Source organism: Streptomyces sp. BJ20 (assembly GCF_022869105.1).
Lineage (GTDB): Bacteria > Actinomycetota > Actinomycetes > Streptomycetales > Streptomycetaceae > Streptomyces > Streptomyces griseoincarnatus.
In genome coordinates this window covers 394,250-621,908 of record NZ_CP094918.1, presented here as the reverse complement: position 1 = coordinate 621,908, position 227,659 = coordinate 394,250, and the positions used below count along the sequence as shown (strand labels likewise).

Annotated in this window: 213 protein-coding genes, 1 tRNA gene, 2 rRNA genes, 2 pseudogenes and 1 riboswitch (2 of these 219 cut by a window edge); of the genes and pseudogenes, 94 read left to right on the top strand and 124 right to left on the bottom strand. The window is 71.4% G+C overall.

The window, feature by feature from the left end; all coding sequences use genetic code 11:
• A protein-coding gene (locus tag MTR79_RS02965; RefSeq protein ID WP_102641364.1) for an SDR family oxidoreductase crosses the window boundary here: on the top strand, window positions 1-23 show its end. Its footprint begins 634 nt before the window's first position; 23 of the gene's 657 nt are visible here — the last part of the coding sequence; its start codon lies beyond the left edge, outside the window; its stop codon occupies window positions 21-23.
• An 18-nt stretch (window positions 24-41) separates the two neighbouring features.
• On the opposite strand, the gene MTR79_RS02960 is transcribed toward MTR79_RS02965, so the two are convergent.
• Window positions 42-254, bottom strand: a complete 213-nt coding sequence (locus MTR79_RS02960) for a hypothetical protein (RefSeq protein ID WP_086703910.1) — start codon at window positions 252-254, stop codon at window positions 42-44.
• Between the two features lie 378 nt (window positions 255-632).
• Window positions 633-714 (bottom strand) — tRNA-Tyr (locus tag MTR79_RS02955).
• A gap of 236 nt (window positions 715-950) precedes the next feature.
• On the opposite strand from MTR79_RS02955, the gene MTR79_RS02950 reads away from it, so the two are divergent.
• On the top strand, window positions 951-1,439 hold the full coding sequence (locus MTR79_RS02950; protein WP_048460776.1) for a YajQ family cyclic di-GMP-binding protein: 489 nt from the start codon (window positions 951-953) through the stop codon (window positions 1,437-1,439).
• Window positions 1,440-1,575: 136 nt separating this feature from the next.
• Here MTR79_RS02950 and MTR79_RS02945 read toward each other — a convergent pair whose 3' ends face one another.
• Window positions 1,576-1,842: a GlsB/YeaQ/YmgE family stress response membrane protein gene (locus tag MTR79_RS02945; RefSeq protein ID WP_026243884.1), complete on the bottom strand. Its 267-nt coding sequence runs from the start codon at window positions 1,840-1,842 to the stop codon at window positions 1,576-1,578.
• Window positions 1,843-1,935: 93 nt separating this feature from the next.
• Here MTR79_RS02945 and MTR79_RS02940 point away from each other — a divergent pair, with 93 nt between their 5' ends.
• A complete protein-coding gene (locus MTR79_RS02940; protein ID WP_244789073.1) occupies window positions 1,936-3,225 on the top strand; it encodes an APC family permease in 1,290 nt (429 codons plus the stop codon).
• Between the two features lie 149 nt (window positions 3,226-3,374).
• Here the strand turns inward: MTR79_RS02940 and MTR79_RS02935 are convergent, their stop codons facing one another.
• From MTR79_RS02935 to MTR79_RS02880, 12 genes are all read right to left on the bottom strand, one after another.
• Window positions 3,375-3,770: a YccF domain-containing protein gene (locus MTR79_RS02935; protein ID WP_086701115.1), complete on the bottom strand. Its 396-nt coding sequence runs from the start codon at window positions 3,768-3,770 to the stop codon at window positions 3,375-3,377.
• Complete coding sequence (gene htpX / locus MTR79_RS02930) at window positions 3,767-4,627, bottom strand: zinc metalloprotease HtpX (protein ID WP_189366655.1); 861 nt, start codon at window positions 4,625-4,627, stop codon at window positions 3,767-3,769. Before htpX ends, MTR79_RS02935 begins: the two co-directional genes overlap by 4 nt.
• 229 nt (window positions 4,628-4,856) lie before the next feature.
• Window positions 4,857-6,368, bottom strand: a complete 1,512-nt coding sequence (locus tag MTR79_RS02925; RefSeq protein WP_244789071.1) for an NADH-quinone oxidoreductase subunit N — start codon at window positions 6,366-6,368, stop codon at window positions 4,857-4,859.
• Window positions 6,365-7,939, bottom strand: a complete 1,575-nt coding sequence (locus MTR79_RS02920) for an NADH-quinone oxidoreductase subunit M (protein WP_244789069.1) — start codon at window positions 7,937-7,939, stop codon at window positions 6,365-6,367. Before MTR79_RS02920 ends, MTR79_RS02925 begins: the two co-directional genes overlap by 4 nt.
• A gap of 6 nt (window positions 7,940-7,945) precedes the next feature.
• The gene (locus MTR79_RS02915; RefSeq protein ID WP_244789066.1) at window positions 7,946-9,940 is read right to left on the bottom strand and encodes an NADH-quinone oxidoreductase subunit L; all 1,995 of its coding nucleotides are present in this window, start codon (window positions 9,938-9,940) and stop codon (window positions 7,946-7,948) included.
• Complete coding sequence (nuoK, locus tag MTR79_RS02910) at window positions 9,937-10,341, bottom strand: NADH-quinone oxidoreductase subunit NuoK (protein ID WP_048460769.1); 405 nt, start codon at window positions 10,339-10,341, stop codon at window positions 9,937-9,939. The genes MTR79_RS02915 and nuoK (MTR79_RS02910) overlap by 4 nt, the downstream gene beginning before the upstream one ends.
• Window positions 10,341-11,009 carry an NADH-quinone oxidoreductase subunit J gene (locus MTR79_RS02905; protein WP_244789064.1) on the bottom strand — a complete coding sequence of 223 codons (669 nt, stop codon included), beginning with the start codon at window positions 11,007-11,009 and terminating at the stop codon, window positions 10,341-10,343. The genes nuoK (MTR79_RS02910) and MTR79_RS02905 overlap by 1 nt, the downstream gene beginning before the upstream one ends.
• Complete coding sequence (locus MTR79_RS02900; RefSeq protein ID WP_086701126.1) at window positions 11,006-11,563, bottom strand: NADH-quinone oxidoreductase subunit I; 558 nt, start codon at window positions 11,561-11,563, stop codon at window positions 11,006-11,008. Before MTR79_RS02900 ends, MTR79_RS02905 begins: the two co-directional genes overlap by 4 nt.
• Window positions 11,563-12,531 (bottom strand): complex I subunit 1 family protein, encoded by a 969-nt coding sequence (locus MTR79_RS02895; RefSeq protein WP_048460766.1) that lies wholly within the window; start codon window positions 12,529-12,531, stop codon window positions 11,563-11,565. The genes MTR79_RS02900 and MTR79_RS02895 overlap by 1 nt, the downstream gene beginning before the upstream one ends.
• Window positions 12,528-13,808 (bottom strand): NADH-quinone oxidoreductase subunit C, encoded by a 1,281-nt coding sequence (locus MTR79_RS02890; RefSeq protein WP_244789062.1) that lies wholly within the window; start codon window positions 13,806-13,808, stop codon window positions 12,528-12,530. Before MTR79_RS02890 ends, MTR79_RS02895 begins: the two co-directional genes overlap by 4 nt.
• The gene (locus MTR79_RS02885) at window positions 13,805-14,443 is read right to left on the bottom strand and encodes an NADH-quinone oxidoreductase subunit B (RefSeq protein ID WP_048460764.1); all 639 of its coding nucleotides are present in this window, start codon (window positions 14,441-14,443) and stop codon (window positions 13,805-13,807) included. The genes MTR79_RS02890 and MTR79_RS02885 overlap by 4 nt, the downstream gene beginning before the upstream one ends.
• Window positions 14,434-14,826, bottom strand: a complete 393-nt coding sequence (locus MTR79_RS02880) for an NADH-quinone oxidoreductase subunit A (protein ID WP_048460763.1) — start codon at window positions 14,824-14,826, stop codon at window positions 14,434-14,436. Before MTR79_RS02880 ends, MTR79_RS02885 begins: the two co-directional genes overlap by 10 nt.
• A gap of 239 nt (window positions 14,827-15,065) precedes the next feature.
• Here MTR79_RS02880 and MTR79_RS02875 point away from each other — a divergent pair, with 239 nt between their 5' ends.
• The 5 genes from MTR79_RS02875 to MTR79_RS02855 all read left to right on the top strand — a co-directional run bounded on the left by MTR79_RS02875 (window position 15,066) and on the right by MTR79_RS02855 (window position 21,820).
• Window positions 15,066-16,292 carry a sensor histidine kinase gene (locus MTR79_RS02875; protein ID WP_189366659.1) on the top strand — a complete coding sequence of 409 codons (1,227 nt, stop codon included), beginning with the start codon at window positions 15,066-15,068 and terminating at the stop codon, window positions 16,290-16,292.
• Between the two features lie 110 nt (window positions 16,293-16,402).
• Window positions 16,403-17,767: a sensor histidine kinase gene (locus tag MTR79_RS02870; RefSeq protein ID WP_244789060.1), complete on the top strand. Its 1,365-nt coding sequence runs from the start codon at window positions 16,403-16,405 to the stop codon at window positions 17,765-17,767.
• Between the two features lie 257 nt (window positions 17,768-18,024).
• On the top strand, window positions 18,025-18,684 hold the full coding sequence (locus MTR79_RS02865; protein WP_275938898.1) for a response regulator transcription factor: 660 nt from the start codon (window positions 18,025-18,027) through the stop codon (window positions 18,682-18,684).
• A 153-nt stretch (window positions 18,685-18,837) separates the two neighbouring features.
• Window positions 18,838-20,769 carry a 2-oxoacid:acceptor oxidoreductase subunit alpha gene (locus tag MTR79_RS02860; protein WP_244789058.1) on the top strand — a complete coding sequence of 644 codons (1,932 nt, stop codon included), beginning with the start codon at window positions 18,838-18,840 and terminating at the stop codon, window positions 20,767-20,769.
• On the top strand, window positions 20,762-21,820 hold the full coding sequence (locus tag MTR79_RS02855) for a 2-oxoacid:ferredoxin oxidoreductase subunit beta (protein WP_086700249.1): 1,059 nt from the start codon (window positions 20,762-20,764) through the stop codon (window positions 21,818-21,820). The genes MTR79_RS02860 and MTR79_RS02855 overlap by 8 nt, the downstream gene beginning before the upstream one ends.
• 66 nt (window positions 21,821-21,886) lie before the next feature.
• On the opposite strand, the gene MTR79_RS02850 is transcribed toward MTR79_RS02855, so the two are convergent.
• Window positions 21,887-23,110: an FG-GAP-like repeat-containing protein gene (locus MTR79_RS02850; protein ID WP_244789056.1), complete on the bottom strand. Its 1,224-nt coding sequence runs from the start codon at window positions 23,108-23,110 to the stop codon at window positions 21,887-21,889.
• A 210-nt stretch (window positions 23,111-23,320) separates the two neighbouring features.
• On the opposite strand from MTR79_RS02850, the gene MTR79_RS02845 reads away from it, so the two are divergent.
• The 3 genes from MTR79_RS02845 to MTR79_RS02835 all read left to right on the top strand — a co-directional run bounded on the left by MTR79_RS02845 (window position 23,321) and on the right by MTR79_RS02835 (window position 25,886).
• Window positions 23,321-24,175: an SDR family oxidoreductase gene (locus MTR79_RS02845; protein WP_244789054.1), complete on the top strand. Its 855-nt coding sequence runs from the start codon at window positions 23,321-23,323 to the stop codon at window positions 24,173-24,175.
• Window positions 24,176-24,337: 162 nt separating this feature from the next.
• Window positions 24,338-25,366, top strand: a complete 1,029-nt coding sequence (gene rarD, locus MTR79_RS02840) for an EamA family transporter RarD (protein WP_244789052.1) — start codon at window positions 24,338-24,340, stop codon at window positions 25,364-25,366.
• 46 nt (window positions 25,367-25,412) lie between these two features.
• The gene (locus tag MTR79_RS02835) at window positions 25,413-25,886 is read left to right on the top strand and encodes a VOC family protein (RefSeq protein WP_048459671.1); all 474 of its coding nucleotides are present in this window, start codon (window positions 25,413-25,415) and stop codon (window positions 25,884-25,886) included.
• A gap of 41 nt (window positions 25,887-25,927) precedes the next feature.
• On the opposite strand, the gene MTR79_RS02830 is transcribed toward MTR79_RS02835, so the two are convergent.
• Window positions 25,928-27,550 (bottom strand): tetratricopeptide repeat protein, encoded by a 1,623-nt coding sequence (locus tag MTR79_RS02830; RefSeq protein WP_244789050.1) that lies wholly within the window; start codon window positions 27,548-27,550, stop codon window positions 25,928-25,930.
• Between the two features lie 159 nt (window positions 27,551-27,709).
• Here MTR79_RS02830 and MTR79_RS02825 point away from each other — a divergent pair, with 159 nt between their 5' ends.
• From MTR79_RS02825 to MTR79_RS02815, 3 genes are all read left to right on the top strand, one after another.
• Window positions 27,710-28,216, top strand: a complete 507-nt coding sequence (locus MTR79_RS02825; protein ID WP_244789048.1) for a DUF6668 family protein — start codon at window positions 27,710-27,712, stop codon at window positions 28,214-28,216.
• Window positions 28,213-29,391 carry an amidase family protein gene (locus tag MTR79_RS02820; RefSeq protein WP_244789046.1) on the top strand — a complete coding sequence of 393 codons (1,179 nt, stop codon included), beginning with the start codon at window positions 28,213-28,215 and terminating at the stop codon, window positions 29,389-29,391. Before MTR79_RS02825 ends, MTR79_RS02820 begins: the two co-directional genes overlap by 4 nt.
• A gap of 105 nt (window positions 29,392-29,496) precedes the next feature.
• Window positions 29,497-30,081, top strand: a complete 585-nt coding sequence (locus tag MTR79_RS02815; RefSeq protein WP_086699867.1) for an NAD(P)H-dependent oxidoreductase — start codon at window positions 29,497-29,499, stop codon at window positions 30,079-30,081.
• A gap of 7 nt (window positions 30,082-30,088) precedes the next feature.
• Here MTR79_RS02815 and MTR79_RS02810 read toward each other — a convergent pair whose 3' ends face one another.
• The 4 genes from MTR79_RS02810 to MTR79_RS02795 all read right to left on the bottom strand — a co-directional run bounded on the left by MTR79_RS02810 (window position 30,089) and on the right by MTR79_RS02795 (window position 34,465).
• A complete protein-coding gene (locus MTR79_RS02810) occupies window positions 30,089-30,961 on the bottom strand; it encodes an ABC transporter permease subunit (protein ID WP_189365489.1) in 873 nt (290 codons plus the stop codon).
• The gene (locus tag MTR79_RS02805) at window positions 30,948-31,928 is read right to left on the bottom strand and encodes an ABC transporter ATP-binding protein (RefSeq protein WP_244789044.1); all 981 of its coding nucleotides are present in this window, start codon (window positions 31,926-31,928) and stop codon (window positions 30,948-30,950) included. Before MTR79_RS02805 ends, MTR79_RS02810 begins: the two co-directional genes overlap by 14 nt.
• Before the next feature lie 36 nt (window positions 31,929-31,964).
• Complete coding sequence (locus MTR79_RS02800; protein ID WP_244789042.1) at window positions 31,965-33,200, bottom strand: DUF2092 domain-containing protein; 1,236 nt, start codon at window positions 33,198-33,200, stop codon at window positions 31,965-31,967.
• A 254-nt stretch (window positions 33,201-33,454) separates the two neighbouring features.
• Window positions 33,455-34,465 (bottom strand): polyprenyl synthetase family protein, encoded by a 1,011-nt coding sequence (locus MTR79_RS02795; RefSeq protein WP_086699861.1) that lies wholly within the window; start codon window positions 34,463-34,465, stop codon window positions 33,455-33,457.
• Between the two features lie 526 nt (window positions 34,466-34,991).
• Window positions 34,992-35,160, top strand: a riboswitch (cyclic di-AMP (ydaO/yuaA leader).
• 5 nt (window positions 35,161-35,165) lie between these two features.
• Here MTR79_RS02795 and MTR79_RS02790 point away from each other — a divergent pair.
• Window positions 35,166-35,642 (top strand): transglycosylase SLT domain-containing protein, encoded by a 477-nt coding sequence (locus tag MTR79_RS02790; RefSeq protein WP_048459662.1) that lies wholly within the window; start codon window positions 35,166-35,168, stop codon window positions 35,640-35,642.
• On the opposite strand, the gene MTR79_RS02785 is transcribed toward MTR79_RS02790, so the two are convergent.
• Window positions 35,606-36,478, bottom strand: a complete 873-nt coding sequence (locus MTR79_RS02785) for an HAD family hydrolase (RefSeq protein ID WP_086699860.1) — start codon at window positions 36,476-36,478, stop codon at window positions 35,606-35,608. The two genes, MTR79_RS02790 and MTR79_RS02785, sit on opposite strands and share 37 nt — an antisense overlap.
• Window positions 36,479-36,742: 264 nt before the next feature.
• Here MTR79_RS02785 and fahA point away from each other — a divergent pair, with 264 nt between their 5' ends.
• Both fahA and MTR79_RS02775 read left to right on the top strand, forming a co-directional pair.
• The gene (gene fahA / locus MTR79_RS02780; RefSeq protein WP_086699858.1) at window positions 36,743-37,957 is read left to right on the top strand and encodes a fumarylacetoacetase; all 1,215 of its coding nucleotides are present in this window, start codon (window positions 36,743-36,745) and stop codon (window positions 37,955-37,957) included.
• A gap of 157 nt (window positions 37,958-38,114) precedes the next feature.
• Window positions 38,115-39,053 carry a M56 family metallopeptidase gene (locus MTR79_RS02775; RefSeq protein WP_244789041.1) on the top strand — a complete coding sequence of 313 codons (939 nt, stop codon included), beginning with the start codon at window positions 38,115-38,117 and terminating at the stop codon, window positions 39,051-39,053.
• A 283-nt stretch (window positions 39,054-39,336) separates the two neighbouring features.
• On the opposite strand, the gene recQ is transcribed toward MTR79_RS02775, so the two are convergent.
• The 15 genes from recQ to MTR79_RS02700 all read right to left on the bottom strand — a co-directional run bounded on the left by recQ (window position 39,337) and on the right by MTR79_RS02700 (window position 57,536).
• The gene (gene recQ, locus MTR79_RS02770; protein WP_244789039.1) at window positions 39,337-41,283 is read right to left on the bottom strand and encodes a DNA helicase RecQ; all 1,947 of its coding nucleotides are present in this window, start codon (window positions 41,281-41,283) and stop codon (window positions 39,337-39,339) included.
• A gap of 215 nt (window positions 41,284-41,498) precedes the next feature.
• Window positions 41,499-43,151, bottom strand: coding sequence for an NADH-quinone oxidoreductase subunit NuoN (gene nuoN / locus MTR79_RS02765; protein WP_244789037.1), 1,653 nt, complete (start codon window positions 43,149-43,151; stop codon window positions 41,499-41,501).
• Window positions 43,148-44,719: an NADH-quinone oxidoreductase subunit M gene (locus tag MTR79_RS02760; RefSeq protein ID WP_086699853.1), complete on the bottom strand. Its 1,572-nt coding sequence runs from the start codon at window positions 44,717-44,719 to the stop codon at window positions 43,148-43,150. The genes nuoN and MTR79_RS02760 overlap by 4 nt, the downstream gene beginning before the upstream one ends.
• Window positions 44,720-44,724: 5 nt before the next feature.
• Entirely contained in the window at window positions 44,725-46,689 is a 1,965-nt protein-coding gene (nuoL, locus tag MTR79_RS02755) for an NADH-quinone oxidoreductase subunit L (RefSeq protein WP_048459655.1), read from the bottom strand.
• Window positions 46,690-46,703: 14 nt separating this feature from the next.
• Window positions 46,704-47,003 carry an NADH-quinone oxidoreductase subunit NuoK gene (gene nuoK, locus MTR79_RS02750; RefSeq protein ID WP_004927567.1) on the bottom strand — a complete coding sequence of 100 codons (300 nt, stop codon included), beginning with the start codon at window positions 47,001-47,003 and terminating at the stop codon, window positions 46,704-46,706.
• A complete protein-coding gene (locus MTR79_RS02745; protein WP_048459654.1) occupies window positions 47,000-47,842 on the bottom strand; it encodes an NADH-quinone oxidoreductase subunit J in 843 nt (280 codons plus the stop codon). The genes nuoK (MTR79_RS02750) and MTR79_RS02745 overlap by 4 nt, the downstream gene beginning before the upstream one ends.
• Window positions 47,839-48,480 (bottom strand): NADH-quinone oxidoreductase subunit NuoI, encoded by a 642-nt coding sequence (nuoI, locus tag MTR79_RS02740; protein ID WP_048459653.1) that lies wholly within the window; start codon window positions 48,478-48,480, stop codon window positions 47,839-47,841. The genes MTR79_RS02745 and nuoI overlap by 4 nt, the downstream gene beginning before the upstream one ends.
• Complete coding sequence (nuoH, locus tag MTR79_RS02735) at window positions 48,473-49,846, bottom strand: NADH-quinone oxidoreductase subunit NuoH (protein WP_086699852.1); 1,374 nt, start codon at window positions 49,844-49,846, stop codon at window positions 48,473-48,475. Before nuoH ends, nuoI begins: the two co-directional genes overlap by 8 nt.
• Window positions 49,843-52,347, bottom strand: coding sequence for an NADH-quinone oxidoreductase subunit G (locus tag MTR79_RS02730; RefSeq protein ID WP_086699850.1), 2,505 nt, complete (start codon window positions 52,345-52,347; stop codon window positions 49,843-49,845). The genes nuoH and MTR79_RS02730 overlap by 4 nt, the downstream gene beginning before the upstream one ends.
• Entirely contained in the window at window positions 52,344-53,693 is a 1,350-nt protein-coding gene (nuoF, locus tag MTR79_RS02725) for an NADH-quinone oxidoreductase subunit NuoF (RefSeq protein ID WP_189365495.1), read from the bottom strand. Before nuoF ends, MTR79_RS02730 begins: the two co-directional genes overlap by 4 nt.
• Complete coding sequence (nuoE, locus tag MTR79_RS02720) at window positions 53,690-54,550, bottom strand: NADH-quinone oxidoreductase subunit NuoE (protein ID WP_048459649.1); 861 nt, start codon at window positions 54,548-54,550, stop codon at window positions 53,690-53,692. The genes nuoF and nuoE overlap by 4 nt, the downstream gene beginning before the upstream one ends.
• Window positions 54,547-55,866 carry an NADH-quinone oxidoreductase subunit D gene (locus MTR79_RS02715; protein ID WP_086699848.1) on the bottom strand — a complete coding sequence of 440 codons (1,320 nt, stop codon included), beginning with the start codon at window positions 55,864-55,866 and terminating at the stop codon, window positions 54,547-54,549. Before MTR79_RS02715 ends, nuoE begins: the two co-directional genes overlap by 4 nt.
• Window positions 55,863-56,612 (bottom strand): NADH-quinone oxidoreductase subunit C, encoded by a 750-nt coding sequence (locus MTR79_RS02710; RefSeq protein ID WP_086699846.1) that lies wholly within the window; start codon window positions 56,610-56,612, stop codon window positions 55,863-55,865. Before MTR79_RS02710 ends, MTR79_RS02715 begins: the two co-directional genes overlap by 4 nt.
• Window positions 56,609-57,163: an NADH-quinone oxidoreductase subunit B gene (locus MTR79_RS02705; protein WP_030565381.1), complete on the bottom strand. Its 555-nt coding sequence runs from the start codon at window positions 57,161-57,163 to the stop codon at window positions 56,609-56,611. Before MTR79_RS02705 ends, MTR79_RS02710 begins: the two co-directional genes overlap by 4 nt.
• 13 nt (window positions 57,164-57,176) lie before the next feature.
• Window positions 57,177-57,536 (bottom strand): NADH-quinone oxidoreductase subunit A, encoded by a 360-nt coding sequence (locus tag MTR79_RS02700; RefSeq protein WP_007490928.1) that lies wholly within the window; start codon window positions 57,534-57,536, stop codon window positions 57,177-57,179.
• A gap of 714 nt (window positions 57,537-58,250) precedes the next feature.
• Between MTR79_RS02700 and MTR79_RS02695 the strand changes: the two genes are divergently transcribed.
• Window positions 58,251-59,081, top strand: a complete 831-nt coding sequence (locus MTR79_RS02695) for a C40 family peptidase (protein WP_048459646.1) — start codon at window positions 58,251-58,253, stop codon at window positions 59,079-59,081.
• 260 nt (window positions 59,082-59,341) lie between these two features.
• Here MTR79_RS02695 and MTR79_RS02690 read toward each other — a convergent pair whose 3' ends face one another.
• The gene (locus tag MTR79_RS02690) at window positions 59,342-61,027 is read right to left on the bottom strand and encodes a hypothetical protein (protein WP_244789035.1); all 1,686 of its coding nucleotides are present in this window, start codon (window positions 61,025-61,027) and stop codon (window positions 59,342-59,344) included.
• Between the two features lie 167 nt (window positions 61,028-61,194).
• A complete protein-coding gene (locus MTR79_RS02685) occupies window positions 61,195-62,478 on the bottom strand; it encodes a geranylgeranyl reductase family protein (RefSeq protein ID WP_244789033.1) in 1,284 nt (427 codons plus the stop codon).
• A 98-nt stretch (window positions 62,479-62,576) separates the two neighbouring features.
• Here MTR79_RS02685 and MTR79_RS02680 point away from each other — a divergent pair, with 98 nt between their 5' ends.
• Window positions 62,577-63,083 carry a GNAT family N-acetyltransferase gene (locus MTR79_RS02680; RefSeq protein ID WP_102639724.1) on the top strand — a complete coding sequence of 169 codons (507 nt, stop codon included), beginning with the start codon at window positions 62,577-62,579 and terminating at the stop codon, window positions 63,081-63,083.
• Between the two features lie 111 nt (window positions 63,084-63,194).
• Window positions 63,195-63,548 carry a PASTA domain-containing protein gene (locus MTR79_RS02675; protein ID WP_244789031.1) on the top strand — a complete coding sequence of 118 codons (354 nt, stop codon included), beginning with the start codon at window positions 63,195-63,197 and terminating at the stop codon, window positions 63,546-63,548.
• On the opposite strand, the gene MTR79_RS02670 is transcribed toward MTR79_RS02675, so the two are convergent.
• The 5 genes from MTR79_RS02670 to MTR79_RS02650 form a co-directional block, all read right to left on the bottom strand.
• Window positions 63,535-64,230 carry a demethylmenaquinone methyltransferase gene (locus MTR79_RS02670; RefSeq protein WP_086699843.1) on the bottom strand — a complete coding sequence of 232 codons (696 nt, stop codon included), beginning with the start codon at window positions 64,228-64,230 and terminating at the stop codon, window positions 63,535-63,537. The two genes, MTR79_RS02675 and MTR79_RS02670, sit on opposite strands and share 14 nt — an antisense overlap.
• Window positions 64,231-64,421: 191 nt before the next feature.
• Window positions 64,422-65,021 (bottom strand): hypothetical protein, encoded by a 600-nt coding sequence (locus tag MTR79_RS02665; protein WP_244789028.1) that lies wholly within the window; start codon window positions 65,019-65,021, stop codon window positions 64,422-64,424.
• Window positions 65,022-65,028: 7 nt separating this feature from the next.
• Window positions 65,029-66,228, bottom strand: a complete 1,200-nt coding sequence (mqnC, locus tag MTR79_RS02660) for a cyclic dehypoxanthinyl futalosine synthase (RefSeq protein WP_086699840.1) — start codon at window positions 66,226-66,228, stop codon at window positions 65,029-65,031.
• Window positions 66,229-66,296: 68 nt separating this feature from the next.
• Window positions 66,297-67,034 carry an A24 family peptidase gene (locus MTR79_RS02655; RefSeq protein WP_244789027.1) on the bottom strand — a complete coding sequence of 246 codons (738 nt, stop codon included), beginning with the start codon at window positions 67,032-67,034 and terminating at the stop codon, window positions 66,297-66,299.
• Window positions 67,035-67,047: 13 nt separating this feature from the next.
• Window positions 67,048-70,014 carry a BTAD domain-containing putative transcriptional regulator gene (locus MTR79_RS02650; RefSeq protein WP_244789025.1) on the bottom strand — a complete coding sequence of 989 codons (2,967 nt, stop codon included), beginning with the start codon at window positions 70,012-70,014 and terminating at the stop codon, window positions 67,048-67,050.
• 294 nt (window positions 70,015-70,308) lie between these two features.
• Here MTR79_RS02650 and MTR79_RS02645 point away from each other — a divergent pair, with 294 nt between their 5' ends.
• A complete protein-coding gene (locus tag MTR79_RS02645) occupies window positions 70,309-70,635 on the top strand; it encodes a hypothetical protein (protein ID WP_086699836.1) in 327 nt (108 codons plus the stop codon).
• A 43-nt stretch (window positions 70,636-70,678) separates the two neighbouring features.
• Here the strand turns inward: MTR79_RS02645 and MTR79_RS02640 are convergent, their stop codons facing one another.
• From MTR79_RS02640 to MTR79_RS02570, 15 genes are all read right to left on the bottom strand, one after another.
• Complete coding sequence (locus MTR79_RS02640) at window positions 70,679-70,906, bottom strand: hypothetical protein (RefSeq protein ID WP_244789023.1); 228 nt, start codon at window positions 70,904-70,906, stop codon at window positions 70,679-70,681.
• A 360-nt stretch (window positions 70,907-71,266) separates the two neighbouring features.
• On the bottom strand, window positions 71,267-71,857 hold the full coding sequence (locus MTR79_RS02635) for a hypothetical protein (RefSeq protein ID WP_048459634.1): 591 nt from the start codon (window positions 71,855-71,857) through the stop codon (window positions 71,267-71,269).
• Window positions 71,858-71,865: 8 nt separating this feature from the next.
• Complete coding sequence (locus tag MTR79_RS02630; RefSeq protein WP_244789021.1) at window positions 71,866-72,480, bottom strand: hypothetical protein; 615 nt, start codon at window positions 72,478-72,480, stop codon at window positions 71,866-71,868.
• Window positions 72,477-73,799, bottom strand: a complete 1,323-nt coding sequence (locus MTR79_RS02625) for a hypothetical protein (protein ID WP_086699832.1) — start codon at window positions 73,797-73,799, stop codon at window positions 72,477-72,479. The genes MTR79_RS02630 and MTR79_RS02625 overlap by 4 nt, the downstream gene beginning before the upstream one ends.
• Window positions 73,796-75,223, bottom strand: coding sequence for a hypothetical protein (locus MTR79_RS02620; protein ID WP_048459631.1), 1,428 nt, complete (start codon window positions 75,221-75,223; stop codon window positions 73,796-73,798). Before MTR79_RS02620 ends, MTR79_RS02625 begins: the two co-directional genes overlap by 4 nt.
• Window positions 75,220-75,537: a hypothetical protein gene (locus tag MTR79_RS02615; RefSeq protein ID WP_048459630.1), complete on the bottom strand. Its 318-nt coding sequence runs from the start codon at window positions 75,535-75,537 to the stop codon at window positions 75,220-75,222. Before MTR79_RS02615 ends, MTR79_RS02620 begins: the two co-directional genes overlap by 4 nt.
• Window positions 75,538-75,575: 38 nt before the next feature.
• Complete coding sequence (locus MTR79_RS02610) at window positions 75,576-75,992, bottom strand: pilus assembly protein TadG-related protein (protein WP_244793039.1); 417 nt, start codon at window positions 75,990-75,992, stop codon at window positions 75,576-75,578.
• A 107-nt stretch (window positions 75,993-76,099) separates the two neighbouring features.
• Window positions 76,100-76,528: a TadE/TadG family type IV pilus assembly protein gene (locus MTR79_RS02605; RefSeq protein WP_048459628.1), complete on the bottom strand. Its 429-nt coding sequence runs from the start codon at window positions 76,526-76,528 to the stop codon at window positions 76,100-76,102.
• Window positions 76,528-76,977, bottom strand: a complete 450-nt coding sequence (locus MTR79_RS02600) for a TadE family protein (RefSeq protein ID WP_086699827.1) — start codon at window positions 76,975-76,977, stop codon at window positions 76,528-76,530. Before MTR79_RS02600 ends, MTR79_RS02605 begins: the two co-directional genes overlap by 1 nt.
• A gap of 28 nt (window positions 76,978-77,005) precedes the next feature.
• Window positions 77,006-77,257, bottom strand: coding sequence for a hypothetical protein (locus tag MTR79_RS02595; RefSeq protein WP_006133157.1), 252 nt, complete (start codon window positions 77,255-77,257; stop codon window positions 77,006-77,008).
• Between the two features lie 85 nt (window positions 77,258-77,342).
• Window positions 77,343-78,254: a type II secretion system F family protein gene (locus tag MTR79_RS02590; protein WP_086699871.1), complete on the bottom strand. Its 912-nt coding sequence runs from the start codon at window positions 78,252-78,254 to the stop codon at window positions 77,343-77,345.
• Window positions 78,255-78,268: 14 nt separating this feature from the next.
• Complete coding sequence (locus MTR79_RS02585; protein WP_189365566.1) at window positions 78,269-79,225, bottom strand: type II secretion system F family protein; 957 nt, start codon at window positions 79,223-79,225, stop codon at window positions 78,269-78,271.
• A 100-nt stretch (window positions 79,226-79,325) separates the two neighbouring features.
• Window positions 79,326-80,633: an ATPase, T2SS/T4P/T4SS family gene (locus MTR79_RS02580; RefSeq protein ID WP_048459626.1), complete on the bottom strand. Its 1,308-nt coding sequence runs from the start codon at window positions 80,631-80,633 to the stop codon at window positions 79,326-79,328.
• Window positions 80,630-81,499: a hypothetical protein gene (locus MTR79_RS02575; RefSeq protein WP_175448091.1), complete on the bottom strand. Its 870-nt coding sequence runs from the start codon at window positions 81,497-81,499 to the stop codon at window positions 80,630-80,632. Before MTR79_RS02575 ends, MTR79_RS02580 begins: the two co-directional genes overlap by 4 nt.
• Before the next feature lie 17 nt (window positions 81,500-81,516).
• A complete protein-coding gene (locus MTR79_RS02570; protein WP_086699825.1) occupies window positions 81,517-82,248 on the bottom strand; it encodes a hypothetical protein in 732 nt (243 codons plus the stop codon).
• 624 nt (window positions 82,249-82,872) lie between these two features.
• Between MTR79_RS02570 and MTR79_RS02565 the strand changes: the two genes are divergently transcribed.
• The 14 genes from MTR79_RS02565 (at window position 82,873) to MTR79_RS02500 (ending at window position 94,175) form a co-directional block, all read left to right on the top strand.
• Window positions 82,873-83,646, top strand: a complete 774-nt coding sequence (locus MTR79_RS02565) for a hypothetical protein (RefSeq protein ID WP_244789019.1) — start codon at window positions 82,873-82,875, stop codon at window positions 83,644-83,646.
• A 280-nt stretch (window positions 83,647-83,926) separates the two neighbouring features.
• Complete coding sequence (locus MTR79_RS02560; RefSeq protein WP_244789017.1) at window positions 83,927-84,580, top strand: hypothetical protein; 654 nt, start codon at window positions 83,927-83,929, stop codon at window positions 84,578-84,580.
• Window positions 84,581-84,618: 38 nt separating this feature from the next.
• Window positions 84,619-85,620, top strand: coding sequence for a hypothetical protein (locus tag MTR79_RS02555; protein WP_244789015.1), 1,002 nt, complete (start codon window positions 84,619-84,621; stop codon window positions 85,618-85,620).
• 26 nt (window positions 85,621-85,646) lie between these two features.
• Window positions 85,647-85,946, top strand: a complete 300-nt coding sequence (locus MTR79_RS02550) for a hypothetical protein (protein ID WP_086699821.1) — start codon at window positions 85,647-85,649, stop codon at window positions 85,944-85,946.
• 1 nt (window position 85,947) lies between these two features.
• Window positions 85,948-87,165 (top strand): enoyl-CoA hydratase/isomerase family protein, encoded by a 1,218-nt coding sequence (locus tag MTR79_RS02545; protein WP_086699819.1) that lies wholly within the window; start codon window positions 85,948-85,950, stop codon window positions 87,163-87,165.
• 35 nt (window positions 87,166-87,200) lie between these two features.
• Window positions 87,201-88,118 carry a hypothetical protein gene (locus MTR79_RS02540; RefSeq protein WP_244789013.1) on the top strand — a complete coding sequence of 306 codons (918 nt, stop codon included), beginning with the start codon at window positions 87,201-87,203 and terminating at the stop codon, window positions 88,116-88,118.
• Between the two features lie 35 nt (window positions 88,119-88,153).
• Entirely contained in the window at window positions 88,154-88,894 is a 741-nt protein-coding gene (locus MTR79_RS02535) for a hypothetical protein (protein ID WP_244789011.1), read from the top strand.
• A gap of 107 nt (window positions 88,895-89,001) precedes the next feature.
• Window positions 89,002-89,670 carry a hypothetical protein gene (locus MTR79_RS02530; protein WP_244789008.1) on the top strand — a complete coding sequence of 223 codons (669 nt, stop codon included), beginning with the start codon at window positions 89,002-89,004 and terminating at the stop codon, window positions 89,668-89,670.
• 41 nt (window positions 89,671-89,711) lie between these two features.
• Window positions 89,712-90,746 (top strand): hypothetical protein, encoded by a 1,035-nt coding sequence (locus tag MTR79_RS02525; protein ID WP_244793037.1) that lies wholly within the window; start codon window positions 89,712-89,714, stop codon window positions 90,744-90,746.
• Between the two features lie 39 nt (window positions 90,747-90,785).
• Entirely contained in the window at window positions 90,786-91,085 is a 300-nt protein-coding gene (locus tag MTR79_RS02520) for a hypothetical protein (protein WP_048459619.1), read from the top strand.
• Window positions 91,082-92,440 carry a hypothetical protein gene (locus MTR79_RS02515; RefSeq protein WP_244789006.1) on the top strand — a complete coding sequence of 453 codons (1,359 nt, stop codon included), beginning with the start codon at window positions 91,082-91,084 and terminating at the stop codon, window positions 92,438-92,440. Before MTR79_RS02520 ends, MTR79_RS02515 begins: the two co-directional genes overlap by 4 nt.
• Before the next feature lie 9 nt (window positions 92,441-92,449).
• The gene (locus MTR79_RS02510; RefSeq protein ID WP_244789004.1) at window positions 92,450-92,863 is read left to right on the top strand and encodes a hypothetical protein; all 414 of its coding nucleotides are present in this window, start codon (window positions 92,450-92,452) and stop codon (window positions 92,861-92,863) included.
• Entirely contained in the window at window positions 92,850-93,482 is a 633-nt protein-coding gene (locus MTR79_RS02505; RefSeq protein ID WP_244789002.1) for a hypothetical protein, read from the top strand. The genes MTR79_RS02510 and MTR79_RS02505 overlap by 14 nt, the downstream gene beginning before the upstream one ends.
• 54 nt (window positions 93,483-93,536) lie before the next feature.
• Window positions 93,537-94,175, top strand: a complete 639-nt coding sequence (locus tag MTR79_RS02500; protein ID WP_244789000.1) for a hypothetical protein — start codon at window positions 93,537-93,539, stop codon at window positions 94,173-94,175.
• A 125-nt stretch (window positions 94,176-94,300) separates the two neighbouring features.
• Here MTR79_RS02500 and MTR79_RS02495 read toward each other — a convergent pair whose 3' ends face one another.
• Window positions 94,301-95,125: a hypothetical protein gene (locus MTR79_RS02495; protein WP_244788998.1), complete on the bottom strand. Its 825-nt coding sequence runs from the start codon at window positions 95,123-95,125 to the stop codon at window positions 94,301-94,303.
• A 452-nt stretch (window positions 95,126-95,577) separates the two neighbouring features.
• Entirely contained in the window at window positions 95,578-95,877 is a 300-nt protein-coding gene (locus MTR79_RS02490; RefSeq protein ID WP_006133193.1) for a WXG100 family type VII secretion target, read from the bottom strand.
• A gap of 328 nt (window positions 95,878-96,205) precedes the next feature.
• Here MTR79_RS02490 and MTR79_RS02485 point away from each other — a divergent pair, with 328 nt between their 5' ends.
• Window positions 96,206-100,909 carry an FtsK/SpoIIIE domain-containing protein gene (locus tag MTR79_RS02485; RefSeq protein WP_244788996.1) on the top strand — a complete coding sequence of 1,568 codons (4,704 nt, stop codon included), beginning with the start codon at window positions 96,206-96,208 and terminating at the stop codon, window positions 100,907-100,909.
• Window positions 100,910-100,939: 30 nt separating this feature from the next.
• On the opposite strand, the gene MTR79_RS02480 is transcribed toward MTR79_RS02485, so the two are convergent.
• Both MTR79_RS02480 and MTR79_RS02475 read right to left on the bottom strand, forming a co-directional pair.
• A complete protein-coding gene (locus tag MTR79_RS02480) occupies window positions 100,940-102,865 on the bottom strand; it encodes a serine/threonine-protein kinase (RefSeq protein ID WP_244788994.1) in 1,926 nt (641 codons plus the stop codon).
• 110 nt (window positions 102,866-102,975) lie between these two features.
• A complete protein-coding gene (locus tag MTR79_RS02475) occupies window positions 102,976-103,824 on the bottom strand; it encodes a menaquinone biosynthesis protein (protein ID WP_086702163.1) in 849 nt (282 codons plus the stop codon).
• A 298-nt stretch (window positions 103,825-104,122) separates the two neighbouring features.
• On the opposite strand from MTR79_RS02475, the gene MTR79_RS02470 reads away from it, so the two are divergent.
• On the top strand, window positions 104,123-104,326 hold the full coding sequence (locus tag MTR79_RS02470) for a cold-shock protein (RefSeq protein ID WP_006133199.1): 204 nt from the start codon (window positions 104,123-104,125) through the stop codon (window positions 104,324-104,326).
• Between the two features lie 259 nt (window positions 104,327-104,585).
• Here the strand turns inward: MTR79_RS02470 and MTR79_RS02465 are convergent, their stop codons facing one another.
• Window positions 104,586-105,152, bottom strand: a complete 567-nt coding sequence (locus MTR79_RS02465) for an XRE family transcriptional regulator (RefSeq protein ID WP_189365514.1) — start codon at window positions 105,150-105,152, stop codon at window positions 104,586-104,588.
• A 68-nt stretch (window positions 105,153-105,220) separates the two neighbouring features.
• Between MTR79_RS02465 and MTR79_RS02460 the strand changes: the two genes are divergently transcribed.
• Genes MTR79_RS02460 through MTR79_RS02450 form a run of 3 tightly spaced genes read left to right on the top strand, consistent with a single transcriptional unit; the run spans window position 105,221 to window position 106,995 of the window.
• Window positions 105,221-105,949, top strand: coding sequence for an AzlC family ABC transporter permease (locus MTR79_RS02460; protein ID WP_244788992.1), 729 nt, complete (start codon window positions 105,221-105,223; stop codon window positions 105,947-105,949).
• Window positions 105,946-106,260 carry an AzlD domain-containing protein gene (locus MTR79_RS02455; RefSeq protein ID WP_244788990.1) on the top strand — a complete coding sequence of 105 codons (315 nt, stop codon included), beginning with the start codon at window positions 105,946-105,948 and terminating at the stop codon, window positions 106,258-106,260. The genes MTR79_RS02460 and MTR79_RS02455 overlap by 4 nt, the downstream gene beginning before the upstream one ends.
• A 51-nt stretch (window positions 106,261-106,311) precedes the next feature.
• Window positions 106,312-106,995: a class I SAM-dependent methyltransferase gene (locus MTR79_RS02450; protein ID WP_244788988.1), complete on the top strand. Its 684-nt coding sequence runs from the start codon at window positions 106,312-106,314 to the stop codon at window positions 106,993-106,995.
• Between the two features lie 7 nt (window positions 106,996-107,002).
• On the opposite strand, the gene MTR79_RS02445 is transcribed toward MTR79_RS02450, so the two are convergent.
• Window positions 107,003-108,925 carry an AMP-dependent synthetase/ligase gene (locus MTR79_RS02445; RefSeq protein ID WP_086701616.1) on the bottom strand — a complete coding sequence of 641 codons (1,923 nt, stop codon included), beginning with the start codon at window positions 108,923-108,925 and terminating at the stop codon, window positions 107,003-107,005.
• 241 nt (window positions 108,926-109,166) lie between these two features.
• Window positions 109,167-110,453: an acetyl-CoA C-acetyltransferase gene (locus tag MTR79_RS02440; protein WP_048459605.1), complete on the bottom strand. Its 1,287-nt coding sequence runs from the start codon at window positions 110,451-110,453 to the stop codon at window positions 109,167-109,169.
• 100 nt (window positions 110,454-110,553) lie between these two features.
• On the opposite strand from MTR79_RS02440, the gene MTR79_RS02435 reads away from it, so the two are divergent.
• Window positions 110,554-111,861, top strand: coding sequence for a 3-oxoacyl-ACP reductase (locus MTR79_RS02435; protein ID WP_244788986.1), 1,308 nt, complete (start codon window positions 110,554-110,556; stop codon window positions 111,859-111,861).
• Between the two features lies 1 nt (window position 111,862).
• Entirely contained in the window at window positions 111,863-112,723 is an 861-nt protein-coding gene (locus MTR79_RS02430; RefSeq protein WP_244788984.1) for a MaoC/PaaZ C-terminal domain-containing protein, read from the top strand.
• A gap of 60 nt (window positions 112,724-112,783) precedes the next feature.
• On the opposite strand, the gene MTR79_RS02425 is transcribed toward MTR79_RS02430, so the two are convergent.
• The 9 genes from MTR79_RS02425 to MTR79_RS02385 form a co-directional block, all read right to left on the bottom strand.
• The gene (locus MTR79_RS02425) at window positions 112,784-113,482 is read right to left on the bottom strand and encodes a TetR/AcrR family transcriptional regulator (protein WP_086701609.1); all 699 of its coding nucleotides are present in this window, start codon (window positions 113,480-113,482) and stop codon (window positions 112,784-112,786) included.
• 23 nt (window positions 113,483-113,505) lie between these two features.
• The gene (locus MTR79_RS02420; protein ID WP_086701608.1) at window positions 113,506-114,831 is read right to left on the bottom strand and encodes an SPFH domain-containing protein; all 1,326 of its coding nucleotides are present in this window, start codon (window positions 114,829-114,831) and stop codon (window positions 113,506-113,508) included.
• Window positions 114,828-116,534 carry an SPFH domain-containing protein gene (locus MTR79_RS02415; protein ID WP_244788982.1) on the bottom strand — a complete coding sequence of 569 codons (1,707 nt, stop codon included), beginning with the start codon at window positions 116,532-116,534 and terminating at the stop codon, window positions 114,828-114,830. The genes MTR79_RS02420 and MTR79_RS02415 overlap by 4 nt, the downstream gene beginning before the upstream one ends.
• Window positions 116,535-116,700: 166 nt before the next feature.
• Entirely contained in the window at window positions 116,701-118,020 is a 1,320-nt protein-coding gene (locus MTR79_RS02410) for a dicarboxylate/amino acid:cation symporter (RefSeq protein ID WP_189365518.1), read from the bottom strand.
• A 308-nt stretch (window positions 118,021-118,328) separates the two neighbouring features.
• Entirely contained in the window at window positions 118,329-118,646 is a 318-nt protein-coding gene (locus MTR79_RS02405) for a DUF4229 domain-containing protein (protein ID WP_189365571.1), read from the bottom strand.
• Window positions 118,647-118,754: 108 nt separating this feature from the next.
• Complete coding sequence (locus MTR79_RS02400) at window positions 118,755-119,279, bottom strand: GNAT family N-acetyltransferase (RefSeq protein WP_102638849.1); 525 nt, start codon at window positions 119,277-119,279, stop codon at window positions 118,755-118,757.
• A 464-nt stretch (window positions 119,280-119,743) separates the two neighbouring features.
• Window positions 119,744-120,907, bottom strand: a complete 1,164-nt coding sequence (gene mqnE, locus MTR79_RS02395) for an aminofutalosine synthase MqnE (protein WP_114874450.1) — start codon at window positions 120,905-120,907, stop codon at window positions 119,744-119,746.
• Window positions 120,908-120,956: 49 nt separating this feature from the next.
• The gene (locus MTR79_RS02390) at window positions 120,957-121,415 is read right to left on the bottom strand and encodes an Lrp/AsnC family transcriptional regulator (protein ID WP_086701598.1); all 459 of its coding nucleotides are present in this window, start codon (window positions 121,413-121,415) and stop codon (window positions 120,957-120,959) included.
• Window positions 121,416-121,514: 99 nt separating this feature from the next.
• Complete coding sequence (locus MTR79_RS02385; protein WP_244788980.1) at window positions 121,515-122,201, bottom strand: UbiX family flavin prenyltransferase; 687 nt, start codon at window positions 122,199-122,201, stop codon at window positions 121,515-121,517.
• 92 nt (window positions 122,202-122,293) lie between these two features.
• Between MTR79_RS02385 and MTR79_RS02380 the strand changes: the two genes are divergently transcribed.
• Window positions 122,294-122,902, top strand: a complete 609-nt coding sequence (locus tag MTR79_RS02380; protein WP_086701595.1) for a rhomboid family intramembrane serine protease — start codon at window positions 122,294-122,296, stop codon at window positions 122,900-122,902.
• Window positions 122,903-122,914: 12 nt separating this feature from the next.
• On the opposite strand, the gene mqnP is transcribed toward MTR79_RS02380, so the two are convergent.
• Entirely contained in the window at window positions 122,915-123,820 is a 906-nt protein-coding gene (mqnP, locus tag MTR79_RS02375) for a menaquinone biosynthesis prenyltransferase MqnP (RefSeq protein ID WP_244788978.1), read from the bottom strand.
• Complete coding sequence (locus MTR79_RS02370) at window positions 123,817-125,274, bottom strand: menaquinone biosynthesis decarboxylase (protein WP_037640972.1); 1,458 nt, start codon at window positions 125,272-125,274, stop codon at window positions 123,817-123,819. The genes mqnP and MTR79_RS02370 overlap by 4 nt, the downstream gene beginning before the upstream one ends.
• Before the next feature lie 67 nt (window positions 125,275-125,341).
• Here MTR79_RS02370 and MTR79_RS02365 point away from each other — a divergent pair, with 67 nt between their 5' ends.
• From MTR79_RS02365 to MTR79_RS02355, 3 genes are all read left to right on the top strand, one after another.
• Complete coding sequence (locus tag MTR79_RS02365; RefSeq protein ID WP_048459591.1) at window positions 125,342-125,674, top strand: PLD nuclease N-terminal domain-containing protein; 333 nt, start codon at window positions 125,342-125,344, stop codon at window positions 125,672-125,674.
• 91 nt (window positions 125,675-125,765) lie between these two features.
• Window positions 125,766-127,019 carry a hypothetical protein gene (locus tag MTR79_RS02360; protein WP_244788976.1) on the top strand — a complete coding sequence of 418 codons (1,254 nt, stop codon included), beginning with the start codon at window positions 125,766-125,768 and terminating at the stop codon, window positions 127,017-127,019.
• A gap of 95 nt (window positions 127,020-127,114) precedes the next feature.
• Complete coding sequence (locus MTR79_RS02355; RefSeq protein ID WP_244788974.1) at window positions 127,115-127,564, top strand: nucleoside deaminase; 450 nt, start codon at window positions 127,115-127,117, stop codon at window positions 127,562-127,564.
• 67 nt (window positions 127,565-127,631) lie between these two features.
• Here MTR79_RS02355 and ccsB read toward each other — a convergent pair whose 3' ends face one another.
• The 7 genes from ccsB to hemL form a co-directional block, all read right to left on the bottom strand.
• Window positions 127,632-128,744, bottom strand: a complete 1,113-nt coding sequence (gene ccsB / locus MTR79_RS02350; RefSeq protein ID WP_048459589.1) for a c-type cytochrome biogenesis protein CcsB — start codon at window positions 128,742-128,744, stop codon at window positions 127,632-127,634.
• A complete protein-coding gene (locus MTR79_RS02345; RefSeq protein ID WP_244788972.1) occupies window positions 128,741-130,537 on the bottom strand; it encodes a cytochrome c biogenesis protein ResB in 1,797 nt (598 codons plus the stop codon). The genes ccsB and MTR79_RS02345 overlap by 4 nt, the downstream gene beginning before the upstream one ends.
• Window positions 130,538-130,541: 4 nt before the next feature.
• Window positions 130,542-131,315 (bottom strand): cytochrome c biogenesis protein CcdA, encoded by a 774-nt coding sequence (locus MTR79_RS02340; RefSeq protein ID WP_086705309.1) that lies wholly within the window; start codon window positions 131,313-131,315, stop codon window positions 130,542-130,544.
• 1 nt (window position 131,316) lies between these two features.
• On the bottom strand, window positions 131,317-131,976 hold the full coding sequence (locus tag MTR79_RS02335; RefSeq protein ID WP_086705308.1) for a TlpA disulfide reductase family protein: 660 nt from the start codon (window positions 131,974-131,976) through the stop codon (window positions 131,317-131,319).
• 77 nt (window positions 131,977-132,053) lie between these two features.
• Complete coding sequence (locus tag MTR79_RS02330) at window positions 132,054-133,325, bottom strand: hypothetical protein (RefSeq protein ID WP_244793035.1); 1,272 nt, start codon at window positions 133,323-133,325, stop codon at window positions 132,054-132,056.
• A 155-nt stretch (window positions 133,326-133,480) separates the two neighbouring features.
• A complete protein-coding gene (locus tag MTR79_RS02325; RefSeq protein WP_048459676.1) occupies window positions 133,481-134,128 on the bottom strand; it encodes a histidine phosphatase family protein in 648 nt (215 codons plus the stop codon).
• A gap of 41 nt (window positions 134,129-134,169) precedes the next feature.
• The gene (gene hemL / locus MTR79_RS02320) at window positions 134,170-135,486 is read right to left on the bottom strand and encodes a glutamate-1-semialdehyde 2,1-aminomutase (RefSeq protein ID WP_086705306.1); all 1,317 of its coding nucleotides are present in this window, start codon (window positions 135,484-135,486) and stop codon (window positions 134,170-134,172) included.
• 498 nt (window positions 135,487-135,984) lie between these two features.
• Here hemL and MTR79_RS02315 point away from each other — a divergent pair, with 498 nt between their 5' ends.
• Both MTR79_RS02315 and MTR79_RS02310 read left to right on the top strand, forming a co-directional pair.
• Complete coding sequence (locus MTR79_RS02315; RefSeq protein ID WP_033272597.1) at window positions 135,985-136,422, top strand: hypothetical protein; 438 nt, start codon at window positions 135,985-135,987, stop codon at window positions 136,420-136,422.
• A gap of 651 nt (window positions 136,423-137,073) precedes the next feature.
• Window positions 137,074-138,456, top strand: coding sequence for a hypothetical protein (locus tag MTR79_RS02310; protein ID WP_244788970.1), 1,383 nt, complete (start codon window positions 137,074-137,076; stop codon window positions 138,454-138,456).
• 334 nt (window positions 138,457-138,790) lie between these two features.
• Here MTR79_RS02310 and MTR79_RS02305 read toward each other — a convergent pair whose 3' ends face one another.
• From MTR79_RS02305 to MTR79_RS02295, 3 genes are all read right to left on the bottom strand, one after another.
• On the bottom strand, window positions 138,791-139,744 hold the full coding sequence (locus MTR79_RS02305) for a hypothetical protein (RefSeq protein ID WP_244788968.1): 954 nt from the start codon (window positions 139,742-139,744) through the stop codon (window positions 138,791-138,793).
• A 1-nt stretch (window position 139,745) separates the two neighbouring features.
• Window positions 139,746-144,248: an AAA domain-containing protein gene (locus MTR79_RS02300; protein WP_244788965.1), complete on the bottom strand. Its 4,503-nt coding sequence runs from the start codon at window positions 144,246-144,248 to the stop codon at window positions 139,746-139,748.
• A 207-nt stretch (window positions 144,249-144,455) separates the two neighbouring features.
• Window positions 144,456-145,220, bottom strand: a complete 765-nt coding sequence (locus MTR79_RS02295) for a nuclease-related domain-containing protein (RefSeq protein WP_244788963.1) — start codon at window positions 145,218-145,220, stop codon at window positions 144,456-144,458.
• 657 nt (window positions 145,221-145,877) lie between these two features.
• Between MTR79_RS02295 and MTR79_RS02290 the strand changes: the two genes are divergently transcribed.
• Together MTR79_RS02290 and MTR79_RS02285 are read left to right on the top strand one after the other, a co-directional pair.
• A complete protein-coding gene (locus tag MTR79_RS02290) occupies window positions 145,878-147,179 on the top strand; it encodes a potassium transporter TrkG (protein ID WP_244793033.1) in 1,302 nt (433 codons plus the stop codon).
• Entirely contained in the window at window positions 147,172-147,861 is a 690-nt protein-coding gene (locus MTR79_RS02285) for a TrkA family potassium uptake protein (protein WP_244788961.1), read from the top strand. Before MTR79_RS02290 ends, MTR79_RS02285 begins: the two co-directional genes overlap by 8 nt.
• A 206-nt stretch (window positions 147,862-148,067) precedes the next feature.
• Here MTR79_RS02285 and MTR79_RS02280 read toward each other — a convergent pair whose 3' ends face one another.
• On the bottom strand, window positions 148,068-149,039 hold the full coding sequence (locus MTR79_RS02280) for a phosphotransferase (protein WP_244788959.1): 972 nt from the start codon (window positions 149,037-149,039) through the stop codon (window positions 148,068-148,070).
• Between the two features lie 420 nt (window positions 149,040-149,459).
• A complete protein-coding gene (locus MTR79_RS02275; RefSeq protein ID WP_244788957.1) occupies window positions 149,460-151,400 on the bottom strand; it encodes an AfsR/SARP family transcriptional regulator in 1,941 nt (646 codons plus the stop codon).
• A 91-nt stretch (window positions 151,401-151,491) separates the two neighbouring features.
• On the opposite strand from MTR79_RS02275, the gene MTR79_RS02270 reads away from it, so the two are divergent.
• The 8 genes from MTR79_RS02270 to MTR79_RS02235 all read left to right on the top strand — a co-directional run bounded on the left by MTR79_RS02270 (window position 151,492) and on the right by MTR79_RS02235 (window position 156,548).
• The gene (locus tag MTR79_RS02270; RefSeq protein ID WP_244788955.1) at window positions 151,492-152,061 is read left to right on the top strand and encodes a phage portal protein; all 570 of its coding nucleotides are present in this window, start codon (window positions 151,492-151,494) and stop codon (window positions 152,059-152,061) included.
• Entirely contained in the window at window positions 151,958-152,539 is a 582-nt protein-coding gene (locus MTR79_RS02265; protein WP_189365526.1) for a hypothetical protein, read from the top strand. Before MTR79_RS02270 ends, MTR79_RS02265 begins: the two co-directional genes overlap by 104 nt.
• Before the next feature lie 149 nt (window positions 152,540-152,688).
• The gene (locus MTR79_RS02260; RefSeq protein ID WP_189365527.1) at window positions 152,689-153,153 is read left to right on the top strand and encodes a hypothetical protein; all 465 of its coding nucleotides are present in this window, start codon (window positions 152,689-152,691) and stop codon (window positions 153,151-153,153) included.
• 21 nt (window positions 153,154-153,174) lie between these two features.
• On the top strand, window positions 153,175-153,948 hold the full coding sequence (locus MTR79_RS02255) for a hypothetical protein (RefSeq protein ID WP_244788953.1): 774 nt from the start codon (window positions 153,175-153,177) through the stop codon (window positions 153,946-153,948).
• 70 nt (window positions 153,949-154,018) lie between these two features.
• The gene (locus MTR79_RS02250; RefSeq protein WP_189365529.1) at window positions 154,019-154,945 is read left to right on the top strand and encodes a hypothetical protein; all 927 of its coding nucleotides are present in this window, start codon (window positions 154,019-154,021) and stop codon (window positions 154,943-154,945) included.
• A gap of 94 nt (window positions 154,946-155,039) precedes the next feature.
• A complete protein-coding gene (locus tag MTR79_RS02245; protein ID WP_189365530.1) occupies window positions 155,040-155,381 on the top strand; it encodes a hypothetical protein in 342 nt (113 codons plus the stop codon).
• Window positions 155,382-155,383: 2 nt separating this feature from the next.
• A complete protein-coding gene (locus tag MTR79_RS02240; protein WP_189365531.1) occupies window positions 155,384-155,608 on the top strand; it encodes a hypothetical protein in 225 nt (74 codons plus the stop codon).
• 127 nt (window positions 155,609-155,735) lie between these two features.
• The gene (locus tag MTR79_RS02235) at window positions 155,736-156,548 is read left to right on the top strand and encodes a hypothetical protein (RefSeq protein ID WP_308430266.1); all 813 of its coding nucleotides are present in this window, start codon (window positions 155,736-155,738) and stop codon (window positions 156,546-156,548) included.
• A gap of 186 nt (window positions 156,549-156,734) precedes the next feature.
• Here the strand turns inward: MTR79_RS02235 and MTR79_RS02230 are convergent, their stop codons facing one another.
• Together MTR79_RS02230 and MTR79_RS02225 are read right to left on the bottom strand one after the other, a co-directional pair.
• Complete coding sequence (locus MTR79_RS02230; protein ID WP_189365532.1) at window positions 156,735-157,262, bottom strand: GNAT family N-acetyltransferase; 528 nt, start codon at window positions 157,260-157,262, stop codon at window positions 156,735-156,737.
• Window positions 157,259-158,119, bottom strand: coding sequence for a hypothetical protein (locus tag MTR79_RS02225; protein WP_348538673.1), 861 nt, complete (start codon window positions 158,117-158,119; stop codon window positions 157,259-157,261). Before MTR79_RS02225 ends, MTR79_RS02230 begins: the two co-directional genes overlap by 4 nt.
• 559 nt (window positions 158,120-158,678) lie before the next feature.
• Here MTR79_RS02225 and MTR79_RS02220 point away from each other — a divergent pair.
• Window positions 158,679-159,101 (top strand): ATP-binding protein, encoded by a 423-nt coding sequence (locus tag MTR79_RS02220; protein ID WP_189365534.1) that lies wholly within the window; start codon window positions 158,679-158,681, stop codon window positions 159,099-159,101.
• 115 nt (window positions 159,102-159,216) lie between these two features.
• Window positions 159,217-159,531 (top strand): hypothetical protein, encoded by a 315-nt coding sequence (locus tag MTR79_RS02215; protein WP_189365574.1) that lies wholly within the window; start codon window positions 159,217-159,219, stop codon window positions 159,529-159,531.
• Window positions 159,532-159,646: 115 nt separating this feature from the next.
• Here the strand turns inward: MTR79_RS02215 and MTR79_RS02210 are convergent, their stop codons facing one another.
• A complete protein-coding gene (locus MTR79_RS02210) occupies window positions 159,647-160,009 on the bottom strand; it encodes a hypothetical protein (RefSeq protein ID WP_189365535.1) in 363 nt (120 codons plus the stop codon).
• A 101-nt stretch (window positions 160,010-160,110) separates the two neighbouring features.
• Between MTR79_RS02210 and MTR79_RS33550 the strand changes: the two genes are divergently transcribed.
• The 5 genes and pseudogenes from MTR79_RS33550 (at window position 160,111) to MTR79_RS02190 (ending at window position 163,235) form a co-directional block, all read left to right on the top strand.
• Complete coding sequence (locus MTR79_RS33550) at window positions 160,111-160,239, top strand: hypothetical protein (RefSeq protein WP_280518294.1); 129 nt, start codon at window positions 160,111-160,113, stop codon at window positions 160,237-160,239.
• A gap of 373 nt (window positions 160,240-160,612) precedes the next feature.
• Entirely contained in the window at window positions 160,613-161,491 is an 879-nt protein-coding gene (locus MTR79_RS02205) for an alpha/beta hydrolase (protein WP_244788951.1), read from the top strand.
• Window positions 161,492-161,603: 112 nt separating this feature from the next.
• Window positions 161,604-162,077, top strand: a complete 474-nt coding sequence (locus tag MTR79_RS02200) for a DUF4396 domain-containing protein (protein WP_189365537.1) — start codon at window positions 161,604-161,606, stop codon at window positions 162,075-162,077.
• Window positions 162,078-162,217: 140 nt separating this feature from the next.
• A pseudogene (locus MTR79_RS02195) lies at window positions 162,218-162,526 on the top strand (STAS domain-containing protein); the annotation flags it as partial.
• A gap of 79 nt (window positions 162,527-162,605) precedes the next feature.
• The gene (locus tag MTR79_RS02190) at window positions 162,606-163,235 is read left to right on the top strand and encodes a VOC family protein (RefSeq protein ID WP_244788949.1); all 630 of its coding nucleotides are present in this window, start codon (window positions 162,606-162,608) and stop codon (window positions 163,233-163,235) included.
• Between the two features lie 42 nt (window positions 163,236-163,277).
• On the opposite strand, the gene MTR79_RS02185 is transcribed toward MTR79_RS02190, so the two are convergent.
• From MTR79_RS02185 to MTR79_RS02155, 7 genes and pseudogenes are all read right to left on the bottom strand, one after another.
• Window positions 163,278-163,985, bottom strand: a complete 708-nt coding sequence (locus MTR79_RS02185) for an AAA family ATPase (protein ID WP_086704811.1) — start codon at window positions 163,983-163,985, stop codon at window positions 163,278-163,280.
• 44 nt (window positions 163,986-164,029) lie between these two features.
• Window positions 164,030-165,295, bottom strand: a complete 1,266-nt coding sequence (locus tag MTR79_RS02180) for an ArgE/DapE family deacylase (protein WP_244788948.1) — start codon at window positions 165,293-165,295, stop codon at window positions 164,030-164,032.
• Window positions 165,296-165,364: 69 nt separating this feature from the next.
• Window positions 165,365-166,768 (bottom strand): HAMP domain-containing sensor histidine kinase, encoded by a 1,404-nt coding sequence (locus tag MTR79_RS02175; RefSeq protein ID WP_086704816.1) that lies wholly within the window; start codon window positions 166,766-166,768, stop codon window positions 165,365-165,367.
• A 48-nt stretch (window positions 166,769-166,816) separates the two neighbouring features.
• The gene (locus tag MTR79_RS02170) at window positions 166,817-167,545 is read right to left on the bottom strand and encodes a response regulator transcription factor (protein WP_086704809.1); all 729 of its coding nucleotides are present in this window, start codon (window positions 167,543-167,545) and stop codon (window positions 166,817-166,819) included.
• Between the two features lie 730 nt (window positions 167,546-168,275).
• Window positions 168,276-168,833: pseudogene (locus MTR79_RS02165) on the bottom strand (CE1759 family FMN reductase); the annotation flags it as partial.
• The gene (locus MTR79_RS02160) at window positions 168,830-169,939 is read right to left on the bottom strand and encodes an LLM class flavin-dependent oxidoreductase (RefSeq protein WP_244788946.1); all 1,110 of its coding nucleotides are present in this window, start codon (window positions 169,937-169,939) and stop codon (window positions 168,830-168,832) included. The gene MTR79_RS02160 and the pseudogene MTR79_RS02165, both read right to left, overlap by 4 nt.
• Before the next feature lie 64 nt (window positions 169,940-170,003).
• Window positions 170,004-170,465, bottom strand: a complete 462-nt coding sequence (locus tag MTR79_RS02155; RefSeq protein WP_244793029.1) for a MarR family transcriptional regulator — start codon at window positions 170,463-170,465, stop codon at window positions 170,004-170,006.
• A gap of 241 nt (window positions 170,466-170,706) precedes the next feature.
• On the opposite strand from MTR79_RS02155, the gene MTR79_RS02150 reads away from it, so the two are divergent.
• The 4 genes from MTR79_RS02150 (at window position 170,707) to MTR79_RS02135 (ending at window position 172,738) form a co-directional block, all read left to right on the top strand.
• Complete coding sequence (locus MTR79_RS02150) at window positions 170,707-171,042, top strand: YnfA family protein (RefSeq protein WP_033272608.1); 336 nt, start codon at window positions 170,707-170,709, stop codon at window positions 171,040-171,042.
• A gap of 119 nt (window positions 171,043-171,161) precedes the next feature.
• Window positions 171,162-171,941, top strand: coding sequence for an SDR family NAD(P)-dependent oxidoreductase (locus MTR79_RS02145; protein WP_086699531.1), 780 nt, complete (start codon window positions 171,162-171,164; stop codon window positions 171,939-171,941).
• Complete coding sequence (locus MTR79_RS02140; RefSeq protein ID WP_086699530.1) at window positions 171,938-172,126, top strand: hypothetical protein; 189 nt, start codon at window positions 171,938-171,940, stop codon at window positions 172,124-172,126. Before MTR79_RS02145 ends, MTR79_RS02140 begins: the two co-directional genes overlap by 4 nt.
• Window positions 172,127-172,174: 48 nt before the next feature.
• On the top strand, window positions 172,175-172,738 hold the full coding sequence (locus tag MTR79_RS02135) for a dihydrofolate reductase family protein (RefSeq protein WP_189365541.1): 564 nt from the start codon (window positions 172,175-172,177) through the stop codon (window positions 172,736-172,738).
• Window positions 172,739-172,770: 32 nt separating this feature from the next.
• Here MTR79_RS02135 and MTR79_RS02130 read toward each other — a convergent pair whose 3' ends face one another.
• Complete coding sequence (locus MTR79_RS02130) at window positions 172,771-173,964, bottom strand: RtcB family protein (RefSeq protein ID WP_244788944.1); 1,194 nt, start codon at window positions 173,962-173,964, stop codon at window positions 172,771-172,773.
• Between the two features lie 216 nt (window positions 173,965-174,180).
• On the opposite strand from MTR79_RS02130, the gene MTR79_RS02125 reads away from it, so the two are divergent.
• The 3 genes from MTR79_RS02125 to MTR79_RS02115 all read left to right on the top strand — a co-directional run bounded on the left by MTR79_RS02125 (window position 174,181) and on the right by MTR79_RS02115 (window position 177,326).
• Window positions 174,181-175,014, top strand: a complete 834-nt coding sequence (locus MTR79_RS02125) for a hypothetical protein (RefSeq protein ID WP_086699524.1) — start codon at window positions 174,181-174,183, stop codon at window positions 175,012-175,014.
• Window positions 175,015-175,147: 133 nt separating this feature from the next.
• Entirely contained in the window at window positions 175,148-175,978 is an 831-nt protein-coding gene (locus tag MTR79_RS02120; RefSeq protein WP_244788942.1) for a DUF3558 family protein, read from the top strand.
• Between the two features lie 88 nt (window positions 175,979-176,066).
• Window positions 176,067-177,326: a DUF2637 domain-containing protein gene (locus MTR79_RS02115; RefSeq protein ID WP_048460499.1), complete on the top strand. Its 1,260-nt coding sequence runs from the start codon at window positions 176,067-176,069 to the stop codon at window positions 177,324-177,326.
• A 72-nt stretch (window positions 177,327-177,398) separates the two neighbouring features.
• Here the strand turns inward: MTR79_RS02115 and MTR79_RS02110 are convergent, their stop codons facing one another.
• Window positions 177,399-179,603: a trypsin-like serine protease gene (locus MTR79_RS02110; protein WP_244788940.1), complete on the bottom strand. Its 2,205-nt coding sequence runs from the start codon at window positions 179,601-179,603 to the stop codon at window positions 177,399-177,401.
• 161 nt (window positions 179,604-179,764) lie between these two features.
• The gene (locus MTR79_RS02105) at window positions 179,765-180,271 is read right to left on the bottom strand and encodes a hypothetical protein (protein WP_086699519.1); all 507 of its coding nucleotides are present in this window, start codon (window positions 180,269-180,271) and stop codon (window positions 179,765-179,767) included.
• A 401-nt stretch (window positions 180,272-180,672) separates the two neighbouring features.
• Here MTR79_RS02105 and MTR79_RS33545 point away from each other — a divergent pair, with 401 nt between their 5' ends.
• Together MTR79_RS33545 and MTR79_RS02090 are read left to right on the top strand one after the other, a co-directional pair.
• On the top strand, window positions 180,673-184,110 hold the full coding sequence (locus MTR79_RS33545; protein ID WP_086699517.1) for an ALF repeat-containing protein: 3,438 nt from the start codon (window positions 180,673-180,675) through the stop codon (window positions 184,108-184,110).
• A gap of 83 nt (window positions 184,111-184,193) precedes the next feature.
• On the top strand, window positions 184,194-184,583 hold the full coding sequence (locus MTR79_RS02090; protein ID WP_086699516.1) for a hypothetical protein: 390 nt from the start codon (window positions 184,194-184,196) through the stop codon (window positions 184,581-184,583).
• 87 nt (window positions 184,584-184,670) lie between these two features.
• Here MTR79_RS02090 and lysS read toward each other — a convergent pair whose 3' ends face one another.
• Window positions 184,671-186,437 carry a lysine--tRNA ligase gene (lysS, locus tag MTR79_RS02085; RefSeq protein ID WP_086699515.1) on the bottom strand — a complete coding sequence of 589 codons (1,767 nt, stop codon included), beginning with the start codon at window positions 186,435-186,437 and terminating at the stop codon, window positions 184,671-184,673.
• Between the two features lie 210 nt (window positions 186,438-186,647).
• On the opposite strand from lysS, the gene argS reads away from it, so the two are divergent.
• A complete protein-coding gene (gene argS, locus MTR79_RS02080) occupies window positions 186,648-188,405 on the top strand; it encodes an arginine--tRNA ligase (RefSeq protein ID WP_244788938.1) in 1,758 nt (585 codons plus the stop codon).
• A gap of 70 nt (window positions 188,406-188,475) precedes the next feature.
• Here the strand turns inward: argS and MTR79_RS02075 are convergent, their stop codons facing one another.
• Entirely contained in the window at window positions 188,476-188,919 is a 444-nt protein-coding gene (locus MTR79_RS02075) for a peptidoglycan-binding domain-containing protein (RefSeq protein ID WP_086699513.1), read from the bottom strand.
• A 318-nt stretch (window positions 188,920-189,237) separates the two neighbouring features.
• On the opposite strand from MTR79_RS02075, the gene MTR79_RS02070 reads away from it, so the two are divergent.
• Window positions 189,238-190,041 carry a peptidoglycan-binding protein gene (locus MTR79_RS02070; RefSeq protein WP_244788936.1) on the top strand — a complete coding sequence of 268 codons (804 nt, stop codon included), beginning with the start codon at window positions 189,238-189,240 and terminating at the stop codon, window positions 190,039-190,041.
• Window positions 190,038-191,078 carry an XRE family transcriptional regulator gene (locus MTR79_RS02065; protein WP_244788934.1) on the top strand — a complete coding sequence of 347 codons (1,041 nt, stop codon included), beginning with the start codon at window positions 190,038-190,040 and terminating at the stop codon, window positions 191,076-191,078. Before MTR79_RS02070 ends, MTR79_RS02065 begins: the two co-directional genes overlap by 4 nt.
• On the opposite strand, the gene MTR79_RS02060 is transcribed toward MTR79_RS02065, so the two are convergent.
• Window positions 191,008-192,222 (bottom strand): PLP-dependent aminotransferase family protein, encoded by a 1,215-nt coding sequence (locus MTR79_RS02060; RefSeq protein ID WP_086699510.1) that lies wholly within the window; start codon window positions 192,220-192,222, stop codon window positions 191,008-191,010. The two genes, MTR79_RS02065 and MTR79_RS02060, sit on opposite strands and share 71 nt — an antisense overlap.
• 99 nt (window positions 192,223-192,321) lie before the next feature.
• Window positions 192,322-193,758, bottom strand: coding sequence for a helix-turn-helix transcriptional regulator (locus MTR79_RS02055; RefSeq protein WP_244788932.1), 1,437 nt, complete (start codon window positions 193,756-193,758; stop codon window positions 192,322-192,324).
• 213 nt (window positions 193,759-193,971) lie between these two features.
• On the opposite strand from MTR79_RS02055, the gene MTR79_RS02050 reads away from it, so the two are divergent.
• A complete protein-coding gene (locus tag MTR79_RS02050) occupies window positions 193,972-194,718 on the top strand; it encodes a DUF4232 domain-containing protein (RefSeq protein ID WP_086705371.1) in 747 nt (248 codons plus the stop codon).
• Between the two features lie 10 nt (window positions 194,719-194,728).
• Here the strand turns inward: MTR79_RS02050 and hemB are convergent, their stop codons facing one another.
• The gene (gene hemB / locus MTR79_RS02045) at window positions 194,729-195,730 is read right to left on the bottom strand and encodes a porphobilinogen synthase (RefSeq protein ID WP_086705370.1); all 1,002 of its coding nucleotides are present in this window, start codon (window positions 195,728-195,730) and stop codon (window positions 194,729-194,731) included.
• 188 nt (window positions 195,731-195,918) lie between these two features.
• Between hemB and MTR79_RS02040 the strand changes: the two genes are divergently transcribed.
• The 7 genes from MTR79_RS02040 to MTR79_RS02010 all read left to right on the top strand — a co-directional run bounded on the left by MTR79_RS02040 (window position 195,919) and on the right by MTR79_RS02010 (window position 202,229).
• Window positions 195,919-196,683, top strand: coding sequence for an alpha/beta hydrolase (locus MTR79_RS02040; protein ID WP_244788930.1), 765 nt, complete (start codon window positions 195,919-195,921; stop codon window positions 196,681-196,683).
• Window positions 196,684-196,819: 136 nt separating this feature from the next.
• Window positions 196,820-197,425 carry a LysE family translocator gene (locus MTR79_RS02035; protein WP_244788928.1) on the top strand — a complete coding sequence of 202 codons (606 nt, stop codon included), beginning with the start codon at window positions 196,820-196,822 and terminating at the stop codon, window positions 197,423-197,425.
• Complete coding sequence (locus MTR79_RS02030) at window positions 197,425-198,141, top strand: phenylalanine--tRNA ligase beta subunit-related protein (RefSeq protein ID WP_189365550.1); 717 nt, start codon at window positions 197,425-197,427, stop codon at window positions 198,139-198,141. The genes MTR79_RS02035 and MTR79_RS02030 overlap by 1 nt, the downstream gene beginning before the upstream one ends.
• A 14-nt stretch (window positions 198,142-198,155) precedes the next feature.
• The gene (locus MTR79_RS02025) at window positions 198,156-199,628 is read left to right on the top strand and encodes a PLP-dependent aminotransferase family protein (protein ID WP_244788926.1); all 1,473 of its coding nucleotides are present in this window, start codon (window positions 198,156-198,158) and stop codon (window positions 199,626-199,628) included.
• A gap of 139 nt (window positions 199,629-199,767) precedes the next feature.
• Window positions 199,768-200,154, top strand: a complete 387-nt coding sequence (locus MTR79_RS02020) for a hypothetical protein (RefSeq protein WP_244788924.1) — start codon at window positions 199,768-199,770, stop codon at window positions 200,152-200,154.
• A gap of 89 nt (window positions 200,155-200,243) precedes the next feature.
• Window positions 200,244-201,470, top strand: a complete 1,227-nt coding sequence (locus tag MTR79_RS02015; RefSeq protein ID WP_244788922.1) for a hypothetical protein — start codon at window positions 200,244-200,246, stop codon at window positions 201,468-201,470.
• Between the two features lie 234 nt (window positions 201,471-201,704).
• On the top strand, window positions 201,705-202,229 hold the full coding sequence (locus MTR79_RS02010; protein ID WP_244788920.1) for an SMI1/KNR4 family protein: 525 nt from the start codon (window positions 201,705-201,707) through the stop codon (window positions 202,227-202,229).
• Between the two features lie 23 nt (window positions 202,230-202,252).
• Here MTR79_RS02010 and MTR79_RS02005 read toward each other — a convergent pair whose 3' ends face one another.
• Window positions 202,253-203,155 (bottom strand): helix-turn-helix domain-containing protein, encoded by a 903-nt coding sequence (locus MTR79_RS02005; RefSeq protein WP_244788918.1) that lies wholly within the window; start codon window positions 203,153-203,155, stop codon window positions 202,253-202,255.
• Window positions 203,156-203,728: 573 nt separating this feature from the next.
• Between MTR79_RS02005 and MTR79_RS02000 the strand changes: the two genes are divergently transcribed.
• Window positions 203,729-204,337 (top strand): DUF4232 domain-containing protein, encoded by a 609-nt coding sequence (locus MTR79_RS02000; protein WP_244788916.1) that lies wholly within the window; start codon window positions 203,729-203,731, stop codon window positions 204,335-204,337.
• 141 nt (window positions 204,338-204,478) lie between these two features.
• On the opposite strand, the gene MTR79_RS01995 is transcribed toward MTR79_RS02000, so the two are convergent.
• A complete protein-coding gene (locus MTR79_RS01995) occupies window positions 204,479-205,792 on the bottom strand; it encodes a helix-turn-helix transcriptional regulator (RefSeq protein ID WP_244788914.1) in 1,314 nt (437 codons plus the stop codon).
• 198 nt (window positions 205,793-205,990) lie between these two features.
• Between MTR79_RS01995 and MTR79_RS01990 the strand changes: the two genes are divergently transcribed.
• The 5 genes from MTR79_RS01990 to MTR79_RS01970 all read left to right on the top strand — a co-directional run bounded on the left by MTR79_RS01990 (window position 205,991) and on the right by MTR79_RS01970 (window position 209,323).
• Window positions 205,991-206,449 carry a hypothetical protein gene (locus MTR79_RS01990; RefSeq protein WP_086701586.1) on the top strand — a complete coding sequence of 153 codons (459 nt, stop codon included), beginning with the start codon at window positions 205,991-205,993 and terminating at the stop codon, window positions 206,447-206,449.
• A 133-nt stretch (window positions 206,450-206,582) separates the two neighbouring features.
• Window positions 206,583-207,281, top strand: coding sequence for a class I SAM-dependent methyltransferase (locus MTR79_RS01985; protein WP_086701584.1), 699 nt, complete (start codon window positions 206,583-206,585; stop codon window positions 207,279-207,281).
• Window positions 207,282-207,696: 415 nt separating this feature from the next.
• Window positions 207,697-208,530, top strand: a complete 834-nt coding sequence (locus MTR79_RS01980; RefSeq protein WP_086701583.1) for a helix-turn-helix transcriptional regulator — start codon at window positions 207,697-207,699, stop codon at window positions 208,528-208,530.
• Window positions 208,527-208,727 (top strand): DUF397 domain-containing protein, encoded by a 201-nt coding sequence (locus MTR79_RS01975; protein WP_244788912.1) that lies wholly within the window; start codon window positions 208,527-208,529, stop codon window positions 208,725-208,727. The genes MTR79_RS01980 and MTR79_RS01975 overlap by 4 nt, the downstream gene beginning before the upstream one ends.
• A complete protein-coding gene (locus tag MTR79_RS01970; protein ID WP_244788910.1) occupies window positions 208,724-209,323 on the top strand; it encodes a nucleotidyltransferase family protein in 600 nt (199 codons plus the stop codon). Before MTR79_RS01975 ends, MTR79_RS01970 begins: the two co-directional genes overlap by 4 nt.
• Before the next feature lie 56 nt (window positions 209,324-209,379).
• Here the strand turns inward: MTR79_RS01970 and MTR79_RS01965 are convergent, their stop codons facing one another.
• The 5 genes from MTR79_RS01965 to MTR79_RS01945 all read right to left on the bottom strand — a co-directional run bounded on the left by MTR79_RS01965 (window position 209,380) and on the right by MTR79_RS01945 (window position 215,091).
• The gene (locus MTR79_RS01965) at window positions 209,380-211,086 is read right to left on the bottom strand and encodes a bifunctional uroporphyrinogen-III C-methyltransferase/uroporphyrinogen-III synthase (protein ID WP_189365559.1); all 1,707 of its coding nucleotides are present in this window, start codon (window positions 211,084-211,086) and stop codon (window positions 209,380-209,382) included.
• Window positions 211,083-212,042, bottom strand: coding sequence for a hydroxymethylbilane synthase (gene hemC, locus MTR79_RS01960; RefSeq protein ID WP_086701576.1), 960 nt, complete (start codon window positions 212,040-212,042; stop codon window positions 211,083-211,085). Before hemC ends, MTR79_RS01965 begins: the two co-directional genes overlap by 4 nt.
• Complete coding sequence (locus MTR79_RS01955; protein WP_244788908.1) at window positions 212,039-213,748, bottom strand: glutamyl-tRNA reductase; 1,710 nt, start codon at window positions 213,746-213,748, stop codon at window positions 212,039-212,041. Before MTR79_RS01955 ends, hemC begins: the two co-directional genes overlap by 4 nt.
• Window positions 213,745-214,530 (bottom strand): redox-sensing transcriptional repressor Rex, encoded by a 786-nt coding sequence (locus tag MTR79_RS01950; protein ID WP_086701573.1) that lies wholly within the window; start codon window positions 214,528-214,530, stop codon window positions 213,745-213,747. The genes MTR79_RS01955 and MTR79_RS01950 overlap by 4 nt, the downstream gene beginning before the upstream one ends.
• Window positions 214,531-214,818: 288 nt before the next feature.
• On the bottom strand, window positions 214,819-215,091 hold the full coding sequence (locus MTR79_RS01945) for a glutaredoxin family protein (protein ID WP_244788906.1): 273 nt from the start codon (window positions 215,089-215,091) through the stop codon (window positions 214,819-214,821).
• A 115-nt stretch (window positions 215,092-215,206) separates the two neighbouring features.
• Here MTR79_RS01945 and MTR79_RS01940 point away from each other — a divergent pair, with 115 nt between their 5' ends.
• The 3 genes from MTR79_RS01940 (at window position 215,207) to MTR79_RS01930 (ending at window position 218,745) form a co-directional block, all read left to right on the top strand.
• Complete coding sequence (locus MTR79_RS01940) at window positions 215,207-216,118, top strand: HAD-IB family hydrolase (RefSeq protein ID WP_086701571.1); 912 nt, start codon at window positions 215,207-215,209, stop codon at window positions 216,116-216,118.
• 357 nt (window positions 216,119-216,475) lie between these two features.
• Window positions 216,476-217,252 (top strand): ECF subfamily RNA polymerase sigma factor, BldN family, encoded by a 777-nt coding sequence (locus MTR79_RS01935; RefSeq protein ID WP_078492972.1) that lies wholly within the window; start codon window positions 216,476-216,478, stop codon window positions 217,250-217,252.
• A gap of 251 nt (window positions 217,253-217,503) precedes the next feature.
• Window positions 217,504-218,745: a DUF5667 domain-containing protein gene (locus MTR79_RS01930; protein WP_244788904.1), complete on the top strand. Its 1,242-nt coding sequence runs from the start codon at window positions 217,504-217,506 to the stop codon at window positions 218,743-218,745.
• 59 nt (window positions 218,746-218,804) lie between these two features.
• Here the strand turns inward: MTR79_RS01930 and MTR79_RS01925 are convergent, their stop codons facing one another.
• From MTR79_RS01925 to MTR79_RS01880, 10 genes are all read right to left on the bottom strand, one after another.
• Complete coding sequence (locus tag MTR79_RS01925; RefSeq protein WP_102641003.1) at window positions 218,805-219,869, bottom strand: lysophospholipid acyltransferase family protein; 1,065 nt, start codon at window positions 219,867-219,869, stop codon at window positions 218,805-218,807.
• Window positions 219,870-219,883: 14 nt separating this feature from the next.
• On the bottom strand, window positions 219,884-220,945 hold the full coding sequence (locus tag MTR79_RS01920; protein ID WP_086701566.1) for an NAD-dependent epimerase/dehydratase family protein: 1,062 nt from the start codon (window positions 220,943-220,945) through the stop codon (window positions 219,884-219,886).
• A 200-nt stretch (window positions 220,946-221,145) separates the two neighbouring features.
• Complete coding sequence (locus MTR79_RS01915; RefSeq protein ID WP_003948845.1) at window positions 221,146-221,244, bottom strand: AURKAIP1/COX24 domain-containing protein; 99 nt, start codon at window positions 221,242-221,244, stop codon at window positions 221,146-221,148.
• 155 nt (window positions 221,245-221,399) lie between these two features.
• A complete protein-coding gene (locus MTR79_RS01910) occupies window positions 221,400-221,612 on the bottom strand; it encodes a helix-turn-helix domain-containing protein (protein ID WP_189365561.1) in 213 nt (70 codons plus the stop codon).
• A 129-nt stretch (window positions 221,613-221,741) separates the two neighbouring features.
• Window positions 221,742-222,557: a phosphatase gene (locus tag MTR79_RS01905; RefSeq protein ID WP_086701589.1), complete on the bottom strand. Its 816-nt coding sequence runs from the start codon at window positions 222,555-222,557 to the stop codon at window positions 221,742-221,744.
• 79 nt (window positions 222,558-222,636) lie between these two features.
• The gene (locus MTR79_RS01900) at window positions 222,637-223,809 is read right to left on the bottom strand and encodes an acetoin utilization protein AcuC (RefSeq protein ID WP_086701564.1); all 1,173 of its coding nucleotides are present in this window, start codon (window positions 223,807-223,809) and stop codon (window positions 222,637-222,639) included.
• Window positions 223,760-224,989, bottom strand: a complete 1,230-nt coding sequence (locus MTR79_RS01895; RefSeq protein WP_244788902.1) for an MFS transporter — start codon at window positions 224,987-224,989, stop codon at window positions 223,760-223,762. Before MTR79_RS01895 ends, MTR79_RS01900 begins: the two co-directional genes overlap by 50 nt.
• 60 nt (window positions 224,990-225,049) lie before the next feature.
• Window positions 225,050-225,715, bottom strand: a complete 666-nt coding sequence (locus MTR79_RS01890; RefSeq protein ID WP_189365564.1) for an HAD family hydrolase — start codon at window positions 225,713-225,715, stop codon at window positions 225,050-225,052.
• 64 nt (window positions 225,716-225,779) lie between these two features.
• Window positions 225,780-225,896: ribosomal RNA gene (rrf, locus tag MTR79_RS01885) — 5S ribosomal RNA — on the bottom strand.
• A 90-nt stretch (window positions 225,897-225,986) separates the two neighbouring features.
• A 23S ribosomal RNA gene (locus tag MTR79_RS01880) occupies window positions 225,987-227,659 on the bottom strand (it continues 1,450 nt past the right edge of the window).

Below are 227,659 nucleotides of genomic sequence, written 5' to 3'. Positions count from 1 at the left end.
TCAGGTCGGTCGCGGGCAACTGAGCGGGGTGGGGGGCCGGTTCAGAAGAGGGGCATCTGCCCGGGGAACGGCGGTACGACGTAGCCGTCCAACGAGGGCTGCTCGGGGCCCGGTTGGGCGAGCCGACGGGACCCCGGGCAGGAGGTCAGCTCCCCGCTGCCGCGAGCGCCGGGCGGATCGTGCCGCGCGTACCGCCCGGCGACGACGGCGATCTCACGACGGCACTCGGGACAGGGACGACGACGCGGCGACATGCGTCCAGTGTGCCCGTGTGTCCTGCTGCCGGGGTGTCAGCTCGCGGCGACCAGGACCTCGAGGTGCGACGACGCCCCTGTCCTGCCGGACCGCGGGCATGGTCCACGTTTGGTTGACCGAGCGTGGGGGCGGGCTGGTCAACGCCTGTACCTGGGGAGACTGGAGCAGCGTGGGCACCGCCCTGTCGGCCGACTCGGGCGGGGGCGTGGATACGGCGGCAAACCTCACGCGAGCGGTACGGGAGGCGGTGCTGCACGAAGCGGCGGACGGGTGAGGCGCGGGCGGGTCTCGGAGGGTCCGGCCCCGCCGCCGTGCCCGTCAACGACGAAAGGGTCTGCGATCAGCATTGCTGCTGGTCACAGACCCTTTCGGTCGTGTGGCGGCGCCAGGATTCGAACCTGGGAAGGTAGAACCGGCAGATTTACAGTCTGCTCCCTTTGGCCGCTCGGGCACACCGCCGGGGTTGCTGCACTGAACCCCGCCTTCCGGCGGTGCTCGCTGGCAACGACGTAAACAATACCCGATGGACAGGGGTGCTCCGCCACCCGATTGATCGCCACCCCGGGGCCGGGGGGTGACTAGGCTGGTCCGGATGCGGTCCGGGGCCGATGCCGGGCTCGGGGACCGCTCCCAGTACACCGGTACGCATCCGGTGCGCAGCCCGATACGCACCCCGAATCAAGGAGCCACAGGACATGGCCGACTCCAGTTTCGACATCGTCTCGAAGGTCGAGCGGCAGGAGGTCGACAACGCCCTCAACCAGACCGCCAAGGAGATCTCGCAGCGCTACGACTTCAAGGGCGTGGGCGCCTCGATCTCGTGGTCCGGGGAGAAGATCCTCATGGAGGCGAACTCCGAGGACCGGGTGAAGGCAGTCCTCGACGTCTTCCAGTCCAAGCTGATCAAGCGGGGCATCTCCCTGAAGGCCCTGGACGCGGGTGAGCCGCAGCTCTCGGGCAAGGAGTACAAGATCTTCGCGACGATCGAGGAGGGCATCTCCCAGGAGAACGCGAAGAAGGTCGCGAAGATCATCCGCGACGAGGGCCCCAAGGGCGTGAAGGCCCAGGTGCAGGGCGACGAGCTGCGCGTCACCTCCAAGAGCCGGGACGACCTCCAGGCCGTCATCTCGCTGCTCAAGGGCAAGGACTTCGACTTCGCCCTGCAGTTCGTGAACTACCGGTAGGACGGCCGACGCGCCGGACGAACGAACGGACGGACAGACGGAGAAGGGTGGGTGCCTGCTCAGGCGCCCACCCTCTTTGTGTCGTCACGTCGTCGGTCGCACCGTCGTCGGTCGCGTCGTCGCCGGGCCCCCGTCGTCAATCGCGCGAGTGGCCGAACAGGATGCGGTACGCGATCAGCAGGACCAGCGAACCACCGATCGCGGCCACCCACGTGGTGCCGTCGTAGAAGTCCTTGCTGATCGGGTGGTCCAGCCAGCGGGACGAGATCCAGCCGCCGATGAACGCGCCGGCGACGCCGATCAGGGTCGTGCCGACGAGGCCGCCCGGGTCGCGGCCGGGCAGCAGGAACTTCGCGATGGCTCCGGCCAGCAGGCCCAGAATGATCCAGCTGATGATCGTCATGCCGAGTACCTGCCCTTTCCCGCCGGCCTTTGCACCATGAAGGACGTCACGAGTCCACCTACCGGTTGCCTTTGATCAGTAGGGTGCGGCCCCATGACGCACGCCCCCGCCGATCCCGGCCCTTCCGGACTGCGCCGCACCCTCGGGACGGGCGACGCCGTGGTCGTCGGCCTGGGCGCGATGCTCGGCGCGGGCATCTTCGCCGCGCTCGCGCCCGCCGCGCGGGCCGCCGGTTCGGGGCTGCTCCTCGGGCTGGCCGTCGCCGCCGTCGTCGCCTACTGCAACGCCGGTTCGTCGGCCCGCCTGGCCGCGCTGTACCCGGCCTCGGGCGGAACCTACGTGTACGGCCGGGAGCGGCTCGGGGAGTTCTGGGGCTACCTGGCCGGGTGGGCGTTCGTCGTCGGCAAGACGGCGTCCTGCGCCGCGATGGCGCTCACCGTCGGCGCGTACGTCTGGCCAGGGCAGGCGCATGCTGTGGCCGTCGCCGCCGTGGTACTGGTCACGGCGGTCGACTACGGCGGGGTACAGAAGTCCGCGTGGGTGACGCGGGCGATCGTGGGTGTGGTCCTGGCGGTCCTCGCTTCCGTGGTGGTCGTGTGTCTGACGTCCGGGGATGCCGCCCCGAGCCGGCTGGACGACGGCGTGTCGGGTGGGGCCGGCGGGGTGCTCCAGGCGGCCGGTCTGCTGTTCTTCGCGTTCGCCGGGTACGCGCGGATCGCGACCCTCGGCGAGGAGGTGCGGGATCCCGCGCGCACGATCCCGCGGGCCGTCCGGGTGTCCCTGGGAATCGCGCTCGTGGCGTACGCGGCTGTCGCCGTCGCTGTCCTTTCCGTGCTGGGAGCGGAGTCGCTCGGTGCGTCCGTCGCGCCGCTCGCCGACGCGGTGCGGGCGGCCGGGGTACCCGAGCTCGCGCCGGTGGTGCGGGCGGGTGCAGCGGTCGCCGCGCTGGGATCGCTGCTCGCCCTGCTGCTCGGGGTGTCACGGACGACGCTGGCTATGGCCCGGGACCGGCATCTCCCGGCGCCACTGGCCGCCGTCCATCCGCGGTTCCGTGTGCCGCACCGGGCGGCGCTGGCCGTGGGCGGTGCCGTCGCCGTCCTGGCCACCACCGTCGACCTGCGGGGCGCTGTCGGGTTCTCCTCCTTCGGTGTGCTGACGTACTACGCCCTGGCGAACGCCTCGGCCTGGACACTGCGCCGGGGTGTCGCGGCCCGAGTGGTACCGGCGGTGGGGTTCACCGGGTGCGTGGCGCTGGCGTTCTCCCTGCCCTGGACCTCGGTGGCCGTGGGCGCGGCGGTGCTCGGTGCGGGTGTGGTGGCGTACGGGGTGCGGAAGGTGTGGGGGCGGCGGCAAGGTGATCATCCGGATCCGGGCGGGCAGTGACCCGTCCGTGGATTCATGATGCGCGGCTGCGGCGGGACGCGTGCGGGCCTGTGGACGAACCGGCGGTTGTGGACAACTCCCCGCCCGGCCCGCGGCCACGCCCGGCCATGACCCGCCCCGCCCCTCCCCCGCAAGGCCCGCCGCTCACCTCACCAGCGGTCTGTGAACGCCTGGTCCGTACGGACGACCTCGCGGCCCAGCGGGAACAGCGAGACCGGGATCAGCTTGAAGTTGGCGATGCCGAGCGGGATGCCGATGATCGTCACGCACAGGGCCAGGCCCGTGAGGATGTGGCCGAGGGCGAGCCACCAGCCCGCGAGGATCAGCCACAGCACGTTGACGACGAAGGACGGGGCGCCGGCGTCGCGGCGCTCCACCGTCGTGTACCCGAAGGGCCACAGGGCGTAGACGCCGATGCGGAACGCGGCCACTCCGAACGGGATGCCGATGATCGTGACGCACAGCAGCAGGCCGGCCACCAGGTAGCCGAGGAACAGCCAGAAGCCGCTGATGACGAGCCAGATGAGATTCAGGATGGTCTTCACAGGTGGCCTGCCATCTTCTCGAGCCGGGCGATGCGTTCCGCCATCGGCGGGTGGGTGGAGAACATCTTGGCGAGCCCCTGCCCCGGGCGGAAGGGGTTCGCGATCATCATGTGACTGGCCGTCTCGATACGCGGCTCAGGGGGCAGTGGGAGCTGTTTGGTGCCCGCTTCCAGCTTGCGCAGGGCGCTCGCCAGGGCCAGGGGGTCGCCGGTGAGCTGGGAGCCGGAGGCGTCCGCCTCGTACTCGCGGGAGCGGCTGATGGCCAGCTGGATGAGGGACGCCGCGAGCGGGCCCAGGATCAGGATGAGCAGCATGCCGAGCAGGCCCGGGCCGTCGTCGTCGTCCGAGCGGCCGATCGGGATCAGCCAGGCGAAGTTGACCAGGAACATGATCACGGAGGCGAGGGCGCCGGCGACCGAGGAGATCAGGATGTCGCGGTTGTAGACATGACTGAGTTCGTGGCCGATGACGCCGCGCAGCTCCCGCTCGTCGAGGAGGCGCAGGATGCCTTCCGTGCAGCACACCGCCGCGTTGCGCGGATTGCGGCCGGTGGCGAAGGCGTTGGGGGCCTCCGTCGGCGAGATGTAGAGGCGCGGCATGGGCTGGCGGGCCTGCGTGGAGAGCTCACGGACCATCCGGTAGAGACCGGGGGCCTCGAACTCGCTCACCGGGCGCGCCCGCATCGCTCGCAGGGCCAGCTTGTCGCTGTTCCAGTACGCGTAGGCGTTGGTGCCCAGCGCGACGACGACGGCGATGACGAGCCCCATACGGCCGAACAAGCTGCCGATGACGATGATGAGCGCGGACAGTCCCCCGAGGAGGACAGCGGTCCTGAGCCCGTTGTGCCGGCGGTGCACGGTACGCCCTCCAAGTCGTGCGGCAGGGGAACCCTTGCTGGCTGATCTTCCGTCTGACCTGCGCTGCCCACTGGTGCCGTGGTGTCACGTCCAGTGGAACCCCCCGTATCGGTCAACGCCAGGCGAAGGGCACTAGTTCCCTTGTGGGCGTGGTGGCGCGTGTCAACCGTCCGGGTGACGGCCGCGCGGGGCGGGAACGGGCGGCCCCGCGCGTGGAGCACCGGGACGCCTAGAAGAGCCCGGTCTCCGTGAAGCGCAGCACCAGTTGCGGGGCGCCGGACAGGACGATGCCGAGGACGCCGGTGAGGGCGAGCGCCGCGGTGAGCGGTGCGGGAAGGCGGTGGGCCGCCGCCTCGCCGTCGGGGGCCGTCTCCGGCGCGCGGAACAGCAGCGCCGTCCAGCGCAGGTAGTACACCAGCGCGATGACGACGTTCACGGCCATGACGACGGCCAGCCAGCCGAGCCCCGCGTGGACGGCCGCCGCGAACACGGTGACCTTGGCGAAGAGGCCGATGACGCCCGGTGGGAGGCCGGCGAGGCACAGCAGGAAGAAGCCCATGAGCAGCGCGGTGAGCGGGCGCGCGGCGTACAGACCGCGGTAGTCGGCGACACGGTTGAGCCGGTGCGCCCGGCCGACGAGGGCGGCCACCGCGAAGGCGCCCAGGTTCACGGCTCCGTACATGAGGGCGTAGGCGAGGGTGGAGCCGACCGACTTCTCGGGGTCGTCGGAGTACCCGGCGGCGGCGATCGGCACCAGGAGGTAGCCGGCCTGGCCGACGGACGACCATGCGAGCAGGCGTACGGCGCTGTACGCGCGCGTGGACTGCTGGCGCAGGGCGCCGACGTTGCCGGCGGTCATGGTGAGCGCGGCCAGCACGGCGAGGGCGGGGGCCCAGGCGTCGGCGTACGAGGGGAGGGCCACGACGGTGACGAGGATGAGGCCGGAGAAGCCGACCGCCTTGCCGATGACGGACAGGTAGGCGGCGATCGGCAGCGGGGCGCCCACGTAGGTGTCGGGGACCCAGAAGTGGAAGGGGACGGCGGCCGTCTTGAAGGCGAAGCCGACGAGGGTGAGGACGACACCGGTCTGCGCGAGGGTGGCGAGCTGCCCGTCGACGTCCTGGATGCGTTCGGCGACCCGGGTGAGGTGGAAGGTGCCGGTGGCGGCGTAGACGAAGCTGATGCCGAGCAGGCTGACCGCGGTGGCGGTGACGGAGGACAGGAAGAACTTCAGGGCGGCCTCGGAGGACCTGCGGTCGCCGTGGCGCAGGCCGACCAGGGCGAACGCGGGCAGCGAGGCGACCTCCAGGGCGACGACGAGGGTCGCGAGGTCCCGGGAGGCGGGCAGCAGGGCCGCGCCGGCGGCGGAGGAGAGGAACAGGAACCAGTACTCGCCCTCGGGCAGCCGCTTGCCGGAGTCCTTCAGCGCGGTCACCGACAGCAGGGCGGAGAGCAGGGCGCCGCCGAGCACCAGGAACTGGATGACGAGGGTGAAGCGGTCCGCGGTGTAGCTGCACACCTCGGTGTCGCCGACCAGGCAGAAGGTGGAGCGGTCGGCGTCGAGGAGCGGCAGCAGCATGAGCGCGGCGGCCGCGAGTCCGGCCACCGCGATCCAGCCGAGCACGGGCTTCCTGGACTCCGTGAGGAACAGGTCGGCGACCAGCACGACGAGTCCGACGACCGCCGCGACGGTGGGCGGTGCGATGGCCAGCCAGTCGACGGACTGGACGAGGGAGGTCATCGGGTGCCTCCTGCGAGAAGCTGCTGCACGGCCGGGTCGGTCAGCCCGAGGAGGGCCTTGGGCCACAGGCCGGCGACGACGGTGAGGACGACGAGCGGGGTCCAGGCCGCGAACTCGTAGGAGCGCACGTCGGTGTAGGCGGGCGTGTCCTTCGGGGCGGCGCCCATGCAGACGCGGCGGACCACGATCAGCAGGTAGGCGGCGGTGAGCAGGGTGCCGAAAGCGCCGATCGACATGAAAGTGAGGAAGGCCGGGCGGCTGAGCCCCTCGGCCGGGTCGAAGGCGCCGAACAGCGCGAGCATCTCGCCCCAGAATCCGGCGAGACCGGGCAGGCCGAGGGAGGCGACGGCGGCGAAGGCGAGCAGGCCGCCGAGGCGAGGCGCCCGGCCGTAGAGGGCGGCCCCGGTCTCCTGGGCGAGGGCGTCGAGGTCGGTGCTGCCGGTGCGCTCCTTCAGGCCGCCGACCAGGAAGAACAGCAGGCCGGTGATGAGGCCGTGGGCGATGTTGGCGAACAGGGCGCCGTTGACTCCGGTCGGGGTCATGGTCGCGATGCCGAGCAGCACGAAGCCCATGTGGCCGACGGAGGAGTAGGCGATCAGACGCTTGAGGTCGCCCTTCGCGCCCTTCCTGGCCAGGGCGAGGCAGGCCAGGGACCCGTAGACGATGCCGACGACGGCGAACGCGGCGAGGTACGGCGCGAAGGTGCGGAAGCCGTCGGGCGCGGCCGGGAGCACGATGCGGACGAAGCCGTACGTGCCCATCTTCAGCAGGACGCCGGCGAGCATGACGGAGCCGACCGTCGGGGCGGCGGTGTGGGCGTCGGGCAGCCAGCTGTGCAGCGGCCACATCGGCGTCTTCACCGCGAGCCCGATCCCGATCGCCAGAACCGCGACGACCTGCACGGATACGGAGAGTGACCGGCCGTTGTCAGTGGCGAGTGCCACCATGTCGAACGTGCCCGCCTTGATCCCGATCAGGAGCAGGCCGAGCAGCATGACCACCGAGCCGAGCAGCGTGTACAGGATGAACTTCCAGGCGGCCTCGGCCCGGCCCTCGCCGCCCCAGCGGGCGATGAGGAAGTACATCGGGACGAGGACGGTCTCGAAGGCGAGGAAGAACAGGACGAGGTCGAGGACGGCGAAGGTCGCCAGGGTGCCGGACTCGAGGACGAGCAGCAGGGCGACGAAGGCCTTCGGGGACGGCCCCGCGGGCGGCTTGAAGTACGAGTAGAGGGCGCTGAGGAAGGTCAGCAGGGCCGTCAGGACGAGAAGGGGGAGCGAGATGCCGTCGATGCCGAGGTGGATCCGCACGTCGAGTGCGGGGATCCAGCTGATGTCGGTCGTGGCCTGCATCTTCGACGGGTGGTCGTGGTCGAAGCCGAGCGCCAGGACGGTCGCGGCGATGAGGATCACGCCGGTGACGGTGACGCCGTGGCGGAGCACGGCCTGCTCGGGCGACTTCCCCTTCAGCCCGGGCGGGGCGGGCAGCAGAGCGGCGGCCGCGCCGAGGAGCGGGCCGACGACGGTCAACGCCAGAAGGAACTGCATCACGGACTCGTTGATATCGATCACGCCTGCTCACGCTCCCGTGGCGACGAGGACGGCGGCGACCGCGAGGACGACGGTGCCGGCGAGCAGCGCGCTCACATAGGTCTGCAGATTGCCGGTCTGGGCGCGCCGGACGGCGGCGCCGAGCCAGCGGGGCAGGGTGCCCGCGCCGCGTACGTAGGTGTCGACGACCTCCCGGTCGAGGAACCGCACGAGGCTGGCGCCGGCACGCACCGGGCGGACGAAGAGCGCCGAGTACACGGCGTCCAGGTGGAAGCCGACGGCGGCGTGCCGGTGCAGCCGGCCGAGCAGCAGCCGTCCGGGGTCCGAGGGGTCGGCCGCGTAGGCGACGTCGCCGTAGGCCGGTTCGTGGCTCGCGATGGCCTCCGCCTCGACCTGCCCGGCGTCGCCCTCGGGGTGGGCGGCGACGGCGCCGAGCGGGACGCGGGCGGCGTGCGCGGTGGTGTGCCGCCAGGTGGCGTAGGTGACGATGCCGCCGACCAGGGCCACGCCCGTGCCGAGCACGGAGGTGGTGAGGGTCGGAGTGAGGTCCTGCCCGTCGAACCAGTCGGGCAGGACTCGGAAGGCGAAGCCGCCGAACGCCAGCGACGGTACGGCGAGCACCCACAGCACGGTGGTCATGGTGAGCGGCTGACGCCCGTGGTCGGGCGCCTCGGTGCCGCTGCCGCGGAAGGCGAGCAGCCACAGCCGCGTCGCGTACGCGGCGGTGAGGAGGGCGGTGAGCAGTCCGGCGAGGAGCACGATCCAGCCCGCGGCGGCGGGGGCGTGCTCGGTGTGGCCGGTGACGACCTGCTCGGCGACGCCGAGGACGGCCTCCTTGGAGAAGAAGCCGCTGAACGGCGGGATCGCGGCGAGCGCGAGGAGCGCCACGGTCATCGTCCAGTAGGCGTCGGGGACGCGGTCGCGCAGGTGGCTCATGCGGGACATGGCGGCCAGGGAGTTGGTGCCGGCGGCGTGGATGATCACGCCGGCGGCGAGGAAGAGCAGCGCCTTGAAGGCGCCGTGGGACAGGAGGTGGAAGACGGCGGCGCCGCGGTCGGCGACGGCGAGGGCGCCGGTCATGTAGCCGAGCTGGCCGATCGTCGAGTAGGCGAGGACGCGTTTGATGTCGTCCTGGGCGAGGGCGGCGACCGCCGATCCGGTCATCGTCACGGCGGCCATGACGGCGAGGACGGTCATCGCGGCCTGCGAGGCCTCGAAGAGCGGAAGGAGACGGGCGACGAAGTAGACGCCGGCGGCGACCATCGTCGCGGCGTGGATCAGCGCGGAGACGGGGGTGGGGCCCGCCATCGCGTCCGGCAGCCAGGTGTGCAGCGGGAACTGCGCGGACTTGCCGGCCACGCCGGCGAGGAGCAGCAGGGCGATCAGCGTCGGGTGGTCGATGCCGCCGTGCGCGACGGCGCCGAGGATCCGGGTGATGCGGAAGGACCCGGTGTCGGCGGCGAGCGCGAACAGGCCGATGAGGAAGGGGACGTCGCCGAGCTTGGTGACCAGGAAGGCCTTCAGGGAGGCGGCGCGCGCCTCGGGGGTCTCCCAGTAGTGGCCGACGAGGAAGTAGGAGCAGATGCCCATCACTTCCCAGCCGACCAGCAGCACCATCAGGTCGCCGGTGTAGACGACCAGGAGCATCGCGGAGGTGAACAGCGAGACGAGAGCGGCGTACGACGGGTAGCGCGGGTCGTCGCGCAGATAGCCCGTGGAGTAGATCTGCACACAGGTCGCGACGGTGGCGACGACCACGGCGGTGAGGGCGGCGAAGCCGTCGATGTGCAGGGCGAGTTCGATCGGGACCGAACCGGTGGGAGTGAGCTCGGTCGCGGCGTCGACCGGGGCGCCGCCGCCCTGGCGTGCTGCAACGGTGGCGGCCAGCGCGAGGGAGGCGAGCGTGGGCAGGACGGCGAGCGGGCGGGCGAAGCCGGGTGCGGTGCGGCCCAGCAGCAGTCCGGCGAGCGCGCCGAGGAACGGAAGGAGGGGGACGAGGACGGCGAGGGTGGTCGTGGTCACGCGGTGGCCTCGGCCTTCTCGCCGGCGGCCGGGGCGGGGAGGGCGCGGCCGGTGGCGTCGCTGTCGGGGTCGTCGGGGTCGTGGCCCTCGGCGGTGTCGCGGAGCCGGTCGACGTCCGAGGTGCCGCGGTTGCGGTACACGGCGAGGACGATCGCGAGGCCGATGCCGATCTCGGCGGCGGCGATGGCGATGGTGAACAGCGCCAGGGCCTGGCCGGAGTGGAGGGTGTCCTCGGCGGCCCGGCTGAGCCAGGCGTCGAAGGCGACGAGATTGAGGTTGACGGCGTTGAGCATCAGCTCGACCGACATCAGCACCAGGATCGCGTTGCGGCGGGCGAGGACGCCGTAGAGGCCGGTGCAGAAGAGGAGCGCGGCGAGGACGGCGGGATAGGCGAGGTGCATCAGCGGGCCCCTTCCTGGTCGCGCCGGGTGCGGGTCGCGCCGGTCGCCGTGCCGGACGCGGCCGTGTCCTTCGCGCCGCGCTCGGAGCCGGCCTTGGCCTTGCGGGACAGGACGATCGCGCCGACGAGCGCGGCGAGGAGGAGGACGGAGAGGGCCTCGAAGGGGAGGACCCAGTGCTGGAAGAGGCTGGCGCCGGTCACCTCGGTGGTGCCGGAGGGGGCGCCGTCCAGGTCGATCCAGGTGGTGCGGAAGGCGTCGACGACCACCCAGACCAGAGCGCCGGCCGCGGCGACGGCGACGGTGAGGGCGACCCAGCGGTTGCCGGAGTCGGCGTCCGGTGAGCGGCCGATGGGGGCGCGGGTGAGCATCAGCCCGAACAGGAGGAGGACGACGACGGAGCCGACGTAGATGAGGACCTGCACCCAGGCGATGAACTCGGCGGTGAGCAGCAGGTATTCGACGGCCAGTCCGCCGAGGGCGACCACCAGCCACAGGGCCGCGTGCACCAGCTGGCGGGTGGTGACGGTGACGACGGCGGCCCCGAGGGTGACCAGGCCGACGAGGAGGAAGGTGATCTCGACGCCGGTCGGGGACAGGAAGCCGGGCGGCTCGGCCGCCCGGTGCAGAGTGCCGGCCGCGAGCGCGCCGGCGGTCGCTGCGGTGCTCACGCGCGGCCCTCCTGACCCGGTTCGTCGGCCTGGGCGGCCGCGAGTTTCTCGGCGGTCTTGCGGGCTGCGGCCACTTCCTTCGGTTCCTCCGCGCCGGGGTCGAGGGCGGGCGGGGCCGGGACGGTCCACATCCACTCGCGGAGCTTGTCCCGCTCGTGGGTGAGGTCACGGATGTCGGTCTCCGCGTACTCGAACTCCGGGGACCAGAACAGCGCGTCGAAAGGACAGACCTCGATGCAGATACCGCAGTACATGCACAGGGAGAAGTCGATGGCGAACCGGTCGAGGACGTTCCGGCTGCGCTCGCGGCCGCCGGGGGCGGCGGGCGGGACGGTCTCCTTGTGCGAGTCGATGTAGATGCACCAGTCGGGGCACTCGCGGGCGCACAGCATGCAGACCGTGCAGTTCTCCTCGAACAGGCCGATCACCCCGCGGCTGCGGGGCGGCAGTTCGGGCTGGGTGTCCGGGTACTGGGCGGTGACGGACTTCCGCGTCATCGTCCGCAGTGTGACGGCCAGGCCCTTGGCCAGGCCGGAGCCGGGGATCGGGGCCATTACAGGAACACCACCTTGACGACGCCGGTGAGGGCGATCTGGGCGAGGGCGAGGGGAACGAGGAGGGTCCAGGCGAACTTCTGCAACTGGTCCTCGCGCAGACGGGGGTAGCTGACGCGCAGCCAGATGACGACGAAGGCGAGGACGGCGGTCTTCAGCAGGGTCCACACCCAGCCGAGCCCGTCGGCGCCCCAGGGGCCGTGCCACCCGCCGAGGAACAGCACGGTGGTCAGCCCGCACAGCACGACGATCCCGGCGTACTCGGCGAGGAGGAACAGGGCGAAGCGCAGGCCGGTGTACTCGGTGTACGCGCCGAAGATGATCTCCGAGTCGGCGACCGGCATGTCGAAGGGCGGGCGCTGGAGTTCGGCGAGACCGGCGATGAAGAAGACCAGCGCGCCGGTGATCTGCCAGGGCAGCCACCACCACTCGAACGCGTCGAGGATGCCGACGAGCGACACGGTCCCGGCGGCCATCGCCACGGAGGCGGCGGTGAGCAGCATCGGCAGTTCGTACGCGAGGAGCTGGGCCGCGGTACGGAGGCCGCCGAGGAGGGAGAACTTGTTGGCGGACGCCCAGCCGGCCATGAGCGAGCCGAGGACGCCGACGCCCATCACGGCCAGGACGAAGAACACGCCCGCGTCCAGTACCTGTCCGACCGCGCCCTCACCCGGCCCGATCGGGACGGCGAGCAGCACGAGGAGGTACGGCAGGAGAGCGACGGCCGGGGCGAGCTGGAAGATACGGCGGTCCGCGCCGGCCGGTACGACGTCCTCCTTCTGCGCGAACTTCACACCGTCGGCGATGAGCTGGGCCCAGCCGTGGAAGCCCCCGGCGTACATGGGGCCGACGCGGCCCTGCATGTGCGCCATGACCTTGTGCTCGGTCTGGCCCACGAGCAGGGGGAAGGTCAGGAAGACGACGAACACGACGAGGAGTCGCAGGGCGACGTCGGATACGTCGGTCACCGCGTGCCTCCTGAGGGTTCGTCGGGGGTGGTGGGGTCGGTGTCGCCCTTGCCAGGACGCGCTTCGGGCTTCGGGGCGGGCTGCGGCTCGTCGTCCGGCTCCGACACCTGAGGCTCACGCTCCGGGTCGTCCGGCCCCTCGAAGGCCGGCCGTGCGTGGTGCCACGGGGCGTCGGGGCTGCGCGGGGCGACGGGCGGCTTACGGTCGTGCCGCTCCTCGGTGGCACCCGCTGCCGTGTCGTCGGCGGCCGGCGCCTGGTCCTGTCCCGCGCGCTGACTCGCGGAGCCCTCGGACGCGGACCGCGCCCGGCGGGGACCACCCGTGCCCGGGGCGCTCTCGCGCTGCGACGCCGAGCCCTCGCTCGCGCTGCGTGACCGGCGCGCGGGGGCGTCCGGCCGCCGGCTCGCGGAACCCTCGGACGCCGACCGCGCCCGACGAGGCGCGCCACTCCCGGCGGCACCGGCACCCGAGTCGCCCGTACCCCTCTGGCTCGCCGACCCCTCCGACACCGACCGCGACCTGCGCGTCCTGACGGGCGTCTGAGGCTCGGCCGCCTCAGTCACCTCAGCACCCGTGCCGGCGCCCGCCCCCGCCGTCTGGCTCGCCGAGCCCTCGGAGACGGAGCGGGTGCGGCGGGGCGGGCGTTCGCCCGGGGTGCGGGTCGACGGGGTGGCCGTGCGGCGGGCGGGGCGGGCCGGGGCGGGCGGGAGCTGGCCCTTGAGCGGGCCCCACTCGTTCGGGTCGGGCACGCCCGGCGGCAGCATCTGGCGCCGCTTGGGTCCGCCGTGCTCCGGCTCCCCCGGTTCCTTGGCGCCGGGCCACGCCTTGGCGACGCGGGCCGCGAGGACGAAGTCCTTGCGGAGCGGATGGCCCTCGAAGTTGTCGGGCAGCAGCAGGTGGTCGAGGCCGGGGTGGCCGGTGAACTCGACACCGAACATCTCGTGGGTCTCGCGTTCGTGCCAGGCCGCGCCCGCGTAGACGTCCACGGCGGACGGCAGGACGGGGGCCTCGTGCGGCACGGTGGTGCGCAGCAGCAGCCGCCGTACCGGGGCCAGGGCGGCGACGTGGACGGTCACGCGGAAGCCGGTGCCGGTTTCGTCGACGGCGCTGAGCCAGTCGAAGAAGGTGCAGCCGAGGCGGTCACGGGCGGCCTCGAGGGCGGGGATCCAGGCGTCGGACGGCACGTCGACGGTGAGGACGCCGTACGCCTCCTCCGCCGTGGCCTGCGCGCCGAACAGGTCCTCGACGTCCGCGGGGAGCCAGCCGACGGCGGTCATCCGGCGTCCCCCTCGCCCTTGGACGCGGGCGGCCGGACCAGCCCGCTCTGCAGCGCCGCCGCCGAGGGACGCCCCGCGGAGCCGGTGCCGTACCGCTCACCCAGGGACTCGCGGGCGATCTTCTCCTGGAGCTTGAGGATGCCCTGGAGCAGCGCCTCGGGCCGGGGCGGGCAGCCGGGGACGTAGACGTCGACCGGGATGATCTGGTCGACGCCCTTGGTGACGGAGTAGGAGTCCCAGTAGGGGCCGCCGCAGTTGCTGCACGCACCGAAGGAGATGACGTACTTCGGCTCGGGCATCTGCTCGTACAGGCGTTTGACGGCGGGCGCCATCTTGTCGGTGACCGTGCCGGAGACGACCATCAGGTCGGCCTGGCGGGGTCCCGGGGCGAACGGGATGACGCCGAGGCGGATGAAGTCGTGCCGGGCCATCGACGCGGCGATGAACTCGATCGCGCAGCAGGCGAGGCCGAAGTTGAACACCCAGAGCGAGTAGCGGCGGCCCCAGTTGAGGACCACCTTCATCGGCTCGGGGGCGAGCCGGGCGAGCGCGCCGAGCCTCCCCTTGCCTTCACCGGGGGGAAGTCCCGGCTCCGGCAGGAGCACCGGCTCGGGGGCGGCAGGGTTCACGTCCATGTCAGGACGCCCTTCTTGTAGGCGTACAGCAGGCCCACGGCGAGGAAGCCGAGGAAGACGAACATCTCCACGAGGGTGGTCGCGCCGTAGCCGTCGGCGGCGAAGACGGTCGCCCAGGGGAACAGGAAGATCGAGTCGACGGCGAAGATCACGTAGAGGAAGGCGTACACGTAGTAGCGGACCTGGGTGTGGGCCCAGCCCTCGCCGACGGGGTCGACGCCGCACTCGTACGTCAGCAGTTTCTCCGGCGTGGGCACCACCGGCCGCAGCAGGCGGCCCGCGCCGAAGGCGACGGCGACGAACAGCAGGCCGAGGACGGCGAGCAGTCCGACGACCGAGTAGGACTGGAAGTAGTCCGCCGCGACGACGGTCGTTTCCCGCACGTCCGCCCCTCACTCCTCAGATCGGCGACCAGGCGCTCCTGCCTGTGCCCTGCCCTTGATCCGTGCCGGTGAACGCCGAACGCCACGGTCCGACGATCTGTACGCACGGAGTCTAGGCCCTGATAAAGGCACGGTAAGCAGCCCGTCGGGGCTCGGCATGCGGGGGTGGGGTTTTCCTCAGTTCAGGTTGGCGGTCCGCCTCATGGCGCGGGCCCTCCGCCGCCGGGCAGGCTAGGCCCATGACCGAACCGATCCCGCAGCCGGCCGGACCGGGCGACCGCCCGCCGCCGGCCCGCTTCGCCTACGACGCGCACACCTGGAAGGAGATCGCGCATCTCCTGACGAACCTCCCGGTGTCGATCGTCGGCTTCGTCTACACGGTGACCGCGCTGTCCGTCGGTGCGGGCCTGACGGTCACGGTGATCGGTCTGCCGCTGCTCGCGCTCGGTCTGATGGGGGCGCGGCAGCTGGGCAGGATGGAGCGGGCGCGCGCGAGGGCCCTGCTCGGGGTACGGGTCGACGAGCCGAGCCCGCTGCCGTGGCGGAGGTCAGGCGGTTTCTGGCCGGGGCTGTGGCAGGCGGTCAAGGACCCCGTGGGATGGCGGACGTGCCTGTTCACGCTGATACGGATGCCATGGGGCGTCCTCACCTTCACGGTCACGCTGACCGGGCTGTTCGTGCTGTGGCCGGTGCTGGCGTTCGTGGTGCGGGCGATGGCCGACGTGGACCGGGCGATGGTGCGGGGTCTGCTGTCGCCGTCGGACGAGCTGGAGAGACGCATCGCCGAGCTGGAGTCGGACCGCGGGGTCGTGGTGGACACGGCGGCGGCGGACCTGCGGCGCATCGAGCGGGACCTGCACGACGGGGCGCAGGCCCGGCTGGTGAACCTGGCGATGGGGCTGGGGCTGGCGAAGGAGAAGCTGCTGGAGGACCCGGACGCGGCGGCATCGATGGTCGAGGAGGCGCACGGCGAGGTGAAGCTGGCGCTGCAGGAGCTGCGGGACCTGGCGCGCGGCATCCACCCGGCGGTGCTCACCGACCGGGGTCTGGACGCGGCCCTGTCGTCGGTCGCCGCGCGGTGCACGGTGCCGGTGGCCGTCACCGTCGACCTGGAGGAGCGGCCGGCGCCCGCGATCGAGGGCATCGCCTACTTCACGGTCTCGGAGCTGCTGCAGAACGTCAGCAAGCACAGCCGGGCACGGTCGGCGTCGGTGGAGGTGTGGCGGTCGGACGACCGGCTGTTCCTGCAGGTGCGGGACGACGGTGTGGGCGGGGCGAGCCTCGACGGCGGTACGGGCATGCGGGGGCTGGCCGACCGGCTGGGCGCGGTGGACGGGCTGTTCGTCGTGGACTCCCCCGAGGGCGGTCCGACGACGGTGACGGCCGAGCTGCCGTGGCGGGACCGCTCCGGCACCCCGGCCGGGAAGGCGCCGGGCAAGGGGACGCCCGCCCGCGGGCGTAGGTAGGGAAAACCCCCCGCCGAAGACTGCGACGGCCTTCATTCCCCGCCGACCTACGGCGCAGCACTCTGGTTGTACGACAGCACAGCCGCCGGACGAGGAGAAGGACGAAGCCGATGGCCACGGAGTACGGACAGGGTTACGGGCTTCCCACCGGCCCCGGACACGCGCGGGGCGTGGGGGGACGGCGGCACCGGATGCCCGCGGCGCTGCGGGCGCCGGTCGAGGGGCGCGCCTGGCGGGAGCTGGCCTATGTGCTGCTGAGCCTGCCGATCAGCATCCTGTTGTTCACCTACGCGGTCACGATGGTGTCGCTGGGCGCGGGCCTGCTGGTGACGTTCCTCGGGGTGCCGGTGCTGGCGGCGGCGCTCGCCGGGTGCCGGGGCATCGGGTCGGTGGAGCGGGCGCGGGCGCGCGGGCTGCTGGGCCTCGACGTGGGCGAGCCGGAGCCGCTGCGGCTGAAGCGGCAGGGGTTCATGGGCTGGATCGGGGCGGTGCTGAAGAGCGGCACGTCCTGGCGGGCGCTGCTGTACTCGGTGCTGCAGCTGCCGTGGGCGGTACTGTCCTTCACGGTGACGGTCACGTTCTGGTCGGTGGGCTGGACGCTGCTGACGTACCCGCTGTGGTTCTGGGTGCTCCCGACGTACGCGGGCCAGGACGGCATACAGCTGTACGGCGACGAGCAGCGGGCGATCTACCTGGACAACCCGTTCGAGATCGCGGTGACGGCGGGCGTGGGTCTGCTGTTCACGCTGGCCACGCCGTGGATCGTGCGGGCGCTGACGACGGTGGACCGGGTGATGGTGCACGGGCTGCTGGGCCCGTCGCGGCTGGCGACCCGGGTGGTGGAGCTGGAGTCGGACCGCGGGGTCGTGGTGGACACGGCGGCGGCGGACCTGCGGCGCATCGAGCGGGACCTGCACGACGGGGCGCAGGCCCGGCTGGTGAACCTGGCGATGGACCTGGGTCTGGCGAAGGAGAAGCTGCGGGAGGACCCGCAGGAGGCGGCGCGGATGGTGGACGAGGCGCACGGCGAGGTGAAGACGGCCCTGCAGGAGCTGCGGGACCTGGCCCGTGGCATTCACCCGGCGGTCCTCACCGACCGCGGTCTGGACGCCGCGCTCTCCGCGGTCGCCTCGCGCTGCACGGTGCCGGTGCAGGTGGAGGTGGATCTGTCGGAGCGGCCTGCGCCCGCGATCGAGGGCATCGCCTACTTCACGGTCTCGGAGCTGCTGCAGAACGTCAGCAAGCACAGCCGGGCGACCTTGGCGGCCGTGGAGGTGTGGCGGTCGGAGGACCGGCTGATGCTCCAGGTGGTGGACAACGGCGTGGGCGGCGCGAACCTGTCGCGCGGTTCGGGTCTGGCGGGTCTGGCGGAGCGGCTGGACGCGGTGGACGGGATCCTCGTGGTGGACTCGCCGGCCGGCGGCCCGACGCGGGTGACCGCGGAGCTGCCGTGGCGCGCGGAGCGGGCGCGATGACCGCGCGGTGAGGTGAGCGGTCCGGCGGACGGACACACGGGCGGGTGCGGGCCCTGGGGGCGCGCACCCGCCCGGTGACGCGCGCCGGTGCCAGGGGCGGGTCCGGACCGGCCGGCGGCACGCGATGACGACACCCCCGATCGCGTTGCCGCGGCCCGTCCTCCCCCGGATGCTGAAATGCTGGACCCGACGACCGGGCCCGCCACAGGGGCGGGTCCGGAGCGGTGCTTTGGGGGGACGAGGACGTGGAGGACAGGGTGCGGGTGGTCATCGCCGAGGATTCGGTGCTGCTGCGGGAGGGGCTGACCCGGCTGCTCACCGACCGGGGGCACGAGGTGGTGGCCGGGGTCGGCGACGGCGACGCGCTGATCAAGACGGTGGACGACCTGGCCCGGGAGGAGCAGCTGCCGGACGTGGTGGTCGCCGACGTGCGGATGCCGCCGACGCACACCGACGAGGGCGTGCGGGCCGCGGTGCAGCTGCGCAAGAGCCACCCGGGTGTCGGGGTCCTGGTGCTGTCGCAGTACGTGGAGGAGCGGTACGCCACCGAGCTGCTGGCCGGTTCCAGCCGGGGCGTCGGCTATCTGCTGAAGGACCGGGTGGCCGAGGTGCGCGAGTTCGTGGACGCGGTGGTCCGGGTGGCCCAGGGCGGCACGGCCCTGGACCCGGAGGTGGTGGCGCAGCTGCTGGGCCGCAGCCGCAAGCAGGACGTGCTGGCAGGGCTCACCCCGCGTGAGCGCGAGGTGCTGGGGCTGATGGCGGAAGGGCGGACGAACTCGGCGATCGCGCGGCAGCTGGTGGTGAGCGACGGCGCGGTGGAGAAGCACGTCAGCAACATCTTCCTGAAGCTGGGGCTGTCCCCGAGCGACGGCGACCACCGGCGGGTTCTTGCGGTGCTGACGTACTTGAAGTCCTGAGGGGACGGCGGCTCGCGTCTCGGCTCCCTGTCCACCATCTGGACCGTTCGGTCGAATCCTTCACGGTGGGCGCCCCTCACGGTCGTAGTGTTTATGCGGGGAAGGCCTGCGGGAAGGCCGTCCCGGACAGCCGCCTCGAGGAGGTCCAGTTCAGTGACCAGCCAGGTCAGCAGCCCAGCGGAGCAGGCCGACGGAACAGTCGTAGGGGAGCAGCGCACAGCGGCGGGAACGAAGGACGTCCGCCGGCTCGACCGAGTGATCATCAGGTTCGCGGGGGACTCGGGTGACGGGATGCAGCTCACCGGTGACCGGTTCACCTCGGAGACCGCGTCCTTCGGCAACGACCTCTCCACGCTGCCGAACTTCCCGGCCGAGATCCGTGCCCCGGCCGGGACGCTGCCGGGGGTGTCGTCGTTCCAGCTGCACTTCGCCGACCACGACATCCTCACCCCCGGTGACGCGCCGAACGTGCTGGTGGCGATGAATCCGGCGGCGTTGAAGGCGAACGTGGGTGATCTGCCGCGGGGTGCGGAGATCATCGTCAACACCGACGAGTTCACCAAGCGGGCGATGCAGAAGGTCGGCTACGCCGCCAGTCCGCTGGAGGACGGTTCGCTGGACGGCTTCCATGTGCATCCGGTGCCGCTGACGACGCTGACGGTGGAGGCGCTCAAGGAGTTCGACCTCACGCGCAAGGAGGCCGAGCGGAGCAAGAACATGTTCGCGCTGGGTCTGCTGTCGTGGATGTATCACCGGCCCACGGAGGGGACGGAGACGTTCCTGCGGTCGAAGTTCGCGAAGAAGCCGGACATCGCGGCGGCGAACATCGCGGCGTTCCGGGCGGGCTGGAACTTCGGGGAGACCACGGAGGACTTCGCGGTCTCCTACGAGGTGGCGCCGGCGGCGACGGCGTTCCCGCCGGGTGTCTACCGCAACATCTCCGGCAACCTGGCGCTGTCCTACGGTCTGGTCGCCGCCTCCCGTCAGGCGGATCTGCCGCTGTTCCTGGGCTCGTACCCGATCACCCCGGCCTCCGACATCCTGCACGAGTTGAGCAAGCACAAGAACTTCGGTGTGCGCACGTTCCAGGCGGAGGACGAGATCGCGGGGATCGGTGCGGCGCTGGGCGCGGCGTTCGGCGGGTCCCTGGCGGTGACGACGACGTCCGGGCCGGGGGTGGCGCTGAAGTCCGAGACGATCGGGCTGGCGGTGTCGCTGGAGCTGCCGCTGCTGGTGGTGGACATCCAGCGGGGCGGGCCGTCGACGGGGCTGCCGACGAAGACGGAGCAGGCGGATCTGCTGCAGGCGATGTACGGCCGCAACGGTGAGGCGCCGGTGCCGGTGGTGGCGCCGAGGACGCCGGCGGACTGCTTCGACGCCGCCCTGGAGGCGGCCCGCATCGCGCTGGCCTACCGCACCCCGGTGTTCCTGCTGTCCGACGGGTATCTGGCCAACGGCAGCGAGCCGTGGCGTGTGCCCGAGATCGACGAGCTGCCGGACCTGACGGTGCGGTTCGCGCAGGGCCCCAACCACACCCTGGACGACGGGACCGAGGTGTTCTGGCCCTACAAGCGGGACCCGCACACGCTGGCCCGTCCGTGGGCGATCCCGGGCACGCCGGGTCTGGAGCACCGCATCGGCGGGATCGAGAAGCAGGACGGCACCGGCAACATCTCCTACGACCCCGCCAACCACGACTTCATGGTCCGCACCCGCCAGGCCAAGATCGACGGCATCGACGTGCCCGACCTCCAGGCCGACGACCCGGACGGCACCGCCCGCCTCCTCGTCCTGGGCTGGGGGTCCACCTACGGGCCGATCACGGCGGCGGTCCGGCGCCTGCGCCGCGCCGGGGAAGCCGTGGCGCAGGCCCATCTGCGTCACCTCAACCCCTTCCCGCCCAACCTCGGCGAGATCCTGCGCAGATACGACAAGGTGGTGATCCCCGAGATGAACCTCGGGCAGCTCGCCACGCTCATCAGGGCGAAGTACCTGGTCGACGCCCGCTCGTACAACCAGGTCAACGGCATGCCGTTCAAGGCGGAGCAGCTCGCCGCGGCGCTGAAGGAGGCCATCGATGACTGACGCCGACACGCTGCTCCAGCTCGTGCCCAAGGCCGAGGGCAAGCAGACGATGAAGGACTTCAAGTCCGATCAGGAGGTGCGCTGGTGCCCGGGCTGCGGTGACTACGCCGTGCTGGCCGCCGTGCAGGGCTTCATGCCGGAGCTGGGCCTGGCCCGCGAGAACATCGTCTTCGTCTCCGGCATCGGCTGCTCCTCCCGCTTCCCGTACTACATGAACACCTACGGGATGCACTCCATCCACGGCCGCGCCCCCGCCATCGCCACCGGCCTCGCCACCTCCCGCCGGGACCTGTCCGTGTGGGTCGTCACCGGCGACGGCGACGCGCTGTCCATCGGCGGCAACCACCTCATCCACGCCCTGCGCCGCAACGTCAACCTCAAGATCCTGCTGTTCAACAACCGCATCTACGGACTCACCAAGGGCCAGTACAGCCCCACCTCCGAGGTCGGCAAGATCACCAAGTCGACCCCCATGGGATCGCTGGACGCGCCCTTCAACCCGGTCTCGCTCGCGATCGGCGCGGAGGCGTCCTTCGTCGCCCGCACCGTCGACTCCGACCGCAAACACCTCACCGAGGTCCTGCGCCAGGCCGCCGACCACCCCGGCACCGCCCTGGTGGAGATCTACCAGAACTGCAACATCTTCAACGACGGCGCCTTCGAGGTCCTCAAGGACCGGCAGCAGGCCGAGGAAGCCGTCATCCGCCTGGAACACGGGCAGCCGATCCGCTTCGGCGCCGACAACGGCAAGGGCGTCGTCCGCGACCCGGCCACCGGTGACCTGAAGGCCGTCGCCGTCACCCCCGGCAACGAGGCGGACATCCTCGTCCACGACGCCCACAACGCCTCCCCGACGACCGCGTTCGCGCTGTCCCGGCTCGCCGACCCCGACACCCTGCACCACACTCCCATCGGCGTGTTCCGCTCCGTCGACCGGCCCGTCTACGACACCCTCATGGCCGACCAGCTCGACACCGCCGTCGACCAGCACGGCAAGGGCGACCTCGCCGCCCTCCTCACCGGCAACGACACCTGGACCGTCGCCGGCTGAGCACCGACGCGAGCGGCCCCGGCATCCACAGTGGATGCCGGGGCCGCTCGCGTCAGCAGGGTGCGCTCAGCAGAAGTCGCTGAGGCCCCACCACTCGCCGTGGGTCCGCTGAGGTCCGTACACGGTTCCGCCGGCCCGGCCGCGGTAGGTGATCAGCCAGCCCGGGTTGCCCTCGAAGCCGTCGATCACGTACGTACGGTTGGTGACGGTGGCGAGGTCGGGACGGCCGTCGCCGCTGAAGTCACCGACCGAGATCAGGTGCTCCATCGTGTTCCAGCCGCCGCTGCCGACGAGCCCCCGCGCGCCGAGCCGGGCGGTGGAGGTGCCCGGGTACAGCCACAGCTTGCCCGTGGCCTTCTCGCGGGCGTACAGGTCGGGGCGACCGTCGCCGGTCACGTCGCCCATGCCGGCCAGGGCGTTCATGCCGTTCCAGCCGCCGGAGCCGATCAGCTTGCGGGCTCCCAGCTTCCCGCCGGTGGCGCCCGGGTAGAGCCACAGGGCACCAGTGGACTTCTGGACGGCGATCAGGTCGGAGCGTCCGTCGCCGGTCAGGTCGCCGTAGGCGGTGATGTGGTTCATCGAGTTCCACCCGCTCGCGCCGAGAAGCTTGCGCGAGCCGAGGGAGCCGGTGCCGGTGCCGGGGTAGAGCCACAGCTTGCCGGTGGCCTTCTCCCGGGCGATGAGGTCCTCCCGCCGGTCACCGCTGAAGTCGCCGTGGCGGGTCAGGGTGTTCATGGCGTTCCAGCCGCCCGCGCCGATGAGCCGCCCGGTGTCGTCGCCCGGGGTGAACCAGAGACGTCCGGCCAGGTCACGGGTGATCACGTCGGCCCGGCGGTCACCGTTCATGTCGCCGAAGCCGGCGGCCGTCGGGGACGGCTCGGAGTACCAGCTCGGGTAGGCGGGCTGACTGCACTCACGCTCGGTGCGGACGAACTTGATGGAGCTGATCGTCGCGGTGGGGGAGGTGGTGGACTCGCCGGGATCGTTCGGTTCGAGTGCCTCGTAGGTGCCCCACGGCACGTAGTTCTTGTCGTCGTACAAGCAGGCGATCAGACTGGTGCGGTTGACGTACGAGCGGATCTTGTTGTCCCAGCTGCCCAGGTCCGCGACGTTCTTGTTCGTCTTCCACATCGAGCCCTTGGTGCTCTCTCCCGACCACCCGCAGAAGTAGCCGGACGGGCAGTCGTAGGAGCTCGCCGCCGCCGGGGCGGCGGTCGCGACGGTCAGGCCGGTGCCGGCCAGCGTGAGGCCGACGAGCGCCGCGACGCCCCGGTTGAATCGTTTCCGCATAAGTAGGTCCCTCCCGGTGAAGCGCGCCCGCTCTCCGCACCCCCCGATGCGACGGCTCCCCGGCGGACTGCCGGGCCGTTCGGCGGTTACTCGCGCGAGCGTGATCGTAGAGCACCCCCAGCTCCCGTGGACCCATCGGTCTACACTTTCCAAAAGTTAGCGCCCGTCGTACAGTTAGTGCTTCACGCATCCCCGAGGAGTGATCGCATCATGAGCATCGTCGTCACCGGAGCCAGCGGGAAGCTCGGCCGTCATGTGGTGGAGCAGCTGTTGGAGAAGGTCCCGGCCGAGCAGGTCACCGCGGTCGTGCGCAGCCCGGAGAAGGTGGCCGGCCTCGCGGAGCGCGGGGTGCGGGTCGCGGTCGCCGACTACAACGCGCCGGAGACCTTCGACGGCCTGTTCGCGGCCGGGGACAGGATCCTGCTGGTCTCGGGCAACGAGTTCGACAAGGGCAGGGTGCGGCAGCACTCCGTCGTCATCGACGCCGCCAAGGCGGCCGGCGTCGCCCTGCTCGCCTACACCAGCGCCCCCGGCTCGCTGACCGCCGCGCTCGCCGACGACCACCGCGGCACCGAGCAGGCACTGCTCGACTCGGGCGTGCCCTACGTGCTGCTGCGCAACGGCTGGTACCACGAGAACTACACCGAGAACCTGGCCCCGGTGCTGGAGCACGACGCGGTGGTCGCCGCCGCGGGCGAGGGCCGGGTCTCCTCCGCCTCCCGGGCCGACTACGCGGCCGCCGCCGTCGCCGTGCTGACCGGCGACGGCCACGAGAACGCGACGTACGAGCTGGGCGGCGACGAGGCGTGGAGCTTCGCCGAGTACGCGGCCGAGCTGAGCCGGCAGACCGGCCGGGAGATCGCCTACCACCCGGTCACGCCCGAGGCCCTCACCGGCATCCTGGCCGGCGCGGGCGTGCCCGAGCCGATGGCGGCGGTCCTCGCGGGCGTGGACGCGGCGATCGCGAAGGGCGAGCTGGTGGTCGACAGCGGTGACCTGTCCCGGCTGGCCGGCCGCCCGACGACCCCGCTCTCCGAGGCCGTCGCCGCGGCGCTCAAGGACTGACACCCGGCCCGATCGCCCCCAGGTCCGTACCGTCATGACCGTATGACGGTACGGACATGACACATGGGGGTGCGCGGCGTTACCGTCGTCCGGGTGGGTTCCGCGCGCGTCGGCGGTCCCGCGGATGACTTCGGGACGCGTCGGAACACGTTGGAGGGGCCCGTGACCGGGAAGCCGGCCGCAGAGCGGCGCATAGGACTGCTGAACGGCTTCGCGGCGTACGGGATGTGGGGGCTCGTCCCCCTGTTCTGGCCCCTGCTCAAGCCGGCGGGCGCCGTGGAGATCCTGGCCCACCGGATGGTGTGGTCACTGGTCTTCGTCGCGGCCGCGCTGGCCGTGATCCGCCGCTGGGCGTGGATCGGCGAGCTGGTGCGGCAGCCGCGCAGGCTCGCCCTGATCACGGTGGCCGCCGCGGTCATCACCGTCAACTGGGGCGTCTACATCTGGTCGGTGAACTCCGGGCACGTCGTCGAGGCGTCCCTCGGCTACTTCATCAACCCGCTGGTGACCATCGCCATGGGCGTCCTGCTGCTGAAGGAACGCCTGCGGCCCGTCCAGTGGGCCGCCGTCGGCATCGGCGCCCTGGCGGTCGTCGTCCTCACCGTCGGCTACGGCCGCCCGCCGTGGATCTCGCTGGTCCTCGCCTTCTCGTTCGCCACCTACGGACTGGTGAAGAAGAAGGTCAACCTCGGCGGCGTCGAGTCGCTGGCCGCCGAGACCGCGATCCAGTTCCTGCCCGCCCTCGGCTACCTGGTGTGGCTGGGGAGCCAGGGCGAGTCGACCTTCGGCGCCGAGGGCGCGGGGCACGCGCTGCTGCTCGCCGCGACCGGCGTCGTCACCGCGCTCCCCCTGGTCTGCTTCGGCGCCGCGGCGATCCGCGTGCCGCTCTCCACGCTGGGGCTGCTGCAGTACCTGGCGCCGGTCTTCCAGTTCCTGCTCGGCATCCTCTACTTCAAGGAGGCCATGCCGCCGGAGCGCTGGGCCGGGTTCGCCCTGGTGTGGCTGGCGCTCACCCTGCTCACCTGGGACGCGCTGCGCACCGCCCGCCGTGCCGCCCGCGCGCTGTCCGGCCACCGCGCCGGTGCGGACGACACCACCGTCCCGCCCGGCGCCGGAGGGGCCGTGCCGGCCGCCGCGCCGCTGAGCGAGGCCGAGGCCGGGGCGGCGAAGGCGCTCGAGACCAAGCCGTAGCGCGCGGCGGGACGGCGCTGTCGGTGCCGTCCCCTATAACGGGCGCATGACGCAGACACCGACGCCGGCCACGCCGGTGCACTGGAAGGTCGTCGTCGACGCGGCCGACCCGCACGCCCAGGCGGACTTCTGGGCCGCCGCCCTGCACTACGTGGTCGAGGACAACAGCCCGCTCATCGAGAAGCTGCTCGCCGCGGGGGCCGTCCCCGAGGCGCTCACGGTCATGTCGCACGGCCGCCGCGCCTGGCGCGACCTGGCCGCCGTACGGCACCCCGACGACCCCTATGAGGAGGAGAGCGGCACCGGGCGCGGCCGGCGGCTGCTCTTCCAGCGGGTGCCGGAGGAGAAGACGGTCAAGAACCGGCTCCACCTCGACCTGCACCCCGGTGTCGACCGCCGTGACGAGGAACCGGCCCGGCTGGAAGGGCTCGGCGCCCGGGTGCTGCGGCGGGTGGAGGAGCCCTCCGGGAGCTGGGTGGTGATGGCGGACCCGGAGGGGAACGAGTTCTGCCTCCACTGAACCTCTGAGGGGATTACCGCTGGTCTGAACCCCTGAGGGGATCACCGCTGGTCGCGGGCCCGGGTGGTGAGGCGTCCCATGCGGGCGCGGGCGGAGTCCAGTTCCTCCTCCTCGTCGGCGGCGGGACCGCCCTCGGAGGCGAGCTCGGTCCACAGCGCGATCAGGTCATGTCCCAGCTCCAGTCCGAGCAGGGGGTCGCGCACCCCGCGCCACGCGGTGGCGGCGCTGCGGACGTTGCCGTACGCGGCCTCCGAGTCGCCCGCGCGGCGGCAGACGACGGCGAGGTCGAGGGAGAGCCGGAAGGCACGCACCGGCTCGCCCGCCAGGTAGGCGATGTACGCGGTCAGCTCCCGGAGGCGCAGCACCTCCGGGTGCTCGGCCCCGAGGGCCTGTGCGGCCTGCTCCAGCGTCTCGTCGGCGAGCGCGGCGGCCGTGTCGATCCGGCCCGCCCGCACGGCCTCGTTGATGCGTTCCACCGGGGCGGCGAGCGGGCTGCCGGCGGGGGCGGCAGGCTCGTCGCCCAGTACGGCCTCGGCGACGGCGTCGAACCCGCGCGGCGGGGTGGGACGGGCGTCCGGGTCGGAGTCGAGCGCGGCCGCGAGGTCCGAGGTCGGGGTGCGCACGGGAGCGGGAGCGGTCGCCGCGCCGGACGGGGCGGGGTGCGGTCGCGCGTCCATGTCCGGGGGCGGGCCGAACACGCCCGTGGGCGGCGCGACGGTGCCGGGCGGGGGCACCCTGCGGAGGCGGAAGGTGGGCGGGGAGTCGTAGGGGGCTTCGGATCCGGTTCCGGAGCCGAAGCCGGATTCCGTCCCGGTCCCGGATTCCGTCCCGGTCCCACTTCCGGTGCCAGTTCTGGTGCCGTCTCCGGTGCCGGTGCAGGTGCCGGGACTCGGGTGCAGGGGGAAGGTTGGGGTGACGTCGTGGACCGGGGTGAGAGGTGCGGAGACCCGGGACCCGGGGGCGCCGGAAGCCGGGACGGCGCCGGGAGCCGGGACGGCAGCGGGAGCCGCCGGGGCTCCGGGAGTCGGCGCGGACGGTCCGGGAGTCGCGGGCGCCTCGGGCTGACGGGCCTCGGGCCGACGGGCCTCAGGCTGACGGGCCTCGGGCTGACGGGCCTCGGGTGCCGGGGCCGGGCGGGCATCCCGCGTCGCCTCGGACGTCGCTGCCGGGCGGAGATCCTCCGGTGCCTCCGGCTCCGGGACCGGACGGAGCAGGTGGGTCGGGCGGTCGGTGTGCGGTCCCGCGGGCGGGGACTGGGGCGCCGGGCCCCGAGGCGTCTCAGGGGCCGGGGGTATACCGGGTGCCGGCGTCTCGGGGGACGCCTGTTCCCTGTCCCGCACCCCGCGCAGCTGCACCGGCTGCGCGGCGAACGTGCTGGAGCCGTCCGGGGCGACCCGGAGCGGGACGACGTACCCGATGCGCTCGTCGCGCACCGTCGCGTGCACGGCGTGGCCGGTGGCGACGGCGATGCGGTGCAGGCGGTTCAGCACGGCCTGCTGGATCTCCTCGCCGGGACCCGCGATCACCCGCGCGCCGTCGACATAGGCCACCGGCTCGTCCGACCCGTCGGACGGGACACGGACGTCGACCGGCACCGCCGCACGGTTAGCCGCGTCCGCGGCCTGCTGCTGTTCCCGCTTCTTCTCGCGGCTGAGTCGAGACATCGTTCCCTCATTCGGGTCGTACACCTACCGTCGAGTGTGTCCGCTCGCGCGCGCTGTGCACGTCACCGCGTTGTCACAGGCTCGTCCCAAGGGCCGTCGGCCACGGTTCCGTACCGGGCGCGGGGCATGGACGATCGAGCCGCCGAGCAGGAGAGGGTCATGCGAACAGGCACGGGACAGGGACCGGAGATCTGGCTGCGGGGCCCGGTGACGGCCCCGGAGGCGGACCCTCCGGGGCCGGCGCCGGCCCGTGCGGCGGCCCGGCGCTTCTCCTGGGTCGGCCTGCACGGCGGCGCGGGCGTCTCCACGCTCGCCACGGTGTACGGCGGCCATGACTGCGGACGGTCCTGGCCCGCTCCCGACGCCCCGCGTTCGGTGCTGCTGGTCGCCCGTACCCACGCGTCCGGTCTGGACGCGGTGCTCCCGGCCGTCGAACTGTTCCGGCGCGGTGAGGCCCCGCACGGGCTCGATCTGGACGCCGTCGTCCTCGTCGCGGACGCGCCGGGCCGGCTCCCGCGTCCCCTCGCGCACCGGGTGCGGCTGATCGAGCCGCTGATCGACGTGTACCGGGTGCCGTGGGTGCACGACTGGCGCCTCGGTGACCTGGGCGGCCGGCCGCCGCGCGAGACGGAGCCGCTGGCCCGTCTCACCGGCGCCCCGCGGTGACCGGGGACGGCGCGCGGGAGATCGCGGACGGCGTCCGCGCGGGCGCGCGCCGGGCCGTGGACGTGGTCGCGGAGACGCTGGCGCTGATGGAGCGCGCCGATCCGGAACTGTGCGCGTTCCTCGATGTGTGGGACGAGGAGGCGCCGCGGCGGGCTGCCGAGGTGGACGCGCGGGTCGCCGCCGGTGAGCGCCTGCCGCTGGCCGGGGTGCCGGTCGCGGTCAAGGGACGGCGCGGACTGCGGGCGGCGGAGCCGTTGCGCGCGGCCGGTGCGGTGGTGGTGGGCGCGACGTCGGTGCCGGGTCCGGGGACGCCCTGGCAGACCTGGGGGCTCGGGGCGCGCGGCCGTACGGTCAACCCGTGGCGGGCGGACCGTACGCCGGGCGGGTCCTCGGCGGGGGCGGCGGTGGCGGTGGCGGCCGGGCTGGTGCCGCTGGCGACGGGCGCCGACGGGGCGGGTTCGGTGCGGATCCCGGCGGCGTGGTGCGGGGTGCTCGGGCTGAAGGCGACGGGCGGCCGGTTCCCGTCGGGCGACCGTACGGGGCTGGCCGCGCCCGGCATTCTCGCCCGTACGGCGGCGGACGCGGATCTCTGGTGGCGGGTCGTCTCCGAACGGGACGCCTCTCCGCCTCCCTTCCCCGTCACCGCGATCTGGTCGCCCGACCTGGGCTTCGCCTCCCCCGACCCGGAGCCGGTGGCCCTGGCGCGGGCGGCGGTCGGCCGGCTCGTCGCGGCAGGCGTGGTACGCCTCGCGCGGCCCCCTTTCCGGCCGTCCCTCCTCGATCCCGGCCCGGCCTGGCTCACCTTGCGCACCCCGGGCGCCGATCCGGCCGACGCCCACCGCGTCCGAGCCGCCAACGATGCCCGTCTCCGTGGCCTCTTCGACCGCGCTGACCTGCTGCTCACCCCCACGGCGCCGACCGCGCCGCACGGCCACGACGGCCCCGGCGACACCTACTCCACCGCGCTCACCTGGGCGTTCAACCTCAGCGGTCACCCAGCGCTGAGCATTCCGGCCGGCCTCGGCGCCGACGGCTGCCCGGCGGGACTCCACCTGGTGGCCCCGCGCGACCGGGAGGACTTGCTGCTCGCCCTGGCGGAGGAGGCCGAGCGGCGGGGCGCGGTCGAACCGCTGAGGGCGCCGATGCGGGGAGAGAACCAGCCACTCGACGGCTGAAGGCAGGGTTGCCCGCCTCCGGGCGGCCCTTGCGAGGACTTACTTGCGTATGCATATGATGCAGAAGCTTGTTATTGGCGAACGCCGGATATTTGGGAGGACACCATGCCCCGCCGTTTCCTCTTCGTCCTGGGCAGCGCCCGCCCGGACGGCAACTCCGAACTGCTGGCCCGCCGCGCCGCCGAACAACTTCCCCCTGGCGTGGAACAGCGGTGGATCGACCTCACCGCCCACCCCCTGCCCGAGTTCGAGGACCTGCGTCACGACGGCGACCACGTCCGCCCGACCGAGGGCGACACCGCCCTGCTGCTGGACGCCACGCTCGCGGCGACGGACCTGGTGGTCGTCTCCCCGCTGTACTGGTACACGGTGTCGGCGCAGACCAAGCGCTACCTGGACCACTGGTCGGGCTGGCTGCGCACCCCCGGCCTGGACTTCAAGGCCACGATGGAGGGCCGCACCCTGTGGGGCGTCACCGCGCTCGCACACGAGGAGCCCGAGGTGGCCGACCCCCTGGTCGGCACGCTGAACAACTCGGCCGCCTACCTGGGGATGCGGTTCGGCGGGGTACTGCTCGGCAACGGCAGCAAGCCGGGTGACGTACTCATGGACACGCAGGCGCTGGCGCGGGCCAAGACGTTCTTCGCCCAGGACGCCCCACTCGCCCGCTTCCCGTACGAGGCGGACTGACGCCTTCCTACGCCGTGACGTCCTTCGTCGTGAACCGGGCCCAGGCCGCCGAGCCGAAGACGGTGGCGTACAGGGCCTGGAGGCCGAGGTTCCTGGTCAGGTCGTCCCAGTGGACCGGTTCGCGCATCAGGTCGGCGAAGGACAGCCAGTAGTGGGAGAAGAGGTAGGGGTGGAGGGCGTGCAGCTGGGGGATCTGGTCGAGGATCTGGACGGTGATGAGCAGCCCGACCGTGGTGGCCATCGCCGCGACGCCGCTGTTGGTGAGGGTGGACACGAACAGACCGAGCGCGGCCAGCCCGAGCAGTGACGCGGCGACGACCAGGGCGATCAGCAGGGCACGGACCAGGCCCTCGCCGAAGGTGATGCGGGTGCCCGAGATGGTGGTGAGGTCGCCGAGCGGGAACAGCAGCGCGCCGACGGCCAGCGCCGAGACGGCCACCGTCAGGGTGGCGGCCAGGCAGAACACCATGACGGTCGCGTACTTGGTGAGCAGCAGGCGCGTGCGGCCCGAGGGCGCGACCAGCAGGTAGCGCAGGGTGCCCGCGCCTGCCTCGCCGGCCACGGCGTCGCCCGCGATCACGCCGACCGCCATGGGCAGGAAGAACGGCAGGGTCGCGGCGAGCGCGGTGAAGACCAGGAACAGGCCGTTGTTGGTGATCTGCGAGACGAACGCGGGTCCCCCGCCGCCGCCCCCGGACGAGCCGTCGCCCGTCTCGATGCGCACGGCGATCCCGACCAGCACCGGCACGGCGGCCAGCACGCCCAGCAGGGCGAGCGTGCGCCAGCGGCGGAAGGTGGTGCGCAGTTCGTCGCGGAAGAGGCCCAGCGTCCACAAGGGACGGGGCCGTACCGCCGCGCTCACCGTCTCAGCCCGCGACATCGAACCCCTCCCCCGTCAGCGCCACGAACGCGTCCTCCAGCGACGCCCGTTCGACCCCGAGGCCGCGCACCCGCACGCCTGCCGTGACCAGGGCGGCGTTCACCTCGGCGAGGTCCCGTGCGGGCGGCTCGGCGGCCACCCGCTCGCCGTCCGCGACGACGTCGGCGAGCCCCTGCTCCTTCAGCACCCGGGCAGCGTCCGCCGGGTCGGGCGTGGTGACCACCAGGCGGCCCCGGGCGCCCGCGGCGAGCTCGGCGACCGGCCCCTGCGTGATCAGCCGGCCGCGCGCCATCACCGCGACGTGCGTACAGACCTGCTCGATCTCGTCGAGCAGGTGGGAGGAGAGGAAGACGGTCGTGCCGTCGGTGGCGAGTTGACGGACGAGCGCGCGGATCTCCCGCATGCCCTGCGGGTCGAGGCCGTTGGTCGGCTCGTCCAGCACCAGCAGCCGGCGGGGCCGCAGCAGGGCGGCGGCGAGACCGAGGCGCTGCTTCATGCCGAGGGAGTACGCCCGCGCCTTCCTCCCGGACGCGGCCGTGAGGCCCACCCGGTCCAGGGCGGCGGCCACCCGGGCCTTCCGGGTGCGCGGATCGGCGGTGGGATCGGCGGCGTCGAGGCGCAGGAGGTTGTCACGGCCGGAGAGGAAGCCGTAGAGGGCGGGGCCCTCGATGAGGGTGCCGACGTGCGGCAGGACGGCGCGCGCGGAGCGGGGCATGGGGCGCCCCAGCACGTGCGCCGTCCCGGAGGTCGGCTCGATCAGGCCCATCAGCATGCGGATGGTGGTGGTCTTGCCGGAGCCGTTGGGGCCGAGGAAGCCGAAGACGCTGCCCGCCGGGACGGTCAGGCGCAGGTCGTCCACGGCGAGCTGTCCGCCGCGGTAACGCTTGGTCAGCCCGCGGGTGACGACGACGGCGTCACCCGCGGACCGCCCGTCGCGTGTCTGCTCCGTGGCGGACGTCCCGTCCATCGGCTCCCCCGTTCCCCTGGGCCGTGGTCCGGGGAGCTACTTCCCCGCCTCGGCCGCCTTCACCAGCGCGTCCTTGGTGACCGTACCCACGTAGACCTTGCCGTCCTCGGTGATGAGGGCGTTGACCAGGCGCGTGCTGAACACGGTGCCCTTGCCGAAGTCGCCCTTGACCTGGTCGCCGAGCGAGCCGAGGAAGCCGCCGAGGTCGCCTCCGACCTCCTCCTCCGTGGGCAGGCCGGCACCGGCGCCGGTGTCGAAGGTGGCGATGCTGTTCCAGCCCTCGCCGAGCATCCGCAGCCCGTCGAAACCCTTGGCGAGGTCCTCCTCGGACTTCGGACCCCGCTCCGGCTTCCCGCCGAAGTCGCCGTGGCCGCGGTCCTGTTCGGTGTCCTCGGTCACCTTGGCGCCCTTGGGCGGGGTGAACTCGAACGTGGAGGCGTCGGGACGGTCGAAGCTCACCTTGGTGAAGCCGATGTCCACGACGGCCGAGCCGCCGCTCGACGGGGTGAGCGTGAACTTCAGCGGCATGCCCGTCTCGCTGTCCACGGCGATGCTGACGGCGCCGACCGTGGAGCCGGACTGCTTGGGCTCGACCACCAGCCGGTAGGCGTCGCGGCCGGCCACCTGGGCGGTGCCGTCGACCTTCACGGACGTGGTGTCGTCGACCGCCTTCAGCGCCTCCTCCGCGAAGTCCTTCGGAGTGGCAGGAGGCTGCTGCGCGCTCCGCTCCTCGGCCTCCGCCTCGTCGACGGTGGCGTGGTAGACCTCGTTGGAGGCGCTGTCGTAGCCCCAGACGTCCTTGCCGTTGTGGATGAGGCTGTACTCGGCCGCGTTCTCCAGCAGGGACAGCTTCTGGCGGTCCGGGCCGTCGGCGGCGACGCGCAGGGTGTGCGTGCCGGACGCCAGCTCGGTGAGCCGGCCGGACGGGTCGGCGGAGGAGCCGCCCTCGCCGTCCTCGCCGCCCGTCGCGCCGGACAGCAGGCCGCTCTCCAGCCCGCCGAGGCTCGGCAGCCCCAGATCGGTGGTGATCTTCACGGTGCCGGACAGCCGCTCCACGTCCGACTGCGCGATCTTGTCGATGAGCTGCGCCGCGGTGATGTCCGGCAGGTCGGGGTCGCCGGAGTCGGCGAGCGCCGGGACGAGTCCGATCGTCGCGGCCGCCACGCCCATCACGGTGACGGGGACCACGTATCGCGCGGCCTTGCGGCGCCCGGCGCGCGGCTCCTCGACCTCCCCCGCGGTCGTCGTGTCGTAGGATTCGTACGGTGCCATGTGTGCCCTCCGTCGTCGCGGCGGCTTCCGTCCCGTGTCGTCGCACCAGTTCGGCCCGAGCCGCCATTCTCACCCGAACCGGTGAGAAGTGGTGTTGTCCGTCGTGGTCCATCTGACCAAAACCGCGGGACGGAATCGTCAGACCGCGGGCTCAACCGCGCGTACTGCTGCGGTATGACACGGGACGAGGGAGCCTCCCCCGCCCCGTAGGGGTCACCCGGGTGCCGGAGGCGTACGGGGACGGCGGGGGCGGGTCAGCCGGCCCGGTGCACCACGGCGTCGCACAGCTCGACGAGCGCCGACTTGGCGGGCCCGTCGGGCAGCGGGGCGAGGGCGGCGCGCGCCTCCTCGGCGTAGCGCACGGTGTCCCGGCGGGCCTGGCCGAGCGCGGGGTGGGCGCGCAGCAGGCGCAGCGCCTCGGCGTGCCGGGCGTCGTCGGTGAGGTCGGAGTCGAGCAGCTCGCACAGGGCGAGGTCCTCGGCGAGCCCGAGCCGGGCGGCCCGCTCGCGCAGCCGCAGCACCGGGAGGGTGGCGATGCCCTCGCGCAGGTCGGTGCCGGGGGTCTTGCCGGACTCGTGGGAGTCGGAGGCGATGTCGAGGACGTCGTCGGCGAGCTGGAAGGCGACGCCGAGCCGCTCGCCGTACTGGGTGAGGACGTCGACGACGGTCTCGTCGGCGCCGGACATCATCGCGCCGAACCGGCAGGAGACGGCGACCAGGGAGCCGGTCTTGCCGCCGAGCACGTCCAGGTAGTGGTCGACCGGGTCGCGGCCGTCCTGCGGGCCCGCGGTCTCCAGGATCTGGCCGGTGACCAGCCGCTCGAACGCCTCGGCCTGCACCCGCACGGCCTCCGGGCCGAGGTCGGCCAGGATGTGCGAGGCGCGGGCGAAGAGGAAGTCGCCGGTGAGCACGGCGACCGAGTTGCCCCAGCGGGTGTTCGCGCTCGCGACGCCCCGGCGCACCTCGGCCTCGTCCATCACGTCGTCGTGGTACAGCGTGGCCAGATGGGTGAGCTCCACCACGACGGCCGACGGCACGACGCCGGGCGCGTAGGGGTCGCCGAACCGGGCGGAGAGCATGACGAGCAGTGGGCGGAACCGCTTGCCGCCGGCCCGCACCAGGTGCTGGGCGGCCTCCGTGATGAACGGCACCTCGCTCTTGGTGGCTTCGAGCAGCCCTTCCTCGACAGCCGTCAATCCGGCCTGGACATCGGCTTCCAGAGCCTGGTCCCGCACGCTCAGCCCGAACGGCCCGACGACGGTCACGAGGGGTCTCCTGTCTGCTGGTGTCTGCTGGCGGTTACACGGTTTGTCGATAGGTCGCTGCCACCACTCGAGTCAGCGTATCCGGTCAGGTTTCGATCACCGCCAGGGCCCGGGGTCACAAGAAGGGCGATACGGGATCAGAAGCGGAGTGTTTTTGATCGGCTGATAACAACGGACATACCTCGGCTTCCCGGACACAGTGACCCGTGAACCATCCTGCACCACCCCCGAGTCCGATTTGCCGTCATTGGTGGGCGAATTCCTCTTGGTCGCAAACGCGCCCACGGCCGCCGTCCCGTGAGGTGAGTCACGCACCCGGCGGCCTCCGGGACACCCTCGCACACACCCGTCTCCCCGCTCCACACAACGGAGTTGACGCTTGGCGATCGCAAAGGATCAAGGGCGCAAAACCACCCATCTCAAGATCAAACGGTGTTCTGCGTGATCGTCGCACTTGTTCCCGACATGTGCTCTCGCATACGTTCCGGGCCTGCCGGGTGGACGCCGAGTCCTGCCGCCACCCGCATCACACCCGACGACCAACTCACGCACGGCAGGAGCGGGGGACCCAGGTAAGCCGCCGTACCGGACACCGCGCCGGGACGGCTCGGGGTGAAGCCATGCCCGCAGGGGCACGGCCGGGCACTCTCCCGCCCGAACCCGACAGCTCACCTCGCAGGCGTAGGAGAGGAACCCAGACATGCCCGTCATCGCTTCGTCGCGTCGCCGCCTCGTCCGCACCCTCGCCGTCGCCGGCACCGGCGTCGCCGTGGTCGCGCTGCCGCTGTTCGGCGCCACCAGCGCCTCCGCGGCCCCCTCGGCCCAGACCACGACCGCCGCCTCCACGACCGCGTACCCGGACAACCTCGACGGCTGGATCCGCGAGGCGATGGACGTCATGGCGCAGAACGGCATCCCCGGCTCCTACGACTCCATCCACCGCAACATCATGCGGGAGTCGTCCGGCAACCCGGCCGCCATCAACCTGTGGGACTCCAACGCCGCGAAGGGCACCCCGTCGAAGGGCCTGCTCCAGGTCATCGACCCGACCTTCCAGGCGTACCACGTGCCCGGCACCGCCTTCGACCCGTTCGACCCGGTCGCCAACATCGCCGCGGCCTGCAACTACGCCGCCGACCGCTACGGCTCGATCGACAACGTCTTCGGCGCGTACTGAGCCGACCTCTGACGGCCGAGACCGGCCGTCTGCCCGAAGAGTCGCTCGAGGACGACGGCCACGCCGTCGTCCTCGTTCGACAGGGTGACCTCGTCGGCCACCGCCTTCAGCTCGGGGTGCGCGTTGGCCATGGCGACGCCGTGGCCCGCCCACCGGAACATGGGGATGTCGTTCGGCATGTCCCCGAAGGCGACCGTCTCCCCGGGGCGCACCCCCAGGTGCTCGGCGGCCAGCGCGAGACCGGTCGCCTTGGTGACCCCGCACGGCTGGAGCTCCACCGTGCCCGGCCCCGACATGGTGACCGTGGCCAGCGAGCCGACCACGGACCGGGCCGCCGCCGCCAGGGCATCGTCCGACAGCTCCGGGTGGCGCAGCAGCACCTTGCTGATCGGCCGCGCCCACAGGTCGTCGCGCCGCTCCACCCGCACCGCCGGCAGCGTCGGGTGCGGCATCCGGTAGCCCGGCTCGATCAGCGTCACCCCGTCGACCCCGTCCTGGTCGACCGCGGCGTACACCTCCCCCACCTCGGCCTCGATCTTGCCGAGCGCGGTCTCCGCCAGCTCCCGGTCCAGCCGGACCGACCACAGCATCCGCCGCGCGGCGGCGTCGTAGACCTGCGCACCCTGTCCGCACACCGCGAGCCCCGTGCAGCCGAGGTCGTCGAGCAGCGGCCGCACCCTGGGGGCCGGCCGGCCGGTCACCACGAGGTGCCGGACACCGGCCCGCCCGGCACGGGCGAGGGCGGCGAGGGAGCGGTCGGAGAGGGTGTCGTCACCGCGCAGCAGCGTCCCGTCCAGGTCGGTGGCGATGAGAGAACAATCGGTGGGTGCGGCCATGATCAGAGAATACGGACAAGAGGACCGTCCGATTCACCGCGCCCGTATGCCCGCGCATTGGGTGCGTTTTGCCTTCTTGTACCGGCAATACGCGACCGGTTGAGGCCCGTTTTCCCTTTTGACCGGAACAGGGTGCGCTCCCCCCGGCCCCGGCTCCGGGAGTCGTCCCCTATAACAGGAGCCCACCGGGACGCGACCCCGTAACGTGTGGCACGGCCACGGACACGTGGCCCACCCGCGCACACGAAAGCGAGGCAGCACCCGATGCCCCCCTTCGATGTCCCCGAGGGCGACCCCTTCGGCCCGCACAACCTGCCGTACGGCGTCTTCTCGCTCCCCGGTTCGGCGGAGCGCACCGTGGGCGTCCGGCTGGGCGACCACGTCCTCGACGCCGGCGCGGCGGCACACGCCCTGGGTTCCCCCTACGCCTCCCTGCTCGCCCGCCCCACCCTCAACCCGCTTCTCGCGGCGGGCCGCACGGCCTGGTCGGACGTGCGGCGCGCGCTCACCGCGTGGGTGACGGTCCCGGCGCACCGGGAGACCGTCGAACCCTTTTTCCACCCGCTGTCCGAGGTGACCCTCCATCTGCCGTTCGAGGTCGCGGACTACGTCGACTTCTACGCCTCGGAGAACCACGCGCGGAACGTCGGGCAGATCTTCCGCCCCGACGCCGCCGACTCCCTGACCCCCAACTGGAAGCACCTGCCGATCGGTTACCACGGCCGCTCCGGCACCGTGATGGTGTCCGGCACCGACGTCGTGCGCCCCTCCGGGCAGCGCAAGGCGCCCGCCGACGCGGCCCCCGTCTTCGGCCCGTCCGTGCGGCTGGACATCGAGGCCGAGGTCGGCTTCGTCGTCGGCGTCCCCTCAGCGCAGGGCCGGCCCGTGCCGCTGAGCGCCTACCGCGACCACGTGTTCGGCCTGTGCCTGCTCAACGACTGGTCCGCCCGCGACATCCAGGCCTGGGAGTACGTGCCCCTCGGCCCGTTCCTCGGCAAGTCCTTCGCCACCTCGGTGTCGGCGTGGATCACCCCGCTGGACGCCCTGGACGAGGCCCGCGTCGCCCCGCCCGCGCGCACCCACGGCCTGCTGCCGTACCTGGACGACTCCGGTGAGGAGCCCGGCGGCTACGACCTGCGCATCACCGTGACCGTCAACGGCCACGACGTCTCCGAGTGCCCCTTCTCCACCATGTACTGGACGGCCGCCCAGCAGCTCGCCCACATGACGGTGAACGGCGCATCCCTGCGCACCGGCGACCTCTACGGCTCCGGCACGGTCAGCGGCCCCTCCGAGCGGGAGCGCGGCTCCCTGCTCGAGCTGACCTGGAACGGCCGCGACCCGCTCGAACTCCCCGACGGCAAGCGGGCGTTCCTGGAGGACGGCGACGTGGTGACGCTGTCCGCCTGGGCGCCGGGACCGGACGGGGTTCGGGTGGGCCTCGGCGAGGTGACGGGACGGGTGGTCCCCGCGTCCTGACCCTTCCGGCCCTGCCGAGGCGCACAACCACGCTGACTCGCACCGTCCTTCGCCGTCATACTTGGCATCGGACGGTGCGTTCGTCCTCCATGCCGCGCGCACCGCACCGCCGCACGCCCCCGAGCCGCTTCTTCCGACAGGAATCGGAGCCCGTGGCATGACGTACTGCCTGCTCCTGCTGAGTGCGGTCGCCGTGACCGCCGCCGTGCCCGTCCCCCGCCTGCTGACCCGGGCGAAGTGGCCGGAACGGGAGCCGGTCGTCGCCCTGTGGGTGTGGCAGTGCCTGGTCGCCACCGTGCTGCTGTGCTGTCTGACCGCCCTGGCGCTGGGCGCCGCCGCCGTCTTCGGCACCGTGCGCGCGCAGTTGTTCGCCCCGGCGCCGCCCGCCGTGACCGCCGCCTACGACCTGTCGCACGCCTCGCCGTGGACGGCCGTCCTCACCGTGCTGCTGGCCTGCGGCGCCGCCTGGACCACGGCGGTGCTCGCCCGTGAGCTGGTCGAGGCCCGCCGCCGTCGCGCCGGCGCCCGCGCACACCTGCGGGACCGCGCGCCCGACCTTCCGGCGGGGCTCCCCGAGGGACGCGGGCCGCTGCTGGTGCTGGAGGAGGAGTACCCGGACGCCTGGTGGATGCCGGGCAGCCCGCCCCAGCTGATCGTCACGACCGGTGCGCTGCAGCGGCTCACGGACCATCAGCTCGACGCGGTCCTCACGCACGAGCGCGGTCACGCCCGGGCCCGCCACGACTGGCTGCTGCATCTGTCGGCGGCGCTGGCGGCGGGCTTCCCGCGCGTCCCGCTGTTCGCCCACTTCTGCGAGCAGACGCACCGGCTGGTGGAGCTGTCCGCCGACGACACGGCCTCCCGGCGCTGCGGGCATCTGACCACCGCGCTGGCGCTGATCGAGCTGAACCAGCACCGGGGCGTGCTGTCCTGCTCCTCCAGCCACCGGCTGCTCGGCGAACGCGTCGACCGCCTGCTGGAGCCGCCCCCGCGGCTGGGCCGCCGCCACCGCGCCCTGACGACCGCGGCGGCGTCGCTGGTGCCGCTGGTCCCGCTGCTGATCACGTTCGCACCGGGGCTGACGGCGCTGCCGTGACCGACGCTCCGGCCGCCTGCGCGGCCGACGCGTGGTGCCGGACCTGGCGGCCCGGCCGACCACGACTGACGCGCACCGACACGATTGACACCCACCGACGTGGCGGCCTGGGCCGGGCGGCTTGGGGCGGCCGGATGGCCGAGGCGGCCGGATGGCCCGGTGGCCGGGCGGCCGGGCGGCCCGGTGGCCGAGGTCACCAAGGTGGTTCGAGGTAGTTAGGTGGCCGGGCGGCGGGACAGGCCTGGTGACCGGATGGCCACGGCGGCCCGACGGCCGGGGCTGTTCAGGACCAGTCCGGCTCCTCCTCGGGCCAGTCGTCCGGGGCCTCCCCGGGTGCGTCGGGCGCGGCGGCGTCCGGTGCGGGTGCCGGTGCCGATCCCGGTGCCGGCAGACCCGCCAGCACCTCCACGACCCCCTCCCCGTACGTCGTCCGCTTCTTCTCGCCCACGCCGCTGATCCCGCCGAGCTGCTCCACCGAGGTGGGCCACACCGTGACGATCTCCCGCAGCGTCGCGTCGTGGAAGATCACGTATGCCGGGACGCCCTGCTCCCTGGCCGTCTCGGCGCGCCAGGCGCGGAGTGCCTCGAACGCCGGCTGGAGCGCCTCCGGCAGCTCGGCCGCCGCCGCCTTCGCCTTGCGGTCGCGGCCCGCCCCGCCGCCCGAACGGGACGTGGCCGGCTTCTCGGGCTCCTTGCGGAGCGGCACCTCACGCTCGCGCCGCAGCACCGACCCGCTGGCCTCGGTCAGCACCAGCGTGCCGTAGTCGCCCTCGACCGCGAGCAGTCCCTGGGCGAGCAACTGGCGGACGACGCCGCGCCACTGGGCCTCGCTCAGCTCCTCACCGATGCCGAACACGGACAGCTGGTCGTGGTCGAACTGGATCACCTTGGCGGTACGGCGGCCCAGCAGGATGTCCACGATCTGCACCGCGCCGAACTTCTGCCCGCGCTCCCGCTGGAGCCGCACCACCGTGGACAGCACCTTCTGCGCCGCCACCGTGCCGTCCCAGGTCTCCGGCGGGGCGAGGCAGGTGTCGCAGTTGCCGCAGTTCTCCCCGGACGGCTCCTGGCCGAAGTAGGCGAGGAGCTGGCCGCGGCGGCAGCGCACGGTCTCGCACAGGGCGAGCATCGCGTCCAGATGCTGGTTGGCCCGCCGCCGGAACGCCTCGTCGCCCTCTCCGGACTGGATCAGCTTGCGCTGCTGGATGACGTCGTTGAGCCCGTACGCCATCCAGGCCGTGGACGGCAGGCCGTCGCGGCCCGCGCGGCCCGTCTCCTGGTAGTAGCCCTCGACCGACTTGGGCAGGTCGAGGTGGGCGACGAAGCGGACGTCCGGCTTGTCGATGCCCATGCCGAAGGCGATGGTCGCCACCACGACCAGGCCCTCCTCGCGCAGGAACCGCGCCTGGTGCGCCTGGCGCGTCCCCGCGTCGAGCCCCGCGTGGTACGGCACGGCCTCGATGCCGTTGCGCGAGAGGAACTCGGCGGTCTTCTCCACCGAGTTGCGCGAGAGGCAGTACACGATGCCCGCGTCCCCCGCGTGCTCCTCGCGCAGGAAGGAGAGGAGCTGCTTGCGCGGGTCGGCCTTCGGCACGATCCGGTACTGGATGTTGGGCCGGTCGAAGCTGGCCACGAAGTGCCGGGCGTCCGGCATGCCCAGCCGCTCGGTGATCTCCCGGTGCGTGGCGTCCGTGGCGGTCGCGGTGAGGGCGATGCGGGGCACGTCCGGCCACCGCTCCCCCAGCACGGACAGGGTGAGGTAGTCGGGCCGGAAGTCGTGTCCCCACTGGGAGACGCAGTGCGCCTCGTCGATGGCGAACACGGAGATCTTGCCGCGCGACAGGAGGTCCAGGCTGCTGTCCAGGCGCAGCCGCTCCGGCGCCAGGTACAGCAGGTCGAGCTCGCCGGCGAGGAACTCGGCCTCGACCGTCCGCCGCTCGTCGAAGTCCAGCGTGGAGTTGATGAAGCCGGCCCGCACGCCGAGCGCCCGCAGCGCGTCGACCTGGTCCTGCATCAGCGCGATCAGCGGGGAGACGACCACGCCCGTGCCGGGCCTGACCAGGGACGGGATCTGGTAGCAGAGCGACTTGCCGCCGCCGGTCGGCATGAGCACGACCGCGTCGCCGCCGGCGATCACATGGTCGACGACGGCTTCCTGCTCACCGCGGAAGGTCTCGTAGCCGAAGACCCGGTGCAGCGCAGCCAGCGCCTCACTGTCCGTCACTGCCATCCCGGCGACACCGTCCGTCCCGTGCATCGTCCCGTCCCCCGCGGCCGTACCTCGGCCACTGCGTCCACCATAGGCGTCCGGACCGACAGCCCCGGAGTTGTCCACAGGCCCGCCCGGAACGCTCCGTCCCTGAGCGGATCGCGACCGGGAACGACCGCGGCCCGGCACCCCCGCGCGGGGGTGCCGGGCCGCGGTCGCGCGTGCGGCGGGGCGCGTCAGCGCACGAACACCCCCGCGTCCCCGGCCAGCTCCAGGAAGTACTGCGGCGCGACACCGAGCACGACCGTGACCGCCACACCGACCGCGATCGCGGTCATGGTCAGCGGCGACGGCACCGCGACGGTCGGGCCCTCCGGACGCGGCTCGCTGAAGAACATCAGCACGATGACGCGGATGTAGAAGAACGCCGCGACCGCCGACGAGATCACACCCACCACGACCAGCGGGACCGCCCCACCCTCGGCCGCCGCCTTGAACACGGCGAACTTCCCGGCGAATCCGGAGGTCAGCGGGATGCCGGCGAAGGCCAGCAGGAACACCGCGAACACCGCCGCGACCAGCGGGGAGCGCCGGCCCAGGCCCGCCCAGCGGGACAGGTGGGTCGCCTCGCCGCCCGCGTCCCGCACCAGCGTGACCACGGCGAAGGCGCCGATCGTCACGAAGGAGTAGGCCGCCAGGTAGAACAGCACCGACGAGATGCCCGACGGCGTGGCCGCGATGACACCCGCGAGGATGAAGCCCGCGTGCGCGATCGACGAGTAGGCCAGCAGGCGCTTGATGTCGGTCTGGGTGATCGCCACGATCGCGCCGGCCAGCATGGTGACGATGGCGACGCCCCACATGACCGGCCGCCAGTCCCAGCGCAGGCCCGGCAGCACCACGTACAGCAGACGCAGCAGGGCGCCGAACGCCGCGACCTTGGTCGCCGCCGCCATGAAGCCGGTGACGGGGGTGGGCGCGCCCTGGTAGACATCGGGCGTCCACATGTGGAACGGCACCGCGCCGACCTTGAACAGCAGGCCCATGACCAGCAGCGCGGCGCCGATCAGCAGCAGCGCGTCGTTGCCCATGGTGTTCGCGAGCGCCGGGGTGATCTCCGGGACGGTGCCGTCGACGACCTGCGCGATCGTCGCGTACGACATGGAGCCCGCGTAGCCGTACAGCAGGGCGATGCCGAACAGCGTGAACGCGGAGGCGAACGCGCCGAGCAGGAAGTACTTGACCGCAGCCTCCTGCGACATCAGCCGCTTGCGCCGGGCCAGCGCGCACAGCAGGTACAGCGGGAGGGAGAGGACCTCCAGCGCCACGAACAGCGTCAGCAGGTCGTTGGCCGCCGGGAAGACCAGCATGCCCGCGACCGCGAAGAGCAGCAGCGGGAACACCTCGGTGGTGGTGAACCCGGCCTTGACGGCCCGCTTCTCGCTGTCGCTGCCGGGGACGGCCGCGGCCTGCGCGGCGAAGGAGTCGACGCGGTTGCCGTGCGCCTCCGGGTCGAGCCGGCGCTCGGCGAAGGTGAACAGACCCACCAGCGCCGTCAGCAGGATCGTGCCCTGGAGGAAGAGCGCCGGTCCGTCGACGGCGATCGCGCCCATGGCGGCGATCCCCGCCTTGGTGGTGGCGTACCCGTCGGCGGCGAGCGCCACGACCGCGGCGAACGCGGCGACGAGCGCGACCGCGGAAACGAAGATCTGCGTGTGGTAACGGGACTTGCGCGGCACGAAGGCCTCGACCAGCACCCCGACGACCGCCGCGCCGACGACGATCAGCGTGGGCGCGAGCTGCCCGTACTCGATCTTGGGTGCGTCGATCTTGGCGATCGGATCGGCCGCGGTTGTCCACAGGTTGTGGACGGCTGCTGTTGCGCTCACTTGGCCGCCTCCACCTCGGGCTGGGGGTCCTTCTGCTGTACGTCGGACAAGGTCTGCTTCACCGCCGGGTTCACGATGTCCGTCACGGGCTTCGGGTAGACGCCCAGGAACACCAGCAGCACGACCAGCGGCGCCACCACCGCGATCTCCCGCACCCTGAGGTCGGGCATCGCGGCGACCTCTGGCTTCACCGGGCCGGTCATCGTCCGCTGGTAGAGGACGAGGGTGTAGAGGGCGGCGAGCACGATGCCGAAGGTGGCGATGATGCCGATCACCGGATAGCGCGTGAACGTGCCGACCAGGACCAGGAACTCACTGACGAAGGGCGCGAGGCCCGGCAGCGAGAGGGTGGCGAGACCGCCGATCAGGAAGGTGCCGGCGAGCACCGGGGCCACCTTCTGCACACCCCCGAAGTCGGCGATGAGCCGCGAACCGCGCCGGGAGATCAGGAAGCCGGCGATCAGCATGAGCACGGCGGTCGAGATGCCGTGGTTGACCATGTAGAGCGTCGCCCCGGACTGGCCCTGGCTGGTCATCGCGAAGATGCCCATCACGATGAAGCCGAAGTGCGAGATCGAGGCGTAGGCGATCAGCCGCTTGATGTCGCGCTGGCCGACGGCGAGCAGCGCGCCGTAGATGATGCTGATCACCGCCAGCACCAGGATCACCGGAGTCGCCCACTTGCTGGCCTCCGGGAAGAGCTGGAGGCAGAAGCGGAGCATCGCGAAGGTGCCCACCTTGTCGACCACCGCGGTGATGAGCACGGCGACCGGGGCGGTGGACTCCTGCATGGCGTTGGGCAGCCAGGTGTGCAGCGGCCACAGCGGCGCCTTCACCGCGAAGGCGAAGAAGAAGCCGAGGAACAGCCAGCGTTCGGTGCTGGTCGCCATCTCCAGCTCGCCGTTGGCCCGGGCCTGCGCGATCTCGGTGAGGGAGAAGTTCCCCGCGACCACGTACAGCCCGATCACCGCGGCCAGCATGATCAGACCGCCGGCCAGGTTGTAGAGGAGGAACTTCACCGCCGCGTACGACCGCTGGGTGGCCGCCTTCTCCTCGCCGTCCTTGTGGGCACGGTCCCCGAAGCCTCCGATGAGGAAGTACATCGGGATGAGCATGGCTTCGAAGAAGATGTAGAAGAGGAAGACGTCGGTGGCCTCGAAGGAGATGATCACCATCGCCTCGACGGCCAGGATCAGGGCGAAGAAGCCCTGCGTCGGCCGCCACCGCCTGCTGCCCGTCTCCAGCGGGTCGGCGTCGTGCCAGCCGGCCAGCACGATGAACGGGATCAGCAGCGCGGTCAGCGCGATCAGCGCCACCGCGATGCCGTCGACGCCCAGTTCGTAGCGGACGCCGAAGTCGGCGATCCAGGAGTGGGACTCGGTGAGCTGGTAGCGGTCGCCGTCCGGGTCGAAGCGGACCAGGACGGTGATCGCCAGGGCGAGGGTGGCCAGCGAGAACAGCAGGGCCAGCCACTTGGCCGCCGTGCGCTTCGCGGCCGGTACGGCGGCCGTGGCGATCGCCCCGATGGCCGGGAGCGCCGCCGTCGCTGTCAGGAGAGGAAAGGACATCGGTATCAGACCGCCCTCATCAGCAGGGTCGCGGCGGCGAGGACCGCCGCGCCGCCGAACATCGAGACCGCGTAGGACCGCGCGAAGCCGTTCTGCAGCCGGCGCATCCGCCCGGACAGACCGCCCACGGAGGCGGCCGTGCCGTTGACGACCCCGTCGACCAGGGTGTGGTCGACGTACACCAGCGAGCGCGTGAGGTGCTCGCCGCCGCGGACCAGGACCACGTGGTTGAAGTCGTCCTGGTACAGGTCACGGCGGGCGGCCCGGGTGAGCAGCGAACCGCGCGGGGCGACGGCCGGCACCGGGCGCCGTCCGTACTGCGCCCAGGCGATCGCCACGCCGATCACCATCACGGCGACCGTGGACAGCGTCACCGTCAGGGCGCTGACCGGCGGGTGCCCGTGGGCGTGCCCGGTGACCGGCTCCAGCCAGTGGATGAACCGGTCGCCGATGCTGAAGAACGCGCCGCCCGCGACCGATCCGACGGCCAGCACGATCATCGGGACCGTCATGACCTTCGGCGACTCGTGCGGGTGCGGCGGCTCGTACGCGCCGCGCGTCTCGGCGGCCGGCTCCACGTCCGGGGAGGCGGGGGACGGCGTGGGCGCGTTGCGCCAGCGCTCCTCGCCGAAGAACGTCATCAGCATCACGCGCGTCATGTAGTACGCGGTGATGGCCGCGCCCAGCAGGGCGCAGGCGCCGAGGATCCAGCCCTCGGTGCCGCCCTTGGCGAACGCCGCCTCGATGATCTTGTCCTTGGAGAAGAAGCCGGACAGGCCCGGGAAGCCGATGATGGCGAGGTAGCCGAGCCCGAACGTGACAAAGGTGACCGGCATGTACTTCCTGAGGCCGCCGTAGCGGCGCATGTCGACCTCGTCGTTCATGCCGTGCATGACCGAACCGGCGCCGAGGAAGAGCCCGGCCTTGAAGAAGCCGTGCGTCACCAGGTGCATGATCGCGAAGACGTAGCCGATCGGGCCGAGGCCCGCGGCCAGCACCATGTAGCCGATCTGCGACATGGTCGAGCCGGCCAGCGCCTTCTTGATGTCGTCCTTGGCGCAACCGACGATCGCACCGAACAGCAGCGTGACAGCGCCGACGACGGTGACCACCAGCTGGGCGTCCGGCGCTCCGTTGAAGACGGCCGCCGAGCGGACGATCAGATAGACGCCCGCGGTCACCATGGTCGCGGCGTGGATGAGGGCCGAGACGGGGGTCGGGCCCTCCATCGCGTCCCCGAGCCAGGACTGCAGCGGCACCTGGGCGGACTTGCCGCACGCGGCGAGCAGCAGCATCAGGGCGATCGCGGTCAGCTTGCCCTCGCCCGCCTCACCGGCGAGACCGGCCTCCCCGTTGCCGCCGAGCACCGGCCCGAAGGCGAAGGTGCCGAACCACAGGAACATCAGCATGATCGCGATGGACAGGCCCATGTCACCGACACGGTTGACCAGGAAGGCCTTCTTCGCGGCCGTGGCCGCGCTGGGCTTGTGCTGCCAGAAGCCGATCAGCAGGTAGGAGGCGAGACCGACGCCCTCCCAGCCGACGTACAGCAGCAGGTAGTTGTCGGCGAGGACCAGGATCAGCATCGCCGCGAGGAACAGGTTCAGGTAGCCGAAGAAGCGGCGGCGCCGCTCGTCGTGCTCCATGTACCCGACGGAATAGAGGTGGATCAGCGAGCCGACGCCGGTGATCAGCAGCACGAACGTCATCGACAGCTGGTCGAGCCGGAAGGCGACGTCCGCCTGGAAGCCCTCCACCGGGATCCAGCTGAACAGGTGCTGCACGACCGTGCGGTCCTCGGCGCCCTTGCCCAGCAGGTCGGTGAAGAGCACCAGGCCGAGCGCGAAGGACACGGCGGCCAGGGCCGTGCCGATCCAGTGGCCCACGGCGTCCAGCCGGCGGCCGCCGCACAGCAGGACCGCCGCTCCGAGCAGAGGCGCCGCCACCAGCAGCGCAATCAGGTTCTCCACGATTCAGCAGCCCCTCACAGCTTCATCAGGCTGGCGTCGTCGACCGAGGCCGAGTGGCGGGAACGGAACAGGGACACGATGATCGCCAGCCCGACCACGACCTCCGCGGCGGCGACGACCATCGTGAAGAACGCGATGATCTGGCCGTCGAGGTTGCCGTGCATACGGGAGAAGGCGACGAACGCGAGGTTGCAGGCGTTGAGCATCAGCTCGACGCACATGAACACCACGATCGCGTTGCGCCGGATCAGCACACCGGTGGCGCCGATGGTGAACAGGAGCGCCGCCAGGTACAGGTAGTTGACGGGATTCACTTCGACGCCTCCTCGGCCCGCTTGAAGTTCGGCGGCTGGATCGCGCGGCGCTCCAGGCGCTCCTCCGCGCGCTGCTCCAGCGCCCGCAGGTCGTTGAGCGCCTCCCGGGACACGTCACGGACCTGGCCGCGGTCCCGCAGCGTCTTGCTGACGGTGAGGTCCGACGGGGTGCCGTCGGGCAGCAGGCCCGCGATGTCGACCGCGTTGTGCCGGGCGTAGACGCCGGGCGCGGGCAGCGGCGGCAGGTACGTGCCCTCGCGGACGCGCTGCTCCGCCATCTCCCGCTGCGTCCTGGCCCGTTCGGTGCGCTCCCGGTGGGTGAGCACCATCGCGCCGACGGCCGCCGTGATGAGCAGCGCGCCGGTGATCTCGAAGGCGAACACGTACCGGGTGAACATCAGGGAGGCGAGACCCTGGACGTTCCCCCCGGCGTTGGCCTCGCCGACGCCGCTGAACTCGCTCAGCGCGGCGTTGCCGATGCCGCCGACCAGCAGGACGCCGAAGCCGAGGCCGCACAGCAGGGCCATCCAGCGCTGGCCCTTGATGGTCTCCTTCAGGGAGTCCGCGGCCGTGACGCCGACGAGCATCACCACGAACAGGAACAGCATCATGATCGCGCCGGTGTAGACGACGATCTGCACGGCGCCCAGGAAGTAGGCGCCGTTGGCCAGGTAGAACACGGCCAGAATGATCATGGTCCCGGCGAGGCAGAGCGCGCTGTGCACGGCCCGCCGCATGAAGACGGTGCACAGGGCGCCGATCACGGCGACGGTGCCGAGGATCCAGAACTGCACGGCCTCGCCGGTGGAGGTCGAGTAGGCGGCGAGCTGCTCGGTCATCGCCCGATCACCTTCTCCGAGGCGGGCTCCTCCGGACCGAACGTGGACTCGGCCTCCTGGACCACCTCGCCCTCGGAGTGGGCGGTCTGACGCTCCGTGCCGGGTGCCGCCTCGGTCACCAGACCGCGGTAGTAGTCCTGTTCGTCCGTGCCCGGGTACATGGCGTGCGGCGCCTCGACCATGCCCTCCTCCAGGCCGGCGAGCAGCTGCTCCTTGGTGTAGATGAGGTTCGCCCGGCTGGAGTCGGCCAGTTCGAACTCGTTGGTCATCGTCAGCGCGCGCGTCGGGCACGCCTCGATGCACAGCCCGCACAGGATGCAGCGGGCGTAGTTGATCTGGTAGACGCGGCCGTACCGCTCGCCGGGCGAGTAGCGCTCCTCCTCCGTGTTGTCCGCGCCTTCGACGTAGATCGCGTCGGCGGGACAGGCCCAGGCGCACAGCTCGCAGCCGACGCACTTCTCCAGGCCGTCCGGATGGCGGTTGAGCTGGTGCCGTCCGTGGAAGCGCGGGGCCGTGGTCTTCTGCTGCTCCGGGTACTGCTCGGTGAGCCGCTTCTTGAACATGGCCTTGAAGGTCACGCCGAAGCCGGCCACCGGGTTCAGGAAACCGGGCTTGGTGTCCTTCGGTTCCTCAGCCATCGGACGCCTCCTTTCCATCCGTAGAACCGCCCTGGGATTCGTCACTGTGAGTATCGGGTCCGCCACTGACAACGAGCTCCCGCTCGTGGCGCGGACGGCGCCGCGGCACCGGGGGCAGCTCCTGCCCGGGCAGCGGCGGCACGGGGAACCCGCCCGCCATCGGGTCGAACGGAGGCTGGTCCGCGGGCTGCCCGCTCTCGTCGCCCCGGCCGCGGAACATGTCGGCGACGAAGGAGAGGAGCAGCAGGACGAGGACGCCGCCGGCGATGTAGAGCGCGATGTCGGCGAACGCGTAGTTCTCGTTCCGCAGCGCCCGGACCGTGGCGACCGCCATCAGCCACACCAGGGAGACCGGGATGAGGACCTTCCAGCCGAGCTTCATCAGCTGGTCGTAGCGGACACGCGGGAGCGTGCCGCGCAGCCAGACGAAGCAGAACAGCAGGCTGAGCAGTTTCCCGGTGAACCAGAGCATCGGCCACCAGCCGTGGTTCGCGCCCTCCCAGAAGGTGCTGACCGGCCACGGGGCCCGCCAGCCGCCCAGGAAGAGGGTCACCGCGACCGCCGAGACGGTCACCATGTTGATGTACTCGGCGAGCATGAACATCGCGAACTTGATCGACGAGTACTCGGTGTTGAAGCCGCCGACCAGGTCGCCCTCGGACTCCGGCATGTCGAAGGGGGCGCGGTTGACCTCGCCGACCATCGTCACGATGTAGATGAGGAACGACACCGGCAGCAGCAGCACGTACCAGCGGTCGGCCTGCGCCTCGACGATCGTCGACGTGGACATCGACCCCGAGTAGAGGAAGACGGAGGCGAACGCGGCGCCCATGGCGATCTCGTACGAGATCATCTGGGCGCAGGAGCGCAGGCCGCCGAGGAGCGGGTAGGTGGAGCCGGAGCTCCAGCCCGCAAGGACGATGCCGTAGATGCCGACCGAGGCGACCGCGAGGATGTACAGCGCCGCGATCGGCAGGTCGGTGAGCTGCATGGTGGTGCGCTGGCCGAAGATCGAGATCTCGTTGCCGGCCGGGCCGAAGGGGATCACCGCGAACGCCATGAAGGCGGGGATGGCCGCGACGATCGGCGCGAGGACGTAGACCGCCTTGTCCGCGCGCTTGACGACGACGTCCTCCTTCAGCATCAGCTTCACGCCGTCGGCGAGCGACTGGAGCATGCCCCAGGGGCCGTGCCGGTTGGGTCCGACGCGCAGCTGCATCCAGGCGACGACCTTGCGCTCCATCACGATGGACAGGAGCACGGTCACCATCAGGAAGGCGAAGCAGAAGACCGCCTTGATCGCGATCAGCCACCACGGGTCGCGGCCGAACATCGAGAGGTCTTCAGCGGCGAGGTACGGGCTCATGCCTCCACCTCCTGGGGAGCCTCGCCGGCGAGGGTCGCCGGGCCGATGCGGACGAGGGAGCCGGGGAGCGCCCCGGTGCCGGAGGCCACCCCGCCGTCCGTGGAGTTCAGCGGGAGCCAGACCACCCGGTCGGGCATCTCGGTGACGGACAGCGCCAGTTCGAGCGTCCCGGCCGGACCGGTCACCGCGAGCGTGTCGCCGTCCTTGACGCCGACCTCGGCGGCCGTGGCGGCCGACAGCCGGGCGAGGGCGGCGTGCCGGGTGCCGGCCAGCGCCTCGTCGCCCTGCTGGAGCAGGCCCAGGTCGAGCAGGAGCCGGTGTCCCGCGAGGACCGCCTCGCCGGCGGCCGGCCGGGGCAGGGCGCCCGCGGTCTCCACCGGGTCGGCGGCGCGCGGCCCGTCCCAGGGACCCAGCCGGTCGATCTCCGAGCGGATCGTGCGCAGGTCCGGCAGGCCCAGGTGCACGTCCATGGCGTCGGCGAGCATCTGCAGCACGCGCGCGTCGGACGGCGCGAGCCGCCGGGTCACCTGGTCCGGCTTGAGCGCCGCCTCGAACAGCCGCACCCTGCCTTCCCAGTTGAGGAAGGTGCCGGCCTTCTCGGCGACCGCGGCGACCGGCAGGACCACGTCGGCGAGCTCGGTGACCTCGCCGGGCCGCAGCTCCAGGGAGACCACGAACCCGGCCTCGGCGAGCGCCGCACGGGCGCGGGCCGGGTCGGGCAGGTCGGCGACCTCCACGCCCGCCACCAGCAGCGCCTGGAGTTCGCCGCGGGCGGCGGCCTCGACGATCTGCGCGGTGTCCCGGCCGTAGCGGTGCGGGAGTTCGGCGACGCCCCAGAGCGCGGCCACCTCCTCACGGGCGCGCGGGTCGGTCGCCGGGCGGCCGCCCGGCAGCAGCGACGGCAGCGCGCCCGCCTCGATCGCCCCCCGCTCCCCGGCCCGGCGCGGGATCCACACCAGCCGGGCGCCGGTCGCGGTGGCGAACCGCACGGCCGCGGTGAGCCCGCCCCGTACGGCGGCCAGCCGCTCGCCGACGACGACCACCGCGCCCTCGGCGCGCAGCGCCTCGGCGGCCGCGGCCCCGTCGTCCGCCAGGCCGACGCCGCCGGCCAGCGCGTCCAGCCACTCGGTCTCGGTGCCGGGCGCCGCCGGCAGCAGCGTGCCGCCGGCCTTGGCCAGTCCGCGGGTGGCGTGCGTGGCCAGCGCGAAGGTGCGCTGGCCGTGGGCGCGCCAGGCCTTGCGCAGCCGCAGGAATACGCCGGGCGCCTCCTCCTCGGACTCGAAGCCGACCAGCAGCACGGCCGGGGCCTTCTCCAGCGCCGTGTACGTGACGCCCGTGCCGTCCAGGTCGACGCCGTGTCCCGCGACGCGCGCGGCGAGGAAGTCGGACTCCTCCGCGCTGTGCACGCGCGCACGGAAGTCGATGTCGTTGGTGGCGAGCGCGACCCGCGCGAACTTGCTGTACGCGTAGGCGTCCTCGACGGTGAGCCGGCCGCCGGTGAGCACACCGGTGCTGCCCCGGGAGGCGAGCAGGCCCTGCGCCGCGATCTGCAGCGCGTCCGGCCAGGACGCCGGCTCCAGCTCACCCTCCGCGTTGCGCACCAGCGGGGTGCCGAGCCGGTCCCGCTGCTGCGCGTACCGGAACGCGAAGCGGCCCTTGTCGCAGATCCATTCCTCGTTCACCTCGGGGTCCTCGGCGGCGAGCCGCCGCATGACCTTGCCGCGCCGGTGGTCGGTGCGGGTGGCGCAGCCGCCCGAGCAGTGCTCGCACACCGACGGCGAGGAGATCAGGTCGAACGGGCGGGAGCGGAACCGGTAGGCGGCCGAGGTGAGCGCGCCGACCGGGCAGATCTGGATGGTGTTGCCGGAGAAGTACGACTCGAACGGGTCGCCCTCGCCGGTGCCGACCTGCTGGAGCGCGCCCCGCTCGATCAGCTCGATCATCGGGTCGCCGGCGATCTGGTTGGAGAACCGGGTGCAGCGGGCGCACAGCACGCACCGCTCACGGTCCAGCAGGACCTGCGTGGAGATCGCGACGGGCTTCTCGTAGGTGCGCTTCTTGCCCTCGAAGCGGGACTCGGCGTGGCCGTGCGACATCGCCTGGTTCTGCAGCGGGCACTCACCGCCCTTGTCGCAGACCGGGCAGTCCAGCGGGTGGTTGATGAGCAGCAGCTCCATGACGCCCTTCTGGGCCTTCTCCGCGACCGGCGAGGAGAGCTGCGTCTTCACCACCATTCCGTCGGTGCAGGTGATGGTGCAGGACGCCATGGGCTTGCGCTGGCCCTCGACCTCCACGATGCACTGGCGGCAGGCGCCGGCGGGCGCGAGCAGCGGGTGGTCGCAGAACCGGGGGATCTCGATGCCGAGCTGCTCGGCGGCCCGGATGACCAGGGTGCCCTTGGGCACGCTGATCTCGGCGCCGTCGATCGTCAGCGTCACGAGGTCCTCGGGCGGGACCGCCGCCTCTCCCCCTCCGGAGGGAGCGTTGGTGGTCACAGTCATGCGTGCACCTCCGTACGGTCGGCCCAGGCCGTCGACGCGGCCGGGTCGAAGGGGCAGCGACGGTCCGTGATGTGCTGCTCGTACTCCTCGCGGAAGTACTTGAGCGACGAGAAGATCGGCGAGGCGGCGCCGTCGCCGAGGGCACAGAAGGACTTGCCGTTGATGTTGTCCGCGATGTCGTTCAGCTTGTCGAGGTCGGACATCCGGCCCTTGCCGGCCTCGATGTCGCGCAGCAGCTGGACGAGCCAGTACGTGCCCTCACGGCAGGGGGTGCACTTGCCGCAGGACTCGTGGGCGTAGAACTCGGTCCAGCGGGTGACGGCGCGGACCACGCAGGTGGTCTCGTCGAAGCACTGCAGCGCCTTGGTGCCGAGCATGGAGCCCGCGGCGCCGACCCCTTCGTAGTCCAGGGGGACGTCGAGGTGCTCGTCGGTGAACATCGGCGTGGAGGAGCCGCCCGGCGTCCAGAACTTCAGCCGGTGGCCGGGCCGCATCCCGCCGCTCATGTCGAGCAGCTGGCGCAGGGTGATGCCGAGGGGCGCCTCGTACTGGCCGGGGCTCGCGACATGGCCGCTGAGGGAGTAGAGCGTGAAGCCCGGGGACTTCTCGCTGCCCATCGAGCGGAACCACTCCTTGCCCCGGTTCATGAGGGCGGGAACCGAGGCGATGGACTCGACGTTGTTCACCACCGTGGGGCAGGCGTAGAGGCCCGCGACGGCGGGGAAGGGAGGACGCAGCCTGGGCTGGCCGCGGCGCCCCTCGAGGGAGTCGAGCAGCGCGGTCTCCTCACCGCAGATGTACGCGCCCGCGCCCGCGTGCACCGTGAGTTCGAGGTCGAGTCCGCTGCCGAGGATGTCCTTGCCGAGGAGTCCGGCCTCGTACGCCTCGCGCACGGCCTCGTGCAGCCTGCGCAGTACGGGGACGACCTCGCCGCGCAGGTAGATGAACGCGTGCGACGACCTGATGGCGTAGCAGGCGATGACGATGCCCTCGATGAGGCTGTGCGGGTTGGCGAAGAGCAGCGGGATGTCCTTGCAGGTCCCGGGCTCCGACTCGTCGGCGTTGACGACGAGGTAGTGCGGCTTGCCGTCGCCCTGCGGGATGAACTGCCACTTCATGCCCGTCGGGAAGCCGGCGCCGCCGCGTCCGCGCAGTCCGGAGTCCTTGACGTAGGCGATGACGTCGTCGGGGGACATCGCGAGCGCCTTGCGCAGTCCCTCGTAGCCGTCGTGCCGGCGGTAGACGTCGAGCGTCCAGGCCTTCTCCTCGTCCCAGAAGGCCGACAGCACCGGCGCGAGCAGCTTCTCCGGGCTGGTGTCCTTCAGTTCGGGTGCCAAGGTCATCACTCCCCCTCCTCGGCGACGGGCCCCGACGGGTGGGCCGGGTCGGAGGCCGACGTGTCCTGCGGCGCGTCGTGCGAGCTGAGGTGCTCGGTGGGCGACGGCTCGTGCGGCGGGGCGTCCTGCGGCGCCTCGCCGCGCGGGTGCACCACGCGCGCGGGGGCGGCCTCGCCCTTGGCCAGCTTCAGACCGATCAGGGAGGCGGGCCCCGCGCTGCCGGTGGCCTCGACGGCGCCCTCGCGCTCGTCGGGGAAGCCGGCCAGGATGCGGGCGGTCTCCTTGAACGTGCACAGCGGCGCGCCGCGGGTGGGCGCGACCGGACGCCCCTCGCGCAGGTCGTCGACCATGCGCTTGGCGCTCTCGGGGGTCTGGTTGTCGAAGAACTCCCAGTTGACCATCACCACGGGCGCGTAGTCGCAGGCCGCGTTGCACTCGATGTGCTCCAGGGTGACCTTGCCGTCGGCGGTGGTCTCGCCGTTGCCGACGCCCAGGTGCTCCTGGAGCTCCTCGAAGATCGCGTCGCCGCCCATCACCGCGCACAGGGTGTTGGTGCACACCCCGACCTGGTAGTCGCCGCTCGGGCGGCGCCGGTACATGGTGTAGAAGGTGGCGACCGCGGTCACCTCGGCCGTGGTCAGGCCGAGCATGTCCGCGCAGAACCGCATGCCGGTGCGCGTGACGTGCCCCTCCTCCGACTGCACCAGGTGCAGCATCGGCAGGAGGGCGGACCGGGAGTCCGGGTAGCGCGCGACGATCGCCCGCGCGTCGGTCTCCAGCCGGGCCCGGACGTCGTCCGGGTAGGCCGGCGCGGGCAGTTCCGGCATGCCCAGGCTGACGCCCCGCTCGGAAGAAGAGGTGGTCACCGGTCGACGCCTCCCATCACGGGGTCGATGGACGCGACGGCGACGATGACGTCGGCGACCTGGCCGCCCTCGCACATCGCCGCCATGGCCTGAAGGTTGGTGAAGGACGGGTCGCGGAAGTGGACCCGGTAGGGACGGGTGCCGCCGTCGGAGACGACGTGCACCCCGAGCTCGCCCTTGGGCGACTCGACGGCCGCGTAGGCCTGGCCCGGCGGGACGCGGAAGCCCTCGGTGACCAGCTTGAAGTGGTGGATCAGGGCCTCCATGGAGGTGCCCATGATTTGCTTGATGTGGTCGAGGGAGTTGCCCAGTCCGTCGGGTCCCAGGGCGAGCTGGGCGGGCCAGGCGATCTTCTTGTCCTCGACCATGACCGGTCCGGGCTCCAGCCGGTCCAGGCACTGCTCGACGATCCGCAGCGACTGGCGCATCTCCTCCAGCCGGATCAGGAACCGGCCGTAGGAGTCACAGGTGTCGGCGGTCGGGACGTCGAAGTCGTACGTCTCGTAGCCGCAGTACGGCTGGGTCTTGCGCAGGTCGTGCGGGAGGCCGGTGGAGCGCAGGATCGGTCCGGTGGCGCCGAGGGCCATGCAGCCGGCCAGGTCCAGGTGACCGACGTCCTGCATACGGGCCTTGAAGATGGGGTTCCCGGTGGCGAGCTTGTCGTACTCCGGGAGGTTCTTCCGCATCTTCTTGACGAACTCGCGGATCTGGTCGACCGCGCCGGGCGGCAGGTCCTGGGCGAGTCCGCCGGGGCGGATGTACGCGTGGTTCATCCGCAGGCCGGTGATGAGCTCGTAGATGTCGAGGATCATCTCGCGGTCGCGGAACCCGTAGATCATGATCGTGGTGGCGCCGAGTTCCATGCCGCCGGTGGCGATGCACACCAGGTGGGAGGAGAGCCGGTTCAGCTCCATCAGGAGCACCCGGATGATCGACGCGCGGTCCGGCACCTCGTCCTCGATGCCGAGCAGCTTCTCGACCCCGAGGCAGTACGCCGTCTCGTTGAAGAACGACGTCAGGTAGTCCATGCGCGTCACGAACGTGGTGCCCTGGGTCCACGTCCGGTACTCGAGGTTCTTCTCGATGCCGGTGTGGAGGTAGCCGATGCCGCAGCGGGCCTCGGTGACGGTCTCGCCGTCGATCTCGAGGATCAGCCGGAGCACTCCGTGGGTGGACGGGTGCTGCGGCCCCATGTTGACGACGATGCGCTCGTCGTCGGTACGGGCCGCGGTCTCGACGACCTCGTCCCAGTCGCCGCCGGTGACGGTGTAGACAGTGCCCTCGGTGGTCTCGCGAGGGGTGGCGTGCGTGCTCACGAGTACGACCTCCGCTGGTCCGGAGCCGGGATCTGGGCGCCCTTGTACTCGACGGGGATGCCGCCGAGGGGATAGTCCTTGCGCTGCGGGTGGCCCTGCCAGTCGTCCGGCATCATGATCCGCGTCAGGGCCGGGTGACCGTCGAAGACGATGCCGAAGAAGTCGTACGTCTCGCGCTCGTGCCAGTCGTTCGTCGGATAGACGGAGAACAGCGACGGGATGTGCGGGTCGCTGTCCGGCGCGCTGACCTCCAGGCGGATCACCCGGTTGTGGGTGATCGAGCGCAGGTGGTAGACGGCGTGCAGCTCGCGCCCCTTGTCGTTCGGGTAGTGCACACCGCTGACGCCGGTGCACAGTTCGAAGCGCAGCGCCGGGTCGTCGCGCAGGGTCTTCGCCACCCGCACGAGGTGCTCACGCTCGATGTGGAAGGTGATCTCGTCGCGGTCGACGACCGTCTTCTCGATGGCGTTCTCCGGGAGCAGGTCCTGCTCCTCCAGCGCGCCCTCCAGTTCGTCGGCGACCTCGTCGAACCAGCCGCCGTACGGGCGGGCCGCCGGTCCCGGGAGCCGGACCGAGCGGACCAGGCCGCCGTAACCGGAGGTGTCGCCGCCGTTGTTGGCGCCGAACATGCCGCGCTGGACGCGGATCTCCTCGCCGCCCTGTCCGCGCTGGCCGGGGAGGTTCTCGGCGGAGAGCTCCTTCTCGGGGTTCACGCCGTCACCCGGGGTGTTGTTCGCGTCGCTCATCGCAGCAGCCCCTTCATCTCGATGGTGGGCAGGGCCTTGAGCGCCGCCTCCTCCGCCTCGCGGGCCGCCTCCTCGGCGTTCACGCCGAGCTTGGAGCTCTGGATCTTCTGGTGGAGCTTGAGGATCGCGTCCAGCAGCATCTCGGGGCGGGGCGGACAGCCGGGGAGATAGATGTCGACCGGGACGACGTGGTCGACGCCCTGGACGATCGCGTAGTTGTTGAACATGCCGCCCGAGGAGGCGCAGACCCCCATGGAGATCACCCACTTGGGGTTCGGCATCTGGTCGTAGACCTGCCGGAGCACCGGCGCCATCTTCTGGCTGACCCGCCCGGCGACGATCATGAGGTCCGCCTGCCGCGGCGAGCCGCGGAAGACCTCCATGCCGAAGCGCGCCAGGTCGTAGCGGCCCGCGCCGGTGGTCATCATCTCGATGGCACAGCAGGCGAGGCCGAACGTGGCGGGGAAGACGGACGACTTGCGCACCCAGCCCGCGGCCTGCTCGACGGTGGTCAGCAGGAATCCGCTCGGCAGCTTTTCTTCGAGTCCCATGACTTATGGCCCCTCAGTCCCATTCCAGGCCGCCGCGCCGCCATACGTACGCGTACGCGACGAAGACGGTGAGCACGAAGAGCAGCATCTCCACGAGCCCGAAAAGCCCCAGGGCGTCGAAGGTGACGGCCCAGGGGTAGAGGAAGACGATCTCGATATCGAAGATGATGAAGAGCATCGCCGTCAGGTAGTACTTGATGGGGAAGCGCCCGCCGCCGGCCGGCGTGGGGGTCGGCTCGATTCCGCACTCGTAGGCCTCGAGCTTCGCCCGGTTGTACCGCTTCGGACCGATCAGCGTGGCCATGACCACGGAGAAGATCGCAAAGCCTGCCCCGAGGGCTCCCAGTACGAGGATGGGCGCATACGCGTTCACCGCTCCTCGCTCCTCTCAGTCGGCACTGACTGCTGGCGGTTTGCATCGGGCTCACTCGCGCCCCATACGCCCCTCGAACCACGCCCGCCCCGGCGAAGATCGAGAACATGTGAAGCAGGTCACAAGCCCAACCGCTCCGCATCTTATGCCTGTGGGTCTGTGATCTGCGACACGGGGCATTGCACAAGCTTTGTGATCTCCACCACCTGACGAACGATCATGAAGTCGGATGAGCGGTGATCTTCACACGTCAAGCATCCACGCGATCACGAAAGGTGACATCTTGACCGGTCGACGCAGCTCAGAGGGGCCTCGAAGGGGGAGTCTCCATATCAAGACGATTCCTCTGCATGCAAATTGGCGCTGAGCAGGTTGCCTTGATAGAGGCCGCGTTCACACGTCAGGGGGGCCGCGAGGCGCGATGTGGACGTGTGCACGCGTTCACGAAGTCCGAGGTGGCCGAGGGACGCCCTGAGGGCCCCAGTCGTTCCGTGACGTCCATCACACTTCTGAGGACCCCTCAGGAGCGGGGCTTGGCCAACCACCTCAACCGGTGGTAAGCGGGGAGCAATTCGGGCGTAACGATGAAAGTGCGTGATCACGGCCCGGTCACGGCCGCCCGCAATGTCCGTTGTGGCGTCAAAGGAGGGGGTCGGGCGGGGAATTTGGGGCCCCGATTGAACAACTGTGGCGCAGCACACGTTTCTTGAAGATATGAAGCAGCCCCTGGTACCGGTTGTTCCCATGTCCCACACCGCTCACATACGCAGCCACCGGAAGCCCCGCCGCACCGCGACCTCCACGATCGCCGTGCGGGCCGGAGTTGCCGGTGGCGTCCTCAGCACCCTGGCAGTGGCCGGGGCGTCCAGCGCGGCCAGCGCGGCCGAGCCGGTGACGCAGACCCTTGAACTGCCCACCCTGACGGCCGACCTGGCCGCCCAGGTCGCCCAGTCCGCGGACGCCACCCAGCAGGCGGCCGCGAACTACCAGCTGCAGGCCGAGCGTGACGCGGCGGCCGCCGAGGCCGCGAAGCAGGCCAAGGCGGACCTGGCGGAGGCCAAGAAGAAGGCCGAGGCGAGGAAGAAGGCGGCCGAGGAGGCCCGCCAGGCGGCGGCCGAGCGCGCGGCGCGTGACGCCGAGCGCCCCTCGCTCACCACGACCGCGACCGCGAGCGTCTCCGCGCCGTCCAGCGGCAGCGTCGGGACCGTCCTCGCCTTCCTCCAGGCGCAGGTGGGCGACGCCTACGTCATGGGCGCCACCGGCCCCAACGCCTGGGACTGCTCCAGCCTGGTGCAGGCCGCGTTCAAGCAGGTCGGTGTGGACCTGCCGCGCGTCTCCCAGGACCAGTCGATGGTGGGCACCGACATCCCGCTGTCGCAGATCCAGGCCGGCGACATCCTGTACTGGGGCGGCAAGGGCTCCGCGTACCACGTGGGCGTCTACATCGGGAACGGCCAGTACCTGGACGCCGCCAACCCCTCGAAGGGCGTCGTCATCCAGGACCTCTCCGGCTACCCGGCGTCGGGCGCCGTCCGCGTGCTCTGATCCACGCCTTCACGGACCGAAGGGCCGCTGCCTCACCGAGGCGGCGGCCCTCCGTGCTCTCCGGCCCGCCCGCCGGGGCAAGATCACCGTATTGCCCGAATTGCACCCCGAATCGCGCGCGTTGACGGTGCGCCCGGAGCTGTCGCGCCGTCCGCCGCGCCCCGTGACAGGCCCTCACGGGACCCCGGAACCACGACGGGGGCCGGCGGTCCGCCGAGGCGGACTCCGGCCCCCACAGGGGCGTCACAGCGACGCGTGCGTCAGACGGCTGCCTCTCCGTCACGGCCGGCACGGCGGCGCTGGTACGCCACGACGGCCGCGCCGAGCCCCATTGCGAGCACCGCGGCGCCGCTGAGCAGGCCCACACCCTGGGCGCCGGTGAGCGCCAGACCGCCGTCGGCGTCGTCGCCCGGACCGCCGCCGGACGCGGGGTCGGTGCCGTCGTCGTCCGTGCCGCCGCCGGAGCCGTCACCGTCACCGGAGCCGGGGGCCGACGGGTCGCCCGAGGGGCCGCCGTCGGAGCCGCCCGTGCCGTCGTCGCCCGGCTCGCCGGGGGCGTTCAGCACGATCCACGCGACGTCGTTCGACGGGTCGGAGTCGAAGGGGTTGTCCCAGTCGGGCATCGCCACCCGCCCCCTGGCGCCCTCCACGACCTCGTCGACGCGCAGCTCGAACGGGAAGGTGAGCCGGGCGTCCTCCAGCAGCGGGGTCGCCACCGAGCAGCGGTGGCCGGGCACGCTGCCGTCGACGGTGATGGCCCGGCACTGCTTGGGCGCCGTCGTGACGGTCGCCCCCTCGGGCGCGACCACCGTGAAGGAGAACGGCTCCCCGCCGGAGCGGAGCGCGCTGATCCAGGCCGGTCCGTTGTTGGCGAACCCGATCTCCGCCGTGACCGTGTCCCCGGCCTCGCCGGACGCGGAGGCGCCGGTGAGCGCCAGGTCGTAGGTGTTGGTCGTCGGCAGGTCCAGCTCGGCGTACCTGGTGTACTGCGCCGGGTCCGCCTCCCCGGCACGCTCCAGCGTCAGGTCGGGACCGCTGCCCTGCCGGCGGCCCTCACCCCGGTGCAGGGTCTCCGCCTCACCCGGCTCCAGGGGCCGGAACGAGTAGGAGAAGATGTCGTGCAGCGCGAAGTCCGCGGTCCTCACCCGCACCGGACCGGCCGGGGAGTACGCCGCTCCCGCGTCGAGGGTGCCGGGGAAGGTGCAGAGCACCTCGGTGTGCTGACGCAGCAGCGGGCCGGTGTCCACCACGGACGAGGAGCAGTTGCCGAAGTCGTCCGGGAAGGACAGCCCGCGCGAGCCGTACAGCCGCAGCACCGCGCCCTCGGACGGCAGGCCGCCGACGTTCATCACGCCCAGCGGCGGCTCGAAGGTCTCGCCGGCCTTCAGGTCCTTGGGCAGGGAGAGTTCACGGTTCAGCAGCTCCGGGCCGCCGACGCGCACGTCGACGGTGAGCGGCGTGAAGTCCAGGCCCTCACCCTCGCCGGTGACGACGATCTTCCCGGTGTCGCCGGCCTCGCTGTCGTCGGAGAGGTCCAGCCGGATGCCGCCGACGCGGTTGAAGGTCGTGCCCGCGTACAGGTCGTAGCCCGTGCACACCGCGACCAGGCCGTCGGCCTCACAGGGCAGGTCGGCCCGCGCGACGCCCTTCAGCCCACGGGCGTCGATGCGGATCGTGTACTCCCCGCGGTGCACCGACGGGACCTCGCCGTCGCCCTCGAACTCCTCGCCCGGGACGTCGATCCGCAGGTCGACCTGCGGCTCCGTGGGGTCGCCGTTGTCCGAGTGGAGGGACAGGTCCACCCGGTCCTCGCCCGTGATCACCACCGGGAGGGGTGCCTCGGCCGCATGGGCCGCGCCCTGGACCCCGGCCGCGGCCAGCGCCGTGGCGCCTGCCGCCCCCAGCGCCGCGAGCCGCGCGCGCAGCCGTCTCGCCTGCTGTGTCATGAAAAGGCTCTTTCGTCGAACGAGACGTGCCCGGCTGGGTCACGTCCCGTTCGACACCGCCCGGAGTCGATCAGTTGTTCACGGACGCGTCACACGACGATCACGATCCGGCACCGCGTCCGGAGATGCCGGACATGCCCGCCGACTCCGGTCGCGCGCCCGCTGGTTCACGCCTTCGGGGCCACCTTGCTCAGGCCGTTGATGATGCGGTCCATCGCGTCGCCGCCGGTCGGGTCGGTCAGGTTGGCGAGCAGCTTCAGCGTGAACTTCATCAGCATCGGGTGCGTCAGGCCGCGCTGGGCGGCGATCTGCATGACCTTCGGGTTGCCGATGAGCTTCACGAAGGCGCGGCCGAGCGTGTAGTAGCCCCCGTAGGTGTCCTTCAGGACGCGCGGGTAGCGCTGGAGGGCGATCTCCCGCTGGGCCGGGGTGGACCGCGCGTGCGCCTGCACGATGACCTCGGCGGCGATCTGCCCGGACTCCATCGCGTAGGCGATGCCCTCGCCGTTGAACGGGTTCACCAGGCCGCCCGCGTCGCCGACGAGCAGCAGGCCGCGCGTGTAGTGCGGCTGGCGGTTGAAGGCCATGGGGAGCGCGGCGCCGCGGATCGGGCCGGTCATGTTCTCGGGGGTGTAGCCCCAGTCCTCCGGCATGGACGCGCACCAGGCCTTGAGCACCTCTCGCCAGTCCAGTTCCTTGAAGGAGTCGGAGGTGTTGAGCACACCGAGGCCGACGTTGGAGGTGCCGTCGCCCATGCCGAAGATCCAGCCGTAGCCGGGCAGCAGCCGGTCCTGCGGGCCGCGCCGGTCCCACAGCTCCAGCCAGGACTCCAGGTAGTCGTCCTCGTGGCGGGGCGAGGTGAAGTACGTGCGCACGGCGACGCCCATCGGGCGGTCCTCGCGCCGGTGCAGGCCCATCGCGAGGGACAGCCGGGTGGAGTTGCCGTCGGCGGCCACCACCAGCGGGGCGTGGAAGGTGACCTCCCGCTTCTCCTCGCCGAGCTTGGCCTTGACGCCCGTGATGCGGCCGGTGCGGTCGTCGATGACCGGCGCGCCCACGTTGCACCGCTCGTACAGCCGGGCGCCCGCCTTCTGCGCCTGCCGGGCGAGCTGCTCGTCGAAGTCGTCGCGCTTGCGCACGAGCCCGTAGTCCGGGAAGGAGGCGAGATCCGGCCAGTCGAGCTGGAGGCGGACGCCGCCGCCGATGATGCGCAGACCCTTGTTGCGCAGCCAGCCGGCCTCCTCGGAGATGTCGATGCCCATCGCCACGAGCTGTTTGGTGGCGCGCGGGGTCAGGCCGTCGCCGCACACCTTCTCGCGCGGGAACTCGGTCTTCTCCAGCAGGAGGACGTCGAGGCCGGACCGGGCCAGGTGGTAGGCGGTGGTGGAGCCGGCTGGCCCCGCGCCCACGACGATCACATCTGCGGTGTTGTCGGAGAGGGGCTCGGTCACGGCGGGATCTCCCCAGAGTTCGAAATCTTCGTGCCGACCGGCACTGGACACAGGCAGTCTATTCAGCGGACGTGATCACCCGGCTGAAGGGCTGCCCCGTGAACCGAGCACTCCCCGCCGTACGGCTGCGGGTTCCCACCGACGAGGACGCCGTCACCTGGCACCGCGTCTTCGCCCACCCCGACGTCATGGAGTTCCACGGCGGCCGGCCGGCGGAGCTGTCGGTCTACGAGGAACTCACCGCCCGCCAGCGGCGGCACGACGCCGAGCTGGGCTTCTGCCTGTGGAGCATCCTCGACGAGAACGGACAGGTCATCGGCTTCACCGGCGCCCAGCCCTGGGAGCGCGAGTGGGGCCCCACGGGCGAGATCGAGATCGGCTGGCGGCTCGCCCGCGAGCACTGGGGCAAGGGCTACGTCACGGCGGCGGCCCTGCAGACGCTGGACCGGGTGCGGGCGGCGGGCCTGACGGACGTGGTGGCGCTGGTGAAGGCCGGCAACTCCCGCTCGATCGCGGTGACACGGCGGCTGGGCATGCGGCTCGCGGAGACGCTCACGACGCCCGTGTCCGAGGTCGAGGCCCACGTCTACCGCCTGGACCTCTGACACACCCCTCCTGCGGTTACGCTGAGTGGCATTTTGTCACGGATCATCACGCAGTGCTTCCGTCGGGCGCTCCCCCGGCCTACCCTGCCGGTACCGCTGGGGGTGACGTCCATGCGTATGACACCCGAGGGACACGGGACCGGCGACGTGCGCGTGCCGCGCCTGGTCGGGCTGATGGCCGTCGACGCGCGCGAGTCGGCCCGCGCGCGGGGCCTGGTCGTCGACGCGCCCGGCCGGCCGGACTTCCCGCACACCGTCGTGGACTACGTGGTCCGTCAGTACCCGCAGCCCGGCACGCCCGTGCCCCGCCACTCCGTGGTGCACGTGTGGCTGGACTTCGGCGAGGGCGAGGGCGGCGGAGGGGTGCGCGAGCCACGCGGTCCGCTGCCGCCGCCGGGCGGGCTGCGGCGCGAGCTGGAGGAACCGGGAACGGGGGTGCCGCTGGTGGTGCTCAGCTCTCCTTGAAGCCCCGGTGCAGTGCCACCACGCCGCCGGTGAGGTTGCGCCAGGCCACCTTGGACCAGCCGGCGCCCTTCAGCCGCTCGGCCAGCGCGGGCTGGTCGGGCCAGGCGCGGATGGACTCGGCGAGGTAGACGTACGCGTCCGGGTTCGACGACACCGCGCGGGCGACGGGCGGCAGCGCCCGCATCAGGTACTCGGTGTAGACCGTGCGGAACGGCGTCCACGTCGGGTGCGAGAACTCGCAGATGACGATGCGCCCGCCGGGCCGGGTCACCCGGTGCATCTCGCGCAGCGCCGCGTCGGTGTCCTGCACGTTGCGCAGGCCGAAGGAGATGGTGACGGCGTCGAACACGTCGTCCTTGAACGGCAGCCGGGTCGCGTCGCCCGCCGTGTACGGCAGCCAGGCGTTGGCCCGCTTGCCGACCCGGAGCATGCCCTGGGAGAAGTCGCAGGGCACGACGTAGGCGCCGGTGCGGGCGAAGGGCAGGGAGGAGGTGCCGGTGCCGGCCGCCAGGTCCAGGACCTTCTGCGCGGGACGGGCGTCGACCGCCTCCGCGACCTCCTTGCGCCAGCGCCGGTCCTGTCCGAGGGACAGCACGTCGTTGGTCAGGTCGTACCGTTCCGCGACGTCGTCGAACATCGAGGCGACTTCGTGCGGCTGCTTGTCCAGGGATGCGCGGGTCACGGGGTCATTCTTGCAGCCCGCCCGTCCGGCACAGGCGTCGGCTCGTCCCGGGCCGTACGGCCTCCCCTCCCGGCGACCGGTACCGCGTACCGTGTGAGTTCCGCCCGGGAGCACACGAACCCGGCCGTCCGCCCGGAATCCCCGGCGCGTTCGGGGACACGTTGGCGGGGTGAGGACCGCCGGCCGTGGGGTCAGCGGCGCCGGTGGACCAGGCGGCCGCCGACCACGGTGGCCACGCAGGTGGACGCGCCCTGCCGGACCAGGGCGTCGCGGTCCGGCACGTCGAACACCGCGAACCGGGCGGGGCCCCCGGCGGTGAGGGCCGGCAGCAGCACCAGCGGCACCGGGGAGAGCGACGGGGTCCCGGGGAGCGTGGCCGGGCGGGCCCCGACGGCGAGTCCCGCCCTGCGCACCGCGTCCAGGGCCTCACGCCCGCGGATCTCCCCGGCGACCGCGACCGTCCCGTGGGCCAGCAGGCGCTGCACCCCGCGGCGCGCGCTGGCGCCCCGTGCGGTGGGCGCGGAGGCGAGGAGGGCTCGCGCCCGCAGCCCGAACAGCGGCTCGGTGCCGAGCCGGTCGGCCTCGCGCGGGTCGGGGTGGTAGGCCTGCTCCAGCAGTTCCGGACCGTACGGGTTGAGCAGGCCGGGTGTCAGGATGCCGGGCCACCGCCGCACCCGGGCGTCGGGGTGCGCGGCGGCCAGTTCGTCGTAGGGGCCGACGGCCGCGAGGTGCGCGCCGTCGACCAGGACGGCGGTCCCGGGTGAGGCCTCGGCGACGTGAAGGGTCAGCACGGGCCGGTCAGTTGGCGGGCAGGAGCTTCAGCTCCGGGTGGGCCGTGCCCCCCTCGATGGCGGTGGACGAGATGTGCGAGACCACGCGGTCGTCGACCGGGTCGTTCGCCGGGTCGTCGTGCACCACCAGGTGCTCGTACGTCGTGGAGCGCTGCGCCGGGACCCGGTCCGCCTTGCGGATCAGGTCGATGATCTCCAGCCGGTTGGAGCGGTGCTTGGCGCCGGCCGAGGAGACCACGTTCTCCTCGAGCATGATCGAGCCGAGGTCGTCCGCGCCGTAGTGCAGGGAGAGCTGGCCGACCTCCTTGCCGGTGGTCAGCCAGGAGCCCTGGATGTGCGCCACGTTGTCCAGGAAGACCCGGGCGACGGCGATCATCCGCAGGTACTCGAAGAGCGTGGCCTGGGTGCGGCCCTTCAGGTGGTTGTTCTCCGGCTGGTACGTGTACGGGATGAACGCCCGGAAGCCGCCCGTGCGGTCCTGCACGTCGCGGATCATCCGCAGGTGCTCGATCCGCTCGGCGTTGGTCTCGCCGGTGCCCATCAGCATGGTGGAGGTGGACTCCACGCCCAGGTTGTGGGCGATCTCCATGATCTCCAGCCAGCGCTCGCCGGACTCCTTCAGCGGGGCGATCGCCTTGCGCGGACGCTCCGGGAGCAGTTCGGCGCCGGCGCCGGCGAAGGAGTCGAGACCGGCCGCGTGGATCCGCGTGATCGCCTCCTCGACGCTCACCTTCGAGATCCGCGCCATGTGCTCGACCTCGCTCGCCCCCAGGCTGTGGATGACGAGCTGCGGGAACTCCTTCTTGATGGCCGCGAAGTGCTTCTCGTAGTACTCGACGCCGTAGTCCGGGTGGTGGCCGCCCTGGAACATGATCTGCGTGCCGCCCAGTTCCACGGTCTCCGCGCAGCGGCGCAGGATGTCGTCGAGGTCGCGGGTCCAGCCCTTGGCGGTGTCCTTGGGGGCCGCGTAGAACGCGCAGAACCTGCACGCCGTGACACACACGTTCGTGTAGTTGATGTTCCGCTCGATGATGTACGTGGCGATGTGCTCGGTGCCCGCGTACCGGCGGCGGCGAGCCGCGTCGGCGGCGGAGCCCAGAGCGTGCAGCGGGGCGTCGCGGTAGAGGACCAGGGCCTCTTCGGGGGTGATCCGCCCACCGGCGGCGGCACGGTCGAGGACGGGCTGAAGGTCGGCCTTCTCGGTCACCGGTGTCCCTTTCGCAGGGGTGTGGACGGACGGAATCAGCGTACGTCAGCCGGTTGGACCCGTTGACGTCAGGCCGTGTACGCGCCGATCAGCAGACCCGCGAAGGCCCCGCTGATCAGGAACGGGCCGAAGGGGATCGACGTCTTGCGGCCCGCCTTGCGGGCGACGACGAGCGCGCCGCCGTACAGCGCCCCGCACAGGAACCCGGCGAGGGTGCCGAGCAGCACGGTGGGCCAGCCGTACCAGCCGAGGACCGCGCCCGCGCCGAGCGCCAGCTTCACGTCGCCGAAGCCCATCCCGGCCGGGTTGATCAGGAACAGCGCGAAGTAGCCGGCGCCGAGCGCGAGCGCGCCGAAGATGGCGGTCGTCCACTCCCCGGCGTGCTCGGGGACCAGCGAGGTCAGGCCCAGCAGCGCCAGGGCGGTCGCGGCGAACGGCAGGGTGAGCGGGTCGGGCAGCCGCTGCACCCGGAAGTCGACCATGGCGAGCAGCACGCCCGCCGGCGCCAGCAGCAGCCACACCGCCAGCTCCGGCCGGGTCCCGGTCGCGGCGGCGAGCGCCGCGCACACCAGCGCGGTGACCGTCACGGGGACGGCGGCGCCCGATCCGTACGGGGCTCCCGCGCACGCCCGGCAGCGGGCCGGGCCGAGCCAGCCGGTGAGCGGGTGCCCCCGCGGGCACGCCGTGCGCCACTCCTCCCCGGCCGGGACGGCGAACCGGTGGGCGGCGCGGGGCAACAGCGCGCCGGCCGCCGCGCCCCACAGCGCGGCGACGGCGACCAGCGCGTACTCCAGCCCGTCGGTCATTCCGTACGGCCGCTCAGCCGGCCGCCGCGACGGCGTCGCGCCACGTCGGCAGCAGTTCGTCGAGCAGCGCCTCGGTGCGGGGCGGCAGCCCGCGCGCCCCACTGCGGGTCAGCAGGTCGGACGCGAGGGCGGTGAGCCGCTCCGGGTCGTCCAGGGCGTGGGTGGCGCGCAGCAGCTCGTTCCACAGCCGCTCGTCGGACGGGGCGGTGCGCAGCGCGGCGTTCAGCGCCTCGATGGCCTTCTCCGCGCGGTTCTTCTCCATGTGGAACTCGGCGAGCGCCAGCCCGGTGTCCGCGACGAGCAGCGGGAGCTGCGCGTCGACGATCTCGTGGGTCAGCCAGCGGTAGCGGCCCTCGGGCCGGTCGGCGAGGAGCGGGCCGCGCACCAGCACCAGCGCGTCGGTGAGCAGCCGCCCGCGCACCGCACGGCTGTCGACGCCCTTGCCCCGCGTCGCCTCGTGGTACAGCGAACGCAGCACGTCCAGGTCGGACACCACGGACTTGGCGAGGGTGAGCCGGCCGGCGTCGTCGGTGCGCAGCCGCGGGGTGCCGTCGGGGTCGGTGCCCAGCCAGTCCCGCAGCCGGTCCAGGAGCGCCTCGCGCACGTCGTCGGTGACGCCGCGCGGCCACAGCGCGGAGGACAGCACCCGCGGATGCACGCCCTCACGGTGCAGGAGCAGCAGCGCCAGCGCCTCGTGCAGCAGCGCGCTCCGCTCGCCGTCCGGCGTCTCCAGGCCGATGATCTCGTACGGTCCGACCAGCCGCGCGTACACCGCGGGCCGGCCCTGCTCGCTGATGTCGACGAGGAACGGCGGGGTGGTGCCGGGCCCGTCGGGGCCGTGCTCCGGGTCGGCGTCGGTGAACAGCTCGACAACCGCGCGCCGCTCGGCGGCGGGCAGGAGCTGCGCGTCGAGTTCGAGGCCGAGCAGCGGGGCGAGCAGCCGGCCCTCGCCGGTGATCTCCATCTCCCAGGCGGCGCCCGGCAGATCACCGCTGCCGGTGCCGACGAGGTAGCCGATGCCGAGGCGGCTCGCGTCGGCGGCGAGTTCGGCGAGCGTCATCGCGTCCTCGGGGGACGGCTCGGCGGCCAGCAGCACCAGGTGCGGGGCCCAACGGGTGTGCTGGGCGGGGCCGGTGCGGCCGGTGAGCACGGAGTCGTGGCCGGCGGCGCCGAGCGCGCCGCGCCGCTGTCGGGTCTCCGCCTCCATCGTCTCGATCAGCGCCTCGATGCCGTCGAGGTGGCGCAGCCGGCTGGGCGCGAGGGCGGTGAGGTCCTCGCCGAACCCGACGAGGGTGATGGTCATACGGTCCGACCAGCCGTTGGTCGCGAGTTCGGCGGCGACGGACGCGAACACCGCCGCGCGGTCCTCCTCACGGCCGCTCAGCGACACGATGCCGGGGACCGACTCCAGGTTGAGCAGCAGCCGGGAGTCGTCCATCGTGCCGAGGCTGACCAGGCCGGGGTAGGGCGCGGCCGTGTCGACGTCCTCGTACGTCTCGGCGTCGGCGCGGGCCAGCATCCAGAACGTCTGGTCCTGCCCGAGCTGCCACGGGGACGGCGGCTTGCCGGACGGCTGGGCGAGCTGGAGGTGCAGGTCGCCGTTGCTCATCCAGGCCGCGTAGACCGTGGGCAGCGGACGGGACTCGGCGGCCAGCGACGCGGCGAGCCCGCGCAGCGACCGGTCCAGCAGTCTTACGCCCTCGGGGTCGGCGCCGACCAGCAGCGCGTCCTGCACGTCGAGGGCGTCGCCGGTGGGCGTGGGCGGCTCCATGCCGCGCCGGCCGCCGATGCCGGCGAACGCCGACTGCCACAGGGCCTGGCGGCGCCGGTGACCGAGCGCCCCGAGCAGACCGGCGGCGAGCAGGGGCGCGGTCAGCAGGGCCTCGGGCAGCCCGAAGGACGAGGAGTCCTGGGCGGGCGTGGCGACCTGGTCCGGCGCGGGGCGCTGGAGGTCGGCGTGGCCGGTCCCGGGGGCGGGGCGCTGCTGGGGCAGGTCGACGTGGGCGGTGCCGCCGCCGCTGCCTTCGTCGCCGCTGCCCTGTGCCTGGTCGCCGCCCTGTTCCTGGGCCCCGTCGCCGGTTCTGGCGTAGTCGCTGATCTGCTGGCGCACCTCGGGCGACACCTCGGGGGCGTCGTCCGGCATCTCGACGAGGTCGCCGCCACGCGCGTCGCCGGGCATCTCCATGATCCAGCCGGGCCGGATCAGACTGGCCTCGGACAGCCGCGAACCGTCCGGCTGCGCACGGTCCTTGTTGAGCTCGAAGATCTCCTTGTAGCGGCGGCCGTCGCCGAGGTGGCGCTCGGCGATCTCCCACAGGGAGTCGTGGTGACGCCCCTCCGGCGGCTGGATCCGGTAGAACTTCGTGTCGCCCTGCTTCTTGGCGGCGGGCGCCGCCTCGGTGTGCGAGGCCTGTTCGGCGACCGCGGCCGCGGTGCCGGCCGCCTGCTCCTGCTGCTGGGCGAAGAGACCCGGCGTCTGCTGGGCGGCGGCCACGGTGGGCCGCTGGTTGTCGTCGTAGGTCTGGCCGAGCTGCGCGAGCGAGGGCGTGAAGCTGGCGGCGGTCGCGCCGACGAGCAGCAGCGCGGCGACGAGCTGCCGGGCGAGCAGCTGGCTCGGCCCGGCCCCGGGCACCCGCCCCGGCACGCCGACGCCCGACAGCGCGGCCTTCATCTCCACCAGCACACAAGCGGTGAACTGCGCCCAGGCGAGCCAGACGACGAACGTGAGGATGGAGAGGAACGTCGAGACGGAGATGTCCTGCTTGAGCCACTCCATCGGCTCGAACGTCTCCGGGAACGGCCATCCCGCCGTCATCGCCAGCGCCACCGGCACCCCGACGAGCAGCACGGCCAGCGCCACGAACGCGAGGAACGCCTTCACGAAGTCCCCGAACGTCCGCCGGCGCACCCGCACCGGCTGCGGCGTGCGGTTCCTCGGAGCCGTCGAGCTGGACGGGCTGGGACTGCGGCGTCGCGGCATGGCGGGTGTCCTGGGTGTGGGAGGAAGGGGTCATCGGGACTACGGGGATCTTATTGACTCGAATGGCCGCAGTCGAAGGGGTACGGCCGCTCTCCGCGTCGGCGGCCCGTCCGACGCGGCGCACTGTGGCCGCGAACGCCCTCACGCGGCCACGGCGCACTCGCAGCAGGGGCAACCCTGCCGTCCCCTCGGCCTCACCTCACGTCCGCGGCTCGGGCTGGACGTCCGGCCCGGCCCAAGCCGTACCCTGCTGAAAGGTGAGGGCCGGCCGCGGGATTCCGAGGGGGAGTTCACATGGGTGAGGGAAAGAGCGATCTCGCGCTTCCGCTGTCCGATCTGGAGGACTACGGGCGCCGCCTGCGGTCGCTGAAGAAGCGGATGAACCACACGAAGAAGCTCTTCGACTCGTACAAGGACGACATCGGCGACGGCAGCGTCAACGACGCGCTGTCCGACTTCGAGTCGAACTGGGAGGACGGGCGCGAGGACATCACGCAGCAGCTCGACGCGCTCGCCGACATGTCCGACGCGGTGGTCCGTGAGTTCAACAAGCTCGAGAACGAACTGACCAAGCAGGTCAACGAGAAGATGACCGTGGAGGACAAGCGGGAGAAGAAATGAGTGCGGCCCCGGTCCGCGAACGGACCGGGGCCGGGTACGGCACTCAGACCATCGTGGTGCGCACGGCGTCCGCGTGGCCCACCGAGCCGCCGAGACCGGCGGAGACGCTGAGGGGACCCGCTTCGGCGTACACACCCACGCCGACGGAACCGTGGCCGAGGACGACGGCCGCGCCGGCGTCGAAGCCGGCGGAGACGGACTGGCCGCCGGAGACGCCGTCCAGGTCGGCGTCGGAGAGTTCGGCGGTTTCCACCCGGGGGGCGAGGTTCATGGGGGCGCGTTCCCTTCGTATCGGACAATGCGTCGCGGAATGTCCGTCGATTTCCGTCACGGAAGGTCGGACCAGGGAAATCCCCGGTCCACGACGAACGAACAGCACCACCTGATCAAAGCACGCGGAGATGCGCCCGACCAGCGCCGTCCGGACTGCGGCCCGCCCCCGCACGCCCCCCACGTCACAGGTGTGACGGGAACAGCGTGGAAAGGTCGCAGACCCTTCACACTCAATTGATCGGTATCCCCCCTCGGCGCGGTCGCGGCCGGCGAATTCGCGTGGTCGAGTAAACAGTTCGAGGTGTAGTCGTGAACCCTGTGCCGATTCCCGGGATTTCTTCGTCGAGCCGCCCGCCGCTCAGAGCTTCAGCGTCCGCGCGATGCCGTCCACGATGCCTTCGAGGGGTTCGTCGAGGACCGGTTCGGTCCAGGACACCATCAGGGTGACGGCCGCGTCGGTCGTCGGCGGGCGGACGCCGTGGAAGAGGGTGCGGACCACCGGACGCGGCCCGAACAGCCGCTTGCGCTCCTCGACGAGGTTCTGCCGGATGCGTACGGCGTCCCCCAGCGGCAGCCGCACGCGGCGGACGTCCGGCGGCCCGAAGTCCGTCGCGGACATCGACTCGGCGAGCAGGTCGAGGGTCACCTCGGGGTACGTCTCGTCGGGGTGGATCGCGTCCAGTTCCAGCACCGCGGCCACGGTCCGGTGCCCGCTGATGTACCAGCCGAACGCGCCCAGCGGCTCCCGGCTCCGGCTGTCGGCCGCCGCGCGTTCCAGATCGCGGGCGAGCGCCCGGGCGTTGCCCTTCTCCCCGTCGCGCGCGTACCGCTCGACGAGCTCCTCCGCCTGGTACCTGGCCCAGTAGGACAGGTCGATCGTGCCGGTCACCGGGAACGGCACCCAGTCCTCCGAGCACTCCAGGCCCAACGTCGACAGGTCGTCGGTCATCGGCGGGTTCACTCCGTCCAGGTCAGCGAGGAGGCGATGGCGTCGAAGAGGCCGGCCATGGCGTCGGCGACGGGTTCCAGCGGGGTGGAGAAGGTGAGCAGCAGGTACTGGGCGCTGCCGGGGACGGGCACGTGGTACTCCACCGCGACGGAGGCACGCTGCCCGTCCCGCCGCTCCCGCTCGGTGGGCCGCGTGGTGGACCGGACGCGTACGGCGGTGCCGGCGGCGAGCTCCTCGACGCTCACCTTCGTGTCGTCCTCGTCCGGTTCCGCGCCCTTCGCGAACGCCGCCGCGAGGTCGTGCGGCGACAGCGGCTCGGGGCCGCGCAGCGGGGCGAGGCTCACCAGCAGCGAGGCGGGGACGGTGAGCGGTCCGGCCTCCTGGAAGCTGAGGTACAGCTCGATGCCGCCGCCGCGGTAGGCCTCGGCGGCCCGGCGGCGCAGATCCGCGCGCATCTCGTCCTTGAGGTGCGGGGCGTTGTCGACGCCCTGGAAGCGGCGTTCCACCAGCGCGTCGACCGACCGGTCCCGCTGTTCGGGGTCGAGGAGGATCCGGAACCAGCCGTCGGGCAGCAGGAGTCGGTAGTCGGACGGTGGTCCGTCGTGCTCGGGTCGGGTCGTCATCGCCGGGCCTCCTCGTTCGTCGTACGCTCCGCCGCGGTCCGGTCGAGCACCAGCCGTCCGCGCAGTTCGTGCACGGCGTACGGCACGGCCTGCAGGACGAGACCGAGCGCCCCCGCGGCCACGGCGACGGCCGCGGGTCCGGGCGCCGTGCCGGCGACGCGGATGCCCTGGATCACGGAGAAGAGGTTCCCGAAGGCCATGACGGCGGTCGACGAGACTCCCGCCGCCGTGCCGGGAAAGCGTGCCATCCGGCGGGCGTCCCGGCCGGTGCGGGGCAGCAGCCCGGTGCCCAGCACCGGTCCCTTCGGCCAGGTCCGCTTCCCGCCGAGCCGGCGTTCGGACACCGCGAGGCCCGGGGCGCCGCACAACCGCGACCACCCGTCGGCGCCGTCCGCGCCGCCGAACCACAGGTCCCAGGGGAACACCGCCCGTACCTGCTCGCCCGGCCCCCGCAACTCCGCCCCGACCGGCCGTCCGGTCCCGTCGAGCACCTTCACCAGCCGCGTCACCGCGTGCGCGCCTGTGCGGGGGAACCAGTACTCCTGGCCGCCGAGGTCCCGCAGCACCAGATCGCGGTCCTGCACCCGCACCTCGGTGTCCCGCAGGAACCGGACCGTGGCCCCGCTCCCGGGCGCCGGGTCGGGCGTGACGCGTTCGAGGACCGTCACCCGGCGGCGCCCTGCCCGCAGCCGGGTCCAGGCGCGCAGCGCCAGCCGCGCCACCGGCCCGCACAGGGCGGTGAGGGCGAGCAGCAGCACGAGCCGGCCGGGCACGGTGTCGGAGAAGACGACCACGGTGAAGGCGGAGAACCACAGCGTCCCGGCGACGCCGCGCACGCACCAGTACCAGAGCGGGAATGCGGGGCCTGGCCCGAGGGAGACGCCTCCCTTCCCCGAACCTGCCCGAGGGTCGCTCCGGTCCCGCGCGACGTGCAGCGGCACGCCCGCGGCCTTCAGCAGCCCGGCCACGCCCGTACGCTCCAGCAGTTGCTCCCCCTGCACGGCACGCTCCGGAAGCGCGGGCGCCTCCGGCAGCCAGTCACCGAGGGGGATGCGGGCGACCTGCGCCCCGTCCCGGTCCTGAAGCCGCACCTCGCCCCAGGCGTCGGGACGGCCGGGCTCGTCGCGTCCGGCGTCCGCGGGCGCCGCGTCGACGAACACCGCGCGGGCGACACCGCCGTCCCCGACCGGCACCCGGCGGGTACGGCCCCGGGCGCGCAGCACGAGCGCGCCGTCCTCCACGGACAGCCGTGAGCCGTGACACCGTTCGAGCCCGGGACCGCGCCCCGCGGCCGGCCGGAGAGCGGGCGCCTCGGTCACGGGGTGACCTTGTCGGCGACCGAGGTCACCGCGCCGTAGGCGCCCTCGGAGCCGGCGAGCACACCGGTGGCGGTGGAGCCCGCCCAGACGTTGGTCTGGCCGGTGAAGTTGTTCAGGGCGTTGCTGACCGCGGGGAACTCGCGGGCGGCCGGGGCGATGCCGTCGAGCCCGGCGGCCGTGCGGGCGAGGTCCGGGTCCAGGGTGCCGGCGGACCGGGGGGCCGCCATGCCGCTCAGCCCCTCACGCCAGCCCTCCCGGGAGAAGGCGTTGCGGATGGATTTCACGCCGTCGACCGTATCCCGGGCCAGGGCGGACGGGCTGAAGCCCTCCTTGAGGTTGCTCCAGTTCGGCAGCTTGCCCTTGGGCATGGTGGCCATGGCGCGGGCCGCGTCCTTGCCGCGGACCGACCCCTGCGCGCCGCGGTTGGCGAGGTTCCACGCCTTGTTGGTCTTCATGCCGGACCGCACGGCGTTCTTGTAGAGGTTGCTGCGGGCCAGCGCCTTGCCGCCGGCGGCCACGCCCTTGGCGCCCGCCATCGCGGCCCGGCCGAGGCCGAAGGTGGCGACACCGACGGCGTCCAGGATGACGGACTTCCAGCTGCCCTCACCGCCGAGCACCAGCACCAGGTCGGTCGCCAGGGCGACGACGCTGGCGACCAGCGCGACGGCGTTCGCGACGACGGCGATCGCCTGGCCGATGACGGGGATCCAGCCGAGCGCGAGCGCCGCCACCCCGGCCCAGAGGGCGATGCGTCCCGCCCATTTGGAGATTTCCTTGAGCCAGCCGGCGTTCTCGTGGACCCAGTTCTTGAACTTGTCCTTCCAGCCGTCCTTCAGCCCGTCGTTCTCGATGACGTCGTGGATCGCGTCGGCGGCCGCCTGCGCGGCGCGGTCACGGATGCCCTTGGCCGCCGCCAGCGCCTTCTTCGCGTCGGCCAGTGCGGACGTCGCCGCCTTCTGCCGGTCGGTGTGCCGCTCGCGGTCCGGGTCGTCGTCCGGGGTGTCGTCCGGCAGCCCGTCCAGGGCCCGGCGCGCGCTCCCCAGGCTCTCGTCGGCCTGCTCGGCGTCCTTCAGCGCCTGGTCGGCCATCTGCTGGGCGCGGTGCAGCTCCGAGGCGAACTCGTTGCTGCACACGCCCTCGCGCACCTGGGTGCCGAGCGCCTGCGCGGCCTCGTCGTACCGCTTGAACGCCTTGCGCAGCTTGCCGCTCGCGCCCTCGGCGGCGCCGCGGAACTCCGTGGCGGTCTTGCCCTTCCAGTTCTCCACCGACGCCAGCGCCTCGATCTCGCGGGCCTCCTTGTCGATGGCCTCGGCGGTCTTGCGCAGCTGCCGTCCGAGCCGGGCGACGGTCTCCGGGTCCCCGGGTATCGGGTCGGCGGACTCGTCGAGCACGGCCCAGCGGTGGGCGGCCGGTCTGGCGGTCATCGGCCCGCTCCCTTCGGCTGGTCCTTGTCGGTGCGCCGGAGCGCCTCGGCGAGCTCGTGGTCGAGGGTCTCGTACGACTGGGCGGCGGACTTGGTGATCCCGTGCAGCTTCTCCAGCTCCTCGGTGAGCTGTCTGCGGTGGATCTTCCAGTTGTCGGCGAAGGTGTCGAAGGCGTCCAGGATCTTGTCCGAGCCGAGGTCGTCGACGCCGTACCCCTCGGCGGGGTTGGCGCGTTCGGCGAAGGTGTCGCGGATGCGCCCGAGCGAGCGGGCGGTCTCCTTGATCCGCGCGATGTCGGCTTCCTGGTCTCCCACCGTGTCCTCCTTGCCCGTGCCGTCCGGCCGGTGCGGCGTCAGCCGACCTCGTTCTCCGCGACCGCCTGCCCCCGCACCACCACGTCGCCGCCGTAGAACATCCCCGTGAAGACGGGCGAGTACGTGAGCTGGACCTCGACCTCGACGGCGTCGACCGTCGTCGTCACGCAGTGGGTGGCGGCGATGTCGGGGCCGGACATGTCCATCTCGCGGGCGAAGGCCTTCACGCGGGCGTCGCAGTTCTGGAAATTGATGGGGGCGGGGCCGCCCTCGTTGTCGTAGAGGGCCTCGCGGTCGATGTCCTGGGCGGCGTAGCGGGCCGCCTGTTCCGCGATGTCCGCCGCGCGCTCCCGCTTGGAGATCGACATGCCGCCGTCGATGACGAAGGCCGCCAGGGAGAGGAAGACCAGCGCGAAGATGATGACCGCGCCGGCGCCCGAGCCGCGGTCGTCCAGCCGCCGGGCGCGGTCCGCGAGCCAGGTCCGGACGCGTGCGCGCGAAGGTACGGGTGCGTGCGGACCCAACTCCGGTGCGCGTGCGCCGCCTTGGGATACGCGTGCCCTCACGCCGTCCTCCGGTACGGGTCGAGCGGCGAGCTGAAGCTCGCGGTGAGCGTCGTCGGGATGTCCAGGCCCAGCATGGCGAGGCCCCGCACCTCGCAGCTCACCTGAACGCTGAACAGGGTGTCCGGTTCGAAGCCCTGGCTGGTCTGGACGACGGTCACCGGGCCGGAGCAGACGTCCTCGAGGTTGGCCTCCGCCGCCGCCCGCGCCTCGGCCATCGCCGTCGCGTGGTCCTTCTGGATCGACCCCGCACGCGCCGCGTCCCGCGCCGCCCCGTCCAACGCGCCGCGTCCGTCGACCAGTTGCCCGAAGGCCACCAGGACGAGGATGAACAGGATCATGACCGGCGCGAGGATGACGACCTCGACGGTGGACAGACCCCGGTCGCCGGAGTCCTGCCGGACGGCGCGCGGAAGGGAACGGCGCATCAGTTCTCCCCCTCCTGCACGAACCGCTCCACCGGCCCCACCGACTGCGCGTGCACCGTCAGGTCCAGGCCCGGGAACACCGTCGGGATGCGCGCGGTGATCTCCACGCCGACCGTGTTCTGCTCCGGCTGGAGCATCTTCACGTCCGGGGCGATGACCAGCTGCGGGCCCAGCTGCCGGATGTAGCTGTCCACCACGTCCCGTGCCTCGCCCCGCCAGCCGCCCGGTTCGGCGTCCGCCGTGGCCCGCGCCTTGCGCGCGCCCGCCTGCGCCGCCGCCTGGGCGACGTGATCGGCGAAGAAGTACAGCGCGAACTGCACCGTCGCGAAGATCATGAAGAACAGGACGGGCGTGAGGAAGACGAACTCGATCGCGGTCATGCCGGAATCGCCGCGGGCGGAGGCGGCCTCCACCCGTCGGCGTACCCAGCTGCGTACGCGCACCGGCATCCCCGTCACGTCGAGAAGGTTCGTGCGGTCAGCAGGTCTTGCCCGCGTCCGCGCCCTTGATGCAGTCGCCGACCTTGTTGGCGCCCTCGCTCAGGGCGGCGTTGATGATCGCGGCCACCACGCCGACGATCGCCACGACGACGGCCGAGATGATGACCCACTCCACCGCGGAGGCACCGCGGTCCAGTTCGCCGGAGCGCGCCCGCTCGACGCGCGCCCGCATGAAGGTGACCAGGAAGTCCACGGCGGGGATGCCGGTGTGGAAGGTACGTCCGTTCATGACGCGTTGTCCTCTCGAATTCGGTTCACGGAAGTTCTGACGTACGGCGCGCGGTCCGCGGTTCGCGGCTCACCGGTCCGGTATCTCACACCTGGAACACCCGCATCGCCGCCGGAAAGATCAGGAACACCAGGAACCCCGCGCACAGCAGCAGCTGCGCCACGAGCATCGACTGGGACTTCTCGCCCGCGCTGCCCTCGATCTCGGCGAGTTCGCGGTGACGCATGGTCTCGGCGCGCGAGGCGAGGGACTCCCGTACCTTCGCGCCGTCGTCCGCGACGAGGGCCAGCGAGGCGGAGAGGTCCTTCAGCTCCTCCACGCCCAGCTCCTCCCCGAGCTGGCCCAACGCCTGCCACTGGCTGAGGCCGGTGATCCGGGCGTCGGCGAGCGCGTTGCGGATCCGCTGCGTGGCCCAGCCGTCGGACACCTCGGCCGCCGCCATCAGCGCCTCGGGCAGACCTCGGCCGCCGGCCAGGCTCATCGACACCAGGTCCAGGTACGCGCCGATCACCCGGCGCAGGTCGCGCCGCTTCTCGGCGGCGTCCCGGCGCACTTCCAGGTCGGGCAGCACGAAGAACAGCACCGCGCACAGCAGCGCCAGCCACACGGGGATGACCGGGCTGCTGCCGAAGCCGAGCTGCCAGACGATGGCGAACAGGAACGGCCCGAAGAACAGACCCGCCACCGCCAGCAGCACCTTGGTCGCCAGGAACTTCTCCCAGCTGCGCTCCAGGACGGCCAGGTCGGCGCGCAGGGACCGCTGCTCCCACCCCTGCTGCTGGTAGAACTCGGCGACCTTGACGCCCACTTGGGCCCGCAGCGATCCAAAGCGCCCGGTCTCCTGCGCGGCCGGCCGCGCCGACTCGTACGCCGAGCCGCGCGCCCGCATCGCGTCGATCCGGGCGACCTGGGAGAGGGCACTGCGCCGGGTCGGCATCAGCGCCCGCACCAGGACGTAGATCCCCAGTCCGACGACCGCGCCGACGACCACCGGCATGGTCAGTCCGTCACTCACCGGCGTACCCCCTCTTCCGGCTGGAACGGCGACGCCTGCGCGGGCGCGGCGCCCGGGGTGCGGGGACGCACCAGACGCACCGAGGACTCGTCGCGCACCAGGAAGCGTTCGGGCGTCTCGATGGTGGACAGCTTGCGCAGCCACCAGAAGCCCAGCGCGAACAGCCCGCACACGCAGGCGAGGACGACCTGGCCGACGGCCGTGCCGTACGGCTCGACGAAGTCGCGGTTGAAGATGGACAGGCCGAGCACGAACGCGATCGACACGGCGACCACGATCTGCACCGAGCGGCGCGTGGACGCGCGCTGCGCCATGACGCGCTGGCGCATGTCGACCTCCTCGCGCGCCGACTTGGCGAGCGCGCCGAGCACCTGCCGCAGACCGGGGCCGCGCAGGCGGGCGTTGAGGATGAGGGCGGCGACGATGATGTCGGCGGAGGCGTCGTCGATCTCGTCGGCGAGCTGCTGGAGCGCCTCGGGCAGCGGGGTGCGGGCGCGCAGCCGGTCGACGAGCGCGTCGAGGTGCGGGCGCAGCACGGGCGCGGCGGCCCGCGCGGACGCCGGGATGGCCTGCTCCAGGCCGACCGCGCCGGCGATGGTGTCGCGCAGGGACTCCGTCCAGGAGGCGAGCGCCTCCACCCGCCGCATCGCGGCCCGCTCCTCGGATGCGCCGCCGAAGAGGCGGTCCCAGAAGAAGACGAGGACGGCGGAGGCGACACCGGCGACGACCCAGCGGGTCATCAGCAGCACGGCGAGCCCGACGAGCGCGGCGAGCGAACCGCGCCGCCCGGCGAACCGGATCAGCTCGCCCGCGCGCTCGCTCGCCTTCTGCTTCTCGTGCTCGGGCTTGGCGGGCAGTCCCCGTACGGCGACGAGGAACAGGGCGAGACCGCCGCCGACGGCGACACCGCACGCGAGCGCATACAGCACGGTGGTGGAGAACAGGCCGCCCATCGTGCCGACCGAGCCGAGCGCGGCGAGGTCGGTGGTGGCCGGGATGGCCGGCGGGCCGGTGATCAGCGGGCCGGTGATCATCGGATCGGTGGTCATCGGATCACCCCCACGTTCCGCTGGGCCGGTAGCCGTGGGCCATCAGATCCTCCAGGCAGGCTATGGGGGCGTGCGGGACGACCCGGCCGTCGGGCGCCTCGGCGAAGACCTCGCTGGACAGCACCCGCCCGTCGACGCCGTTGACCTCGCGCACGGAGGTCACACTGCGCTGGAGGCGGCCGCCGCTCTGGAAGCCGTTGCGCCGCTGGATGAAGACGACGAAGTTCACCGCGCCGGCGATGAGCATCTGGCTGGCCTCGATCGGCAGCCGCTCGGTGGCCTGGAGGGCGTAGGTGGAGATGCGGTTGAACACCTCGCTGGAGCTGTTGGCGTGGATCGTGGACAGCGAGCCGTCGTTGCCCTGGGACATCGCGTTCAGCATGGTCACGATCTCGTCGCCCAGCACCTCGCCGACGATGACCCGGGAGGGGTTCATACGCAGCGACCGGCGCACCAGCTCCGCCATCGAAATGGCGCCCTGCCCCTCGGAGTTGGGCAGCCGCTCCTCGAACGCCACCACGTTGGGGTGCAGATCGGGGAAGGTGTCGAGGCCGAGCTCCAGCGCGCGCTCGACGGTGATGAGGCGTTCGTGCGGCGGGATCTCGTTGGCGAGGGCGCGCAGCAGCGTCGTCTTACCCGCGTTGGTGGCGCCCGCGATCATGATGTTCTTGCGGGCGCGGACCGCGCAGGCGAGGAAGTGCCCGAGCTCGGGGGTGAGGGTGCCGTTGCCGACCAGGTCGGAGATGAACACCTTGCCCATGCGGGCCCGGCGGATGGACAGCGCGGGCCTGCGGGCCACGTCCATGACGGCCGACAGACGCGAACCGTCCGGCAGCCGCAGATCGAGCTGCGGGTTGGCGGAGTCGAAGGGCCGGGACGACAGACCGGAGTAGGCGCCCAGCACCTGGATCAGCTCGATGAGCTCCTCGTCGGTCTCGGCGACCGGCTCTCCGCGCACCTCGCGCCCGTCGGCATAGCCCACGAACACCTGGTCGCAGCCGTTGATGTCGATGTTCTCGACCTCGGGGTCGTCGAGCAGCGGCTGGAGCCGCCCCACCCCGAACAGGGCCGCGTGCACGGCGGCCGCGTACTGCTCCTCGGTCTCCGCGTCCAGCGGCGTACGGCCCGCGTTGATCTCGGAGCGGGCGTACTCCTCCAGTATCTGGGCTATGACGGCGCGGGCGTACTGCCGTTCGTCCTCGGTGGACATCGGCGTGACGCCGTTGACCTGGTCGAGGCGGCGCTGCTCCGCGATCCGGTCACCGGCGTCCTGACGGAACCGCTTGACCAGGGAGTGGTCGACTGCGGTCATCGCCCGGCTCCGTGACCCTGCGGCGGCGCGGCGTGCGCCTGCTGCTGGGCGGCCTGGGCCTGCGCGGTCCACGCGGCGCCGTACTGCTGGTACACGTCGGCGGTGACCTTGCGGGCCGAGCGGATCAGCAGCGACTTGTCCAGCCGGCCGCGGCGGCGCCCGGCGAGCTGCTCGGCGCCGGCCGGGTCGTCGGCGAGAGTGCCGACCACGCGGGCGCCCGTCTGCGCGTGCACGAGCATGTCGTTGACCTGGCCGGCCAGCTTGGCCGCGTTGCCCGGGTCGGCGACCAGGACGACGCCGATGACCGGGCTGTTCAGGGTGGCGGCGCCGCGCGACCCGCCGTGCAGCTTGCCGGCCAGCGCGGCCGCCCGGTCCCGGACACGGGCCAGCGCCTCGGGCTCGGTGCGGGAGATCAGCAGCACGAGGGAGGCGTGCGGGAACAGCTCGACGGCCGGGGTGTCGCCGCTGATGCGACCGCAGTCGGCGATGACGTCGGCGGGCGCGTTGGGCGAGTCGGCGAGGGAGGAGAAGGCGCGCCCGAGCGTCGGCCACAAACCGGCCAGGCCGGCGGCCTGCTCGGCGATGCCGAGTCCGACGAGCACTTCGAGCCCGCCACTCAACGGCTGGACGTGGTCCCAGAGTTGGTCGGGAACGAGGCCGCGCCGCGCGGTGGCGGCGATGGACAGCATGCCGGTGTTGGGGTTGAGCGGGCCGCCGTGCGCGGCGGCGCTGCGGTACACGAGGTCACCGCCCGCCGGGTCGGTCTCGGCGAGCAGGACGCGGCGCGGCCAGACCGCCGCGAGGGCGACGGCCGCGGTGGTGACGCCGGGGGAACCCTTGTCGGCGGCGAGGGCGATGAGGGCCATGGGTCGGGTGCCGCCTTCTAGTTGCCAGGGACGAGGACGAGCGCCACCTCGCCGTTGGTGGCGGCCTGGGTGAGCGCCGCGGCCTGCGCGTCGTCGACGAGGAGCGTCACAGGGAGGTTGGTGCTGCTGACGAGGTCGTCGTCGCCCTTGTTGTCCTTGACGTAGTTGACGACGGCCTTCTCGACGATGACGGAGTCACCGCCGGCGGACCCGGCCGACCCGCCGTCGGCGTCGTCACCCGACCCGGACCGCGAGGTTCCGCCGACGCGGTACGCGGCCACGGTGACACCGGACTTGAGCCCGGCCGGGTACTGCCCCTCCTTCAGGGACAGACCGACGAGGGCCTTGCCCTCGGGCACCTTGGCCTCCGTGCCGAACATCTCACCGACGGCGACCACGCCGCCGGGGATGGTGGTGACGGCCTTCAGCTTCTTCAGGGCGTCGAACTGGGACCACTGCACGTAGTTGATGCCCGGGTCCTCGGCGACCATCACCGAGGTGGCGTTACTGTCGTTGACCGCCTGACCGGCAGGGATCTCCTTGGTGATCTTCACGACCTCGATGCGGTCGCCGGCCTGCAGCACGAGCATGGTGGCGCCGAGCGCGCCCACCAGGATCAGCAGCACGGCCAGCGCGGCGAGGGCGGGCTTGCGCTCACGGGGCGGAGCAGGAAGCCGCTCACCGACCGACGGCCCGGCCGGAGCCGCGGAACGCCCCGCGCCCGCCCCCGTACGCTCCTGGATCTTCACGCAGCCGCTCCCCGTACACCCAAGATGATGTCTGCCAAGTTCCCTGAAATTCCGGACACTTCACCCGCGTCCGCTCGTGCGCAGACATGCGGGACGCGTGGGGCGTACTCGCCCTGATGCGGGCGAATAACCAACGCGTACGTGAGTGTCAAGCCATCGCACCGTATCAGCCGGACATACGGCCCTCAAGACAAGTACATCCTCACCCGCCTCGGTCCGCGCACCGTTACTCATCTGCAATTTCATGCTTCAACAACCCAGTTGGGGACGGGCGCGCGCCGACACGTCCACTGTGCTGACGCGAAGCTTCAACCCCTGCCCCCAGGTGGCGTTTTGCGGCCACTTCCTCACCCGCCGCACACGCCTCTCCCACCGACCGTCCACGAGGACCTCCGAGGCGCGTGCCATGATCGTGCCCGGGGTCGGTGACCGCCCGGTCGCCCAGGGCGACCGACACCATGCCAATACCGGCGTCGAGGGCAGTCACCGAGCACGCGACAAGCAGGCATGCGGGGGGCCACGGTGACGGAAGCACGAACGGTGATACCGCCGCTCGGCGGTGCTGCTTTTGCAGCGGACTCACGTCTCCTGGAGAGGGTCCGTGCCGTCGGGGAGCGTACCGGGGTGGACTACACGGACGACGCGGCGGTGAGCGACCTGCTCGGGCGGCACCGGGTCGCCGTCGACCGGGCAACCCACGGGCCCGCCGGATGGATCGGCGGTCTCGCCCTGGCGGCAGGCGCGATCTGGCCGTTCGTCGGCCACACGGCCCCCGCGACGGCTGGCAAGCCGCTGCTCGCCTACGCCCCCGCGGGTCCGCTGCTGGTCCTGGCGGCCGCATGCCTCACGCTGGCCCGCCTCCGCTGGAAGCGTGCCCTGATGCACAAGGAACTGGCCGGTTACCGCGAGGCGCTGGGCCTTGCCCGGGCCTACGGCATCGAGCCGGCCCATGTTCCGCCATGGCTGGAGGGCCGCCGGGAGGACGGAGGCGGCAAGGGCGCCGCTCCGATACCGAGGTACGCACCGATGGAACGGGCCGACGAAGGTACCGGTACGCCTCCGTCCGCTACGCTCCCGCCGAAACCGGCCGCGGTGTCCGAATACGAGCGCGTCGCCGACCAGGGCGGCTGGCACGACGAGGTGGGCTGGCTCCTGGTGTTCGCCGGCGGGATGGGCCCCGCGGTGGCGGTCAGTTCGGGCGAACCCCTCGGCCTCGCCGCGCTGGCGCTCGTGCCCCTCGCCGTCGTCGTCTGGGTCGCGGGCCACCGCCAGGGAAGCCGGAAGGCGGACCTGCGGCCGGAGGCGGAGGCGTACGCCCGGGCGGTCGTAGCGGCCCGGGCGGCGGGCGCGGAGACCCCGGATCTCTCCCCGCAGCTACGGGCCTTGCTCGACGACTGACACGGCTCCGATACATCAGCCCGGCGTGCGCTTGCCCTCGTTCGCACTGGCATCGGGGAACGAGCGGCTAGGCCATTGGGTGGGCTGGCACACACTGCAGTCCCCGAGGAACGACTTGACTGACATGACCTGCGCGTTTCGGGCATACGCCCGGTCACTCCCGTTCAGCCCCAGGTGCCGTGATCGCACCCTTCGCGGGCCTCTTCGCCCTGGCGAAACCGGAAACGGCACCGATACCGTCTCTGCTCTCGACTGCACTTCTGTCTCACGGGGAGTCACTGTGAAGCGCCGCACCTTGTCCACCGCTGTAGCGTTCGCCGCGACGTCGGCTCTGTTGCTGACGGGGTGCGGTGGTGACGACGGCGGGTCCGGCGGAGATGACGAGATCGCAGGTGCGGCGAAGGACCCAGCACCCAGCACGTCGGCCGAGTCCCCGTCGGGCGACGCCGCCAAGCGGCCGTCGGTCACCCTGCCGAGTGACGTGAAGAACGTCTTCGACGGATGGGAAGCCGGTGACGCGGCCAAGGACGCACTGCTGACGGACGTCACGCACCGCATCAACGCCACCGACGCCGCGATTGTGGCGGCGGACCCGAACTCCGAGGCGCTGCGCTTCTACTACAAGGGCGAAGCGCTCGCCGGGGCCGCGACGTGGGTCAAGGGATATGTGGACGAAGGCCGGTCCATCACCGGCACGGTGCGCTTCTACGACCCGGACCTGGTGATGGTCGACAAGGACACGGCCGCGCTGGCCTATTGCGCCGACGAGTCCGCGGCCTCGGACAAGGATCGCAAGACCGGCAAAGCAGACAAGACGCCGGTCACCAAGGAGTCGTACGTCGCCTACAACTCGCGCCTCGAAAAGGGTGAGGACGGTGTCTGGCGGACCACCGTCCTCGAGTCGGAGAGGGGTAATGCCAAGTGCGTCCGGTGACGTCCTGGGTGAGCCGTGCCGGTGCTTTCGTGACCGCGATGGCCTTGGTGCTTGCTCCCGGCATCGCCCACGCCGACCGCGGCGGAGGCGCCTCCCAGGGGGGAGGCACCGCCGAGACGAGCGGAGGTCGGGAGGGCGCCAGCCTCGTGTCGAAGGTGGTCTACAGCGGCTCCACCTCCGGCTCCCGAGGCAGCGACGGCCGTGGCGCTCTGCAGCCCGTGGGTGACTGGACCCCGCCCGCCTGCTGGTACGAGCCTCGCTCGGCGGAGCAGTTCCGCGACTACGTCGAGTCGGTGTACGAGGAGACGGTCAACACCCCCGGCCAGCACAGCTACGCCAAGCAGTCGGTCGGCATGTTCCGCGAGGACTACAAGGACGGCACGTACAAGAACTACAACCTCGACAAAAAGGACGAAGGCTCCTTCTGGGTCGCCGTCCGTGACGAGGACCGCAGGATGGAGCCCGAGGCCCAAGCCTGCGACAAGCTGCCGTTCTGGGTCGAGAACGGCGACCCCGTCCCGGTCGAGAACGCGGTCACCCCCGAGGTGCTCGCCGAACTCGCCTACAACCGCGTCCGTCTGCCGGCTGCCGAGGTGACCCTCAGGCCGGAGGCCGCCACCAAGGTGAATCTGCCGACCTGGGCCTGGCTGGACAGGGCCAAATTCAAGGAGACCTCGGTGACCGCCTCGATCGCCGTGGGAGGGCTGAACATCCAGGCGACCACCACGGCCAGGCCCGTCTCCCTGAGGCTGCAGCCCGGCACGCCGGACGCCGAGACGTACCCCGCCTCGGGTGAGTGCACGATCAACGCCGACGGCTCGATCGGCGAGCCCTACACCCGGGGCGAGGCCGACCGGACTCCGCCCTGTGGGCTGAAGTACCTGCGCTCCTCCGGCGACGGGACGTTCACGCTGCAAGCCACGATCACCTGGGAGATCTCCTGGACCGGCACCGGCGGTGCGGGAGGCGACCTCCCCGACGGGACCTTAGGCAACGACCAGGCCGTGACCGTCCAGGAGATTCAGTCCGTCAACCGCTGACCCCACAAATAAGGCTCCCCCACGTCATGAGCGACCTGACCCTTGAAGACACCGTCTTCGAAAGCCTGAAGAAGACCTTTTCGTCCATCAGCGACCGCATGGAGGATGCCCGCCGCAGTCTCCGCGGCGCGGACGCCTCCGCCGTCGGCGAGAGCAAACTCGTCGAGGACGTGCAGGACTTCGCCGACGAATGGGGCTACGGCATCAAGCAGCTCGGCAAGCACACGCACGGCGCCGTCAAGATGATCAACACGATCGGCAAGACGTTCGGCGACCTGGACCTGGAGCTCGCGCAGTCCCTCAAGGCGAAGAAGAAGGGCAAGTGACGTGACCGCCCCGCAGGTCCCGTATCCGAACATCGGGCGCAACCCGACACCGGGAAGCGTGGAGGACACACGAGAACTTGCCAAACGTCTCGGCTCACTGGCGAGCGAACTGGGCACCGCGGTACGTCAGCTCGAACGGATCGAGTGCGGGGCATGGAAGGGCAAGACCGCAGTCGCCTTCACCGAGTACGTGGGCCACGACGTCACCCCCCTCGTCAGGAAGAGTCACGAGTCCTTCGGCAAAGCCTCACGCGCCCTGCACCGCTGGGCCAACGAACTCGCGGACTTCCAGGACGAGGCGGCCCAGCTGGACAAGGCCGCCGGCAAAGCCCTCGACGCCAAGGACACGGCCGAGAAGGAGGCCAAGGGCAAAGGCAGCGACGACCTCGCCACGGCGGCCGGCGACGTCGACGAGGTCATCCAGAAGGTCCACGGGCTCGAAGAACGCTACAAGCAGGCCGCCGCACGCATCGGCAAGGAACTGGACAAGGCCGCCGACATCGCGCCGAACGAGCCCGGCTTCTGGGACAAACTCGGCCAGAGCATCGCCGACGCGTGGGACGCGACCGGCGACTGGCTCAAGGAGCACGCTGACCTGATCAAAGCGATCGGTGACGTGCTCAGTGACGTCACGGCCGTACTCGGAATGCTCGCGATCGTCACCTTGCCCTTCCCGCCCCTCGCGGCCATCTTCGGCACGGCCGCCCTCATCGGTTCCGGGCTGTCCCTGGCAGCGCACGGCGTCGCCAAAGCGGCCGGGGCGGATGTGAGCTGGCTGCAGGTGGGACTCGACGCGGTAGGCCTGCTGCCGGGCATCGGGCTGTTCGGCAAGGGGATCAAGGTGGTGGGGGCGGGCAAAGCCGCGACCACCGCGAGCAAGCTCGGCAAGGGGTTCACCGTGACCCCTATGGGACCGACCCGGGTACTCCTGGCCTTCGGCAAGGAGTCATCGGCCATGTCGGGCGGGCTGGGCAAGGCAGGGCTCATCAAGATCGGCGGAATGTCCAGCGAGGTGCATCACGTCGCGCACGCCGGCAGCGGAGTGATGTCCCGTCTTGGAGGACTCGCGTACCAGGGGTATCACCAAGGACAGCTCATCGGCACCAAGGGGGCCAATCTCCTGGGGGCAAAGATCGATCCGTTCAGCGCAGGAGGCATGGCTCTCGATGCCGGTCTCAAGGTCGCTCCCAAGATCTACGGACATGTGACCGATGATTGAGATCGCGCCGTCCACGAGAAGAGGAATCACCTGAAATGGAACTCTGGCAGCCCAATCCAGGTGAAACTCTTGTCGCCCGCGCACCCATCAGTTTCGCGTCGGGAGCGGCCTCCCCTGTCAGTGGCATGCGATGGTTTCGCGACACCGCGCGCAACGACATTCAGAACGACTTGGAGGGGTGGCCACCAGGACCGCTGTACGAGGCCCGCTCCGGAACGGGATCCGCCACCCGGCAGATCCTCAGAGGTGCGGTCGTGGCAACAGGGATGGCGATCGGCACTTTCCTCTCCATGCACGGAGGAAGGATCAACGGCACACCAGGCTCGAGCCCAGGCACCGACACTCCAGAGGACCGAGCTGACGAGGTGGATGACTTCCCGGTCATGTGGGCGGCTCCGGGCACTGTCGCCCGCACCCTTCCCTGGCAACTCGACCCTGCCCGCGCCCGCGCCAACGGTTGCCGGACACATGCAGTCGTCACCGACCGTCGCCTCGTCGTCGTGGGCTTCGACTACATCAAGGGAGCTCACGACTTCATCTATGACGACTTCCTATGGGAAGTCCCTCGTACTGCGATCGAGAAGGTGGAGCTTCGCAACTTCAAGACCGGGTTGGACACGAAGATCGTGTTCGCCGACGGCTCGTGGTGCAGAGTGAGCAGCCGAGCCCGCGAGCGACTGACCCGATACCTCATCGAGCCGTTGGACTTCATTCCGCTCCGCTCACTCTCACCTGCCCAGCGCAAAACCGCTGAAAATTTCGCCGCGCGTCAGGGACCGGACGCTCAGGCGCCCCTGGTGAAGCGTAACTCCTGCGGCTGTTTCCGGATCGAGGTACTGGCGCCGAGCAAGACAAACGCGAAGTTCGGCCACCCGGGCTTGAACAGCCTCATGGATGACAAGGGAACAGAAATCCCGATCACTGATTACCACCCGCAGGACTTCCTCACCTGACTCTCGTCCCCTCATCCCCCGAACGGCTCCCGCACATGCCCACCGCCCCCGGCAGCACACCCGCCCCGCACCTCAACGCGTCACCCGGCGTCCTCCCTCCTCTGTGGTTCGTTGCTCCCGAGGGCTTCTTCGCCCTCCCGATCGCCGCGACCCCGGAGGAGCGCACCGAGCGCGCCCGGGCCTTCGTTCGCGAGCTCTACTCACGCGGTGACGCGAGCATCTGGGAGCCCGCCGGCCCCTACTACGAGGCCATCACCGAGATGATGGGTGACGCCGGTCTCTCGTACGCCGCCATGGGCCTGTTCTCCGCGGCGGACGATGCCGCCAAAGATGACGCCCTCCTCACCGACGAGCCCGTGAGGCATGAGCCTTCCGAGGGCGTCGTGCAGTGTGCTTTCACCGTCGGCATCGTCCAGACCGACCATGCCGGCAAGGACACCGACGTCGTGGCCCAGGGAATTCTCGCCACGCTTTCGGGCGACCCTTACAACGACGTGATCTGGCTCGACCTGCCCTGCGGGCCGGGGGTGTCCTGCATCAGCGTGCGCGAATACCGACTCAACCCCGAGATGACGGCGACCGGTGAAGAGACGAAGCTCCTCACCGGCCAGATCCAGGCCTACATCCCGTTCCCGACGGGTCCGTACACGGCCGTCTTCACCCTCCACACGGCCTCCATGGAGCACTGGGCTTCGGTCTACCGCCTGATGTCGGCACTCCTGCAGACCGTTTCCTTCGCTGATCCCATTGCGGCTCTGCCCAGGGAATCGGTCTGACCGGCGAGCTGGAAGACCATCGCCGCCCTCTTCGCACTGGCGAAACCGGAAACGGCACCGATACCGTCTCTGCTCTCGACTGCACTTCTGTCTCACGGGGAGTCACTGTGAAGCGCCGCACCTTGTCCACCGCCGTCGCATTCGCCGCCGCGGCTGCTCTGCTGCTCACGGCTTGTGGAGGTGGGAACGACGGGTCCGCCGACAGCGATGAGATCGCCGGCGCCAGCCGGCAATCCGAACAGCCGAGCAAGTCGGCGGAGCCGGGGACGTCTCAGGAGGACAGGCCTGACGGCGTGGATCTGTCCCTGCCCAAGGACATCAACCTCGTCTTCGACTGGGACAGGCCCGAGGACGCGAACGAGGCGGCCGCCATGGATGACGCCGCCAACTTCTTCCGGGCCATCTACCGTGGCGTGGACAAGCGCACCGCCAAGGAGGCGGGCGTCGTCGCCTACGCCACAGGCGAGGGGTTGCGCTACGCACAGACTCAGGTCAACGCCTGGATCGACGGCGGCTGGACCGCCACCGGCACCCTGCGCCACTACGACGCCACCACTCGGTCCGCCGGAGATGGCACATCGGTCGAGGTGGCCTTCTGCGCTGACTCCGGCAAGTTCTTCGGTAAGGAAGTGAAGACCGGCAAGGTGCTCACGACCGAGCCGAGCATCGAGGACTTCGACTACTACAAGATCATCATGGTCAAGATCCCGACATCTGACGCACTGTGGCAGGCGTCGAAGGTCTTCGTCGAGACGAAGGCGGCGAAGTGCCAGTGAGGGGACGGCGTCACACGTTTGTCGGTGTCACGGCGCTCACTCTGGCTCTCAGCGTCATCGCCTTCACTGAGGCTGCCTACGCCGCAAAGCCAGTGGGATCCGACAAAGGTGCCAGCACGGAGCAATCCGGCGGCGGAGACGGCACCGGCATCTACGCCGCGGCCCGCATCACGTACTCCGGGTCCGTGGCCCCGAACGGCGCCTCCGGCAACGTGACGTCCGCAGACGTCAACTGGACTCCCCCGCCGTGCTGGTACGCCCCGTATCTGGGGGCCAAGGACTTCAAGCAGAAGATGTCCAAGGACATCGAGCGCCAGCTGAATACCCCCGGCATCGGCAGCACTGCCGGCTCCGCCCTCACCGAGCTGAAACGCCATTACGAGGCCGGTTACGGCTGGTCCGACAACCCCGGGTACGAGGACTACAACGTCGACAAGGACGGCGAGGGCATGTTCTGGGCCGGCGTCGAGAACCCGAACGAACCCGACGTGCTCAAGCGGAACGCCTGCAACGACCTCCCCTTCTGGGTGGACAACGGCGAGGCGCCACCGCCCCGGTACGAAGAGGCCATCACGCCCCAGATACTCGCGGCCCTGGCCTACCAGCACATGCAACTTCCCGACACCGAGGTGACCCTCGCACCGGAGCAGACCACCAAGGTCAACCTCCCGACCTGGGCGTGGCTCGACAAGGCCGTGTTCGACGAGGTGCAGGCGACAGCAGCCCTCAACGTGCCGGGCTTCAACCTCGAGGCCACGACGACGGCCAGACCGGTGTCCCTGACCCTTGAGCCCGGCACCGAGGACGCCGTGACCTACCCGGCATCCGGCGAGTGCGTGATCAACGGCGACGGATCGATCGGCGAGCCGTACGCGAGGGGCAAGGCGAACCGCACCCCGCCGTGCGGCATCAAGTACCTCCGCTCGTCGGGCAACGGCACCTACAACCTCCAGGCCACGATCACCTGGGAGATCTCCTGGACCGGCACCGGCGGCGCGGGAGGCGACCTCCCCGACGGCACCTTCGGCAACGGCCAGGCGGTCACCGTTCAGGAGATCCAGGCAGTCAACCGTTGACAGCTCAACAGCAAATACACACAGGGGGGAGGGCCCGCCATGGGCGAACCGGACCTGACGGTCGATTACGACTTCCTTTCAGACTGTGAGCGCAAGCTCGGCCAACTCAAGAAGACTTTCGAAGACATCGAAAACCGCCGCGACGACATGAAGGAGCACTGGGGGGCCCGTGGCATTGCCGAGGCCATGGAGGACTTCGTCGACAACTGGGACGACTACCGCACCAGACTCGTCGAGTCTCTCGAATCCGTGGGCAAACTCGTAGCAGGCAGCAAGAAGGCGTTCGAGGATCTCGACGGAGAGCTGACCAAAGCGAACGAGAAGAAAAATAAGAAGTGACAGCGACATCAAAGCGCCGCCCGGTGGACTGGCAGCCGCTCTGCGAGTCGGATCCCGTGCCCGGCGACCCCGATGAGATCCGCGCCGAGGTCAAGCACATGATCTCGGTGGCCAAGAAGCTCCGGGCCCAGGCCAAGAATTTGAAGGCGATCAGCGACGACGACACGCTCAAGGGCAAGTATGTCGAGACCTTGCGTGATGAGTCCTCCACGCTGGAGAAACACATGCGGGACGTGGCCAGCCGCTACGAGCGTGTGCACGGCCACCTCACTAAGTGGTCCGACAAATTGGAGGTATTTCAGGCCGACGCCGACAAGGTGTTGCACCGGGCCAAGCAAAGGCAAGAAGAGTTCGAGTCGGAGAAAGCCAAGAAGTCCAGCTCGGGTGACGGAAACACTTCGCCAGCCTCACCCAGCGGCGAGGACCATCCCTACGAGGACCACCTTGAATCGTATCGAAAACAACTGAACACAATCATCGGCGACCGGGACGCCGACGCGAACCATTATGCAGGTAAGATCCGCGCCGAGATCGACGACATTATCGAGGACTCGTGGTGGGATGACATCAAGGGCTGGGTCCACGACAACGCGGACCTGATCAAAGCTTTCATCGATGTCCTTGGTTGGGTAGCGACGTTCGCAGGTTTCCTGGCGCTCGCCATCCCCGGCTTGAATCTCCTCGTCCTGGGTATCGCAGGCCTTACGATCTTGCTCAGACTCGCCCTGGTGGCGTCCGGCGACGCCACCTGGACGGATGTCATCTTCGACGTTGTGGGTGGACTGCTTGTAGTGGGAGGTCTCGGGGCCGCTGCGAAGCTCGCCAGCGGCGCCAAGGCCACCGTGAACGCCGCTCAGGCAGCCCGCACCACCGGCCTGAGTAAAGGCCTCAGAGGCGTCAAGGGCATCATGGATGACATGGGACGACTGATGTCCAAAATGCCGGAAGGGTCAGGTCGTCAGGTAATTGGTGCGGCACGCAATGACATACGCAAGTCCATCTCCCAGAACGTGGGCCTTGTGTTCAAGAAGCCTTTGAGTGTCAGTCCGCTGTCGACCCTGCTACATCTCGGCGACAAAGAAATGGCCGGCATGGCCAAAATGCTACAGGCGAACAAAGCGGCCTTTCCGGAAGCCGCTGCGGCCGCAGCGGACAAGGCATACAAGTCCTACCAGTTGGGTCTCGGCATCGCGTGGACCGGCATGGGGATGGACGTCATGGACAAGACGCTGGGCAAGAGCGACCTGACGAGCTGGACGCACGAGAAACGCGGAACAGGTGAAAAACCCTACAACGAAGCATATTCCGATTGGAAGGACAACACTCTGAAGCCCGCCCCCGACACTCACTGGTGAGGATTGACCATGGATCTGCACTCAGCGCAACGCATTACCCAGGCCGAAGCCGCCCGCACGGGACTGGGGACCGGCCCCAACCGGCGACTCAGGCTCACCCTGCTCATCGGGATGCCGATGGTATTCCTGGTGTTCGGGATTATGATCCTCGTGCCGAAATCCCTGAGAGACGAATTGCTTCACGTCTATGAAGCCGGGATCATCGGCTGCCTCCTCCACTATGCGTGGGTCTTCGTGAAGTACCCCCGGCACACCGGCCGTCCGCCCTACCTCACCCGAGATCTCGCCATGGGCGGTGGATTCTATCTGCCCTCCTTGATGCTCGGCTTCTGGCCGGGCATGATCGCCGCCCCGGCCTGGGCACTGTTCGTAGGTATCACGTATGTCGTGGAAGTGACGCGGAGGCGAAATGACCACCGTTGAGCACCGTCGCTCCCCGAACGGCTTCAACCTGGTGCCGCCACCCGGCTGGGACGTGATTCCGCTGCGGACAGGCACCAGGGAAGCTATGGACCGCATCGTTCGCAAGGCCGTCGCGCAATTGCCCTCCGGCTTCCCCAAGGACGACATCCCTAAGGCCCGGCTGAAACTCACCCAGGAGATGAAAAAGGTGGTCCGCCGAGCCAGCGCCAAGGGGGGAATGACCCTCTACCTCCCCACCGAACCCCTTCACGGCGTCGTGCTGCCCGTCTCGATCGTGGCGTCCGAGCCGATCGAGATTCCGCGGGTCAGGCCCAGCAGCGGCCCGGAAGCGGTACTTGCCGCGCTCGCCGGCGTTACCTCCGGTGCTGAGACGCGGGAGCTCGACGGCATCGCGGCCCTACGCTCGGAGCGAGAGGTACCCGCCGACGCAGACAAGGGCATCGACGCCGCCCACCGCCGGGTCGAGTACTTCGTCCCGGTCCCGGACAGCACCCCCGACCAATATCTGACCTTCTCCTTCAGTGCCTTGATCGCGCCCGGCTCGGATCCCGCGTTCTACGACACTCTCGTGGAGTTGTTCGACGCGGTAATGGGAACCTTCCGCTGGGCCTACGCTTGACGGCGCCCCCGCTGACCACGCGCCCCCAAGTCCCCCCGACGAAAGAGACCTGCCATGTCCGAAGGCACCCTGTGGAGCGCCGACCTCGGTGAGCTTCACGTCGACACAGATGCCAACAAGGGCCTTTGGGGCTACCTCTGGCTCCAGATGGACAAGAAGACCTTCAAAAAATGGCTGGACGCAACGCTGGAGGACCTGGCCGCCGCACACAACGTTGAACTCACCCGTAAACTCCGCCGTTTCCACAAAATATTCTACGAGCAGACGATCGTCACGCTTCGAGACAAGGTCCAGGCCGACGAGGCGTTCATCTACCACCCCGTTCCGCTGACGTACATGCCCCTGGTGATGCACGCCACCCGCATCCACTGCGAGGCCCATGACGCGTCCTCCTGCGAGGGAATCACCGCGGCAACGGTGCCGCACCCGGACATCCCCGAGTGGCAGCAGCGAACCGGCAGCATTCCGTTCGCCTCGCCGCACCTGGGCGAGAACGGGGTTCGGGTCACCCGTTCCTACCCCGCGGACAGCACCATCATGATGACCTCGGTGACATACCACTGGCACACAGCGCCCGGCCTCCCCGACGTCCTGCTCCGCGGGCACCACGACGATCCGGAAGTGGTGGCCGCCGCGATGGAGCCATTGGACGAGTTCGCACGGACGCTCCGGCTCCCCATGACGGCTCCATGACCGGCACCACCGAGGGCGATGCCAAGCGGTGAGCTGGTCCTGGCCCGGACACGGTGCCCGCACGCCAGGCAGTACGCGGTCCGGGAATGGTTCCTCGACCACGTCTGAGGCAAGGAATCGGCGACTCAGCTGTGGGGTACCTCCTCGATCACCGTTTCGCTGAAGCGCCACGCCCCCCGGTTGCCGGCCGCCTCCGCGCGCAGTCCCTCCTCCCAAGCGATCCGGGCGGCCCGGGCGTGGGTCAGAGCGGGATAGTCCCCCGGAGAGACCGTGATGTAGCCGCGCCGGTCGGCGGAATGCGCACGCAACGTCTCCCGCAGCTTCTCCTCCTGCTCCCTCCGCAAGCGCGCTTGTCCGACGACCTCGGCCGTCTCCCGCTCGGTCACGGAGCCCCGCCAAGCCATCCACACCACCGAGCCGATCGCGGCGAGCGCGAACCCCGCGGCGCCGAGGACTTCCCCGGTGGCGTCGGCCTGCCCCGGGGTCTGCGGCCGGAGGTCCGCCTCCGGGTCCTCGATGACGGTCACCGTCTGCCCGACGTCGTAGAGGTCCGACGTCGTCCGCATCTCGGGCCCGGGGACCCGCGTACCGTCCTCGTGTTCCAACGTGTAGTTCCAGTTACGGCCCTCGCGCCCCTCCGGCGGGTCGAGCCGCTCACCCACGACCGTGGCGACCACCGTCTCCCCGCGCTGCTGCAAGGTGAGGTCCTCTCGGGCCATGCCCGCGACACCCACCGCCAGCGACGACACGATCACGATGAAGAGGGCTGCATACGAACTGGACTCGCGTGCCCCGAACTTCCTGAGCCCCAGGAACAGCAGCGTCCCATGGGCCACCCACAACGCGACCTGCACCGCGAGGCCGGCGTCGTCCGCCAGGACGAACATCCCGGCGATGACGGCAAGCACGTAGCAGCCGGTGCCTACCGCCCAACCGACCCGACGGCCCATTGGCCCACCTCTCCCCTCGCGCCGCACGTCGGTCGCTTGCAGCGTTCCTCAGGACTCCACCGTCAGTGCGATACCGCCGGACGACCTCTTCCATCTCTTCGGTCAGCTCGGGCACCGAACAGGACGCCGGCAGCATCACGGCCTGCGAACAGGTCGGCCGGACGCCATGCGTGACAGTCTCCAGCAGACCGCCGGCAACCCTGCCGAAGGATCTGTCGATCGCCAGGTGCTGACGAATGCGACAGCCTGGCCGACCGGCAGTTCCCTGCGGGTGACCTTGGGCCTCGAAGCGAACTCAGTACACGCTCGCCCCAGTGAACAGCAGCATGGACAGCTTCCTCAGCTCGCCCGGCAACACGCCCCCGCTGGGTGTGTCACGGCACGGAACGGTGGGACGGGACGTTCCAGCTCGCCCGCCCCACCGCCCTGTAACCGCACCCAGCGGCCGGAAGTTACTTCCGCGCCGCCTTCGCCAGCTCGTCGTCGATCTGCTCGAACTTGTCCGCCGCCATGGTGAGGTAGTCACCCATGCCGTCGAGGCCGTCCAGCGTGGTCTTCGCGCCGTTGGTGAACTCGTCGAAGTTCTCGTCGAAGGCCTTCGAGGAACTCTTCGTCACGTAACCCGAGTTGACGAGGTTGTTGATGTACTTGCGGAGGCCGTCCAGCTTCTCCTGAAGCTTTTCCTTCTCCTTCACGACATGCTTGGCAGCTTCCCGCATGTCCTGATATGTGATGTCAAGGTCTTTGGCCATGAAGCCGCTCCCTCTCGCAACGCCGCAGGGCCAACCCCCGTGGCTCCCTCGTTTGCGGAACTACCGGCCTGCCGTCGCGGCCCCTGCGGCTCAGGGGCCTCCGGGGCCCGCCGGTGTGATCGTCCGCTCTTGCGGCAGAAGCTTACGGGGGTGAACTGCGCCGCCACATCCCCACCTTGTGAAGGCAACGGTCACAAGCTGTGGACTCCGTTGCTGCCGGGAACGCGGGGCCGCTCCCCGACTGCCTCACGGGCGGGCCGAGCCGATATCGTCGGCGGGACTGTGCACCGCGGGGTGGAAGCGGCCGCAGGGCCTGGGGAGGACAAGCGTGCGCCTGACTCTGACCGTCGTCGATCCGTACGGCGGGGACTCCGCCGATGTCGTACTCGATGCCGATTTCGAGTCGACCGTGGGGGACGTCGCGCGTGAGCTGGCCGCGCAGGTCGGGCACGCCGGCGCCCAGGTCATCCCCATCGGACACCAAGGGCAGACGCCTGCCGGGAACGCGCCGATGGTGTACGTCGACGGGTACGCCGTCGACCCCTCCGCGACCGTCGTCGGCTCTCCCCTGCGCGACGGCGCCGTCGTGTCCCTCCAGGACCCCTCCGGTTGTCTGCCGGGCGAGCCCACCGGCCTCGTCGAGCTGCGCGTCGTCGGCGGGCCCGCCGCCGGCTTCGTGCACCGGCTCGGCGTCGGACGCTACGACATCGGCAGCGGCAACGCCTCGTACGTCCGCGTCGACGACCCCGAGGTCGAGGCCCGCGCGCTGACCCTTTCCGTCGCCACCGACGGGACCTGCCAGGTCGTCGTGCACGGCGAGCACGACTCCGTCACCCTCGACGGCGAGCCCGTCGCCGACGCCCAGGAGCGCCGGGACGAGGAGAAGCGCCGCGCCGAAGCCGGTGACGGCGAAGCCGACGGCTCCTCCAAGAAGAAGCGCAGGAAAAAGAAGAAGAAAAAGAAGAAGGAGGACGGCGGCAGGCAGGGGCCCACGCGGGGCGGTCGGTTCGACTGGCCGCTCGGCGGGCAGATCGCCGTCGGGAACAGTCTTCTCGAACTCGCCCGCTATTCCCCTCCCAACGCCGCCCTCAAGTGGTCGGACGACGGCGTCGGACTCGACTACAACCGGCCGCCCCGGCTGCGCCGGCCCGAGCGGCAGACCAGCTTCCGGCTGCCCTCCAAGCCGCGTGACTACGAGGCCCGCCCCCTGCCCTGGATCATGGCGCTGACGCCGCTGGTCGGGTCGGTCGTCATGGTGGCGATCTTCCAGCGCTGGTACTACCTGATCATGGCGGCGCTCAGCCCGATCCTCCTCTTCGCCAACTACTTCAACGACAAGAAGCACGGCCGCAAGTCCCACACGAAGCAGGTCAAGGAGTACGAGGAGCAGAAGGCCCGGATCGAGAAGGACGCCCAGGAGGCGCTCGTCGCCGAGCGCGACGACCGGCGGCACGCCATCCCCGACCCGGCGTCCGTGCTGGCCATGGGCACCGGGCCGCGCACCCGGCTGTGGGAGCGGCGCCGTACCGACCGCGACCATCTGCTGCTGCGGTTCGGCACGGGGCAGATGCCGTCCGAGGTGGTGCTCGACGACCCCGAGCAGGACGACCACCGGCGCCAGGTCACCTGGAAGATCGAGGACGCCCCGGTCGCGCTGAACCTGCGCGGGCTCGGCGTCATCGGCGTGGCCGGCCCCGGCGACTCGGCGCGCGCGCTGGGACGGTGGGCCGTCGGGCAGACCGCCGCGCTGCACAGCCCGATGGACGTGCAGTTCTACGTGCTGAGTGAGAACTCCGCGCAGGATGCCTGGGACTGGGTGCGCTGGCTGCCGCACGCCCGCCCCTCCGGCGGTCAGGACGTGAACGTCCTCATAGGCACCGACGCGGAGACGGTCGGTGCCCGCATCGGCGAACTGACGCAGATCCTCGACGCCCGCAAGAAGGCCGCCGAGCAGAACCGCTCCCAGGGCACGACGTTCAGCGACCCGGACATCGTGGTCGTGTGGGACGGCTCGCGGCGGCTGCGGTCGCTGCCCGGTGTGGTGCGGCTGCTGCGCGAGGGCCCCTCGGTGTCGATGTACGCGATCTGCCTGGACGCCGAGGAACGGTTCCTGCCCGGCGAGTGCCAGGCGTTCGTCGTCGCGGAGCCGCACGCCGAGGAGCAGGAGCGACAGCAGACGGACCGCGCGGCGCAGCCGGCCGTGGCGGGCGGTTTCCCCTCCTTCCAGGCGTGGCACAGCAACGCCCCGGAGCACGGCCGCGGCGCCCAGCAGGCGCCGGACAAGCTGCGGCTGCGCGTGGAGGAGGCAGGCGCCGAGCGCATCAAGGACGTACGGCCGGACTTCGTGTCGCCCGCCTGGTGTCTGCGGCTGGCGCGTTCCCTGTCGCCGCTGCGGGACATCAGCGGGGAGACCGAGGACTCGGCGCTGCCCGGGTCCAGCCGCCTCCTGGACGTGCTGCAGCTGGAGCCGCCGACGAGCGACGCGATCACGGCGCGGTGGCGGATGGGCGGACAGTCGACGCTCGCGGTGATCGGCGAGTCGTACGACGGGCCGTTCGGTATCGACATGCGCAAGGACGGCCCGCACGGCCTGATCGCCGGTACGACCGGTTCCGGCAAGTCGGAGCTGCTCCAGACGATCGTGGCGGCGCTGGCGGTCGCCAACACCCCCGAGAACATGACGTTCGTGCTCGTCGACTACAAGGGCGGCTCGGCGTTCAAGGACTGCGTCAAACTCCCGCACACCGTCGGCATGGTGACCGACCTCGACGCGCATCTCGTGGAGCGCGCGCTGGAGTCGCTGGGTGCGGAGCTGAAGCGGCGCGAGCACATCCTGGCCGCCGCCGACGCAAAGGACATCGAGGACTACCAGGACCTGGTGCGCCGCGACCCGTCGCACCCGCCGGTGCCGCGGCTGCTCATCGTGATCGACGAGTTCGCCTCGATGGTGCGCGACCTGCCGGACTTCGTCACCGGTCTGGTGAACATCGCCCAGCGAGGCCGGTCCCTCGGCATCCACCTGCTGCTCGCCACGCAGCGGCCGAGCGGTGTCGTCTCCCCCGAGATCCGCGCCAACACCAACCTGCGTATCGCGTTGCGTGTGACGGACGCCGGTGAGTCGACGGACGTCATCGACTCGCCCGAGGCCGGTCACATCTCCAAGAGCACTCCCGGCCGCGCCTACGCCCGGCTGGGGCACGCCTCGCTGGTGCCGTTCCAGTCGGGCCGCGTCGGCGGGCGGCGGCCCGGCGCCGCGGACCCGGCCGCGCTCGCACCGTGGGTGGGGCCGCTCACCTGGGAGGACCTGGGCCGGGCGGCGCTCACCAAGCCGAAGTCCGAGGCGCGTGAGGACGAGGAGATCACCGATCTGAAGGTGCTGGTCGACGCGGTGCGCGACGCCAACGCCGCGCTCGGCATCCCCGCGCAGCACAGCCCGTGGCTGCCCGCGCTGGACGAGACGCTGCTGCTGGACGACATCGAGGTGCCGTCGTACGCGCCCGCGCCGGGCACACTGCCGCCGGCGCCGTTCGGTGTCGAGGACCTGCCGTCCGACCAGGCCCGCCGTCCGGTCGTCGTCGACTTCTCCTCGTTCGGCCATCTGATGATCGGCGGCGCCCCCCGCAGCGGCCGGTCGCAGGTGCTGCGCACCCTCGCGGGCTCCCTGGCCCGCACCCACTCCGTGGCGGACGTGCATCTGTACGGCATCGACTGCGGCAACGGCGCCCTCAACGCGCTGACCCGGCTCCCGCACTGCGGCGCGGTCGTCGGCCGTAACCAGACCGAGCGGGTGGTCCGGCTCGTCAACCGGCTCAAGGGCGAACTCTCCCGCCGTCAGGACTTGTTGGCGGACGCCGGCTTCGCGGACATCGGCGAGCAGCGGGCGGCGTCCGCCGAGGACGAGCGGCTGCCGCACATCGTGGTGCTGCTGGACCGCTGGGAGGGCTGGGTGCCCACGCTCGGCGAGATCGACCACGGTTCGCTGACCGACGAGCTGCAGACGATGATGCGGGAGGGCGCGAGCGTCGGCATCCACCTGGTGCTGACGGGCGACCGGACGCTGCTGGTGGGCCGGATCGCGAGCCTCACCGAGGACAAGTACGGTCTGCGGCTCGCCGACCGCAGCGACTTCTCCTCGCTGGGCATCCCCACCCGCAAGGTGCCGGAGGAGATCCCGCCGGGCCGCGCCTTCCGCAACGAGTCCGGCACGGAGACGCAGTTCGCGCTGCTGGCCGAGGACACCACGGGTCAGGGGCAGGCGGCCGCACTCACCGCGATCGGCGAGGCGGCGGCCGCCCGTGACGCCGAAGTACCGCGTGCGCGACGGCCGTTCCGGGTGGACAGCCTGCCGAGCCGGATCTCCTTCCCCGAGGCGTGGGAGATGCGCGACCCGGGCGTGTCGCGGTCGAAGCTGTTCGGTCTGGCCGGCATCGGCGGCGACGAGATCGTCGGCTTCGGCCCCGATCTCGCCGACGGCGTACCGGCGTTCGTGATCGCGGGTCCGGCGAAGTCGGGCCGCTCGACGGTGCTGATGAACTTCGCCCAGTCGTTCCTCACGCAGGGGACGCGGCTGGTGATCGCCGCTCCCCGCCAGTCGCCGCTGAGGCAGCTGGACGGCACGGAGGGCGTGCTGAAGGTCTTCACCGGCGACGACATCGACGAGGACGAGTTCGAGGAGCTCGTCGACGAGGCGTCCCTGGAGGAGCCGATCGCCGTACTCGTCGACGACGGCGAGATCCTCGAGGACTGCGACGCCGAGAGCCAGCTGAAGAAGCTGGTCTCGCGCGGCGCGGAGCGTGGCCTCGCCCTCGTCATCGCCGGTGACGAGGAGGACGTGTGCAGCGGCTTCTCCGGCTGGCAGGTCGACGCGAAGAAGGCCCGGCGGGGCATCCTGCTCTCCCCGCAGGAGTCCTCCAGCGGAGACCTCATCGGCGTCCGGCTGTCCCGGGGAATGGTCGGCGGCCAGATCGCCCCGGGCAAGGGCATGCTGCACCTCGGCGACGGCGAGCTGCGCACGGTCGTCGTCCCGGGGTGAGCGACTCCCGCGCGTGACCAGGAGGCCCGGCTACTTGATCTTCGAGAGCCGGGCCTTCGGCCGTCCCGAGTCCTTGCTGTCCGACTCGTAGACCAGGTCGTCGCCGACCGGGGTGAGCAGGACGGTGTGGCGGGCCTGGTTGCACACGTCGCGGTTGGTGGGCGCGCCCACGGACGTCGTGACGATACGCCGGGCGGTGACCTCCTTGAGGGTCAGCACGTCGTCGCAGACGCCGCCGAAGATGTCCGTGTGCCGCAGGGTGCCGACCCGCTCGCCGACCCGCGCCTCCCTGAGGGTGACGCGGAACGTGCCGAGCGGGATGGTGATGCTCTCGCGGGAGCTGGCCTGCCCCTCCCACGTGCCGACGTAGGCGGCGGGCACGGTGGCGGAGGACGCGGAGGCGGAAGGTGAGGGCCGTGCGCCGCTCGGGCCCTGGTCGGCTCCCGCGCCCCCCGGGGAGCCCGGCAGCAGGTCGAACACGAACGCCGAGCCGACGGTCACCGCGGCCAGCGCGCCCGCCACCGCCAGGGCCACCGTGCAGCTGACCCGCCGGCCCCGTCCTCCGGTGCCGGGCGTCGAGGCCGCGGAGACGGAGAGGGACAGCCGGCCCGGCGCGGAGCCGCCCCCGTTCCCCGGTTCCGTCGGCGGATGCGGCGCGGACGCCCCGGTGGCGTCCCGGGGTGCCGGTACGGCCGTGCCGACCGGCTCACCGCCCGGCGACGGCATGACGGGCGGCGGCCCGAACCCACCGCCGACCGCCCCGGAAGGGCCCGCAGCGGTGGCCGACGGTCCGGAGGCGGGCCCGAACCCACCGCCACCGCCGACCGCCCCGGACGGGCCCGGACCGGTGCCCGGCGGTGCGGAGACGGGCGCGAACCCGTCCGCCGACGGCCCGGAGGACGCGGGGCCGGTCCCCACAGCCCCGGCGGGCCCCCACCCCGGCCGTCCGCCCCGGTTCGTCCCCTCCCCCACCGAGGGGCTGCTGAAGCCCACCGGTCCCGAGGCCGCGCCGCCCGCCGGTCCTCCTCCGGTCGTCTCCAGGTTCAGCAGGTTCACCGCGGCGCGGCTCACCTGTTCCACCAGGGCGCCCGGCAGCCAGCCGCCCGACACCAGGCGGGCGGCGCCGCCCTCGGGGGCGAGGCGGCCGGTGATGCCGGCCGGGGACGGGCGGGCGGAGGGGTCCTTGTCGAGGCACGCCTCGGTCACCTCGCGCAGATCGCCGGTCAGCCCGTCGAGCTCGGGCGGCTCGTGCACCACGCGGTAGAGCAGCGCGGCCGAGGAGTCGCCAGGGAAGGGCGGCGCGCCGGTCGCCGCGTACGCGAGGACCGCGCCGAGGGAGAAGACGTCCGCCGCACCGGTCACGCCCTTGCCGAGGATCTGCTCGGGCGACATGTAGCCGGGGGAGCCGATCGACACGCCGGTCGAGGTCAGGGACGCCGTACTTTCCCCGGACTTCGTCCGGGAGGTGCCCCCGATGGCGCGCGCGATACCGAAGTCGATCAGCAGGGGCCCGTCGAGGGTGAGGAGCACGTTGGACGGCTTCACGTCCCGGTGCACCAGGCCCAGCCCGTGCACCGCCGCCAGCGCCTCGGCGAGGCCCGCGCCCAGCGTGCGCACGGTGTGTTCGGGCAGGGGGCCCAGCTCGGTGACGGCGGCCGTGAGGGAGGGGCCGGCCGCGTAGGCGGTGGCGACCCAGGGGACGCGGGCGTCGGGGTCGGCGTCCAGCACGGGCGCCGTCCAGGCGCCGCCGACCCGGCGGGCCGCGTCGACCTCGCGCCGGAACCTGGCGCGGAACTCCTCGTCGAGCGCGAAGTGGGGGTGCACGATCTTCACCGCGACCGTCCGGCCTCCCGCGCTGCGGCCCAGGTAGACCCGGCCCATGCCGCCCGAACCGAGCCGGCCGAGCAGCCGGTACGGCCCCACGACCGTGGGTTCGTCCGTGTCGAGCGGCCGCATGGCGCCACCCCTCCCCCGTCGCACCGGTACGCCGTTGCCATCCAGCAGCGTAGTGGCCGGACCGGGCGGGGCGCCGGGCTTCGTGCGGCCGTCCGGCCCGCCCCCGTGCGCTACGGCGTCAGCAGGTCCACCTTCACGTCCGGGGCGAACCCCGTCGTCGGCCCCACCCTGCGGGCGAACTCCGCGACCGCCTCCAGCTGCGGGGCCCCGAAGCGGAAGTCGAGGGTGGTGAAGTACTGGGCCAGGGTCCGCTCGTCGAAGGCCTCCCAGCGGGCCGCCTGCTCGGCCACCTTGTCGACCTCTTCCAGGGAGAGGTTGCGGGAGGCGAGGAAGGCCTCGTGCACCTTGCGGGTGAGCACGGGCTCACGCTCCGCGTACTCCTTGCGGGCCGCCCAGACGGCGAAGACGAAGGGCAGGCCCGTCCACTGCTTCCACAGGGCGCCCAGGTCGTGCACCTCGAGGCCGAAGCGCGGGCCGTCGACCATGTTGGCGCGCAGGGCCGCGTCGCCGATCAGGACGGCCGCCTCCGCCTCCTGCATCATCAGGCTCAGGTCGGGCGGGCACGTGTAGTAGTCCGGCCGCACGCCGTACCGCTCGGCGAGGAGGAGCTGGGCGAGCCGTACGGAGGTGCGGGAGGTCGACCCGAGGGCGACCCGCGCCCCGTCCAGCCGGTCCAGCGGGACCTGCGAGACGATCACGCAGGACATCACCGGGCCGTCGCAGCCGACGGCGATGTCGGGGAAGGCGACGAGCTGGTCCGCGTGCTTGAGGTACTCGACCAGGGTGATGGGCCCGATGTCGAGGTCGCCCTGCACCAGCTGCTCGCTGAGCTTCTCGGGGGTGTCCTTCGTCAGCTCGAAGTCGAGGAGCGTGCCCGTTCTCGCAAGCCCCCAGTAGAGGGGCAGGCAGTTCAGGAACTGGATGTGGCCGACGCGCGGCCGGGTGCGAGGATTGTCCACATCGTGAGGCTAGACCTTGCGCCGGGCGGGACAGCGGTCGCCCCCACCGGTTCGAACGCACGCGCGTGACGAACGGGGCGTTGAAACATTCGGGTGACGTGATCTTGACCTCTATTGCGAACGGGCCGCCGCGTGCTAGGCTCATCGCAAGTTGCAGTTTGGTTTCCCTTGCAGTACAGAGCCTGCGGAGCATGTGACCGCGGGCTCTCGTCGTTCTCAGACGGATGCAGTTGTGCGGAATTGTCTTCACACTTGCTGGTTCTGGAGCAGGGCAACCCTTTGAGCCCAAGGAGGGCTTATGGCTACCGGAACCGTGAAGTGGTTCAACGCCGAAAAGGGCTTCGGATTCATCGCCCAGGAGGGCGGCGGCCCCGACGTCTTCGTCCACTACTCCGCGATCAACGCGACCGGCTTCCGGTCCCTCGAGGAGAACCAGCAGGTCACCTTCGACGTCACGCAGGGCCCGAAGGGCCCGCAGGCGGAGAACGTCACCCCGGCCTGACCCTGATCCTCCGATCCGGGAACGACTAGCAGTACCCAAGGAGCCCCACGCCGCGAGGCGAACGGGGCTCCTGCCTTTTCTCCGGGGCGGCCGGGGCGACCCACAGGAGCACCCGGAGAATTCCCGGTGAATTCCCTCCGAACGGCTCCCCCGCCCCGAACGGGATCATCCCGGCGATCGCCCCGGCCCCTGCCCGATTCCGGGCCGAATTCACCGACTCTCGGGCCCCCCGCGCGACCCCGCACGCCCCCCTCTCCTCTCAGACGTGCTGCATGATCAGCACGAATTTCGTGCCGGGCTCCAGCGCCTCATAGCGGTGCGGCACATCCCCGCGATACGCCATGTAGTCCCCCACGCCGAGTTCGACCTGCTCGCCCGTGGGACCCGCCGTCACCCGCCCCGCGCTCACCACGACGTGCTCCACCGTCCCCGGAATGTGCGGGTCCGAGTCGCGCACCGTCCCCGGCTCGAGATCCACCGCGTAGATGTCGCGCCGCGCCCCGGGCGGGCTCGCGGACAGCAGGGTGGCGACATAGCTGGACCGGTCCGAGCCCACGGACGGCCCCTCCCCCGCCCTGATCACCTGGACCATGGGCGCCGGCGGCTCCACCAGCGCGCTGAACGGCACCCCGAGCGCCACCGCCAGCGCCCACAGCGTCTCCATGCTCGGGTTGCCTCCGGCTGCCTCCAGCTGGGACAGCGTGGACTTGGCGATCCCGGCGCGTTTGGCCAGCTCCGAGAGGGAGAGGCCGGTGCGGGTGCGCTCGCGGCGCAGGGCCGCGGCGATCCAGTCGAGGGGCAGGCGGGACGGCGTGCCGTCGGTCATGTCGTTCGCTCCATCAGTCACTTCGTTCGGCTTGACGAACGCGGGGATGTCTGTTCATTGTAGAAAACATGCGTTCGGTACAGCGAACACCCTCACCCCGACACGGTCCGGCTCCGTCGGCCGTCGACGCCGGGCTGCTCCGGGACGTCTCCCTGGTGTGTCTCGCCGGAGGCGTCGTCGGCGTGTCGTTCGGGGCCATCGCGGTCGCCGGGGGCCTGCCCGTGTGGGTGCCTGTGGTGATGTCGCTGGTGGTGTACGCGGGCTCCGCCCAGTTCAGCGCGGTCGGCGTGCTCCTCGCGGGCGGCGGACCGGTCGCGGCGGCCGCCACGGGGCTGCTGCTCAACACCCGCACGGCCGCGTTCAGCCTGGCGGTCGCCGAGCACATCGGGCGGACGCGGCTCGCCCGTCTGGTCGGCGCCCATCTGGTGACCGACGAGACCGTGGCCTTCACCCTCGCCCAGCAGGACCCGGCCCGGCGCCGTGCCGCCTTCTGGGTCTCGGGCATCGGGCTGTTCACGGTGTGGAACGTGTGCGTGGCCGCGGGAGCGCTGGCCGGCGGCGCGCTGGGCGACACCGGCCGCTACGGCCTGGACGCGGCCTTCCCCGCCGTCCTGGTCGCCCTGGTGCTGCCCGCCCTGCGCGAGGACGCCGGTGTCCGTCGCGCAGCCCTCGCGGGGGCCGTGCTCGCCCTGGCGCTCACCCCGGCCGTGCCGGCGGGCGTGCCCGTGCTGGCCGCGCTCGCGGGTCTGGCACTGCACGGAGGCGTGCCCGGACGGCGGAAGGGGCCGCGGTCGTGAGCGGGACGGCCCTGATGGTGCTGGCGCTGGCGGTGGGGACGTACGCCTTCCGGCTGGTGGGGCCCGTGCTGCACGGGCGGGTGGAGCTGCCGGACCGGGTGCGGGTGCTGTTGTCGGCCGGGGCCGTGGTGCTGCTGGTGGCGCTGCTGGCGACGGGTGCGCTGACCGAGGGCGGGGAGTTCGCCGGGTGGGCGCGGCCCGCCGGGGTCGCCGTGGGCGGGGTACTGGCGTGGCGCCGGGCACCGTTCGTCGTGGTGGTGCTCGGCTCGGCGGCGGCGACGGCGGCGCTGCGGGGCGCCGGGGTGCCGTAGCCGCCCGGGGGCGCTGAGGGACTGTCAGTGGCCGCCGGTAGCGTCCCGCCCATGACCACGAGCCGACCCGCGCACGCCGACCAGCCGGAGCACGTCCGCGCCACCCGCGCCTTCTACGACGCGATCGCCGAGGACTACGCCGAGACGTTTCGGGACCTCCACGCCGCCTCGCCCCTGGACCGGGCCCTGCTGGCCGGGTTCGCCGAGCTGGTCGGCGAGGGCGCGCCGGTGGCCGACGTGGGATGCGGTCCCGGCCGTGTGACCGGCTTCCTCGCCTCGCGCGGTCTGGACGTCCACGGTGTGGACCTGTCGGAGTCGATGCTGGCGATCGCCCGCCGGGAGAACCCGGGGCTGCGCTTCGAGCAGGGCTCGATGTTCGCCCTGGACCTGTCCGACGGCTCCCTCGCCGGGCTCGTGTCCTGGTACTCCACGATCCACACCCCGCCGGAGGACCTGCCCGCCGTGTACGCCGAGTTCCGCCGGGTGCTGGCGCCCGGAGGCCATCTGCTGGTCGCCTTCCAGATGGGCGACGAGCCGCGGCGGCACGTGCGCCCCTGGGGCCACCCGGTCACCCTCGACTTCCGGCGGATGCGGCCGGAGCCGGTCGCGGAGCTGCTGGAGGAAGCCGGTTTCGCCCTGGTGCAGCGCACCGTCCGGGAGGCCGACACCCGGCAGGGCGAACCCACCCCTCAGGCGTTCCTGATCGCCCGCGTGCCCGGTGAGGAGCAGGCCTGACCGCCGGCTACCTCCTGTACAGCGCCTCCACGTCGTCCGCGAAGTCCCTGAGGATCGCCTCGCGGCGCAGCTTCATGGACGGCGTGAGATGGCCGGCCTCCTCGGTGAAGTCCACCGGGAGGACGGCGAAGCGCCGGATGGACTCCGGACGGGACAGCATCTTGTTGGCCTCGTCGAGGGCGCGCTGCAGGATCGTCCGCAGCTCCTCGTCGTCGACGAGGAGTTTCGCGGGGACGGGGTGCTTGCCGTTCATCCGGCGCCAGTGGGTGGTGCCGTCGAGGTCGAGGGTGATCAGGGCGGTCACGTAGGGCCGGTTGTCGCCGAGGATCATCACCTGGGAGATCAGGGGGTGGGAGCGGAGCCAGTTCTCCAGCGGGGCGGGGGCGACGCTCTTGCCGCCCGCGGTGATGATCAGCTCCTTCTTGCGGCCGGTGATGGTCAGGTAGCCCTCGTCGTCCAGCTCGCCGATGTCGCCGGTGGCGAACCAGCCGTCCCGGGTGGCGGGCACGACGCCGCCCGCCTGCGGGTCCCAGTAGCCGCGCAGCACGTGCTCGCCGGAGACCAGGACCTCGCCGTCCGCCGCGATCCGGATCTTCGTGCCGGGCAGGGGCCAGCCGACGGTGCCCAGGCGGGGCTTCAGCGGGGGTGTGACGGTCGAGGCGCCGGTGGTCTCGGTGAGGCCGTAACCCTCGAAGATCTCGATGCCGGTCCCGGCGAAGAAGGCGGCGAGGCTGCGGCCCAGGGGGGAGCCGCCGCAGATGGCGTAGCGGACCCTGCCGCCCATGGCGTTGCGGATTTTTCGGTAGACCAGCGGGTCGTAGAAGGCGCGGGCCGTCCTCAGGGAGCGGGAGGGGCCGTTGCCGGCGCCGGCCTGCCGGGCCTCCAGGGCCTCGCCGTAGCGGCGGGCCACCGCGGCCGCGCGGTCGAAGGTCGACTGCCGGCCGCTCGACTCGGCCTTGGCGCGGGCGGTGTTGAACACCTTCTCCAGCATGTACGGGATGGTGAGCAGGCAGGTGGGCCGGAAGCTCGCCAGGTCGGGCAGCAGGTCCTCGGCGGCCAGGCTGGGCGCGTGGCCGAGGCGCACCCGGGCGCGCACGCAGGCCACGGCGACCATGCGGCCGAAGACGTGGGACATGGGGAGGAAGAGCAGGACGGACGCCTCGTCGTCCGTGCGGTCCCGGAAGACGGGGTAGAGCAGCTCGATGGCGTTGTCCACCTCGGCGAAGAAGTTGCCGTGGGTGAGGGCGCAGCCCTTGGGGCGGCCGGTGGTGCCGGAGGTGTACACGAGGGTGGCGAGGGTGTCGGGGCCGAGCATGCCCCGGCGCACCTCGATCTCGTGGTCGGGTATGTGCGCGCCGGCGTCCGTGAGGGCGTCGACGTGTCCCTTCTCCATGACCCACACGTGCCGCAGATCGGGCAGGTGCGGCAGCTCCGGGCCCATGGCGGCGGCCTGGCCGGCGGTCTCGGTGATCAGGGCGACGGCGCCGGAGTCCTGGAGGATCCAGCGGGCCTGGTAGGCGGACGAGGTCGGGTAGACGGGGACGGTGACCAGGCCGGCGGCCCAGGCGGCGAAGTCGAGGACGGTCCACTCGTAGACGGTGCGGGCCATGATCGCGACGCGGTCGCCCGGCGCCAGGCCTTCGGCGACGAGGCCCTTCGCGGCGGCGAGGACCTCGGCGGCGAACCGCTCCGCGGTGACGTCGCGCCAGGAGCCGTCCCCGGTCTTCCGGCTGAGGACGACGTCGCCGGGCGCGACGCTCGCGTTCTCGAACGGCAGGTCGGCGAGGGACCCGTGCCGCACCGGCTGCGCGAACGGCGGGACCGACGCCTCGCGGACGGCCCCGTCCAGCCGGCGGGTGGCCGGCGGGACGAGGACGGGCGCCCCGTGGACGTCGGCGTCGAGAGCGGTGTCGTGGTGAGGAGTGGACACGGGCGGCTCCTGGGGCGTGCAGGCGAACTGCGGGGTGCCATGACGTACGTGCCTCGCACGCCGAGGCGCTCACCGGGGCGTCCGCAGCTCGGGACGCCACCGGTCGGTGCGGGGATCGTACGGCTCCGGCGTGAGGGGTTCGTGCCGGTTCCGGGGTGGAGCGGGATCAAGCGTGTGCAATGTCGGGGGTTACGTGAGGGTCACTCAGGTCCGGCCCGGCAGAGGGCCGGAGCCGCGCCGCTCAGGGCCGTTCCAGGACGGCCGTGACGCCCTGGCCGCCGGCGGCGCAGATCGAGATCAGACCGCGGCCGGGGGCGTCCCGCTCGGCGAGCAGCTTGGCGAGGGTCGCCACGATGCGGGCGCCGGTGGCGGCGAAGGGGTGACCGGTGGCGAGCGAGGAGCCGGCCACGTTCAGCCGGGCCCGGTCGACGGGCGGCAGGCCGCGCTTCTCCCAGGCCGCCAGGGTGGCGAGCACCTGGGAGGCGAACGCCTCGTGCACCTCGACCAGGTCGAAGTCGTCCAGGCCGAGACCCGCCCGCTCCAGCATCCGCGGGACCGCGTACGCCGGCGCCATCAGCAGGCCGTCCTCGCCGTCGGCGACGTCGCCGTGCACGAAGTCGACGGCGGCGGTCTCGTACGCGGTGAGGTACGCGAGAGGTTCGAGGCCGCGCTCCTCGGCCCACTCCTCGCTCGCCAGCAGCACGACGGCGGCGCCGTCGGTGAGGGGGGTGGAGTTGCCCGCCGTCATGGTGGGTTCGGGCCCGTCGACGCCGAACACCGGCTTGAGCGTGGCGAGTTTCTCCACCGTCGAACCGGGGCGCAGGTTCTGGTCGCGTGCCAGGCCGCGGAAGGGCACCACCAGGTCCTGGAAGAAGCCCCGTTCGTAGGCGGCGGCGAGCCGCTGGTGGCTGGTGGCGGCGAGTTCGTCCTGGGCCTCGCGGGTGACACCCCATGCGCGGGCGGTGACGGCGGCGTGCTCGCCCATGGAAAGACCGGTGCGCGGCTCGGCGTTGCGCGGGACGTCGGGGACGAGGTGGCCGGGGCGCACCTTGGCGAGCGCCTTGAGCCGGGCGCCGAGGGACGTGGCGCGGCGCGCCTCGAGGAGCAGCTTGCGCAGGTCGTCGTTGACGCCGAGGGGCGCGTCGCTCGCGGTGTCGGAGCCGCCGGCGACCGCGGCCTCGGTCTGGCCGAGGGCGATCTTGTTGGCGGCGGCGACGACCGCCTGGAGTCCGGTGCCGCAGGCCTGCTGGATGTCGTAGGCGGGGGTGCGCGCGTCGAGGCGGGAGCCGAGGACGGTCTCCCGGGCGAGGTTGAAGTCGCGGCTGTGCTTGAGGACCGCGCCGGCCACGAACTCGCCCACCGCGCCCGGCCGTTCGAGTCCGTACCGGTCGACGAGGCCGTCCAGGGCGGCGGTGAGCATCTCCTGGTTGGAGGCGGTGGCGTAGGGCCCGTCGGAGCGGGCGAACGGGACGCGGCTGCCGCCGATGACCGCGACGCGCCGCACGGCGGCCGGCTCCAGGGTGCTCATCTCGACCTGCTCCTCAACCGTGACATAGGCTTACCTCCAGTAACCTTACTCCAGAGTAAGCACTGAGTGAGCCCCTCGCACGCACACCTGGGAGTCCCCGATGGCCGACCGCTATCTGAGCTTCACCGGCACCGCGCCGGGCCGCTTCCTCACGCGCCGCCTGGGACTGCCCCGGCCCGCCCCGCTGCGCCGCTGGTCGGCGGAGCGTCCGGCGCTGGACGGCGAGTTGCTCCACCTCACCGCGGGCGCCTCCCGCCTCGACCTCGCGCCCGTCCTCGCCCGCACCGGACTCCCCACGGACGAGGCAGCAGGGAAGCCCGCCGCGGTCGTCCTGGACGCCACCGGGGTGCGCACCGTCGAGGACCTCGACGAGGTGCACGCCGCCCTGCACCCCGTCGTCCGGTCCGTCGCCGAGAGCGGCCGGATCGTCGTGCTCGGCGCCCCGCTCGACTCGGCCGACCACCACCAGGCCGCCGCCCAGCAGGCGCTGGAGGGCTTCACCCGCTCCCTCGGCAAGGAGACCGGCGGCGGCAGGACCGTCAATCTCGTCCGCCTCACCGACGCCACCGCCGCCGAGTCCACCCTGCGCTTCCTGCTCTCCCCCAAGTCCGCCTATGTCAGCGGCCAGGTGATCGCCGTCGGCGACGAGGAGAGCCCCTCCCCCGAGGACGCCGACCGCCCCCTGACCGGCCGTACCGCCCTGGTCACCGGCGCCGCGCGGGGCATCGGCGAGGCCGTCGCCGCGGCCCTGGCCCGGGACGGCGCCGAGGTGGTCGTCCTCGACGTGCCACAGGCCGAGGAGGACGCCCGCCGGGTGGCCGAGCGGATCGGCGGGAGCGTGCTGCTGCTCGACATGACCGCCGCCGACGCGGGCGCCCGGATCGCCGAGGCGCTCCCCGGCGGACTGGACGTCCTCGTCCACAACGCGGGCATCACCCGGGACCGCCGCCTGGTCAACATGGCGAAGGACCGCTGGAGTTCGGTGCTGGACGTGAACCTCGGCAGCGTGCTGCGCACCACCGACGCGCTCCTGGAGGCCGGGGCGCTGCGCCGCGACGGCCGGATCGTCGCCACCGCCTCCATCGCGGGCATCGCCGGCAACGCCGGACAGACCAACTACGGCGCGAGCAAGGCCGGTGTCACCGGCTTCGTCCGCGCCCTCGCGCCCCGCGCGCTCGCCGGGCACGGGGTGACGGTGAACGCGGTCGCGCCCGGCTTCATCGAGACGAAGATGACGGCCGCCGTCCCCCTGTTCATCCGGGAGGCCGGACGCCGGATGAACTCCCTCGCGCAGGGCGGTCTGCCCGTCGACGTCGCCGAGACCACCGCCTGGTTCGCCCACCCCGGCTCGGGTGCGGTCAACGGCCAGGTCGTGCGCGTCTGCGGCCAGAGCCTGCTGGGGGCCTGACATGGCGCCGACCCCGCCGGAGCGGGCCGAGTCCGTCCTCACGCGCTCCCCATCCCTCGCCCCGCTGCTCGCCCGCGGCGCGGCCCTGTCGCCGTTCCGCCGCCCGGACCCGGCCGCCGCGCACCCCCGCACCCGGCTGGTGCTGCCCGGCCTGCGCCCCGACCCGGCCAGGCTGGCCGCGTACGCGACGGTGTGCGGCTTCCCCGCCGCCGCGGACACGCTGCCGCTGACCTATCCGCACGTGCTGGGCTTCCCGCTGGCGATGCGGCTGATGAGCGCCCGGGACTTCCCGCTGCCGCTGCTCGGGCTCGTGCACACGTCGATCTCCGTCACCCGGCACCGCGCCACCCCGTCCGCCGCCTTCTACGACCTCGCCGTGCACGTCGACGGACTGGCCCCGCACCGGCGCGGCACCGAGGCGGCCGTCGTCACGGAACTGCGCTCCGGCGACGAGCTGGTGTGGGAGTCGCGCAGCACGTACCTGGCCCGGCACCGGACCACCCACGCGAAGGAGCAGACGAGACCTGAGGAGGGCCCCGAGCTGCCCGCCGTCGAGGAGTGGCAGCTCCCGGGTGACCTGGGCCGCCGCTACGGCGCCGCGTCCGGCGACCGCAACCCGATCCACCTGCACCCGCTCACCGCGCGCCTCTTCGGTTTCCCGCGCGCCATCGCACACGGCATGTGGACCGTCGCCCGCTGCCTCGCCGCCCACGGCGTCCCGGACGCGGCCGAGGTCCGTGCGGAGTTCCGGGCGCCCGTGCTGCTGCCCGGCACGGTGACGTACGCGGCGGACGACGGGCGGTTCGCCCTCCGCGGCGGCCGCGGCCGCATTCATCTCACCGGCGAGATCGGCCCGCCCTAGATCCGGCAGCCGCAGTCGCCCGCCGACGGAACCGGTCCGCCGCGGGGCCGAAGGCCGCCGTCACCCCACCGGCGAGGCGACCCCGTTCCGAGCCGCCGGGGCGTCCGCGTCCCCGCGGTCGTCGGGCGGCGTCCAGTGCCGCCCGGCCATCAGGTCGCCGAGTCCCGCCCACGCGAAGTTCATCAGCGTGGTCGCCGCCTGCCGGGCGGTCACACCGGGAGTGGCGTTGGCCCAGTCGGCGAGTGACTCGGCGGCCCCGACCAGCGCCTCCGCCAGCCCGGAGACCTCCGCCTCCCGCAGGTCGGGGTCGCGGTGGGCCTCCCGCGCGGCGGCCAGGATGAGCTGCGTCACGAACGCGACGATCTCCGCGCGCATCGCGGCCACCTCGGCGGCGAAGACCTCGCCGTGGGTCCGCGCCTGGAGATGCAGCACCGCCCAGCCGTCGGGGTGCCGGGCGGTGTGCGTGAAGAACGCGGTCAGGCCCGACCAGAGCTGCCGGTCCGCCGGCAGCTCCGGCCGGGCCCCCGCTTGCACCGCCTCGGTGAGCGCCCTGGCCTCACGGCGGATGCACGCGGTGAACAGGTCCTCCTTGGAGTTGAGGTACAGATACACCAACGGCTTGGACACACCCGCCAGTTCGGCGATCTCGTCCATCGACGCGGCCATGTACCCCCGGTTCCCGAAGGTCCGTACGGCTGCGTCCAGCATCTGCTGTTCACGGACCGCACGCGGCATCCGCTTGGTCTTCACGGCACCCATGGAACACAGCCTACGGTCAGCCGCTACCGCTGGTCGTGGCCGCCGTCCTCGGCCGACAGGAACGCGCTCCCGTTCGGCGCCCGGTCGCCGGAGGTGAGCCGGGGCAGCAGCTGCGCGGTGAACAGCGTGGACAGCGCCGAGGTGTCGGTGCCGCCGTCGGTGCGCACCACCACCGGACGCGGCGCCTTCCCGGCCAGCCGGGAGCCCACCTCCAGCCGCCTGCGCGCCAGCTCGTACTGGAGCACCGCCCGGTTGTCCCGGTACGCCTTGGCGAGGGCCTGCTGGGCGCGGGCCTCGTTCTCGGCGGCGATCAGACCGCTGCGGCCGCGCGTCTCGATCTCGAAGCGCACCCGCTGGGCCTCGGTCTCCTGCCGCTCCAGCAGCTGGGCGACCTCCTCACGGGCCCGGTTCAGCGCGGCCCGCACCTCGACGATCCGGGCGTCGCGGATCTTCTTCGCCCGCTCGATGTCCATGCCCAGGCTGTCGATGCGGCGCTTGCGGATCAGGCCCCACTCCTGCTCGTAGGCGGTGCGCTCCTTGGCGACCTGTTCACGGGTGGCCAGGTGCTGCTGGTACTGCGCCGGGAGCTGCACGTCCGGGATGTTGCAGCCGGTGATGCGCACGCCGTAGCGGTCCAGCTGACGGTTGAGCAGGTCCTGCATGTCGGCGACGTCCGAGCCGCGCAGGTCGTAGGCGCGCTCGGTGCGCACCCTGCGGGCCCGCTGCCGGATCGCGTCCTGCACGGCGCTGGACAGCACCAGGTCGAAGTTGCCCGCGCCGATGGTGCGGACGAAGAGCACCGCGTCGGTGATGCGGAACTTCAGGAAGAACTCGATGGAGCGCAGCGGCACGTTCTCCTGCGTGGGGCAGGCCATGACGGGCGCCGAGTACGGGATCTCGGTGGCCGTGTCGACGACGAAGTCGACCCGCGACCACGGGTGCCACAGGTAGTGCCGGCCCGCGTCCAGGGTGCGCACGACGGCGCCGTACCGGGTGAGCACGCCGTGGGTGCCCTGCTCGATCTCGACGATCGAGGAGCGCCACCACCACAGCCCGCCGATCACCAGCAGCAGCACGCCGACGACGTAGGAGAGGGTGGCCAGGGCCCCGGCGGCCATGCCGCCGAGCCCGTCGGAGCCTGACTCCTTCAGGGTGAGCATCACGCCCGAGAGCAGGGCGTACCCGCCGGCCCAGAGCGGCAGCATCCACCACAGGCGGCGGCGGTGCTTGGGGATGATGACCGGAAGCAGGGTGCCGGCCTCGCCGCCGCGCAGCAGGCGGGCGATGTCGCCCCAGGGCGCGACGGCCTCGGAGATGACCGAACGACGGTGACTGCGGACGGAACTCACGGCTGGACCTCCTCGGCGGACACGGACCCGGTGGACCGGGACCCAGCGGGCCCGGGCTCGTCGCCCGCTGCGGCGCCGTCGGGCGCCTCGTTCGTGGCGCCCTCGGCGGGCTCGTCGGGCATCTGCGGCACGACGGTCGGCCGCTCGGCCTCCAGCAGCGCGGTGATCTCCTCCTGACGGCCGGCGATCCGCGCGGACACCTCCGCCAGCCGCTCCCGTACGGCGGCCATCTCGGCGTCGTCGAACAGCTCCGCGCCGCGCTCGCCGACCAGCTCGCGGGCCAGCTCGAGGAAGTCGATGCCGGCGGCCGCGTCGCCGTCGCCGCCGCCGATGCGCACCAGGCGCGGCAGGTGGTCGGCGACCTGCTCCAGGGTGTCGAGCACCTGCTGCTGGTAGCGGTACTGCAGGATCTCGGGCGCCTCCGCGGCGGTCACCGCGCGGATGTCGAGGGCCTGCGCCTCCAGCAGGGCCGCGTTGGCCTTGGCCTCCGACTCGGCCTGCACGTAGCGCTGACGGGCCAGCGCCTCGGCGCGGTTGGTCTCGCGCTCCACGGCGGTGTCCATCTGGGCCTGGTACTGGGCGATGTCCGCCTGGATCGCGGACAACGTCTCCTGGCTGGAGGCCAGCTCGCGGTTGAGGTCGCCCTCGTCCTGCTCCTTGCGCAGCTGGAGCGCGTACTCGTGGGTGTACGCCTCCTTCGCCATGCGGACCATCTCGGGCGCCGCCAGGTCCATCCGGTAGCGGCGGTCTGCGGGCTCGGCGTGCGTGATGTTGGCGTTGGTCAGCTCCACGGCGGGGCGGAACTGCTGGTTCAGCTGCTCAAGGAGCCGGCCGCTGTCCTCGCCGACCATGTCGTAGATGCCGGCCGCCTCCTGCTCGTAGATCAGGCTGCGGATGGTCTCGCTGACCGCGTTGCCGAGCTTCTCCTCGAAGCCGCGCACCGCTCCGAGGGTGTAGACGAACTCCACCGGGTCGCTGATCCGGAACTGGATGAAGAGGTCGATGGACGCCTTCACGCCGCCCTTGGTGGGGGCTTCCCGCACCGGCGCGTTGAACGGGTACTCGCGCGTGGTGTTGACGATGTACGACACCCGCTTCCACGGGCTGAGCAGGGTGACCCGGCCGGGCCCGACGACCTTCTCCAGCTTGCCGAACCGGGTGATCATCGCCTGGCAGCCGTCCGGCACCATGACGAGGCCCTGCCGCCACCATACGAACGCGACCGCGGCCACCGCGATCAGCCAGTAGTGCAGCCCGAACAGCGGCGAGGTCACGCTCCAGCCGCCGGCCGCCGACGTGATCGACGTGCCGATCAGCCCGATCGCCGGCAGCGACAGCACCGGCAGCATGGACAGCAGGGAGCGGCCCTTGGGCATCACCATCGGGTAGATGGCGTGCAGGGCCTCGCCGTCCTCCCGCAGCTGCTCGCTGCGGCTCAGCGCCTCGCCGGCCTCGTCCAGCGACACGGACTTCTGCCGCATCACGGTGTCGACGGAGCTGCCGTCCTGCTCCCGGGCGGCCGGGAAGTCGGCCGGATCCATGCCCTCGCCCGTCTCGAACCGCTCGTCCTCGCCGTCCGACGGCTGCGCGCCGCCGCCTCCGGTGCGCCGGAGCAGCTCGTCCCGGGCCGCGGCGCGCGGATCCGCGCCGCCCGCGACCGACTGTGCGACGTTGCGTAGGCTTTGCGCCCGCGTACGTGCCACGGGGTCCCCCTTCGCCTGTGGTGCCCTCCCCGCACTTGGCCGCGGGGAATCGTGTGGTCCAGTGATCACACACCGCGGAGGCAAACATGCGTAAGGGGCGCACCCCAGCAACGGTCACCCGTGTCTCGTTGCCGGGATGCGCCCCTGAGCGCGGTCGCGAAGGCCGTCAGACCGTCGCGGGGACCGGGCGGGCGTCCTTCGGCTCGGGGGTCTCGTCGACCGGGGAGGCGTGGACCGCGTCGTACTTCTCACGGTCGAGGATCTTCTCCCGCGACGCCACGATGACCGGGATCAGCGCCTGGCCGGCGACGTTCGTCGCGGTGCGGATCATGTCGAGGATCGGGTCGATGGCCAGGAGCAGGCCCACGCCCTCCATCGGGAGGCCCAGGGTGGAGAGGGTGAGGGTCAGCATGACCGTGGCGCCGGTGAGGCCGGCCGTGGCGGCGGAGCCCACCACCGAGACGAACGCGATCAGCAGGTAGTCGCCGACGCCGAGCGGGACGTCGAAGATCTGCGCGACGAAGATCGCGGCGATGGCCGGGTAGATCGCGGCGCAGCCGTCCATCTTCGTGGTCGCGCCGAACGGCACGGCGAAGCTCGCGTACTCCTTGGGCACGCCCAGGCGCTCGGTGACCTTCTGGGTCAGCGGCATGGTGCCGACGGAGGAGCGGGAGACGAAGGCCAGCTGGATCGCGGGCCAGGCGCCCTTGAAGAACTGCACCGGGCCGACCTTGGCGACCGTCGCCAGCAGGGCCGGGTAGACGCCGAAGAGGACGATCAGGCAGCCGACGTAGATGTCGACGGTGAACGTGGCGTACTTGCCGATCAGGTTCCAGCCGTAGGTGGCGATGGCGTTGCCGATGAGGCCGACGGTGCCGATCGGAGCCAGGCGGATGACCCACCACAGGGCCTTCTGCAGCAGTTCGAGGACGGACTCGCTGAGGGTGAGGATCGGCTGGGCCTTCTCACCGAGCTGGAGGGCGGCGATGCCGGCGACGGCGGCCATGAAGACGATCTGCAGCACGTTCAGCTCGGTGAACGGCGTGATCACGTCGGTCGGCACGATGCCGGTGAGGAAGTCGATCCAGGAGCCGGTCTTCTCCGGGGCCTCGCCGTCGGCCGGGCTGAGGCCCGTGCCCGCGCCGGGGTTGGTGACCAGGCCGATGGCCAGGCCGATCGCCACCGCGATCAGCGAGGTGATCATGAACCACAGAAGGGTCCGCGAGGCCAGCCGGGCCGCGTTGTTGACCTTCCTGAGGTTGGTGATGGAGACGAGGATCGCGAAGAAGACCAGCGGGGCGACGGCCAGTTTCAGCAGGCCGACGAAGGTGCCGCCGACCTTCTCCAGGGTGGTGACCAGCCAGGACAGGTCCTGGCTGCGGGCGATCCAGCCGAGCAGGACGCCGAGGGCGAGACCGATGAGTATCTGGGCCCAGAAGGGCACGCGGACAGACCGCTTCAACTGCGTGTTCGTGGACACGGACATGCTCCGGTGAGGGGGACGCGTGAGGGATGTGACGGGAAGGCTCGGGTGGGCGCGGTGTCAGGGCTGACAGTTCGCGGCGGTGACCCGGCAGAGATCCACGTGCAGGCGCGCCACGAGCGGAACACTCCGGGGCGTGGGGAACACGGCTGCTGACTTCACCCGATGACCGTAACACCTGAGCTTTGGGATCCTCAAAGCCTTACTTTGGAAGGCGTGACGGCAAACACACTTATAGAACGCAAAGCGCCCCGGTCCCCTGGTGAGAGGGGGCCGGGGCGCCGACGTGCGGTGCGCGGGTGTGGCGGACGTTACGAGGTCTGCGCCTGACCCGAGGTCTGGCCCTGCGCGCGGGCGGTGTCGTCGGCCACGTCCTCCTGTGTGCGGTTGGCCTCGAGGTTGGCCTTGGCGCGCTCCACGCGGCGCACGATGCCCTCCGAGGCCCGGTCCCGCTCCTTGCGCAGCACGACGAAGCTGATCGGCGCGGAGATCAGCAGCGCGAGCAGCACGATCCACAGGCCGTTGGAGTCGCCGAGACCGCGCGGCGCGAGACCGGAGTGGACGAGGGCCCAGACGACAACGAGGCAGCCCGCGAAGATCCCGAGGCGCATCAGCGTGTAGCGGAGCATCTCATCCACTCTTCCGTGCGTACGGTCAGAAACATCCCCTTGGGGGACGACGTCCAGTGAAGCACGAGCGGCGGGCGATCTTTCAGCGGGGTACGGCGCGTACGGGCCTCAGGTGAGCGTCAGCAGCATGATCACGTCGTCGCGGTCGTCGCCGGGAGCCACGCGGATCGCGTCCGGGACGCGGCCGACCTCCTTGTAGCCGCAGGAGGCGTAGAAGCGCTCCAGGCCGAGACCGCCGCGGCAGCCGAGGCGGATGGCCTCCACGCCGTCCATCGCGCGGGCGGCCCTCTCGGCCTCGGCGAGCAGGTCACGGCCGTAGCCCTTGCCCTGGTGGCGGGGGTGGACCATCACCGTGTAGAGCCAGATCCAGTGGGTCATCAGGCGGTGGGTGTTCCGCGTCAGGAACGCGGTGGCCGCGACGCGGCCGTCCTCGTCGTGCCCCACGACCAGACGGGACCGGCCCTCCGCCATGTCCGTGAACTGCCGCAGCAGGGCGGGGCGGATGTCCTCCGGCGTCACGGGCGCGACGAAACCGACGGCTCCGCCGGCGTTGGTGACGTCGGTCCAGACGTCGAGGATGCCGTCGCGGAGGGTGGGGGTGATGGCGGGGTCGGCGGTGAAGGTAAGGGGCATGGGGGGATGCTAGCCCTTACCTCTGCGGAGGTGCAGCAGAATTTCGGCCGCCCGCCGCGGGGGGTGCGGTCCGCTGCCGAGGGCGGTCCGCTGCCGAGGGCGGCCCGGCAGACGGCCGGTCGCGCAGTTCCCCGCGCCCCTGAGACCCGGGTGCGGGTCGTCGTGGGCTCTTCACGCCGTTCCCCGCGCCCCTGGATTTCCCGTGCGGGTAGTCGCGGGTTGCTCGCGCAGTTCCCCGCGCCCCTTCGGGGCGCGTTCACCGCAGCACCCCCCAGGGGCGCGGGGAACTGCGCGCCAAACCCCCGCCGTCCCGCGGACGAATCCCAGGGGCGCGGGGAACTGCGCGACCGGCCCCCACCCTGCCGCAGACGGCATCGTGCCTCGCCCCAGAACGGGCGCGGGGAACTGCGCGCCAAGCTCCCGCCCTGCCGCGGAGGGCGATGACCGTACGCCCCCGACGGGAGTCAGACCCGCATCGGCTGCGGCGACTCCCTGCGCGCCGGATCCGGACCCTCGTACTCGCGGAGGACCTCGTACCGCGTGTTCCGCTCCACCGGCCGGAACCCCGCGTCGCGGATCAGATCCAGCAGATCCTCCCGCGTCAGCTTGTTCGGCGTGCCGAAGTTGTCCGCGTCGTGCGTGATCTTGTACTCGACCACCGACCCGTCCATGTCGTCCGCCCCGTGCTGCAGCGCCAGTTGCGCCGTCTGCACACCGTGCATCACCCAGAACACCTTGACGTGCGGCACGTTGTCGAAGAGAAGCCGCGACACGGCGAACGTCTTCAGCGCCTCCGCGCCCGTCGCCATCTGCGTCCGCGCCTGGAGCCGGTTGCGGACCTTGCCGTCCTTCATGTCGACGAAGTCGTGCTGGTACCGCAGCGGGATGAAGACCTGGAAGCCGCCGGTCTCGTCCTGGAGTTCCCGCAGGCGCAGGACGTGGTCGACGCGGTGGCGCGGCTCCTCGATGTGGCCGTAGAGCATCGTGCAGGGCGTCTTGAGGCCCTTCTCGTGCGCCAGGCGGTGGATCCGCGACCAGTCCTCCCAGTGGGTGCGGTGGTCCACGATGTGCTGCCGGACCTCCCAGTCGAAGATCTCCGCGCCGCCGCCGGTGAGGGACTCAAGACCCGCGTCGATGAGTTCGTCGAGGATCTCGCTCGCGCTCAGCCCCGAGATCGTCTCGAAGTGGTGGATCTCCGTGGCGGTGAACGCCTTCAGCGACACCTCCGGCAGCGCCGCCTTCAGCTCGCGCAGCGACCGCGGGTAGTAGCGCCACGGCAGGTTCGGGTGCAGGCCGTTGACGATGTGCAGCTCGGTGAGGTTCTCCGAGCGCATCTCCTCGGCGAGCTTCACCGCCTCCTCGATGCGCATCGTGTACGCGTCCTTCTCCCCCGGCTTGCGCTGGAAGGAGCAGTACGCGCACGACGCGGTGCACACGTTGGTCATGTTGAGGTGGCGGTTGACGTTGAAGTGCACGACGTCGCCGTTGAGCCGGGTGCGCACCTCGTGGGCGAGGCCGCCCAGCCACGCCAGGTCGTCCGACTCGTAGAGCGCGATGCCGTCCTCGCGGGTCAGCCGCTCACCGGAGCGGACCTTCTCCTCCAGCTCGCGCTTGAGCCCGACGTCCATGCCGTTACCTCTTTCCCAGAAGACAGACCCGTCCCACCGTACGCCCCGGTCAGCCGGCCTCTTCGGGCAGCTCACCGACGCGGTTCTCCCACTTGGTGGAGAGCACGATCGTGGTGCGGGTGCGGGAGACGCCCTTGGTGCCGGACAGCCGGCGGATGATGCTCTCCAGGCCGTCCACGTCGGTGGCGCGCACCTTGAGCATGAACGAGTCGTCGCCGGCGATGAACCAGCAGTCCTCGATCTCCTGGAGGTCCTTCAGCCGCTGCGCCACGTCCTCGTGGTCGGCGGCGTCGGAGAGGGAGATGCCGATGAGGGCGGTGACGCCCAGGCCGAGCGAGGGGGCGTCCACCGTGGCGCGGTAGCCGGTGATGACGCCGGCCGCCTCCAGACGGTTGATGCGGTCGGTGACGCTCGGTCCCGACAGACCGACGAGGCGCCCCAGCTCCGCGTAGGAGGCCCGGCCGTTCTCCCGCAGGGCCTGGATGAGCTGCCTGTCCACCGCGTCCATCGAATCGATGCCTTCCACTGAAGAGGTACGAAGTTGCCGAGAGGTGGTGCCGTGTGGTGCCGTCGCGGCCGGCGGGCGCGCCGGCCGCGGTCGGGTGGGTCAGTCGTCCGCGCGGGTTCCTCCGCCGAGTTCGCCCTTCCAGCGGCGGTACAGGGCGTGGGGGACGCCCGCCGCGTCGAGTACGCGTCCGGCGACGAAGTCCACGAGGTCCTGGATGTGCGTCGCGCCCGCGTAGAAGGCCGGTGAGGCGGGCAGTACGGTCGCGCCCGCGTCGTCCAGCGTCACCAGGTGCCGCAGCGTCTGGCCGTTCAGCGGGGTCTCCCGTACGGCCACGACCAGCGGGCGGCCCTCCTTGAGGGTCACGCTCGCCGCCCGCTGCAGCAGGTCCTTGGACAGCCCGAGCGCCACCCCGGCGACACTCGCCGTTGAGGCGGGCACGATCAGCATGCCCTTGCTCGGGTACGACCCCGAGGACGGTCCGGCCGCGAGGTCGCCGGCGGCCCAGTACCGCACGCCGTCGAGGTCGACGGAGAAGGTGTCCGGCTTGCCGTCCGCCCCCCGGGACAGCCATTCCCGCAGGTCGTCGCGCCAATGGGCGTCACGGAAGGCGATCTCGGTCTCGTCCAGCAGGGTGAGCCGCGAGGCCCGGCTGACGACGAGGTCCACGCTCTCCCCCGCCGCGAGCAGCGCGCGCAGCACGGCGGCGGCGTAGGGGGTGCCGGAGGCGCCCGAGACCCCTACGATCCAAGGCGATCGCCGCGTCTCTCCTGGCTTGGCTGGGTTCACGGGACCGAGCCTATCCAAAGTCGCAGGACGGGAACCGGGCCAGGGTCTCCGGGCGTTCTCCTTCACAACGGCCCGGCGACGGGGGGTGGAGGATGACGGACACGCGTCCGGCGTGGTCACACGGCGAGCGGGTGCGGGCCGCCGCCGTGCTGATGGCCGGCTGGGTGGCGCTCCTGTGGGTGCTCGAGGTCGTCGACGTCGCCACCGGGCACGCGCTGGACGGCTACGGCGTCGTGCCGCGCACCCCGTCCGAGCTGGTGGACGTGGTCCCGTCCGCCTTCGTGCACTTCGGCTTCTCCCATGTGGCGGCGAACAGCGTGCCGCTGCTGGTGCTGGGCTTCCTCGCCGCGCTCGGCGGGATACGCCGGTTCCTCGCGGTGTGCGCGCTGATCGTCGTCGCGGACGGCCTGGGCGTATGGCTCCTGTCCCCGGCGGGAACCAACACCGCTGGCGCCTCCGGCCTGATCTTCGGCCTGTTCGGCTATCTGCTGGTCAGCGGCTTCGTCGACCGGCGCCCACTGGGCATCGTGGCCGGCGTCCTGGTGGCCGCGGTCTGGGGCGGCTCGATCCTCGCGGGGCTCGCGCCCACCCAGTCCGGCGTCAGCTGGCAGGGCCATCTGATCGGCCTGGCCGCGGGCGTGGCAGCGGCCTTCCTCCTCCGCCGCCGCCGCCCGGCGGAACACCGCGAGCCGGTCCTCTGACCCCGCCACCGGTCAGACGGTCAGTCCGCGCACCAGCAGATCGAGCAGCGCGCAGAGGAACAGCGCGATGCCGATGAAGCCGTTGACGCTGAAGAACGCGCGGTTGAGGCGGGTCAGGTCGTGCGGGCGGACGATGGTGTGCTCGTAGACGAACGCGGCGGCGACGATCAGCAGGCCCAGCCAGAAGAAGGCGCCGGCGTCGGTGAGCACCGCGTACCAGACGAACAGCGCCGTCGTCACGGTGTGGCAGGCGCGGGCGCCCCAGATCGCCGCGGGGATGCCGAAGCGGGCCGGGGCGGACTTCACGCCGATCTCCCGGTCGGTCTCCACGTCCTGGCAGGCGTAGATCAGGTCGAAGCCGCCGATCCAGATGCCGACCGCGAGGCCGAGGACGACCGCCTCCCAGGACCACGACCCGGTGATCGCCAGCCAGCCGCCGACCGGGCCCATCGCCTGCGCGAGACCGAGGATGGCCTGCGGGAAGTTGGTGAACCGCTTGCCGTACGGATACACCACCATCGGGATCACGGCGACGGGCGCGAGCGCCAGGCACAGCGGGTTGAGCAGGGCGGCGGCGCCGAGGAACACGGCGAGGGCGATCAGCGCGCCGGTCCAGGCGTGCTTGACCGACATCGCCCCGGTGACCAGCTCACGGTGCGCGGTGCGCGGGTTACGGGCGTCGATCTCGCGGTCGATGATGCGGTTGGCGGCCATCGCGAAGGTGCGCAGGCCGACCATGGCGAGGGTGACGAGGAACAGCCGCCCCCAGTGGATGTTCGCGTCCCACTCGTACATCGCCGTGAGCGCGGCGATGTAGGCGAAGGGCAGCGCGAACACCGAGTGCTCGATCATCACCAGGCGCAGGAAGGCCTTGGTGCGTCCCGGCTGCTGCGGGAGGGCGGCGGAGGCCGACGTCACAGTCCGTACTCCTTCCAGCGGCGGTCGACCTTCGCGGCGGTCTCCGGGTCGGACTCGACCATGTCGGGCCAGCCGCCGTCGCGCGTGTACCCCTCCTCGGGCCACTTCTTCGTCGCGTCGATGCCCGCCTTGCCACCCCAGAACTGCTGGTACGACGCGTGGTCGAGATGGTCGACCGGGCCCTCGACGACGGTGAGGTCACGGGAGTAGTCGGTGTTGCCGAGCGCCCGCCAGGCGACCTCGTGCAGGTCGTGCACGTCGCAGTCGGAGTCGACGACCACGATCAGCTTGGTCAGCGACATCATGTGCGCGCCCCAGATGGCGTGCATCACCTTCTGCGCGTGCTTCGGGTACTTCTTGTCGATCGAGACGATCGCGCAGTTGTGGAAGCCGCCGGCCTCGGGCAGGTGGTAGTCCACGATGTCCGGGACGATGATCTTCAGCAGCGGCAGGAAGAACCGTTCCGTGGCGCGGCCCAGCGGGCCGTCCTCCGTCGGCGGGCGGCCGACCACGATCGACTGGAGCAGCGGACGCTTCCGCATGGTCACGCAGTCGATCGTCAGCGCGGGGAACGGTTCCTGCGGGGTGTAGAAGCCGGTGTGATCGCCGAAGGGCCCCTCGGGCAGCATCTCGCCGGGCTCCAGCCAGCCCTCGATGACGACCTCCGCCTGCGCGGGCACCTGGAGCGGGACGGTCTTGCAGTCGACCATCTCGATCCGCTTCCCCTGGAGGAACCCGGCGAACAGGTACTCGTCGATGTCGCCGGGCAGCGGCGCGGTGGAGGCGTACGTCACGGCCGGCGGGCAGCCGAAGGCGATGGCGACCGGCAGCCGCTCTCCGCGGCGCGCGGCCACCTGGTAGTGGTTGCGGCTGTCCTTGTGGATCTGCCAGTGCATGCCGATGGTGCGCTTGTCGTGGCGCTGGAGGCGGTACAGACCGAGGTTGCGGACACCGCTCTCCGGGTCCTTGGTGTGGGTGAGTCCCAGGTTGAAGAAGGAGCCGCCGTCCTTGGGCCAGGTGAACAGCGCGGGCAGCTGCTCCAGGTCCACGTCGTCGCCGGTGAGGACGACCTCGTGCACGGGCGCGTCGGACGACTTCACCTTCTTCGGCGGCACGTGCGTCATCGCGCCGAGCTTCCCGAACGCCTCGCGCACCCCGACGAAGCCGTGCGGCAGCTCGGGCTTGAGCAGCCCGGCGATCTTCTCCCCGATCTCCGCGTACGACTTCAGGCCGAGCGCCTTCAGCAGTCGGCGGTCGGTGCCGTAGACGTTCATGGCGAGGGGCATCGAGGAGCCGCGCACGTTCTCGAAGAGCAGGGCGGGACCGCCGGCCTTGTTCACCCGGTCGACGATCTCACCGACCTCCAGATGCGGGTCGACCTCGGCCTTGATGCGCTTGAGGTCACCCTCGCGCTCCAGCGCCCTGAGCAGGGAGCGAAGATCGTCGTAAGCCATGGGGTCCAGTATCCCCGAGCGGCTACGCTGGGCTCGTACCGCCCACCTCTTTCGCTGGAGAGGCCCCATGCTTCGGGTGCTCATGTTCCTCGTGCCACTGGCCCTGAGCGTCTACGCGTTCATCGACTGCATCAGCACGAAGGACGAGGACATCCGGCACATGCCCAAGCCGCTGTGGGCGATCCTCGTCCTGCTGTTCCCGCTGGTCGGCTCGATCTCCTGGCTCATCGCAGGCAAGAAGCGGCAGCCCGCCGGCGCGGGCGGCTCCGCCTGGGGCCGGGGCGGCGGCCGGCAGCAGTGGGTCGCCCCGGACGACAACCCGGACTTCCTGAAGTCGCTCGACGAGGACAAGAAGCGGGAGAAGGACCGCGACGCGGACGAGGACCCCAGGACCGACTGACCCTGCCGGGCCCCGGAAACATCCGGGCGCGGCGACTGCCGGTTCCGGCCGCTGACCCTGCCGTACGCACCCCGCCACACTGAGCCACGACGTGGTGGACGGCGGGCAGGGGGCGGCGATGCGGCACGGGCCGGTCTTCCGGTGGGTGACGGCAGCGGGGCTGCTGTTGGTCGTCCTCGGGTTCGTGGTCTGGGAGACCGGCCCGGACCACCCGGAGCTGGAGCAGGTGGAGCTCACCGTTCTGGAGGAGGAGCCGGACGGCACCTGCGCGGTCCGCTGGACCGACCCGTACGGCGCGGGGCAGCGCACGGGGCCGTACCGGTGCGATCCCGACCGGCCTCCGCTGCTGAAGGACACCTCCGAGTTCGAGTGGGGCTCCCCGGGCTGGGACATCGGCCACGTGGTGGCCCAGGGCGATCTCAAGGGCGAGCTGTACGACCCGGACGTGGAGACGGCCGCCGACCGGGCGGTGGCGGTCTCCGACGCGCTGACGGTCTCCGGGGTGCTGGTCACGTTCGCCGGCCTCGTCTGCGGCGGCGTCCGGACCCTGATCAGGCTCGCCGGACTGACCGGGTGGGCCCCGCTCACCGTCCGGCGGGCGGAGCGTCTCCGCGAGGCGGCCCACGGGGTGGTCCGTGAGCACGAGCGTGCCGTGCGGGCGGTACGGGACGCGTGGCAGCCGCTGCACGACGCGCGCGTACGGGAGGAACTGGCCGCGGTGCCGGTCGGCAGGCTGCGGTGGGCGTCCGTCCCGCTCCTGCCGGTGGCGGAGCTGCAACGGCACGGCATCCGTACGGTGCGGGACGTGCTGGACGCCGGGGCGTGGGGTCTCGCGGACACGACGGGACTCGGGCGGCGCACGGCGGAGAAGGTGTGGTCGGCGGCCCGGCGCCGGGCCGCCGACGTCGCCGAGGACACCTGGGTGCGGCTGGACGCCGGCCTGACCGGACCGGACGCGGAGCGGCTGCTGACCGCGCTGCGCGTGCTGGTGCAGGCCGGTCCCGAGGCGCGGAGCGCGGTGGAGGAGGCCGGGCGGCTCATCCCCGAACTCGACCGGCATCTGCGCACCGCCCTGCCCGCCGCCGACCTGCGGCTCCTGTTCGGCACGGACCGCGACGGACGCGCGGACGCGCGGGCGGCCGTCCGCCGGCTGCGGGAGATGGTGGCGGAGGCCGAACGCTCGGGACGGTGGCTGCGGTTCCTTCAGACCTCGATCGATCTGCTCCGGGGCGGGGACGCCGATCCGCTGGCGCTGTCCGCACGGGTGGATTTCGCGTCCCGGCCCGACGCCTACCAGGAGAGGCTGTGGCACATCGTGCGGACGAGCCCGGCGCCCACCGGGTGAACGGGCTCACGCACCGCCCGGTTCGGGGTGGCCGAGCCGCCGCGCTTCTGCACCATGGTGAAAACGCCGTCAGCCGAACGAAGGGTCCGGACACCGTGGAGAGACAGTTCGACCGCGCCTGGCTGGCCACCGCGCTGGAAGAAGCGCGGGCCGGGCTGGTGGAAGGGGGCGTCCCGGTCGGGGCCGCGTTGTACGGGGCGGACGGGGCGCTGCTGGGGCGGGGGCGGAACCGGCGGGTGCAGGACGGGGATCCCTCCACGCACGCGGAGACGGCGGCCTTCCGGGCGGCGGGGCGGCAGCGGTCGTACCGGGGGACGACGATGGTGACCACGCTCTCGCCCTGCTGGTACTGCTCGGGGCTGGTGCGGCAGTTCGGGATCTCGCGGGTGGTGGTCGGGGAGTCCGTCACCTTCCACGGCGGGCACGACTGGCTGGCGGAGCACGGCGTGGAGGTCGTGGTGCTCGACGACCCGGAGTGCGTGGCGATGGTGCGGGAGTTCGTCGCCCGGAACCCCGAGCTGTGGGGCGAGGACATCGGGGAGTGAACGCGGCGGAGGCCGCCCCGGGGACTGTCGTCCGGGGCGGCCTCCGTACGGTGCGGGGCGGGGACGGTCAGAAACCGGCCGCCTGGAGCACGCCGAGGCCGACGTCGGCGTAGGAGTGCTTGCCGTTGACGAAGATGTTGACGCCGTAGTAGTTGAACAGCCAGCAGGCGAAGGCGAGCAGGGCCAGGTAGGCGGCCTTGCGGCCCTTCCAGCCGGCGGTGGCGCGGGCGTGCAGGTAGCCGGCGTAGGCGACCCAGGTGATGAAGGACCAGGTCTCCTTGGGGTCCCAGCCCCAGTAGCGGCCCCACGCGTCGCCGGCCCAGATGGCGCCCGCGATGATCGTGAACGTCCACAGCGGGAACACCGCCGCGTTGACGCGGTAGGCGAACTTGTCCAGCGAGGCCGCCGCGGGCAGCCGCTCCAGGAACGACGTGGCGAAGCTGCCCGGCTTGCCGCCGCCTGCCAGCTTGTTCTCGTACGAGTCCTTGAAGAGGTACATGACCGTCGTGAACGCGCCGACGTAGAACACCGCGCCGCACAGGATCGCCGTGGAGACGTGGATGTACAGCCAGTACGAGTGCAGGGCGGGGACCAGCTGGTCGCTGGCGGTGTACAGAACGGTGACGGCGAGACCGAGGTCGAGGAGGACCGACGTGGTGAGGAACAGGCCGAGCCAGCGCACGTTCTTCTTCAGCGCCAGCAGCAGGAGGTACACGCCCACCGCGGTCGTGGAGAAGGTGATGTTGAACTCGTACATGTTGCCCCACGGCGCCCGCTCCACGGACAGCGCGCGGGTGAGCACCCCGCCGAAGGCCAGCGCGAACGCGAGCACGGTGAGGGAGATGGCGATACGCCCGTAGAGGTCGCCCTGCTCGTCGCCGCCGTGGGCGCCCGGCCCGTCGGGCACGTCACGCGAGCCGGACGCGGCGCGGACGGTGACCTTGGGCCGCTCCAGGACGGCGGTGCCGCCGCCCTGCTTCACGGTCACGGCCGGCGCCGTGCCCGCCGCGGTCGCCTTCGGGGTGAGCGCGGCCGCCGTGCGGGCGACCTTGCTGCGGCTGCCGAAGAGCCACTCGGCGATGTACGCGAAGAAAGCGAGGGTGTAGACCGCCATCGCGGAGTAGATCAGCACATTGCTGATCTCCGCGAGGTTCTCGTTGGTCGCGGCGGCGAGAGTCACTGCTGCTCAGCCCCTTCGGCAGGCACGGCTTGAGAGTCGGTGTCGGTGGACGTGGTGGTTCCGGACGCCCCTGGCGCTCCGGGGTCTTCGGGGGGTGCGCCGTCCGGCTCCGGGGTGCCGTCCGGTTCGGGGTCCGGCACGCCCGGCGCCCGCTCGTAGAGGGTCCCGGCGAGGTCGCCGAGTTCCTCGGGCACCTTCGCGGACTCGCTGCGACCGAGGCCCGCCATCTCGACGACGGTCACGCCGTCGTCGCCGCGCACCGCGCGCACCCACACGCGGCGCCGCTGGACGAACAGGGAGGCGGCCAGGCCGCCGATCGCCGCGAGGGCGCCGCCGAGCGCCCAGCCGCCGCCCGGCTCCTGGACGACCTGGAAGCCGGCCCACTCCTTGATGTCCTTCTCGAAGGTGATCGAGCCGGCGCCGCCGGGGAGCGTCATGGTCTCGCCGGGGGTGAGCAGCTTCTTCAGCAGCTCCCCGTCGGCGTCCTTGAACTCCTTCATCTTCGTCTTGTCCATCTGGTACACGCTCTGCGGAATGCCGGAGTCGGCCTTCAGGTCGCCGTGGTAGGCGTTGAGCGCGAGCACCGGGTAGTCCAGCGCCGGGAACTGGGAGAGCATCGTGCCGCTCGCGGACCCGCCGAAAGTCGGCACGAAGAAGGCCTGGAAGCCGAGCTGTTCCTTCTTGCCCTGCGGGTTGCGGTAGCCGTCGAGGACCTTGACGACGCCGTTGGAGGTGACGTTGTTGTCGAGCGGCAGCAGCGGCACGGCGTCCTGGTAGACGATCTCGCCCTTGCCGTCGCGGACGGTCACCACGGGCGCGTAGCCGTGGCTGACGAGGTAGACCTTGGCGTCGCCGATCTCCAGCGGCTTGTTCACCTTGATGAGGGCGTTCTTCTCCTCGCCGTCCGCGCCCTCGGTGTACGTGACCTCGGTCTCGTACGTGCGCGGGGTGCCGCGGTTGGGGCCGGTGCGCTCGTACGTGCCGGTGAACTCCTTGACGTCGAAGCTGAACGGCTCCAGGTCGTCGTTGGTGAAGAGGTTGCCGGACTTGAAGTCGTCGTACTGGGTGAGCGTGTTGGAGAAGCCGTCGCCCTCGACGACGATCTTGTTGCCCTCGGACTTGAACAGCTGGCCCCAGGCGAACGCGATCAGCATGACGATCAGCGCGAGGTGGAACGCCAGGTTGCCGAGCTCGCGCAGATAGCCCTTCTCGGCGGCGACGGCGTCCCCGACGGCGTGCGCGCGGAAGCGGCGCTTCCTCAGCAGCGCGAGGGCGGCCTCGCGGACCTCCTCGGGGTCGGCCGAGGTGCGCCAGGTGGTGTGCGCGGGCAGCCGGGTCAGCCGGCGGGGCGCGCCCGGCGGGCGGCCGCGCAGCTGGCCGACGAACTGCCAGGTGCGGGGCACGATGCAGCCGATGAGGGAGACGAACAGCAGGATGTAGATCGCGGAGAACCACACCGAGCTGTAGACGTTGAAGAGGCCGAGCTTGTCGTAGACCGGCGCGAGGACGTCGTGCCGTTCGCGGAAGTCGGCGACCTGCGCCTCGTTGATGCCGGTCTGCGGGATGAGCGAGCCGGGGATCGCGGCGAGCGACAGCAGCAGCAGGAGCAGCAGCGCCACCCGCATGGAGGTGAGCTGCCGCCAGAACCAGCGGGCCCAGCCGATCACGCCGAGGGAGGGCAGGTCGGGCGAAGGGCTGTCCTCCACGGGGGCGGTGGACAGCTGGGAGCCGGCGGCGCCGAGTTCCTGGTCGTCACCGGTCTGCGTGGAGGTGTCCGTCGTGGTGTCGCTCATCGGGTCAGATCCCCACCGTGAAGCCGTTGGACCAGGTCTGCATCTCCGTCACGAGGGCGTCCCACGCGCCGGTCAGCAGCAGCACGCCGGTCACGATCATCATCGTGCCGCCGACGCGCATCACCCAGACGTAGTGCCGCTTGACCCAGCCGAAGGCTCCGAGCGCCTTGCGGAAGGCCACGGCGGCGAGCACGAAGGGCACGCCCAGTCCGAGACAGTACGCGACGGTCAGCACCGCGCCCCGTCCGGCGCTCTCCTGCTGCGCGGACAGGGTGAGCACGGAGGCGAGGGTGGGCCCGATGCAGGGGGTCCAGCCGATGCCGAAGAGGGCGCCGAGCACGGGCGCGCCGACCAGACCGGTGGCGGGGCGCTTGTGGAAGCGGAACTCCCGCTGGGTGAGCCAGGGCATCAGGCCCATGAAGAAGACGCCCATGAGGATCATGAAGACGCCGAGGATCTTGGACAGGACGCCCGACTGCTCCTGGAGGGTCTGCCCGAAGTAGCCGAAGAAGGCGCCGCCCGAGACGAACACGACGGTGAAGCCGAGGACGAACAGGGAGGCGCCGGCGACCATGCGGCCGCGCCGGGCCTCGGCGAGGTCGGTGCCGGAGACGCCGGTGACGTAGGAGAGGTAGCCGGGGACGAGCGGCAGGACGCAGGGCGAGAAGAAGGAGACGAGCCCGCCGAGCACGGCGATGGGCAGGGCCACCAGCAGGGCGCCGTTGAGCACCGTGCCGTTGTAGCCCGTCTCCGCGGCGAGCGTGTGCAGGGCCGTCACGTCACTTCTCCGCTACGACCGGTTCGAGCATCTTCCGCAGCCGTTCCTCGTCGAGGGCGGTCAGCGAGCGGGCGGCGACGCGGCCCTCCCGGTCCAGCACCAGGGTGGAGGGGATGGCCTGCGGGTTGAGCGTGCCCTTCTCGAAGCGGAGCATCAGCTTGCCCGTGGGGTCGTACAGGCTCGGGTAGGTGATGCCGAAGTCCTTCTCGAAGGCGAGCGCGGCGGTGGTGCTGCCGTCGCGGGTGTTGATGCCGACGAACTGGACGTCCTTGCCCTCGTACTCCTTCGACACCTTGGCGAAGTACTTGGCCTCCGCGCGGCACGGGTTGCACCAGGAGCCCCAGACGTTGAGGACGACGACCTTGCCCTGGTAGTCGTCCACGTCGAGCTGCTCGCCCTCGAGGGTCTCCCCGGACAGGTCGGGCGCGGCGACGCGCTCACCCTCGGGGACGGTGGAGATGCCGTCGGTGCCGGTGACGAAGCCGGTGTCGCCGCCACCGCCGGAGGTGCCCCCGTCACCGCAGGCGGTGAGGAGCAGTGCGGCCGCGGCGGCACCGGCGGCCAGGGCGGCACGGCGGCGGGCGCGCGCGGCACGGGCGGCGCGGTACGAGCTCTGCGCGGCTCGGTTCGAGCGCTGGGGGGCGCGGCTTGCGGCACTCATGTGAAAAGTTTCGCATGCCCGTTCCGGGGATCTTGCGCACCCCCCTGCGCACCCCGCCTCGGGCGGAAACCCGCATCTCAGGCGGGGTCGGCGGCCCCCGTGGACGCGCTGCCCGCGAGGTCACGGGTGAACGCCTGCCAGCCGCCGGAGGGTTCCTGGCCGACGTCCAGGGTGCGCAGCCGGTCGAGCATCTCGGGCTTCTGCACGTCGAGCCAGTCGCAGAACTGCCGGAAGGAGACGATCCTCACGTCGTCGCCCTTCTCCTTCGCCCGTGCGATGTGCTTCAGGGCCTTCTCGACGGCGTCCATGTAGATGCCGCCGTTCCACTGCTCGAAGTGGTTGCCGACGAAGAAGGGCGCCCGGTTGGTCTCGTACGCCCGCTGAAAGCCGGATATGTACGCCTGTGTCGACTGCTTCCGCCAGCCCGGGTAGTTGTGGGCCGGGGCGTTGGTGGAGTTGAGCGACTGGTTGGCGAGCATGTTGTAGTCCATCGAGAGGACCTCGAAGGAGTGTCCGGGGAAAGGTATCTGCTGGAGCGGAAGGTCCCATATGCCCTTTTTCTTGGAGGGCCAGACCTGGCGTCCGCCGGGTGAGGAGGCGTCGTAGCGCCAGCCCAGCTCACGGGCGGTGGGCAGCAGCTGGTCCTGCCCCAGCAGACAGGGCGTGCGGCCGCCGACCAGTTCCTTGTCGTAGTCGAACGGCAGGGACTCCACGTCGGTCCACCCGGAGTTGGTGCGCCACTCCTTCACGAACGACATGGCCTGTTCGATCTCGTCGCGCCACTGCTTCGGCGTCCAGGTGCCGACGCTGCCGGAGCCGGCGCAGAAGTGCCCGTTGAAGTGGGTGCCGATCTCGTGACCCTCGAGCCACGCGCGGCGCAGGTTCTTCAGCGTGTCCTTGATGTGCGCGTCGGTGAGGTAGCCGATGTCGGAGGCGCCGCGCGGGTTGTTCGGCGGGTCGTAGAGCCGCTTCTTCGACTCGGGGAGCAGATACAGCCCTGAGAGGAAGAAGGTCATGGAGGCGCCGTGCTCCTTGGCCAGGTCGAGGAAGCGCGGGAAGAGCCCGTTGCCGACCTCGCCGGCGCCGTCCCAGGAGAACACCACGAACTGCGGGGGCTTCTGACCCGGCTCCAGCGGGACGGGCCGCTCCGGCTGGTGGGGCTGCTTCCCGGTGAAGGAGGTGGAGCCGTCGCCGATCGGCCGGACCGTCGGGGTCGGCTTCGGCGAGGCGGAGCGGTCGCCGGACCCCGGGCGGGAACCGCCGGCGGGGGTCGGTCCGTCGGAGCCCTTGTGGCCGCCGCAGCCGGCCAAGGAGACGGCGGCAGCGGCCCCCGCGCCGAGCCCGAGCATTCCCCTGCGGGAGAGAGCGCGCATGGCGACCCCCTTTCGTCATGTCCCTGAGTGGTCACCCATTCAGAGGACTTGACGAAGGGGGAGGTTCCCGTCGGATGCGGAGGTTTCGCAACGAAACCCCGTGAGGGCGGCGCACCGCCCTCACACGGGTGTCACGCGCCGTAGGCCTTGCCGGCGCCCTTCGCCGGCTTGGCTCCCGCCCGCAGATGCGCGGGCACCAGGTCGAGGGCGGGCTCGCTGTAGCCCACGGAGACGATCTTGTCGCCGCGGTAGGTGAACGTGGTCAGCGACGCCAGGGTGCACTGGCGGCGGCGCGGGTCGTGCCACAGCCTGCGCTTCTCCACGTAGGACCGCACGATCCAGATCGGCAGCTGGTGGCTGACCAGCACCGCCTCGTGGCCGCGCGCCGCGTCCTTCGCCGCCTCCAGCGCGCCCGTCATGCGCACCACCTGGTCGATGTACGGCTCGCCCCAGGACGGCTTGAACGGGTTGACGACGTGCTTCCAGTTGGCCGGGCGGCGCAGCGCGCCGTCGCCGATGCCGAAGGTCTTGCCCTGGAAGACGTTCTCCGCCTCGATCAGCCGCCGGTCGGCGGCGATGTCCAGGCCGTGCGCCTTGGCGATGGGCTCGGCGGTCTCCTGCGCCCGCTCCAGCGGGGAGGCGCCGACGTGCACGATGTCGCGCGACGCGAGGTGCTCGGCGACCCGGTCGGCCATACGGCGGCCCAGCTCGGAGAGGTGGTAGCCGGGGAGGCGGCCGTAGAGGACGCCGTCCGGGTTCTCGACCTCGCCGTGCCGCATCAGATGGACGACGGTGACGTCCTCGGGCTTCTTCTCGGAGCTCACGCGGTGGCCTCCGCCGCTGCTCGGGCCGCCGCCGGGAGGGCGTCGGCGATGCGCTGGACGGCCCGCTCGTCGTGGGCCGTGGACACGAACCAGGACTCGAAGGACGACGGCGGCAGGTAGACGCCGTTCGCCAGCAGCGAGTGGAAGAACGCGGTGAAGCGGAACGACTCCTGCTTCTTGGCGTCCTCGTAGTCGCGGACCGGGTTCTCCGTGAAGAACACGGAGAACATGTTGGAGGCGTTCTGCAGGGTGTGCGCGACGCCCTCCTTGGTCAGCGCCTCGGTGACGAGCGACCGGATCCGCGCGGAGACCGCGTCCACCTTCTCGTACGCGGCGTCGTCGAGCAGCCGCAGCTGGGCGAGCCCGGCGGCCGTGGCGACCGGGTTACCGGAAAGGGTGCCCGCCTGGTAGACGGGGCCGGCCGGGGCGAGGTGCGCCATGACGTCGGCGCGCCCGCCGAACGCGGCGGCCGGGAAGCCGCCGCCCATCACCTTGCCGAAGGTCATCAGGTCGGGGCGCACGCCGTCGACGCCGTACCAGCCGGCGCGGCTGGTACGGAAGCCGGTCATGACCTCGTCGGAGATGTACAGCGCGCCGTTCGCGGCGCAGGCGTCCTTGAGGCCCTGGTTGAAGCCGGGCAGCGGCGGGACGACGCCCATGTTGCCCGGGGACGCCTCCGTGATCACGCAGGCGATCTCGCCCGGGTGCGCGGCGAACGCGGCGTGCACGGCGTCCAGGTCGTTGTACGGCAGCACGATGGTGTCGCCGGCCTGCGCGCCCGTCACACCGGGGGTGTCCGGCAGCGCGAACGTCGCCACTCCGGAGCCGGCGGAGGCGAGCAGCGCGTCCACGTGGCCGTGGTAGCAGCCGGCGAACTTGATCACCTTGCTGCGCTGCGTGAAGCCGCGGGCGAGACGGATCGCCGACATGGTGGCCTCGGTGCCGCTGGACACCAGCCGTACCTGCTCCAGCGGCTCGATCCGGGCGACCATCTCCTCGGCGAGCGCGACCTCGCCCTCACCGGGCGTGCCGAAGGAGGTGCCGCGCGCGACGGCCTCCTGGACGGCGGCGATCACCTCGGGGTGTGCGTGCCCGAGGATCATCGGACCCCATGAGCACACCAGGTCGACGTACTCCCGCCCGTCGGAGTCGGTCAGGTACGGCCCGGAGCCGGAGACCATGAACCGGGGCGTGCCGCCGACGGCGCGGAAGGCACGCACCGGTGAGTTCACACCACCGGGCGTGACGGCCGCGGCACGATCGAACAGCGCCTGCGAGGCTGGGGCTTCGTACGAATATGGCAGTTCGCTCATGACCTGCGACTTCTCCGACCTTTTCCGACGTCCCGGGTATCTCGCCGGGCTGCGGCTGCTGTGACTCGTTTCAGGGTAGGCCAGGGGCCCGCGGCGGCGTCCGCACCCCGACGACCTGCCGATCCGGGCCCCGGACCCGCCGTGATCTGCGAAACTGACCCCTGGTGCACACAGCTCGCACGGCACGGGCGGCCGGGCCCCGCGACAATCTCGCGGACGGATGGTTCACCGCACGTTTCGGCGGGCGGCCGTGGGGGAGGTCACTGTCACGATGATCGGGTTGCGCGGCGGGGGCCACGCGTCCTAGAAAAGCAGTCGGGTGGAGATATGCATCGCGGTGGCGGACTGGGCGAGGGGACCGACGACCTGGGTCCTCGACGTGCCCGGCGGGGAAGGCACCGACGCGAAGCGGAGGAAGCGGATCAGACGCGTCGTGCGCACGACGAGCCGGAGCGGATCGGCCCACTGAGCGGGGCGGGGAGCAGGAATGGTGGTCGGGTGGGGGTGACGTACAAGTACTTCGGCGCGCCGGACGGCGCCACCGCGGCCCGCGTCCCGATCTCCATGCGCCCCGAGGAGCTCGGCGGGGACGAGCTGGGCATGGGCGGCATGTTCACCAAGATCAAGCCGGAGACCATGGCCGCGATGGTGCTCACGGGCATCGAGGGCGTCCCCCTGCACAAGGTGCCGCCGCTCGAGCTGGTCGTCCTGCACCCGGACTACGCGGTCGTGAAGCTGCCCATGACGGTGGTGGACCCGCTGAGGGACATAGGCGAGGAAGCGGTCGGCGCGGCGGCCTTCATCTGGTCGACGGTCCCGGACCGCGGCGGCCCGCGCGACGCGTTCAACGTCTACCAACTGCTGCACGAGTGGCAGGACTTCTCGCACCGGCTGCACGACGCGGGGCATCAGGCGTACTGCCTGGTGTGGCCGTGAGCCGAGGTTATGTAGAGGTTTGGCGGGGTCTTCGGGTCTCGGCCCGATGAGACACCCAGCACTCCGGCCCACGAGGCAACCACCGTCTCGGCCCCGCAGCCGCGAGCACATCTGCGCCGATCACGTCTGCGCTGATCACGACCGCGCGGACAGCCTCGGGGCGATCTCGCCGCCATGCCGCACATCCTGGACGAGATGAGCAACGTCACGGGCGCCCATGCCTTCCACGTCCGCAATCTGCCCTTACTCAAAGGCCAGCGGGTCGCAGTCAGCCGCCTCAAGACCTGACGCGCTCTGGTCGGGCGGAAGCGTCAGGCCACATGAGGCGGAGCGTAACCGTGGTGCGTGATGTGGCCCTGAGCTCGGGGTGGCGGTGCACGGAATGCGAGGATGGCTGCGACAGCTCCGGGGCCGTGGGTGCGGTGGGTGAAGACGGCCATGCCGACGCCGAAGACAAAGCCGACGTGCCATCGTCCAGACGGTGGGGCGACGCAGGGTGCCCGGGTCTGGCGGATCGGGCACGCACACGTCCCTCCCTCTCAGCCATCGCCTGATCATCAGGCACGCCCGTTCGTGGCTGGCTGGATCGGGTGCATGGCAGCCAATGCGCACTTGTGTGCGCCCACGACCATGTTCGTACCGTTCCGAACCATGTCTGCACCGACGCAAGAGGTACTCGACCGCCTCAACCGACAGCTGCCGGTCCACGTCCACTCCGCTGCCACTCTCGTCACAGGGGTAGACAAGGCAGCATCTGCCATCGACCGGGAGCGCAAGAGCAAGCGCGGGGAACATGAGTCATGCGCTCGCAAACCTAATATTGCTCCGCTCCAAGGCACCGAGCGCCAAGACCTCGTGATCACGCCGTGGGACTTGCTCGGTGTCTTCGCTCGTGCCACCACCCTGGCTCGCCAAGGACGGGGGCGGGGCCTGGCCGAACACTGGCAGGCTCTGAAGTACTGCCAGGCACTTGCCGCTGGAGCCAGTGGCTACCTCGCGCTCACCGAGGAGGGGCAGATCCCGGAACTCTCCTATAGAGGTATGCAGGCGCGGGAACTGGGCAGAGCGCTGGGGCTGGCCGTCGCGGAACGAACTGTGCGGAACCGTTTCCCGGACCGCCTGATCTCGGTCCTGGACGCCGAGGTCGTACTGCTGGCGGGATTCGCGCGTTCCGGTCCACGCCCGACCTTGGGCGCTCGACCACGTCCCGACTTCTTCATCGAAGCCTGGCAGCCCGGAGAGGCCTCTCGGATCTTCGTCGTGACCGTCAACGGCAATCATCAAGTCGCCACTAAGCGCACCAGCAAGTCTGATCGCTCCGCGTTCAAACAACTCGCGAGGGCCACCGAGCGCGCCGAGCAGTTCCACCTCGCCGAGTGGAACACCACGCCCTGCCTCCTGATGTCCACGGAACTGCTGGCAAAGGAGGGCATCACGGTCAACGCCTTACAGGCGCCGGGAAACGGGCTGCTGCCCGCCAGGCCGCCCACGGGGCGTGGGTGCGCAGACGCGACGTTGTCGAAGCGAAACCCTCCCTACGCCGGAGCCGTCACGGTGCCCGCTCATGACGGCCGCAAGGAACGAGTACAGGACGGGTTCCTCATCCCGCGCAAAGACCTCGGCTGGTTCGGTCAGTTACTGGCGCGAACAGCGGCTGCCGGTCAGCTCGCATTGTCCGGCGCAAGCGAGGAGGTAGCTCAGTACTTGACCGACGAACAAGGACGCAAGCACTACGAGCAGCGCACCTTCGCCGGCTCTTCGAGCGTCCGAGACGCATGGCACAAGATCGGCCCTACGCGATTCGTAGGAACGGATCAGGTTTTCCGACTCGGAGGAATACGGGTGGAGGCGTTCTCCGGTATGGATCAAGAGTTGTACCAGCTCCTGGTGGACAGCGAGGTCGAGGCGTACAGGCAGCTGGTGTACAGGAAGCGCCTCACCTACCCGACCGACACCACGGCCCCGGAGTGGGGTCCCGTCTCCTTCGGTGACGACGGCACAGTCGTAGCACTGCGCATACTGCCCCCGGGCTGAGCCAGGTAAAATCCCCGACCTGAAAAGTCGCCGTGAGCCCCGGATCAGCCCAACACCACCGCCATACCTGCGGCAGGTTGAGCGACTGGGGCCCGACAGCAATATCACCGGCCACCGGGCCTCATCGACTCGGAGACCACGCATCATGGGGCATGGAAGCCCTCGTCAACAGCGGGATCTGCGCCCAGGGCTGCAAGACGTTCGCGGCGTTCGCGGCTCATTGTGAAGTCACCGAGCCGCGACGCATATATGGCAGCCCATACCGCTGTGTCCGCGTCGCGGCCGCGGACGATTCCACCCGCGGGTCCTCCCTCTTGGGGTTGGGGACCTTCGGTCATGCGCCCGCCCTTGTCCCATCGTCCGGACGGCGACGAGCGACGGTTGCCGGCGTTGGGCGTTGTGCTGAAGTATTGAGGTTGCGGCCACGACCTCGATCTGTGGGTGCACCCGTAGAAGGCGGAGCGACGGGCACCGTCGCCGCGAGATCATTCAACGTGGCATTCACCACCGGCCAGCACATGTCGAGCGTGTCACGATTCGGGCTGTGTCCGGTCTGTTTCTCCGCCAAGGGATGAACGAGATTCCTGCACTGCCGGATGAGCTCCGAGGCCAGTTTGGCATCGTGCTCGATCCACTTACTCTCGTACGCAAAATCCAGGAAGTCTTTCAATCCCATGTTCCGCATCGGCTTCGGCATGCGTACGCCTGTAGTGCGCGTCTGTGCGGCATGCGCGAGCACTCCCTCCAGGAGGCTCCCGAGCATGATGACCGCCGACGTATAGGCGCCGTGCTCGTAACAGATGCGCGCCTCGTCCAGCCGGAGTTGCACAGTGGCAGCCAGTTCCGGATCGTTCACCACCTCGCTGATGGAGACCTTCAGCTCGACCCGCCGTAGCTGCCGCTCCTCGTGCTCAAAACCGGCTTGGCAGGGGATGAGGACCGGCTGGCCTCTTTCCTCCTCGATCCGGCGACCGTCAAGCACGAGAATCTCGTTGAGGCGCTTCAGCGTGGCGCGGTACTCCTGTTGCTGGTTGTAGTACTCAAGGCGATTCGCCAAACGCAGGATTGCGCGTTCAGCATCGTCTGTTCCGTCCTCCTGACGCTCCTTGAGGAGTTCCCTAGCCCACTTGTATCTTGGTGTGCCGTCGTACTCTGGAACGTCGTCCCAGCCCGCACGCTGGAAGAAGGCGGCTATCTCGTACCCCTTCCGGTAAAGCAGTGGCGTCTCGTCCCCGCAGATCAGGTGGGCAATCTCCGTCAGCGTGCTGTCATCGAAGATCTCGTTCACATCAGGCCCCTTCGAGAGAGACGGACGCATCCTCATCGAGCATGGCGTCGAGTTCATCGGTGGTGAGGTCGGCGTCGTCCATCTCGATCGGGGCCCAAATGCTCCCCGAGTCGCCCTGGGCCTCCTCGGTGACTCCGGGCCGGATCCCCAGAGCGTCAAGGCGCTTCCACAACGGGGTCAGCGAATCTTCGGGAGACAGGGCGAACTCGCTGCTGCGTATACGCCAGAACTGCCAGCCTGCCCGGCGCAGTTCCCGCTCCCGCTCGTAGTCGTCACGGATCTGGTCAGAGGTGGAGTGATACGGGCTGCCGTCACACTCCACGGCGAGGCGGCCCGTCTCTCCAACGACGACGAGATCGATGCGTTTGCCGCTGACTTTCCACTGAGGGACGACGTGGTAGCCACGTTCCTTGATCCTGCGGAAGACCCGCTGCTCGAAGAGCGAGTCGAACGGCTCGCACTGCTCATCGGGTGAAACGGCGGAAAGGCCGGGAGAGGTGCCCTGAAGTTCCGGCGGCGCCTGCATGTAGGTGAGCAGGGAGTGACGCAGGTCCCTACTGCGCAGCTGGTCCGGTGTGACGGAGGTGAACAGCCACATCTGGTCGCGGGCCCGGCTGGCAGCCACGTTGAACCGTCTTCCGTCGCCCTGGCCGGTCAGGGCCCGGGTGTTGTCGGCGTCGACGACCAGCGAGAGCAGGATGACGTCCCGTTCGTCCCCCTGGAACTGTTCGGCCGTGCCGACACGTATGTTGTGCCGCTCCTGGATCGTGGAGTCGATCTGCGTGTCGATGAGACTCTCCAAGAGCCTTGTCTGGTGTCCGGAACGGAGCACGATGACCCCGAAACTCCGTTTCGCATATGCTTCGTCCTCCGCGAGTTCTTGCAACTTGGCGACGATGCGTTCGGCCTCGGGCTTGTTGACCAGGGTCTCTCGCCGTCCCTCACAGTGACCTTCATGCACATGAACGACTTCGAGGGGCCGCAGTCGGTCCGCTCCGTACTGCCGCAGCGGCACGAGTTCGTTGTCGGGATAGAACTGGGCGGAGGACCACTTGATGATCTCCGGCATGCACCGGAAGTGCTCGGTGAGCCTGATCGTCTCGCTGAAGCGCGCAGACAGCAGGTCGTAGAGGTTGGACTTGGGGCTGAGTCCGTCCCGCTGCCAGTCGGTGAGATGGGGCAGGAGTGAGTCGAGGAGTTCGTTGAGCCGCTCGTGCTTGCCGCCTGTGTAAAACGGGACACACTGCTTGTCGTCACCCACGACGATGATCCTCGGAGCGAGCCACAGCAGCATCAGACCGTCCAGACCGACCTGGCTCGCCTCATCCACAATGACGACGTCGAAGGCGTCCGGTTCGGGATCGATCATTTCGGCCACCTGTTTGATCGGCATGACCCATGCCGGGACCGCGGCACGCGCGTCACGCATCGCGGAACGGGCGGCCTTCAGGTGCCGCTTGCCGAGTGCCGTCATTCCCTTGCCTGCGTTCGCCGTGGCCGACGCGTAGGCACTCAGCGCCTGTTTCTGTCCGGCCGTCATCCGGTCCAGGCAGTGATACAGCGCTCGGTCGGCCGCTAGTTGAGTCACCGTTCTCCTCAACTGCGTTTCGACTGCCACCAATTCGCCGTCTAGCTTGGCTTCCCTGCCAGGTGTCAGCATCGTGTCCTGGAAGGTACGCGCTCGCCGCCATGCCCAGGCCCCATCCAGGTCTACAAGGCGGGTCTCCCACGCCGCCTCGGTCGGGGACTCGGCGAAGCGCCGTGCCAGTTCGGGGTGGTCCTCGGACAGGCGGTCCAGGAGTTTGCGGGCCTCCCGGCGATCAGCCTCACGGTGGAATGCCTCGGTCAGCGAATCGATCGCGGACGTGTACGCCTGTGGATCACGGTCGGTGACAGCCCGGTGTACCTCTGCCAGTTCGGCCACTCCGCGGGCATCGGGTCGCGGCAGCTGCTCGGAGATGGACCGCAGCCTCTCCTCCGCCTCACGGGCACGGAGCAGCCGTTCCGCACCGTTCGCCGACGTACGCACGTCGTCCCACTGTTGTGCCGTCCGCACCGTGGCCTTGATCCGGGCCTTAAGTAGGACTTCGTGCAGCGTACGCACGGATTGGGTGAACCCGTCCACCGCGCGGAGCGTCGGCACCCGGTCCAGCAGCTCCGACAGAGCCACCTGCGTGGAGCCTTCGGCCTCGGGCGCGTCGACGCTCTTCCAGCGCTCGTTCAGCTGCCGAACGCACTGGCGTGCCGCCAGATGAGCCACCAACGCGGAGATCTCGTCCGGTGTGCTGGGCAGCCTCCCATCCACCCGGCAGTCCTGCAGAAGGACTTGGGCCTCCTTCTGGACTGGCCTGGGGGCGAACTTGCGCAGCTTGCCGCCTGCACGCAAGTACCGTTCGAGATCCTTCCCGGCGGCGATGAGACGTGATTCCTCGGCAAGCGCCACGTCGGGTACGTCGAGCACGGTGAAGAGCATGTGCTGAAGCACGCTTTGCACGTCCTCGGCACGGGCGGACGCCTGCCGCACTCCCTCCCACAGCTGCTGCCGCCGGCCTGCCATTCCGTCCTGCAAGGCGCGCGTGGTCCACTCCTCGGGCGGCCAGGCGGCAGGATCACCCGGCAGTCCCTCGCTCTGCAGCGCGTGTTCCGCTGCGTCCAGCAGACCGACCAGTGTCGCGATCAGCTCATCTCCGCGGTCTGCGAGTTCGAGGGCAAGTGTGTCGGACGCCGACGCAGCACAGGCACGTACAGCGGCGTCCAGGGCGTTGACCGCTTCTTCGAACAGCACGGGTGCGATGAAATCCGCGGGGTCCGGGCAGCGGGCGGCATACTCGTCCAGCACGCCGGCCCCGTGCCGGGACACCAGGCCCAGCAGGCGCTGGGCCTCGTCCTGGGTCAGTGACGGTTCGCGCGGTGCCGAGGCGGGCAGAGCGGGCATCCAGTCGTACTTCGGTGCACCGGCAGCGACCGTCTCCACAATCTCCGCGAGCCGCCCCTTGTATCCGGGTGCCACGTCGAGGTGTTCGTACCACTCCGCCTCACGTATGGCGCGCAGTTCGTCACGAAGCCGCGCGCGGGTGTCCGACAGTTCCGAGCGCAGCGCCTCATGGCTCTTGATCCTTACCTCGAGACGCTCCGTCGACTGGGTGGCACTGAGCTGGGAAAGCGCGCGCACGGACTGTTCCAGGTCGTCGCTGCCGTCCTGGCGCCGGTCGCCCTGGAGGACGCACAGGTTGCGAAGCTCGGGCGGCAATTGCTGCCGCAGGACCTTCAGAGCCTGGCCCTTCTCACTCGTCACGAGCACCCGCTTGCCGTCCGCCAGCAAGGCGCACACGAGGTTGGCGATGGTGTGCGTCTTTCCCGTGCCTGGCGGTCCCTGAACCACGACGCCGGTATCGGTCTGTAGGCGCCTCAGCACCTCCCGCTGGGCTTCGTTCGACAGCAGCGGAAACAGCGGGTCAGGGCCAAGGGCGGGCGGCACGTCACGGCTCCCCGCCGCCGTACCCCACACCCTGCGGTCCTCCGCTTCCAGCTGGTACAGCAGCTGAGCCAAGCCCAGCGGAGCCATGGCACCGGGCTGAGCGAGGCGGTTCGCGATGCCGTCGTAGAAGTTTACGAGGGCACCCTGGCCCCTCTGGCGGAGAATGATCGCCGGCGCGAACCCAAGTGTGGGCACCGGCAGCGCGAGGTCTGCGGATGGGCGGCCCCAGCCACGGTGGAACGCCACCGCGCGATCCGTGCCGAACGCCCTCTCCGACCAGTCGCCGAGCACGTCCTGGGAGTCACGGGACAGCGGATGGAATCCTTCTGTATCGATACGGTCCCGCAGCGGGCTCAGCAGACGGGTGCTGTAGCCCGCGTCCGCGTCGAGAAATTCGCTGTCCTCCATCCGCGCCGGGTCGCCGGGGGCGAGGGCGACGGTGATGGACATGTTCGTGGGATTCACGGTGAGTATCAGCGGCGCCGTCAAAATGTGCCGGGCGATGCGCGCCGACGGACGTGCGGCTCCAACGGTCAGCAATCCGGCGCCCAGTACCGCCTCGTATTCCTCGCCGTCCTGCTGAATCCTGGTCGCCATTCGGTACAGCTGCTGATGGAGTTCCCTATAAGGACGGTCGATGCGCTCTTTCTCCGACCACTTGCGCCACGCGTCGAGCCACCGTGTGTAGGCGCGCAGCACGTCGTGCGCTTCCTCCCGGCGAATCTCGGAAACTTCGAACAGGTCTCCGTTTTCGTCCTCTTGCCAACCCTGCCCCGGTCCCGATTCGGCCAACGGTGGCACTTCGGGCGATGCGGTGGCGGCGGCTTCGGGATCGACCCATCCCACCAGCGCCTCGGGCAGGACAGGAGCCGGGCGGGACGGGCGGTGCGCCACCTTAAGCAGCGTCCGGTCGCCATCCGGGTTCCGCCGGAGCCTGTCGTCCGGAATGTCGGAAAGCCAGAGGACCTCCGGGTATTTCTGCCAGTCCCGCACCGGCTTGTATGACCCGCGAACAAATTCGCGCATGTATTCGATAAGTTGGCGCGTGCGGTGGACCGCCTCCGGATGGTTCGCACGGAGTGCAGAGTGAAGAGACACCTATCCCCCCAGATCATGGCTCAACGGAAAGCCTTCCAGGATGTGGGAGAGAAGCGCGGCCTTCAACAAGGACTGGCGAGTAATGACGTAAACCAGCCACAATCCGCGGAAATTGGCTGTAACCCAGCCAACCGTTCAAGGGCGAACCCACGTGCGGCGATCACGTGCCGCCATGTGCACCAACTCGACCTTGTCCGGTCCCCAGCCAGCCTTGAGGTGCTTGAACGTTGCGATGTCGCGCTCCTGAAGGACACGCACGTCGTGAAGCGACGGCACGACCTGCAGCTCTGCCACCGCAACGAAGGCAAGCACCGGCTGAACCTCGACGGGAAAGCCACACGCACGCGTCAGCGCGCTCGATGCCCGACGCGCCTCGGCTCGACTCTTCCGCACGTAGGGGTACGACTGGCCGCCTATCCGAACCGAGTCGTCGCCCACCCACACACGCGCACCGCGGTGGCACTTCGTGTTGACGCAAAAGGCTCCGCCCGGACCGATCAGGACGTGGTCGATGTCGACATCGCCTGCCAGGGGTATGGAATGCAGTACTCGCCAGCCTCGCCACGCCACCCTCTCCAACTCCACCCCCACCCGGCGCTCACCGGCCAGTCCGGTGCGCCAGCTGTCCACCTCCAGACGCCTACCGGACATCCTGGCCAACACCCACCGCCAGAAGCCGGGTGCCAGTTCGTCCACCTTCGTCTGCAGCGCGTCTCCTGGGCGGTTCCCCACAAGGTCGTCTTCAGAGCGCAGTGCCTTGTGCACTACCGGCAAAGAAGAAGTAGCAAGGTAGGGAGCGAGGGCGTCGAGTACCGCGTCCCGCTGCTCCTCGACCAGAAGCTCCAGAGACCCCGTGCGGCGGTCGAGCCAGGCGACCTTCGTGCCGTCCTGCTGATTCACGTAGAGACGGTCATGTCCGTAACGTTTCCACACAGAGACCCGTAATCCGCTCACGCGTCCCCCGTTTCGCATCCCACCAAAAGACCAATGACCATGTGACCAGGGTCAGAAGCAGTGAGCAAGACGGCCTCATGTATGCGCCGGGCAGGCGTGCGCTTCCCAGCCGACTCTGCAGCCAGGACAGGGCACATCCAGGGCACATGAGCCCGGGAAACGGCGTTGACCCGTGAGAACTACCGAGAGGAGTTCCCGCAGGTCAACGCACATATGACCAAGAAGCCCGAGGTCAGCACCGCACCCCTCCCACTCGCTGCACGAGTGGCAGGACTTCTCGCACCGGCTGCACGACGCGGGGCATCAGGCGTACTGCCTGGTGTGGCCGTGAGCTGGGGTTTCGTGAGGGGCGGGCGGGGTCTTCGGGCCTCGCCCTTTTACTTGCCGCCCAAGTCGGCCGGCGCGCCGTTTCCGGGGCCGCCTGACATCAGTGCCTTGGCGTAAGCAAAGACACGGCAGTGGGCTCACGGCAGGGCCCGGCCCCGGAATCGCCGTCTGGGTTGTCTATCGTCTTCCGGTGCGAACAATCGTGGTGCCCGTCCGCGGAGCGGAGGGCCTGTTGTGGTGACGCGCCGGTGGCCGCGTCTCAAGCATCCGGCGCAGGTGGTCGTGGCAGGCTTCGCCACGGCTGTCGCGGTCGGTACCGGTCTGCTGATGCTGCCGGTCGCCAAGGCAGGACCCGGCGGCGCGGGCGTGGTGGACGCGTTGTTCACCTCCACGTCCGCGGTGTGTGTGACCGGTCTGATCGTGGTCGACACCCCCGGCTACTGGAGCGGATTCGGGCAGGCGGTGATCCTGGCGCTCATCCAGGTGGGCGGCTTCGGCATCATGACCTTCGCCTCCCTGCTGGTGCTGCTGGTCTCCCACCGCTTCGGCCTGAAAGCACGCCTGACGGCCGCCGCGGAGACCAAGACCCTGGGGCTCGGTGACGTCCGCTCGGTCGTGACCGGTGTGGTCAAGGTGAGCCTGCTGCTGGAGGCCGTCACCGCCCTGGTGCTGACCCTGCGGTTCGCCACCGCGTACGACGAGCCGTGGCCGCGGGCGGTGTGGCTGGGCGTCTTCCACGCCGTCTCGGCCTTCAACAACGCCGGATTCGCCCTGTACTCCGACAGTCTCATCGGCTTCGCCACCGACCCCTGGATCTGCCTGCCCGTCGCGCTGGCGGTCATCGCCGGCGGACTGGGCTTCCCGGTGCTGTTCGAGCTCCGCCGCCGCTGGAGCCGGCCGGGGTCCTGGTCCCTGCACACCAAGATCGTGCTGTGGGCCTCCGGGATCTTCCTGGTCGGCGGCAGCGCCTTCGTCACCGTGATCGAATGGTCCAACCCGGCCACCCTGGGCCCCATGGACGCTCCCGGGAAGCTGCTGGCCGGGTTCTTCCAGGGGGTCATGCCGCGCACCGCCGGGTTCAACAGCGTCGACACCTCCCAGATGAATCCGGCCAGCTGGCTGGGCACCGACGTGCTGATGTTCGTCGGCGGAGCCAGCGCCGGCACCGCCGGCGGCATCAAGGTCACCACCTTCGCCGTACTGTTCTTCGTCATATACGCCGAGATCCGTGGCGAGGGCGCGGTCAACATCTTCCACCGCCGCCTGCACGGTGACCTCCAGCGCCAGGCGCTGACCGTCGTGCTGCTGTCCGTGGCCGCCGTGGCCGTCTCCACGCTGGCCTTCGTGGTCTTCACCGACCACAGCCTGGACCAGTCACTGTTCGAGACCACCTCCGCGTTCGCCACCGTCGGCCTGTCCACCGGCATCACCGCCGGCCTGCATCCCGGCCTGCAACTGCTGCTGGTCGCGCTGATGTTCATCGGCCGGCTCGGCCCCATCACCGTCGCGTCCGCGCTCGCCCTGCGTGCCCGCGTCCGCCTGTACGACCTTCCCGAGGAGCGACCCGTCATTGGCTAGGAAACCCAGCCCCAAGAAGCGGCGCGGCGGCACGGAGGGCTCCGTCGTCGTGATCGGCCTGGGCCGCTTCGGCCGCGCCCTGGCCCTGGAACTCGCCGACGAGGACACCGAAGTCCTCGGCATCGACGAGAACACCGAAGTCGTCCAGGCCCTCTCCGGCTCCCTCACCCACGTGGTGCGGGCCGACTCCACCAAGGAGGACGCGCTCCGCCAGCTCGGCGTCCACGAGTTCGACCGCGCCGTCGTCGCCATCGGCAGCGACCTGGAGGCCAGCATCCTCACCGCCTCGCTGCTGATCTCCTTCGGCATCGAGAACGTCTGGGCCAAGGCCATCAGCGAAGCCCACGGCCGCATCCTCACCCAGCTCGGCGTCCACCACGTCGTCTACCCCGAGCACGACATGGGCCAGCGCGTCGCCCACCTCGTACGGGGCCGCATGCTCGACTACATCGAGTTCGAGGACGACTTCGCCATGGTCAAGACCAAGCCGCCGGCCGACATCATCGGCCTCCCTCTGTCCGACAGCGCCGTCCGCACCCGTTACGGCATCACCGTCGTCGCCATCAAACGTCCCGGCGAAGGCTTCACCTACGCCACCGCCGACACCGTCGTGGAAGCGGACGACACCGTCATCGTCGCCGGACGCACGCGAGCGACCGAGCGCTTCAGTGAGCTCCAGTAGGACCGGCCGGCGCCGGTCGACGGCCGGCCGATCCTTCCGGCGGTCGCTCAGGTTCGCAGACCCCCCCTCCGCACGTCGCGCTGCGTGGAGGGCAGCGCGCGCGGTCGCGGAACGGCCGGGGCAGCAGCGGTACTGCCTGGTGCGGCCGTGACCTCGACGGGTCGACGTGGTGGGGCGGGTTCTCCGAACCAGCCCCTTCTTCGTGTTCAGCCGTACCGCGTGAACAGGGCGTCCAGGTAGTCCTCCAGGCGGCCGACGAGGGCCTCCGGGGTCAGGTCCGCGCGGCCGAGGTCACGCCAGGGGACCGCGACCTTCTCCGCGTCGCCGTAGCCCAGGGTGTCCAGGAGGCGCCAGTAGAGGTGGGTGAGGGCGTCCGGGGCGAGGGTGCCGCCGGCGGTGGTGTAGCGGTCGCCGAAGTCCATGCCGGCCTGGGCGCCGTGCAGCAGGGCGAGAGCGGTCGAGCAGTGCGCCACGTCCAGGTCGGCCGGACCCCAGGAGGTCTCCACCCAGTCGACGACACCGCTGATGCGCGGGGCGTCGTCGGGGCCGGTGAAGAGGACGTTGCCCGGGTGGAAGTCCCGGTGCAGGAAGCGGCCCTCGTACGGCGGCGGTTCGCGGCGGATGACGTCGGCGGCCCGGCGCCACAGCTCGGGGCGACGGGTGGCCGCGGGCGGTGTCACCCGGTCCGGGGAGGCCCATGCCTGGTAGACGCGCGGGCGCTGGGGCGCGGGCACGGGCAGGCGGTGGACGCGGACGAGGAGGCGGGCCAGCTCGTCGGCCCGGGTGTCCGCGTTCTCGTCGTGCAGGCGGACGGTTCCCGGGAGCCGGGTCATCAGCAGGGACGGGTGGTCGCAGTGCCGGGCGGTCGCGTCCACCGCGACGAGCGTGGCCGCCGGGACGTCAGTCGGGGCGAGCAGGCGCAGGATGTCCGCCTCGCGGGTCAGCAGGCCCTCGGCGTGCCGCACGAAGAACGGCTTGACGAAGGAACGCAGCACGAGGGAACGGGCGCCGTCCGGGCCGGTGACGTCCAGGCGGCGCATCCGGGAGGTCCAGCCGCCGCGCAGCCGGTCCACGCGCTCGATGCGCTCCCCGGCGGACAGGGTCTGCTCCACCCAGGCGCGGGTGGAGGCCCAGGAGTGGCCGGTGTCTTCGGTCGCGTCCTCGGTGATGGCCCCCATGCCGAGCAGCATAGGGACGCGGGGTGACGGTCGGCCGGGAAAACGGATCACGCGGTCGTTCGGCTCGTCCGGCTCGCGAGGGGGAGACGGCGCTGCCTGACGCCGGTACCGCGGTCGGCCCGGGGGGCGTGGTCGGCCCGGGGGGCGTGGTCGGTCGGGGGGCGTGATCGGCCCGGAGGGGGCGTGGTCGGTCCGGGGGGCGTAGTCGGTCGGGGGGCGTGGTTGGTCGGGGGCGTGATCGGCCCGGAGGGGGCGTGGTCGGTCCGGGGGGCGTAGTCGGTCGGGGGGCGTGGTTGGTCGGGGGGCGTGGTTGGTCGGGGGGCGTGATCGGCCCGGAGGGCGTGATCGTCCCGGGGGACGCAGTCGGCCCGGAGGACGCGGTCGGCCCGGAGGACGCGGTCGGCCCGGTGCCGGCAGGCGTCACCCCGTGCCCGCGCACTCCTCCGCCTCCTCCAGGTACGCCGCCACCGGGCCCAGGGTCAGCAGGCCGGAGGCGGCGCCCGCGTGTTCGGCGCGCGCGTCGCGCAGGGCGGTCGCGGCGCGGGCCGCGGTGTCGCGGTCGCCCAGACGGACGGCGGCACGGGCGGTCAGGCACCACAGCGCCTCCTGCATGTGGTCGGGCGGTGGTGCGGGGGCCGCGGCGAGAGCGGTGCGGGCCTGAGCCTCACGGCCCTGGTCGAGCAGGAGGAGGGGTTCCGTCCAGGGGCGGTACGGGCCCCGGTCGAGGCGGGGGTCGGCGGGTGCGGGACGGCCGTGCAGCAGGCGCAGGCCCAGCAGGGCGAGCGGGAGCAGGCCCCGGTGCAGGCCCGGCATGCCCGCCGTACGGAGGGCCTCGTCGGCGGCGCGGTAGTGCGCGGCGACCGTGGCGGGGGACGGTCCGCCCGGCTCGGTGCTGCGGGTCGCCGCGGCCCGGGCCCGGAACCACGCCGTGAGGACGGGGACGAGGGGCGCCTCGGTGGCCGCGGCGAGCCGTTCGGCGGCCTCCGCGTGCGCGGACGCGGTGTCCAGGTCGCCGAGGGCGGAGGCGGACTGGAGGCGCACGAGCCGGCCGAGCACGGCGAAGGCGGGCAGGTCGTACGCGGTGGCCAGGTCGAGGATCTCGGCGCCGGTGCGGTCGCGGGCCGCCGCGAGTCCCGGGCGGGTGAAGGACTGAAGGAACACCCCGTTCAGGGCGAACGCCAGCAGAGCGGGGTCGCCCAGGTCCCGGGCCAGTGCCTCCGCCCGCCGGGCCGCGCCCCGGGCGCGGTCCCGCTCCTGGGGGGTCAGATCGGCGCTGCGGCTCTCGACCGCGACCGTCGCCAGCAGGCGGACGGTCAGGTCGGCGGGGGCGTCGGGGCCGAGCGCGGCGAGGGTGCGTACGGCGGTCTCGACGACCGCCCGGGACTGCGCGGAGTCGTCCGCCCGGCTCCACAGGGCGGGCACGTCGTACGCGCCGATGATCCGGGCGGTGAGGGCGAGGTCACCGGTGCGTTCCGCCGCCGTGATCGCGGCGAGGCGGTCGCTGCGGGAGCGGACCAGCGCGTCGCCGCCCGCTAGGGCGAGGGTGCGGGCCACGTCCACGGTGGTGCGCGGGCCGAGCGGGACGCCGGGGCCGGTCCAGGTGGCGGCCGGGGCGGAGGACGGGGCAGCCCCGTTGAGGATGTCCGTCTCCAGGCGCAGCAGGTCGGCGCCCGGGTCGAGCCCGAGCTGGTCGGCGAGGGTCGCGCGGGCGCGGCGGAGGGTGTCCAGCGCGTCGGCGCGGCGGCCCGCGTGGTGCAGGGCGCGGGCGAGGAGCGTCCAGGCGGGCTCGCGCCACGGGTGCACGGCGACGTGGTCGCGCAGATCGGAGACCAGGCCGGCGCCCTCGCCCCGGTCGAGGAGGAGGCGGGCGCGCAGCTCGACCGCCTCCGCCCGCAGTTCCTCCAGCCGGGCGCGTTCGCGTTCCGCCCACGCGGAGCCGGTCACGTCGGCATAGGCGGGACCGCGCCAGGCCGCGAGCGCCTCACCGAGCGCGGCCACCTCGCCGGGGGTGCGCCGGGCGCGGGTCAGGGCGTCCTGGAAGCGGTGCACGTCGACGTCCTCGCGCGGCAGGCGCAGGGCGTAGCCGGGGCCCTCGGTGACGAGCACGCGGGGCGGGGTGCGGGGCGGCCGGTCCGGTTCGAGGGCACGGCGCAGCGCGGCGACGAACGTACGCAGGGCGCCGACGGCACGGGCCGGCGGCTGCTCGGCCCACAGATCGTCGACGAGCGTCTCGGTGGTGACCATCCGCCCCTCGGCGGCGACGAGACGCCCGAGGACCTCACGGTGCCGGGGTCCGCCGAGGGGGACGGGGGCGCCGTCGTCCCGGAAGGCCCGGACGGCGCCGAGGACGTCGATGCGCATGGTTCCATCCTGGGGGTGAGGGGGTGGGCCGTCGCGGGCGGCCTCGCTGTCACCCCTGGAGGGCCGTCCCTCGCGCCAGGCACGGGGCCGGGTGTGCGGCTCCGGTCGAGTCGCCTTCCGCCGCCCCTTCCCGTCCCCTGACGCGGACGAGCTGTCCATGGTCTACGGCGGGATCAACGCCGTCACCAACGTCCCGGCGGGCCGGAGCTTCTTCAAGAGGCCCTCGCAGTACCGCCACGGCTTCCTCGGCCGGCTCGCCCGGTTCTTCTGGGGAGACCCGGTCCGACCCGGTGAGCAGCGCTCGAACAAGGAGCACCTGCCCCTGGCGTCCGCCATAGCGGGCGCGAGCGCCAACCTCCTCTTCGGCGACATGCCGAGCTTCAAGGCCGAGGACGAGGCCACCCAGGAGCGTCTGGACGAGTTCGTGGACGACGGTCTCCACGCCGCCCTCCGGGAGGGCGCAGAGGTCGCCTCAGCGCTCGGAGGCGTCTACCTGCGGGTCGTGTGGGACGCCGAGGTCCGCGACCATCCCTGGATCTCCGTGGTCCACCCCGACTGTGCGGTCCCCCGAGTGGCGCTGGGACAAGCTCGCGGCCGTCACCTTCTGGCACACGATCCGGGACGACGGCTTCGAGGTGGTCCGCCAGCTCGAACGCCATGAGCCCGGCGTCATCCGGCACTCCGTGTGGAAGGGCACCGCGGATTCCCTGGGGCGCCAGATGGCCCTGACGGACTTCCCCGAGACCGAGCCCCTGGCCGACCTGGTGGACAACGAGGGCGGCATCGCCACGGGGATCGAGAAGCTCACGGCCGTCTACGTGCCGAACATGAAGCCCAACCGGATCTGGCGGAACGTACCTGCCGGGGCGAACCTGGGCCGCTCGGACTTCTCCGGAATCGAGTCGACGCTCGACAACCTGGACGAGGCGTACACGGACTGTATGCGGGACGTCCGCCTGGGCAAGGCGAGGCTCCTGCTGGACTCCACGGTCCTGGAGAACCTCGGCCGGGGCCAGGGCGGCACCCTCGACATCGACCAGGAGCTGTTCGTCCCCCTCCATCGCCAGGACGAACCTGGGCCTGGGGCCGGCTGCCACCCTGGACCTGGGCACCACGGCCGGAACGGTGGCGGCGGGTGACGACCTGAGGTTCGCCGGGGCCCTCCAGAAGACCGCCAACCTGGCGGACGCAGCCACGGCGCGCACGAGCCTGGGTCTGGGCACAGGCCACGAGGGCCGTCGGTACGGCTTCTGGAGACGTGGCAGCGGGTGACGCACCGACTGCTGCTGTGACGGCCCACACGGCCGCCTCAGACCCTCATGGGGACCGTGCCTACGCCGATGGGAAGTTCCTTCAGCTCACGGGCGGGACGGTCTCGGGCAACGTCGCTGTCAACGGCAACCTGACGGTTGGCGGAATCGGTCAGATCCAGTTCGCCCGCAAGACCGCTGACGAGTCGGTCGTTTCCACCACGACGTTGCAGAACGACAACCACCTGCTGCTTCCCGTGGCGGTGAACGCGACCTACACCCTGTTCCTCATGTGCATCTTCTCGGGCGCTACGACCGGAGACATCAAGTTCGACTGGACTGTCCCTTCCGGGACCGTCCTGCGGTGGTCCGACCAGACGGGCGTCTCCGGCCTGCACTCGGACGTGGACGTGTACTCGGCTCCGGGCGGCAGCACCCAGGTCGCCTTACGGGTGTGGTTCGCCCTGGGGCCGGGCTACAACAATGCTGAACAGTGGTCGTAGGAGTGGGGCTATCGTCCTCGCATGGCTCGTTCCTGTGTGTTCTGTGGTGGTGCGCCCGTCACCAATGAGCATGTCTATCCTCGGTGGCTGGCCGAGGGCTTCCCCGAGAAGATGCGGACCGATCGAGCCATGATGGGTTCGTACTCTGATCAGAGCAGCCTCCGACGCCACTTCGGGCGCATGTTGACGGCGCAGGTCAAGGCGGTATGCGAGCCCTGCAACAGCGGCTGGATGAGTGCCCTTGAAGGACGAGTTAAGCCGTACCTGCTGTCGATGATCAAGGGTGAGATCGTAGAGCTGCCACCCGAGGCGCAGGAGGTTCTGGCCACTTGGACCCTCAAGACGGCTCTGATGTGCCAGGTCATGCTTCCGCAGGACCAGCCGAACCTTCCGGCTGAACTCTTCACGGATCTGTACCAGGACCGTCAGCCAGCTCAGGAGATGAAGGTGTTCTGCGGCTACATGATGCCGCCGCGGTACCTCAACCGCTGGAGCCCCATGGAGAACCGTTCCGTTCCCCGGACGATTCGCCAGCGAAGGGCAGGCGGAAGTGTGTTCGAGGCCTGGGCCACCGTGGTAACCATACGGATCGGCTACGCCGTCGTTCAGCTCGTGAGCGCAGGTCCCAAAGGGCTGCGGTACGAACTCGGATTCGGGAACTACTCCCCCTACGTGGAGCCGGTGTGGCCCATACGGGAGACGTTCTCCTGGCCTCCTCGCGCTCTGAAGACACTCCAAGAGTTCAACGTCTTCACCGATCCGCTCAGGCAGGTGGGACAACCGCTGCCCGAGTAGCCACACCAGCGCGGTCAGTTGATCCCTGAAATCGATCGCCCTGTACTACAAGGGCGGTTACCGTCCCTGCATGGACGATTCGCTCTCATTTGGGAGCTTCATGGGAGGCGCGAAGAAGGTCGCGCACAGGGCGATGGACGACCATGCTCGTGGTGATTACGACGAGTTCGCGCTGCATGCCGGTGTCGCCATCGAGAGACTCGCCAAGGCCACCTTGGTCAAGAGGAACCCGATCTACATCGTCGAGATGCGGGGAAGCGCAGAGATGCTCTTCCACATGGGAGGGCACCGCAGGGCAGACAGGGTACGAACCGTCGGCGCTGGTGAGGCAATCGCTCGTCTCCGGACGCTCGGGGTTCTGACCAAGGATCCGCAGTTGGATCAACTGATCGATCTCCGTAACGGTGTCGCGCACACAACGGGCGGAGAAGAGGCCAAGTTCCTATTGCCGACGTTGATCCTGACCGTTCAGTCCCTGATCGAGGATGTTGACGGATCCCCGCGCCGCTTTTGGGGCCGGTGGAACAGCACTGTCCTCATGGTCGTAGATGAGAAGCGCAGCCAGGTCCACCGCGATGTGCAACTCCGGATTCGCCAGGCCAGGCATCGCTTCGAGGACAAGTTCGTGGACATGCCCAACGAGGCCAAGGAGCGTGTGCTGTCCACGCCGCCTCCGGACCAGGGAGAGTTCTGGGTTGGCGATATGACCCTCGTGAACGGGAATGATGTCGTGCTCGTCACGGCCCAGGTAGCGTGCCCCGCTTGCACTGGACCATCCATGATGACTCTCGTGCCCGGCGAGACAACCACCACAGGCACGGCCCTCATGCAGGATGGATTCATCTGTCATCTGTGCGGCCTGCATTTGAAAGGTGGCGAGGAGATGGTCGCCTGCGCAGAGCTGGCCAACCTCCCCCGGACCGTGTCGATCCCGCCCCTGGCCGTTGCCCATAAGATGCGCTCAGACGTCCGCATGGGTGAGACCCGCACAGGCTGACACTCCACCCGAAGCCCCGGCTCCCCGGCCGGGGCTTTCGCATGCCCTCACCGCGCACGGATCTTCCTGCGCTCACCCACGCAAGAAGGTCCCCTTGATACCTGAGCTGATCTGGGTCATGGCCGCAGCCGAAGAGGCGAGCGGCGGCCCCGACGTCGGCAAGCTGCTCGGCAGCTTCGTCCAGTACGGCATGGTGGGCGTGTTCGCCCTCCTGATGGTCCTCGGCATCGTCGTGCCGAAGTGGGCGATGACCGCCCTCACGGCCGAGAAGGACAACTGGCGCACCGCCTTCGAGCAGGAGCGGGCGGCCCACCAGGTCACCCGGGAGCAGCTCGCGAAAGCCGAGGAGCCCGGGGATGTCGCGACCGAACAGGGGAAGGCGATGACCAGGCTCCTCCAGGAGCTTCGCCAGTCCCACGTCTCCGGGAGCCTCTGATCATGTGGGCCTTTCCCGAAAACACACACCCGCCTCCCGAGTCGGAGACCGCGCTGAGGGCCGCCGAGAAGTCTCTCCAGCAGGCGAAGGCCCACCACTCCGAGGTCGAGGCCAAGCTCAGCGAGAGCCGGCGGGTGAAGGAGCAGCTCCAGGCCCACAACAGGGTCACCTACTCCGACTTCATCCAGGGCATCGTCCTCAAGCAGAGACCCTCCGCGGCCTCCTGAGCCGTCCCTAGAGCCGCCCCTTCGAGTCCCCCTCCGGAGGGGCTTTTCCTTCCCCCAGCAACCCCCTCCGGGTAACGCGTCACGGCACCGGAGGGGGCTTTCTCATGCCCTCGTGCAAGGAGCCCTCGTGTCCACTGGCCCTCAGCGCTACCCCGGTGCCAGCACCGCGTACTGGTACCAGAACCGGTTCGGCGGCGACCTCCAGGAGGTCAACGTCGTCGTCCTGCACACCACGGAGGGCACGAACCTGCCCTCGTACGGCGGCGGCTCCAGCGCCCCGAACCTCACCCTGGTGCCGGACTTCAAGACCAAGGGGCTCAAGGCCTACCAGCACTTCGACTTCGACCGCTCCTCACGGGCCCTGGTGAACCTCTCCGGCGGCGTGGAGACGAACACCTGCAACGTCACCCAGGTCGAGCTCGTAGGCACCTGCGACCCGGCGACCCACGCGAAGTGGAAGAAGGCCGGGTACTCGTACATCTACTGGCCCGAGGCGCCCGACTGGGCCCTTCAGGACGTGGCCGATCTGCTGGCCTGGGCCCACAAGAACCACGGCGTCCCGCTCAACGGCCCGAGGACCTGGAAGGCATACCCGGCCTCGTACGGCTCCGGCAACGGGGTCCGGATGTCCTTCTCCCAGTGGAACTCCTTCAAGGGCGTGTGCGGCCATCAGCACGTCAGCGAAAACCTCCACGGGGACCCGGGAGCCCTGGGCTTCGACCGGATCCTGGAGCTCGCGAATGGCCAGCCGGCTGTCTCCCAGCCCGAGTACGAGCCGTTCCCCGGCGCCTCGTTCTTCATGGCGGGCTCCCGTCCGGCTCTGGGGAAGTCCTCGCCCATCTTCACGGCCATGGGCAAGCGCCTGGTGGCCGTCGGTTGCGGGAAGTACAAGGCCGGTCCGGGCCCGATCCTCGGTCAGGGCGGACGTGGATTCGTATGAGGACTGGCAGAGGGCCTGTGGATTCACCAGATCGAGTGCCAAGTGGCCTCCGGGACCCACTTCGTGGGGAAAGCTCAAGGTCCCGAAGATCTGACTCTCGTACCGTGCTCGTGGTGTCTGTCTGGCAGGAACGCCAACGCCCCCGATCTCCCGTGTGGAGGTCGGGGGCGCTTTCGTCTTTCCGGCCTACTTCAGGGGCAGCCCGGCCAACATGACGGCGTAGACCGGGGAGTCCGGGAAGGGCTGACGCTCGCCGACCTTCCGGAAGCCCCAGGACTCGTACATGTGCTGGACCTTGGGGTGTTCGAGGTCGACGAGCAGGACCACGAGGTCCTCCTCCCGTCCCTCCAACAGCGCCCGGCTCACCAGCTCGGCCGTCCCGGTCTTCCGCCACTTCGTACGGACGGCCAGCTCGGAGAAGGAGAACGTCCGGCTCTTCTCCGGGACAGTCTCCAGGTGCTCGCGCCACCACTCTCGATACGGGTTCGCCGGGGCTCCGTAGGCGAAGGCCACCGGCTCCATCCCATCGAAGGCGATCACGCAGGCGAACTCGGGGTGCCCTCCCCAGTGGTCCACGAACCAGGGAAAGCGCTGGTTGAACTCGTCATCCATCACATCGGCGTAGGCGTCGGCGTGCACGTCGATCAAGGCTTGGCGGATCTGCGGGAGGTCCTCGTGCGTGAAGCGGCGGACGTCCAGATCGACGGTGCTCAATCTCGTCTCCACGCGGCTCGGTAGCGGTCCCCCCACTCTCGTGCGACGGCCGCATCCGGCGCAAGAGTGATCAGGTCGCGGTAATAGTCGCCGAGGAGAGACCGCATCCTCCCGGGCAGCGGTGAACCCTTCATCAGTTCAAAGACGCCGGAGGCCGTGGCGCACGCCTGATCGACATCCCGCTGGTGGAGCTGCGCCAGAGCAAGCCTCGTAGTGGCCAGGGCCCGATTGCGGCGGAAGTGCAGGGGGATGGAGCCCAGAGCTTTGTGGGAGGCGGCTTCGGCCTTGGCGGGGTTCCCGATCCGGTCCCGGACGATCGCTGTCATGGCTGTCAGTTCAGCCGGCCCGTAGAAGGCCATCCAGCTCGGCCGTGGCTGCTCCAGTTCCGCCTTCTCCAAGGCCTCCTGGGCGTACCCCAGGGAGCGGATGGCGGCCTGACGGTCACCGAGGTCCGAGTGGCCAATCGCGGCACGGGCGTGGGCAAGGGAGGCGAAGAATGGGTCCCGCTTGGTGATCGGGGTCGCCTGGGCGGCCTGGGCGGAGTCGACCGCCTCCGTGTGCTCCCCGCGCTGGCGGGCCAGCATGGCGTACGAGTTCCAGACCCGCATCTCCGCTACAGGGTCCTGGGCCATCCCGGCCAGGTACAGGGCCTTCCCCAGCAGAGCGTACGCGCGGTCCCCCTGCCGGGCATCCAGAGCGCTCCAGGCGGCCGTGGCGGTGTAGTCGGCGGCGACGGAGAAGAGCCGGAGACGGATGCGCTGTGTGGCTCGGAGCTTCTGCTTCTCCAGGGCCTCGGCTCCGGCCAGGGCGGCCCGCTCCAGGCCCTCATGGCCTCCCCTCGTGTCGTCCAGGGCCATCAGAGCGTCCAGGCCGCTACGGAGCCGGAGGACGTCAGAAGTGCCGACCTGGGGCGGAGCACCGACGAAGGGAACCACGACAGCGGCCGATGTGCCGCTGGCGGCTGTGAGGAAGTTCCGGCGCCTCACGGGGTCCTCCGCAGGAGTCGAGGTGCATCGTCTTCGCCCCGGCGGGCTGAAGCCCAGCTCCCCGGCGGTACTGCCGAATACTGCCTCTAACGCCTCACGCTGCCTGGGATGGGGCCACGTCGTTCTTCCGGTCAACCAGTTGCGGACGGTGCGGTCGCTGACCGTTCCTTCGTGCCCCGCACCGATCAGGTGAGCGTTCACCTTGTCGGCTAACTCGGCCTGGGTGAACCCGCTCTCCCGCATTGCGCTGCTGAGGCTTTCGTTCCCCGTCACATACCCACGGTAGTGACTGAGTTCCCATCAGTAGCAGGGGTGCGGGGAAATTTCCGGTTGGACCCGACGCACCCAGCTCGTACTTTTCCTGCCGCAACGCGGCCCGTAGCCGTTCACTCAGTCAAGGCCACACCGCAACCGCACCTACGAGGTCCTGATGACTGTGATGGCAACGCCGCGCCCCACGGGGCACCCCGGATACTCCGAGACACTCCCCCGCGTGGCGGAGAGCGCCACCGTTGCCCGCAGGCTCGTGCGAACCGCTCTGGCCGCCTGGGGCCTTGAAGATCAGATGGACGACGCCTCCTTAGTCATCACCGAGCTGGTCTCCAACGCCGTCGACCACGGCCGTCTGCCCTCGATCCGTGTCATCGTCTCGCGGCCCACGGCGAACAGGGTGCGCCTCGGGGTGGTCGACCGGTCAAAGGCCGTCCCGATGATGCGGACGGACTCCAATGGTGATCAGCTCCGGGGCCGTGGCCTCGTCCTAGTCGATGCGCTGACGGAGCGCTGGGGTACTGACCTCTACGGGTGGGGCAAGCAGGTGTGGGGCGAGCTGAAGTGCGAGCCGGCCCGGTGAGCGAGGAGTACGAGATGGCGTACAAAGCCCTCTACGACCACGTGCTGGAGTGCCGGGACTGCCCGGAGAACTGCGCCGAGGGAGCCGCTCTGCGCCGGGCCGTACGGGAGGCGCCATGACCCTCTGCATCGCCGGCGAGCACGACTTCCCGATCGAGGACGAGACCGGGGCCTACTGCCCGGAGCACGGCGTGACCCTGCTGTGGAACCCTCCGGACTTCACGTGGGACAGCGTGCTCTCCGAGCCCCGCCACCTGGACAGCAGCGCCTTCCCCTGGCTGAGCGAGCTCACCGACGAGGACGCCTACGCGTTCCTGGACGAGGTGATCCAGGCTGCTCAGGAGGCCGGGACCCACACGGCCTTCCTTCACGCGCTGGACACCCTCGTGGACCAGCACCGCCCCACACTCCCTCACGGGGTCAGGCCGTAACGGCTCCCCCGAACCCCTGTGAGGGTGGAAGAGCCCCGGCCGTCCGTGCGGTCGGGGCTCTTCACGTGATCAGAGCGCGCGGCCTACGGCCTCGCAGCCATCTTGCCGCGCTGCCTCAGTCGTCGAAGTCGCCTTCTGTGACCACGTCGCCACGCTCATCCAGCCACTGCCGCCTCCACTCGCCCTTCTCGACGTCAAAGTAGAAGTCGTCCTCGGTCAAGTGCTCCTCTTCAGAAGCGGCATCCGGGCGGGTGAAGCGGACGTCACCATTCCGCTGCCAGCGGTACGACCAGTCGATCTCGCTGGTGATCTGCCGGATGCTGTCGGACGGCAACACCTGTCGCGCCTCACGGATCGCCGCCTCGACGGCGACCTCGTACGCTTCACGCGCCCGCTTGTAGCGGACCGTCGACCCTTCAGTCGTGAGGTCGAAGTCGATGGTGATCTTCAGATGCTTCGGTACAGGCTTCTGCGCCATGGCCCCTCCCCTTGAGAACATGCAAGAGCGCCAGTATCAGTCCGATAGGGGATCACCCACTGCGGAACGGGCAGAAAACCCACAAGTGGATGAGTAAAGACGTGGCGGAGAGCCTTGAGGACTTCCGCATCCGCTCGCTCAGAGTCCTCCCCCGTGAGATCTGGCTCTGGGAGCCCGCCCTGTGGGTAGGTGATCGGATCCGGCTCGCAGTGGAGGACTCCCGCCCCTGACGAGGGCGGGCCAAGCCGAGACGGTCATATGCGCAGGTCAGGCTGCCAGAAGTACCGAGAACTTAAACGGAGCCCTACTTCCAGCGCTCGAAGGGCCGCTGGACGTCCGCCGGTCGTCCGGCCACCCGGCCCGGGGAGGCCGACGCCCGCCGCCGGATCGGGCGCCACGTTCTCTTTCCCCCCGGGGGGCCGACGCTGCACGGCCCACGCCTCGGGCCGGGGGCCGAGGCTGCACGGCCCACGCCTCGGGCCGGGGACCGGAACCCCGCGCCCCCTGTCTCCGGGGGCACCGCCCCCGCCGTACTGATCCGCTGCTCATCGCCGTGCCCCACGCTGCTCCTGTCCCCGCCCCTGAAGAAATGGACGCACCCCTATGACCCCCACCATTCCCGGCTTCGAGCACCGCCGGCTGCCCGGTGTGGACGGCGTCGAGCTGGCGGCAGCCGTCGGCGGGCACGGCAGTCCCGTCGTGCTGCTGCACGGGTTCCCGCAGACGCATCTCATGTGGCGGCACGTCGCCGAGCGGCTCGCCGCCGACCACACCGTGATCTGCCCCGACCTGCGCGGCTACGGCGCCAGCGACAAGCCGGCCGCCGACAGTTCCGGCGTGTACGCCAAGCGCACCATGGCGGCCGACGTCGTGGCGGTGGCCGCCGCGCTCGGCCACGACCGCTTCGCCCTCGTCGGGCACGACCGGGGCGCCCTCGTCGCCTTCCGGGCCGGGCTCGACCACCCGGAGACCGTCACGCACCTCGGCATCCTCGACGTCGTGCCGACGCTCGACATGTGGGACGTCCTGCACGGCGTCTCCGCTGCGGTCGCCTTCCACCTGTACCTGATGGCGCAGCCGCCCGGCCTGCCGGAGGCGATGATCGCGGGCAGCGCGGACGCCTTCTTCGGGTCGTTCCTCGACGCCTGGTCCACCGGACCGGGCGCGCTGCCGCCGGAGGTGCGGACCGCGTACCTGCGGGCGAGCCGCGCGGCGGTGCCGTCGATCGTCGCCGACTACCGGGCCTCGGCGACCGTCGACGTCGAGCACGACCGGGCCGACCTGGACGCGGGCACCCGGCTCGCCATGCCGGTGACGGTCCTCCAGCAGGACTGGGGCGCCCGGCTGGGTTACGACGCCTCGGCGGTGTGGCGGGCCTGGGCGCCGGACCTGGACCACCGGCTGACCGAGGCCGGGCACTTCATGGCCGAGGAGGCGCCCGAGGAGGTGACGGCGGCGATCCGGGACCTGCTGGCCCGCTGACAGAACCGACGGAGCGGAGTCACTCCTGGCGGGAATACCCCTAGGGGGTATATCGTTCGGGTGTGCGTGGGGACGGCACCGTCCCCGTGACGCTTCGAAGGGGGACGAGGTCATGGACCACGCCATGCACCACCACACCGGTACCGCGCCCGGCGCGACCTGGTCGATGGCGATACGGGCGACGCTGCACTGCCTGCTCGGCTGTGCCGTCGGCGAGATCCTCGGCATGGTCATCGGCACGGCCCTGCTGTGGGGCGACGTCCCGACGATGGCCCTGGCCATAGGCCTGGCCTTCGTCTTCGGCTACTCCTTCACCCTCTTCGCCGTGGTGCGCGCCGGGGTGTCGCTGAAGGCCGCCGTGAAGATCGCGCTGGCCGCCGACACCGTCTCCATCGCGGTGATGGAGCTGGTCGACAACGCCATCATCGCGCTGACGCCGGGGGCGATGGACGCCCACCTGTCCGAGGGCCTGTTCTGGTACGCGCTGCTCGGCGGCTTCGCCGTCGCCTTCCTGGTCACCACCCCGGTCAACAAGTGGATGATCGGCCGGGGCAAGGGTCACGCGGTGGTCCACGCCCACCACTGACCCCGCCCCGGCCGACCGGCCGACCGGCCGGATCCTCCGGTCAGCTCCCTTCGGCCCCCTCCGCGTCGGCGGCTGCCCCTCCGCGTCAGCGGCGCGTCGCGCGGCCGGCCGAGGTCACCGCAGTCACCGCGGTCACCGCGGTCACCGCGGTCACCGACCCGGACGGCGGCACCGTGGTCCACCGGGTCACCGGCGAGCTGTTCCTCGCCTCCTCCGACGAACTGGTCGGCCGGCTCTCGTACGCCCACCGGCCCGACCGCGTCGTGATCGACCTGTCCGCCGCGCACCTCTGTGACGCCTCCTCGGTGGCCGCGCTCGACGCCCTCGGGACGGAGTACGCCCAGCGCGGCAAGACCGCCGAGACCGCCGAGACCGCCGAGATCGCCGGGCTGAACGAGCCCGGCGCACGGATGCACAAGACGCCCAGCGGCGAGCTCGCCGGCGGCTGACCGGACGGCTCGGGCCGCCCCGGCAACCGGTCAGTTTCCGAGAAGCGCCGGCGGGCGGGGCGGTCCTACCGTCGACTGCATGAACTCCATCGACTCCGTCACGCTGGAGGTGGCCGACCCCACGGCCGCCGCGCGCTTCTACTCCGACGCCTTCGGCCTGGACCGGGAGCGGGTGCGCCTGCGCCCGTCCGACGAGCCCACGAGCGGGTTCCGCGGCTTCACCCTGTCGCTGGTCATGTCCCAGCCCGGTGACGTCGACGCCCTGCACCGCGCCGCCCTCGACGCGGGCGCCACCCAGCTGAAGCCCGCCGAGAAGTCCCTGTGGGGCTACGGCGGCGTCGTCCAGGCGCCCGACGGCACGATCTGGCAGCTGGTGACCTCGACGAAGAAGAACACCGGTCCGGTGACCCGGGCGATCGACGAGATCGTGCTGCTGCTCGGCGTGGCGGACGTGAAGGCGACCAGGCAGTTCTACGCCGAGCGCGGGTTCACCGTCGGCAAGAGCTTCGGCGGCAAGTACGTCGAGTTCAAGGGCGACCCAGGCAGCGTCAAGCTGTCGCTGTACAAGCGCAAGGCGTTGGGGAAGGTCACGGGCGTGTCCACCGAGGGCAGCGGCTCCCACCGCATCGCCCTCGTCAGCCCCGCCGGCCCCTTCACCGACCTCGACGGCTACGTCTGCGAGGCGCCCGAGCGGAAGCCGGACGAGTGACACGCCCCCTGCCTTCCGAGACGCCCCTGCCTTCGGGACCGCTCACTCCAGTACGTGCCGCAGGTACGCCGTCGGGTCGGCGAGGTAGCGGCGCCAGTGGTCGACCAGGGCGAGGTCCTGCCAGGCGGTGCGCCGGATGCCGTGGTCGCCGACCTCGACGACGTCCGCGCCGGGCAGGGCGGTCAGCAGCGGGGAGTGGGTGGCGCACACCACCTGCGCGCCGGCCCGCGTCAGCTGGTCGATGTGGCCGAGCAGCTCCAGGCACGAGGAGAAGGACAGGGCGGCCTCGGGCTCGTCCATGACGTACAGGCCGGGGCGCAGGAACTTGTCGCGGAAGGCCGCGAGGAAGCCCTCGCCGTGACTGCGCTCGTCCGGCGCGAGGCCCTCCCGGCCGAGGGCGTCCAGAGCGGTCTCGGCGCGCAGGAAGAAACCCTGGCGGGCGGACCAGGAGGCGAGCATGCGGCGGCCGCGGGGCGCCGCGTCGAATCGGATGTGCTCGCCCAGCACCGACTTGGCGCGGGGGCTCGCGTACCGCCACTCGTGCGAGCCGCCCCACGGGTCCAGGCCGAAGCCCTCGGCGAGCGCCTCGACCAGGGTCGACTTGCCGGAGCCGTTCTCCCCGACGACGAAGGTGACCGGGGCGGTGAACCGCAGGCCGCCGTCGAGGAGCGCGCGGACGCACGGGACCGACCAGGGCCACTCCCCCGCGTCGTACGCACCCACATGGGCGTACGCACGTTCGATGATCACGGGTCGAGTGTGTCACGGGGCGGCGCGGCGGGCAGCCCGCCCGCTCACTTGGTGCCCACCGTCCGCAGCACCGTCAGCACCAGGGTCCGCGCCGTCTCCACCACCTCCCGCACGCTCACGTGCTCCCGCGCGCTGTGCGCCACCGCGATGTCGCCGGGCCCGTACTGCAGGGCCGGTATCCCGGCGTCGGTGTAGTGCCGCAGGTCGCTGCCGTACGTCGCCCCGCGCCGCCGGGGCACGCCCCCGCCCGTCGCGTCGGCGTGCGCGGCGCCGACCGTGTCCGCGAGGGGGTGCCCCTCGGGCAGCATGCCGCTCGCGAACTGTCCGCCCGGCCAGGTCACCGTCGCCGGGTGGTCGCGCAGCCAGGGGTCGGCGGCGCACGCCTCGGCCACGCACCGTTCCAGCGCGGCACGCGCGTCCGCCGGGTCCTCGCCGAGCCGTACTCCGAACCGGCCCTCCGCGACCAGCAGGTCCGGCACGCTGCTGGCCCAGTCCCCCGCCCGCAGCGTGCCCACCGACAGGCCGTACGGGAGCGGGTACTCCGCGAGCAGCGGATCCGGGTCCCGGTTCCGCTCCTCCTCCAGCGCGGCCAGTGCCCGGTGCAGCGGGAGGTAGGCGTCGACGGCGCTGACACCCTTCTCGCGTGAGCTGCCGTGCGCGGCCTTGCCCGGCACGGCGATCCGGAAGGTCAGCGCGCCCGCGTTGGCTGTGATCAGCGTGGAGGCGGTGGGCTCGGCGATGACACAGACGTCGCCGGTGTGACCGCGCCGCAGCGTGCCGAACGCACCGAGACCGCCGTCCTCCTCGCCGACCACGAAGTGCGCGGCGACCCGGCCGCGCAGCCGGATCCCGGCCGCCCGTATCGCGGCGAGCGCCGCGAGGTGCGCCGCCAGACCGGCCTTCATGTCGCACGCCCCGCGCCCGTGCACGAGGTCCCCCTCCACGCGCGGCACGAACGGATCCCCGTCCCACGCGGCCAAATCCCCCGGCGGTACGACGTCGACGTGGCCCTGGAGGATCAGCGTCGGCCCGTCGCCCCCGTCGGACGTCGTCCCGACCAGCCCCCACGCCTCCTCGCGGGGCGCCTCCGTGCCGGGGAACTCCGGGTCGGCGCGCAGCGCGGGCAGGTCCATCGACCACAGGTCGACGTCAAGACCCAGCCACTCCAGCCGCCCCGCGAGCTGATGCTGCAGCTCCGACTCGGCGGCGCTCCCCGTGACGCTCGGCACGGAGATCAACTCCATCAACGTCCGCGCGGCCGCCGCGGCGTCCACCGCGGCCAACGCGGCACTCTCGTCATCGCTCAGCACGACCCCTCCCCTCACGGGGGCCGGCCCGACAACGGCCCCCGCATGCATCCTGCGCAGGCGATGCGAGGGTTACGCCCCCGACTCGCCCCGCTCCTCCGTCGCCCCCGCCACCGTGAAGCCCGTGACGGTGCCGCCGCCTGCCCGGTGGAAGGCGTAGGGGGCTCCGCCGTGGGCGAGCGCCACCTCGCGGACGATCGAGAGGCCCAGGCCCGAGCCGGGCAGGGCGCGCGCGTCGGCGGCTCGGTAGAAGCGGTCGAAGACGCGGGTCAGGTCGTCGTCGGCGATGCCCGGGCCCCGGTCGCGGACCTCCACCCGCACCGTGCCCGGGCGGGCCGGACCCGCCACGTGGATCTCCACGGGCGCCCGGCCCTCGCGGTCGAACTTGACCGCGTTCTCCACCAGGTTGGACAGCGCCCGGCCGAGCATCCCGGGCCGTCCGTGGGTCGTGGTGTCCCCGACGGCGTGGACCTGGATCTCGCGTCCCGTGCGCCGCCGGGCGAGGCCCGCCACCTCCTCGGCGACGTCCGCGAGGTCGATCCGCTGCGGCGGCTCCGTGTCGGACTGCCCGGCCGCCAGGTCGACCAGCTCGTTGACCAGGTCGGTCAGCTCCCGCGCCTCCTGGGCGAGGTCGGTGACCAGCTCCTCGCGGCTGTCGGGCGGGAGCTCGTCGATGCGGCGCAGCATCGAGATGTTGGTGCGCAGGGAGGTGAGCGGGGTGCGCAGTTCGTGCCCCGCGTCCTGGACCAGCCGGCGCTGGTCCTCCTCGGACTGGGCGAGCCGGCCCAGCATCCGGTCGAAGGCGCGGCCGAGGCGCCCCACCTCGTCGTAGCCGGCGACCGGCACTTGGATGCCGAGACGGCGGGTGCGGGCGACGGCCTCGGCGGTGTTGGTGAGCACCACGAGGCGGCGGGTGATGCGCCGGGCCAGCCACCAGCCGAACAGCCCGGCGGCGACCACCACGGCCGCCATGAGCAGGAACGTGCGCCGTTGCAGCGCCCGTAGCAGGTCCTCCGTGTCGCTGAACTCCTGCGCGACCTGCACCGCGCCCCGGCTGCCGCCCAGGGAGACGGTCGCCACCCGGTAGACGTCGTCGCCGACGTCCACCCCGGCGTGCACGACCACGCGCCCCGCCGTGGCGGCGCCCGCGATCCGGCGGTCGTCGTCCTCCACGGGCAGCCCGGGGTTGCCGGGGTCGACGACCCTGCCGTCCGGTCCGAGCACCTGCACGTCGGTGCGGGCCGGGCGCACCAGGTCGTGGCCGGGCGCGGCGGAGGAGAAGTCGTGCGGCGACATCCGGTTCCGCCGGACCTCCGCGCTCAGGTCCTGCACCACCTCGTCGAAGACGGACTGCTGGTCCACCCGCACCAGCCGCGCGGCCGCGTTGTACGACAGGAAGCCGACCAGCAGCGTCACGGTCGCGGTGACCGCCGCGAACGCCACCGCGAAGGTGGTGCCCAGCGACAGCAGCCGCATCCGGCGGCGCGGGACCGACGGCCCGTGCGCACCGCCGCCGGCCGCCACTCAGCCCTCCCGCAGCACGTAGCCCACCCCGCGCACCGTGTGGATGAGCTGCGGGGCGCCGGGCTCGTCGAGCTTGCGGCGCAGGTAGCCGACGTAGACGGCGAGGTTCTTGGAGCCGGGGCCGAAGTCGTAGCCCCAGATGCGGTCGTAGATGGTGGAGTGGTCGAGGACCACGCCGGCGTTGCGGATGAGCAGTTCCAGCAGTTCGAACTCGGTGCGGGTCAGCTCCAGTTCGCGGTCGCCGCGCCAGGCCCGGCGGGCCTGCGGGTCCATGCGGAGTCCCGCCGCCTCCAGGAAGCGTCCGGTCGGCGGGGGCGGCTCGGCCTCCTGTGCGGCGGCCGGCTCGGGCTCGGCGGGCGCGGGGGCCGCGCGGCGCAGGAGGGCGCGGAGCCGGGCGAAGACCTCCTCGACGTCGAACGGCTTGACGACGTAGTCGTCGGCGCCCGCGTCGAGCCCGGCGATCCGGTCGGCGGTCTCCACCAGCGCGGTCAGTATCAGCACCGGGGTGCGGTCGCCCTCGGCGCGCAGCACCCGGCACACCTGAAGCCCGTCGATGCCGGGCATCATCACGTCGAGCACCAGCACGTCGGGCCGGCTGCGGTGGGCCTGCGCGAGGGCCTCGACGCCGTCGGCGACGGCCGTGACGCGGTAGCCCTCCAGAGTCAGCGCGCGCTCCAGCGCGTTGCGGATGGCGCGGTCGTCTTCGGCGAGCAGAACGGTGTGCGGCACCCGCCCAGTGTGCCAAGCCGCCGGGGCCGGGCGGCCCCGCCGGCCGTCCGGGCCCCCGCTTCTTACCGCCGTCTCACCCACCAGGGCGCAGCGCGGCGAGCCGTTCCTCGAAGGGGGTCACGTTCTCGAACGTGTCCTTCTTGGGGAGGGGGGCGCCCCTCGGCGTCCCATGCCGGGGCCCGGCCCCGGAGTGCTGGTCCGGCCTCCCGCCGGACGCCTCCCCGGGCCCGGGTGACGGATGCCCGTCCGCCGGGGCCGGACGGCCGCCCGCGGTGCCGCCCTGCGCGGACTTCCGGCCACCGGGCGCGGCGCCGCCCTGCGGGGCCGGCCCCCGGACGCCGGACGCCGTCTTCCGGGGCTGCGCCCCGCCGGTCGAGACCGCCGTCGCGGGCGTCGGCACCGAGCCGGGCGACGGGTCGCCGTCCGGCGCATGCGGACCAGGGCTCGCAGGGCCGCCCCGTGCGGAGCTCCGGCCACCGGGCACGGCCTCAGCGCCCTGCGACGCGGCACCGTCCGGCGCACTCGGACCACGGCCCGCGAGGCCGCCCCGCGCAGAACCCCGGCCTCCGGGCACGGCCCCGGCCTCCGGCGACGGACGGGCGTCCTGACCCGTGCCACCGACCGAGGCGGCGGCCTGCCGGGGTGCCGGACCGCCCAGGGCGGTCTGCGTGCCGGTCAGGACCGGGGCGGTCCGCCCGCCGGGCCGGACGTCCCGCGGGCCGGGAACGCCGGCCGGAGCCGTCTGCCGAGGCACCGCTCCCGCCCCCGCCGCCCAGGCGACCAGTTCCCCCGCCGCCCGCCCGATCCGGGCGTCCAGCCCTTCCGCACCCCAGTCCTCCGAGGCCGCGTAGACACCCGTCGGGACGACGACCGCGCGGAGGTAGGAGAAGAGAGGACGGAGCGCGTGGTCCAGGACCAGGGAGTGCCGCGCGCTGCCGCCGGTCGCCGCGATCAGCACCGGCATGCCGGTCAGGGCCTCGGAATCGGTGGAGCTCAGCGCGTCGAAGAAGGACTTGAACAGCCCGCTGTACGACGCCGAGAACACCGGCGTGACCACGATCAGCGCGTCCGCCCCGCTCACCGCGTCGAACGCCTCCGACAGCGCGGGGCCGGGGAAGCCGTTGGTGAAGGTGTGCGCGATCTCCACCGCGAGGTCCCGCAGTTCGACCACCCGGACGTCGCCGGGCTCGGCGCCGGCCGCGGCGACCGCGGCCGAGGCGAGCCGGTCGCCCAGCAGCCGCGTGGACGACGGCACGCTCAGCCCGGCCGACACGACGACGATCCTCATGTCCGCGCCCCTTCCCGGTCGGCGTCGGCGCCCTTCCGCGCGGCGCCCAGCAGCGAGGCGTGCGTCGGCGCCTCCGGCACACCGGCCGGACGGTTCTTCGCGAACTCCTTCCGCAGCACCGGCACGACCTCCTCGCCGAGCAGGTCGAGCTGCTCCAGGACGGTCTTCAGCGGCAGCCCGGCGTGGTCCATCAGGAACAGCTGGCGCTGGTAGTCGCCTGCGTAGTCACGGAAGGCCAGCGTCTTCTCGATCACCTGCTGCGGGGAGCCCACGGTCAGCGGGGTCTGCGCGGTGAACTCCTCCAGCGAGGGCCCGTGCCCGTACACCGGCGCGACGTCGAAGTACGGCCGGAACTCCCGCACCGCGTCCTGCGAGTTCTTCCGCATGAACACCTGCCCGCCGAGCCCGACGATCGCCTGTTCGGGGGTGCCGTGCCCGTAGTGGGCGTACCGGCTCCGGTACAGCTCGACCATCCGCTTGGTGTGGTCGGCCGGCCAGAAGATGTTGTTGTGGAAGAAGCCGTCGCCGTAGTACGCGGCCTGTTCGGCGATCTCCGGCGAGCGGATGGACCCGTGCCAGACGAACGGCGGCACGCCGTCCAGCGGGCGGGGCGTGGAGGTGAAGCCCTGCAGCGGGGTGCGGAAGCGTCCCTCCCAGTCGACGACGTCCTCGCGCCACAGCCGGTGCAGCAGGGCGTAGTTCTCGATCGCGAGGTTGATGCCCTGGCGGATGTCCTGCCCGAACCAGGGGTAGACCGGGCCGGTGTTGCCGCGGCCCATCATCAGGTCCACCCGGCCGTCGGCCAGGTGCTGGAGCATCGCGTAGTCCTCGGCGATCTTCACCGGGTCGTTGGTGGTGATCAGCGTGGTGGAGGTGGACAGCAGCAGCCGCTCGGTGCGGGCCGCGATGTAGCCGAGCATGGTCGTCGGCGAGGACGGCACGAACGGCGGGTTGTGGTGCTCGCCGGTCGCGAACACGTCCAGGCCGACCTCCTCGGCCTTCAGCGCGATGGCGACCATGGCCTTGATCCGCTCGCGCTCGGTCGGCGTACGCCCCGTCGTCGGGTCGGGGGTGACGTCCCCGACGCTGAAGATCCCGAACTGCATGGCCGCTCACCCTCCAGGTTGTTTATGGTTCAACTATACCCCTGGAACGGTCCCGGGCCTCCTCCTATTCCGCCTGCCCGGACACGGCCTCCCGGTCCACCGTCCCCGCCGGGACCGGCTCCCCCGCCCGCAGCCGGGCCGCCTGCTCGGCCCCGTACTCCGTGGTGCGTCGCATGTGCTCGACGAACAGCGCCAGCTCACGGTCGTCCAGGTCGTCGAAGAGCGCGAACCAGCCGCTTCCGACCCGCTCCCACACCCGCGCCACCTCGGCGATCCGCTCCGGCACCGGCGCGACCAGCACCAGCCGCCGGTCGCCCGCGTCCCGCGCCCGCACCACGTACCCTGCCCGCTCCAGCCGGTCCACCAGCCGCGTCGCCGACCCGGTGGTCAGCCCGGTCAGCTCCGCGATCCGCCCGGTCGTCACCGGGCCGGGTTCCAGGGTGAGCAGGTTCAGACACTGCAGATCGGTCGGGTGCAGGCCGAGACGGTCGGCGAGCGCCTGGTTCAACAGCGCGTACGACGCCATGTACCGCCGGGCCACCACCGCCAGCTCCGCCGTCAGCCGCGCCCGCCTCTCCCCCGGCGGCCCCGCCGCGTTACGGTTCCCCGGAGGTCCCGCGGTCCTCCGCTCCCCCGGCGGCACCGCCGTCGTCGCCCCGTCCCCGGCCCGTCCGTCCGCTGCGTCCGTCACGGGGGCATGTATCCCTCGCTCCGCACCGGCCCAGGCGCCCTCCAACAGGTGACGCGGCCCGTGCCAAGCTGCCCGCATGCTGATCCTCCGCTCCGCCGCTCTGTTCGTCCTCGCCGCGATCCTGGAGATCGGCGGCGCCTGGCTGGTCTGGCAGGGCGTGCGCGAACACCGTGGCTGGATGTGGGCGGCCGGCGGCGTCCTCGCCCTCGGCGCGTACGGCTTCGTGGCCACCTTCCAGCCCGACGCCCACTTCGGCCGGGTGCTCGCCGCGTACGGCGGGATCTTCGTCGCCGGGTCGATCCTGTGGGGCGTGGTCGCCGACGGCTACCGCCCGGACCGCTGGGACATCACCGGCGCGCTGGTGTGCCTGGCCGGCATGGCGGTCATCATGTGGGCCCCGCGCAACGGCTGACGAGGGACGCCCGAGGACCCGCCGGCCCCCTTCCCACCGCCGCCTATGCTGGCCGGGCACGGCCGTACCGCACGCGCCGACCGCCCGCCCCCTGCCGCCGCCCGCCCGAGGAGCAGCTCATGGCCACCGCCGTACCGCCCGCCGCGTCCCGTATCGCCGTCGTCACGGGCGCGAGCGGCGGGATCGGCGCCGCCACGGCACGCAGGCTCGCCGAGGCCGGCTACCGCGTCGTCCTCACCGCCCGCCGCAAGGACCGCATCGAGGCGCTCGCCGAGGAGCTGACCGCGGCCGGGCACTCCGCGACGGCGTACCCCCTCGACGTCACCGACCGCGCCGCCGTCGACGAGTTCGCCACCGCGTTCCGCACCGTCGGCGTGCTGGTCAACAACGCGGGCGGCGCGCTCGGCGCGGACCCGGTCGCCACCGGCGACCCGCAGGACTGGCGCACGATGTACGAGACCAACGTCATCGGCACCCTCAACCTCACCCAGGCCCTGCTGCCCAAGCTGGACGCGAGCGGCGACGGCACGGTCGTGGTGGTCTCCTCCACCGCCGGGCACGCCACCTACGAGGGCGGCGCGGGCTACGTCGCCGCCAAGCACGGCGCGCACGTCCTCGCCGAGACCCTGCGCCTGGAGATCGTCGGCCGCCCGGTGCGGGTGATCGAGATCGCGCCCGGGATGGTGAAGACGGAGGAGTTCGCCCTGACCCGGTTCGGCGGCGACGCGGAGAAGGCCGCCAGGGTCTACGAGGGCGTCGCCGAGCCCCTCACGGCGGACGACGTCGCCGACACCGTCGCCTGGGCCGTGACCCGGCCTCCGCACGTCAACATCGACCTGCTGGTCGTCCGCCCGCGCGCCCAGGCGTCCAACACCAAGGTGCACCGGGAGACACGATGACCACGGACGGCGGGACGGCCGAGGCCGCCGTCCCGGACGGCGGCGGGACCACGGACGGCGAGCGGCGCCGCCTGGAGCTGGAGAAGAAGCGCGAGCGCTACGTCTGGCTGTACCTCGGCTACTTCCTCTTCGGCATCCACATCGTGGCGTTCGTGATGATCTACGCGGTGAGGCACGCCAAGTAGGGCCATCCTGGAGGGGTACGGGGACCCCGACACCGAGGAGTACCGGCCATGCGCGACGTGACCTACGCGATGGGCATCTCGCTCGACGGCTACGTCACCGGGCCGGACGGCGGCCTCGACTGGTCGGCGCCCGAGGAGGAGGTCTTCCGCTTCTGGATCGACGAGACCCGCAAGCTCGGCGTCCATCTGCTCGGCCGGCGGCTCTACGAGACGATGCTCTACTGGGAGACCGCCGCCGACGACCCGTCGCTCGGTGACGCGGAGCGCGAGTGGACCGAGGTGTGGAACCCCCTGCCCAAGGTGGTCTTCTCCCGCACCCTGACAGAGGTGAAGGGCAACGCGCGCCTGGCCTCCGGCAGCGTCGCCGAGGAGATCGCCCGGCTGCGGAAGGAGCCGGGCCAGGGCGAGATCGCGATCGGCGGACCGACCCTGGCCGCCGAGGCGGCCGCGGCGGACCTGATCGACGAGTACCGCACGGTGGTCCACCCGGTCCTGGTCGGCGGGGGCACCCGCTACTTCCCCCACGACGAACGCCGCGTCCACCTGGACCTCGTGGAATCCCGCATGCTCACACCGAACGTGGCGTACCTCCGCCACCGCGTGCGGAGGTGACCCGGGAGTGACCCCGCACGCGGCGGCGGCGCTCAGCCCTTCACGCAGACGACCTGCTTCAGCTTCGCCACGACCTCGACGAGGTCCCGCTGCTGGTCGATGACCTGCTCGATCGGCTTGTAGGCGCTCGGGATCTCGTCCACGACGCCGGAGTCCTTGCGGCACTCCACGCCCTGGGTCTGCTCCGCCAGGTCCTTGGCCGTGAAGCGCCTCTTGGCCGCGTTCCGGCTCATCCGCCGACCGGCGCCGTGCGACGCCGAGTTGAACGACTTGTCGTTCCCCAGGCCCTTCACGATGTACGAGCCGGTGCCCATCGAACCCGGGATGATCCCGTACTCGCCGGAGCCCGCGCGGATCGCGCCCTTGCGGGTGACGAGCAGGTCCATGCCCTCGTAGCGCTCCTCGGCCACATAGTTGTGGTGTGCGCTGATCTCCTGCTCGAAGGTGGGCTTCGCCTTCTTGAACTCCTTGCGGACCACGTCCTTCAGGAGCGCCATCATGATCGTGCGGTTGTACTTGGCGTACTCCTGGGCCCAGAACAGGTCGTTGCGGTACGCCGCCATCTGCGGGGTGTCCGCGACGAAGACGGCGAGGTTGCGGTCGACCAGGTTCTGGTTGTGCGGAAGCCTCTGCGCGATGCCGATGTGGTGCTCGGCGAGTTCCTTGCCGATGTTGCGGGAACCGGAGTGCAGCATCAGCCAGACGGAACCCTCCGTATCGGTACAAATTTCAACGAAATGATTGCCCCCGCCCAGCGTGCCCATCTGCTTCGCCGCCCGCTCCTCACGGAACTTCACCGCGTCCGCGACCCCGCCGAACCGGGTCCAGAAGTCGTCCCAGCCGCCCGTCGCGAAGCCGTGCAGACGGCCGGGGTCCACCGGGTCGTCGTGCATCCCGCGCCCCACCGGAATCGCCTGCTCGATCTTCGAGCGCAGCCGGGACAGGTCGCCGGGCAGGTCGTTCGCCGTCAGGGACGTCTTCACCGCGGACATGCCGCAGCCGATGTCCACGCCCACCGCCGCCGGGCACACCGCGCCCCGCATCGCGATGACCGAGCCGACCGTCGCGCCCTTGCCGTAGTGGACGTCCGGCATGACGGCCAGGCCCTTGATCCACGGCAGGGTGGCGACGTTGCGCAGCTGCTGGAGCGCGCCCTCCTCGACGGTCGCCGGGTCCGTCCACATACGGATCGGCACCTTCGCGCCCGGCAGTTCCACGTACGACATGACGTCCCCATTCCCCCGGTAACACAACAGAAGTCCTGTAACGCAAAACCGGCGCCAAGGTCGGTGAAAAGGGATATCGGACCGGCGTCCGCGGCAGTGCGTGCGATACACATTGTCTGCGAACGGCTCCCCCCTGCGGCAAGCGAATAACCAGCGGGGACACTGGAAGGACCCGGCGGGCAGCGGCCCGCATCCACCGTCGAGAGGACCTGGACCGTGCAGCGGAAGGCGTACGGACCCGGCGTCGCCGCGCTTCTCGCGGCCGTACTGGCCGGCTGCACCGGCAGCCCGGACAGCGGCGGACAGGCGGACGACTCCAACCCGGGCAGCGCCGGCACGGCGACCCAGGCGGCCCAGCCCGGCCGGTACGCCACCCTTCCCGAGCCCTGCGGCGCCGTCGACGACCGGACGCTGGAGGAACTCCTCCCCGGCCTCACGGAGTTGACCGACGAGCAGCAGCGGGAGAAGGCGTACGCGGGCGAGGCGACGCTCACGTACGACACCGACCGCAAGGTGGGCTGCCGCTGGAAGGTGGAGTCGCTCGCGGCGACGGACCGGCTGCTGGTCGACTTCGAACGGGTCGTCTCCTACGACAACGCGGTCAGCGACGACGCCCAGGCCGAGGAGTTGTTCGCCCGCAGGCAGACGGCGGCGCAGCTGCCCTCGCCGACGGTGACGGGCTCCGGCTCCCCCTCCCCGACCGGCTCCGGCGCGGGCACCGGCCCGGCGGACCCGAGCGGCTCGGCGACGGCGTCCGGTTCGCCCTCGGCGCCCTCGTCCACCGCGTCGCCCTCCGTCGCGCCGTCCGACCTCCAGCCGCGGGTCCTGGAGGACCTGGGCGACGAGGCGTTCCTCGACGACGCGCTCGACCGCTCCGGCTCGACCGTCCAGGAGCGCACCGTCACTGTGGCGTTCCGCACGTCCAACGTCATCGTGACCATCGAGTACGCGGAGCAGCCGGTGACCGTCGGAGCGGTCCCGGACAGCAAGGAAATGCAGGACAGGGCCCGGAAACTGGCCGCCGAGCTGTCCGACTCGCTGGGCGGCTGACCCTCGTTCACCGCCTCTCCACGCTCTTTGCGAAGGCCGCGAAGTACGGCCGTACGGGTGACAGGGCGCGTACCGTGACCCCTCGGACACCGTTCCGACCGCAGGGAACACGAGCGTCATGAGTGAAGGAACCATGCAGCGACGAGCACAGCGAGAGCAGCCCGAGCGAGCCAAGCGCCTGACCCGCGTCCTTGTCTGCGCGGCAGCCGTCCCCGTGATGCTGGTCGCCACCGGCTGCTCCTCGGACTCCGGGCCGGACGACGACGGCGGCGACAAGGCGGCGAGCGCCTCCGCGTCGGCGAGCCCGTCGCCGACCGTGCAGGCGGCGGCGTACCGGACGCTGCCCGAGGCGTGCCGGGCGCTGAGCAAGAAGACCCTCGAGGACCTGGCGCCCAAGGCGAAGTCCGGCAAGGAGGGCAGTTCGGACGACGTGGCGTCGCGGGCCAGCTGCTCCTGGAGCAGCCTGGACAACAACGGCGTCAAGGGCTCGCAGTTCCGCTGGCTTAACGTGTCGCTGTTGCGCTTCGAGTCCGACACCACGCGCGGCCCGGGCGACAAGCTCGCCCAGGAGTACTACGACAAGCAGGTGCGCGAGATCCGGGCGACGCCGGGTGCGAAGGGCCTGAACGCCCAGGCGGTGACGGGCACCGGCGACGAGGCGACCGCGGTGCGCTACGACCTGAAGAAGAAGGAAGGCACCTTCAAGCAGCAGACGGTCGTGGTGCGCGTGGAGAACGTGGTCGTCACCCTCGACTACAACGGCGCGGGCCTGGCGGGGGACAAGACGCCGGACGCCGCCGCGCTGCTGGCGGACGCGAAGAAGGCCGCCAAGGAGGCCGTGCTGTCCGTGACGAGGGCCAACGGCCCTGCCGCGGCGAGCGGTTCGCCGTCCGCTCCGGCGTCGGGCAGGCCGTCCGCGCCGGCCTCCAAGGCGCCCTCGGCGTCCGCCTCCGGCAAGAGCTGACCTCGCCGAACCAGAACCGGCCACCCGTTCCCCGTACACATGTGCCACTCTGTTGCGCGCAACAACACGCACTGGGAGGGGAGTACGGGTGGCCGCGCCCATTCAGCTGACACGGACGCACCGGGTTCTCATCGGCGTGGTCGTCTCCGGTGCCGTCGTCATCGCCGGGATCGGCTTCGCCGGTTCGTACGCGGCGGTCCGTGAGCTGGCCCTGAAGAAGGGCTTCGGCGACTTCAGTTACGTCTTTCCGATCGGCATCGACGCCGGCATCTGCGTCCTGCTGGCGCTGGATCTGCTGCTGACGTGGATCCGGATCCCGTTCCCGCTGCTGCGGCAGACGGCGTGGCTGCTGACGGCGGCTACGATCGCCTTCAACGGTGCGGCGGCCTGGCCGGATCCGCTCGGTGTGGGCATGCACGGTGTGATCCCCGTGCTGTTCGTGGTCTCCGTGGAGGCCGCCCGGCACGCGATCGGCCGGATCGCCGACATCACCGCCGACAAGCACATGGAGGGCGTCCGGCTCACCCGCTGGCTGCTCTCGCCCGTCCCGACGTTCCTGCTGTGGCGGCGCATGAAGCTGTGGGAGCTGCGTTCCTACGAGCAGGTGATCAAGCTGGAGCAGGAGCGGCTGGTCTACCAGGCCCGTCTGCGCTCCCGCTTCGGCCGCGCCTGGCGCCGCAAGGCCCCGGTCGAGTCGCTGATGCCGCTCCGCCTCGCCAAGTACGGCGTCCCCCTGGCCGAGACGGCCCCGGCGGGCCTGGCGGCGGCCGGCATAGAACCGGCCCTGCTGCCCCCGGCGCCCGAACCCGCCCCCGCTGCGGGCGGTCGTGCCGCCGGCCCGGTTCAGGTGCCGTCGGGCGAGCAGCGGCTGGAGCTGGAGCCCGAGCGCAGGGACGAGGAGCCGTCGAACCCCTGGCTGCACGCCCGCGACCCCCAGTCCGTGGAGTACCACGGCGGCTACGACCCGGAGTTCGATCCGGACGAGTACGCCCGCTGGATGGCCGAGCAGCGCCAGGCGGAGCAGTACGAGGACCAGTACCAGGTGGAGCCGCCTCTTCAGGAGCCCGCCCCGGAGGAGACCGGCACCTTCCCCATCCCGGTCGTCAAGGGCGGCCGCACGCGTGAGCTGGGCGAGGGCGGCGCCGCTCCGGACGCGGAGCCGGGTGAGGACGACTTCTACCAGGTCTTCCGGCAGTCGATAGACGGCAGCTACCCGACCCCCCGCGTCCTCGGCGACAACATCGAGGCGACGTACGGCGTGACGCTGAGCCCGAGCGCCCTGAAGGACCTCGTCGACCGCTTCCAGGCCCGCCACGCCGCGGAGCTGGAGGAGGACCACATCGCCTGAGCGGCGCGTGGACGTACGACGAGGGGCCCCCGGTGATCCGGGGGCCCCGTCGCGTTCGTGCCGTGCGTCCGCCTACCGCGCCGCGTGCCCGAAGGCGACGCCCGCCGAGGGCAGTCCGCCCTTGCCCGGCTGGTAGGTGGTGGCCGGGGTGCTGGTCCCGTTCACCACGTTGGACATCGGCAGGGCGTGCAGGGCCCCGTAGGTAAGCGGCCCGTCGGGCATGCCGACGTACAGCTGGGTGCCGGTGAAGTGGATGCTGGAGCCGAGGCGCTGGTTGGCGCCCGGCGTGCCGGGGATGCCGCCCGCGTTGCCGGCCTCGAACCAGCGGTCGTTGGCGCCCGGGGAGCCCACCAGGGAGAACGTGGTGATGGCGCCGGCCTTCGCGGTGGTGCCGACGGCCTCGTCCGGGAGGCCCACGGCCAGCTTCAGGTTCGCCGCGGTGCTGACCGCGCGGGGCGCGGTGTTGACGGCGGTGAGGGCCGCGCCGAACCGGTCGCCGGCCTCGGAGGTGCCGCTGACGTCGTCGGTCGCGGTGCCCGAGTAGAAGCTGGGCGACTGGCTGTAGGTGCCGGCGGCGGTGATGCGGAAGCTCTGGGCCATGCCGGCGTCGGTCTTGTTCACGCCGTCGATGCTCAGGTCCTCGCCGGGTACGCCCACGACGAGGATCGACTCACCGGTGGCGCCGGCCGACGGGCGGTAGGGCACCAGGGCCAGGGCCGCGGCGAACTGGTCGCCCGGCTCGGCACCGCCGGAGACGGTGTCCAGGTCCTGGTCGAGTCCGAACAGCGGGGTGGGGTTGCCGGCGGTCAGCCGGTGCGAGAACACGGCGAGGTTGCCGGCGTCGGCGTCCGCCCCGATGGCCTCGTTGGGCGCGCCGACGGCGATGTGGAAGGCGTCGGCCGCGACGGTGGTGCCGAAGCGGTCACCGGCCTCCACGGCGCCCGGGACGTCGGGCTTGTCCTGGTGGAGCGAGACGTTGGTCGTGCCGTACAGGTAGAACGCCTGGCCGGCCTCGGCGACGCTGCCCAGCGCCTCGCCCGGCGCACCGGCCACGGCGAACGGAACGCCTTCGGCGGTGACGCCGGCGGCCACGGCGTGGCCGAGGCGGTCGCCCTTCTCGGACGCGGAGGCGCCGAGGGACCCGCCGCCGCTGCCCTGCTCGTAGTGGGTGGCCTTCTGCGTACCCGTGCCCATGCCGCCGGGGGCGCCGTGGAGGATGTCGACCATGCCCGCGTCGGCGGCGTCCCCGAGGTTCTCGCCGGGGGTGCCGACCACCAGGTCGGTGCAGCCGTCCTCGTCGAAGTCGGTGGTGTCGATGGCCTCGGCGAAGTAGTCGTTGGTCTCGGAGCCGCCGGGGACCCAGTCGAGGTCCTGGGTGATCTCGGCGGTGCCCTTGCCGCCGCCGTACACGATCCGCACGAGGCCGGCGTTGGTGTCGCCGCCGACGGTGGCCTTCGGGTCGGCGATCGCGATGTCCTCGACGCCGTCGCAGTTGAAGTCGGTGACGCGGGGGGCGCCGGCCACGGAGTCCACCCAGGAGGCGAGGTCGTCGACGCGGGCGGCGATGCCGCCGGTGCCGGTCTGCTCCTCGTCGGTGCCCAGGCAGCCGCCCTGGTAGGAGCGGCTGGCGAGCGCGACCAGCTGGTGGGCGCCGCCGGTGGTGCGGACCATCGGGCCGCCCGTGTCGCCCATGCACGCGGCGACGCCGCCCTGGCCGGTGACGGTGGCGGTGGTGCCGTCGGCCGAGTCCACCGTGAAGGTGCCGGTGTGCAGGTTCAGCGGGGCCCACTCCGTCGCCGTGCGGCCGTAGCCGGCGAGCTTGAGCTGCTCGCCCGCGACGGGCGCGGAGGCGGCCAGGGCGACGGGAGCGACGCCGGTCACCGGACGGTTCAGCCGGGCCAGGACCACGTCACGGTCGGTGCGGGGCACCAGCTGGACGACCTGCCGGACGGCGCCGCCCGAGCCGGTGAGGTCGGCGCGGCCGATGGTCGCGGTGGTCTTCTTCGCGGGCTTGCCCGCGGGCACGGCGAGGCTCTGCGCCGGGTCGTCGGCGAAGCAGCTCGCGGCGGTGAGCAGCCACTCGGGGTCGACCAGGACTCCGGAGCAGCCGCGGTCGTGGTCGCCCACGATCAGCTGCGCGGCGTAGGCGTGGGTGGTGTCGCCGGAGGGGGCGGCGGGGCCGGTGACGGCGAGGGCGGGCGCGGCGGTCAGGACCAGGGCTCCCGTGGTCAGCGCGGCTCCCAGTACGGCGGGGCGCACGGGTCTGGTACGTCGCATGAGGTTCATTCCTTGGGGGTGGATCCGGCAGGGGTCGGCGGGTGCGCCACGCGAGCGCACCGGGTTCGGCGGATCACCGCTTCTGCGTGCGTCCGCCCACGTCTCACTCCGGTCCCGGGCGGGACGGGTGTCGGTGCGTGCTCCGGTGGCGTCCGGCGGGATTACGCGCTGGTACGGATTTCGACGAGGATGTGGCTCCGGCCGCTCGGGTCGATGGACTCACCGACGGGCTCGAACGAGTTCTCCGGCACGGTCACTTCCTGCACCGCCTCGTCCGGGGCCCGGAGGGTCAGGTCGGCGTCCACACCCGCGGCGCCCTTCACCCCGTAGACGGACGGGATCTCGAGGCTGAGATAGCCGGAGGTCCCGGTGACGCTGAAGCAGACCATCTGGGTGGCGCGCGTGTACACCTCCAGCAGCCCGGTCCGGCTGCCGCAGGTCGCGAGGGTGATGTGACCGTCACCCCGCTTGAGCACGATGCCCAGCTCGTCCTTGATCTTGTCGGCCTGCGGGTAGTTGTAGTCCTCCACCGCGTAACCGGGTTCTTCGCCGGCGACTGAGGCGGCGGCCGACGCGTCGTGCGATCCGGTGAGCCCGGTGGCGATCACGGTCGCCACACAGGCGGCGGCAGCCGCACCGGTGGCGATGATCCTTCGTGCGAGGTTCACGCAAGTCCCCCCTGCGCATCGTGAGTTACTCCGTACGGCCCGGCAGGTGGTTCTCACCGCGGCGGGTCCGGACGGAAGAGCGGCCGAATTCAAACACAAGTTCGGCTCGCTCGCACGCACAAAGTGGCTCATTCACTGCCAAATGGCCTGAACGCAGCGTGTGCGTCTTCTCACTGGATCGTTCCAACCACAACCAGTGGCTCAAACCTCACTCCTTGCGTACTCTCACGTCCGCTCACTTCCGCACTTCCTCCCGCCCTTTGTCGCGTGCTGCCCACAACTTGCTTGCCAGACAAGCCGGTTGGGGTGCGCGTGTGCCGCTTTGACGAATCCCGACCGCGACCGACGGCCGTTCACCACGCGGTGTCGAGCCGCCTGTTGCCGACCAGACGGATGGACTCGTGAACACCACTTTCTGGAGCAGACGCCGGTTCCTGACCGTCGCTGCCGCCACCACGGCAGCCACGTCGATCCCGTTCGCCACGACCGCCCAGGTCTACGCCGCCACCGCGGCCACAGGCGACACGCCCAGCCTCCCCTCGCTGCCGGACACCCCCCGCGGCAAGGCCGTCTCCGCGTGGAAGGCGGGCGGCAAGGCAGTGAGGAGCGCGGCGGCGGCCGCGCTCACCGGCACTCAGGCCGACGTCGAGCAGTTCGTCGCCACGGGGCTCGCCTCCGCGGTCGCCGAGGACAACCGCGTCGCCCTCTTCAAGGCCCTCGCCGGCTCCGGCAAGGGTGTCGCACGCGACATCTCCGCCGCGCTGACGGCGGGGGACGAGGCGATCGCCGCCTTCCTCGCCGGCGGGTACGAGGGGTCGCAGCTGGAGGATCTCCGCGTCCTCACCTTCACGCTGATGGGCCAGGGCGGCACGAGCGTGAAGGCCGCCGCGAGCAAGGCGCTCGACGACGGCTCCCTCGACGCGCTGATGAAGTTCGTCACCGAGACGCAGTTCACCGCACGCTTCGAGGACGAGCGGGCGGAGGTCTTCAAGGTGCTGGCCACCGCCTCACCTCAGGTGAAGACGTCCGCGCAGCGCGCCCTGGAGGAGGGCACGGCGGGCGCCATCGGCTGGTTCCTGGAGACCGAGCAGCACATCGCCCGCGCCCGTGACCAGGAGAAGGCGACCATCGACCAGCTCGTCGCCATCGTCGAGCGCGAGGGCAACCGCGCCCATCTGACGATGGAGCAGGCGGTGGCCGAGTCGGAGAAGGCGCAGACCGCCGCCGCCAAGGCGAAGGCCGCCGCGCTGGAGGCCGCGGAAGAGGCCCAGGCGGCGCAGAACGACGTGAAGAAGGCCGGCAGCGCCGCCCGCAAGGCGGCCGGTGCGGCGAAGGGAGCCGCGCAGGCGGCCCGTACCGCCATCTCCGCCTCCAACGCCGCCCAGACGGCGGCGCGTCGGGCCGCCTGGGCCGCGAACGCGGCCGCCGCCGCGGCCGCGACCGCCGCGCGTGCCGCCTCGAACGCCTACCGGTCCGCCATCGCGGCGTCCGCGGACGCCTCCCAGGCGCAGGCCGCGAAGGACGCCGCCGTCAGCGCCCGTAACGCCGCGAAGAAGGCGCGTACCGCCGCGGCCGCCGCGGACCACGCCTCGACGGCCGCGGCGCAGGCCTCCTCGGCCGGTTCCGCCGCGGCCTCGGCGGCCCGCAACGCCGCCTCCGCCGCGAACTCCGCCGCCACCGCGGCCACCGCCGCCGGAGTGGCGCAGTCGGAGGCCGCAGCGGCCCGCGCCGCGGCCGCCGAGGCGGACGCGCAGGCCGCACGGGCCACCCGTGCGGCGTCCACCGCCCAGTCCCTGGCCGCCACCGCGGCGAGCGCGGCCAGGACCGCCCGGAACGCGGCCAACTCCGCAGCGGACCACGCGGAGAAGGCGGCGGACGCGGCGGAGGAGGCGGCCAAGCACGCGGGGGAGGCCGTCGACCACGCCAACCGCTCCACCCAGTTCGCCGCCCAGGCCAAGGAAGCCGCCGACGCGGCGACGGCCGCGGTCCGTGAGGCGATGGAGGTCGAGCAGGAGGCGCGGGAGGCCGAACAGACGAAGATCGAGGAACACACCCTCCAGGGACGGGACGAGGCCCGCCGTCTCAAGGCAATCGAGGAAGAGGACCTCGAGGCCGCCCGCAACCAGCTCACCCAGCAGCAGGCGCTGGACTCGGCCACCAAGGACCTCATCGTGGAGGCCGAGCGGGCGCTCCGGGAGGGGGACGAGCAGACCGCTGTCGTCGCCGGCCGCAAGGCGTGCCTCAACCTGCTGTCGTCGCACGGCACCTGGACGCGCGAGGCCGCGGAGTTCGCCCTCTCCGGCGACGACCAGGCGGTCCTGGCCTGGGTCGACACCGACCGGGTCATCGCCCAGAACCAGGACGACCGGGAGACCGTTCTCTACATCGCGCGGATCTCCACCCCCGATGTGGCCGAGGCCGCGCAGAGGGCCCTGGAGTCCGCCGACCCCGGCGCCGTCGCCGCGTTCCTCAACGGGGGGATGATCGAGGCGGCGAAGACCGACAACTCGGTCGCGGTGTTCCGGGTCCTCGGGAAGAACCCGGGCAAGGCGGTCAAGGAGGCCGCCACCGCCGCGCTCAGCGACGGGTCCGCCAAGGCGCTCCACGAGTTCTTCGCCACCAAGTACCCGGCGGCGCAGAACGAGGACGACCGTGTCGCCGTCTTCACCGTCCTGGCGACCGCCGGGCCCTACACGAAGATGGCCGCGAACGTGGCCCTGGAGGGGCCGGAGTGGATGCTCCGGGACTTCCTCACCACCGTCCACCCCCGCATGGTGCAGCTCGACGCGGACGCCGCCGCCCACATCGCCGCCGTCCGCGCGTCCCTCGCCCACGCCGCGAAGATCGCGCAGGACGCCCAGACGGACGCCGCCCACGCGTCCAAGGCCGCGGCGGACGCGCGGAAGGCGGCCGACGAGGCGGTCAAGTGGGCCGACGCCGCCAAGAAGTCGGCGGCACAGGCGGCCGAGTACGCCCAGGAGGCGGACGCGTACGCGGACGCCGCGGAGCAGTCCGCGAAGGACGCCTCGGCGTCCGCCGCGACGGCGAAGGCGGCCGCCCTGGCCGCGCGCTCGGCGTCCCGTCGGGCCAACTACTCCGCCAACCAGGCTACGGCGTCCGCGAGTTCGGCCGTCCAGTCGGCCCTCGCGGCACAGGCGTCCGCGTCCGCCGCCCAGGCGTCGGCCGTCGCGGCGGGCAAGGACGCGAGGGAGGCGGCGCAGGCGGCCTCCGAGGCGCGCGCGATCGCCGTCGCGAAGCGGAAGGCGGAGCTGGCGGCCGCGGCCAGGAAGGCGGCGGAGGAGGCCCGCAGCAACAAGCAGAACGGTGTGGACCCCTCCGACACCGCCGACCACGACAAGGTGGAGAAGCCTGGCACCTTCCTCGGCGGCACCAAGGAGGACTGGCAGGAGGTCGCCAACGTCCTGTCGGCCGTGTCCACCATCTCGGGCGGCATCGCGGCCGCCTCCCTGCTGATCCCCCCGCCCCTGGGCGAGGTGATCGCGGGAACCGCGGGCACGATATCCCTCGTCAGCGGTGTGGCGGCCGCCGTCATCACCGGGTTCACCGACGGGTGGACCTCGAACGCGTTCCTCTCCTCCTCCGCCGGCGTCGCCATCAGCGTCCTCACCGGCGGTATCCCGCTCACCAAGTTCGGCGGGGTGTCGGGCGTCATCAAGTGGGGGACCAACGGCCTTCGTTCCGCCCCCGTCATCGCCGCCCGGCTCCAGCAGGAGCTGATCTCCCCGGCGGTCGGGGTCTTCACCACCAAGTGGGACCAGGCCACGGACACGGTCAGCGACACCGTGAGCGACGCGTGGGACGCCCTCACGCCCTGGTAAGGGGGAACGGATGGGTTCCGGGGCGGATCACGAGTACGTTCACCGCAGGCATACCGCGATCCGCTCCGGAAGGACCCACACCCTTGTTCCTGTCCCTGCCCACCTACGTCTGGATCCTCGTCGCACTTGCGGTCACTCCGCTCCACACCGCCCTGATGCGCCGGTCCATGCCGACGCCGAAGGGGAAGAGGAGCGTGTCGTTCATCCCGCTCGTCCTGGGGCCCGTCCTGCTCCTGAGCGCCCTGGGGGAGAAGTGGTCCCTGCCGGAGGCGCTCTACTTCTACACCGCGAGTCTCCTGATGCTGCTCGTCATGATCGTCCCGGTGAGCAAGCGGGTCGCCGCCGACATCCTGCGGCAGGAACAGCATCCGGAGATCCAGGTCAAGCTGCACACCCCCTCGGCGGTGTGGATCTTCTGCTCCCTGATCGTTTCCCTGGCCGTCGTGGTCGGTGTGTGGGCGGCCAACACCTGAGTCCTGGGCGGGCCACGACGAGGTGCCTCATGCCCGAAGGGGCGCCCGGTGGGATCACCGGGCGCCCCTTCGTCGTGGGTGTGCGTGCTACGCGCCGAGCAGATGCCGCACCCTGTCCTGCCCCACCGCCAGCAGCAGGGTCGGCAGGCGCGGGCCCGTGTCGCGGCTGACCAGGAGTTGGTAGAGGAGCGCGAAGAAGGACCGCTGGGCGGTCTTGATCTCCGCGGGGAGCTCCTTGGGCGTGGCGTCGGCGGAGAAGCCCGCCTGGACCTTCGGGACGCCGTAGACGAGGTGGGTCAGGCCGTCCAGGGACCAGTTGCCGGCGAGGCCGTCGAGCAGCAGCCGCAGGGACTCCCGCCCCTGCTCGTCCAGGGACTTCAGCAGCTCCGTGTCGGGCTCGTCGCGGACGATGGTGCGCTGGTCGGCGGGGACATGGGTGTTGATCCACGCCTCGGCCTTGTCGTAGCGCGGGCGGGCCTCGTCGAGGGAGGCCAGCGGGTTCGCCGGGTCGAGGTCGCTGAGGATGCGCAGCGCCTGGTCCTCGTGGCCGGCGGTGATGTCGGCCACCGAGGCCAGCGTGCGGTACGGCAGCGGCCGGGGCGTGCGCGGCAGCTCACCGCTCGCCGTGCGCACCGCGCGGGAGTGCGCCGCGACGTCGGCGGGCAGCGCGGAGCCGTCGGCGACCTTGGCCTCGAGGCGGTCCCACTCGTCGTAGAGACGCTGGATCTCCTGGTCGAAGGCGACCTTGAAGGACTGGTTCGGGCGGCGGCGCGCGTACAGCCAGCGCAGCAGCTGCGGCTCCATGATCTTCAGGGCGTCCGCCGGGGTGGGCACCCCGCCCTTGGACGACGACATCTTCGCCATGCCGCTGATGCCGACGAACGCGTACATCGGTCCGATCGGCTGCTCGCCGCCGAAGATCCCGACGATCTGCCCGCCGACCTGGAACGACGAGCCGGGCGAGGAGTGGTCCACGCCGCTGGGCTCGAAGATCACGCCTTCGTAGGCCCAGCGCATCGGCCAGTCGACCTTCCAGACCAGCTTGCCGCGGTTGAACTCGTTCAGCCGGACCGTCTCCGAGAAGCCGCACGAGGTGCAGGAGTAGGTCAGCTCGGTGGAGTCGTCGTCGTACGACGTGACGGTGGTGAGGTCCTTCTCGCAGTTGCCGCAGTACGGCTTGTACGGGAAGTACCCGGCCGAGCCGGAGCTGCCGTCGTCCTCGGCGGCGGCGCCGGAGCCCTCGGCGGCCTCCAGTTCCGCCTCGTCCACCGGCTTCTGCTGCTGCTTCTTCGCCGGGGCCTTCTTGGTGCGGTACTGCGCGAGGATCGCGTCGATGTCCCCGCGGTGCTTCATGGCGTGCAGGATCTGCTCGCGGTAGACGCCTGAGGTGTACTGCTCCGTCTGGCTGATCCCGTCGAACTCCACGCCCAGCTCGGCCAGCGACTCGACCATGGCGGCCTTGAAGTGCTCGGCCCAGTTCGGGTACGGGGAGCCCTTCGGGGCCGGGACCGAGGTGAGGGGCTTGCCGATGTGCTCGGCCCAGGTCTCGTCCACGCCGGGGACGCCGGCCGGCACCTTGCGGTAGCGGTCGTAGTCGTCCCAGGAGATCAGGTGGCGCACCTGGTACCCGCGGCGGCGGATCTCGTCGGCGACCAGGTGCGGGGTCATGACCTCGCGCAGGTTGCCCAGGTGGATGGGACCGGAGGGGGACAGCCCGGACGCGACGACGACGACCGGCGCGGCAGCGCCTGATGTTTTCGCGCCCGGGGCCCGACGCTCCGACTCCTCGATGACCTCATCCGCGAAACGGGAGACCCAGTCGGTGGTCTCGGTGCTCTGAGCCACGATCGGCACGTCCTTCTTTCTGCTCGGGCAGCCGGTACGGTCGCACGGCTGACCGTGCCATTCTCCCAGCTCCCCCGGCCACCGCGAAAACGCCTTTTCACCGGCCCGGGAGAGCCCGCGGGAGGCCGCCGGCGCCCCCGCACACGGGAAAACCGCTTTACCCCCCGTGGGATACTGACCGTGTCTATCTGAACCCACGAGGAGAACGGCACCCACTCCATGGCCTCGGTCACATCGCTCACCGATCTCGTCAGCAAGCAGCTCACGTCCGCCCTCTCCGCCACCCGGCCGGAGGCGTCCGCGGACCCGCTGCTGCGACGCAGCGACCGGGCGGACTTCCAGGCCAACGGGATCCTCGCGCTGGCGAAGAAGGCGAAGGCCAACCCGCGGGACCTGGCCACCGAGGTCGTCTCCCGGATCACCACCGGTGAGGTCATCAAGGACGTCGAGGTGTCCGGCCCCGGCTTCCTCAACATCACGATCGCCGACCGGGCCGTCCTCACGAACCTGGCCGCGCGGTACGCGGACGACACGGGCCGCCTCGGCGTGCCCCTCGCCGGCGACCCGGGCACCACGGTGATCGACTACGCCCAGCCGAACGTGGCCAAGGAGATGCACGTCGGCCATCTGCGGTCCGCGGTGATCGGCGACGCCCTGCGCGGCATGCTCGACTTCACGGGCGAGAAGACGATCGGCCGGCACCACATCGGCGACTGGGGCACCCAGTTCGGCATGCTCATCCAGTACCTGATGGAGCACCCCGGCGAGCTGGCCCCGGCCTCCGAGGTCGACGGCGAGCAGGCCATGTCGAACCTCAACCGGGTCTACAAGGCCTCGCGGGCCCTCTTCGACGCCGACGAGGAGTTCAAGGAGCGGGCGCGCAAGCGGGTCGTCGCCCTGCAGTCCGGCGACAAGGAGACCCTCGAGCTGTGGCAGCAGTTCGTGGACGAGTCGAAGGTCTACTTCTACTCGGTCTTCGAGAAGCTCGACATGGAGATCCGCGACGACGAGATCGTCGGCGAGTCCGCCTACAACGAGGGCATGCCCGAGACGGCGCGGCTGCTGGAGGAGATGGGCGTCGCCGAGCGCTCCGAGGGCGCGCTGGTGGTGTTCTTCGACGACATCCGCGGCAAGGACGACCAGCCGGTCCCGCTGATCGTGCAGAAGGCCGACGGCGGCTTCGGCTACGCGGCCTCCGACCTCACCGCGATCCGCGACCGGGTCTTCGGCCTGCGCGCCACGACCCTGCTGTACGTGGTGGACGTGCGGCAGTCGCTGCACTTCAAGATGGTCTTCGAGACCGCCCGCCGGGCCGGCTGGCTGAACGACGACGTCACCGCGCACAACATGGGCTACGGCACGGTGCTCGGCGCGGACGGCAAGCCGTTCAAGACCCGTGAGGGCGAGACGGTCCGGCTGGAGGACCTGCTGGACGAGGCCGTGCAGCGGGCCGCCGAGGTCGTCCGGGAGAAGGCGAAGGACCTCACCGAGGAGGAGATCCAGGAGCGGGCCGCGCAGGTCGGCATCGGCGCCGTGAAGTACGCGGACCTGTCGACGTCGCCGAGCCGCGACTACAAGTTCGACCTGGACCAGATGGTCTCGCTCAACGGCGACACCTCGGTGTACCTCCAGTACGCGTACGCCCGCATCCAGTCGATCCTGCGCAAGGCCGGCGACGTACGGCCGGCCGCGCACCCGGAGCTGGAGCTGCACGAGGCCGAGCGGGCGCTCGGACTGCACCTGGACGCGTTCGGGGACACGGTGTTCGAGGCGGCGGCGGAGTACGCGCCGCACAAGCTGACGGCGTACCTGTACCAGCTGGCGTCGCTGTACACGTCGTTCTACGACAAGTGCCCGGTACTGAAGGCGGAATCGCCTCAGCAGGTGGAGAACCGCCTGTTCCTGTGCGACCTCACGGCCCGCACGCTGACCAAGGGCATGGCCCTGCTGGGCATCAGGACGCCCGAGCGCCTCTGACGCCCTGACGCCGACGAGACGCGGCCCGTCCACTCCCTCGGGGGGAGCGGACGGGCCGCGGCGCGTGCGGTCAGATCGCGTTGGCCCACGTCTTGAACGCGGCCTTGGTGCCGTCGCCCGCGATGCCGTCGATCGGGCCGTTGTAGTACCCGTTGGCCTTCAGGAGACGCTGGAGCGCCGAGACCGTGCCGCCGCCGACGATGCCGTCGATGGCGCCGGTGTAACCCCAGTACTTCTTCAGGCAGCGCTGGAACGCCTTCCAGCTGTTGGTGCCCAACTGGCCGTCGATGGCTCCCGTGTACCCGTGGTACGTCTTCAGCCAGCGCTGCACGTTCTTGGCCTGGGCGGAGCTCAGCCCCAGGTTGACCACTGCGAGCGTGCCCGCATCCGCGGTCACCACCCGCTCCTGGGCCGTCGCGGGAGCCGCCATGGCCGTGCCCGCGGTCGCCAGGCCGCCGGCGGCGATCCCGATGGCGGTGGTGACACTGACGAGCGTCTTCATCAGAACGCGCATTCCGTTTCCCTCCGTCGAGGTGCGATGGGCGGAACCGGTCGCGGCCGGCTCCGCATCGAGACTGCTGGGCCGACACGACGCCTCGCCACAGTTGACGCAGAAGTGACGGGCGTCCGGGACGTCCCGGCCGCTGAGCTGCTGGGACGTCGTTCGCGACGGCGGTCTCACGGGACGCCCGACGGCCGGATCCCGTACCCGGGGGCGCGCCGGGCTCCCGTTCGGGCGGCGGTGGTTGGTGCAGAATGACGCCCGGGCACGGGTGACCGCCTGGCCCACGGGGGTCCGGGATCGGCGATCCCGAACGCGAACGGGGGACTCATGTCGCGTTGGAAAGAGCTGCCCGCAGAACTGCATCCACAGGTACGGGACCTGATCGTGCGCCTGCGCCGGCTGAAGGACCGCAGCGAGTACAGCACCCGTCAGGTGGCCGCGAGAACCGGCTACAGCGCGAGGTCGTGGGAGCGCTACCTCGGCGGGCGGTCGTTACCGCCCCGGGAGGCGGTCGAGGCGCTGGCGCGGGTGTGCGGCGGCGATCCGAGCAGTCTGCTGGTGCTGCACGAGATGGCGTCGGACCGCTGGGGGGAGACACACGGAGGCTCCCCGTCCACATCTCCGCCGGCCACGGACCAGGAGCCGCCCGCGCCCGTGACACCGTGGCCGTACGAGCGCGCGATGCGTGTGGCGCTCACGGCGGGTGTGACGGCCCTGGTGCTGTCCGTCTCGGCGGTGCTCGTCCTCGCCGCCGAACTGGCCGAGGCGCGGGAGGCCGCCAGGGCCGCCCGTGCCGACACCGTCGCCGCGGCCGGAGCGACGGCGCCGGATCCGGCGGCCGTGCTGCCGTCGCTCCACACCTGCAGGCTCGCGCGGACCGACGGCCGCTGGTACGCGGGGCACAGCCGCACCCTGCGGGCCGTCGCCACCTACGGTCACACGGGACCTGTGGTGATCGAGGCGCAGTGCCTGCTGCGCCGGGCGGGAGTGTCGCCGGGGGACGTCGACGGAATCTTCGGCCCGCTGACCCGGCGCGCGGTCCGGCGGTTCCAGGACCGGGAAGGGCTGACCGTGGACGGTGCCGTCGGTCCGGACACCTGGCGGGCCCTGCGGACGTGGGGGGCGACGTGACCACCGCTCACACCCGGCTGACCACGGAGCTGCGCGCGCTGAGGGCACGTACGGGCCTCAGCTTGGCGGCACTGGCGAAGACCACCGCGTACAGCAAGTCGACCTGGGAGCGGTACGTCAACGGCAAGGCACTGCCGCCCCGGCAGGCGGTCCGTGAGCTGTGCCGGACCGCCGGCGAGCCGGAGGAACGGCTGCTGGCGCTGTGGGACCTCGCCCAGGCGGAGTGGAAGGGGAGGGCGGCGGTGGTCGCGCCCGCTGTCCCCGCTCCGGCGCAGCCGCCGCCCGTCGCGCCGGAACCGCCCGCGACATCCCGCTGGTCGCCGGGAAGTCCGGTCAAGCTGCTCCTGGTGCTGACCTCGGCGTACGTGGTGCTCGCCGCGGGCGTCGCGCTGGCGTTGCTCCTGGCGCCCCTGCGCGGCACCGCTCCCGGTGAGCCGCTGTCGGCGACCCACTCGGGCACCTCGTACGTCGTCGCGCCTCGCTGCCACGGCGCCTCGTGCGAGGGAGAGGACCCGGTCCGCATGGCCTGCGCCGTCGTCCCCGAGACGGTCTCCACGTACCGCACGGGCACCGGCGCGCTGGTGGAGGTGCGGTACAGCGAGGCGTGTGCGGCGGCCTGGGCCAGGATGTGGGGCGCGCGCATCGGGGACCGGGTGGACGTCACCGCGGGCGGCCCGGCCCGGGATGTGCGGATCGTGGACAGCGCCGACGCGGAGGCCTACGTCTACACCGAGATGACGCGGGCGCGGCCGGGCAGCGTCGTCCGCTCCTGTTTCCGGCCCGCGGGCGGCGGCGCGCACGAGTGCTTCGACGCCCCGGTCCGGCCGGACACGGTGCGGGCCGATCAGGCGTCCCGCGGCGTCACCCGGCCGCGCCCGCCGCTCAGCCACCCCGGCGCCACCCCGGCGCAGGCGGCCCGGGTGACTCAGACGATCCTGATGTCCCTCAGGCCGGAACAGCGGGCGGTCACGCCCGTTCGCGCAGCGCCGCACCCAGTCTCCGCAGCCCCTCCGCGATCTCTCCCGGCGTCTGCGTGACGAAACACAGGCGGAGGGTGGAGCGGTCGGGTTCGCCCGCGTGGAAGGGGGCGCCGGGGACGTACGCCACGTCGTGCCGGACCACCTCGGGCAGCAGGGCCGTGGTGTCGTACGAGGACGGCAGCCGCACCCAGAGGAACATGCCGCCCTCGGGACGCGACCAGGCCGAGCCGGCGGGGAGCGCGCCCGGGAGGCCGGCCAGCATGGCGTCCCGGCGCTCGCCGTAGACGCCCGCCACGCGGCGGACGTGGGCGTCCAGGTCGCGGTCGGCGAGATAGCGGGCGGCGGCGAGCTGGTTGACGGTCGGGGTGTGCAGGTCGGCGGCCTGCTTGGCGACGGCACAGGCGCGGCGGATCCCCTCCGGCGCGCGCAGCCAGCCCAGCCTCAGCCCGGGCGCCATGATCTTGGAGAGGCTGCCCAGCAGCACCGTGCGGTCCTCCGCGCCCGGGTGGGCGGCGATCCACGGCACCCGCTCCCCCTCGTACCGCAGTTCGCCGTACGGGTCGTCCTCGACGATCCACAGTCCGCGCCGCGCGGCGACCTCGGCGACGGCGGCCCGGCGGGCGGCGGGGAGGGTGCGGCCGGTGGGGTTCTGGAACGTCGGCACGGTGTAGAGCAGCTTGGGCCGCTCGCGGACCACCAGTTCCTCCAACGCCTCCGGGTCCAGCCCGTGTTCGTCGCCGGGCACCGCGACGATCCGCGCCCCGGCGAGGCCGAAGGACTGAAGCGCCGCGAGATAACAGGGGTCTTCGACCAGCACCGTGTCACCGGGTTCGAGCAGCGCCGTGGCGAGGAGGGACAGCGCCTGCTGGGAACCGGTGGTGACGAGCAGGTCGTCCGGCGCGGTCACCAGCCCGCGCGCGCAGGCGCGTTCGGCGAGCGCGGCCCGCAGCACCGGTTCGCCCTCGGTCGTCGAGTACTGCAACGCCCGGGCCGGCATCTCGGCGAACACCGCGCGGTACGCCTCCGCGATGCCGTCCGCGTCGAACAGCTCCGGCGCCGGAAGACCGCCCGCGAAGTTGATCACCTCGGGCCTGGCGGTGACCGCCAGTATGTCCCGTACGGGCGAGCCGCCGACCGCCGAGGCCCGCGCGGCGAGCCTCGGGGTGGGTGCGGGGGCGACGGGCGGCTCGGTGACGGTCATGGCACGGCTCCTGGGACTGGGTGACGGAACGTCCCCGCAGCCTAGAAAACCGCCTGCCTTCTACACGCGCCTTTCCGGAATCCGGACACCCCCACGGGTTCAGTCCAGTTTCGTCGTCCCCTCCGGCACCCAGCCGTCGCCGCCGATCGGGAACTCGTACGCCGGGCGGCCCTCGTTGCCGCTGGTGCGGAAGGGCCGGCCCTCGTCGTCGACGGTGAGCGTGCCGCTGCGGTCGCCGCTGGACCACTTCAGCTCCAGGTACCAGTCGACGTCGTACGCGGAGACGGAGGCGGTGATGTAGTACACCTCCGGGTCGGACTCGCTGACCTTGAACGGGAAGTCGCCGTTGCCCGGTTCGGGGGCCAGGGACGGCCGCGCCGAGTCCAGGGAGACGGCGAACGCCCGGGTCTGCACGCCGCCTCCGCAGCCCACGCCCGGGTAGGCCATGGCGTAGTCGTTCCAGGCGAGCGGCGCCCGCTTGCCCGCCACCCGCACGGTGAGGCCGTCGACGACCACGGTCTCGGCGCCGGTGCCCTGCACGGTGAGCCGCAGGTACTGCTGCCCCGAGGACACCGCGTCGTGCGCCGCCACCCAGGCCGCTGCGCCCTCCTCCAGCGGCGGCGGTTTCATCCCGCTCGCCGGCTTGTCGGCCAGGTACCGCTGCGAGCAGGGGCTCTCCCACGCGTACGGGTCCGCCTGCACCGTGACCGGCACGCCGCTCATCCGCCCCTCGCCGTCCGGGGCGCCGGCGGGCGCGGACCCGGCCGGCGTCCTGGCCGGACTCTTCTCCTCGGCCGGGGAGGACGGGGAGGCGCCGGCGGAGGACGACGGCGAGGAGGACGCGGAGGCGCTCTCCTCCCCGGTCACCCCGGCCGCGCCGACCGGGCGGTGCCCTCCGCCGTCGCCGTCACCGCCCGAGCCGCCACCGCCCGGCAGCCCGACGGCGAGGGCGACCCCGGCGACCACGGCGGCGACCGCGATGCCCGCGAGGACGGCGGTACGGGTACGGCGGCGGGCGGGGGCGGGAGTCGCCGTGTCGGGGGCGTCGGCGTGCGTGGGGGGACTCGACGGCGCCCCCGCTCCGGAGGGGCTGGTATTCGTTGGGCCAACCGGGGCGGCGGAGGGTGAGTCGACCGACGGCGCATCGGCCCGCGGCCCGTCCGCCGAGGGTGCGTCGGCCGGGGACGCCTCCGCCGGAGGCGCGGCCTCGGAAGCCACCTCTGCAGATCGCGTACCCGAACCCGCCTGCTGCGAAGGCGTCTCGGCGACAGCCGCCCCCTTCCGCCCCCGCACCGCGTCCGCCAGCACCCACCGCCGGTGCAGCTCGACGAGTTCCTCGGGCCGCGCCTTGCACAGCCGGGCCAGCCGCTCGACCGGGGCGTAGTCGGCCGGCACCGCGTCCCCGTTGCAGTACCGGTGCAGGGTCGACGTACTCATGTGGAGCCGCTTGGCGAGCACCCCGTAGCTGAGCCCCGACCGGTCCTTCAACTCCCGCAGCAGCGCGGCGAAATCCGCCGAGGCCGTCTGTTCCGACACCGTTCCTCCACTCCCCCGTGTCCCGTTCCACCGTTCCAGGGGACGGCCGTTCCCCCAGGTCGGAGCGGTATGAGCGTTCCAGCATCCCGGAAAGCCCGTCGGTGGTGGCGGCCGGGACGGGTCACACCGCACGCTCTGGTCATCCAAGCACGCCGCTCCCGCCGACCGGTCGAGCGGCTGCGCCAAGTCCCTTCCGATGACAAGGAATCCGCCATGCGCACCTCTCGCCTTCAGCTGCTCGCCGCCGCCGGTGTCACCGTCGCCTCGCTCGCCCTGACCGCCTGCCAGGACGGCACCGGCACCCGCGACGAGGGCGCGTCCGCCTCGCAGCCCGTCGCGTCGACGCCCTCGGACGCCTCCTCGCAGGCGCCGGAGGAGTCCGCCTCGGGCAGCGGCGGGAACGGCTCCACCGCGAACGGCTCCACCGGGTCCGGCGGTGACACGGCCGGCTCCGGCGAGAGCGGCAGCGGCAGTAAGGGGTCCTCGGCCGGCAAGGGCTCCGCCCCGGGCGGGTCCGACGACGCCCCTGCGACGTTCAACCCCTGCAACGGCTCGAACACCTCCGTCAGCGCCGCGCCGGTCTCCCGCCCGGTGAACCACATGCTGATCACGGTGAAGAACACCGGCTCGAAGAACTGCGACCTGACCTACTACCCGGTGCTGCGGTTCGACGAGATGCAGTGGGTGCCGCAGCCGGTCGAGGAGTCCAAGCCGCAGGCCGTGGTCACCCTGGCGCCGGGCGAGTCGGCGTACGCGGGCGTGCTGCTGTCGGCGGCCGACGGCAGCGGCTCGGGCGGCGCCACCGGCAAGAAGCTCACCGTCGGCTTCCAGGGCCGCACGCCGAACAGCGACGGCGGCCCCGCCGCGATCCCGTCCCTGCCGGCCGCGGGCGTGTACTACGACAGCAGCCTGACGGTGACGTACTGGCAGTCCTCGGCGGACGACGCGCTCACCTACTGAGCGGCTGCCGTCACCGGGCGGAGTTCAGCTGCTGGGCCACCTCGGTGGCCCAGTAGGTGAGGATGCTGCGCGCGCCGGCGCGGCGGATGCCGGTGAGGGACTCGAGGATCGCCTTGTCGCGGTCGATCCAGCCCTTCTCGGCGGCGGCCTCGATCATCGCGTACTCGCCGGAGATCTGGTACGCCACGACGGGCACGTCCACCGCGTCCGCGACCTTGGCGAGGACGTCGAGGTAGGGGCCGGCCGGCTTGACCATGACCATGTCGGCGCCCTCCTCCAGGTCGAGCTCCAGCTCGCGCATCGACTCGCGGAGGTTGGCCGGGTCCTGCTGGTAGGTGCGGCGGTCGCCCTGGAGGGAGGAGCCGACGGCCTCCCGGAAGGGGCCGTAGAAGGCGGAGGCGTACTTCGCGGTATACGCGAGGATCGCGACGTCGTCGCGGCCGATCTGGTCGAGGGCGTCGCGGATGACGCCGATCTGCCCGTCCATCATCCCGCTCGGGCCGACCACATGGGCGCCCGCGTCGGCCTGGACCTGCGCCATCTCGGCGTACCGCTCGAGGGTGGCGTCGTTGTCGACGCGGCCCCGCTCGTCGAGGACGCCGCAGTGGCCGTGGTCGGTGAACTCGTCGAGGCACAGGTCGGACATGACGAGCAGGTCGTCGCCGACCTCGGCGCGGACGTCGCGCAGGGCGACCTGGAGGATGCCGTCCGGGTCGGTGCCCGCGGTGCCGGCGCCGTCCTTCTTCGACTCCTCCGGCACGCCGAACAGCATGATCCCGGAGATGCCGGCGGCCACGGCCTCGGCGGCGGCCTTCTTCAGGCTGTCGCGGGTGTGCTGCACGACGCCCGGCATCGACGAGATCGGTACCGGCTCCGCGACGCCCTCGCGCACGAAGGCCGGGAGGATGAAGTCGGCGGGGTGCAGGCGGGTCTCGGCGACCATGCGCCGCATCACCGGGGAGGTGCGCAGACGCCGCGGGCGCGTGCCGGGGAAGGATCCGTACGTCGTCATACCACCTACGCTACGCCCGCCCCGCCCGTGCCTTTGCCGACGCACAGTCGGCGCGGACGACGCAGTGGCCGCGCCCGCCTGCGGCGCCCTCACCCACACCCCCTGAGCCGGCGCGGGACCCGTCGGATACGGTGCTCGTCTTCCGCGGACGTACTCCGCGGCCGTACGACAGAGGGGGCACCGGACCCGTGCACAGCGCCGCCGTGACGACCGAGGGCGACCGGATCCGCTGGGCCGAGCTGCCGGGCGGGGACCCGGCCCGCGTCTACGTCCACGGACTGGGCGCCACCTCACCGCTGTACTTCGCCGAGACCGCCGTGCACCCGTTGCTGGCCGGGCGCCGCTCCCTGCTGATCGACCTGCTCGGCCACGGCCACAGCGACCGGCCCACGTCGTTCGCCTACACGCTGGAGGACCACGCGGACGCGCTCGCCGCGGCGCTGCGCGCCGCGAAGGTCACCGGCGCCGAGGTGGTCGCGCACAGCATGGGCGGCGCGGTCGCCGTCGTGCTTGCCGCCCGCCACCCGGAGCTGGTGTCGCGGCTGGTCCTCGTCGACGCCAACCTGGACCCGCTGACGCCGGAGCGGGGCGCTCTCGGCAGCCGGGGCATCGCCGCGTACGGCGAGGAGGAGTTCCTCGCGGGCGGCTGGCGGGAGGTGCGTGACCGGGCGGGCGAGGCCTGGTGGGCGACGATGCGTCTGACGGGCCTGGAGGCCCTGCACCGCAGCGCCGTGCATCTGGTCCGGGGCACGACCCCCACGATGCGGGAGCTGCTGCTGGACCTGCCGGTTCCGCGCACCTTCCTGTATCCGGAGCCCGACGGCCCCTTCCCGGGCGCCGCGGACCTGGAGGCGGCGGGTGTCCGCGTGGTCCCGGTCCCGGACTGCGGCCACACCATCATGCTGGACAACCCGGGGGCCTTCGCCCGCGCCACGGCCGAGGCGCTGGCCTGACGTCTTCGACGCCGAGCCGCTCCCCCCCCCACTGAACGCACGTTGTGGACCTGTCCGACGGCCCCTCTTTGGCTCTGTCCACCGGTCCATGACGCCGCGAGGCTGGGAGAACACCGACGTTCCCCCGGAGGTCCTCTTGAGTCTCGCGTTCCTGCTGGCCGCCCTGGCGGTGGTGGTCACCCCCGGCACCGGCGTGGTCTACACGCTCGCCGCCGGCCTCTCCCACGGCCGGCGCGCGGGCCTGGTGGCCGCCTTCGGCTGCACGCTCGCCGTCGTGCCCCATCTGCTGGCGTCCGTCACCGGCCTCGCCGCCCTGCTCGCCTCCAGCCCGCTCGCGTACGCGGTGGTGAAGTACGCGGGCGTCGCCTACCTGCTGTACATGGCGTGGGCGATGCTCCGCGACAAGGAGGCGTTCACCGTCCGCCCGGAGTCCGAGCCGCGCCCCGCGCTCCGCGTGATCACGACCGCGGTGCTGATCAATGTGCTGAACCCCAAGCCGACGCTGTTCTTCGTCGCCTTCCTCCCCCAGTTCGTCCCGGCCGGCTCCACCGACTCCCTCGGCCTGATGCTCCAGCTCGGCGGGGCCTTCATGGCGCTGACGTTCGTGGTCTTCGCCGCCTACGGGGTGTGCGCGGCAGCGGTACGGGACCGTCTGCTGGCCCGCCCACGGATCACCACCGGCCTGCGCGCCGTCTTCACGGCGAGCTTCGTCGGGCTGAGCGCCCGGATGGCGGTGGCGTGATGATTCTCCGGCACGCGAAGGAGGTCCGGGCCGCCCACCCGGACCTGGCGGCGGGCGCGCTCCACGCCACGGGCGTCGACGGCACGGCGGACGTGGAGGCGCGCGTGGCGGAGTACACCTCCCGCGCCCTCGCCCGGCTCGCCGACGACCCCGAGAGCCGGTTTCCCGAAGTGCTGGCGTGGCGACGGGCGTTCGCCCGCACGGGGCTGCGTCCGACGCAGTACCGCTGCGCCTCCGAGTCCCTGCTGCGCCGCCTGCGCAAGGAAGGCTCCCTGCCCCGCATCCACCCGGTCGTCGACCTGTGCAACGCGGTCTCCGTGGCGTACGCGGTGCCGATCGCGGTGCTCGACGTCGACCGGATCACCGGCCCGCTGCTGGAGGTGCGGCCCGCGCGCGGCGACGAGGAGTACACGACGTTCGACGGCCGCACCGAGCACCCGGCCCCCGGCGAGGTGACGTACGCCGACTCGGCGGGACGCGCGCACGCCCGCCGCTGGACGAACCGGCAGAGCGGCCACTCGGCGGTGAGGGACGGCACGCGCCGGGTCCTCGTGGTGGCGGAGGCGATGCACGAGGGCGGGGCGGACACGGTCGCGCGGGTGCTGGAGACCCTCGCAAAGGAGCTGGGCGCGCGCCGGCCGGTCACGCCGGTGACCGCTCTGCTCACCGACGCGGCACCGGAGTTCACGTTCGGCGACGCCGCCCGGGTCCCGTAGCCGCGCATGGCACCATGACGCGGGTGACCGACAGGGACGGCACGGCAGCCCCGCACGGCTCGGACTTCCTGCAACTGCGGGCGGACGACGTGCCCGCGGACGGCAAGGCCGACTGGCTCGCGCGGCAGGTACGGCTGGCGATCACCGGCCGCCGGCTGACCGTGGGCAGCCGGCTCCCGGCCACCCGCCTGCTCGCCGCCGAACTGCGCGTCTCGCGGGGCGTGGTGACCGAGGCGTACCGCAGGCTCGCGGAGGACGGGCATGTGGAGGGGCGCCGACGCGGCGGCACGGTCGTGGTCGCGGCACCCCCGCCGCCGCTGCCGTCCCGCACCCGACAGCCCCCGTCGGCGGGCCCGTTCGCCGGCTCCCCCGACTCCCGCGTCTTCGACGCGCTGCGCGCCGCCGACGCCCGGATCGACCTCACCCCGGGCCGTCCCGACCTGTCCGCCTTCCCCCGCACTGCGTGGCTGCGCGCCGAACGGGCCGTGCTCGCCGAACTGTCCAGCGCGGACCTGGGCTACGGCGACCCGCGCGGCGCTCCCCGGCTGCGCCGCGCGGTCGCCGACTGGCTGGCGCGCAGCCGGGGCATCGCGGTCGACCCGGACGGCATCCTGATCGTGGCGGGCATCGCGCAGGCACTCACCCTGCTGCACCCGGTGCTGCGCGCGGACGGGATCACGGCGGTCGCGGTGGAGGAGCCCGGTTCGCTCGGCACCCGCCAGCATCTCGCGCACGGCGGCCTGTCCACCCCACCCGTCCCGGTCGACGCACACGGCCCGGACGTCACCGCCCTGCGCGCCACCGGCGCCCCGGCGGTGCTGCTCACCCCGGCGCACCAGTTCCCCACCGGTGTGGTGACCAGCGGGGAGCGCCGCCGCGAGCTGCTGCGGTGGGCGGCGGACGGCGGGCTGATCCTGGAGGACGACTACGACGCGGAGCACCGCTACGACCGCCCGCCGGTCCCCGCGCTGCGCTCCCTGCTCACCGACCGCCTCTGCTACATGGGCAGCGTCTCCAAACTGCTCGCCCCCGCCCTGCGCATCGGCTGGCTGCTCCCGCCCCGGCGGCACCTGGAGGCGCTGACCGACGCGAAACGCTTCACCGACCTCGGCAGCGCGGTGCTCCCCCAGCTCGTCCTGGCCCGGCTGATGGAGACGGGTCAGCTGGAGCGGCACCTGCGGCTGCTGCGCGCCCGGCACGTCCGCCGCAGGGACGCGGTCATCACCGCCGTCCGCGAACACCTCCCGGGCGCGGTCGTGCACGGCGCGGCGGCCGGCCTGCACCTGACGGTGACGTACGCGCCGGACGTCCCCGACACCGAACTTGCCGCCGCCGCCCTGGCCTTGGGCGTCAAGTGCCACCCCCTCTCCTGGCACCGGCAGCTCCCCGGCCGCCCCGGCCTGGTCCTCGGGTACGCCGCCGACCCGCCCGGCACCCTCACGGAGGGTGTGGCGCTGCTGGGCAAGGCGCTGGGCACCCTGGCGTGAACCGACGCCCCGGCCGAGCAAAAGCCTCTGAACTCCCTCAAGTTGCTTCACCGGCCGCTGCCGGGGTGCGTACGGTCGAAAGGACGAGTACGGGCGTATGGACGTTGGTGCGACGGCAGGACAGGGGAACGCTGTGTCGATGGAGCACATCGCCGTGGTCGTCCTGGCGGTCGAGGTGGTCGTCATGGTGTCGGCACGGGTCGGCACCGAGCGACGCCACTGGGCCCACGCCAGGGGACGCGGCCCCACCCCGCAGCCGCGGGAGGACCTCACCTTCGTACCGGCGGCGCTGTACGGGATCGCCGCGGCGGCGATGGCGGTCGGCGCCCTCATCACGTCCGTCGAACCCACCCCCGCCGCGCTCGCCACCGTCGCGATGTTCGGCGTGCTGCTGCCCGCGTTCACCGCGAACGCCGTGCTCCGGCTGTCCACGCGGGGCGGCCGCAGGGCCCTCGGCCCGGGCCTGCGAGGCCTCGCCGCCACGGTCGCCGCGACGGGCGGTCTGGTGTCGGTCGGCCTGATCTGAGAATCGGGTCCGCCGGCCGCTCCGGACCCGCTATGATCCCTCGGTCAGCCTTTGGCGCGCCCCGGCAGGGCAGCCCGAAGGCTTTTTTCATGCCTTCCGACGCCACCAACACCCCTGATATCCCACCCGGTTACCGAGCTCTCCTCCGCAACCGCGAGTTCGCCGGCCTGTACGCCGGGTTCACGCTCACCGTCGGCGCGAGCACCCTCTCCGGCTTCGCGCTCGGCACGCTCGTCGACCGGTCGACCGGCTCCCCGTTCCTCACCGCCGTGAGCATGTACGGCGCGACCTTCGCGACCGTGCTCGGCGCGACCACGCTGATGTCGGTCGCGGACGGCAGCCGTCCGCGCCGCACCCTGGTCGCGCTCCAGGCCGTCGCCCTCGCGGGCGCCTGCGCGCAGGCGGTCCCCGGCATGCCGCTCGCCGCCCGCTTCGGGCTGCTCCTGCTGCTCGGCTTCTTCCAGTCCCTCAACACGGGAACGCGCATGGGCCTGCTCGCCGAGGCGGTGCCGGCCTCCGCGTACGTCCCGGCCCGGTCACTGATGAACATCACCGCGGGCGGCACCTCCGTCCTCGGGTTCGCGCTCGGCGCGGTGCTGCTGCGCCACCTCACCCCGCAGGGCCTGTTCCTCGCGGCGGCCGGGCTGACGGCGGCGGCTCTCACCGTGACGGCGGCGACCGTACGGGAACGCTCCATCCGCCCGCCCCGCCGCCCCGGCCTGCGTGAGACGTGGACGACCAACGGGGCCCTTCTCTCCCGTGGCGGCCCGCGCGCCCTGCTTCTCAACCTGTGGGTGCCCAACGGCCTGATCGTCGGCTGCGAGGCCCTGTTCATCCCGTACGCCCAGCAGGACGCCGGCCTCCTGCTGGCCGCCGCGTCCGGGGGGATGCTCCTCGGCGACCTGACGGTCGGCCGCCTGCTCTCCACCGAGTGGCGCCGCCGCTGCGCGTTCCCGCTCCGCCTGCTGCTCGCGGCGCCGTACCTCGTCTTCGCCCTGCACCCGCCGACGGCCGTGGCGGCGGTCGCGGTGTTCGTGGCGAGCGCGGGCTTCGCGGCCACGCTCCCCCTCCAGGAACGGCTCCTCGCCCTCACACCCGAGCAGGTGCGCGGCCAGGTGCAGGGCGTGGAGTCGGCGGGCCGGATGACGTGGCAGGGCATCGGCGCGGCGGTGGCGGGCGGCACGGCGCAGTTCCTCTCCCCCACGGTGACGATCACGGCGCTGGCAGCGGTGTCGGTGTGCGTCACGATCGCCTCCCGCCCGTACGTGAACCGCACCCGTCCCCTGAAGGTCGCACCCGGGTCAGAGCGTCGGTGACTTGGCAGCCGGTGACTTGGCGGCTGGTGACGCTCATCCCCTCACCCTCGGCAGCCCCGGCGGCGAGCGCAGGAGGCGGAGGAACCGGTCGAGCCGGCGATGCCGGCCGAGGGGGCCTTCCAGGCCGACGACGGCCGGCGCGTCACCGGCCGGCAGCCCCCGGAGGGCCTCGCCGTGCGTCCGGTCGCCCCGCCCTGACCCCCACTGTCGGTGTGCGCGGCTACGGTGCCGCGCATGACCGACACCTCCGGCGACGACCGCCGCCTCCCGCCCGCCCTGGCCGAACTGGCCCGCACCATCGACTACGCCGACGGCGAGGGCATCGACTTCGAGCCCTACGACGCGTTCGACTCCGCCGAGGCGACCACCGAGTGGCTGCGCCAGTGGACGGGGAACTCCGAGCTGGACGGCGACGCCTTCCGCGTGTTCGGCCAGGACGGCACCGGCGGCCTCGCGGCCCTCTGGCGGGTGCGCACCGGACGGCCCCTCACCGAGCAGCCCGTGGTCTTCCTGAGCTCGGAGGGCGAGCGCGGGGTCGTCGCCGGCAGCCTGTCCGACTTCCTGTGGGTGCTTGCGGAGGGCATCGGCCCGCTGGAATCCGTCCTGTACGACGACCATTCCCCGCGTCCCGACGGTGCCCTTCCCGCTCTGGCCGCCCGCCACGCCACGACCCCGCGCCGCCCCGCCCGCACGATCATTTCCGAGGCTCGCGCCGAGTTCCCCGCCTTCGACGAGCACATCGACGCCCTCTGCCGCTGACCTCGACCGCGCGGCCGACCACTTCAGGCAGCGTTCGCCGCCCCGCCGCCTGTCACCTGGTCGTGCCGGCAGTCGCGGCAGCGGCCCGGTTCCGGGGCGCGGAAGACCCGCTCGCAGCCGTCGCACTCCTGGAAGGGGGGCGGGCGGTGGGCGCGGCCCGTGACCGGTGGAGGTTCCGGGGCGGCTGGAAGCGGCGGGGGCAGCAGCTCACGCAGGCGGTAGGCGAGCACCCCCGCCGGGTGCTTCATGACGACGGGCAGGTCGGCGGTCAGGGTGTGGCGCAACGCCACCGGGCCGACGCCCCGTTCGAACCAGTCGACGACGGCCGGGGCCAGCCGGCGCACCTCACGCAGGGACAGCGTGAGGCGCTCGTCGGCGCGGCGCAGGCCGGCGAGCAGCGCGACCGCCTTCTCGTGCAGCGGTGCGGAGCGGGCGGGCTCCTGCGGCGGCATCTCGGGGGCGGCGGAGACGGGGGCCTCAGGTACCGGCGTCTCCGGACGCGTGCGGGGTGTCGGACCGGCCGGGACCACCGGCTCGACGACGGCTTTACCGCCCTCCTGGGGTGTCTCACCGCCCACTGCCTCCACCGCGTGACGGATACGGGCACGGCCCGCTCCCGAACGCCGCTCCACCGCCCGCACGGGCTCCGCGCCAGCGGCGGACACCGCATCCACGGGCGTGTGGTGGGCGTACGTCCGCGTCACCAGCCGTCCGTCCTCCGTGTGCTCACGGACCCGCCGCAGATAGCCGTGCGCCTCCAACTCCCGCAGGGCGAAAGCGATCCGGTCCCGCCCTTCGGGGAAGCGCTCGGCGAGACTGCGGATGTCGACCGGGGTGCTCTCGGGCACCGAGAAGATGTGGGTCGCCAGTCCGATCGCGGTCAGCGACAACTCACGGTGCTGGGCGAGGTGGTTGCCGACGACCACGTACTGCCCGGATAGGCACGTACGTACGTGGGTGACACCGGACGGAGTGGCGGCTCGTCGAACACCCTGAATCGGGCGCGGGGCAGCACTAAGCTTCTGCTCAGCCATGGGGAAGGGCGTACTTCCTCTTTGGTCAGGCCCTCGCCCGGGAGTCCTACGTCCCGGCGGGGGCCGACGTCTGTACGGGGTCAGGGAGGCACCGAGTTGGCCCGGCCCTCTGACCTGAGAGTGCCCGCCCGGACCACCGCCGCGCCAGCCAGTTCGACACGTTTCACCCAGCCGAGTGATCAACACGAGGTTTGGTTGGGTTGGTCGGTATTTACCCTAGGTACTTAGGTCTTTTACGGCCCGCGGCCCCGCCGGCCGGCCCACCGGAGCCCGGCCCTGCCCGGCACGCACGGCCGTGCGTGCCGGGCAGGGCACAGATGTCACCGCGCACACATCCGCCTGTAACAGGCGTGTCCGGGCGCGCCGTCGAGCGGAACGGCGAGCGGGCGGGGCGGCTCTTGTGAGGCGCTACGGCCGCCCTGACGGGCCATCACACACACGCCCACCGACACCGAGGAAGACACCATGCGCGTCAACAAGCTCACCGTCGCCACCCTGGCCGTCGTCGCGGGCCTCTCGCTCACGGCCTGCCAGAACGAGGAGGACATCGCGGCGGACCCCAAGCCCGTCACTTCCTCCGCGGCCACAGGCGGTGACACGGACCAGGGCCAGGAGGGCACGGCCACCGGTACCGGCAGCGACGAGGACGGCAAGGCGGACGACTGCCGTACCGACGAACTGGAGGTCACCGCCTCGGACGTCACCATCGAGGGTGACACCGTGGGCACCGTCGCGGTGGAGTTCACGAACGGCGGCGGCCGTGACTGCACGCTCACCGGTTACGCGGGGGTCGACCTGAAGACGAACGCGGGTTCGCTCTCCGCCGAGCGCACCGGCGAGAAGGCCCCCTCGGTCGTCCTCAAGGACGGCAAGTCGGTGTGGTTCGCCGTCACCTACCCGGTCAACGACTCCGGCGGCTCGGGCGCCCGCGTCACGGGCCTGGTCGTCACCCCGCCGAACGAGACCAAGTCGGTCACCCTCGCCTGGCCGGGCAGCGCCTCCCTCCCCGTCACGGACGGCTCCGGCACCCCGGTGCAGGTCGGCCCGATCGGCAGCGCGGGGCAGGGCGACTGAGCGGCCCGGACGTCGCCCGGGTGACCTGGGCCGCCGCTCCGGTGCTGTCTGTCCGTACCAGCATTCGCGGCGGGCGGCCCGGTTCTGGGGGGTAAGAGGAGCCCCGCTCGCAGCCGTCACATTCCTGGAAGGCGTCCTTGCCTACCCAGCTCCGGCCCTCGGGGCTGCGGCAAGCACCAGACGCCCCAGCTCGCGGACACCGGCGGCCTGGGCGTGTGAGCGGTTCAGCTCTTCCACGATCGCCCGCATGCTGGGGCGGTCCCGGACTTCGGCCGGTGTCACCCGAAAGGCTGCCAGCAGGCTTTGGGCGGTCTCCTCGGGCTTCCCCCACTGCCACCACGCACGGGCCATGTCGGTGTGCAGACGTCCCTTGCGCTCCGCCGTGGTGAACTGCTCGGGGCGGAGCTGCCCGCCCGCCCTGATCGCGGCTCCCGCATCACCGAGCGCCCAGTGGACACCTACTTGGTACAACTGCACGGAGGCAGGTGTGATGGCGAAGAGGCGACCGGTCGGCGGAACGGCGGGCAGATCCCGGGCTGCCCGGGCGGCATCCTCGATCATCGACAACGCCTCGTCGCGGCCTCCCGCACGAGCCGCTGTATAAGACGTGGTGCAGAGCAACTGCGCATAGGCAGCCGCTTGAGCCTGGGTATGGAGACCAGTCGACTCCACGGCAGAAGCTGCCCTGAGGACCAGCCGCTGCGCCGTGTCCGCCTGATTCTGGTGGCGCAGCACAATGGCCAGTTCGCGGGCCGCAGCCGCCGAAACCAGCGGCGACCCCGAGAGGTCGGCGTAGAGACCCGCACGGTCGGCGGCGAGCCGTGCCTGGTCGTACCGCCCGATCTTCACCAGCACCTGCGCCGTCAATGAATAGCAGGCGGACAGACGGGCGTAATCGATGTCCGCACGCTCACGAATACGGGCGTGAGCCGTAGCGAGCAGGTCGGGCAGAGCCTTGAGCAGATCGCCGTACCGGCCGGTGTCGAACACGGCACGCGCACGAGCCAGGCGCACGTCCAGCGGCATCGATGAACCCGAGGGCGTAGGCAGGTCGGCGAGCGCCGATTCCACCCCGAGCAGGAGGGACGTGGGGGCGGCCAACCCGGCCGCTGCGAGCAGCGTTCGGCGTCGCATCGGGTCCTCCTCGATGTGGCGTGGACCGTTCGGCGCAACATTAGTGGCTCGTGGGCCCGTGAGGCCCAGTGCCGCTCCCAGGATGTGCGGCGGTACACCGACCTCACACGCGGCCCGCTGTAACAGACGCAGATCGCTGACGCGGCCGGACTTCTCCAGGCGCGAGACGGTCGACGCCGAGCAGCCGAGCCGGCGACCCAGGTCCGCCTGGCGCCACCCGCGCAGGGCCCGCCCCAGTCGGATCAACCCACCGGGGTCACTCGTCTCCATGAGTGACCGCACCCTGGACGAATTCCACACCGGGTCGATGGTGCGCTGCATCGCGCCTCCCCCATGACAGGAGCAGGACCGTCTGTCCACGGTAGGGGCTTCGCAGCAGCACGCCCAGTGGATGTGCACGTCGTGCACACCGCGTGCGAGGCAAGGGCGTTGTGGACGCTCCCCGCCGACGACGTGGTGCCGTGGTGGTGCGGCCCGCCGACAGGGAGCGGGCACGCGGTACACGGGAGGAGAGCCACGATGGCCACAGCCCTGGAAGTCGGCCGGGGGTCGGCTCCCGCGATGCGGGACCCCAGGATGTACGTCGAGCCGGAGGTCTGGCAGCGGGAGGTACAACTGCTCATGCGTGACCACCCCTTCGACGAGGTCATGGCCGAGCGGTTGTTCGCCGCCGCCGTCTCGTATCTGGTCACGGCGATGGAGAAGTGGGGTCAGGGCCTGGAGATGTGCTGCGGTCGCCTGGTCGACATCGCCGTCCACGTCTTCATCCTGGACACGAAGAACTACCGCGAGTTCTGCGCCCGGCACTTCGGCGGCCGGTTCCTGGAGCACATCCCGGAGATCGAGTTCAAGTACGACGGCTCGGTGGAGCGCACGGCCCACATCATCGCGGAGAACGGCTTCCCGGTGGACTGGAAGCTGTGGGAGCGCGACTTCGCCAAGTGCGGCCCGTGCAGGCCGGGCGAGAACTGCCACTGATCGATCGAGCACGACCTGAGGTCCGGGCGCCCACCACGGGCGCCCGGACCCCCGTTCGTGTCTTCGTGGCGTGTCGCGTGTGGGCCGCGGCTACGGTGCCCGGGCACCGTGCCCGCTCCCCTCAAGGACGCCCATGCTCCGTACGTCACACGATCCCGTCTTCTTCTGGGACCGCTACAAGCCGGACCGTGACGGACCGGCGCCGCCTCCCGAAGTAACGGCTTTCGAGTGGACGCAGTACGAAGGTCACGGGCCGGGGGCCGAACTGCTCGGCCGGCCGCGCACCGCGCTCGAACTGGGGGCGGCCGAGTGCCGGGAGGCGTCCTGGCTGGCGCGCCGTGGGGTACGCGTCACGGCGCTGGACCTCTCCCCGGTCCAGGTCGAGCGGGCACGCAGGTGGTGGAAGGACGTCCCCGCCCTGACGATCGAGGAAGGAGAGGCCTGCTCCTTCCTCCGGGGCGACGACCAGACGTACGACGCCGTCTACTCGATCTGGGGCGCGGTGTGGTTCACCGCCCCGGACGAGCTGTTCCCCCTGGTGGCCAAGCGACTCTCGCCTGGCGGGGTGTTCACCTTCTCGCACGGTGAGACTCCCCAGCACCTCACTGGCCGCCAACCCATGTACGGGAAGGGCCCTGAAGGCAGGGAGATGACTGTGGACCGCTGGTGTCATCCTCCCGAGACGTGGGCCGACATCGCACACAAGCATGGCTTCGTCGACGTCGAGGCACGATGTCTTCCGGCGCCCACCGGCCAAGCATTGGGCACGATCATCGTCGAAGCGCGACTACCTGAACAGGCAGTCGACGCGACTTCCGGTCCACGCGGCTGACGGACACTCCGTCACCGGCCGAATAACAGCTCCGCCCACACCGTCTTGCACGGTACCGGACCGGTCCACACGCTCCAAGGTCCGCCAGTTCGCCGAACCGAAGCAGGCCGTACCCGAATACGCCGGGTTCCGCCCCGCAAACCGCCCCTTCGTGTGGGAGACAGTCGATCACTACGGGGGTCGGTGACCTCGATGTTGAGGGTACTGGGCGCCGTGACGGTGAGACCGATCCACGATGGGGAGTCCCAGATTCTCGCCACTCAGTGCGCTCACGCACACACTGTGCGTACGGGCACTTCGTGCGGCCTGTGCCTGTACGCCAACTGTCCGATTTCTGTCCGCCTTGTCCAGGGTGACCGAGTGCGGACGGTCGGAGTTGGTCCGGGGAAGGGCGTGCGGCGGGAGGACGGCAGGGATGAGCGGATGGGAAGCGTGGCTGGGCGACGAGGAGGCCGGGGCCGTCATGCGCACGGTCGTGCGGCAACTCAAGCTGTGGCGGGAGGCGGCGGGACTCACCCAGGCGGAACTGGGCGCGGCCATCGGCTACGGCGAGGAACTGGTCTCCTCGGTGGAGCGGGGGCGGCGGATTCCTCGCCCTGAGTATCTGGACGCGGCGGACAGGGTTCTGGGCGCCGACGGCAAGATCTCCGCCATGAAACGGGACGTGGCGGAGGCCCGGTACCCGCAAAAAGTGCGGGACGTGAAGCGCCTGGAAACAGAGGCCGTCGAGATCCGCTCCTACAACAACTCCGTGATCGACGGACTGTTGCAGACCGAGGACTACGCACGGGCAGTGTTCGGCTCCCGACGCCCGCAGTTCACGGACGAGGAGCTGGAGCAGCGGGTCGCCGCCCGCCTGGACCGGCAGCAGATCTTCAACGGGCCGGCCACTCGCCCCGTCCTCAGCTTCGTGCTGTGCGAGGCGACGCTGCGCCGCCCGCTCGGGGGCAAGATGGTGATGCGCGCCCAGCTTCAACGGCTCGCACAAGTGGCCCAGTTGCGTAACGTCGACCTACAGGTGCTGCCGCTGGACCGGGAGGAGAACTCGGGCCTCGGCGGCCCCTTCCGTCTGCTCAGGCTCAAGACCGGCAGCGCGGTAGGGCTCAGCGAGGTACAGCTCAGCGCCAACGTGATCACCGACCCTAAAGAGACCGCCGTGCTCGACATGCGGCATGGGATCATCCGGGCGCAGGCTCTCCCACCGCGGGAGTCACTGGCCCTCATCGAGAAAGTGCTGGAGGAGTCATGACCGTCAAGCCCTCCCACGGCAAGCCGACGTGGACGAAGAGCAGTTACAGCTCGGACGACGGCCCCTCCTGCGTCGAAGTAGCCGCCACCCCCGCGAACATCCTCGTCCGCGACTCCAAGACCCCCCATGGCCCCCGCCTCACGCTCACCCCCACCGCCTGGGCGGCCTTCCTCCCTTACGCCGCGCGCACGCGATGACCACCCGGCTCCCGCTGGACGAGCAGCTCGACGTGCTGCGAGCCGCCCTGTCCCGCAACGACACGTTGCTGGAGGTGCTCCGCCGCACGGAGACGCTCGGCCTGCCCGGTTGGTACGTGACCGCCGGCTGTCTCTTCCAGACCGTATGGAACGTCGTCACCGGCCGCCCGCCCGGCGAGGGCATCAAGGACTACGACGTCTTCTACTTCGACGACGGCGACCTGTCCTGGGAGGCCGAGGACAAGGTGATCCGCGCCGCGGCGGACGCCTTCGCGGATCTCCCCGCCGAGGTGGAGGTCCGCAACGAGGCCCGCGTGCACCTCTGGTACGAGGAGAAGTTCGGCGTCCCCTGCGCCCCCTACACCTCCACCGAGGCCGCGATCGACAGCTTCGCCGCGACCACCTGCTGTCTCGGCGTGCGCCTGGAGCCGGGCGACCGGTGGCGCGTCTACGCACCGCACGGGCTCTCCGACGTGTTCGGGCTCGTCGTACGGCCCAACCCCGTCCTCGCGCCCCGCGCCGTGTACGAGGCGAAGACCGCGCGCTGGCGGCGACAGTGGCCGGAGCTGACCGTGCTGGAGTGGCCCACGGCATGAGACGACGGCGGGGCGTGTCCGCAGACACGCCCCGCCGTCAAGAACCGCGGCTCACCTCACGTCGTAGACCGACGCCTCCGCGCCCCCGGCCGCCGCTCGCTCGGGCGGGTGACCGGGTCACCCGCCTCCAGCGCGGCGAGCCGGCGCCGCGCGCCGAAGTCGGCGAGGGCCTCGGCCAGCTTGTGGACCGACGGCTCGGGAGCCATCACGTCCACCCGCAGCCCGTGCTCCTCGGCCGTCTTCGCCGTGGCCGGGCCGATGCACGCGATCACGGTCACGTTGTGCGGCTTGCCGGCGATGCCCACCAGGTTCCGCACCGTCGACGACGAGGTGAACAGCACCGCGTCGAAGCCGCCGCCCTTGATCGCCTCACGGGTCTCCGCCGGAGGCGGCGAGGCACGGACCGTGCGGTACGCCGTGACGTCGTCGACCTCCCAGCCCAGCTCGATGAGCCCCGCCACCAGCGTCTCGGTGGCGATGTCGGCGCGCGGCAGGAAGACACGGTCGATCGGGTCGAAGACCGGGTCGTACGGCGGCCAGTCCTCCAGCAGGCCCGCGGCAGACTGCTCACCGCTCGGCACCAGGTCCGGCTTCACGCCGAAGGCGATCAGCGCGTTCGCGGTCTGCTCGCCCACCGCCGCGACCTTGATCCCGGCGAAGGCGCGGGCGTCGAGCCCGTACTCCTCGAACTTCTCGCGGACCGCCTTGACCGCGTTGACCGAGGTGAACGCGATCCACTCGTAGCGGCCGGTGACCAGGCCCTTGACCGCGCGCTCCATCTGCTGCGGGGTGCGCGGCGGCTCGACCGCGATGGTCGGCACCTCGTGCGGCACGGCCCCGTAGGACCGCAGCTGGTCGGAGAGCGACGCCGCCTGCTCCTTCGTGCGCGGCACGAGCACCTTCCAGCCGAACAGCGGCTTGGACTCGAACCACGCCAGCCGGTCCCGCTGGGCGGCGGCGGAACGGTCACCGACCACGGCTATCACCGGGCGGCCGCCCTCCGGGGAGGGCAGCACCTTCGCCTGCTTCAGCGTCTGCGCGATCGTGCCGAGCGTCGCCGTCCAGGTGCGCTGCCGGGTCGTGGTGCCCGCGACGGTCACCGTCAGCGGGGTGTCGGGCTTACGTCCGGCGGACACCAGTTCGCCCGCGGCGGCGGCCACCGAGTCCAGCGTGGTGGACACGACCACCGTGCCGTCGGAGGCGCCGACCTCCGTCCAGCACCGGTCGGACGCCGTCCGCGCGTCGACGAACCGCACGTCGGTGCCCTGCGCGTCCCGCAGCGGCACACCGGCGTACGCGGGCACGCCGACCGCGGTGGCGACACCGGGCACGACCTCGAACGGCACCCCGGCCGAGGCGCACGCCAGCATCTCCTCGGCGGCGTACGCGTCAAGTCCGGGGTCGCCGGACACCGCACGGACGACCCGCTTGCCGCCGCGCGCGGCCTCCATGACAAGATGTGCGGCATCCCTATTCGCGGGGACACCGGCGGTTGTTGACGCGCCGTCAACGACCGTCAGCTGGGGCGTGCCCGTGCCCGGCGTGGACGACGCAGTCGTGTCCGCGTCCGTGTGCACCTCGGAGACGCCCTGCCTGGCGTGCGTCCGTACGACATCGAGCACGTCGTGCTCGGCGACGAGGACGTCCGCGTTCGCCAGGGCCTCCACGGCGCGCAGGGTCAGCAGTCCCGGATCCCCGGGTCCGGCACCGAGGAAGGTGACGTGCCCTTGTTCCGGAGGGGCGGGAAGAGTGGTGGGGCTCAAAGTGCTCGCTCCCCCATCAGACCGGCCGCGCCCTGCGCGAGCATCTCGGTGGCGAGTTCGCGACCGAGCGCCGTCGCCGCCTCGTGCGTCTCGGGCACGGGACCGGTGGTGGACAGCTGCACCAGCGTGGAACCGTCGGTCGTACCGACGACGCCCCGCAGGCGCATTTCCTTGACAGACTGCCCGTCGGTCAAGAGGTCGGCCAACGCACCCACGGGTGCGCTGCAGCCGGCCTCCAGGGCGGCGAGCAGTGACCGCTCGGCCGTCACGGCGGCCCGCGTGAGCGGGTCGTCGAGCTGGGCGAGCGCGGCGATGAGGTCCGCGTTGTCCGCGGTGGTCTCGACCGCCAGTGCCCCCTGGCCGGGGGCGGGCAGAACCGTGTCGACCGACAGGAAGTCGGTCACCTCGTCGCTGCGGCCGACCCGGTTGAGCCCGGCGGCCGCCAGCACCACCGCGTCCAGGTCGCCCTTGGTGACGTACCCGATGCGGGTGTCGACGTTGCCCCGGATCGGGACCGTCTCGATGTCCAGGCCGTGGGTGCGCGCGTACGCGTTCAGCTGCGCCATGCGGCGCGGCGAACCGGTGCCGATGCGCGCCCCGCGCGGCAGGTCGGTGAGCTTCAGCGCGTCCCGCGCGATGATCACGTCCCGCGGGTCCTCCCGTACCGGGATCGCCGCCACGACCAGCTCGTCGGGCTGCGTGGTCGGCAGGTCCTTGAGGGAGTGCACCGCGAAGTCCACCTCGCCGCGCGCCAGGGCCTCCCGCAGCGCGGCGACGAAAACGCCCGTGCCGCCGATCTGCGCGAGGTGCTCGCGCGACACGTCGCCGTACGTGGTGATCTCGACGAGCTCGACGGGCCGTCCGGTCACCTGGCTCACGGCATCCGCCACCTGCCCGGACTGGGCCATGGCGAGCTTGCTCCGCCTGGTCCCCAGCCTCAGTGCCTTCTCAGTCATCCCGGCCCTCGGTTCTCTGCGTTCTTCTCGGTGCTTTCCTCGGCGCGGGAGACGGAGGCCACCGTCTCGGGGTCGAGGTCGAACAGGGTGCGCAGCGCGTCCGCGTACCCGGTCCCGCCGGGCTCGGCCGCGAGCTGCTTGACCCGGACCGTCGGGGCGTGCAGCAGCTTGTCGACCACCCGTCGCACGGTCTGGGTGATCTCCGCGCGGTGCTTGTCGTCCAGGCCGGGGAGCCGCCCCTCGAGGCGGGCCATCTCTCCGGCCACCACGTCGGCCGCCATGGTCCGCAGGGCGACGACGGTCGGCGTGATGTGCGCCGCCCGCTGTGCCGCCCCGAACGCGGCGACCTCGTCGGAGACGATACGCCGGACCTGGTCCACATCGGCAGCCATCGGAGCGTCCGCGGACGCCTCCGCGAGCGATTCGATGTCGACGAGCCGCACGCCGGGCAGGCGGTGCGCCGCCGCGTCGACGTCCCGCGGCATGGCGAGGTCCAGCAGGAACAGTACGGGCTCGGGGCGCTGCGGCACGTCGACCGCCTCGGGCCGCCGGCGCTCGGGGATACGGCCGATCGCGGACGCGGCCGCGGCGAGCGCGCCGATGACCTCGGCGTCCGCCTCCGGACCGGTGCCGCGCGCGGCGTCCCGGCGGTCGACGGCGGAGCCCGCCGCCCACGCGCCGTGCTGCTCCAGCGTGGCCGCGTCCATCCCGGCGACGGCCGCCTCCCCCATCACGGAGAATCCGGGCCGCACCGTGGACAGGTCCACCGGGCAGCCGTCCTCGGCGGGAGTCTGCGCGGGCGGGGCGCTCTCGCGGGCGTCCTCCTCGGCGACGGCGTCGAGGTCGACGACCGGCGCCGTCCCGACGCGTCCCTCGACGCCCGCGGCCACCATGTCGGCGGTCAGCACCAGGCCGGTCGCGCCCGTGCAGGAGACGACCACATCGGCACGTGTCAGCTCGAACGGCACCGATGTCATCGGGACCGCGCGGGCCGTCACGTCCGTGTCGTCGCCCTCGGTGAGGATCCGCACAAGGCGCTCGGCGCGGTCGGGCGTGCGGTTCGCGACCACGACCTCGGCGACCCCGGTGCGCGCGAGCGTGGCCGCGGACAGCGAGGACATCGATCCGGCGCCTATGACGAGGGCCTTCTTGCCGCGGGCCCACGACTCGACGGGCGTGCCGAGCGCGAGCTGCTCCAGGCCGAAGGTGACCAGGGACTGCCCGGCGCGGTCGATGCCGGTCTCGGAGTGGGCGCGCTTGCCGACCCGCAGCGCCTGCTGGAACAGGTCGTTCAGCAGTCGTCCGGCGGTGTGCGTCTCCTGGGCGCGGGCCAGCGAGTCCTTGATCTGGCCGAGGATCTGCCCCTCGCCCACGACCATCGAGTCCAGTCCGCAGGCCACCGAGAACATGTGGTGGACGGCACGGTCCTCGTAGTGCACATAAAGATAAGGAGTGAGCTCCTCCAGGCCGACCCCGCTGTGCTGGGCGAGCAGCGTCGACAGCTCGGCGACACCGGCGTGGAACTTGTCCACGTCGGCGTACAGCTCGATGCGGTTGCAGGTGGCGAGGACCGCGCCCTCGGAGGCGGGCTCCGCGGCGACCGTGTCCTGCAGCAGCTTGGTCTGCGCCTCCACGCTCAGCGACGCCCGCTCCAGCACGCTGACCGGGGCGCTGCGGTGGCTCAGTCCGACGACGAGGAGGCTCATGCCGGCATCACGGCGGGTACGTCCCCGTCGGGCCCCTGGTCGGTGGCGGAGTCCTCGCGCTTGGCGGCGACGGCGCTGTTGGTGGTGCCCGCGGCCTGCGTGACGTCGGCGGCGGCCTCCTCGCCGGCCTTGCGCTGCTCGTGGAAGGCGAGGATCTGCAGCTCGATGGAGAGGTCCACCTTGCGCACGTCGACGCCGTCCGGGACGGTCAGCACGGTCGGCGCGAAGTTCAGGATGGAGGTGACGCCGGCGGCGACGAGCCGGTCGCAGACCTGCTGGGCGGCGCCGGCCGGGGTGGCGATGACGCCGATGGACACGCCGTTGTCCCGGATGATCGCCTCGAGCTCGTCGGTGTGCTGCACGGGGATGCCGGCGACGGGCTTCCCGGCCATCGCGGGGTCGGCGTCGATCAGCGCGGCGACCCGGAAACCACGGGAGGCGAACCCTCCGTAGTTGGCGAGGGCGGCGCCGAGGTTGCCGATTCCTACGATCACAACCGGCCAGTCCTGGGTGAGGCCGAGTTCACGGGAGATCTGGTACACGAGATACTCGACGTCGTAACCGACGCCCCGGGTGCCGTAGGAGCCCAGGTAGGAGAAGTCCTTGCGCAGCTTCGCGGAGTTGACACCCGCGGCGGCCGCCAGCTCCTCGGAGGAGACCGTGGGCACCGAGCGCTCGGAGAGCGCGGTCAGGGCGCGGAGGTACAGCGGAAGCCGGGCGACGGTGGCCTCGGGAATCCCTCGGCTACGGGTCGCCGGTCGGTGAGTTCGGCCAGTTGCCACGGTGCTCCTGCGGGTAGAGCGGGGCTTCAGGCGGTCATACGTCCCCGGACCGCCCCGTCGAATGCAGGCTATGTCTTTGTGAACGCGTGCACAAAGATTGTGTCCGATTTGCCCGGCCAACGTGACCGGGGTCACGCGCCCCCGGCGCACGCGCGGGGAACCCGCGCGCCCGCACCGCAGCTCCTTGGCTTCTGGGGGCAAAACCGCACACTCTCCTCTGTGAATCCCGCCCCCGAGACCAAGTCACCATCGATCCTAAGCGAATTTCCGCCAGATTGAACTGGCCGGTCAGTCACCCAGGGCCTTGCGGAGACGGTCCTCGTTCACGCGCCAGAAGGTGTGCTGCCGTCCGTCGACGAGCACCACGGGGATCTGCTCCCAGTACTTCTCGTACAACTCCCGGTCCTCGGTGACGTCCTTCCGCTCCCACGGGACCCCGAGCTCGGAGCACACCTTCTCCACCACCACCTGGGCGTCGTCGCACAGATGGCAGCCGGGCTTGCGGATCAGCGTCACGAGCCGGTCCCGCGGGGATCCGGCACGGCGGAAGAGAGGGCTCATACGGGTCATTGTCCCGCCCAGGACAAGGCGGGGACACCGCCCGGGACACGCAGAGTTCACGACGTGGCGACCTCTCGGCACCGGAACGGGCGCACGCACTGGCTATGCTCACGCCATGGCCGCTCTCGGATGGCTCACTCCCCGTAGGCGCTCCGCCACGGCGCGGAGCGTGTTGGCAGGCGAGGCCTCGGCGGAGGCCGCCCGCAAGTCCACCCAGGAAGTTCTCGAACGCGAACCCGAGTTCCCGGTACCCGGTGACGAACGGGCCGCCGCGTTCTTCGACCTGGACAACACCGTCATGCAGGGCGCCGCCCTGTTCCACTTCGGGCGGGGCCTGTACAAGCGGAAGTTCTTCGACACGCGCGAGCTGGCCCGGTTCGCCTGGCAGCAGACGTGGTTCCGGCTGGCCGGCGTCGAGGACCCCGAGCACATGCAGGAGGCGCGCGACTCGGCGCTCTCCATCGTCCAGGGCCACCGCGTCTCCGAGCTGCAGTCCATCGGCGAGGAGATCTACGACGAGTACATGGCGGAGCGGATCTGGCCCGGCACCCGGGCGCTGGCCCAGGCGCACCTCGACGCGGGCCAGCGGGTGTGGCTGGTCACCGCCGCCCCGGTGGAGATCGCCACGGTGATCGCCCGCCGCCTCGGACTGACCGGCGCCCTGGGCACCGTCGCCGAGTCGGTCGACGGCGTGTACACGGGCAAACTCGTGGGCGAACCGCTGCACGGCCCCGCCAAGGCAGAGGCGGTCCGCGCGCTGGCCCTGGCGGAGGGTCTGGACCTCACTCGCTGCGCGGCCTACAGCGACTCGCACAACGACATCCCCATGCTGTCGCTGGTGGGCCACCCCTACGCGATCAACCCGGACTCCAAGCTGCGCAAGCACGCGCGTCAGATGGACTGGCGGCTGCGCGACTACCGCACCGGCCGCAAGGCGGCCAAGGTCGGCATCCCGGCCGCGGCCGGCGTGGGCGCGGTGGCCGGGGGAACGGCCGCCGCCATCGCCCTGCACCGCAAGCGCCGCTGACGCCCCGCGGCCCGGCCCGCGCATGCCCGCTGTGACCGGACAGGGCCGCGACACGCCCAAACCGACTGCCGTACCCCGCAACCGGCCCGAACAGTCCTCTTGGCTGCACACGGCCACAACTCGCCCCGGACTTATCCGGAAATCGAAAGCTTCCGGTCATCAACCGGTCAGCTCCTCATCCCTGAACCTACGTCAATCGGTTACGGAAGCGACCTAATCGGTGATTTGAGCAACTCGGTGTAGCAGGGCCTGTACGAAGCGTTATTCTCCTCAGACGCATTCCGGGACCGCCCCTTCGCCACGACGGGTGAACGGCCCCGCACTGCACGTGATGGAAGCTCTGCCTCTGGGAGTCCCGTGTACCCACACGTCGGGGTTGACGCCTCGGGCCTGGCTACGCTGCGCGCGACAGTCGCGACAGCCCGAGACATGTTGCGCGGAATCGTCCCCCCCGCGCACGCCGTCCCCGCATTCGCCGCCGTCCCCGCCGGCCCGTGCTACGCCCTCGCCGAGGGCACGGCCGCGGTCGGCAGACGAGGACGACCGTCCGGCGCTCCCGCTGCCCGCCGTCCCGCCGCCGACAGCGACAGCGCCCGGATGATGGACCTCGTGGAGCGCGCCCAGGCCGGCGAGGCGGAGGCCTTCGGACGGCTCTACGACCAGTACAGCGACACCGTCTACCGCTACATCTACTACCGGGTCGGCGGCAAGGCGACCGCCGAGGACCTCACCAGCGAGACCTTTCTGCGGGCGCTGCGCCGCATCGGCACCTTCACCTGGCAGGGCCGCGACTTCGGCGCCTGGCTGGTGACCATCGCCCGCAACCTCGTCGCCGACCACTTCAAGTCCAGCCGCTTCCGCCTCGAGGTCACCACCGGGGAGATGCTCGACGCCAACGAGGTCGAGCGCTCCCCCGAGGATTCCGTTCTCGAGTCCCTGTCCAACGCCGCCCTCCTCGAAGCCGTACGTCGGCTCAACCCCCAACAGCAGGAGTGCGTCACGCTCCGATTCCTCCAGGGGCTGTCCGTCGCCGAGACCGCCCGCGTCATGGGCAAGAACGAGGGCGCCATCAAGACCCTCCAGTACCGGGCCGTCCGCACCCTCGCCCGGCTCCTCCCGGACGACGCCCGCTGACCCGGCCCGCCCGTCGGGACGGAGCACAGCGAGCGACACCCAACTCACCCTGAGTGAAACCCGGTTGGATTCCTCAATCGGACTACCGGTGTCCGTAACCCAAGTGCCGCGCCCGTCGTTGTGCGGGATACAGGCTCCCTGTGGTCACCCCCTGACCGGCTCCGCTCACCCGATCGTGTGGCGTCGGCCGGGCATGGGAACCCTCAGACCCCCTGGGGAGTCGACCGTCATGACGAGAGGAGGTGCCGCCAGTGATCGCGAACGTATCGGCGCACCGGCGGGCGAACGCCTTCGCCCAGGCCCTGGAGGAGCAGTCCGACCGGGGCACGGCGGCCGAGCGAACCGAAGGACCGGCACCGGCCGCGGCCGCCGCCGAGACCGAACAGGACCAGCTGCTCACGCTGGCCTCCGGTCTGGGCGCGCTGCCCCGGCCGGAACTCGACCCCGAGGTGAAGGTCGTCCAGCGAGCCCAGCTGGTGGCCGCGTTCGAGGCCATGCTCCAGGAGGGCACCGCCGCAGGCGAGGCGACGGACCGGGCCGTTCCCGGACAGCGCTCGCGCCGCGCCAAGGGCGCCCACCGGGCGACCCCGCTGGGCAGGCTGCGGCCGCGGTCGCGGCTGGCCAAAGGGCTCACCGCGGGCGGACTCACCGTCGGCGTCGCCGCCGGCGCCCTCGGCGGAGTCGCCGCCGCCAGCTCCGACGCCCTCCCCGGCGACTCCCTCTACGGACTCAAGCGCGGCATCGAGGACGTCAAGCTCACGCTCGCCGACGGCGACGACGAGCGCGGCCGGGTCTACCTCGACAACGCCTCCACCCGGCTCAGCGAGGCCCGCCGGCTGATGGAGCGCGACCGCGCCGGCTCCCTCGACCACGAGTCCCTGAACGAGATCCGCCGCGCCCTGTCCGGCATGCGCCACGACGCCTCGGAGGGCCACCGGCTGCTCCGCGAGGCCTACGAGCGCAACCCGGACTCGCTCGGCCCCATGCAGGCGCTCTCCTCCTTCTCCCGCGCCCACCGCGACACCTGGGGCAGTCTGCGCGACCGGCTGCCCGTGCAGCTCGGTGACGTCAGTGAGCAGGTCACGTCGGTGTTCGACGCCATAGACGAGGACGTCGCCCCGCTGCAGTCCCTGCTGCCGCAGCCGCCGAGCGACGGGGCGGACGACGGGAAGCGGCGCGGCGGCTCCGCCCCGGCCTCCGACGCCCCGTCGGAGGCCGAGCCCTCGACGTCCCCCGGCGCCGGACGGGACGGCTCCGGCACGGGCGACGCGAGCGCGGGACCGACCGACTCCGCCGGCGCCGAGCGCGAGAAGGACGGCCTGCTCGGCGGCAACACCGGCGGCCTCCTCGACCCACCCCAGGAGAGCGGCCAGAGCAGTACGCCGCCGCCGACGGGCTCGGCCACCCGGCCTCCCGCCCCCGACGTCACGCTCCCACCTCTCCTACCCGGGCTCCTCCCGGGTCTGGGCATCGACGCGGAGGACCGGGAGTAGCGCTGTGGGCGCCCCTCGGTGAGGGGCGCCCACCGTCCGCGTCAGGGGTCACGAGAACCTCAGAAGAACACCGACCGCCGCTGCACCAAGAGTTTGTACAGCGAGTGCTGGATCTGCTCCCGGACCTGGTCGGTCAGGTTGAACATCAGCATCGGGTCCTCCGCCGCCTCCGGCGGATAGCCGTCCGTGGGGATCGGCTCCCCGAACTGGATCGTCCACTTCGTCGGCAGCGGAATCGCCCCCAGCGGCCCCAGCCACGGGAACGTCGGCGTGAGCGGGAAGTACGGAAAACCCAGCAGCCGCGCCAGCGTCTTCGCGTTGCCGATCATCGGGTAGATCTCCTCCGCCCCGACGATCGAGCACGGCACGATCGGCGCCCCGTGCCGCAGCGCCGTCGACACGAACCCGCCCCGCCCGAACCGCTGAAGCTTGTACCGCTCGGAGAACGGCTTCCCGATGCCTTTGAACCCCTCCGGCATCACCCCGACCAACTCACCCTGCGCCAGCAGCCGTTCGGCGTCCTCCGCGCAGGCCAGCGTGTGCCCCAGCTTCCGCGCCAGCTCGTTCACCACCGGCAGCACGAACACCAGGTCCGCCGCCAGCAGCCGCAGATGACGCCCGGCCGGATGGTGGTCGTGCACGGCGACCTGCATCATCAGCCCGTCCACCGGGACCGTCCCCGAATGGTTGGCGACGATCAGCGCACCGCCCTCGGACGGGATGTTCTCGACGCCCTTCACCTCGACCCGGAAGTACTTCTCGTACATCGGGCGCAGCAGCGACATGAGGACCTGGTCGGTGAGCTCCTCGTCGTAGCCGAAGTCGTCGACGGCGTAGTCCCCGGTGAGCCGGCGGCGCAGGAACGCCAGCCCGCTCGCGATGCGCCGCTCCAGGCCCCCGTCACCGCCCTCACCGTCCGCGGCACGCTCACGCGGCCGTTCGTCCTCACCGGTCACGGGATCATCCTCCCGCGCCGCGGCCGTCCCCGGCAGGGGCTGGACCTCCCCCACCCCGGCGGGCCGTGCCGCACCCTGGCGACGGCCGGCCGCACCACGGCGGCGCGACGCGGCACTCCCGCGGGAGCGGTGGTCGTCGTCGAACGGAATGACCTTGGCGTCCGCCATCGTTGCTCCGCTCCTCAGTCGGCGCCGTGCGCCGGCACATGGCCGCTGCCCGGCACGGGCAGCGCGGCGATCCGGTCGACGGCCCTCGCGACGGTCTCCGGCGGCAGCAGCCCCGGACCGCGGCTGCGCACGAAGTCCGCAAACGTTTCGGCAGTCGAGTACTTGGGGGTGAAACCCAGCGTCTCCCGCATCTGGTCCGTCGCCACCACCCGCCCGTGCGTCAGCAGCCGGATCTGCTCGGGCGAGAAGTCCGACATCCCCAGCGTACGCATCAGGGAGCCCGCCCAGGTGACCGCGGGGAGCAGCAGCGGCACCGTCGGCCGGCCCAGCCGCCGCGAGCACTGCGACAGCAGCAGCACCCCGTCCCCCGCGACGTTGAACGTCCCGCTGTTGAGCGTGCCCCGCCGCGGCTCGTGCGCGCCGATCCGCAGCACGTCGATCACGTCGTCCTCGTGGACGAACTGCAGCCGCGGGTCGTAGCCGAACACCGTCGGCAGCACCGGCAGCGCGAAGTACGACGCGAGCGGGGAGTCCGCGGCCGGGCCCAGGATGTTGGCGAACCGCAGCACGCACACGGCGACGTCCGGACGGCGCCGGGCGAAGCCGCGCACATAGCCCTCGACCTCCACCGTGTCCTTCGCGAAACCGCCGCTGGGCAACGACTTGGGCGGCGTCGACTCGGTGAACACCGCCGGGTCGCGCGACGCCGAACCGTAGACGTTGGTGCTGGACTTCACCACGAGCCGCCGGATGTTCGGCGACTTCTGGCAGGCGCCCAGCAGCTGCATGGTGCCGATGACGTTGGTCTCCTTCAGCGACGCCCGGCCGCCGCCGCCCAGCGGCGTGCCCGTCACGTCGAGATGGACGACCGTGTCGGCGCCCGACTCGGCCAGCACCCGCGCGATGGTGGGCTGCCGGATGTCCGCCTCGACGAAGTCCGCGCCGCCCAGATGGTGCTCGGGCCGCACCGCGTCCACGGCGACCACCCGGTCCACCTCGGGGTCCCGCTGGATCCGCCGCACGAAGCGACCCCCGAGCTGCCGGGCCACCCCGGTCACGAGCACGACCTTCCCCAAGATCAGCGCCTTCCTCTCACCCTGCTGCCGACGGCCAACCTACCGGGTCACCGTCGCCCTGCGATGCCGAGCGGATACGTGAAGTGACAACATCCCCGGAACGTACACCGGCCGTACCAAGGCGGTGGGCGTACCAACGGGCAGTGGCCCCCCACCGAATCGCGGTGGGGGGCCACTGGGACACGCTCTCGCGCTGTCGCTTACTTCTTGTTGCGACGCTGGACGCGCGTGCGCTTGAGCAGCTTGCGGTGCTTCTTCTTGGCCATCCGCTTGCGCCGCTTCTTGATAACAGAGCCCACGACTACCCTCGCTCACTTCTCATCACTCGGTGTTTGGGCGCCATGGGCCCACACGACCTTCGAGGGGTCAGCCTACCCGCCCGAGCGCTGAGGTCGTAATCGAGGTGACCGGGAAGACCCATGAGTGCCCGATACGGGCCCTCCCGGGGTCGCCGTCAGGGCGTTTCCACCCCCACGTAGCTCTCGCGGAGGTACTCGTGTACCGCTTGCTCCGGGACGCGGAAGGACCGCCCCACCCGGATCGCGGGCAGATGACCGCTGTGCACCAGGCGGTACACGGTCATCTTCGACACTCGCATCACCGAGGCGACTTCCGCCACGGTAAGGAACTGAACCTCGTTCAGAGGCCTCTCGCCAGCTGCAGCCATGACACACCTGAACCTTCCGCACTCGACGGCCACCGGCTTCCCCTTCCGGTGACTCTTCGTCGTTGCGTGCTCACTCCCCAATGTAGGGGCGGGTGATGCGAGTGGGGAAGAGGTGCACCCATCGGCGGCCTACTGTGACAGACACGCTCGATTGAGTACGTAGCGGGTCAGCGGCAGGTAGTAATCGGACTGCGCACCGTCGTCAACCGGAACGACCACCGAGACCACCCCCTCGGCCTGCCCCACGAACGGCGCCGGGTCGTTCACATCGGCCGGGCCGACGCTCTCGAACCCCAACTGACCTGCCCCGCAGATCCAGCCGTGGTCCCCGATCACCAGCCCGGGCAGCGGCCCGCCGGCATCCGCGGCGGCCGCCAGCGCCGCCCGAACCGGGAGAGGGGAGTGCGTGTGTGCGCCCGGCTCACCACCGGAGCGCTGCGCGGTCGCGCCCCGGACCAGCCCGACCCCCCGGACGTAGTCGAGCGTGGCCGTGCGTAGACCGAACCGGGTCGTTATGTCGACACAGCGACCCTGCGCCGGGGTGAGGATCTCACATCCCGCCGCCGACAAGGCGTCTGCGAGCACGGCGTAGAAACCGAGCAGCCGATGCGGGTGCCCGGTGCCCAGCAGCACCGGAACACGGCGCCGCGCGGCCTCCGCCAGCCGACCCGCACAGGCGTCCAGGGCGGTCAGCGTACGCTCCGGATCGATGATCTCGGGGCCGGACCTCCGCCCCGGGTCCGCCGTCACCCCGCACCGGTCCGCCATCAGCGCGAGCACCTCCCGCTCGCCCCACGCCCCGACCGGGTCGAGCCCGATCAGCACCCGCGGGTCCCGGGCGGCGAACAGCCGGTAGCTGCGCAGGCTCTCCTCCCGGGTGGTGCCCACCACCCCGGCGAGCCCGGCCGTCAGAAGATGCGCGCGGAGGCGGTCGGCGGTCACCACACAGGCGATGGTGCGCCACCCGGCCACGCCGCGGGACGGAACGCGGTCCACGCCCCACGGTCGGCGTAACAGGCGGCCGTCAGGGCAGCAGGCCCCGCAGCGGGAACACCGCCCGCCGGGTCGCCAGGATCGCCTGGTCCAGCCGGTCCGCCGGGTCGTACCCCTCGTCCCACGCGGCCCACGGCACCGGCCACCGGCCGTCCGTCATCCGGTGCGGAGCCGGCTGCCGGGTCCGCGCGTACACCTGGTGCCGCCACTCGTCGGGCACGAGCGTCGTCGGCTCCACGGGCCGCCCCGCCGCGATGGCCACCAGGTGCGACCAGGACCTCGGCACGACCTCGACCACCGCGTAGCCACCGCCGCCCAGGGCCACCCAGCGTCCGTCGGCGTGCTCGTGCGCCAGGTCGTGACAGGCCACCTGCACCGCCCGCTGCGCGTCAAGCGACACCGCCAGGTGCGCCAGCGGGTCCTCGAAGTGCGTGTCGGCCCCGTGCTGCGTCACCAGCACCTGCGGCCGGAAGTCCGCGATCAGCTCCGGCACCACCGCGTGGAACGCCCGCAGCCATCCCGCGTCCCCGGTGCCCGCCGGCAGCGCCACGTTCACCGCGCTGCCCTCGGCGCTCGACGCGCCGGTCTCCTCGGGCCACCCGGTCTGCGGGAACAGCGTCCGGGGGTGCTCGTGCAGCGAGATCGTCAGCACCCGCGGGTCCTCCCAGAACGCCGCCTGCACCCCGTCCCCGTGGTGCACGTCGACGTCGATGTACGCCACCCGCTCCGCACCCAGCTCCAGCAGGCGCGCGATCGCCAGCGCGGCGTCGTTGTACACGCAGAACCCGGACGCGGCGCCCGGCATCGCGTGGTGCAGCCCGCCCGCGAAGTTCACCGCGTGCAGCGCCTCACCGCGCCACACCGCCTCGGCCGCGCCCACCGACTGCCCCGCGATCAGCGCCGACGCCTCGTGCATCCCCGCGAACGCCGGATCGTCGACGGTCCCCAGCCCGTACGACTGGTCCGCCGACCCGGGATCGGCCGACGCGGCACGCACCGCGTCGATGTAGTCCTCCCGGTGCACGAGCCGCAGCGTCGACTCCCCCGCCGCCTTCGCCGCGACCACGTTCACGTCACGGTCCAGGCCGAGGGCGGTGACCAGGCTGCGGGTCAGCGCCAGCCGGACCGGGTCCATCGGGTGGTCCCGGCCGAAGTCATAACCCGTTACTGCTTCGTCCCACATCAGCTGTGCGCGGCCGCTCATGCCCGCCACCGTATCGGTCGGCCCCCGGCGCGAACGAACGGGCGTGCACGAGCGTCACCAGTACCAACACCATCGGCACCAGCATCGCCCCGCGGTAGCTCCAGGCGTCCCCCAGCGCCCCCACCAGCGGCGAACCGACCAGGAAGCCCACGTAGTTGAAGACGTTCAGCCGCGCCACGGCCGCGTCCGACGCCCCCGGCCGACCCGTCTCGTACGCCCGCCGCCCCGCCGCGGCGAACGTCTGCGGCACCAGGACGCACAGCCCGAGCCCCAGCAGCGTGAACCCGAGCATCCCCACCCACGCGCCCGGCGCCGCGGCCACCACGGCGAACCCGGCCGCCGCCACCAGCGCCCCCGCCCGCACCACCGCCACGGCCCCGAGCCGCCGCACCCCGATGTCCCCGACGGTCCGCCCCAGCAGCGTGGTGACCATGTAGACGTTGTAGGGCACGGTCGCCATCTGCTCGGAGCTGCCCAGCACGTCCTGGAGGTACTTCGCGCTCCAGTTGGAGACCGTCGAGTCCCCGATGTACGCCACCGTCATCACCAGGCACAGCGGCAGCAGCCACTTCAGCCCACCGCCCGCCCCAGCCGCTGCGCCCTTCTCCTCCGGCGCCTGGGCCTCACCGTCGACGTACCACCGGCTGCCCACGAGCGCGGCCGGCAGCAGCACCAGCACCACCGGCAGGTACGACACCCACAGCGCCAGCCCGTAGTGCGCCCCCACCCAGGCGAGCGACGCCCCGACGATCCCGCCCAGGCTGTACGCCGCGTGGAAGCTCAGCATGATGCTCCGCCCGTACGCCCGCTGGAGACTCACCCCGAGCATGTTCATCGAGGCGTCCAGCGCGCCCACGGCCAGCCCGAACGCCGCCAGCGCCAAGGCCAGCACGGCCATCTGCCGCCCCGCCCCGACGGCCAGCAGCGCCAGCAGCACGACCGGCTGGGACCACCGCAGCACCCGGCTCGGCGGCACCCGCCGCACCAGCCGCTCCGTGGAGACACTGCCGATGCCGGCCAGGATCGGCACGGCGGCGAGGAAGACGGGCAGCATCCCGTCCGAGACCCCGTACCGGTTCTGGATGCCCGGGATGCGCGTCACGAGCAGAGCGAAGGCGACACCCTGCACCAGGAAACTGAACGCCAGCGAGGTCCTGCCGCGCCGCAGCACATCAGTCATGGCGGCGAGCGTAGGGCTCGGGGGTACCGGTGGGTAGATCCGGTCAAAGATGAATCGTGCTCAGTTCTCGGCGCGGTCGCCGCCCGTCAGCAGGGGCAGCAACTCCCGCATGTCCCCGAAGGGTCCGGTGACGCCGGTCAGCTTCTCGGCAGGCGTCATCGCGGTGAACCCGTAGACGTCCATACCGGCCGCGACGGCCGCCTGGACGCCGAGCGGACTGTCCTCGACGACCACGCACCGGTCGGGAGCGGTACCCATCCGCTCTGCCGCGTGCAGGAACAGGTCGGGGGCGGGCTTCCCCCGGCCGACGTCCTGCGAGCTGAAGATCCGCGAGTCGTCGAAGAACCGGTCCAGCCCGGTCGCCCGGTGGCCCACCCGGATCCGCTCATGGCTACCCGAGGACGCCACGCAGTACGGCACCCCGTCCGCCGTCAGCTTCTCCAGCACGTCGGCGACCCCGGGCACGGGCTTCAACTCCTGTTCGAACGCGGCGAAGACGCGGGCGTGGAACACGTCGTCGAAATCGGCCGGCAGCCGGTGCCCTGTCCGCTCCTCGATCAAGTCGTGCACCCGGTGCATGGCCGACCCCATGTAGTCGCGGATGGAGTCCTCGTAGGTGGTGGGATGCCCGAGCTCGGTGAGATAGGCGGCGAGGTGTCGGTTGGAGAGGGGCTCGCTGTCGACGAGGACGCCGTCGTTGTCGAAAATCACCAGGTCATAGCGCATGGACCTGACCCTAAACGCAGAAAGCCCCCGTGCCGAATGGCACGGGGGCTCTCATACAAGAATTGTTCGGCGGCGTCCTACTCTCCCACAGGGTCCCCCCTGCAGTACCATCGGCGCTGTAAGGCTTAGCTTCCGGGTTCGGAATGTAACCGGGCGTTTCCCCTACGCTATGACCACCGAAACACTATGAAACTGACAACCACCGGCATGCCGTGACCATGGCATGGGGTTGTTCGTGGTTTCAGAACCAACACAGTGGACGCGAGCAACTGAGGACAAGCCCTCGGCCTATTAGTACCGGTCAACTCCACACGTTACCGTGCTTCCATATCCGGCCTATCAACCCAGTCGTCTACTGGGAGCCTTACCCTCTCTAGGAGGTGGGAGTCCTCATCTCGAAGCAGGCTTCCCGCTTAGATGCTTTCAGCGGTTATCCCTCCCGAACGTAGCCAACCAGCCATGCCCTTGGCAGAACAACTGGCACACCAGAGGTTCGTCCGTCCCGGTCCTCTCGTACTAGGGACAGCCCTTCTCAAGACTCCTACGCGCACAGCGGATAGGGACCGAACTGTCTCACGACGTTCTAAACCCAGCTCGCGTACCGCTTTAATGGGCGAACAGCCCAACCCTTGGGACCGACTCCAGCCCCAGGATGCGACGAGCCGACATCGAGGTGCCAAACCATCCCGTCGATATGGACTCTTGGGGAAGATCAGCCTGTTATCCCCGGGGTACCTTTTATCCGTTGAGCGACGGCGCTTCCACAAGCCACCGCCGGATCACTAGTCCCGACTTTCGTCCCTGCTCGACCCGTCGGTCTCACAGTCAAGCTCCCTTGTGCACTTACACTCAACACCTGATTACCAACCAGGCTGAGGGAACCTTTGGGCGCCTCCGTTACCCTTTAGGAGGCAACCGCCCCAGTTAAACTACCCATCAGACACTGTCCCTGATCCGGATCACGGACCCAGGTTAGACATCCAGCACGACCAGACTGGTATTTCAACGACGACTCCCACCGAACTGGCGTCCGATGCTCAAAGTCTCCCAGCTATCCTACACAAGCCGAACCGAACACCAATATCAAACTGTAGTAAAGGTCCCGGGGTCTTTCCGTCCTGCTGCGCGAAACGAGCATCTTTACTCGTAGTGCAATTTCACCGGGCCTATGGTTGAGACAGTCGAGAAGTCGTTACGCCATTCGTGCAGGTCGGAACTTACCCGACAAGGAATTTCGCTACCTTAGGATGGTTATAGTTACCACCGCCGTTTACTGGCGCTTAAGTTCTCAGCTTCGCCTGGACGAATCCAAGCTAACCGGTCCCCTTAACGTTCCAGCACCGGGCAGGCGTCAGTCCGTATACATCGCCTTACGGCTTCGCACGGACCTGTGTTTTTAGTAAACAGTCGCTTCTCGCTGGTCTCTGCGGCCACCCCCAGCTCAGAGCGCGAAGCTCATCACCGGATGTGGCCCCCCTTCTCCCGAAGTTACGGGGGCATTTTGCCGAGTTCCTTAACCATAGTTCACCCGAACGCCTCGGTATTCTCTACCTGACCACCTGAGTCGGTTTAGGGTACGGGCCGCCATGAAACTCGCTAGAGGCTTTTCTCGACAGCATAGGATCATCCACTTCACCACAATCGGCTCGGCATCAGGTCTCAGACACATGCCAGGCGGATTTACCTACCTGACGTCCTACACCCTTACCCCGGGACAACCACCGCCCGGGATGGACTACCTTCCTGCGTCACCCCATCACTCACCTACTACCAGCTCGGGTCACCGGCTCCACCACTCCGACCTCGTCCGAAGACTCAGCCGGCGGCTTCACGGGCTTAGCATCACTGGATTCGATGTTTGACGCTTCACAGCGGGTACCGGAATATCAACCGGTTATCCATCGACTACGCCTGTCGGCCTCGCCTTAGGTCCCGACTTACCCT

Coding starts and splice junctions, on each gene's coding strand:
- MTR79_RS01955 (WP_244788908.1), bottom strand. CDS start 213,748: ATGAGCCTCCTCGTCGTCGGACTGAGCCACCGCAGCGCCCCGGTCAGC.
- MTR79_RS01890 (WP_189365564.1), bottom strand. CDS start 225,715: ATGCGCTATGACCTGGTGATTTTCGACAACGACGGCGTCCTCGTCGAC.
- MTR79_RS02050 (WP_086705371.1), top strand. CDS start 193,972: ATGCGCACCTCTCGCCTTCAGCTGCTCGCCGCCGCCGGTGTCACCGTC.
- MTR79_RS02425 (WP_086701609.1), bottom strand. CDS start 113,482: ATGGGTGCCGTGAAGACCAAGCGGATGCCGCGTGCGGTCCGTGAACAG.
- MTR79_RS02135 (WP_189365541.1), top strand. CDS start 172,175: ATGCGCGACGTGACCTACGCGATGGGCATCTCGCTCGACGGCTACGTC.
- MTR79_RS02940 (WP_244789073.1), top strand. CDS start 1,936: ATGACGCACGCCCCCGCCGATCCCGGCCCTTCCGGACTGCGCCGCACC.
- hemB (WP_086705370.1), bottom strand. CDS start 195,730: ATGACGACGTACGGATCCTTCCCCGGCACGCGCCCGCGGCGTCTGCGC.
- MTR79_RS02210 (WP_189365535.1), bottom strand. CDS start 160,009: ATGGCGCAGAAGCCTGTACCGAAGCATCTGAAGATCACCATCGACTTC.
- MTR79_RS02790 (WP_048459662.1), top strand. CDS start 35,166: ATGCCCGTCATCGCTTCGTCGCGTCGCCGCCTCGTCCGCACCCTCGCC.
- MTR79_RS02110 (WP_244788940.1), bottom strand. CDS start 179,603: ATGCGACGTACCAGACCCGTGCGCCCCGCCGTACTGGGAGCCGCGCTG.
- MTR79_RS02630 (WP_244789021.1), bottom strand. CDS start 72,480: ATGACGACCCGACCCGAGCACGACGGACCACCGTCCGACTACCGACTC.
- MTR79_RS02885 (WP_048460764.1), bottom strand. CDS start 14,443: ATGGACGTGAACCCTGCCGCCCCCGAGCCGGTGCTCCTGCCGGAGCCG.
- MTR79_RS02605 (WP_048459628.1), bottom strand. CDS start 76,528: ATGCGCCGTTCCCTTCCGCGCGCCGTCCGGCAGGACTCCGGCGACCGG.
- MTR79_RS02240 (WP_189365531.1), top strand. CDS start 155,384: ATGTGGGCCTTTCCCGAAAACACACACCCGCCTCCCGAGTCGGAGACC.
- MTR79_RS02130 (WP_244788944.1), bottom strand. CDS start 173,964: ATGTCGTACGTGGAACTGCCGGGCGCGAAGGTGCCGATCCGTATGTGG.
- MTR79_RS02405 (WP_189365571.1), bottom strand. CDS start 118,646: ATGCTCCGCTACACGCTGATGCGCCTCGGGATCTTCGCGGGCTGCCTC.
- MTR79_RS02810 (WP_189365489.1), bottom strand. CDS start 30,961: ATGTCGCGGGCTGAGACGGTGAGCGCGGCGGTACGGCCCCGTCCCTTG.
- MTR79_RS02070 (WP_244788936.1), top strand. CDS start 189,238: ATGTCGCGTTGGAAAGAGCTGCCCGCAGAACTGCATCCACAGGTACGG.
- MTR79_RS02225 (WP_348538673.1), bottom strand. CDS start 158,119: ATGGCCCTGGACGACACGAGGGGAGGCCATGAGGGCCTGGAGCGGGCC.
- MTR79_RS02620 (WP_048459631.1), bottom strand. CDS start 75,223: ATGACCGCCAGACCGGCCGCCCACCGCTGGGCCGTGCTCGACGAGTCC.
- nuoH (WP_086699852.1), bottom strand. CDS start 49,846: ATGAGCCCGTACCTCGCCGCTGAAGACCTCTCGATGTTCGGCCGCGAC.
- MTR79_RS02960 (WP_086703910.1), bottom strand. CDS start 254: ATGTCGCCGCGTCGTCGTCCCTGTCCCGAGTGCCGTCGTGAGATCGCC.
- MTR79_RS02215 (WP_189365574.1), top strand. CDS start 159,217: ATGACCCTCTGCATCGCCGGCGAGCACGACTTCCCGATCGAGGACGAG.
- MTR79_RS02760 (WP_086699853.1), bottom strand. CDS start 44,719: ATGTCCTTTCCTCTCCTGACAGCGACGGCGGCGCTCCCGGCCATCGGG.
- MTR79_RS02640 (WP_244789023.1), bottom strand. CDS start 70,906: ATGAACCTCGCCCCCCGGGTGGAAACCGCCGAACTCTCCGACGCCGAC.
- MTR79_RS02470 (WP_006133199.1), top strand. CDS start 104,123: ATGGCTACCGGAACCGTGAAGTGGTTCAACGCCGAAAAGGGCTTCGGA.
- MTR79_RS01970 (WP_244788910.1), top strand. CDS start 208,724: ATGACCACCCGGCTCCCGCTGGACGAGCAGCTCGACGTGCTGCGAGCC.
- MTR79_RS02440 (WP_048459605.1), bottom strand. CDS start 110,453: ATGAGCACCCTGGAGCCGGCCGCCGTGCGGCGCGTCGCGGTCATCGGC.
- MTR79_RS02150 (WP_033272608.1), top strand. CDS start 170,707: ATGCTGATCCTCCGCTCCGCCGCTCTGTTCGTCCTCGCCGCGATCCTG.
- nuoK (WP_048460769.1), bottom strand. CDS start 10,341: ATGCACCTCGCCTATCCCGCCGTCCTCGCCGCGCTCCTCTTCTGCACC.
- MTR79_RS02595 (WP_006133157.1), bottom strand. CDS start 77,257: ATGAACGGACGTACCTTCCACACCGGCATCCCCGCCGTGGACTTCCTG.
- MTR79_RS02775 (WP_244789041.1), top strand. CDS start 38,115: ATGACGTACTGCCTGCTCCTGCTGAGTGCGGTCGCCGTGACCGCCGCC.
- MTR79_RS02120 (WP_244788942.1), top strand. CDS start 175,148: ATGCAGCGACGAGCACAGCGAGAGCAGCCCGAGCGAGCCAAGCGCCTG.
- MTR79_RS02480 (WP_244788994.1), bottom strand. CDS start 102,865: ATGCGGCCGCTCGACACGGACGAACCCACGGTCGTGGGGCCGTACCGG.
- MTR79_RS02465 (WP_189365514.1), bottom strand. CDS start 105,152: ATGACCGACGGCACGCCGTCCCGCCTGCCCCTCGACTGGATCGCCGCG.
- MTR79_RS02875 (WP_189366659.1), top strand. CDS start 15,066: ATGACCGAACCGATCCCGCAGCCGGCCGGACCGGGCGACCGCCCGCCG.
- MTR79_RS02645 (WP_086699836.1), top strand. CDS start 70,309: ATGGGTGAGGGAAAGAGCGATCTCGCGCTTCCGCTGTCCGATCTGGAG.
- MTR79_RS02650 (WP_244789025.1), bottom strand. CDS start 70,014: ATGCCGCGACGCCGCAGTCCCAGCCCGTCCAGCTCGACGGCTCCGAGG.
- MTR79_RS02585 (WP_189365566.1), bottom strand. CDS start 79,225: ATGGGCGGCCTGTTCTCCACCACCGTGCTGTATGCGCTCGCGTGCGGT.
- MTR79_RS02600 (WP_086699827.1), bottom strand. CDS start 76,977: ATGCCGGTGCGCGTACGCAGCTGGGTACGCCGACGGGTGGAGGCCGCC.
- MTR79_RS02505 (WP_244789002.1), top strand. CDS start 92,850: ATGACCACCGTTGAGCACCGTCGCTCCCCGAACGGCTTCAACCTGGTG.
- MTR79_RS02075 (WP_086699513.1), bottom strand. CDS start 188,919: ATGCGCGTTCTGATGAAGACGCTCGTCAGTGTCACCACCGCCATCGGG.
- MTR79_RS02800 (WP_244789042.1), bottom strand. CDS start 33,200: ATGGCACCGTACGAATCCTACGACACGACGACCGCGGGGGAGGTCGAG.
- argS (WP_244788938.1), top strand. CDS start 186,648: ATGGCCTCGGTCACATCGCTCACCGATCTCGTCAGCAAGCAGCTCACG.
- MTR79_RS02695 (WP_048459646.1), top strand. CDS start 58,251: ATGAAGCAGCCCCTGGTACCGGTTGTTCCCATGTCCCACACCGCTCAC.
- MTR79_RS02220 (WP_189365534.1), top strand. CDS start 158,679: ATGACTGTGATGGCAACGCCGCGCCCCACGGGGCACCCCGGATACTCC.
- MTR79_RS02705 (WP_030565381.1), bottom strand. CDS start 57,163: ATGGGACTCGAAGAAAAGCTGCCGAGCGGATTCCTGCTGACCACCGTC.
- MTR79_RS01985 (WP_086701584.1), top strand. CDS start 206,583: ATGCTCCGTACGTCACACGATCCCGTCTTCTTCTGGGACCGCTACAAG.
- MTR79_RS02020 (WP_244788924.1), top strand. CDS start 199,768: ATGGAGCACATCGCCGTGGTCGTCCTGGCGGTCGAGGTGGTCGTCATG.
- MTR79_RS02190 (WP_244788949.1), top strand. CDS start 162,606: ATGAACTCCATCGACTCCGTCACGCTGGAGGTGGCCGACCCCACGGCC.
- MTR79_RS02060 (WP_086699510.1), bottom strand. CDS start 192,222: ATGACCGTCACCGAGCCGCCCGTCGCCCCCGCACCCACCCCGAGGCTC.
- MTR79_RS02365 (WP_048459591.1), top strand. CDS start 125,342: ATGCTTCGGGTGCTCATGTTCCTCGTGCCACTGGCCCTGAGCGTCTAC.
- MTR79_RS02950 (WP_048460776.1), top strand. CDS start 951: ATGGCCGACTCCAGTTTCGACATCGTCTCGAAGGTCGAGCGGCAGGAG.
- MTR79_RS01975 (WP_244788912.1), top strand. CDS start 208,527: ATGACCGTCAAGCCCTCCCACGGCAAGCCGACGTGGACGAAGAGCAGT.
- MTR79_RS02255 (WP_244788953.1), top strand. CDS start 153,175: ATGGCTCGTTCCTGTGTGTTCTGTGGTGGTGCGCCCGTCACCAATGAG.
- MTR79_RS01995 (WP_244788914.1), bottom strand. CDS start 205,792: ATGCAGCGCACCATCGACCCGGTGTGGAATTCGTCCAGGGTGCGGTCA.
- MTR79_RS02550 (WP_086699821.1), top strand. CDS start 85,647: ATGAGCGACCTGACCCTTGAAGACACCGTCTTCGAAAGCCTGAAGAAG.
- MTR79_RS02500 (WP_244789000.1), top strand. CDS start 93,537: ATGTCCGAAGGCACCCTGTGGAGCGCCGACCTCGGTGAGCTTCACGTC.
- MTR79_RS02030 (WP_189365550.1), top strand. CDS start 197,425: ATGATTCTCCGGCACGCGAAGGAGGTCCGGGCCGCCCACCCGGACCTG.
- MTR79_RS02450 (WP_244788988.1), top strand. CDS start 106,312: ATGACCACGAGCCGACCCGCGCACGCCGACCAGCCGGAGCACGTCCGC.
- MTR79_RS02925 (WP_244789071.1), bottom strand. CDS start 6,368: ATGACCTCCCTCGTCCAGTCCGTCGACTGGCTGGCCATCGCACCGCCC.
- MTR79_RS02145 (WP_086699531.1), top strand. CDS start 171,162: ATGGCCACCGCCGTACCGCCCGCCGCGTCCCGTATCGCCGTCGTCACG.
- MTR79_RS02845 (WP_244789054.1), top strand. CDS start 23,321: ATGAGCATCGTCGTCACCGGAGCCAGCGGGAAGCTCGGCCGTCATGTG.
- MTR79_RS02590 (WP_086699871.1), bottom strand. CDS start 78,254: ATGCCGGTGGTCGTCGGCGCGGTCGTCGGACTGGGGATCTACGTCCTG.
- MTR79_RS02815 (WP_086699867.1), top strand. CDS start 29,497: ATGCCCCGCCGTTTCCTCTTCGTCCTGGGCAGCGCCCGCCCGGACGGC.
- MTR79_RS02155 (WP_244793029.1), bottom strand. CDS start 170,465: ATGGCGTCGTACGCGCTGTTGAACCAGGCGCTCGCCGACCGTCTCGGC.
- MTR79_RS02160 (WP_244788946.1), bottom strand. CDS start 169,939: ATGCAGTTCGGGATCTTCAGCGTCGGGGACGTCACCCCCGACCCGACG.
- MTR79_RS02580 (WP_048459626.1), bottom strand. CDS start 80,633: ATGACCGCAGTCGACCACTCCCTGGTCAAGCGGTTCCGTCAGGACGCC.
- MTR79_RS02390 (WP_086701598.1), bottom strand. CDS start 121,415: ATGGACGCGGTGGACAGGCAGCTCATCCAGGCCCTGCGGGAGAACGGC.
- MTR79_RS02635 (WP_048459634.1), bottom strand. CDS start 71,857: ATGACCGACGACCTGTCGACGTTGGGCCTGGAGTGCTCGGAGGACTGG.
- MTR79_RS02010 (WP_244788920.1), top strand. CDS start 201,705: ATGACCGACACCTCCGGCGACGACCGCCGCCTCCCGCCCGCCCTGGCC.
- MTR79_RS02300 (WP_244788965.1), bottom strand. CDS start 144,248: ATGCGCGAATTTGTTCGCGGGTCATACAAGCCGGTGCGGGACTGGCAG.
- nuoI (WP_048459653.1), bottom strand. CDS start 48,480: ATGGCTGAGGAACCGAAGGACACCAAGCCCGGTTTCCTGAACCCGGTG.
- MTR79_RS02675 (WP_244789031.1), top strand. CDS start 63,195: ATGCGTATGACACCCGAGGGACACGGGACCGGCGACGTGCGCGTGCCG.
- MTR79_RS02540 (WP_244789013.1), top strand. CDS start 87,201: ATGGAACTCTGGCAGCCCAATCCAGGTGAAACTCTTGTCGCCCGCGCA.
- MTR79_RS02205 (WP_244788951.1), top strand. CDS start 160,613: ATGACCCCCACCATTCCCGGCTTCGAGCACCGCCGGCTGCCCGGTGTG.
- MTR79_RS02330 (WP_244793035.1), bottom strand. CDS start 133,325: ATGCTCGGGCTCGGCGCGGGGGCCGCTGCCGCCGTCTCCTTGGCCGGC.
- MTR79_RS01900 (WP_086701564.1), bottom strand. CDS start 223,809: ATGAGCGGCCGCGCACAGCTGATGTGGGACGAAGCAGTAACGGGTTAT.
- MTR79_RS02200 (WP_189365537.1), top strand. CDS start 161,604: ATGGACCACGCCATGCACCACCACACCGGTACCGCGCCCGGCGCGACC.
- hemL (WP_086705306.1), bottom strand. CDS start 135,486: ATGAGCGAACTGCCATATTCGTACGAAGCCCCAGCCTCGCAGGCGCTG.
- MTR79_RS01980 (WP_086701583.1), top strand. CDS start 207,697: ATGAGCGGATGGGAAGCGTGGCTGGGCGACGAGGAGGCCGGGGCCGTC.
- MTR79_RS02830 (WP_244789050.1), bottom strand. CDS start 27,550: ATGTCTCGACTCAGCCGCGAGAAGAAGCGGGAACAGCAGCAGGCCGCG.
- MTR79_RS01895 (WP_244788902.1), bottom strand. CDS start 224,989: ATGACTGATGTGCTGCGGCGCGGCAGGACCTCGCTGGCGTTCAGTTTC.
- fahA (WP_086699858.1), top strand. CDS start 36,743: ATGCCCCCCTTCGATGTCCCCGAGGGCGACCCCTTCGGCCCGCACAAC.
- MTR79_RS02900 (WP_086701126.1), bottom strand. CDS start 11,563: ATGGCCCCGATCCCCGGCTCCGGCCTGGCCAAGGGCCTGGCCGTCACA.
- MTR79_RS01990 (WP_086701586.1), top strand. CDS start 205,991: ATGGCCACAGCCCTGGAAGTCGGCCGGGGGTCGGCTCCCGCGATGCGG.
- MTR79_RS02345 (WP_244788972.1), bottom strand. CDS start 130,537: ATGAGCGACACCACGACGGACACCTCCACGCAGACCGGTGACGACCAG.
- MTR79_RS02460 (WP_244788992.1), top strand. CDS start 105,221: ATGCGTTCGGTACAGCGAACACCCTCACCCCGACACGGTCCGGCTCCG.
- MTR79_RS02430 (WP_244788984.1), top strand. CDS start 111,863: ATGGCGCCGACCCCGCCGGAGCGGGCCGAGTCCGTCCTCACGCGCTCC.
- MTR79_RS02575 (WP_175448091.1), bottom strand. CDS start 81,499: ATGGCCCTCATCGCCCTCGCCGCCGACAAGGGTTCCCCCGGCGTCACC.
- MTR79_RS01910 (WP_189365561.1), bottom strand. CDS start 221,612: ATGGCTGCAGCTGGCGAGAGGCCTCTGAACGAGGTTCAGTTCCTTACC.
- MTR79_RS02175 (WP_086704816.1), bottom strand. CDS start 166,768: ATGCGGCTGCTGTCGCTGGGCACCACCTTCGCGGTGGCGTTCGCGGCG.
- MTR79_RS02850 (WP_244789056.1), bottom strand. CDS start 23,110: ATGCGGAAACGATTCAACCGGGGCGTCGCGGCGCTCGTCGGCCTCACG.
- MTR79_RS02890 (WP_244789062.1), bottom strand. CDS start 13,808: ATGACCGCCGTCGGCTGGCTCCCCGCGGACGTCGAGGACCTGTTCGGC.
- MTR79_RS02280 (WP_244788959.1), bottom strand. CDS start 149,039: ATGGGGGCCATCACCGAGGACGCGACCGAAGACACCGGCCACTCCTGG.
- MTR79_RS02495 (WP_244788998.1), bottom strand. CDS start 95,125: ATGGGCCGTCGGGTCGGTTGGGCGGTAGGCACCGGCTGCTACGTGCTT.
- MTR79_RS02520 (WP_048459619.1), top strand. CDS start 90,786: ATGGGCGAACCGGACCTGACGGTCGATTACGACTTCCTTTCAGACTGT.
- MTR79_RS02785 (WP_086699860.1), bottom strand. CDS start 36,478: ATGGCCGCACCCACCGATTGTTCTCTCATCGCCACCGACCTGGACGGG.
- MTR79_RS02870 (WP_244789060.1), top strand. CDS start 16,403: ATGGCCACGGAGTACGGACAGGGTTACGGGCTTCCCACCGGCCCCGGA.
- MTR79_RS02380 (WP_086701595.1), top strand. CDS start 122,294: ATGACGGACACGCGTCCGGCGTGGTCACACGGCGAGCGGGTGCGGGCC.
- MTR79_RS02410 (WP_189365518.1), bottom strand. CDS start 118,020: ATGTCCGTGTCCACGAACACGCAGTTGAAGCGGTCTGTCCGCGTGCCC.
- MTR79_RS02325 (WP_048459676.1), bottom strand. CDS start 134,128: ATGCGGCACGGCGAGGTCGAGAACCCGGACGGCGTCCTCTACGGCCGC.
- MTR79_RS02945 (WP_026243884.1), bottom strand. CDS start 1,842: ATGACGATCATCAGCTGGATCATTCTGGGCCTGCTGGCCGGAGCCATC.
- MTR79_RS02025 (WP_244788926.1), top strand. CDS start 198,156: ATGACGCGGGTGACCGACAGGGACGGCACGGCAGCCCCGCACGGCTCG.
- MTR79_RS02510 (WP_244789004.1), top strand. CDS start 92,450: ATGGATCTGCACTCAGCGCAACGCATTACCCAGGCCGAAGCCGCCCGC.
- MTR79_RS02805 (WP_244789044.1), bottom strand. CDS start 31,928: ATGGACGGGACGTCCGCCACGGAGCAGACACGCGACGGGCGGTCCGCG.
- MTR79_RS02435 (WP_244788986.1), top strand. CDS start 110,554: ATGGCCGACCGCTATCTGAGCTTCACCGGCACCGCGCCGGGCCGCTTC.
- MTR79_RS02335 (WP_086705308.1), bottom strand. CDS start 131,976: ATGAGTGCCGCAAGCCGCGCCCCCCAGCGCTCGAACCGAGCCGCGCAG.
- MTR79_RS02275 (WP_244788957.1), bottom strand. CDS start 151,400: ATGCGCATCGACGTCCTCGGCGCCGTCCGGGCCTTCCGGGACGACGGC.
- MTR79_RS02310 (WP_244788970.1), top strand. CDS start 137,074: ATGTCTGCACCGACGCAAGAGGTACTCGACCGCCTCAACCGACAGCTG.
- MTR79_RS01945 (WP_244788906.1), bottom strand. CDS start 215,091: ATGAGCCCTCTCTTCCGCCGTGCCGGATCCCCGCGGGACCGGCTCGTG.
- MTR79_RS02000 (WP_244788916.1), top strand. CDS start 203,729: ATGCGCGTCAACAAGCTCACCGTCGCCACCCTGGCCGTCGTCGCGGGC.
- mqnE (WP_114874450.1), bottom strand. CDS start 120,907: ATGGACGTCGGGCTCAAGCGCGAGCTGGAGGAGAAGGTCCGCTCCGGT.
- MTR79_RS02690 (WP_244789035.1), bottom strand. CDS start 61,027: ATGACACAGCAGGCGAGACGGCTGCGCGCGCGGCTCGCGGCGCTGGGG.
- MTR79_RS02825 (WP_244789048.1), top strand. CDS start 27,710: ATGCGAACAGGCACGGGACAGGGACCGGAGATCTGGCTGCGGGGCCCG.
- MTR79_RS02855 (WP_086700249.1), top strand. CDS start 20,762: ATGACTGACGCCGACACGCTGCTCCAGCTCGTGCCCAAGGCCGAGGGC.
- MTR79_RS02490 (WP_006133193.1), bottom strand. CDS start 95,877: ATGGCCAAAGACCTTGACATCACATATCAGGACATGCGGGAAGCTGCC.
- MTR79_RS02655 (WP_244789027.1), bottom strand. CDS start 67,034: ATGACCGACGGGCTGGAGTACGCGCTGGTCGCCGTCGCCGCGCTGTGG.
- recQ (WP_244789039.1), bottom strand. CDS start 41,283: ATGGCAGTGACGGACAGTGAGGCGCTGGCTGCGCTGCACCGGGTCTTC.
- MTR79_RS02710 (WP_086699846.1), bottom strand. CDS start 56,612: ATGAGCGACGCGAACAACACCCCGGGTGACGGCGTGAACCCCGAGAAG.
- MTR79_RS02370 (WP_037640972.1), bottom strand. CDS start 125,274: ATGGCTTACGACGATCTTCGCTCCCTGCTCAGGGCGCTGGAGCGCGAG.
- MTR79_RS02140 (WP_086699530.1), top strand. CDS start 171,938: ATGACCACGGACGGCGGGACGGCCGAGGCCGCCGTCCCGGACGGCGGC.
- MTR79_RS02835 (WP_048459671.1), top strand. CDS start 25,413: ATGACGCAGACACCGACGCCGGCCACGCCGGTGCACTGGAAGGTCGTC.
- MTR79_RS02730 (WP_086699850.1), bottom strand. CDS start 52,347: ATGACTGTGACCACCAACGCTCCCTCCGGAGGGGGAGAGGCGGCGGTC.
- MTR79_RS02535 (WP_244789011.1), top strand. CDS start 88,154: ATGCCCACCGCCCCCGGCAGCACACCCGCCCCGCACCTCAACGCGTCA.
- MTR79_RS01940 (WP_086701571.1), top strand. CDS start 215,207: ATGGCCGCTCTCGGATGGCTCACTCCCCGTAGGCGCTCCGCCACGGCG.
- MTR79_RS02745 (WP_048459654.1), bottom strand. CDS start 47,842: ATGACCGAGCAGCTCGCCGCCTACTCGACCTCCACCGGCGAGGCCGTG.
- MTR79_RS02015 (WP_244788922.1), top strand. CDS start 200,244: ATGCCTTCCGACGCCACCAACACCCCTGATATCCCACCCGGTTACCGA.
- hemC (WP_086701576.1), bottom strand. CDS start 212,042: ATGACTGAGAAGGCACTGAGGCTGGGGACCAGGCGGAGCAAGCTCGCC.
- MTR79_RS02555 (WP_244789015.1), top strand. CDS start 84,619: ATGGCCTTGGTGCTTGCTCCCGGCATCGCCCACGCCGACCGCGGCGGA.
- MTR79_RS02400 (WP_102638849.1), bottom strand. CDS start 119,279: ATGCCCCTTACCTTCACCGCCGACCCCGCCATCACCCCCACCCTCCGC.
- MTR79_RS02250 (WP_189365529.1), top strand. CDS start 154,019: ATGGACGATTCGCTCTCATTTGGGAGCTTCATGGGAGGCGCGAAGAAG.
- MTR79_RS01925 (WP_102641003.1), bottom strand. CDS start 219,869: ATGGCGGACGCCAAGGTCATTCCGTTCGACGACGACCACCGCTCCCGC.